Below are 230686 nucleotides of genomic sequence, written 5' to 3' on the forward strand. Positions count from 1 at the left end.
CAGCGGGTTGTCGAAACCAGCGCCTACTATCTGGATGTTCATGTTACCGGAATTAGCGGTGATCACACCACCCGCTGCGGGATCCAGGGCTTTATCTGCCTGGGCTTTTGCGGTAACCGCATCTACCTTTACGATGTGCATAGCTAACCGCAGGCGCAGGGAGTTGGCAAACTGTAACCAGCGGTTAAAGTCGCCGCCATACACCAGGTCAATAGCGCCAAAGTCAAAAGGCAGTTTCTGTCCGCTGCTGATAAAGGATTTGAGGCTAGCCACGGCCTCGTCCAGCTCTGTAAAGAAGCTGTTATAGATATCTTTCTGGCTATCGTACGGAATGCCGGTTTTGTTACCGCCTGCCTGGCTATACGGCAGGGGACCGTAAATATCCGTAGCGCGGTCCATAGCAGTGATCTTGGTGATCTGCGCCACGGCCCATACGGGAGGGTATTGCTCATCTACTTTCAACTGCTTCATCTGCGCTACATAGGCCAGCACATCCAGGTATACCACTTTGAACGGTTCTCCGTTCCAACCGCTTACTAAAGCATAGTTCATGTTGGTATTACCGCCAAAGGGGTTGGCAGACATCATATAACCGGAAAAGCAATCCGCATTCAGGTTCTGCTGCAGCTGGAAAGAGTTGGGATCACCGCCGCCGGAAAAATTATAGATAGCGCGCTGTTCATGCCTGATCAATGACTCCAGGTTGGTGTTTACGCCGGTATTGTCTGAATTGTACCTTTCGAAATTCTTTGTACAAGAGCTGGCGCCCAGTAATACGGTACCTGCCAACAGCATACTGTTCCAAACGGCAGGTTTATTTATATTAGAGAGATAACGTTTCATCCTTCAATAATTTTAATCAAATTTTAGAAAGTGGCATTAACGGAAAGACCAAAGCTGCGTGTTGCGGGCGGCATAAAGATGTCTACGCCGGAAAGCCCGTTACCTGTAGAGAGGGTCATTTCAGGATCAAAAGGCGCTTTTTTGGAGAAGTACGCCAGGTTACGGCCTACCAATCCTACCTTCAACCCTTTAACGAATTTATTCTCCAGGGGAATAGCGTAATTCAACGCTACTTCACGCAGGCGTATCACGCTGGCACTGTAGATATAGTTACCGGTTACGCCGTTACGGCCACCTACTTTCTGGTACCATTTTTCTGCATCCACCACGTTCACAGCATTGCCTGTCGCATCTACCGCATCTACAAACACACCGCCTGCGTCACGCGCATCACCGGTTGCTTTGGAAACGCCATACTGGTCCATAAAGGCCTGGGTAAGGGACATTACATGACCGCCAAATTTGCCATCGATCAGGAATGATAAGCTAAAGTTGCCGTAAGTAAGGTTGTTGTTCCAACCCAGCTGCCATAAGGTATTGGCATTGCCCAGGTAGGAGAATGCACCGCCCTGCTGAATGGGGGCGCCAGTGCTATCCAGCATTACGCGGCCCTGTTTATCGCGTTGTAATACGGTACCGTAAAAATCACCAAAGGCGCCGCCTACGGCGAATTTGGATTCATAGTTGGTGCCGGAGTTACCGCTCAGCGTAAAGTAAGATACGCTGGGATCCAGCGCCAGTACTTTATTATCATTATAAGAATAGTTCAGCGCAGTATTCCATTTGAACTTACCGGTGTTAACCGCATCAAAGCCCAGTGAGATCTCCACACCCTGGTTACGGATATTACCCGCATTGATGTAGAAATTGTTGTAGAAAGTAGCCTGGCTGGCGTCTATCTGCAAGGTCTGGTTCTTGGTATTGGTCTTATAGAAGGTGAAGTCGAAGTTCAGGCGGTTATCGAAGAAGCGCCATTGTGTACCCAATTCCAGGGAATTGGTCTTTTCCGGTTTTAATTCCGCAAAAGGCGCCAGTGTATTGATCACCGCGTTACCGCCAGCACCTAATGTAAAGGGAGCGGGACGGCTGGTATAAGCATCCGGCGAGTTACCTACCTGTGCAAAGGAGCCCCTTACTTTAGCATAGCTGATCACTTCCGGCAGTTTTACCATCTGTGAAAGAATAAAGCTCAGACCTGCGGAGGGATAGAAATAGCTGAGGTCATTTGTATAGGCCAGGTTAGAAGCCCAGTCGTTACGGGCAGTCAGATCCAGGTATACCCAATCATTAAAGGAAAGGTTGGCGCTGGCAAATACGGATTGCCACTGGCTGTGTTTTTCCTGCATAGTGCCTGAATTCTTCGGATTCAGCACTTTAAAGTTCTGTATGGTAAATATGTTGGGCAGCACCAGGCCATCTTGTTGAGAAGAGAAGAACTCACCGGTAGTTTTTACATCACGTACGCTGGTACCTACCAGGCCGGTCACTTTAAACTTACCAGACAGCGGCACATTGAAATTGGCTATCAAATCGCCGTACTGCTGTGTGTTTACGCCATTGCGGTAGGTATAGCCGCCATTTTTAGGCGCTATTACGGTGTTGGTGCCATCAAACAGTTTCTGTTCAAATACATCATTTACCCTGTCTATACTACCTCTTGCCTGTATATTCAACCAGGAGAGCACATCATATTTAACACTGGCATTCAGCAGGATCCTGTTACGATCCAGGGAGTTAGTGTTACGGTTGGTGATCCACCAGGGGTTCTGCTGGATATCTTCATTGAATCCCCAGTTCTGTACCGGCAGGCCGGTACCAAGGTTAATGGATTCAAAACCGCTCTTATAGGGCGCCAGGTTTACGCCACGCGGAAAGAGGTACAGCCCTGTGAGCGGGTTAGTATAAAAACCGGCCAGGGGCTGGTTGTCTATTTTCTGCGTTACGTAGTTCACATCCGCTTCTACCGTCAGCTTATCATTGAAGAAGTGACCAGTTTCTTTAAAGGTGATGTTATTACGGCCCAGTTTATTACCCGGCTCAATGCCTTTAGCAGAAGTATTGGCATAAGAGAAATAAGATTGCGCTTTATCAGTACCTGCGGACAAGCTTACTGAGTTGGTCCAGTTCTGACCGGTCTGGAAGAAATCACCCAGGTTATCGTGGCCGCCGTTGGTGATCTTACCGCCCCAGCTCTGCGTGCTACCTTCTTTCGTTTGACCGTAGCTATTCTGGAATTCCGGTTTGGACACTGCCTGATCCAGTGTGTATACAGAAGAAGCATTAACCGTTAACTTGCCTGCTTTGCCACTTTTGGTGGTAATAAGGATCACGCCGTTAGCGCCCTGGCTACCATACAATGCAGCTGCGGAAGCGCCTTTCAGTACGGAGATGCTTTCGATATCGTCTGGGTTCAGGTTGGAGATCGGGTCGCCACCGTCGTAGTTCGTGCTGCCGCCAAAAGAGGTGGTAGGCTGATTGGTAACGGTATTGTTCATGGGTACCCCATCAATCACATACAATGCCTGGTTACTCTGTAGGCCGGATTTGTTACCACGCAGCACTACTTTAGAAGAACCGCCTACGCCGGAAGCGCTGGGGCTGATGCTTAAACCGGCTACTTTACCGCTAAGGGTATTAACCAGGTTAGAAGTTTTTGCTTTGGTAAGCTCATTGCCGCCTACCTGCTGGGTAGCGTAGGTAACGGATTTCTCAGAGCGTTTAACACCCAGGGCCGTTACCACTACGATATCCTTTAGCTGGTTGATGGCCTGCTGCATCACGATATCGATGTTTACGGCCTCGTTCCCCACGGTGATCTGCTTTTCCTGCGGCTGGTAACCCAGGAAGGAGATGGTGACGGTATAGGTACCGGGGTCGATATTAGCGATGGTGAAAGCGCCCGTTGGGGACACCTGGGCGCCGCGTTTAAGCTCCTTAATATATACCACCGCGCCAATGAGGGGCTGGCCGCTTTCGTCCTTTACCGTACCCTGCACCGTTTGCGGGGGCTGGGGGGCGGGCGCCGCAGCGGCAGCTTTGGCTTTGATGATAATGATCTTGCCGGCCACCTCGTAAGTGAGAGGCAGGCCTTTGAGGCAGGCAGCCAGTACTTCATCTACCGACGCTTCTTTCACGTTGATATCGATATTCTTTGCCTGTTTGATCAATTTGTTGTCGTACAGCAGTGAAAACCCGCTCTGTGCCTGGATATCAGCAAATACCCGGCTCAGGGGGACATTCTTTTTCGCCAGGGTGATCTTTTGCGAATACCCCGAAGCGCTTACCTGTAAAAAGCCAACCAGCAAAAACAGTGTGGTCAATTTCATAACAAGAATCAGGTTGGTGGCTGTAAAACGCCGCCATTGCGGCACTTTACATTGTACCCGTAGTTTCATAACTTTGTTTGGTTTGGTTTAGTGATCAAAAGTTGTTCAAAACGCATCTTTTTGGTGAATCCAAACATCCGCCGGGAATGTTCGCAGCATTTCCGGTTTCTTTTTTGGACACCTTGTTGTTGTGGACTGTTCTATATATTATCTAGCTCATAACGATTAGTTTATTGCCTTCCATCCTAAAGCGGACCCCGCTGCTTTCCAGCGCCTTCAACACGTCCGCCAGGTATACGTTCCTGGCGATCTTGCCCACAAATTCAAACTCCTTCACCGGTCCTTCATATACCACTTCCAGGTCGTACCAGCGGGCTATCTGCCGCATAAGGGCGGGCAGGTCTGCCTTATCGAACTGGAAATAGCCGTTTTTCCAGGCCAGTACCTGTTCTGTATCCGCATCCTTTACCAGCTTCAGATCCCCATTCTTTGGCAAGCGTGCCTGCTGGCCGGGGGCCAGCAATAAGGAGGCCGGGCCTTTGCTCATTTTTACCGCGCCTTCGAGCAGGGTGGTCTTTACATCCGCCTCGTCGTTATAGGCATTCACGTTAAAATGCGTGCCCAGCACTTCTACCGTTGCTTCGTTCACCTGTACCCGGAAGGGCTGCGCCTTATTGTGGGCTATTTCAAAATAGCCTTCGCCGGTAAGGGTCACGTTGCGCTGGTCGCCGGCAAACCTGTTCGGGAACCGTAAGGAGGAGGCTGCGTTCAGCCATACCTTGCTGCCATCCGGCAGCATCACCTGGTATTGCCCGCCCGTGGGGGTGGTAATAGTATTATATATGATCTCATCGTTATCGTTTGCCGCGGGCATGCGCACCGCCAGTTGTCCGTTTGCCAGCTTTACAATGCTGGCGTTGCCCTGGCTGGCCAGTACCCCGTTTGCCGCGCTATCCAGGGAAATGGTGGAACCATCGCCCAGGGTAAGCATTGCCCGGTTGCCGCCCGGCGCATGTTGCGGGTTACCCGGTTGGGCCGGTGTTTTTTCGCGGCTGGCCAGGGGCTGCTGCGCTGGTTTCCTTAACCAGTAAAAAGCGCCGGCGGCCAGCACCAGTAAGACGGACGCCGCTACTGCCAGTCTTTTTATCAGCAACACGCCGTGCCTTGGCAGGGCGTTCCCTTCCTCCATCCTATCCAGGCTGCTTTCCAGCGAGGCGGCAACATCCGGCGGTATGGGCAGAAGCGTTTTAAAGGCCTCCGGCACATCGCACAGCTGCAATACCCGGTCAAATTCGTCCGGCGTAACCTGCTGCAGCCAGGCGGTCACGATGTCCGCTTCTTCCGGCGAGACAGCGCCCCGGGCGTATTTTTCCAGTAATGGTATGATGGTTTGCTCGTCCATAGGTTGTTGCGTCAATACATATAAAGACTGTTGCCACATTAAAATGGACACCGGGAAAGGCAGTTTTTTTTAAAAAAAACTTAACACGGAGGAGTTGGAGGCTATAAATTATTTGTTATCAACTGTTTAATAACCGGCCCTATTCCATGTGCAGCTGCTGTTTAATAAAATGGATGGAGGCGTAGAGGTGCTTTTTTACGGCCGACCGGGAGATACGGACAGCGGCGGCAATTTCATTGAGGGACATACTTTGCTGGGTACGCATAAAAAAGATCAGCTGGCGGCGTTTAGGCAGCCGGGTAATGGCCTCCAGAGCGGCCTTATGGTATTCTTTATAGATCACCTCCCCTTCTACGGAGTTACCGGCTTCCGGCTGCGCATCAGAACTGTACAGCTCTGCCCTTTGACGGGTAGCCTGTTGTTTGGCCTGATCAAACAAGCGGTGACGGACCATAATAAAGAGGTAATCCTCAAAGGAGCGGATGGCGGCCAGGGTCTCTTTACGTTCCCATACCTTCAGGAATATGTCCTGGATGATCTCCTCCGCATCCGCCCGGGAGCGCATGGTGAAATATACATAGCGGTACAGGCGGGGAAAGTAGGCCGTATATAATGTAGCAAAGGCTTCCCTGTCGCCTGTTGACGCGATCAACAGGAGTTCTTGTTCACGAACCTGTTCAATTCCTTCCTGGCTATTGTTGCCTGATAGCATCTTTACGAGTAGCGGTATAAGATATAACCTACGTAGGTGTAACCTTCAAAATGTCCCAATAATCGGTGAAGGTACTTAATATTTCAAAAACATATCTTTGCCGCCGGAAGAAGCGGAAATTCCAGGCGCATGCCGCTTTGCCATTTTAGATTTAAAATGTTACATTTTACATTTTATAAGAATAAGTAACTAAATTTGCGCTCTACTATAATATTTGATTAAACTGTTATGCGTACTATTTCACTAAAAAGGGTTGTAGTTACTGGGTTAGGAGCTTTAACACCTATTGGGAATGATGTAAACACTTTTTGGAAGAATATCAAGGCCGGCACCAGTGGGGCTGCGCCTATCACCCGATTTGACAGCACTGAATTCAAGACCAAGTTTGCCTGTGAGCTGAAGGGCTTTGATATAGAGAAGTTCATGGAAAAGAAGGAGGCCCGGAAAATGGACCTCTTTACCCAATATGCCATGGTGGCTGCACAGGAGGCAATTGAAAATGCAGGCCTTCACCTGGATGGTATTGATAAGACAAAGATCGGCGTGATATGGGCCTCCGGTAACGGCGGTATGCAAACCTTCGAAGACCAGATCGTTGAGTTCACCAATGGCGGTTTTATACCGAAGTTCAATCCGTTCTTCATCCCCAAACTGATCTCTGATATTGCTGCCGGACAAATAGCCATTAAATATGGCTTTATGGGCATTAACTTCTGTACGGTATCTGCCTGCGCCTCTTCAAGCAGCGCATTGGTAGACGCCTTTAACTATATACGCCTGGGTAAGGCCAAAGCTATTGTGGCCGGCGGTTCAGAAGCGCCTATCACCCGTGCGGGCATTGCAGGTTTTAACGCCTTAAAAGCGCTGAGCACCCGCAATGAAGATCCTTCCGTAGCTTCCCGTCCGTTTGATGCAGACCGTGATGGTTTTGTAATGGGCGAAGGCGGCGGCGCCATCATCCTGGAAGAGTATGAGCACGCTGTTAAAAGAGGCGCTACTATCTATGGAGAAATGATCGGTGGCGCTATGACAGCGGATGCTTATCACCTGACAGCTACCCATCCGGAAGGCCTGGGCGCTAAAATGGGCATGGAAGAAGCCCTGGAAGACGCCGGACTGACGATCACAGATGTAGACTATATCAACGCGCATGCGACCTCTACCCCGGTAGGCGACGTGAGCGAGCTGAAAGCGATCACCAGCACATTTGGCGATCATACGCAGAAACTAAACATCAGCGCTACCAAATCGATGACCGGTCACTTACTGGGCGCTGCAGGCGCTATTGAAGCGATTGCCTGTATAAAGGCCACCCAGGAAGACATTGTGCCGCCTACTATCAATACCGGCACACTGGGCGAAGGCATTCCCACTAACCTGAACCTGACCATTGGCCAGGCGCAGCAACGTACGGTGAATGTAGCCATGAGCAACACCTTTGGCTTTGGCGGTCATAACGCTATTGTGGTGTTCACGAAATACAAAGGATAAGGATCAGATACCAAATACTACGGATTATCCGTTACTAATTCAGCGGCAGTTTTTCTGCTGAAGTGGTAACTGATAATCCGTAACTTTTTGTTATCTTTCTTATATGTTAATGTTACCCAAAAGACACATCCTCACCTTCCTTACATTTTGCTGTTTTCTCAGCATACAGGCCACTGCACAGCGAAAAGAAGCCAACCTCAGCGAGGCTAACGTACCGGCGTACACGTTGCCGGACCCATTACGCACTAAGGATGGCAAGGTCATTACCACCGCCCAGCAATGGACCCAGATCCAGCGCCCCTATATTTACCACCTGTTTGAAGAGCATGTGTACGGGCGTTTTCCCCGTAAAGCGCTGTCCATGACATATAAGGTGAACCGTGTTGACCCGTATGCGCTGGATAGTACAGCCACCTGTAAGCAGATCACCCTGTATTTTACTAAATCGGACACATTGGCACAGCTGCATCTGCTGCTGTACCTGCCTAATAAACCTAAACGCCGGGTGCCGGTATTCCTGGGTATGAACTTTTACGGTAACCAGTCCGTGATCAATGATCCCTCCATTCCCATCACCACCGGTTACACCGTAAAAGGTCCCGGCATAGTGGATAACCGGGCTACCGAAGCCTCCCGCGGCGCGCAGGCCTCCCAATGGCCTATAAAGGATATCATCAGCCGCGGTTATGGCCTGGCTACTTTCTTTTACGGGGATGTGGAGGCCGACAAACCAGACGGCTGGCAAACAGGGTTCCGTACCCGGCTGCAGGAGCTGCTGGACATACGGCCGGAGGAATGGAGCGCCATGGGCGTATGGGCCTGGGCGTTATGCCGGGCACTGGATTACCTGGAAATGGACAAACGGGTAGATCCTGACCAGGTACTGGTCATGGGGCATTCCCGGCTGGGAAAGGCCGCTTTATGGGCAGGCGCCAGCGATCCGCGTTTTGCCATGGTGATCTCCAATGAATCCGGCGAAGGTGGCGCGGCTTTATCCCGCAGGGACTATGGCGAAAACATAGAGCTTATTACCCGCAGCTTCCCCCACTGGTTTGTAGCTGACTATAAGAATTACGGCAGCAACCCAGCTGCCCTGCCGGTAGACCAGCATATGCTGCTGGCCCTGATCGCGCCACGCCCCTTGTATGTGGCCAGCGCAGAAGGCGATCAATGGTCTGATCCCAAAGGGGAATTCCTGAGCGCCCGGTATGCGGAGCCGGTGTACCTGCTGTTTGGCAAACGGGGCCTGGGCACAGACACTTTTCCCCGCCCCCAGCAGCCCACCGGTGAATTTATCCGCTATCACATCCGCACTGGCAAACACGATGTAACCGCTTATGACTGGGAGCAATACCTGCAATTTGCGGGAAAACACTGCGACTCCCGTCCGTGACCTGCCGCCCGGATAATACATTTTAATATATTATGCTTAGAAATATGGGAACATCCGGGATTGTCCGGATGTTATCAGGGGAGTGCTGCTTACGCCCGTTGTATCTCGTCACCCCTTAAATGCCCCATTATGAAACAGCTATTTGCCAACTGTAGCGTATGCTTTGTTGTTTACTCCTTCTTCCTCTTAACCACCGCCTGCAAAAAAACGGATCATTGGAATAAGCCCTGTTGTTTTGAAGGGCCGGCCTGTAATGCGCAGACCATGATGGTGGCGCCACGGGATTGTACCTACACAGGCGGCGCCTATTCAAAACCTTATAAGTTCACCAAAACCTATGGCCCTGATGGCCGTGTTAATTATCTGGACGGTTATGAAGGCCCATTCTGGGGAGGTCCATTCTTTACCGGTACAGTACATTACCAGCGGAAGCGGGTATATATGCTGGACGTAAACAGCCGTGACACCATTATGACCGCAGACCTGAATGATTGCGGCCAACCGGTAAGGGCAAGGGCCACCTATAACACTCCGTGGACAGATAGCAGCGCCTGGCTGTACGTGTTCCTGTACGACCAGAAAGGGCGGTTATCCCAGCTGCAACGCGATAACCAAAGCAATCCATTCAACCCGATCATATATACCTATGAATACGATCGCTATGACAATATTATCCGGATTGCTGATATCACTTTTCATGCGGAGGAAATACGCTATATCTACGATTATAGCCGCCCTATTAAAGGCGGGTATTATGATTCGGGAAGCGGGAGTGGAATGGGCGATCATATATGGGAAATACTCGGCGATCTGCATACCCAGCCCCATCACATCATGACAAAAATTATTTCCACTGGTGTGGGGAACGGCGCCTGGGCCTATGAAAACCAGGTAGTGAATGCGGATGGTTACCTGGTGTATTACGAGGCTAATATTTATGATTATATAGGAGGCGGAATAAAGGTCACGCTTCTTTGGAACTGTGGCAAAAGCCACTCACATAATGCGCCCGGAAAGAGCTGACAGGAAATAACTGCAGCTGCAACAATCGCCATAAAAGCCGTTCATCGTGGCTTGCGGCAAGGGCGGCGGACAGAAACAGTAAGCATTTCTGCAGCGTATTACAAATTATCTGTTTTAATATATTATAGCAGTAAATATGGCAGTCCGGCGGCGTTTTCCGGGCTGCTTTTGATTACTTTTGCAACATTGTATGCCATACCCCCTTTAGCCGTTTGCACCTCCTGTAACCATTATTGATTTTTTCACCCAATTAAACCCCATTTATGCAAGCAAGTAATTTTATTAAACTCCGTATCTGTGCCCTTATCTGTGCAGTGCTATTATCCGTGCAGGCCTGTAAGAAACCCGATCATTGGCACATTCCGCCCGGCTGCGCCAAACCAGCTGCGTGTAATGTAGAAAAAATGCTGGTGACCCTGGAGAATGACAGTGAGTATAACGGGCCACGCTATCCCGCCCCCTATAAATTCTACAAGACGTACGGCCCCGATGGCCGCGTAAATTTCATAGATGCATTTATCGGCCCCATGTGGACCTCCCTTTATTACACCGGTACCGTTCAATACAGCGGTAACCAGGTATATATCATGCATTATGCATTCCCGGATACCTTATTCTCTGTAAAGCTGAACCAGTGCGGGCAGCCGGTGAGCGCTATTTCCCGCTACAATCCCGGTTTTGTGCAGCAGTTCACTTATTCCTATGACCGTAAAGGCCGGCTATCCAAGGTAGTCTGGAGCTCCGGCTACACCGACCATTATGAATACGACCAATATGACAATATTGTACGCATCCACAACGGCGTCTCCGGCGAAGGCGCCTTCTACATCAGCTATACCTACAATTACAGCCGGCCGGCCAAAGGCATTTACCTGGAGCAGGATTTTCTCCATTTCTATGCTACTGAGCTGCTGGAGATGCTGGGATTGCTGAACCTGCAGTCACACCATCTGCGCACCAGCATGACCAACACTTATGAGTACCCTACCGGTACCTTTTTGTACTTTGACCATGTGGTGCAAAACGGTTATGTACAATCTTACAGGAGAGGTGAACCAGGCGGAGCGGGTATGCGCGTAAAAAGCGAGCATACCTGGAACTGCGGCAACACCGGCGGCAACAGCCAGAAATATTAAAACTACCTGAAATACAATCAGTCACAGGCGCTGTATATGGCAGGCCTGTGGCTGACCTCTTTTACGGCGCCAGCCCCTGCGCATTTTACTAAAAAAATTAGGGTTCGCATCCAATTATGGCGTAGTTTAGTAGTTTGAAAAAGTCCGTCAAGGGACTTTTATGGACTAAAGCTTATGTCAAAAAAGAAGAATGCGACGGTTCCCGTTGTACCTGTAGCTGCGGATGATCATATTGCAGTGTTTGGCGCCCGGGAACACAACCTGAAGAACCTGGATCTGCAGTTGCCCAAGAATAAGCTGGTGGTGATCACCGGCATCAGCGGCAGCGGCAAATCATCGCTGGCTTTCGATACTATTTATGCAGAGGGGCAACGCCGTTATATGGAGAGTTTCTCCGCCTATGCCCGCCAGTTCATTGGCGATATGGAAAGGCCGGATGTAGATAAGATCACCGGCCTCTCGCCGGTAATTTCCATAGAGCAGAAAACCACTAATAAGAACCCCCGTTCCACAGTGGGCACCATTACGGAGATCTATGATTTTCTGCGCCTGCTGTATGCGCGTATTGGCGTGGCCTACTCCTATAATACGGGCAAGCCCATGACGCGCTTTTCCGAAGAGGAGATCCTGGCCCATCTTTTCAAAAATTACAATAAGAAAAAGCTGGTCATATTGGCGCCGCTGGTACGCGGGCGTAAGGGCCACTACCGTGAGCTGTTTGAGCAGGTGCGCAAGCAAGGATACCTGAAAGTGCGGGTGGACGGTGAGATCCTGGACCTGAAGGAACGCATGCAGGTAGACCGTTACAAAATACATGATATTGAACTGGTCATAGACCGCATACAGGTGCAGGAAGACGCCCGGGTGCGTATTAGCCAGAGCGTGCAAAAAGCCCTGCAAATGGGTAAAGGCCTGTTGTTTATCATGGATAACGACACCCAAAAGGTGAGCCAGTACAGTAAACAGCTGATGTGTGAGGATACCGGCCTCTCCTACGAAGAGCCATCACCCAACACCTTCTCCTTTAACAGCCCGTATGGGGCCTGTCCCCGCTGTAAAGGGCTGGGCACTATCTACCAGATCAATATGGACGAGGTGATACCGGACCATTCAGTATCCATTAACGAGGGCGGTCTGGCCCCCCTGGGCGAGGCGCGCGATACCTTTACCTTTAAGCAGGTGGCGCAGCTGGCCCGTAAATACAAATTCTCCCTGACAGGCCCCATCAGCGATATTCCGCAGAAAGCGCTGAACGTGCTGCTGTTTGGCGATGAGAACGGCAAGCTGGAAGTGGACATGGACTTTGAGAGCAATGGCAACGGAGAGTACGCCAATGAGTATGAAGGGGTGGTGAACATGGTGCGTCGCTACTTTAACGACTCCTCTTCTGACCATGTGCGCAGCTGGGCCGAAGGTTTTATGCAGCTAAGCACCTGCCCGGAGTGTAATGGCGCCCGCCTGAAAAAGGAGAGCCTGCACTTTAAGGTAAATGAGAAGAATATCTCTGAGCTGGGCGAAATGGACCTGGACAAACTGCAGATCTGGTTCCGGGATATTGAAAAACGCCTGGACAACAAACAGAATGTTATTGCCAAGGATATACTTAAGGAAATCAGGGAGCGCCTGCAGTTCCTGCTGAACGTAGGCCTGAGCTACCTGACCCTGAACCGCCCCACCCGCACCCTGAGTGGCGGGGAATCGCAACGTATACGCCTGGCTACGCAGATAGGCTCCCAGCTGATGGGCATCACCTATATATTGGATGAGCCCAGCATAGGCCTGCACCAGCGGGATAATATGCAACTGATAGAAGCCCTGCAGCGCCTGAAGGAAATGGGCAATACCGTGATAGTCGTGGAGCACGATAAAGATATTATGCTGCATGCGGATCACCTGGTGGATATTGGTCCCGGGGCCGGCGTACACGGTGGCCAGATCATTGCTGCGGGCACTCCCCAGCAGGTGATAAAACTGGATACCCCTACCGCTGGTTACCTGAATGGAAAAAGGGCTATCCCCATCCCGGAAGAAAGGCGTAAAGGCAATGGCAAATCCCTGGAGCTGAAAGGCGCCACTGGCAATAACCTGAAAAATGTAAGCGTAAAACTGCCCCTGGGCACCTTTATATGTGTGACCGGCGTTTCCGGCAGTGGTAAATCCACGCTGATCAACGAAACGCTGTATCCCATCCTTTCTAAACACGCCTATGACTCCAAACTGGTGCCGATGCCCTATAAAAGCATCAAAGGGCTGGAAAATATAGACAAGGTAATTGAGATAGACCAGTCGCCCATAGGCCGCACACCGCGTAGCAACCCCGCTACCTATTGCGGCTTCTTTACGGATATCCGCGCGCTGTTTGCGCAGGTGCCGGAGGCTAAGATCCGGGGCTACAATGCCGGCCGTTTCTCCTTTAACGTAAAAAGCGGCCGCTGCGACGTTTGTGAAGGCGGCGGCATGCGCGTGATAGAAATGAACTTTTTGCCGGATGTATATGTACATTGCGAAAAGTGTAACGGACGCCGCTACAACCGCGAGACCCTGGAGATACGTTACAAGGGCAAATCCATTTCCGATGTGCTGGATATGACGGTGGACGAGGCGGTGGAATTCTTCCAGCCGGTGAGTTATATTTACCGTAAGATAAAGACCCTGCAGGATGTAGGATTAGGATATATTACCCTGGGACAGAGCGCCGTAACCCTTTCCGGTGGAGAGGCACAACGCGTGAAACTGGCCACGGAGCTATCCAAAAAAGATACGGGCAAAACCATTTATATACTGGATGAGCCCACCACGGGCCTGCATTTCCAGGATATATTGCTGCTGCTGAACGTATTGAATAAGCTGGTGGACAGGGGTAATACCGTTCTGGTTATTGAGCATAACCTGGATGTAATAAAAATGGCGGATTATATCATTGACCTGGGCCCGGAAGGCGGCGGAGGCGGAGGCACCATCCTCTGCACCGGTACGCCGGAAGAGGTGAGCAGCTGTAAGGATAGTCATACCGCGCGTTTTCTGAAGAAAGAATTGAATAATTAATAATGGGTTAAAACGCATACACAGGTGTTACCTATCACCCTGTTGATCCGTTCTACGCATTATTAACGGCAACCCATTTATGAAGTACTTTATTTTTTTATTATTGATAGCGGCAGTGGCCTGCAGCGATGAGACCAAGTTCTGCGACCAGGCGCTGAGCACCGATACGCACATGCGGTTTATACGGGACAGCCTGGGCTTTAGGCGGGATACCATCATGAGCAAGGTTACGCTGTATGCGCTGGGAAGAGACAGTATTTACAAACAGCAGGCAGTATCTGATGTGTTTTTTGCCCTATCCCCGGTGGCAGACAGCAGCCGTTTTTACCTGAAAGTGGATTCCATATCCGATCCGGATACGCTCACATTCCGGTATTCGCGGTCGCAGCACTTTATATCGCCGGGTTGCGGATTCTCTACTTTCTTTTCGCTGGATACGGTGATCACCACGCAACACACGATCCAGTCATTACTCATCAATCAAAAGGATATAACGTCCACTACCAATGATACCGCGCATATTACGCTATACTTTGGGTTTTAGCCTGTGGCTAAGCGCCGCCCAGGCGCAGGTAAAGCCAGTGACGCCACCGGTAACGGATACCAGCGTGCACCGGACGGACACTACTGCGCACAAGGCAGACACGATCAAACCTAAAGCGGCTGCGGTGGTATTACCGGACAGCGTGTATACCGTACCAGGCGGCCTGCGGATAGGGCTTGACCTGGCCCGGTTTGTTGTAAAGGCCTTTCAGCCTTACCGTACAGATGTAACGGTAGTAGGGGATTACCGTATTAAAAAAGACCTGTACTTAGCAGCGGAAGCCGGCTGGCAATCCACTTCCCATAGCGATACCAATTATACCTATAAAGGCCGCGGGGTCTTTGTGACCGCCGGGGTGGATTATAACCTGCTGAAAAAGCTGCTGCCCCAGGAGCGGTATATGATCTTTGCCGGTATCCGCTATGGCTTTGCGCAAATGAGCTACGAGGCGCCCAGTTATACCATATCTAACTCCTACTGGGGCGATAAACTGCCTGGCAGCGTGCCCAAGACCAATACCAGCGCCCATTGGGTAGAGCTGATCATGGGGATCAAGGCGGAAGTGCTGAAGAATTTGTTTTTAGGATGGAATATCCGGGAAAAGATACTGGTGAGTGGCCCTAAAGACGATATCTTCCCTCCCATTGCAATACCGGGCTTTGGTTCCGGCACCAAAAAATCGCAGTTTGACTGGCAGTATACGATCTCTTATTGCATACCCCTGAATGATATTAAGGTGCATGTGCCCAGAACGCCGCCCAAGAAATAATTACAGATTATCAATTACGAATGTGATCGAAGCGGGTATTAGATGCTGCTTTAATTACTCTCTGATCATCTCAATATGCGGGATATTATCCTCCAGGTACATTTCGCTGCTTTGGCGGAAGCCCAGTGAGCTATAGAACTTATGTAGATATTGCTGGGCGCCTATCTTGATGGGCTGTTTGCCATAACGTTCCTCCAATACAGCAATGGATTTTATCATGAGCTCACGCCCGGCGCCGGTACGGCGCACCTCCATAGCGGTGATGACCCGCCCGATGGATGCCATGTCAAATTTGATACCGGGGGCAAAAATGCGGGTATAGGCCACCAATTTATGCGTATCGTTATAGCCCATCAAATGCAGGGCCTTCTGATCTGAACCGTCCATATCCTGGTAGGGGCATTGCTGTTCTACTACAAACACCTCGCTGCGCAGCTGTAACAGCGCATATAGTTCAGCGGTGGTCAATTCATCAAATGTTTTTTCTATCCAGAACATACATAATTAGCTTTTAGCGGTTAGCTGTTAGCTTTTAGTGATTGATGCGGATGCTACTTACGTGGCGTATAGCTAAAGGCTAACGGCTAGTTTTTCATAAAACTACTGTAAAGCTTTTATAAATTTATACCCTTTATAACCATGCAAATTGTCAATAAGGATCATGTCTGAAAATGCCGCACCATTCCTCACGCTGGAACATATTACTGTCCGCTACCTGGATAAAACCTTGTTCACCGGTCTTAACTGGGAAATACTGGAAGGCCAGCAATGGGCCATTACAGGCAACAGCGGCTCCGGCAAAACCGCCCTGCTCAACACCATTGCAGGCAGGTTTAACGTGATCAACGGCGGTATCCATTATCATTTTTATGAGCATTACCGGCAGGCGCACACCATTACAGATCCTTATTTTACTTACCGCAATCTGCTGGCGCATGTAGCCCATCACCATAAATTCCGCAACCGCAGCAATACCACCGATTTCTACTACCAGCAACGGTTTAACAGTATGGACGCTAACGACGCTCCCACTGTAAGGCAGTACCTGTATGGAGAGGAGGCAACGGCCATAGCGGAGGAGCCCTTGCTGGCGCCCCTGCGTATAACCCCGCTGCTGGACAAAGAACTGATCAAACTATCCAACGGGGAAACCCGCCGGGTGATGATTGCCAGCGCGCTGCTGCAAAAACCAGTGCTACTGATGCTGGATAACCCTTTTACCGGCCTGGATGTGCAAACACGGGCGCAGTTCATGGAGATGGTGGACCATATCATTACCAGCGGTATTAATGTATTGCTGGTCACCAGTCCCGGAGAGATCCCGGCCAATATCACCCACGTGCTCACGCTGGAAGATGGCGCCATTAGCGGCCGGTATACCCGTAATGAATTCCTGCAACAGGCACTCCCGGCACAGGCACAGGCAGCCGCCCCTGCGATCAACGAACAGCAGCTGCGGGAGCTGGTACAGCCAGCAGCCCGCTCATTTGATACCATTGTAAAAATGGCAAATATACACGTGCAGTATGGGGATAATGTGATACTGGATAATATCAACTGGACGGTAAAACCCAACGAAAAATGGGCGTTGCTGGGGCCTAACGGCGCGGGCAAATCTACGCTGCTGAGCCTTATCAATGCTGATAATCCGCAGGCATATGCCAATGAGCTGTACCTGTTTGACCGGAAGCGGGGCAGCGGAGAAAGCATCTGGGATATTAAACGCAAGATCGGCTTTGTATCACCGGAGCTGCACCAGTATTTTCCGGCGGGTAATAATTGCCTCCAGGTAGTATGTTCTGGTTTTCACGATATTATTGGCGCTACACGCGCCGCCACACCGGAACAGGCGCAGCATGCGCTGGGCTGGATGGAGATACTGGGCATTGCAGCCTTCAGCACGCACTCCTTTAAGCTGGCCCCGGAAAGCATACAGCGCCTGGCCCTGCTGGCACGCGCGCTGGTAAAAGATCCCCCGCTGCTGATCTTTGATGAGCCTTGCCAGGGATTGGATGCACAGCAGAAACAGCATTTTAAACAGGTGATAGATACACTTTGTGCGGTGATGGAATTAACGCTGATCTTTGTAACGCATTACCAGGATGAGATACCGGCTGCCGTAACAAAAGTGCTGCGGCTGGAAAAAGGAAAGGTGGTGCAGGCGGAATAATTATTTCGTTTATGCGCCACGTTAGCGTTTATAAATATTTGCTGTTAATTTTAAAAAAGTAGTAAACATTTTTTAGGTGGGTGTGTTATAGTTTGAGCAAGAGAATTTTACTGTTAACCGTATAAAAACCATCCGCCCATGAGCCCACTTCATGCATCTACTAATCCTTTACAGCACATTCACCAGCTTTTAACCGCGCTACCATTGGCGGTAAAAACCCGGGTGTGCCAGGAATGCAACTGGAGCCTTCCCACCTATTACCGTAAGGTAAAAGGCGCAGGCCTCAGTAATGCAGAAAAGGAGAAGATCATCTGTATCCTTTTTGATCAGCTGCGTCAAACATGGCAGTGTTGCAAACATGGAGATAATCCACCTCAGGCATAAGGCCGGGTTAACCTCCTGTAAATGATAGGTTTTAGATGTAAAGGCGGCAATTGCAACTAAAACTTATCATTTTTTACATTTTATATTATCTTTATGTGTCACCTAAACGACCACAAGAGAATGTATCCCAAACCCAAGTATACGGCGCTAGCTGCCGTTACCACCTGCCTGGTACTCCTATTATCATTACCGGCATGTAAGCAGACGAAAAAAGTAATGAACCCCGCGTTGGCCCAATACGTTGAAGCCTATACCGCCGGCGTAATTTCAAGACAAAGCACCATCCGTGTACAGCTGGCCAGTAATGTGAATGTAACGCATACACAGAATGAGCCCCTGGAAAATGACATATTTGATTTTAGCCCGGACATTAAAGGCAAGGCCTACTGGATAGACGCTACCACGGTAGAGTTCCGGCCGGATGAGAACCTGCAGCCGGGCAAGACCTATAATGCCAATTTCCGCCTGTCCAAAGTGCTGAAAGTGCCTAAGGAACTTTCTTCGTTTGATTTTGAGTTTAAGGTGATAAAACCCGGTTTTGCCGTAGAGGACTATGGGCTAAAGGCAGCCACGAATTCCTCTATGGACAAAATGATCTATTCCGGCGCTATCCGTACGGCGGATGTTGAAGATCCCCAGCAGATAGAAAAGCTGATCAGCAATACCTATAATGGTAAATCGCTGGCCATTACCTGGCAGCATAACCCGGCGGAGAAAACCTCGCGGTTCACCATCAACAATATACAGATGGGCAATACTGCCCGTAACCTTACCCTGCGCTGGGATGGCGCGCCGCTGCACGTAGCTGATATGAGCGGCGAGAAGCAGATAGAGGTACCCGCCATTGGCGATTTTAAAGTAATGGACATAAAAGCTATTTCTGATCCTGAGCAGTATGTGCTGGTGCAATTCTCCAATCCCATCAGCATTGCACAGAACCTGGATGGTTTAATAGGCATCAGCGGGCAGGGAGAGCTGCGTTATTCCATAGAAGGCAGCGAGGTAAAAGTGTTTGCACCGGCCAAACTGGAAGGCAACTATACCGTTACCGTGAACGAAGGGGTACTGAACATTATGGATCAGCGCCTGGGCGAGACCTTTACCGGTAACCTGGTATTTGAAAGTACCCTACCGGCCGTAAGCATTCCCGGTAATGGTGTCATACTGCCGCAGAGCAATAAACTGGCCATGCCGTTTGAAGCCGTGAACCTGAATGCGGTGGATGTGACCATCATCAAGATCTACGAACAGAATATACCGCAGTACCTGCAAAACAATAACCTGAACGGCGACCAGGAGCTGCGCCGGGTAGGTAAACCGGTGGTGGAAAAGACCATCCGCCTGGATATGGATAAATCACTGAACCTGCACAAACGCAACCGCTTTTTCCTGGACCTGGACAAGCTGTTACGCACAGAACCAGGCGCTATTTACCGCGTCACGCTGGGCTTCCGTAAAGCATATGCATTACAGACCTGCCAAAGTGAAGAAGATAAAAAAGACGGCGAAGAGAACAGCAGCGAGGGAATGGACGAAGAAGAGCAGGATTATTACGGCGACCAGATAGATGAAGATGACGGTTTCTGGCAGCGTTATAACAGCTATTATCCATATGGCTACAACTGGGAAGAGAGAGAAGATCCCTGCGCCAACTCTTACTATAACAAAGACAAATGGGCTTCCCGCAACATCATTACCTCCAATATAGGCATTACCGCCAAAAGAGGCAACGATAACAGCATGGTAGTGGCCGTAACAGATATACGCGATACCAAATCCATGATGGGCGTGGAACTGGAACTGCTGGACTATCAACAACAAGTGATCTATAAAACCAAGAGCGATGGGGACGGCATGGCATTCTTTGAGCTGAAACGTAAACCCTGGCTCCTGATCGCCAAAAAAGATGATGAACGCGGTTACCTGAAGCTGGACGATGGCAGCTCCCTGCCCCTGAGCCGTTTTGACGTAAAGGGTGAAGAAGTGCAGAACGGTATCAAAGGCTTCCTGTATGGGGAACGCGGCGTATGGCGTCCCGGCGACTCGCTGTTCCTGACCTTTGTGCTGGAAGATAAAGACAAGAAACTACCGGAGAACCACCCGGTAACACTGGAGCTGTACAATCCCAAAGGACAGCTGTATAAACGCTTAACACAGGTGCAGGCGCTGAATGGTTTTTACAACTTCTCCACTGCTACTGCGGCAGAAGACCCAACCGGCAACTGGAACGCCAAAGTAAAAGTAGGCGGCGCCGTGTTCCAGAAAAGCCTGAAAATAGAAACGGTTAAGCCCAACCGTTTAAAGATAAAACTGGATTTTGGCAAAGCAGCCCTGTCCAAAAAAGCGCCGGTTACCGGCACCCTCTCTGCCCAATGGCTGTTTGGGGCTACCGCGCAAAACCTGAAAGCTAAGGTAGATGTGGCCCTCAGCCAGCAGACCACCCAGTTCCCCAAGTTTGAGGAGTATACATTCGACGATCCTGTTACACATTTTGAAACAGAAGATAAAACCCTGTTTGAAGGGCCTTTAGGCGGCGACGGTAGTGTTCCCGTAAGCGCCGACCTGCCCCTGGGCAAACTGGCGCCAGGACAGCTGAAAGCCAATTTTGAAGTAAAGGTATTTGAGCCGGGTGGCGATTTCAGCATCGACCACTTCTCTATGCCTTATAACCCCTTCCCTTCTTATGCGGGCCTGCGGATGCCGGAAGGCGACCGCCTCACAGGTATGCTGCTTACTGATAAGCCGCATGCCATCAGCATCGTGAACGTGGATGAACAAGGCAAGCTCCTCTCCGGCGACCGCGAAGTACAGGTGGAGCTGTATAAGATCCGCTGGCGTTGGTGGTGGGATGAGAGCAGCGGCGATGAGTTCAGCAACTTTACGCAGGACAGCTATAACCAGCTGTTAAAGAAAGAGAATGTTACGGTGCATAATGGTAAAGGCAGCTGGGACCTGACGATCCGCTACCCTGACTGGGGCCGTTACCTGGTAAGGGTGAAAGATCTCCAGAGCGGCCATACCAGTGGTGAGGCCGTGTATATCGACTGGCCGGGCTGGTCACAGCGTATGCAGAAAGAGAACCCTGCAGAAGCAACCATGCTGGTATTTACCTCCGATAAAACAAAGTATAATGTAGGCGATGATATTACCCTTACCATCCCCAGCAGCGAAGGCGGCCGTGGGCTGATAAGCATTGAATCCGGCAGCCGGGTGCTGAAAACAGATTGGGTGAACACCGGCAAGGGCCAGACCACTTACCACTTTAAAGCGGAGAAGAATATGGCGCCCAACATTTATGTAAACATTAGCCTGCTGCAGCCACACGCGCAAACGGTAAATGACCTGCCCATCCGCATGTACGGCACTATACCCATTGCCATAGAAGACCAGAACACCATACTGCAACCGCAGATCAAAATGCCGGCTACTTTACGGCCGGAGCAGGAAGCCAGCATTACGGTATCTGAAGCCAACGGTAAAGCCATGACCTATACGGTGGCCCTGGTAGACGAAGGTCTGCTGGACCTGACCCGCTTTAAAACGCCGGACCCGCACAGCGTCTTCTATGCAAGGGAAGCACTGGGCGTAAAGACCTGGGATATGTTTGACTTTGTGATAGGCGCCTGGGGCGCAGATATGGACCGCATACTGAGCATAGGCGGTGATGAAGGATTGGATAGAAGCGCCAGCACCGCCAAGGCCAACCGGTTTAAACCAGTGGTGAAATACATGGGACCTTTTTACCTGAAGAAAGGAGCATCCCAAACGCATGCCTTTAAACTGCCGCCTTATATAGGCTCCGTGAAGGCGATGGTAGTAGCCGGCCAGGAAGGCGCATACGGTTCTGCAGAGAAAACCGCCGCCGTGAAAAAGCCGCTGATGCTGCTTACCTCCCTGCCACGCGTGCTGGGCCCTTCAGAGACCATTCAGTTACCGGTAACGGTGTTTGGCCTGGAGAACAATATCCGCAGCGCTACCGTTACCCTCACCAGCAATAACCTGCTGGAAGTAGTGGGCGAGCGTACCAAGACCGTTACCTTCCCGCAACCGGGCGAGCAGATGGTGTATTTTGATGTACGTGTTCGTCAGCAGACGGGTATTGCCAAAGTAAAAGTAACGGCCGCCAGCGGCAGCGAACGCGCAGAGGAAAGCACAGAGCTGCAGGTGCGTAACCCCAACCCCGTTATCACCAACACGCTGGAGCATACGCTGGAAGCCAATGGCAACTGGAGCAGCGCCTTTACCCCCGTGGGCATGACGGGCACCAATACCGCCACCCTGGAAGTATCTACCATACCGGCGCTGAACCTGGCTAAACGCCTTAAATACCTGATCGATTACCCGCATGGCTGTATAGAGCAGACCACCTCTGCCGTATTTCCGCAACTGGTGCTGAACCAGCTAACGGATGTGAAATCCAGCCAGCTGGCAGATATAGACCGTAATGTAAAAGCGGGTATTAACCGCCTGAAAGGTTTCCTGGCCTCAGACGGCGGCTTTAGCTACTGGCCGGGCGAAGGTACCTCTGACGAATGGGGCACCAACTATGCCGGCCATTTCCTGCTGGAAGCGCAGGCCAAAGGGTATGTATTACCCGCGGGCCTACTGGAGCAGTGGAAGAAATATCAACGTAATAAAGCAGCTACCTGGGCCCCCAGCACCTATAATTTCTATGGGGGCGATATTATACAGTCTTATCGCCTGTACCTGCTGGCGCTGGCCAAGGTACCGGAACTAGGGGCAATGAACCGCCTCAAGGAATTCCAGTACCTCTCCGTACCCGCCAAATGGCAGCTGGCAGCTACCTACCGCTTAAGCGGCCAGCCGGAAGTTGCAGACGCCCTGGTGAAAAACCTGCCCACCGTAGTAAAACCCTACAGTCAGCTGGGCGGTACCTTTGGCTCTGACCTGCGCGACAAAGCCCTGATCCTGGAAACGCTTACTGCCATGGGCCAACGCGCCAGGGCGGGAGAAATGGTGAAACAGATAGCGGCGCAACTATCGCAGGAAGCCTGGTACAGCACACAGACCACCGCTTACTCCCTGATTGCAATTGCCCATTATTGCGGCAGTAATACCGGCGGCAGTAAGATGAATTTCACTTACCGCATCAATGGCGCCAACGGCACGGTGAACGGCAACTCCTATATTACGCAGATACCTGTCACATTCGCAGCTACTAATAATGTAACCCTGCAGAACAACGGCCAGAATGTATTATACGCCCGCATGATCATGCAGGGACAACCGGAGGCAGGACAGGAACCCGTAGCAGAGCACCATCCGGAGATACTGGACATGCAGGTAAAATACAGTACCCGTAACGGCAAACCGCTGGACCCGGCTACCCTGACACAGGGATCGGACTTTATGGCCACCGTTACCATCCGCAACCCGGGCAAACGCGGGTATTATGAGCAGATGGCGCTGAGCCAGATCTTCCCCTCCGGCTGGGAAATATTGAATACCCGCCTGCTGGAAAGCGACAGCGCTTTCTCTCAATCACCGTTCACGTATATGGATATACGGGACGACAGGGTGTATACTTATTTTAACATTGAAGAGAATAAAACGTATACGTACAACGTGCTGCTGAATGCCGCTTACCTGGGCCGCTATTATTTGCCGGCTACTTCGTGCGAGGCTATGTATGATAATACCATCCATGATTTTGCGCCGGGTAAATGGGTAGAGATCGTGAAATAGTGTACTGAGGAAGACAAATTATAATTAAGCATGATGATCAATGTAACTATCTTACAAACGGACTGGTTGCATTGATCATCATCATTTATGGATGTGTTGCTGACATGAGAAGGCTCAAACAATGGATATTGCGTAAAAAATGGTGGCTCCTGGGCGCTGCTGTACTATTGCTTTTCTACTATTTGCTGTTACCCAAAAAACTCTTTACGGCCCCCACCTCCTTTGTAATAGAAGACGCCAATGGCGAACTGTTAAGCGCCACCATTGCCACAGACGGACAATGGCGTTTCCCCGCCGCCGATAAGGTGCCGGAGAAATTTGCCGGCTGTATCACCGCCTATGAGGATAAACGTTTTTATTATCACTGGGGCGTAGACCCGCTGGCGCTGGGCAGGGCCATTAAACAAAACATAGGACAACGCCGTGTAGTAAGCGGCGGCAGCACCCTTACCATGCAGGTAATACGCCTGTCCCGCAACAAACCACGCAGCCTGTGGCAAAAGCTGATAGAAGCAGTACTGGCTACCCGCCTGGAGTTTGCCTGCTCCAAAAAACAGATCTTAGCCGTTTATGCCGGCAATGCACCATTTGGAGGTAACGTAGTGGGGCTGGAAGCTGCTGCCTGGCGGTATTATGGCCGCCGTGCAGACCAGCTTTCCTGGGGAGAGATGGCTGCCCTGGCAGTATTGCCCAACAGCCCGGCCCTGGTACACCCCGGCAGGAACCGGCGTACGCTGGCCGCCAAAAGGGATCAGCTGCTGGATAAACTCTGGCATCAACATTATATAGACAGTCTTAGCTGCCGCCTGGCCAAACTGGAGCCTTTACCGGACCAGCCCCTGCCCCTGCCGCAGCTGGCGCCCCACCTGCTGGATCATTTCCGGAAAGACTACCTGCAGTTGTCATCCCCCGGCAGCACCCGCATACGCACCACCGTAGACGCAGACCTGCAAAAGAATGTAAACGGCATAACAGAACGCTACCAGCACCAGTACAAGGCCAATGGCATCAATAACATTGCGGCCCTGGTACTGGATGTGGAAACCGGCAATACGATGGCCTATGCAGGCAATATCTATAACCCTGCTGATCCTGAGCTGGAAAGCCATGTAGATGTTATACAGGCGCCCCGCAGCCCCGGCAGCACCCTGAAGCCGGTATTATATGCGGCTATGCTAAATGATGGATTATTATTGCCGCATACGCTGGTGGCAGATATACCCACCCAGATCGCCGGTTATACCCCGCAGAACTTTGACCTGGGTTTTGATGGAGCGGTGCCCGCCTCCCGGGCCCTTTCCCGCTCCCTGAACATACCGGCCGTTCGTATGCTGCAGCAATACCGGTATGAGCGTTTTCATGCCCTGCTGAAAAAGATGGGCATCACTACCCTTAAACAACCGGCAGATCATTACGGCCTTTCCCTGATCCTGGGAGGGGGCGAGACCACCCTGTGGGAGATGTGCGGCATGTACGCCAGTATGGCCCGTACCCTGCTGCACCTGGACCAGTATAAGGGTAAATATGACCAGGATGATATCCATGGGCCCAATTATGTAAAAGATATACAACGCCCCTCCCAATATGCGCCCAGCCCTGCCGGCGTACTGGATGCCGGCGCTATATGGTACGCCTTTCAGGCCATGGAAGAAGTGATGCGCCCCGGCGAGGAATTGCTGTGGCAACAGTTCTCCTCTTCCCAGCGTATTGCCTGGAAAACCGGTACCAGCTTTGGCTTTCGCGATGGCTGGGCTATTGGCGTTACGCCGCAGTATATAGTAGGCGTATGGGTGGGTAATGCGGATGGAGAGGGCCGCCCCGGCCTGGTAGGCGTAGCTACGGCTGCCCCGGTGCTGTTTGATATTTTCCGCCTGCTGCATACCAGCGGCTGGTTCCCTACCCCCTATAGCAAATTGCGGAAGATTGAAGTATGCCGGCAAAGCGGCTACCGGGCGGGAGACAGCTGCCCGGATAAAGACTCCTTATGGGTGCCATTGGCGGGCTTAAGAAGCGGCCTTTGTCCCTATCACCAGCTTATACACCTGGATCATACCGGCCAATGGCGGGTAACGGCCAACTGCGAACCGCCTTCCATGATGTTGCATAAACCCTGGTTTGTATTGCCGCCCGCTATGGAATTCTATTACCGTACCAAGAATAACTATGCGCCGCTGCCGCCTTACAAACCGGAATGCCTGGCTACCCTTAACCAGGATAAAGCGCCCATGGAGCTCATTTACCCGCGGCCCAATGCCCGCATATTTGTACCTATAGAAATAGACGGGCAGCCCGGTGAAACCATCTTTACCGCTACGCACCGCAACAGCAACACGCATATTTACTGGCACCTGGATAATACCTATGTAGGCGCCACCACGGAGTTTCACCAAATGGCATTACACCCCGCGCCGGGAAAACATACCATCACCCTGGTAGATGAAGATGGAGAGGAGGTGCACAGTAGTTTTGAGATATTGGCAAAAGAAAGATGATCAGTAATTGTATTTCTCTTTCCACAAAGCTTTCAGGTATTTCCGCAGCTCGTCTTCCCTTGGGTTTTTGCCTGGGTCGTAGAGCTTCATGCCCCGGATCTCATCCGGCAGGTATTCCTGCGATGCAAAATTGTTATCATAATCATGCGCATAGGCATAATCTTTACCATAACCCTGATCCTTCATTAATTTGGTGGGCGCATTGCGGATATGTAATGGCACCGGCAGGTCGCCGGTTTGGGATACTACAGACAAGGCGCTGTTAATGGCCATATAAGAGGCATTACTCTTGGGAGAGGAAGCCAGGTAGGTAGCGCATTGCGACAGGATGATACGGGCCTCCGGGTAACCGATCAGGTTTACGGCCTGGAAGCAGTTGGTGGCCAGTAACAGGGCATTAGGATTGGCATTGCCAATGTCTTCAGAAGCCAGGATCACCAGACGGCGGGCAATGAACTTCACATCCTCCCCACCGGCTATCATACGCGCCAGCCAGTATACCGCCCCATTGGGATCGCTGCCGCGGATGGATTTAATAAAGGCGGAAATGATATCATAATGCTGCTCTCCGCTTTTATCGTAGATAGCGATCCGCTGCTGCGCAATATCCATCACTTTCTGATCTGTGATCACCACAGGTTTTTCCTGCAGGGTATCTACTACCAGCTCAAACAGGTTAAGCAGTTTGCGGGCATCGCCGCCAGAGATATTCATCAGGGCGGTGGTCTCCTTTATATCGATCTCCTTTTCGCGCAACCACTCATCTTTTTCCATGGCCTGCTGCAATAGCTGCCGCAGCTCTGGCTCTGAGAGGGGCTTTAACACATATACCTGGCAGCGGGAGAGCAAGGCCGCATTCACCTCAAAGGAAGGGTTTTCTGTAGTGGCGCCTATTAGTGTGATAATGCCTTTTTCTACAGCGCCCAGCAGCGCATCCTGCTGGGATTTATTAAACCGGTGTATTTCATCAATAAAAAGTACGGCATGCCCCTGCCGCCTTGCGATCTCTATTACTTCCCGCACCTCTTTTACACCGGCCGAAATGGCGCTTAATGTATAAAAAGGTACCTGTAACGTATGGGCGATGATATTAGCGATGGTGGTTTTGCCCACGCCGGGCGGGCCCCACAAGATCATCGAGGGTATTTTGCCTTGTTGCAGCGCTTTTCTCAGTATGCTCCCCTTCCCGGTCAGGTGTTCCTGCCCCACGAGCTCATCCAGCGCGGCCGGTCTTAAACGTTCTGCTAAAGGTTCCATATTCAGTAATATTTCAATGGTCATTAGTACATATCGCGTACCAGCGGGTTATCAGGATACCTGCGATATGGATGACCAGGTATTATTCGCTATCGCTATCCTTTGTACGCCCGGTATTTATCTGCCAGTATTTCAGGAAGGTAAACGACAACGCACAGTTCACCAATACGCCCAATGCATGGATCAGCAGGAAAATGATCAGGCCTGTCATCATACCACGCAGGTCTTTGATAGTGGGCACCGGTTGGCTTTTAGGCATTTGTTTTAATACCTCCGTCAGCATTTCATCCATATGGCTCAGGCCTACAAAACCATTAGAAATGAGCAATACGGCATAAAAGATGGCCATAAAACCCATAATGCGGATGCCGCCTGGCGTATTGGTCTTTAATGGTCTGGAAGAGTCGCGGAGGCTTTGCTGCAGGGAAATGCTCAATACGCTGTGTATGACCACCGCGCCGGTAAGCAACATAAAAATAAGCACTGGCGATAAGGCTACCATAAACAGTAATGCCAGCAACATCATCAGCACAAAAAACCCTGCTATTAATAAATTTACAATGCTCAGGAACCGGAATAGTCCAAACTTTGAAGACATGATCTTGCTTTTTTTATAGCTACAAACCTAGCTAAATTACTTGAGAGTCGCCGGTCATCAATTTTTGTTCCCTGTAGTCCCCAAATCCATTAAAAAATGGTTAAATCGTGTATATTTAGCCACTAAACCTGTTTTACTTATGAATAACACCAATGCTGTAAAGCTCCTGTTGCTCGCAGCCGTTTCCACTATGGCGGCCTGTAACACCGGAAGCTCCACAGACCAGGTAGCCACAGATTCCACGAAAGTGCCTGCCTTTGAACTGAGCTCCATTGACTCCAGCTACAAACCTTGTGACGACTTTGACGATTTCACCAATGGCAACTGGAAGAAGAATAATCCTATCCCCTCCACAGAAAGCCGCTGGGGCGCCTTTAATGTACTGGATAAGGAGAATAAGGAAGTAAGGCTTAAAGGCATCATTGCGGAGATCACCCAACAGACAGATCTCAAAGCCGGTACTGAAGAACAACAGATCGCAGATTATTACAAATCCTTCCTGGATACCGCTACCATTGAGAAGCTGGGCATTACCCCGCTGCAGCCTTATCTTGATAAGATCAATATGGTAAAATCCCTGGACGAATGGTCCAAGGTAAGCGGCGAACTGCAGAAGATGGGCATTACCACTTTTGCTGTATTCTCTGTAGACGCTGACGCCCGCAACAGCGCTATGAATGCGCTGTATGAATACCAGAGCGGCTTAAGCTTAAGGGAAAGAAGCTATTATGACAGAACGGATTCCAACACCGTAAATGTGCGCAATGAATTTGTAAAACATGTGGATACTATGTTCCGCATGGCTGGTTTCACCGATAAGGACCCCGGAAAAACATTGCTGGCCTTTGAAACCAAACTGGCCAAGCTACAGCTGACCAACGTAGAAAGGCGCGATCCGGTAAAGACCTATAATAAAGCTGCTTTTAGCGAATTAAAGACCCTTGCGCCCCAGTTTAACTGGGAAGCTTATAGCAGTGAGCAGGGTGTTAAAGCAGATACGCTGATCATAGAGAACAAAGACTATCTGAAAAAAGCCGGCGCCCTGCTGGCCGCTACGCCGGTAGAAACGCTGAAATTGTATACCCGCTGGCAGCTGCTGAGCCGTTTTGCCGGTTTCCTGCCCAAACAGTTTGACAATGCCGCCTTCCGCTTCTATGGTACGGTAATGAGTGGCCAGAAGGAACAGAAAAAACGTCCTGAAAGAGCCATCCGCTCTACAGATGGTACGCTGGGTATGCCGCTGGGCAAACTGTTCGCCAAGAAATACTTCCCGGAAAGCTCCAAACAGAAGGTATCTGAAATGATCGAAAATGTGCGCAGCGTATTTGGCGAAAGGATAGATAAGCTTACCTGGATGAGCGACTCTACCAAAAAAATGGCGCATAAAAAGCTGGCTTCCTTCACCTACAAGATAGGTTACCCGGATAAATGGAAAGATTATACCTCCATTAAGGTACAGCCAGGCACACTGATCGAAAACATCATTTCCGCCTCCAACTACGATAATAATGAGGCTGTTTCTAAAATAGGCAAGCCGGTAGACCGTTCTGAGTGGCAAATGACGCCCCAGATGGTGAATGCTTACTATAACCCGCTGAATAACGAAGTGGTATTCCCTGCCGGTATACTGCAACCTCCATTCTTTAATCCAAATGCGGACGACGCGATCAACTACGGTGGCATTATTGCCGTTATAGGCCACGAATTCACCCACGGGTTTGATGACCAGGGCTCCCAGTTTGACGCTGAAGGTAACCTGAAGAACTGGTGGACGCCTGCGGACCGCGCCGCCTTTGACAAGCTGACCAAACGTTACAGCAACTATTTCAGCAATATTGAGGCCCTACCCGGCTTCCATATCAACGGCGACCTGACCATTGGCGAAAACGTAGCGGATCTGGGCGGTCTTACACTGGCTTATTATGCGCTGGCAAAATCTATCCAGGGCAAGCCGGAGCCGCAGCCGATAGACGGTTTCACCTGGAAACAGCGTTTCTTCCTGGGCTGGGCGCAGGTATGGCACGGTAACACCACCGATGCGGCCCTGCGTAACCAGATACAGACAGACCCGCACTCCCCCGGCCGTTTCCGTATTAACGGCCCCCTGCCGCACCTGAAAGAGTTCCAGGATGCCTGGGGTTGCACCGGTGGCAAAATGACGCTGCCTGATACTGCCCGCGTAGTGATCTGGTAATAATTAATTATATGAATAATAGCACAATGGCCCCCGTGGTAATTCTTACTACGGGGGCCATTGTTTTTGGCGTATATTTGTTGCAACTTTTAAACTGACCAGACATGAAGAAGATTGTGAAACAATATCAGAAAGAGCTCCGTAACATATTACTGCTGGCGCTGCTGGTGGCTGTGCTTCCTTATCTGCCGCAGGCCTTCCATTTCCTGGAAACGTTCACCGGTACCATGCTGGCACTGGCGCTGCTAAGTGGCTGCGTACTGGGCCTGAGCCTGAAACTGCATTACCGCCTTGTGATAATGCGCATCAACCGTGACAATCAATAAAAACATGATCATGAAGAAACTGTGCTATATCGTTTTCTTTGCAGGCGCCTTGATGGCCTGTGGCTCCTCCAATACGCAACAGCCGGCTATGACGGCACAACAGGAAGATACAGTGGCTGCCACCCTGATAGCAGATGGTAAAATGGGCGATCCGGTATGCCAGATGCCCTACGATACCAGCTATCATGAGTTTAGCGTGTATAAAGGGGATACCGTGAATTTCTGCTCCCCTACCTGTAAAGGAGTATTTGACAAGAACCCGGATAAATATGCCGTGAATCTGAAGTAACGACTTAATCAGGATAAAATAAAAGCGTCCCGTGGGAATACCGCGGGACGCTTTTATTTTATAAAGGCACAAGGGCCGATCAAATACTGATCAGCCCTTGTTGAAAAAAGCAATATATGTTGTACGATTTGCCGTTAGAAGCTATACCTCAAACCCAGCTGCATCTGGTACCGGGATGCAAAGAAATCCTTGGAGTAAGGCGTTCCCGGATCGGACCAGGTGTATTTGGGAAAATCAGTAGCCGGGTTCACCACTTTGCCCGCAGACTTTAATCCTACGCTGGCGGTAGAGTTAAAGGTATTGGAAGAGAAGTATTGGATACCCCAGTTCTTATTCAGCAGGTTGGTCAGGTTCACGATATCATAAGTTAATGTAATGGTATGTGTACGTTTACCGGCTTTCAGGTTCAGGTCCTGGCTAAAGCGGAAATCTGCCTGTGTGTTCCAGGGGGTACGGCCACCGTTACGCTCTGTAAACTGGCCTCTGCGGCTGCTCAGGTATTTATCCTTGTCAATGTAGGAATCAAATGCAGCTGCCTGCTGTGCAGCGGTAGGGCCATTGGCGATGTCGTTAAAGAAATTAACGGTCTCACCCTTGTTGGGAATGTAGGCCAGGCTCACCTGCTGCGGCGTATTCTGTACGGTAGCATTCAGGAAACCGTAGGTGAAAGGCACGCCGGAAGAAGTGTTAAAGAATACTGCAAAGTTAGAGATCCATTTACCTTTTTTATTCCAATCCAGTTTGTAGTTAGCGGTAGCTACGATACGATGACGGATATCGAAGTTAGAATAAGCCAGCTGCGGATTGTTAGGATTCAATGCCTGGTTCAGCTGCCAGTTAGACTCCATGGAGTTACGGATACCGTTGGTGATATCTTTAGACTGGCCATAAGTATACGCTACGCTGGCGTTTAAACCAAATTTGAAGCGTTTGTTTACCTGACCGGTGATGCTGTAACGGTAGCCCTGATCTGTGTTAGACAGCTGGTAGGCATTGGTATACAGCGGGTTTATTTTACTACCGGTGAAGATAGGCTGCTGGTGGCCCTTATCATATGCTTCGTAGTAGAACGGATTATCTGTAAGGTTCACCTGCTGGAAACGCAGATCATGAATGGTTTTGGTATAGATACCTTCTACGGTGAAACGCCACTGGTCTGCAGTAGTATAATCTACAGCCAGGCTGCTCCTCCACATCTGCGGCATCTTAAAGTTATTATCAATCATATCCACCTGGGTAGCGCCTTTAGCGTCATGCGGGTCCTTATTCTGTCCGCTTACGAACTGAGCCAGGCCGTTAGGATTGGTGGAGATAGGGTTGGTACCCGGTACAGGGCGGTCGTTATCAGAAGTGTAGCCAAACTTGGTATCATAAGCACCGTAAGTAACGCCGTTGTTATAATAGGCATAACCTAACCAGGCAAACGGAATACGGCCGGTGAACAGACCGGTACCGCCGCGTAGTATAATACTCTGGTCACCTTTGATATCGTAGTTAAACCCTAAACGGGGAGAGATCTGCACATTGTTCAGGTACTTATTCCTGATATCCTTGGGTTGGGTATAGGAATAGGTGGTGCTAAAGTTGGGATCTACCGGCGCGCCGGTGGTCTTATCGCTCAGCGGCTGCATATTGGGCAGGTAGGTATAATCCAAACGTACACCGGGCGTTAATTTAAAGCGGTCTGTCAGGGAAATCTCATCCTGCGCATACAGGCTGTACAGCTGTACTTTAAACTGCGCCGGCGGATTGGCCATGATAAAGTCGCGGGTATTGTTCTCGTAGTTAAAGTTGCCACGCACGCGGGAAGGTTTGTCTGCCAGGAAATCGCCTATGGAGTTGTAATCCACACGGCCATTCCAGGAGTTCACGAAACCATAGGTAATATTATACAACTCGTTGTGCGTACCAATGTTGATATTATGGATGCCTTTGAAGATGGTTACGTTATCCGTAAACTCAAAGGTCTTTTGTTTCATGTTAAAGATAGCTGCTTCACGGTCTGTACCCAGGAAGATAGTACCGCCGTTGGAAGCGATCTGGATCTGGGCCAGTGCCGGATTAGACGTTGGATCACGATAATCGTGTATGCTGGAATAACCTACGATCAGGCTGTTGGATAAGGTATTGGAGAACTGGCTTTTCAGTTCCGCAACGGTAGAGCTCTGGTTATTCACCTGTTTGTAGTCGATACCGCTAAAACGGAAGTTCTGCTGGTCGCGCTCCAGGTTAGTAGCCTGGGAGAAGATGGTATTGTTACGGATAGACAGCTGGTGTTTATCATTGATATGCCAGTCTGCACGGTTAAACAGTTTTACTGAGTTGGAGTAAATACTGGTATTACCGAAGGTTCCGGGATCATAATCTTTTCCAAAGGACAACATTTTCTCTTTGATCTGCCCTGCCTGATCTGCGGTAAGCAGCGGCATATCAGGAGAACCTGCAGCCAGGATCACGGGGTCTGTACGGCGGGTCACCTCTTCGTTGGTGAAGAAGAACAGTTTGTCTTTTATGATGGGGAACCCTAAACGTACGCCCGTCTGGTAATCATGAAAATCAGAAGGCAGTTTGGAACCGTCGCCGGCGTTGTTGGGGCCTATCATGAAGGCGCCGCGGCCAAAACCGTATACGGAGCCATGGAACTCGTTGGTACCGCTACGGGTAACGGCATTGATACTGCCGCCCAGGAAGTTACCGATCTTCACATCATAAGGCGCCAGGTACACCTGTATATCCTGGATAGCATCCAGGGATACGGGATTGGTACGGGTGCTGCTGCCCGGCTGACCGGAAGTATTGGTCTGGCCGCCCAGGGAAGGGCTAAAGCCGATAGCGTCGTTATTGATAGCGCCATCTACCGTTACGTTATTGTAGCGGAAGTTGGTGCCCAGAAATGAGTTGTTATTGCTTTGCGGCGTAACGCGGGTAAAATCCTGCAGGCTGCGGCTCAGGGAAGGCAGGGTTTTAAGCTGCTCCTGGTTAATGCGGCCGGATTTAGGCGCAGTAGCGCCTACCACCACGATCTCGCTCAGTGCGGTAGATTCTTCCTGTAATTTAAAGTTAAAGCTGGTGCCGCCCAGGCCCAGGCTTACATCATTCTTTTCTTCTTTTTTGTAGCCAATAAAAGATACGGTAATGGTATAAGGGCCGCCTGGATTCAGGTTAGGCAGTATATAACGGCCTTCGGTGTTAGTTTGTCCGCCATAGCGGGCGCCTGTGGAAGTATTCACGGCCTGTACCGTAACGCCGGGGAGGTTTTCGCCTTTGGCGCTGGTAACCCTGCCAGTGATCTGTGAGGTGGTGACTTGTGCATACAGTCCGCTACATGTAAGCGTAAGGATAGCGGCCAGTAAGTTAAATGCGTAGATTATCCTGTTCACGTCTTATCTATTTTGACGCAAACGTACCCTTGTCACATTAAGTGTATGTTAAGGCAATATTAAATTAATGTTAACACACTGTTATAGTAGTGATCTTCAAAGGATTAAATATCCAATGACAGCTGATATGTTAAGATTTTCCTGTTTTTACGGCTATAGATCGCAGATTAACGGGTGAAATGTTAAGGTTTCCATGCATATTACAAAACATTGCCTCTGTACTAGCATGCTCTAAAGATAGATAGGCAGTGTTACGGGATTGTTATGGGAATATTAAGTTTTTTTCCAATAGTGTAACGCGGGTACCCGCGTTACACTATTAAATTGTGTCGGAAGGTTTAATCAAACATAATAAAGAAAGGTTCTGTAAAATCGAATCTCGTTGGCAGGGAAGTAGATACGATCTTGATGGCAATTGGCAACTGGGTGGCTTCGCCATTGTCCAGGTCATATACTAAGCCGTTTGCCAGCAGGCCATTATCTGGCGTTGAACTGGTAACCACCCTTCTAAGCGTATATTCATAATACCGGCCAGGAAAATTGGTGGTCACATTATATATCTCTATCCTTACATTGCCATTCATATACCCGGAACTCCATTGGATGTTTTCCGTCCCTCCATTTTCTGCAGCGAAGGTACCCGGCTTATTAACCATTACATTTTTATACTCCAAAGGATAAAGGGCCTGAGCCGCCGTTATATCCCAAAATGAGAAGCCAGCCCATTGGTTAAGGGCGGTGCCGCCATTCATTACGGAAGCAGGATCTGAAGCGGGCGTTCCGGGTATCTGCGTTCCAGGCTCATTTGTATGCGTAAACCCCAGGGTATGCCCTAGTTCGTGCACCATATTATATTTCTTCTGCAAAGTGGATACTTGTATATTACTAAGGAAATCAAGATTTATCAACAGAGAACTACCAGGCCTGCCGTCTGACGTGGGAGGAAGCGCGCCTGCGATTACATTATCGTCAAGCTGCATACCGGCCGACGCGTCACTTCTGACAATTATGTCAGCCTGATTGGGGTCACTGGTCTGTTGAAAGAAAATCATACATTGAGGAACGTTATTCCACTCGGCAATAGCTTGTTGGACCTCAGCCCCCCAATTATCTACTCCTGATCCCAATACGGATGCATCAACATATACCGTTGCCATCCGCCGCCGGCTAACATTGTTAGCCAACTGATTAAAATAAAAATTCACAAGGAACTGACTTCTGTTCTGTAATGTTCTGGCGCCTGTTGGTTCGCCTGCTTTCGAAATGTATTTCGCGGCATCAGCTTTCATGTAAATAATATCACCGCTTACAAGGAAATAATCACCACGATCGGCTATTGCGGATTCAGCATATCCCACTGAGAGGATATAATCCTTTAACTTCTTTTCCTGCTCCAGGGATGACAGCCGCTTTTCACCGTTACTGCTTTGCTCCGGAGGTGCGGCATCCTTCTTACAGGCAATAAAAGATAAACTTAGGGACAGGGTCACAATAAGGGTGTTACGGATAAATGAGGGTGTTTTCATACATCTATGTTTAAATGTGAAAAATAAATAACTGGGTTAAAGCTGTTCAAGAGAGTGATGGGATTTGGTTAACGCATATAGTCACTTAGGGGCTTGAACTTACTAAAGATAACATGTTTAAGAATGTTATCATATTAACAAAACGTTATGATCTGGAATAAAAAAACCGTCCCGCTAAAAAGCAGGACGGTACTTGAACAGTTTATGAAAATCTACGCTTACGCTTGATTAGTTACCATACTGAGTATCCTGAGGAGCCCAGTTGATCCAGCTGGCTTTAGTCCAAGGGCTAGCAGCGTTAGGATCTACTGCACCAACATAGCTTACTTTATCAAAGAAAGCGTCAGCCAGCAGCGCGTCAGTAAAGGCAGCTGTTTTAGCAGCAACTGCGCTAGACAGTTTGAATTCTGTATTGGTAGCTTTAAAGTTAGCGACAGCAGGAACAGCAGTAAATACGTCTGTTAATGCTTTCAGGCTATCATTTTTATTAGCAGTGGTCAGGATCAAAGCCTTCACCTGAGCGCCAGTGATGATAGAGCTATCTTTTTTATCAGCATCAAATAACAGGGGGCCGATAGCAGTAGAACCGGCACCACGCTGAGTGCTGATAGGGCTGATACCAGCAGCCTGGAATACAGAGTTGGTAATGTTTGAATAATCAGCAGCAGGAGCCGGAGCCAGGTGCTGCAGTGCATTCTGGGAAACCCAACCTTCTACGTCTGTAGCAACGGGGTCGCCGCTGAAGATAGAGTTAGCTACAGTGAAAGTAGAACCTCTTCTCCAACGAGCACCAGCGTAGAAGTAATCGCCATTGCCGGTAGCAGTACCAGGACCAACGATGGTCAGGTTGGAAATAACCGGGTGAGTGTACGGAGTGCTGGTGTTAGCACCGTTCAGGTTATCAACTTCCAGACCGTTAGACAGGCTCACTACATCGGAGAAAGCGGGATCCTGCAGTACAACGCAGAACTGCAGTTTACCTTTAAAGCCGCTATCCATATCGAAGTTGTCATCTTTAGTACCGTAAGCAACAGCATACTTAACGTTTACAGTACCACCGAAGAATTCGCAAGCGTCATCGCCGGAATAGCTCACCTGGATGTGATCTACTGTAGTACCGTTACCAACTGAATAGAAAGTGATACCGTTCACTTCACTATCTGCAGTGCTGGCCAGTGCAATACCGCCAAACTCAACACGTACGTATTGCAGTTTACCGGAGTTGTCTGTGTCAACAAATGCATCAGAACCGCCGGGACCACCGTAGCCCATGTCTACAGAAGCATCAGCGCCTTCAATACCTTCAGGCACCCTTTTGTTAGCAGGCCTGTTGGTAGTAGCTTTACCCAGCAGGATGATACCACCCCAGTCACCTGGTTTACGTTGACCAACCGGTTTCTCAGAAGTAAATACGATAGGAGCATCAGCAGTACCGGCAGCAATCAGTTTAGCGCCGCGGGTAATGATCAGCGTACCGCCTTTGGTAGGAGATACCTGGCCGCCCAGGATGGTTGTACCAGGCTGGATAGTTAATGTTGCGTTGTTTACTACATAAACGTAGTCACGCATTACGTATACTGTATCTTTGGATAAAGTTCTATCGCGGTCAATTTTTCCTACAAGCACTACTTGTTTGTCGTTATTCGGAGGTGTGGGACCGGTCTTATCATCATTGCTACAGGACGCAAACCCTAAAGCAATACCTGATAATGCGATGAAAGAAGCACGAAGTTTCATAATAGTCATTTAATTTCTGTAAAAGAATAAAACCTATGTTAGCTAATTGTTAGGTCTGTATTAACAATCTGATAAATTATCAATGGAACGTATATGTAAAGCTCAGGGAGTAATTAGTCCCCAGCTTATAAGAATAGAATATATAGTCTGTACCCTCTTTATAGGCCTTCTTACTATCCTTATTCTGGTAAAGCAGGTAAGGATTGTTGAAGATGTCTGAGATATTGAACTTTATTTCTGCGGCATTCTTAAACAGCCTTTTGCTCAGCTGCAGGTCCAGCAGGTTCCTGGAATTCTCATACACATCCAGCTTGTTGCTGCTATCATCACCCACTGTGTTAATACGTTGGCCAATGCGGTTATACAGGATGGTAAGACCCATGGTGTTGCCTGGATCATTAAACTGCAGACCGGCATTGAACAGATAAGGTGACTGACCAGGCAATGGACGGGTTTTGCCGTTGATGGCGCCATTTTCCGGGTTCTTGATGGAAGAATGTATATAAGCTGCATTCAGGAAAACAAATGAATTGGTACCCCATTTTTGTAACAGGAATTCCAGGTTCTTCCTTACTTCCAGTTCTGCACCCAGTACAGTAGCATCATCCAGGTTAACGTATGTTTTATCATTGTTATCGATGCTATACCATATTTCTGAAATAGGATCTTTGAAGCGTTTGTAGAAGGCAGACACAGCAAATGTTTCTCCTGCATGCGGATATATTTCGTAACGGAGATCCACGTTGTTGATACGGGTCTGCTTTAATTTAGGATTACCAAAGATGGCGGCAGAGTTGATGAAGTCATAAAAGCTGAAGGAAGCTATTTCCCTGAACTCCGGCCTTGCTACTGTATTGGAATAAGATAAGCGCAGATTGGTCTTTTCAGTCAGCGCATATACTACGTTAGCAGAAGGCAGGAAGCTATTATAAGTGGTATCTGTTGTGATAACGGTGGCGCCTGTTGTAGATACCGGTTGCAGTTTCTGCCTGTAAGACTCAAAACGCAGACCCCATATTACGCGCAGTTTAGACGTAATAAAGTTATCGAACATGAAATAACCCGCACTCAAATTAGAATTGGCTTCGTAGTTATTTTCAGGAGAGCTATCATCCCTCAGGTACAGCCCATTGCTGCCCAGGTGCCCTGTAGCAAACAATAACTGCGGCGGTAATGCCAGGCTATCATAGCTAAAGTTAAAGCTTCTGTGATAAGACAGCGGACGATAGTTAGATGTACGGCTGCGGTATTGTTCAAATACACCCAGCTTTAATGTTTGCCTGGTGTTCTTCAGGATCGGGAACAGGAAAGATGCACCACCATTATAGATGTTATCATTTACTTTTGAAAAAGAGCGGGAAGTACCACCATTCACCGGTTGATCTACGATGGCATGACTATCGGTATAGTTAGAGATCCTGATATCAGGGTCCTGACGGTTGGTGTTGGAATAGTTCAACATCCACTCCAGCTTCTTATTACTTCCAAAACCGTGCTCACCCTGCAGTGTAGAGGAAAGCAAATATCTTTCCACCATTGCGCTCAGTGAAGACTGTGTAATATAATGGAACGGAGGCTGCGGATCAGTAGCCAGGCTACGCAGGGTAGTTTGGTTGTCCAGTATCCTGTTGTAGATATTCTTGAAAGATATTTTGGTATTCTTTACGCTATAGGCAAAATTGGCTACTGCGCCCAGGGTGCTGTTATAGCGGTTAGTGGTATCAATATTATGGCGTTTGAATACGTGGTTATCTATATCATAATCATTCCGCTCTGCAAATTCATTTCTCTCCGTATGATTGCTGGTAAGTGATAATACATATCCAAACTTCTGATCGCCACGCAGCATTTTAGTATCACCCAGGGTGATCTGCAGGTTGGTGCCAGGCGCTACTTTCTTATTAGAGGTGCCCCAGGTGTTCTTAAATGAACGGTTCACATCATCCTGTGCTTTACCGGTAAGATTATTGAACGCTGTTTGGGTGGTTACGCCAGCCGGCAGCTTGCGGGAACCATCATCAAATGTCCAGTAATCATATTTACCCCTGAAACCAGACTTGCTATCTTTAAACGTAGACATGCTGTTTACAGAAACGCCTGCGGAAACAGAGATGAATTTTTCAGCAGGAAAATCCCTTGTGCTTACCTGTACCAGGCCGCCGGCAAAATCGCCTGGTTTGTCCGGGGATGCCGTTTTATTAATTACTATATTATCTATTAATCCTGCAGGGATGATATCAAAAGAGAAAGTTTTACGGTCAGGCTCTGTACTGGGGAGCAGTACATTATTCATGGTAGCATTGTTATAGCGGTCTGTTAAACCACGTACTATAACATATTTATTATCCTGTATACTGGTACCGCTTACCCTTTTTAATACTTCGCCGGTATTTTTATCCGGAGAACGGCGGATCTGATCTGCGGAGATACCGCTGGAAACGGCTATATTATTTTTCTGCGCTACATACAGGGCGTTGATGGTTTCCTGTTTGTAGGTACCCTTTATTACTACTTCTTTTAGATCTTTGGATTTAGGCTCATCCATGATCACATCCAGGCTGGTAGGTGAACCTGCGTTCACTGCCACATCACTGATGGATTTAGTCTGATATCCCATGTACTTGAAATCCAACGTATAGGAACCAACGTTGGTAACAAGCGTATAACGGCCTTCTACATCCGTTACAGCGCCTGTGCTAGTGCCTTGTACTACTACAGTAACACCAATCAATGCTTCTCCAGTCTTCTTATCTGTTACTTTGCCCGTAATTTTTCCAGTATCTGCTGCTAGTGTGCTGTGTACAAATCCTAATAGGCATACAAATAACCAAAGTTGGGCGAGGGCGGTTTTGCGTTTCATGTATTATTTGAATAGAATGTGACGCAAAACTATTACCGCCCTATTACTGTAATGTTAAGGGAATATTACCAGAATGTTAATTGTTAAGGAATCATTAAAAAATCGTTATCAGTTACCGGTTTTACAGGATGGAGGGAAGGATATGTATACAGATATAGGTATAGTTTATAACGGATTAATTAACAGGTTCACTAACAAGTGAATCCCGGAGGGGCTTGCCTGTTATTCAACAGCATATCAAGGGTTATATCCAATTGGTGACCAATATCTTCACGGCCGTTACTGGCTGCTATCAGCTGAAACAGGTGCATGCTTTTATTGGTGAAGGGTTTGTTATCCTTTTTATTACACAGCTCCAGGCTAAAGTTGAACTGTTCCTCCAGCTCTTCTTCAAACTCACGCAGGCTCAGGGTTTCGTCTATAGGATATTCCACCAGCGTGTCTGCCGGAAAACCAGCTTCCCGTAAGGTGTCAAAAGCATTGCCTAATGAATTATGTACGTATACGGTGACGTTACAACTCAGCAGCCGTTGAAACTGCATCTGCAACAAGGAAATGGTCATCAAAGGGTGTAACTTCAAAATTTTCATTTCATATAGTATTACTGCTTCCCAGCTATATTATTATCATTCCGGCAAACTTAAGAGCTTACCTTTAATTTAATATTAAGCACTTGTTATAATATTGTGAAAATAATATTTAAGCAAATGCTTATACGACATTCCTCGTAGTAGTGGGAGCTGGATATTTGCAGTAATCTTATCAGGGATTAGTGAAGCTGATGACTTTTGAAACTTCCCAGGGAAGCGGGGTATCATCTTCTTCATCGGGTAACACTACTTTGGCTTTGGTAACCGGGTGCTGGTAGAGTTTCCATTCCCCCGCGTTATATTCCAGGGAGGTAAGGCTCTCTACCCAGTCGCCTGAGTTGAGGTAAGTGATCGTTTTACCGTTATGCTGCATTTCCTTTATAATAGGCTGGTGGATGTGCCCGCAGCACACCACATCAAATTTTTTGTCAATAGCGATCTCTGCCACTATTTGTTCAAAATCCGAAATAAAACTCACCGCCTGCTTCACACTATGCTTCACCTTTTTGGAAAACGACAGTTTTTCGCGGCCCATGCTTTCCAGCACGTTATTCACCAGCCGGTTCAGGATGATCAGGATATCATATCCTTTTCCACCCAGTTTGGCCAGCCACTTGGAGTTCTTCATGGTAACGTCGTACACGTCGCCATGGAAAAACCAGTGAGATTTACCGTCTACTTCCAGGATCAGCTTATTATCAATCGTAAAATTGCCCAGTTCAAAGCCGGCGTATTTACGCAGGGCCTCGTCATGGTTACCGGTCAGGTAATATACATCAGTGCCCTTGCCGATCATTTTCAGGATACGGCGGATCACTTTGGTATGCGCTTTTGGAAAATACCTTTTGCTAAACTGCCAGATATCAATGATATCACCGTTTAGCACCAGAATCTTTGGATCGATGCTATCCAGGTATTGTACCAGCTCTTTAGCGTGGCAACCATAAATCCCGAGATGTACATCCGAGATCACAACTATGTCTAATGGGCGTTTTTCCGACATTTATATTGAATGAATTCCTTATGCAAAGGAAAATTTGCTATATTACTTTTATATTAACCCAGTGTTAAGGAATTATTAATTCAGCATTTTTCTTGGACATAATAGGACTGGATAGCTATTTTTGCCGCAAATTTCAAATAACACCTATATGGGAGGCTTCAATTCTTTTGTGAAACTTTTTATGCCGAAAGACCGGGTTTTTTATTCCTTGTTTGAAGATGTAGCAGCCAACCTGGTGGAAATGGCCAAAGTGCTCAACGAGCTGGTGAACACGAACGATCTGGCCATACGTAAGGACAAAGTGCACCTTATTGAGCGCCTTGAGCACAAAAATGACGACTATACCCATCGTATATTCGTGGAACTGGGCCAGAACTTCATTACCCCGTTTGACCGGGAAGATATTCACTATCTGGCCGCCACCCTGGACGACGTAGCGGATTATATCCATGGCTCTGCTAAAAGGATTGACCTGTATAAAGTATACGACCTCAATGACAGCATCCGTAAATTGGTGGAAATCATTGGATTAGGCGTAGCGGAACTATTTAAGGCCATTCCTGAGCTGCGCGATATGAAGAATATGCGTAACATTACAGATGCCTGCGTAAAGATCAACAGCCTTGAGAACCATGCGGATGATATTTACGATATGGCCATTGCGGATCTCTTTGATACTGAAACAAATGCCGCTGAGCTCATCAAAATGCGTGAAATATACCAGGCATTGGAGATCGCCACAGATAAATGTGAAGATTGCGCCAATGTGATCGAAACCATCATCATTAAGTACGCCTGATCTGCAGGCCCGGGAATGTTTCATGTAATCTCTTAACTATGGTTTTTCTAGTCGTTATCATCATACTGGCGTTCATTTTTGACTATATCAACGGTTTTCATGACGCCGCCAACTCTATTGCCACTATTGTCTCAACGAAGGTATTAACACCGTTTCAGGCGGTATTATGGGCGGCTGTGTTCAACTTTGCCGCCTTTTTTATGTCAAAATACATCTATGGCGAGTTCCGGGTAGGTAATACCATCGCCAAGACCGTATTTGAGCAATATGTTACCCTTAAGGTGATCTTCTGCGGGCTGGTGGCCGCTATTATCTGGAACCTGATGACCTGGTGGTACGGGATCCCTTCCAGCTCCTCCCATACGCTGATAGGCGGTTTTATTGGTGCAGCTGTTGCCAACGCACATGGTTCCTTTAATGTGATCAACTTTTCCAAAGTAATGCCCACGGTATATTTTATCGTGCTGGCTCCCTTTATAGGCATGATCGTGGCTTTTATAGTCACCCTCCTCATCGTGAACATCTGTAAAAAGGCCAACCCTTTCCGGGCGGAGAACTGGTTCAAACGCCTGCAGCTGCTTTCATCCGCTGCGTTGAGCCTGGGCCACGGCGGTAACGACGCCCAGAAGGTAATGGGTATCATTGCGGCGGCCATGGTAGCGCACGGTACTATTGACAAGATCTCAGATGTGCCCAACTGGGTACCGCTGTCCTGCTTTACAGCCATAGCCCTGGGTACCATGAGCGGTGGCTGGAAGATCGTAAGGACCATGGGCACCCGTATTACCAAGGTAACCCCGCTGGAAGGCGTAGCGGCAGAAACAGCCGGCGCATTCACCCTGTACCTGACAGAGACCCTGGGTATACCGGTAAGCACCACCCACACCATTACCGGCTCCATTATAGGGGTAGGCGCTACCAAACGCCTCTCTGCCGTACGTTGGGGTGTAACGGTAAGCCTGCTTTGGGCATGGATCATGACCATCCCCATCAGCGCCCTGATGGCAGCAGCCGTTTATTTTGTAGTAAATATTTTCGTAAAGTAACAGTATAGAGCGCGCGTTTACCGGTTTATTCATGCATTCCGTATGCGCTTAAGCGGTAAACGCGCCTTATTCCCGTCCTGCCCCAACTTTTTCTTGTTAAAAATTCCGAACTACCCCCTATTTTTGTGCGGTTTTGTGAACTGGCGGATCATTCGTTTCCTTATTTAGTTTAATCGTAATCAACTGGCCCAAAAACAACGGTAAATGAAAGGTATTATCCTGGCAGGTGGCTCCGGTACCCGCTTACATCCCATTACATACGCGATCAGCAAGCAGATCATGCCTATCTATGATAAGCCCATGATCTACTATCCTTTATCTACGCTGATGCTGGCCGGCATACAGGATATACTTATTATTTCCACCCCGCATGACCTGCCGGCCTTCCAACGCCTGTTTGGCGATGGAAGCCAGTATGGACTGCGCCTCCAATATGCGGAGCAGCCCAAGCCCAATGGCCTGGCACAGGCTTTTGTGATCGGGAGGGAATTTATTGGATCTGATAAAGTAGCCCTGGTACTGGGCGACAATATATTCCACGGCGCCGGCCTGGGTTCCCAGCTGGCCAATAATGTGGATCCGGAAGGCGGCATCGTATACGCCTATCATGTATCTGACCCGGAACGCTACGGGGTGGTGGAATTTGACAGCAACATGCAGGTGGTATCCATAGAGGAGAAACCGCAACAGCCCAAATCCAACTATGCTGTGCCGGGCCTGTATTTCTATGACAACGAGGTGGTAGACATTGCCCGCGACCTGCAGCCCAGCCCGCGGGGGGAATATGAGATCACCGATGTGAACAGGGAATACCTGCGCCGGGGTAAATTAAAGGTTTCCATACTGCCGCGGGGTACCGCCTGGCTGGATACCGGCACTTTCGACTCCCTGATGCAGGCCTCCCAGTTTGTGCAGGTGATAGAACAACGCCAGGGTATCAAGATCGCTTGTATAGAAGAAATTGCCTACCGCAAGGGGTTCATTGGCAAAGAGCAACTGCAGGCATTGGCCAAGCCCCTGCTGAAAAGCGGCTATGGACAGTACCTGGAGGAGGTGCTGCAACATAAAGTATAATTGATCATCATAAGAGTTATAAAAAACTAAACACAATGAAGGTTCTTGTCACCGGTGGTTGTGGCTACATTGGGGCGCATACAATTGTAGATCTCATCAATCATGGTTTTGATGTCGTATCTGTGGACAGTAATATCCGCAGCACTACCCAACTATTGGACGGTATTGAAAAAATTACCGGCAAAAGGATCCATAACTATAAAGTGGACCTCTGCAACCTGGAGGATACCCATGCCGTTTTTCATGAGAACCGGGATATTGTTGGCGTTATCCACTTCGCTGCGCTGAAAACAGTACCGGAGTCCGTAGCGGAGCCGCTGCTGTATTTCCATAACAACCTCACCTCGCTGGTGAACATCCTGAAATGCATACAGGAATTTAAGATCCCCAACTTCGTATTCTCCTCCTCCTGCTCCGTATATGGTAATACCACGGATCTGCCGGTAGTGGAAAGCACCCCGCTAGGCGAAGCGCAGTCCCCCTATGCCCGTACCAAACAGATGGGCGAGCAGATCATCCAGGACTACAGCCGGGTGAATGATACCCAGTCTATCCTGCTCCGTTATTTTAACCCGGTAGGCGCCCACCCTTCTGCCCTGATAGGCGAGCTGCCCCTGGGCAAACCGGATAACCTGGTGCCGATGATCACCCAGACTGCCATTGGCAAGCGGCCCACGATGATCGTATTTGGCCATGACTACGATACCCGCGACGGTTCCTGCATACGCGATTATATACATGTAATGGACATTGCCAATGCCCATACCCGTGCCCTGCAGTACCTGCTGGACAAAAAGAACAGCAGCAACCACGAGATCTTTAACCTGGGCACCGGCAACGGCGTAACCGTGCTGGAAGCCATTAAGGCCTTTGAAAAGATCTCTGGCGTAAAGCTCAACTATGAGCTGGGGCCCCGCCGTCCCGGTGATGTGATCGCCATCTACGCCAATAACAGCCTGGCCAAGGAAAAACTGGGCTGGGAGCCTAAGATCGGCATAGAAGATATGATGCGCACCGCCTGGCAATGGGAAGTGAGCCTGCGGGATAAGGTGCTGAGTAATTAATACATCAGCACATTAATTTTATTACATTTACATTCATAATCTTAGAACTTGGTATATGGTAAAAGATATTCAACCCTTAAATGAAAAAGAAACACGGGCAGGATTTGGAGAGGGTATCCTGGAAGTAGCCCGGAAGAATCCGAACGTGATAGCGCTTACTGCTGACCTGCTGGGTTCCATGAAGCTGAATGCCTTCATTAAGGAGTTTCCTGATCGTTTTGTACAATGCGGTATTGCGGAAGCCAACATGATGGGTATCGCAGCAGGTATGACTATTGGCGGTAAAATACCTTATACCACTACATTCGCCAACTTCTCTACCGGCCGCGTATATGATCAGATCCGCCAGTCTGTAGCTTACTCCGGTAAGAATGTAAAGATCTGCGCTTCCCACGCAGGCCTTACCCTGGGCGAAGACGGCGCTACCCACCAGATCCTGGAGGATATTGGCCTGATGCGTATGCTGCCAGGTATGACCGTAATAGTACCTTGCGATTTTAACCAGACCAAAGCCGCTACCATTGCCATCGCTGACTATCAGGGCCCGGTATACCTGCGTTTTGGCCGTCCCAAATGGCCCAACTTTACGCCGGAGAACCAAAAATTTGAGATAGGCAAGGCACAGGTGCTGCATGAAGGTACAGACGTAACCCTGTTTGCCTGCGGACACCTGGTATGGATAGCCGTTGAAGCCGGTAAGATCCTGGAGGAAAAAGGCTATAGCGTAGAGATCATCAACATACATACTATCAAACCGCTGGACGAAGAAGCCGTACTGCGCTCCCTGAACAAGACCGGCTGCGCCGTTACTGCAGAAGAGCACAATATACTGGGCGGCCTGGGCGATAGCATTGCACACGTGGCCGGCCGTAACAAGCCCGTGCCCATCGAATTCGTAGGCACCAACGATACCTTTGGCGAAAGCGGCAAGCCCACAGACCTGCTGAAGAAATATGGCCTGGATGCCAACCATATCGTAGCAGCTGCGGAAAAAGCAATGAGCAGAAAAGGAAAATAATTGAAATGCTAATGGGTAGAAACCATTATTTCCATAGCAATTAAACTTAGTAATAAAAAAACCATCTTATGGATGGTTTTTTTATTTAATTTCAGCTGTAATCAATTTCAGAACAACGTGAACAATAAATTGTGTAACTGTAACAAATTGCGGGTCATCAGCATATCTGCACATTTGCACATCTACACATCCATTTAACCTACCATGGCCGTTACACAGGATGATAAAGCACTATTGGCGTTATACCGGCAACCGGATACCAGGGAGAAAGGATTTACCTACATTATCCAGAAATACCAGGAACGGTTGTATTGGCATATCCGCCGCCTGGTGGTAGACCATGAAGATGCGAATGATGTATTGCAGAACGTGTTCATAAAGGTCTGGAAAAACCTGGAAGGGTTCCGGGAAGACGCCCAGCTGTTCACCTGGTTATATAAGATAGCCACCAATGAATGCCTGACCTTCCTGGAACAGCAAAAAAGAAAATCTGCGGTATCTTTGTCTGACGTAGAAACAGGCCTTAGTAATAAACTACGTGCAGACAACCAATTCGATGCCAACAAACTGGAGTGGAAACTACAAAAAGCCATACTGAGCCTGCCCGAAAAGCAGCGGGTGGTGTTTAACCTACGGTATTATGATGAAATGCCCTATGAAGAGATGAGCAGGGTACTGGAGACCTCCGAGGGAGCCCTGAAGGCGTCATATCATCATGCCGTAAAAAAGATAGAAGAATTCATAAAAAACAGCTAAGATCAATAGGCAGGGCCGCATTACGCCAGTAGTATCCATTTCCGGAAGTAAAAACAACGTAATCACCCATTAAACTATTGTCCGTCGATATTGTCTAACCAAGTATTATGAACAAAAAGGGAAAAGATATCGTGGGAGAACTGGAGGAGATCGTTCCCGGTTTACGCTTACCGGCAGAAACGCCTTATCAGGCGCCGGCTGGTTATTTTGAGCAATTACCGGGCCAGATCATGCAGCGTATACAGGCAGAAAACGCCGCTACGGTGCAGGACGAGCTGGCTGCCCTGTCTCCCCTGCTGGCTGCCGCCCCGCGGCAACAGCCCATGAGCGCTCCGCAAGGCTATTTTGACGGCCTGGCAGACCGTATCATGAACGATATCCAATCCGGCACAACAGCCAACCCGGCTAAAGTGGTACCCATCCGCTCCCGCCGGCGTTACCTGTCATGGGCGGCGGCCGCCTGCCTTACCGGCTGTATTGCCCTGGGCGCCCTGTTCATATTCCGGCATAACCCGGCGCCTGCCACCAATTTTGAAGCACAACTGGCAGGTATTCCCGACCAGGAGATCGTGGATTACCTGCAGAACCATACAGACGCCTTTGATAATGAGGCCATATTCTCAAATGTATCAAAGATGGATGTAGCAGACGAACTGCCCAGGATATCAACCAACCTCTATGACATGCCAGAAGCAGCTATAGAAAAGTACCTGGAGAATTCCGGCTTGTCGAACTGAGGTGTCAAACTATTAGCGAATTTATCCATGAAGCATTTTAACATATCAGGATTTATTGTTGCCTTGCTATTGTTCCTGTCCGTCCGGGCAGGCGCCCAACAGCAACCAGGCGATGATCCTGCCCTCAAAGATAAGATCCGGGCGGCCCAGATCGCCTACCTCTCCAAACAGCTGGACCTTACGCCAGATGAGGCCCAGAAATTCTGGCCGCTCTATAATAATTACACCCACGAAGTAGAACAGCTCATCGCCGAGCGCCGCCGCAACCGTCAGGTGGATAAAAAAGACGACGCCGCTGCCCGGCAGAACCTGGACAAGGAAATGGACCTGGAGCAGCGTATGGTGAATGTGCGTAAGCGCTATAAACAGGAGTTCCTGAAGGCGCTGCCCCCTGGTAAAGCCGGTTCCGTTTTCAAAGCAGAACGTGAATTCCGTATGCAACTGGTCCGCCAGCTGAATGAACGCCGGGCAGACCGGAATATGCGCCGGTTCAAACAATAGTTGATGTGCAGATGTGCAAATTTGCAGATGTGCAGATGAAAAGACAGGATTAAATTAATTTTCATATTAGCTATCACTCACTGCATTGCATTTGCACATTAGCATATCTGCACATTAGCACATTATTTATAATGTGCCCTTACTTCCACTACCTTTTCCTGCTCATTTAATACCATCATCTCCGCAGACAGGCGGTTATTTACGCTTGTATAATACAATACCACTGATTGTACGCCTTCCAGCACCTGGTGCAGTTCAAAATGAAGGTCCGGGAATGCCTGCAGGCCCCTGGTAAAATAGGCTTTCAGCGCTTCCTTACCCTGTATACGCCCGGATGGGTCGTTATTAAGCTTTTGGATAAAGGGAGAATAGAAGATCACATCCTCCGCATAATGCGCCATAATGGCCTCCAGGTCATGGTTATTCCAGGCGTTCACCCACTCTTGTGCAAAGTTGTTCATACCGTTTTACTTTAATACCAAGATAATGACGATGCCTTTAATTATTTGTAATTTTACAGGATGGCACGTATTATACCTTTATCAGAGGGGAGCTTTACCGTAGATGCAACAAAAAGATTCATTCCCTTTGACACGTCAAAAGATACCATGCAGCAACGTAACCATGGATCGCTGCTGGTAGAGATCCAGCCTTTCCTGATAATTACAGACCGCGATTATATACTGCTGGACGCCGGCCTGGGTTTCCGCACCAGCGAAGGCGTGCTGCAGCTGCACCAGCACCTGATCGATAACGGGGTAAACCCCATGGAGATCACCAAAGTGCTGATGAGCCATCTCCATAAAGACCATTCCGGTGGTATCTCCAGCATAGACCCGGCAACCGGCAGCCGCCAGTTAAATTTCCCACAGGCCACCCATTATGTGAACGCGCAGGAAATGGCCTATGCCATTGAGCAGGATGGTAAATCTTACCATGCAGAAGATGTAGCCCTGCTGCAGCAACGGGATAATGTGGTCTTTACGGAGGGTAACGGTGATATAGATGGGTATATTCACTATGAGCTCACCGGCGGGCATTGCCCTTACCACCAGGTTTTCCTGATAGATGATGGGGAAGATAAAGTGTTCTTTGGCGGCGATGTGGCCCCCCAGATCTCACAGATGAAGAACCGGTTTATTGCCAAGTATGATTATGATGGCAAACGGAGCATGGAGCTCCGCCAGGAATTCCTGGAGCGTGGCACCAATGAAGGCTGGACGTTTCTCTATTACCACGATACTAAATTCCCTTACGGGAAGTTCTAATAATGGCTAAAACAAAAAAGGGTACTTTTTGCGCTATCTCAATACCATCTGCCGGTCCGCATCCAAACGGAGCATAATAAATATCAGCATGGTAAAGGTCATGAGCGAGGAACCGCCATAACTTACCAGCGGCAGGGGAATACCTATCACCGGCGCCAGACCTATGGTCATGGCAATATTAATGGCCAGGTGGAAAAAGATGACGCTGGCCACGCCATATGCATATACGCGACTAAAGGTCGATCGCTGTCGTTCCGCTATAAAAATGATCCGCAAGAGCAGGGCTACAAATATCCCCATGAAGATCAGGCTGCCAAAAAAGCCAAAGTCCTCCCCTATAGTGCAGAAAATGAAGTCTGTACTTTGTTCCGGCACAAAATCAAACCGGGTTTGGGTGCCTTTCAGGTACCCCTTTCCAAAGAACCCGCCGGAGCCAATGGCGATCATACTCTGCCGGGTATTATACGTGGCTTTGGGATCGTTCTCCTTACCCAGCATTACCTCAATACGCCTTACCTGGTAGTCTTTTAACACCTTGGTAAAGGCAAAAGGCACAATAAACATCACGAAAACGGAGCAGAAGGCCCAGACCCCCAGTATCAGCACCAGCCGGGAGCGGCTACGCTTGATCTCCCGCCGGCTAAAATAGATCACTGCCACCGTGACCACGGAAAATATGATAAACAGGATATTCTTATCCACCAGCAGGGCGCTCAATACCAGTATAATACCGGAAAAAGCCACTACCAGCAACACACCTGGCAGCCCCTCGCGGTACATGACCAGGAAAAAGGAGAAGTATACCAGCGCCAGGCCCGTTTCATCCTGCAGGATAATAATGGCACAAGGTATTAGCGCCAGGGCAGCTGCTATCAACCGGGAGCGCAGCTTATTAAAATCCGTTTCCAGCGAGGAGAGGTATTTAGCCAGGGCCAGATTGGTACATAGTTTCGTGAACTCCGCCGGCTGGAACCGGAAACCACCCAGCACCAGCCAGGAATGGGAGCCCTTTACATCCGTACCTATGGCCAGTACCAACAACAACAGTAATAACCCGAAGGCATACATCAGGTTGGCCATGGCGGTAAAGAACTTACTGTCCGTAAGCCATATGATGGTAGCCAGCACCAGCGATACCAGCAGCCATAATACCTGACGGGCATAGTTGGTACTTTGGTGCATCACATTCTGCCAAATATTATCGCCTTCCCGGTATTCCGCGGCAAAAATGGATAACAGCCCTATCATTACCAGCGCCAGGTAAAGGCCCATGATAGGCCAGTCAATCCCTTGTGTGAGCTTTATTTGCTGCCGGTCGTTCATCTGGTTTAGTTATGGAAATAAACGTTGAGTATCTGGTCTGTTGTTAATTTAGCCGTAGCGCCATTCAGTGAGTCCAGTTTGGATTTTTCCCGTATAACGGGGTCTATGGTCACATAGTCCAGCATGGTCTTCATCATGGGTTTCTTTTTTACGGAGATGGTATCATGCAGGTATTTCTCCATCATCATACCGGCAATAGGCGCCGCATAGGTACCACCATAACCGGAGTTTTCCACGATCACCGCAATAGCGATCCTTGGATTGTCCCGGGGCGCAAAGGCCACAAAGAAGGCGTGGTTCTTCAATTTTACCAGCTCTCCGTTTATCCTGGCGTTGTTTTGCGCTGTACCGGTCTTACCGCAAACGATCACCCCCTCTATCTGGGCATTACGGCCCGTACCGCTTTCCACCACATCTTCCATACCATATATAACGGATTTATAAACCGTATCCGTTACATGGGCTACCGTATGCTTTTCTCTATATTTCTTCAGCTGTTCTTCTTTATCGTTATCAATGGTCTGTACAAAATGCGGCAGGAAATAAGAGCCCCGGTTGGCGATAATACACATAGCATTGGCCATCTGCAGCGGCGTTACCGCTACGGCGCCCTGTCCCATACCTACGTACAGTTCAGAACAGGAGTTCCATTGACCATGATAATTCTTATTCATCATGTTGGTATCCGCTACGGTACCGCTGTACTCACCGGGAATATCCACTCCCAGGCGGTGGCCCAGACCAAAGGACCGCATGTACTCATACCAGCGCTGGTGCCCCTTTCTTACGCTGCCCCATTTACGGGAATCCACCTCCAGGCGGTACAGGTTCACAAAATAGGAGTTACAGGAGTGGGAAATAGCCAGGCGCAGGTTGGCCGCATGGCCCGGTTCGCTGTGCTCACAGGCAATGGAACGTCCGCAGGCAGTATACGCGCCCCGGCAGGGATAACCAAAGCTAGGAGTGATGATCCCCTCATCCAGGGCTACCAGGGCCGTAAGCGGCTTCATAGAGGAGCCCGGCGGGTAAGTACCCTGCATGGCGCGGTTAAACAGCGGCTTGGTAGTATCTACAAATAGTTTGCTGAAGTTACGGGTGCGGTAAGAGCCGGAAAGCAGGTTAGGGTCAAAAGTAGGGCTGCTCACCATGGCCAGTATACCGCCGGTTTGCGGGTCAATGGCCACTACGCTACCTATTTTATTGCGCATGAGCCGCTCACCCAGCACCTGCAGGTCTATATCCAGGGAAAGGCGCAGGTTCTTACCGGCAATGGCGGCAGTATCAAATTCCCCCTTTTCATAGGGCCCCTGGGGGCGGTTCAGGTTGTCCTTTACCAGGTACTGTATACCACGCTGCCCCACCAGCACATTCTCATAGGTCTTTTCCAGACCGGTCATTCCCAGGTAGTCGCCCATCTGGTAGTCTTTGTAAGCTGGCAATGCCAGTGTTTGCGGGGCAATTTCCCCAATATAGCCTAATATGTTAGCGGCGGCGGCGTAAGGATAGGAGCGGATCTGGCGCTGCATAAGCTCAAAGCCGGGCTGAAACAGGTACATACTTTCCTGCAGGCGGCCAAAGATCTCCGGCGGCAGCAGGGGGCTGAATACAGACTGCCTTACGCGCCCGTTCTTTACGATGGCGTTTACGATACGTTTACGGAATTCCACTTTATCTATCTGCAGTATCTGGCAGAGATAGTTGGTATCAATGTTCTTAACGCTGGCGGGGGTTACCACCAGGTCGTACATTACTTCATTGCGCAGTACGCTGCGGCCATGCCGGTCGTAGATCATGCCCCGGCTGGGATACACGACCTTACGTAATACCGCATTGGCATCCGCCAGCTTGGAATACTTTTTTTCCACCACCTGCAAAAAGAACAACCTGGTAATGATGAGCAACACCATACCAAGAATGATCAATTGTATTACTCTTCTCCTGGGCTGATTATAAACAGACATCTAACTAAAAGGTGAAAGTGCACAACGAAATTATATCAATTAATTACTTCTCTGTAATTACAGATTACAAATGATCGTTAAAGTATTTCCCTGTGTGTAATGGCGGGCGCTTAATTACTTCTTCGAGAAAAACAGTAACTCATACAAAACGATCAGCACCAGGCTGGCAATGGTAGAGCATACGATCTTTAGCAGCAGGTAACCCAGATTGCCAAAACCAAATACCTCCAGCGTAAACAGGGCCAGGTGGTGCAGGAATACCAGAATGGATACGTAGATAAGGAACTGCGATACCCCCATACTGATCATGGAAGGGGTTTTCATGTTCGTTTCAAAACCACCCTGGGGGGATAGGATGTTGATAATGAACGGACGCAGATAGGCCATAAACACGCAGGCAAAGGCGTGTATGCCCATGGTGTTCATAAACATATCCAGGCTAAGGCCCATTAACAGCCCCAGTAACATTACCGCCGGACGGGGAATATTAAAGGGTAGCAGCAGGATGAACAACATGTAAAGCTCCAGGCTTACCAGCTGGTGCACCAGTATCTTGTTTAGCACAAATACCTGCAACAGCAGCAGCAGCACAAAACGGATGATATTGCGTAACAGTATGCTCATTTGATCAGATGGTAAGTTGAATCCTCCAATTGTTGTTGTTCGTCCTTGAGCAGGTTATCTATCACATACACATATTGCAGGTTATAGAAGTTGGTGGCCAGTTTTACACGGATGGTATAGGAAGTGCTGGACTTATCTCCCCCGGAGAAGCTATCTATGAAGCCTACGGGTATGTTTTCCGGGAACAGGGCAGAGAAGCCGCTGGTGATAACAGTATCGCCTTTCTGCAGCCTTACGCTCCTGGGAATATCTTTCATAATGGCATAACCAGGGTCTGCTCCATCCCAATATACGGTACCAATCTCCTTACCTTTTATAAGCCGGGCGCTCACCCCAAAATTGCTGGAGGCAGCGCCGGAGCTCTTGGCCAGTAGGGATAATACCACCGCATAGTTATCGCTTACGCTGCGCACCATGCCTACCACCCCGCTGGGCCCTATTACGCCCATATTAGGACGTATACCCTGCAGGCTGCCGCGGTGGATGGTGATATAGTTCACCGCCCGGTTCACGGAGTTATTGATCACCTTACCCTCACGGTACAGGTAACGGCGCATTTCCGTACCAATTATCCGGTGGGCGGTATCATTACTGTACTGGCGGATGGTGTCTGTTTTGATGATATTGCTGGTGATCATGCTGTCAAAGCTGGAGTGCAGCAGGTTATGCAGGCGCGCATTCTCTTTAACCAGGCTATCGTTGGTGGCTTTTAAATGGAAATAGTATTGTACGTTGTTATAGCGGTCATACAGTTTCCCGCTTACGTTGTTGGCAGAATTGAGGTAGGCGGTCTTCTGGAAATTATTATTGCGGAATACCAGCACAATACAAATCACTTCCAGCAGCAGAAATAAGAAAAAGTTGAAATATCGCCTTAAGAAAATGATTAGATTTCGCACCTTATAAAGTTTTCCAGATTCGGGCGGTTATTTTATGGGAAAAGTGAAAGGTGAAGAGTGTTTCTACTATTTCACTATTCACCTTTCACTTTTCGTAAAGAGTTATTGCATCAGGAACGGATATTTACCCACATGCTTCAATGCGATGCCCGTACCTCTTACCACGGCGCGCAGCGGATCGTCTGCTACATGCACCGGTAATTTGATCTTCTGGGCCAGCCGTTTGTCCAGTCCGCGCAGTAATGCGCCACCGCCGGTAAGGTATAAACCCCTGCGGTAAATATCTGCTGCCAGCTCCGGAGGCGTAGTTTCCAGCGCCTTCAGGATGGCTTCTTCTATCTTAAAGATCGATTTATCCAGCGCTTCCGCAATTTCCTGGTAAGATACCATGATCTGCTTGGGAATACCGGTTACCAGGTCACGCCCATTTACAGGTACGTCATCCGGCGGATTGTCCAGCTCCTTCAGGGCAGATCCGATCTGGATCTTGATCTGCTCTGCGGTACGCTCGCCAATCAGCAGGCTATGGTAACGGCGTAAAGCCTCCATGATGTCTGCGGTGAATTCATCGCCCGCTATACGTATACTCTGGTCGCACACAATACCGGCCAGCGCTATTACGGAGATACCAGTGGTACCACCGCCTATGTCAATGATCATGTTACCCACAGGCTCTTCCACATCAATGCCAATACCCAGCGCCGCCGCCATCGGTTCGTGTATCAGGAACACTTCTTTGGCGCCTGCCTGCTCGGCAGAGTCGCGTACGGCGCGCTTTTCCACTTCCGTGATACTGGAAGGGATGCAGATAACCATACGCCAGCTGGGAGAAAACAATGGTTTTTTGGGATAAACCAACTTAATCATTTCACGAAGCATTCCTTCTGCCGCATTAAAGTCTGCTATTACACCATCTCTCAGGGGTCGTATGGTACGCAGGTACTCATGCGTTTTTTCGTGCATCATCATGGCCTTTTTACCTACCGCCACGATCTTGCCGCTTGCTCGTTCAATTGCTACAATGGAAGGTTCATCCACCACTACCTGGTCATTGTGTATGATCAGCGTATTCGCTGTGCCTAGGTCTATCGCTATTTCCTGCGTTAAAAAATTAAAAAATCCCATTGTTTGATACGGTCAAAAATTGAATGCAAAAATGAATAATTCCAACGAATATACGATGCAAAAATTGGATGTTCCAGCAATATACACTTAAATATTAAAAAATCTTATTTATTGTAAGATGTAGTGCTAAAGATATGTTCCAATGCCTGAACCGCTTAAACGTTGCTACCTGTAAAAAATTGTCTGACTCTTTAAAAATCAATCGGCTACAGCCTTTCTATCGTATCCTTATATGACGCTGAATGTATCTCTAAACAAACTCGAACCCTATATCCTTACGGTAATATTTTCCTTCAAATTGGATGGCAGCGGCCGTTTCCCTTGACTGGGCCAGCGCTTCCTGCAGGCTGTTGGCCAGCGTGGTAATGGTCAAAACCCGGCCGCCATTGGTCAGCAGCTGCCCGTTACGCTCGCGGGTGCCTGCCTGGAATACCAGCTGGTGGGGTTGTTGTGCCGGCAGCTGGCTAATGGCCTTTCCTTTCTCATAGTCTTCCGGGTAGCCTTTAGACACCAGCATTACCGTAGCGGCTGCACGGCTGTCTTCCTGTATGGTCTGCGCAGCCAGGTTGCCTTCTTTTACGGCGTTAAACAGCGCTACCAGGTCGTTCTGCAGCCTGGGCATCACCACCTCTGTTTCAGGGTCGCCCATACGGCAGTTATACTCTATCACAAAGGGATCGCCGTTTACGTTAATGAGGCCAAAGAAAATGAAACCATGGTATACGATGCCCTCGCTGGCCAAACCGGCTACAGTAGGCTTTATTACCTGGGTTTCTACCTTTTGCATAAACGCCGCATCGGCAAAAGGAACGGGCGATACTGCCCCCATACCGCCGGTGTTTAAACCGGTATCTCCTTCTCCTATGCGTTTATAGTCTTTTGCCGTTGGTAACAGCTGGTAGGAATGTCCGTCTGTGATCACGAATACAGAGAGCTCTATACCCGTCAGGAACTCCTCTACCACTACCTTTTTGCTGGCGTCGCCAAACTTGGCGGCTTTTATCATCTGCGTGAACTCTGCCACGGCGGCGTCCCGGGAATCCAGGATCACTACGCCTTTGCCGGCGGCCAGCCCGTCTGCCTTCAATACGATGGGCAGGGAATGCTGCTGCAGGTAGGCTACGCCCTCTTCGTAATTGGCTTCGCTAAACTCACGGTAGGCGGCAGTGGGGATATTATGCCGCTGCATGAACTGTTTGGCAAAGGCCTTGCTGCCCTCCAGCTGGGCGCCTGTTTGGGAAGGGCCCATTACCGGTATATGCTGCAAAGCGGCGTCGTTCCTGAAATAATCGTAAATACCTTTTACCAGCGGATCTTCGGAACCGGGCACCACCATATCTATCTGCTGCTCCAGGCAAAACGCCCTGATCTGCTCCAGCGCGGTAACGGCCATATCTACATTGCTGCCGTACTGGGCAGTACCGGCATTACCCGGCGCTATGAACAGCTGTGAACATAACGGGCTCTGTGATATTTTCCAGGCCAGCGCATGTTCCCGGCCTCCGCTACCTAAAAGTAATATCTTCATATAGTGTCTGGTTGCCCTGTTTGCCGGCGGCATAAAACCGGCAGACGGAACAGGTGTCCGATTTAGCAAAATTTTTGCAAAGAAAAGTCAAAAAATAACCAAACACACCATTTTTTTATGCAGATACCTGAATTTCTTTATCTTGCCGCTTTACAATTCCTTAAAACTAACTAACAACAAGACCAAAACCTGACCATTTATGAGTCAACCTGCTGTAATGCAAGCGCCTGTTATTCCTACTACTCAACGCAAAGGACATCCTAAAGGTCTGGCCGTTCTCTTCTCTGCCGAAATGTGGGAGCGGTTCACTTTCTACGGCAACCGCGCACTGCTTACCCTTTTCCTGGTGAGCGCGCTCGGTTTCTCTCAAGAAGATTCATCTATCATATATGGCGGTTTCCTGGGCATGGGCTGGTTAACGGCTATCCTGGGCGGTTTTGTGGCCGATCGTTACCTGGGTAACAGGGCTTGTATCATTTTAGGGGGGCTCACCATGTCCTTAGGACAACTATTCATGTTCACCAGCGGTATCCTGTACGCCACCAATGTGGAAACAGCCCGTATGATCATGTGGGCCGGCCTGGGTGTACTGATACTGGGCAATGGCTTCTTTAAACCCAATATCTCTTCTATGGTAGGCCAGCTGTACCCCAAAGGCGATAACCGCCTGGACTCTGCCTTCACCATCTTCTATATGGGCATTAACCTGGGTGCCCTGCTAGGTATCACCATTTGCCCCATCCTGGGCGACGTTAAACATTTTGAAGGCGCTAAGGAGATCCGCGATATCACCGCTTTTAAATGGGGCTTCCTGGCCGCCAGCATCGCTATGCTGGTAGGCACGGTCATGTTCTATTTTCTGAAAGATAAATACGTAGTAAGCCCTGAAGGCGAGCCCGTTGGTACAAAACCAAAGAAAGGGGATAGCGACCAGGCCCAGTTCAGCAATAAAGCTATTGCCATTACCGTAGTGGCGGAGATCATCCTGATGGCCATCTTCTACAAGGTGATTGGCGTAAACCTGCTGTATGCCTTTATTTACAGCACCGGCATTTCCCTGGGAGGGTTGATCCTGAGCGATAAGTCCCTGAACAGCGTAGAAAGGCAACGTATTATCGTTATCTACATCATATCATTCTTTGTAATATTCTTCTGGGCCTGCTTTGAGCAAGCGGGCTCCTCCCTCACCTTTATTGCGGACCAGCAAACGGACCGCCGCCTGTTTGGCTGGGATATGCCGCCCAGCCTTATCCAGAATGCACAATCCCTTACCCTGATCGCGCTGGCCATCCCCTTCAGCTTCCTGTGGCTCCGATTGCAGAAGATGAAGATGGATCCCATCTCCCCGGTAAAACAGGCTATTGGCCTGGGCTTACTGGCTGTTGGTTACTGGATCATTGCCCTGCAGGTAAAAGACCTGGGTAATGCAAAACTAGGCGTGATCTGGCTGTTTGTGCTGTACCTGTTCCATACGCTGGGAGAATTGAGCGTATCGCCAATAGGTCTTTCCCTGGTATCTAAACTGGCGCCTAAGCGTTTTACTTCTTTGCTGATGGGGGTATTTTTCCTCTCTAATGCTTCCGGTTATGCATTGGCGGGTACGCTGGGCACCCTGCTGCCACCCACTGCGCAAACCTTTGGTAAGGCCGCGGAAAAAGGTATTGACCTGCCCGGTATCCTGAACGGCGCGGTACCGCTGACCGCCCAATTACAGGCACAACTCAAAACACTGCAGCTGCCTTCCTCCTACCCACAGTTTGCAGGTTTTACCATCCATAACCTCTATGAATTCTTTATGCTGTTCGTGATCCTGCCGGGAGTGGCCGCTATACTGCTGTTCCTGCTGAGCTTTTTCCTGAAGAAAATGATGCACGGCGTAAGATAATTCTAATCAAAAACGCAATATTCTATCTAAATCACATACACCATCATCATCAGCTATGGCAGATAACAATACGCATTTTAAACCCTTTGTAGCTCCTCAGATGAACATGAAGGAGTTTACATTCAAGTCCATATTCCTGGGTTGCATTTTCGGTATCATCTTTGGCGCGGCTACGGTATACCTGGCATTAAAGGCGGGTCTTACCGTTACGGCCTCCATTCCCATTGCGGTAATTGCCATTACCCTGGGCCGCCGGTTCTTTAAGACCACCATCCTGGAGAATAATATCATCCAGACCACCGGTTCCGCGGGCGAGACCATTGCGGGCGGTGTGGCCTTTACCTTACCGGGCTTCCTGTTCCTCTCCACACCGGCAGGCGCCAGCTATTTTAACTATATCACCATCCTGATCCTGGCCATATTTGGCGGTATCCTGGGTACATTGATGATGATCCCCCTGCGGCGCTCCCTCATCGTAAAAGAGCATGGCACGCTTCCCTACCCGGAAGGCACTGCCTGCGGCGATGTGCTGATAGCCGGCGAAAAAGGCGGCGACTTTGCTAAAACGGCTTTCTATGGACTGGGTTTCGCGTTTGTATATGCCATCTTCCAGAAGATCTTCCATGTAATTGCGGAAACGCCTTTTTACATGACCAAACAGGTAAATAAGTTCTGGCCCTCTGCCAGGGTGAGCGCCGATATTACTCCGGAATACCTGGGTATCGGTTATATCATCGGCCCCAGGATCGGTGGCGTACTGGTAGGCGGGGGCGTGCTGGCCTGGCTGGGATTGATCCCCCTGCTGGCAACCCTGGTACCGGCAGACAGTATTGCCAACCAGCTGGTAAAACTTGGCTACCTGGCCAGCATTACCACCCCTGGCGGACAAGGTAACTGGGATCCCGCTACCCATACCTTTGCCAACTACTCCGCCGCTATTTATTATGCCTATGTAAGGCAGATAGCTGCGGGCACGGTGGCAGCCGGCGGTTTCATTACCCTGATCAAAACCATCCCTACAATTGTATCTTCCTTTAAAGGCAGCATCAGCAGCCTGGGTAAGGATAAGGACGCGGCACAAGGCAAAGATGTGCCCCGTACAGAAAGGGACCTGGATATCCGCATAGTAGCCATAGGCAGTTTATTGCTGGTATTGCTGATGGCATTCCTGCCCCAGCTGCCCGGTAACTCCATTGGCCAGAAGCTGCTGATCGGTTTACTGGTGGTGATCTTTGGCGCGTTCTTCGTAACAGTATCCAGCCGTATCGTGGGACTGATAGGCACTTCCAATAACCCTATCTCCGGTATGACCATCGCCACCCTGATGGCCACCTGCCTGGTATTCCTGGCAGTAGGCTGGAGTGGTAAGGTATATGAGCCCATGGCGCTGGTTGTAGGCGGTATGATCTGTATTGCGGCGGCTAATGCCGGCGGTACCTCGCAGGACCTTAAATCCGGTTATATAGTAGGGGCCACGCCCCGGCACCAGCAGGTAGCCCTGTTCATTGGCGCCATCGTGTCCTCTATCGTGATAGGTTTTACCATTAAGTTCCTGGATAAACCAACGGCACAAATGGTTGCCAACGGCGTAACAGAACATGCTATCGGCAGTACCTATTTCCCCGCCCCGCAAAGTACGCTGATGGCTACCCTTATTAAAGGTATCCAGTCTCAGAACCTGGATTGGCAATATGTGGTAGTAGGCGTATTCCTGGCCATTACCATGGAGCTGTGTGGTATCAAATCCCTGTCTTTTGCTATTGGCGCTTATCTCCCCTTGTCTACGACCCTGCCTATCTTCTTAGGTAGCGCAATCCGCGGTGTGGTAGATCATAAGCAGAAAAAGAACAAGGTAAAATTAACGGCTGAGGAAGAGGAGCTGGGTAAAGGCAACCTGTTTGCCACCGGCCTGGTAGCCGGCGGCGCTGTAGCGGGTGTGGTGATTGCCATACTGGCCGGTATAGACAGCGTAGGCCCCACTATGGCTAAGCTGAATTTTGAAGAAGGCCTCACCCATGCTATGGGCCAGGGCGGTTACTTTGCACTGGCAGTTGCCTTCTTTGCCCTTATGGGTTGGATCCTGTACCGGATAGCCCGGCAACAGCAGCAAAAGATGCCATCTTAGGATCAGGGGTGTTGATGGTATATTCACTATATGGCATACCTATAGTAGATTCGAAGCAAAGTCAAAGTAGAGGCGGAGGAAAGGTGGAGAGGAGGTGGACTTGACGTGGACTTATAGTGGACTCGAGCTGGGTTAAAATACTACTAAATAGCGATGAGGGCGGTCTGTATGACCGCCCTCTTTATTTTCCCTTGTGCTATGCTTTGACACATACATAACTTAATCTGCATTTTGTGGTACCGCGGTTTTCCAGGTATACACCCTTTTAATGCCGGGGTTTTCCCCTAACTTATTTACGCAAAGTGCACTGATCTTGGTTTCATTCAGGTTCACTGCTGTCAAATGTTTTAAAGCAAGCAGGTGATCACTGATACCGTCTGCGATAGGATTTTTCTCCAGCCGCAGCTTCTCCAGGTTGCTCATCCCCTCCAGCACGGCCAGATCACCCTCCGTAAGCCCGTTATCTGAAAGATTCAGCCAGATGATATTTTTGCCCACCCGGGCCAGATCGTCTTTAATGTCAGCCATCCGGGCGCCGGATCCGGCCGGCAGGGTCACATCCAGCATAACCGGGTGTTGCAGCATTACCCGTACTATCAGTCCTTTTTTACGCAGGTTCTCCACCAGGCCCATATCCAGGGAGGCGGGGATCTCCGGGTTATTATGCTGTTCAATACCCGCTACACCTTCTTCCGCGCCGGCACCACCCAGTCCCAGGTAGGCGGCCACCTGCGGTTGGATGGTTGCATTACCTTTCAGTTCCGCCAGTTTTTTACCTTCTACGGCCATCCCCTTCTCTATCCACCAGCGTATGATCTCCACCTCCCGCTTCACCAGGGGCGGTTTACCATCTGCCGGCATGAATTTTTCGTGGCCGGGGTCCATGGTGATCCTTTTATATAGCTCACTTTCGTCCGGCTTGCCGGGTACTACAGCCGGACCAGTCTTGCCGCCCTTAAGTAGCAGGGCCAGGCTTTGTACAGACAGTTTGCCCTTTAACTTACCTGGCTGGTGGCATTGCCCGCATTTCTGGATCAGCATGGGTTGTACCACATCTTCATAAATGAAGGCGGCTTCCACGCTTGTGGGCTTTTGCCGCTGTACCTGGGTAAGGATAGCCAGGTTCAGGTAATCATTACCATGGGTAAGGTTGCCACCCTGGTGGCCGGCATAGCTCATTAAGCCCATTAAGCCCACCAGCAGCACGGAAAACAACCGGGGCCCCACCACATACTGTTTTTTGAACCAGGAGGTCGTAAACAACAGCAAAAGGCCGGCAATCACTGCCAGTATAATACCGGCTGTTTTATGACGGCCTAAAGTGGCGGTATCATAATCCCCGGTGGCAGACAGGATCCAGCCAAAAACACAGGCCAGCACCGCCGCTACAAACCCTGCCAGCAGGGTAAGCGGCACGGCGCTGCGCAGGTGCGCATAACGGCGTGTATAGCCCAATACGTCAAACAACAGCGCCAGCAGCAAAAAACCAATGGGCAGGTGTACAATAAGCGGATGCAGCCTTCCGGCGAAAGTGAGGATATTCAATAACATTAAACGCGTGTTAGTTTTACGGGCGCCGTGTGGTTGGCATTCCACTGGCATACATACAGGTTCTTTTCATCATCCACGCATACGTCGTGCCCATGCAGGAATACCGGTTCTGCCGCCTGCTTTGTAGGCTGCAGCACACCGTTTTTGTATACAGGCGCGGTACCACCGGGGCTGGATACTACTTTATTGTCTTTATCCAGGATGGTCATAAAGCCGGAGCCGTTGAACTTCTTGCCCTGGGCATCCTTTGACCAGCAAACGCCGGCATACAGCTCGTCTTCATTCATCACCGCCCGGCATACATACATGCCCGGGGTATCTACCTGCTTTACAAATTTGCCATCCAGCGTAAAGAACTTAAAACAGTTCTCTTCCCTGGAAGTACAAACCAGCAGCGGGTTATTTTTATCCCGCAGGTCAATGGCCACGCCATGGGCATTGGAAAGGTTATGAGCCTTGTTATCATTATGATGGCCGCCAAAATGCCGGATATACTGGCCTTTGTTATTATACTGGATGATATAATCAGAGCCGTAACCGTCTGCTACATAGATGTCCCCGTTGGGCGCTACGGCCGTTTCCGTAGGCATAAACGGCTCATCGTCCTTATAGATGCCAATAGTGCGCGGGTGCCCGATGGCAAAGATCAAACGGCCGTTCAGGTCTGTTTTCACTACTTGTCCGGCTTGCGGTTTCATGGCGCCGGTACGGTCCATATACCAGCCGCAGTCTGTGATGTACAGAAAATCTTCGCCCCCTTCTTTTGAAAGGGTAAGGCCATGGCCGCCCGGGAAAGCAGTACCCCAGTAATCCAGCAGCTTGCCTGATTTGTCAAAAATGAGGATGTTGTTACGCGTACAATCGCCCAGCATGATCAGCCTGCCTTTACTGTCCTGCACCATTTCGTGGCAGTTAAAGAGGGGCGTGTTATTCACGCTCACCTTGGCCCAGGCTTTATCTACCTTGTAGGTGTATTGTCCGTGCCCTATCACTCCGTCCGCCGGCGCTTGTTCTTTTTCTTCTTTTAACGCAGATGCAGAGAACGCGCGTACTGGTCCTGAAGCCGCCATTGCAGAGGCGAGCGCTGTGTTGCGGAGGAAATTCCTTCTTGAGTTGTCCATGTGGAATAAAGTTAATTATGAGTAGTAGTTATTAGCATTACAAACGGGTGCAAGCCCTAACCTGATGGCGCACTTCCGACTAACGGCTAATCACTGACAACTATTTTATGCTAGTATTCCGTTTACTACCTTGCCCGCTACATCGGTCAGGCGGAATCGTCTGCCCTGGAATTTATAAGTCAGTCTTTCGTGGTCTATCCCCATCAGGTACAACAAGGTAGCCTGAAAATCGTGAACATGTACCGGGTCCTTCAGAATATTATAGCTAAAATCATCTGTTTCCCCGTAACTGAGCCCTGCTTTTACGCCGGCGCCCGCCATCCACATGGTAAAACAGCGCGGGTGATGATCGCGCCCGTAGTCAGTAGCCGTTAGCTTGCCCTGGGAATATACGGTACGGCCAAATTCTCCGCCCCATACTACCAGGGTATCCTCCAGCAGGCCGCGCCTTTTCAGGTCCTTGATAAGGGCCGCAGTGGCCTGGTCCGTAGCCTTACATTGCTGGGTAATGGCATTGGGCAGGTTGCCATGCTGATCCCATCCCTGGTGATACAGCTGTACAAACTTCACATCTTTTTCCAGCAGCTTGCGCGCCAGTATACAATTGGCGGCATAAGTGCCAGGGTCGCGGCTATCTGGGCCATACATATCAAAGATCTCATCTGGCTCATTGGCTATATCCATTACTTCCGGCACGGCCGTTTGCATCCGGTAAGCCATTTCATATTGGGCGATGCGTGCCTCTACTTCCGGGTCGCCATAAGCGCTGTTCTGTAACTGGTTCAGTTTGGTGAGATAATCCAGCATCTCCTTGCGGTCCTTGCCATCATACCCATCCGGATCATTGAGATATAACACCGGGTCTTTACCGGCGCGGAACTGTACGCCCTGGTGTTTGGAAGGCAGGAACCCATTACCCCATAAACGGGCGTATAAAGGTTGATCCTTTTGCCCGTTTTTGGATACCAGCACAATGAACGTGGGCAGGTTCTTATTATCTGATCCCAGCCCGTAGCTGATCCAGGAGCCGATGGAAGGCCGGCCCGGCAACTGGTTGCCTGTCTGGAAAAATGTGATGGCGGGATCGTGGTTGATCTGCTCAGAGAACAGGGATTTTACAATACAAAGGTCATCCACCACCTGCGCCGTATGCGGCAGCAGCTCGCTTACCCAGGTCTGGCTTTTGCCATACTGGGCAAACTTAAAGGCGGATGGCGCTATAGGCAGTATGCTCTGGTTGGCGCTCATGCCCGTAAGGCGCTGGCCCTGCCGTACAGAATCCGGCAGCCCCTGCCCCATCATCTTTGCCAACCCCGGTTTATAATCAAAGGTCTCAAACTGCGATGGGCCGCCGCTCATAAACAGGTACACCACCCGTTTGGCCTTGGGCGCAAAATGCGGTAATGCTTTTAGTATATCCGCCTCCAGCCCGGAAGCGCCGGCAGCCGCTTTGGGCGTACTGCCAAACAATTCCTTACCAAACAGCGATCCCATGGCCAATGCCCCCAAACCCAAAGATGTCTGGGTAAGGAAAGTACGCCTGTCCCATTTCTTATTCAGCTGGTCAAAGTCCGGCGTATGCAGTTTGAATATATCATCATGATCGTGCATAACAAATTTATCTTTTGGTGAGGGATGCGTCAGAGTTTAAGATGGTATTGGCTACCACCGCATTGGCGGCCACTAATACCGTATCCAATTTTTTATCTACCTGGTATTGCCCGCTGTGCAGCCAGCCTTTCAGCTTCTCCGGGTGCGCGCTGAACTTTTGCTGTTCTGTATCGCGCAGGGCCGTAAGCAGCTCCACTTCTTTTGGCAAAGGCATACGGCCGGTAAGTTTGCGGTAAGTATCTGTGATGGCTTTACGGGTATCGCTTACGGTGCTCATTTGTGCGCCCAGCACCGTAGATGCTTCTACAAACGTAGGATCGTTCAGCGTAACCAGCGCCTGCAGCGGCGTATTAGTAGGCTGCCTTCTTACCGTACAATAGGTACGGGAGGTAGCATCAAATGTTGCCAGTGTAGGATTGGGTACAGAGCGTTTAATGAGCACATACAGGCTACGGCGGTATACCGCATTGCCCGTATCCGGCACATAGCTGGTGTTATTGATCTCCCACAGGCCGGGCGGCTGGTAAGGTTTTACGCTTTTACCGCCTATCTGTGTATTCATAAGGCCACTGGCCAGCAGGGCATTGTCGCGGATCATCTCTGCAGACATACGGTAGGCCGGGCCATGCGATAGCAAACGGTTCTCGGGGTCTCTCTCCTGCATTTCTTTATTGCTCCGGGAATCCTGGCGGTAGGTGGCAGACATCACGATCAGCTTATTCAGCTTTTTGATATCCCAGCCAGACTCACGGAAGCTAACCGCCAGCCAGTCCAGCAGTTCTGGATGACTGGGCATTTCGCCCTGGTTGCCAAAATCGCCGGCGGTCTTTACCAGCCCAACACCAAAGAAATTCTGCCAGATCCGGTTCACCTCTACCCGCGCGGTAAGCGGGTTGTTATCGTCTGTAAGCCATTGGGCCAGGCCATACCGGTTCTTAGGCAGCTTCGTGGAAAAAGGCAGTATCGCATCCGGCGTATTGGGGAATACCTCTTCTCCCAGCATATCATAATTACCCCTTAACAGGATATGCGATTTTTTAGGTTTGGGCATTTCCTGCATTACCATCAGTTCCGGCACATTCTCTGTGGAATCTGCCAGGGTACTGCGTAGCTTTTGCAGTTCCTCTTCGGCTTTTAAAGTAGCCGGCGCTAGGGCGGACAGATAATAGTCCTTTAATACAGACACCGCGGCATCAGGCAATGCTGCGCGTGGTTTATCTGTTATATCTGACCAGCGGGCTTTCTGCGCTATCACCTTTATTTCATATGGAGTAAGCACCCGGTTATATACCAGCACCTCATCCACCTTACCGCCTTTAAAGCCCAGGCCACGCCACCAGCCGCCTATCTGCAGGCCAGGCTGTTTATCGCCTTTAAACAAAATGTCTTTGGTCAGCTGATCCATGGTGGTTTCCATGGGTACCGCATTCCCATCCAGGAATAGTTGGTACCCGGCCGCTTTGGAAGAGCCGTCATAGGTGAGCGTTAACTGCACCCACTGGTCTTTGGGCGTGGCGATCTTAGCCACCCGGGTAATAGCATTGGAAGGCGCCGTATGGGCCATGTTTATCTCCAGCTTATTATCCCGCAGCCATACATGATACCCGCGGAAATTAAACAGCCGCTCTGCCATCCCCTTGTGAAAGATCACCCCATCCTTCAGGTCTTTGGGAATATTCACCCACATACCTATGCTAAAAGCATCTGAGCGCCGGAATACGCCGCTGGGTTTCAGGTCCAGCCAGGTATCGCCATTTAGCACCAGCGCTTTGCCTTTGCCCCTGTTTTCAAATACCGGCGCATCACCTTCCTGGCCGGTTTCGCGTTTCATTTTACCAGCCTGCTGGGCATTCACCGTATTCTTAAAGCTGGCGTTATCCAGCGTATATTCTGCCTGCAAACCAGCTTTGGGGGCCTGTTCGTTGGAGAGTTGCTTATATCCGCCGCTATTCAGCCATTGCTGAAAACCAGGCAGGGATAATTGCTTTTCTGTGGCTAGCTCTTTCTCCTGTTTGCTGATGCAATGCTGCAGGTATTGCAATACCTGTTCTTTTTCTTTGGATGGCAGCATCAACGTGGGCGTAGGCAGCGCATCATCATAAGAGATCTGCCCGGCCTCTTTTACGTTATTAAAGAAGCTGAACAGCTCATAATAATTCTTCTGGGAAACAGGATCAAACTTATGATCATGACATTTGGCGCAGCCTACTGATACCGCGAGGAAAGCTTCCCCAAAAGTATTGGTACGGTCTACCACATACTCCGCCTGGAACTCCTCTTCTATAATACCGCCTTCCATATTCTGCGGATGGTTGCGGTTAAAAGCAGTAGCGATCAGCATTTCTTTGGTAGGGTGCGGCATCAGATCACCGGCCAGCTGCCATTGTATAAAGGTATTATAGGGCTGGTTGCGGTTAAAAGCGCTGATCACCCAATCCCGGTAGGGCGACATATCCCGCAGCCTGTCCACCGTATAACCGTGCGAGTCTGCAAAACGCGCCACATCCAGCCAATCCACCGCCATTTTTTCGCCATAGTGAGGGGAAGCCAGTAAACGGTCTACCTGCTTCTCATAAGCGTTGGGGGAGGTATCTTTTAAAAAGTTATCGATCTCCTGCAGGGTAGGCGGCAAGCCGGTAAGGTCCAGGGATACCCGCCTTAATAACAGTTCCTTCTCCGCCTCTTTGGAGGGCGATAGTTTTTCCTGCTCCAGCCTTTCCTGTATGAAATTGTCAATAGGGTTATGCGCTACCCAATCCTTATGATCTATTTCCGGTATGGGAGCCTTCTCAGGTTTCACAAAAGCCCAGTGAGGTTTGTATTTAGCGCCGTTCCGGATCCATTTAATAAGGATGGCCTTATCCTTTGCGCTCAGGGTCAGGTGGGAGTTAGGTTCCGGCATCATATAATCCGGATCGTTTGACATAATGCGGTGAAACAACTCACTCCCCTGCAGGCTACCGGGGTCAATGGCCACCTTACCGGGGTTTTCCGGCAATTCCGCATAGGCGGCATCGGCCATATCCAGCCGCAGCCCGGCTTTTTGCTTGGCTTTATCCGGCCCGTGACAGGCAAAACATTTATCAGAAAGCACAGGTTTTACATCCCGGTTGTAGTCCAGCTTATCCGGCAACTCCTTATATACTGCAGCTACGTCTTCCGGCAGATCCGGAGAGCAGGCGTATAAACAGGCCACCATCGCAAACAGGGATATTAAACGTGGAACTGTCGTTTTTTGCATAACGTTCTTGACTAAGTAGTGTCCTTAAAGTTACCGCCATGCTCCCTTAAATACTTATACAAACGCCACAGATATTTGTACATATCCGACTTTTCTCGGTAACTTCGGGTGTAATTACCTGCCAGCTTAGTTTGAGATATGAAAAAGATGAGTTTAAAGGCTACATTTTCGCTCTTGAATGTCGATTATGTACAACTGAATAAAGATTGGAATTATAAGAATGTGACCAGCACTTTCTACCGCATCTACCTGATAGACGGCGGCAGCGGTATCCTCTACAACCCGGATAGCACCTGCACCCTGGAGAAAGGTTTCCTGTATATGATACCCAGTTTTACTACCTGTAACTATTATTGCGCGGAAAGCCTGGGGCAGTATTACCTGTCCTTTATAGAGGAAACGCCGGATGGCACCTCGCTTTTCTCCTCGAACCGTAAAATACTGAAAGTGCCTGCCGCACCGGCAGACCTGGTACATTTTAAGAAGCTGCTGGAACTGAACCCGGACCGCGGCCTCAAACGGTCCAACGATCCCAAAGTGTATGAGAAATACCCGGTGCTGCAAAGCTTCCGGGAGCTGAATAATTATATGCCTATCGCGGCCTATGTAGAAACACAGGGCATCATCCTCCAGCTGTTATCCCGCTTCCTTACGCCGGAATGTTTCCAGGCCACGGAAGAGGCCATCCATTCCAAAATATCTGACGCCATCAACTACATCCAGACCAACCTGCACAAACAGCTAACGGTGGCCCATCTGGCCAGCCGCGCCAACCAGAACCCAGACTATTTCTCCCGGCTGTTCAATGAGAATACCGGCGAGCGCCCCCTGGCCTATATACAGCTTAAAAGAACGGAACGGGCCCAGTTCCTGCTGGCCAATACCAACCTGTCGCTGACAGAAATAGCCACTGCTACCGGCTTTGAAACGCTCGCTTACTTTTCCCGGATCTTTAAGAACGTTACCGGGCAAACACCCAGCGAATACAAGAAAAACAAACAATTGATCTGAAAGGCCTCACACAAAATCAAGATAGCCGTACTGCCGCTGTAAGATCGCCTTATCATCTGCAGAAAGCCATTTATTTAACAGCGTAGCGTATACGCTCTTAAAATCCACTTTGTATTTCAGGTCGCCATCCTGCAGGTCTGTAAGATCAGCGCCCTCGTTCAGCATTCCTTTCTTTTGTAACCCACCGCCGATCATGAACATATTATTGGCCGTGCCATGGTCCGTGCCACCGCTGGCGTTCTGCCCTACGCGGCGGCCAAATTCAGAAAAGGTCATTACAACCACATCCTGGAAACGGTTGTTCTTTTTCAGGTCCTGCACAAATACGGATACCGCATCATCCAGTTCGCTAAACAGCCTTTCCTGCTGCCGTTGCTGCGCCGTATGGGTATCAAAGCTGCCATGGGATACATAGTATACCTTGGTATTAATATCAGACATGATCAGCTCCGAGATCACTTTCATATCCCTGCCCAGGTTGGAATTGGGGTAGGTTTCCTTTGATTTGTACGTTTTGAATTGCTGCTGTATATAAGAGGCGGAAGAGATAGTCTCCGCCATGGTCTTGTACAGGTAATCTATATGGTGATGTTCGTCATCATGACCGGTATGTGCGCCGGACAGCTCTTTAAAATAAGCCTCATTGCTGATATTATACAACCGGTTAGGATCTACCAGGGCCAGGCCTTTAGCGGTTTCGCCTTTCATGGCCAGGCTCAGGGTATCGTCTATTTCCAGCGCCTGTGTAGGCTTATCACAGCCTTTGCACTGCGCATCCAGGTAACGGCCTATCCAACCAGTGCTCCACATCTCGCGGGAGTCGCTGCCTGTATGCCAGATATCCATAGACCGGAAATGGCTGCGGTCCGGGTTGGGGTATCCCACGCTATTCAGGATGCCCATGCTGCCATCATCATAGAGCGATTTAAGCCCTTTAAAGGAAGGGTGCAGCCCCCATTCGTCCGTTAAGGACAAAGCCTCTTCCCTTTTAATGCCCAGTGCCGGGCGCATTTTATAGTAAATATCGTTACGGTAAGGGATCACGGTATTTAAGCCGTCATTACCGCCAGAAAGCTGTATTACCACCAGCACTTTATTACCGGGCGGCACCAGGGTACCTTTTTCAAATGCCTTCAGGAATTTGGGCATCATTGCCGCGGCAGAAGCCAGGGAACCTACCTGTAAGAAACGACGCCTGTTAAGTATTAACATATAAATAGCTTTTAACCTGGGTTGTAGATAGTAACAGCCAACCGCTGTTTGGTATGAATGAACTTTAGATCTTAACTGCTGTTGGTAGTTATGCTAACCAAAAGCACTATTCAGCCTGGACTGCCGCCAAACTGTTTCTAGCACAACTGATACTCCGGTGTGCTCATCACATCAATGGTCACCGTTTTAATATAACTATCACGGGTGGCGCGATCGCTGTATTTATCCAGCAGCTGCTTGCTGGCGCCGGCATTCTTTACCAGCAGGGCGCCAGCTATCTCGCCCGCCAGCTTATCTGCGGGGATATCCTTAAAATCCTCCAGGTAAGCATCCCAGTTTATGCGTGCATTCACCTTTCTGGCATACAGCTTTTTCAGGCTTTCATTTAACTCCAGGGTCATACGGTAGCTCTGGCCTTCTCCCATTTCCGGCGTAATATCTTTAGGGCGCATCCGCAGCTCTTGTGAGTACAGGATCACCTGGGGTAAACGCAGGCGGAACATTAGGGTAGAGCTATCTATCCAGCTGCGGCCACCGGGCCAGCCTGCTACGTTGGGTGGATAGAAGAGCGTTTGTCCCAGCAGGCCTTCAAACAGCAGCATTACTTCTTCTTTTTCAAAATCCATGGGAATGGTACGCCGCATACCTACCAGCAGTTCCACCGGCGATTTGATCCGGTTGCCGATATGCTGCTCATCATAAAACCAGTCTGCCATGAAGATCTCCCGCATCAGGGATTTTATATCGTAGTTGGATTGATAGAACTTATCGGCCAGCAGGTTCACTTTTGCTTCGTCCGTAACAATATCATTTACAAAATAGCGATAGATCTTGGCGGTAATAAAGCGGGCGGTTTGTTTATTCTCCAGCAGTATTTTCAACATATCATCCCCGTTAAAATTACCGCGCTGTCCCAGTATCTCCTTTTCGCCATCGTCATGTAAACGCTCCCGGAAAACAAACTGCCCATCGGCGTCAAAACCCCATCCGGTGAAGGACCGGGCGGCCTCTTTAATATCTTTCTCCGTATAGTTGCCGCGGCCCATGGTAAAAAGTTCCATTACCTCGCGGGCAAAATTCTCGTTAGGATGTTGTTTACGGTTCTGCTGGTTATTGAGGAACTGGAGCATAGCGGGCGTTTTGGATACGCCGCTTAATAGGTCTCCAAAATTACCAAGTGCATTTTCGCGTATTACCTGTAGCAGTTGCTGGTTATAGATCACGCTTTGCGTACGGCAGGCAAAATGCCCGTGCCAGAAAAGGGCCATTTTTTCGCGAAGGGGGTGCTCGCTGTTCACCATGGTTTTCACCCAGGCCACATTCAGGTCTTTGGTGCCCTGCCGGTTCATCTGCTGCACCTTTTTACGCTCTTCAGCGCTCATATCTTTTACTTTCCGGTAATCCGGCAGATCAGATTCGTTGGCTACGGATACGGCCTCCGGTCCGTGTTTTTCAGGCCCTATGAGTACCTTATCTACGATCACCCTGCGGCGTTTATCCGTCCACTTTGTAATAACCGGCAGCGATTCGCCAAAGCCGGCCCGCCAGGCCAGGTGTTGCATTTGTAGTTTTTCAGGTACGGAGGGCATACGCAATATAGATTTCGTGTTAAGACCATGAAAGAAGTGGCAGGTTTAATGAGCGCGCCCGGGTTTTATTTGCAGGCGCCGGGTGGATGGGTCACAAGATAACTAACAGCCTACCGGCGCGCGGCATAATATCATCACCAGCAATAACTTATATAAATAGGCGCTTACCTGTGGAATCAATGTTAACTTTTCCTTACCGGCACAATAAACTCAATATATCAACTCGTCATCTGTATCTCCACACGGGGAACGCGTCCCCTTTCCTGAACTCATTCCGCTCCGCCGGCAGCTCCATAAACGCATCTGCCTGCAGTAAACTGGCCAGATCGCCGGAGCCATGATAGCTATGCGGCACCGCCTGCCATTGCCCGTTGGGTTGCGGGCGCAACTGTACCGGCAGGAAATAGGTTAACGGCTTATCAAACAATACATCTTCTCCTAATACGGCATATTCCGTGGGTGGCAACGGCTGTCCCATGCCCGCCATAAACCAGGGTTGCAAATAGCGGTAAAAGCACATAAAACCGGAAACCGGGTTGCCTGGCAGGGCAAATACCACCGGCCCTTCCGGGAAGCGGCCAAATAAAAAGGGTTTGCCAGGCCGCTGCTGCACTTTATGGAAGATCTGCTGCATGCCCATTTCTTCCAGCACCTGGGGCAGATGGTCATATTTACCGGCAGATACCGCCCCGGAACAGATCCATACATCCGCATCCCGCAGGGATTGCAGCAAGTTCGTAACAGCGGGCTTGGTATCCACCACATGATGGCAGCTGGCGCTGATGCCCAGGCCCTGTAAAGAGGCCGCCAGGCTCCAGGCGTTAGACATCCGTATCTGATGCGGCGCGGGAATGGCGCTTACATCCACCAGCTCATCACCGGTGGCGATAATAGCCACTTTTGGCAAACGGGCCACCTTTACATAGGATTTACCTACGGTAGCCAGCACCCCTATCTCAGCAGGACTGAGCCGGGTACCGGATACGATCAGGGTCTGACCGGCAGTGGCGTCATGCCCGGTCCAGTGAATATTTTGATGTTTGCTAACGGGCTGTGTAATAGTAAAACGGCGAAAGCCTTCATGCTCCATTACCTGCAGGTGCTCATAAGGTACCACGGTATCCGTAAGCTCCGGTAGCACTGCGCCTGTCATTACTTCCAGACAGTTGGCCATATTGCCCAGCTGTTTGCGGGCCATACCGGCGGCCTGCATGTCCTCAACGCCAAAAATGGTTTGCCCCTTGGCATAACTTTCCCGGTAATTAATGGCAATACCATCCATCATTACCCGGTCATAGGGCGGGAATGGGCGGTCTGCCAGTACCGGCTCCCGTAATATCCGGCCTGCTGCTGCTGTAAACGGCGCTTCCTCGGCGCCAAAATCACGCACCGTATTCATCACAGCGGCATATGCGGTAGATACATCTGGTAACATTGTACTAACTTTGAATATTAGCGATTGGCTTTTAGCAGTTAGCTATTAGCTATTTGCCTTATGAGTTATTTCACAGCCTGATGCTGAAGGCTAACAGCGATTGGCCTTTAGCAGTTAATTATTAGCTGTTTATTGTATGAGTTATTTCACAGCCTGGTGCTAAAAGCTAAAGGCTAGAGGCTAGCAGCTAATAGCTAAAGTAATAAAATTTGTTCTCTTATGCCCAATCAGCAGTTCTCCCACCTGGATGAACAGAACCAGCCCGCCATGGTAGACATCAGCGATAAAAATGCCACCATTCGTGTAGCCATTGCAGAGAGCCGTGTATTTCTGCCGGAGATCATACGCCGCGAGTTCAGCGGCGGCGATATCAATACCCGCAAGGGCGCTGTATTCCAGACCGCTATCATTGCCGGCATTATGGGCGCTAAACGCACTCCGGAGCTTATTCCTTTATGCCATACCTTATTACTGGATAATTGTAGTGTAGATATACAGCTGGTAAATGAAGAGGCCGTAATACGCTGCACCGTTAAAACCACCGGAAAGACCGGCGTAGAGATGGAAGCCCTTACCGGCGCCAGCGTGGCCGCATTAACCGTATATGATATGTGTAAGGCCTTTACCCACGAAATGATCATCCGCGAAACCAGATTGATCAGCAAAACAGGCGGCAAACAAGACGTAGTAGTAAAATAACGAATATGCAACAGGGAGTTTCTATAAAAGGATTGGTATTGTGCGGTGGCTACAGCACCCGCATGCAGCAGGATAAAAGTCATATTGCCTACCACGGTATGCCCCAGTGGCAATACCTGCACAAGCTGTTATGCAGCGTGGTACCGGAGGTATATATCTCCTGCCGCCCGGACCAGCAGGAGATCTTTGCCGGCACAGCCCCCCTCATCACTGATACAGTGACAATAGGCGGCCCTGCAGCCGGTTTATTAAGCGCTTACGCCGCGTTCCCGGATACCGCCTGGCTGGTGCTGGCCTGTGACCTGCCGCTGATCAGCCTCCAGAGCCTGCAACTACTCCTGAGCGCCCGCAACACCGCCAAAGCTGCTACCGCCTTTAACAGCCCGGTAAACCATTTGCCAGAGCCGCTGATTGCTATCTGGGAGCCCCGCGGACTGGAAGTATTACAACAAAGCGTTGCCGGCGGCAAACAATGCCCCCGCAAAGCCTTATTACAAACAGATATCGAGTTGCTGGAAAATCCTTACGCTACAGAACAATTTAATGCGAATACGCCGGAGGAAATGCAGGAAGCCATTAAACTGATTAATTGATATGCTACGGGTGCGCCGCCACCCATACCTCTCCATCTTCAAAATATTCTTTCTTCCAGATAGGCACGGTCTCTTTCAGGGTATCTATCGCATACTGACAGGCCGCAAAGGCCGCCGCCCGGTGAGGGGATGCAGCAGCGATCACCACTACGGTCTCTCCCGGTAATTTATCTCCGCTTACATGCAGGATGGCTATTTTACGGATGCCCATCTCCGTAAGGGTATGCCGGGCTATTTTTTCCAGTTCCAGCAGGGCCATGGGGGTATAACATTCAAAAAACAGCCGTTGTACCGGCTTGCCTTTGGTGGCATTACGCACAGTGCCCACAAACACCGCTATCCCGCCGCAATCCGGCGTGGTCACAAAATCTACCGCTTCCTGTACAGTGATCTCCTCTTTTATGTCTATCAATACATCCATATAGTCCGCTTACAATACATCATAAACTGCTGCGTTCTGCCTCGTCAATCGCCTACACATCAAAAAAACGCCTTAATCTGCGCCGCCAACCTTTTACAACGCATTACAGTCCGCCAAAATGCTCACCCAAACCCCGCCAAACCATCAGCCACCGCTTACCGGCGGTATCACCGCTATTTCATCTCCTGGCTGCAGCGTATCCCCATCTGCGGCATATACCTTGTTCACCGCTATCATACAGGAACGCAATTCCCGCAGGCGCGGATACCGCTGGTACAGCTGCTCCCGCAATACGGCCACCTTCTCCGGCGCCGCATCCAGTGTGATGGATGGCGCGCCCGCAATATCTTTTGCTATGCCAAATAATAATACTTTCATATGTGTTCATTCATCGCACTCAAACCCGGAGAAATCTCCGGATTCCGGGCCTCCTATGCAAATTATTGCTTTAAAACTACAATATACCATGCATAAAGTGTTAATTTTGGTTAATACGAAATACACTGCCATGAAGATAAGGATCAGAGGAAACAGTATCCGGTACCGGCTGGATAAACGGGACATCGCCACCCTGGAACAACAAGGCAAGGTAGAAGAGGATACCCGCATTGGCGCGGGCGCCCTGCATTTCTGCCTCAAAGCCAGGGATACCGACAAAGCAGGTATCAAGCTGGAAGGAGCTGCCGTGCACCTGTCATTACCCCGCCAACAGGTTACACAGTGGATCCAAACGGAGCAGGTGGCTATTGAGCAGGAACTGACCAATCCGGATGGCTCCATATTAAAGCTCCTAATAGAGAAAGATTTCAAATGCATTACCAGTGATGAAGATCAAAGCCAGGCCTTTGATAATCCCCTGGCTAAAGATAATTGCTGATTAACGTGCTGACAGATTCCCATAACCGTGTTATCAATTACGTGCGGCTGGCCGTAACAGACCGTTGCAACCTGCGTTGCAGCTACTGTATGCCGGAGCATATGCAGTTCCTGCAACGCAAGGAGCTGCTAACCTATGAAGAGATACTGCGCATCATGCAGCTACTGGCGGCAGAAGGCGTAAATAAAGTACGTATCACCGGCGGCGAGCCTTTCCTGCGCAAAGACTTGATGTTCCTGTTATCAGCATTATCGCAGCTGCCTGGTATAGACCAGATCTCCATCACCACTAACGGGGTGCTCACCAAAGCCTTTATCCCCGATCTGCAGGCATTAGGCATCCGCAACATTAACCTGAGCCTGGATACCTTGCAACGGGACAAATTCCGCCGTATCACCTTCCGCGATGAGTTCGATAAAGTGATGGATACCCTGCATGCACTGCTGGCCCATAACATGAACGTGAAGATCAATACCGTGGTGATGGACGGCGTAAACACTGATGAATTGCTGGCCTTTGCCGCGCTTACAAAAGAGCAGCCCGTTTCTGTACGCTTTATAGAAGAAATGCCTTTTAATGGCCATGGCAAATCTTTTTCAGGCCAACTCTGGAATTTTGAGCACATCCTCAACAACCTGCGTACTGCCTACGAGTTGGAAAAGATACCCGACGCACCCAATGCCACGGCCCTCAACTATCATATACCCGGCCACCAGGGCCATATAGGCGTTATACCTGCTTATAGCCGCACTTTCTGCGGCAGCTGCAACCGCATCCGCATTACGCCTACCGGCGGATTTAAGACCTGCCTCTATGGCAAGGACGCCATCAACGTACGGGACCTGCTACGGCAGGGCGCCACGGATGAGTACCTGCTGCATGAATTGCAGCGCGCTATCCACCATCGTTTTGCCAATGGTTTTGAAGCAGAAGCTGCCAACGAAAAAATGGTAAGTATGTCTGAGATCGGGGGATAATTACTTTATCAGCATCCGCACGCCGGCATACAATATCAGCACAGCCGTAATACCTTCTACCCAACGGGGCTTTAAGATAGCGGAGCTAAAACGCGAGCCTATCTGTCCGCCAATAATTACGGACAATATCAGCGGTAATGCAAACCGGTAATCCAGTATCAGCTGTCCTTTAGTGGCCTGTCCTGCCAGGCCGGAGATAGAATTCACCAATATAAAGAAGCTGCTGAGCCCTGCAATATTCTTTGCGGTATCATACCGCCCAAGGCGTAAGATGGGCGCCAGGTAAATACCACCGCCAATACCTGTCATACCGGAAAGCAGGCCTATCAAGCCGCCAATAATGCCATAGCCGTAAACGGACTGTGTGCGGTTAGGATCCGGTACATATTCCTTTTCCCAAAACAGGCGGTAGCACATAAAAACGGCGGCTGTAGTAAGGGCAATGCCAAGCAATAAGAAGAAAGTTTGTTGTTTCAGGGGTAGATAGCTGCCTGCAAACGCCAGCGGTATACTGGCTAAACTTAGCTGCCAGGCTTTTTTCATGGGCAGATTGCCGCTGCGGTAAAAATGATATACGCCACCGGCTACCACTACCACATTACAGATCAACGCCGTGGACTTCATCAGCTGAAAATCCACTCCCCACAACGCCATCAGCGCCAGGTAGCTGGAGCCGCCGCCAAAACCGGCAGAGGAATACATTAAAGCGATCAGAAAAAATAGTAAACAGAGCTCTATGGACATAAAAACTTAATATGCTAGTAAGTCATCATTTCTTCATCGATCTCCTGCGCCCACGCATGTATGCCACCCTCTACATTATACACATAACGGAAACCCGCATTCACCAGCTGACGGGCAACGGCCATACTGCGCATTCCATGATGGCATATCACGACTACCGGTACATCTGCCTGCAGCTGCGGCATTAAACGCGGCACGGACCCCATAGGAATGTGCTGGGCCTGCGGAATGTTACAGATCTCCCATTCATGCATTTCCCGTACATCCAGCAGCTGCATGGGCGTAGCGGTATCCAGCCACTGCTGCAACTGTTGTACGCTCAGGCTTTTTACTTCGCTGGTATCACATACCCCCTGCTCATAATCTGCCAGCAATGCCGTGATCTGGTGGTTACCTGCCACCGGTTTTACCGCAAAATTATGATGGGTGTTGTATAAGGTATCAATGGTGAGCAGCTGGTTGGCCAGCGGTTCTCCGATCCCGCAGATGACTTTCACCGCCTCATTAGCCTGGTAACAGCCTATAATGCCAGGCAGCACGCCCAGTACGCCTATTTCGCTGCAGTTCAGCACCTCGCCCGCCTGTGGCGGTTCCGGGAACAGGCAACGGTAAGTAGCGCTGCCTTTATAGTTGAATACGCTTACCTGTCCTTCATACTTATAGATAGCCCCGTAGATAAAGGGCTTGTCCAGTATCACACAGGCGTCATTGATCAGGTAACGGGTGCCAAAATTATCTGTAGCATCCACCACCACATCATAGTTGGCGATGATGGGCAGCGCATTATCCGGCGTCAGGAATTGAGGATGGAGATCAAATTGCACTTCCGGGTTTAGCTGTTGCAGGCGTTTTACGGCGGCATCCAGTTTGGGCTGGCCTTCGTCCTGCATGGTATAGATCACCTGCCTTTGCAGGTTAGTAATGGAAACATTGTCCTGTTCTACTATCCCTATCCTACCTACGCCCATGGCCGTTAGATATTGCAGCACGGGTACGCCCAAACCACCGGCGCCTACTACCAATACGCTGGCTTCCTGTAACAGCCGCTGCTTCTCTGCGCCAAAGCCTTCCAATCTTAACTGGCGGTCATATCGTTGCATCTCACTTGTTTATATTGATAAAGATACGCAACAAACTGCTATCGGTGGTAGTGTTTCCCGCACGTCTATGCCGCCCAATGTAACGGATGCGTTTGTTCAGGTCCGGATGGCTGCTTAGCCATTCCGCAGGCTGCAGGCTGCTTTGTTTTTTAAGGGTATTGAACAGCCATTCAAACCCCTGGGGATTGATATGCCGTTGCTGTAATAGCTCCAGGCCGTACAGGTCCGCCTCCCGCTCCAGCCGGCGGGAATACTGCAGGTTTTTAAGGCTGTTGGCATTTTCTACTACTACGGCCCCTGCGCCGCCCAGGTCCCCAAATATCAGCGAAATGAACATATACGTGCCCATACTGCGGAAAATGGTCTTGGTGGTATGCTTCAGCTGCACATGCGCATATTCATGTGATAGCAGGGCGGCCAGCTCCTCATAATGCTGCATTTCATGCAGCAGCTGGTCATATACGATAATATGTCCGCCAGGCAGCGCAAAAGCATTGGATTGCTGCTCGTGCACCACGGTGATCTGCACCGGGTACCGCGAGGTGATATGCAGCTGCTGAAAAAAGGCGTTCGCCTGCTGCGTGGCCTCCGGCAGTATTTTGTATTGCTGTATCAAGGCATCATAACTGCTTTGCCCCAGTTTTTCCTCATAGCTGATGGGGATGTTATTGGCAATCCGCGCAGCCAGAAAAGGAATGAACCAGAAATACACCAGCGCCACAATGCCCAAAATGATCGTAACTACTGACAGTACAACGGTACGCCCTTTATGGGCATATGCCTGCGGGCCCTTTTTATGCGCCAGGTGATAGGCAACGGTATCTGCAAAAGTGAGTGCGTGAACAGTAATGGATTGCTCCGGGTAACCGGGGTATGCCAGCATATTGGCCGCCGGCCGTTTTACCTGGTCCCAGAACCAGAATACCTGACGCATAACGCCTTGCTCATCCTTTATTTCAATGGTGATCTGTTTGGCCGTTAGGGTGATGGCCGCGTCTACAGTAGTATCAGTAAGACTGTTATAATATTTCCCGTTATAGGTCTGCATCCGTTTGGGTATATAGGGTTCGCCTGTGATTTTTCATTGTTCATTTCTACCAGCCAAATAAGCTGGTCGCTGACGGTCGATCAGTCTTTATCATCATCCACGCCAATTGACAACAGCCACTTGCTACCGCCGCTCTACTATTTTTTGCATCCATACCAGGTCTCCATAAGTGCCATCTGCCAGCTTTATTCCTTTGGGCTGGCGTCCATACTCTAAAAATCCGAAGTTGCGGTATAACTGGATCGCCTTTTCATTATGTGCCAGTACGCTAAAATACAATTGTTCCAGCTCCGGATGCTGCTCCGCCCATCTCATGGCCGCCGTCATTAGCCGCCGGCCTATGCCCAGGTTCCAGTAAGCATGCAGCAGGGCTATACCCAGTTCTCCCATATGCAGCTGCCGCTGAAAATTGCGCTGCCGTACGGTGATGGTGCCGGCAATATCGCCATCCACCTCTGCCAGCAACAACAAATGCCGGCTATTATCCCCAAAGGAGCGGATAAATTCCTGTTCGGTGCGCAGGTCCAGCGCCTCCGCTTCCGCATGGGTAAACAACAGGAATGCTGTTTCACGGGTAATTTCACGGAAACAAGCCAGCAGCGCCGGTGCATCTTCTGGTTTGGCAGGCCGTATCAGCAACGCCTGCCCATTGGGCAAAAATTGATGCATGCTGTAAAATACCAAAAACAATCACAATATGAGCAGGCCCCGCTATCTGAGCCTTTTAACAAAATGAAGGAGCCGATCTTTCGATGCCGGTTGTCCCATTCCCTAAACAGTACCATCTCCCCTAAAAAATAAGGGAAGGCTTACACATCCTGTTACGGATGCAGCCTTCCCTAAAAATTTATATCTCGCGCTCAATGCGAATCGGCTCAAATTCTCAGTTTCACCACATAGGCCCTGCCAGCCGCTTAACTGATCTTGCCCGCGCCAAAATACGCCTGCAATACCGGCGGAATATGGATCCCATCCGCCGCCTGGTTATTTTCCAGTAAACAGGCCAGTATACGCGGCAATGCCAGAGAGCTGCCATTCAATGTATGCACCAGCTGCGGTTTGCCGCCGCTGTCCTTAAACCGGATCTTCATGCGGTTAGCCTGGTAGGCCTCAAAATTGGATACAGAGCTCACCTCCAGCCATTTCTGCTGGGCGGCGCTATACACCTCAAAATCATAGGTGAGCGCGGATGTAAAGCCCATATCTCCCCCGCACAGGCGCAGAATGCGGTAGGGAAGCTGTAAGGACTGTATCAGCCCCTCAACATGCGCCACCATTTCTTCCAGCACGGTATAGGATTGATCAGGATGTACCAGCTGCACCACTTCCACCTTGTCAAACTGATGCACACGGTTCAGGCCGCGCACATCCTTGCCGTAAGAACCGGCCTCCCGGCGGAAGCAGGGTGTATAGGCGGTCATCTTGATGGGCAGATCTGTATCCTTCAGGATCTCATCCCGGTAAATATTGGTTACCGGTACTTCTGCCGTAGGGATCAGGTACAGTTTATCCTCACCTACAAAATACATCTGCCCTTCCTTGTCCGGCAGCTGACCGGTGCCATAGGCGCTGTCAGCATTCACCAGGTGCGGCGGCTGGTATTCTGTATAACCGTTATTGGTATTATAGTCCAGGAAATAATGGATCAGCGCGCGTTGCAGCTTAGCGCCCTTGTTCTTGTATACAGGAAAGCCGCTGCCCGTGATCTTATTACCCAGCTCAAAATCGATGAGATCGTATTTCTTTGCCAGGTCCCAATGCGGTACCGCATCTGCCGCCAGGTTGGGTTTATTGCCGCCGGCGCGTACCTCTACGTTCTCTTCCGGTGTTTTACCGGCCGGTACAGCCGCAGCGGGAAGGTTAGGGAGTTTGGTCAGCGTATCATGCAGCAGTTTCTCCGTTTCGTTCAGTTGTTCGTTGATAGGGCCCTGTTGTAGCTTCAGATCTGCTACAGCCGCCTTACGTTGTTCCGCCTCTTCTTTCTGGCCGCCTTTCATCAGCTTGCCAATCTCTTCAGACAGGGTCCTGATCTTAGCCTGCGAATCATCATAGGCCAGGGTTAACTGTTTACGCTTATCATCCAGCGCCAGCACCTCATCTACCAAACCCAGTTCTTTAAACTGTTTGAGGGCCAGCCGCTCCAATACTAATTCCTTATTTTGACGAATGAACGGAACCTGTAACATTATTCAAATTTTCGCAAATATAGTTAAAAGAGATGGTAGCTTTTAGCTATTAGCATTTAGCCGTGGACATCCAGGCCAGCAGCCAACAGTTAAACACTTAGCTCAGATACTTCCCTACGATCGGCATTCTCCTGCCCACGCCAAATGCTTTCGACGATACCCTTATAATGGGGCAGAACTGGTTCCGCTTATATTCATTCATATTCACCAGTTTCAGCGTGCGCGCTACCAGCGCTTCATCAAAGCCCTGGGCAATGATCTCTCGCGGGCCCTGCCGTTGTTCAATATACTGGTACAGCAGTTTGTCCAGCACGGCATAATCCGGCAGGCTGTCGCTGTCTTTCTGGTTGGGACGCAGCTCCGCAGAAGGCGCTTTGTGAATAATATTGGCCGGTATGATCTCCCGCTCGCGGTTAATATATTCCGCCAACGCATATACCTGCATTTTATATACATCCCCCAGCACAGACAGGCCACCGGCCATATCACCGTACAGTGTGCCGTAACCGGTACTCAACTCACTTTTGTTGGAAGTATTCAGCAGTATATATCCAAACTTATTGGACAGCGCCATCAGCAGGTTACCGCGTATACGTGACTGTGTATTCTCTTCCGCTACGTTAAACGGCAGCCCGTTAAAATAAGGATCCAGCGTATCCAGGAACATCTCGTAAATATTGTTGATGCGGATCACATCATACGGGTTGCCCAGGTTCCTGGACAGCGCCACGGCATCATCTACGGAGTGCTCTGTAGAGTAGGGCGATGGCATCATGATAGCCCGCACATTCTCTTTACCCAGCGCATCGCAGGCAATAGCCAGGGTTACCGCACTGTCTATCCCGCCAGACGATCCCAGGATGGCCTTTGTAAATCCCATCTTGCCAAAATAATCACTGATGCCCAGTTTCAGCGCGCCATAAATGCGGTCTATGTTATAGTCAAATTGCAGTTCGCGGACAGGCGTATGTTTGATCACCGGCGCTGGCTGTGTGGACTGCAGCAGCTCATCCAGGTCCAGCGTATAAGAAGCTTCTTCAAAATAAGGCAGTTCCTTTACAATATTGCCATGGGCGTCAAATACCAGCGTTCCACCGTCAAACACGATCTCCGTCTGAGAACCCACCGTACAGCTGTACAACATGGGTAGCTTATACTTCATCACATTCGCGCGTATGATCTCTTTGCGGTCCTGGTCATGATCATAATCAAACGGACTGGCAGAGATATTGATCATTACATCCGGCTGTTGCAGGATCAGCTGATCCATGGGGCAGATCCGGTACAGCGGATTATCCCCCAGGTTCCAGATATCTTCACAGATCGTCAGGGCCAGCTTCTTACCCATAAAAGGGATCACATTCCACTCATAGGCCGGCTCAAAATACCGGTACTCGTCAAATACATCGTAGGTAGGCAGCAGGGTTTTATGCACGATATGTTTTACCTCGCCCTCATGCAGGAACCACGCGGCGTTGAACAGGTCTTTACCGTCCCGCTGCGGATTGCGGCAGGGCGCGCCCACTATTACCGCTATCTTATCCGTATAGGTTTTGATAGTATCGATAGCGGCGTAACATTTATTGATAAAGTCTTCAAACTCCAGGAAATCGCGCGGTGGGTAACCGCATACGCACAGCTCCGAAAATACCACCAGGTCCGCCTGCTGTGCAATAGCATCCTGAATGCCACTAATGATCTTCTCCGTATTCTTCTCAAAATTGCCAATGTGGTAATTCTGCTGCGCTAGTACGATCTTCATATATCCAATGAATAATTTACAGTTAAAAATACATTCCCAGCCGTAATGCAAAGCTATTCATATTCACTTTACCATCATCCCATTTAGCATTACGGGTAACATCCACAAACCCGTTCTGGTAGATAAGCCCTACAACGGCTGTCAATCTTTCGCCCAGGGGATATTCCACGCCGGCGCCCAGTAACAGACCTGCATTTATGGGGTTCAGGTCGCCCAGTACATTTTCTTTATCATAGCGCTCGCTCCGGCTGATCACGTCTGCCCGCCCCCGGATGGGGAATCCAAGATAGGTGCCAAACTGGCCCCAGGCGGCTATGCCATTATAAGCGGTGGTCTTTAGTTTGATGGTGGCCGGTATCTCAATATGCTGCAGCTTCATCGTGTATTCGGTAGGATCCTGACGGAAACGTTCCACGCCCTTGCCGGCGTCGTATTTAAGGGTACTGCCGCCCATACTGATCTGCAGACCGGTGGCAAATGCATAGTTGCCTTCCTCATTCAGCAGGAAATCCGCCATCAGCCCATAACTTAGCCCTAAACGGCTGCTGGTGCGGTTGGCCCCGGCGTCCTGGGGCTTTAGAACGGATATAATGGGGTCCAGTTTAAAACCCAGGCGAACCCTATCCATGGAAAAGCGGCGCTGCGCCTGACTTGCGGTGCCAATTCCCAGTAAAATCAACAGCCATACCGTGTGCTTCATATAATTTTTTCTTTTCTTTAATATATTTATGCCCGCAGATGGAGCGTTTATAGCTCCGGGAACATAAACCGGTATAAAAACCATGCAAAGGTACATCAATAATATTTCGTCCTTATGTGTAACGGCTTTGCTGTTGCTCACAGTATTCAGCGCCTGTAAATCCGGCAAAAAAGCGCCGGATGTAAGTCATATACCGGTTAACGTTAGCATCACCCGGTTTGACGAGGACCTGATCCGGATAGATACCAACAACATAGCGCCAGGACTGGAACAGCTACATGCGCGCTACCCGGTTTTCCTGCCAGCCTATGTGGAGCATATCATGGAATTTGGCAAATATGAGGACAGCACCCGCCAGATACCGCAGCAAATGCGCCTGCTCCTGGGTAATAAGGATTTCCGCAACCTGCAGGCGTCTGTACAACAAAAGTTCCCGGACCTGCACTGGCTGGAGCAGGATCTGGCCCAGTCCTTCCGTTATATGAAATACTATTTCCCGGCCTTTAAAGTGCCCCACACGGTAAGTTTCATCTCTGCCATTGGCAACTATGGCGCCGTTACCGCAGACAGCCTGCTGGGTATAGGGCTGGACATGTATATGGGCAGCGACTGGCCCATTTATGCCAACCTGCCGGATTACCCGGCCTATATGGTACGCCGCTTCTCTAAAGAATACATAACCACCAACTGTATACAGGCCATTGCCCAGCAAATGTACCCGCTGTCAGATAACGCCGCCAAACTGGTAGAGCAGCTGGTTACCGCCGGTAAGCATCAATACCTGCTGGACCAGGTGCTGCCCGAAACGCCGGACACTATCCGCATGGGGTATACGAAAGCCCAGCTGGAGTGGTGTTTTGATAATGAACAAATGATCTGGCAATACTTTGTACAGAATGAGCTGCTGTTTAAAGCAGACTGGCAGGAAGCCATGCATTTCATGGGCGACGGCCCCTCTACCCAGGGCATGCCGGAAGGCTCCCCGGGCCGTATCGGTTACTTCATAGGCCGGCAGATCGTTCGTAAATACCTGGAAAAACATCCGGAAGTAACCCTCCAGCAACTCATGGAAAACAAAGACCTGATGGGAATTTTCAATGAAGCCAAATACCGGCCCAGGTAGGTAACAGTCTATAAATTTTTTGCTAAAGAAAACAGGCGGGGAGTTCAACAAACGGGCTACAAGCTAATTGCTAAAAGCTAATGGCTAACAGCTGATCAATTCAGCTTAAACGGTACTACCATCTGGAACTCAGGTATTTTCACCTCAAACAGCTTTTTGTTCAGCTGGTTTTCCATCTGGTAAGTCCCATACATTTTACCTATTTCTGTGCGGAGGTTGGAACCGGATACATACTGGTAACTTTCTCCCGGGGCCAGTAGCGGCTGTACGCCTACTACGCCCTCGCCTTCTACTTCACGGTGGGTACCGTTGGAGTCGATGATGTACCAGTGACGGCGGAGGAGTTTAATGGGGAAGGTATTGTTGTTCTCAATGGTGATCCGGTAAGCAAACATGTACTCACTTCCAACCGGGTTGGAATAATCAGGCTGGTAGAATGTCTCCACGCTGATGGTGATCCCTTCTGTAACCTTTTTTACCATACAAACCTTCTCCTTTAACGTAAAAATAAGGAAAATAAATCCAGCCCGGATAAAATTTATGTGTTATTTGAACACACTTTAACCACTCTTTAACGATTTAGCAAGCCGTCCGCGGGTGCGCGGTCTTCCCGGTATGGCCTCCTGTTTTTGTCCAATTTAGAAGGCCCCGGCGCTTGCTTACGCTATACTATTTCCACCCCTTCCACGATGCCCGGCTCCTTTTCTGCGGCCCTTGCGGCCACTTCAAAACGGTTCTGCATATATCCATGGCGCCGGTACTCAGCCAGGTACAGCCACAGGAACCACAGTATCCCATATTGCCGGTACTGCTTAACATGGCAAACTTCATGCCTCACCCAGGCCACATTGGCCAGGAACTGTTGCCGGCCTATGCCGTACAGATGTATGGTGCGGCCTAGCACAATGGCCATCCGGGGGCTGTCCATTTTTCGGGCAGCCCGCCGGGCCAGCCAGGAATGTTCTTTAATACGGCACTTTATTTTTTCCAATCTTTTTTACCGAATAGCGAAAATCTCCGTGAAATGTTGAAACCCCAACGGAACTGCCCCTGTAACCAGGATGACCTCGTCTCAGGTATGAACTGGTTTTCCAGTATAGCCGTGGAGTTGGTAAAGTTAACGCTAAACACGTGACCGCCAGTCTCTATTTCTAAACCTGCTCCCAGGGGATTGAAGAACTTCACACCCAGGGATTTGTAATAATCCTTACTGGTCTGGTCACGGAAAGGAACGTAATATTCCGCTATGAATGCCAGTCTTTTAGATAATTTGATACGGCCGCTGCCACCCAGGGCAAACATATTGTTCATGTCCATGTACCCCACACGGTTGCGGTGCACATAGGTGGGAGACAGGGTCAGTGACAACCAGTTGCCAAACTTACGGGCTATGATCGCCTGACCTACGTAGGTCATACGGTCCGTAAACTCGTCAAAATGGCTGGCAGCCGTCAGATCATCGCTGGAGGTCATGGAGCTCACCGTTACGTTACCAAATACGGATAAGGAGAACGGCATATGATCGTCTGTTGTCTGTTTCAGGATCCGGTATTTAGCCAGCCCTTCAAAGATTTGGGTCAGGTCGCCGGAGCCCTTGGCGCGGCTGATGCCCACCATCAGGTTGTCCGAAATACCATACTCAAATGCAATACGTATATCGCTGGAGTTGTCCAGGCCAAAGGCTGTTTTACCGCCTCCAAATTCCCCGCCGGCATCGCCAAAACGGTGAGCTACCCTAAAATCCAGCTCATGCTTTTTCAGCGTTTCATTGGAATGCCCCATAATGATGCGGGTGGATTTAAAAGTGCCGGTTACCGGCTGATGCCCTGTAGTAGAGTCTTTAAACATGTTACTCAGGTCATCCTGTGCCCGGCTGGTCATGCTCAGGCTACAGCACATCAATAGTACACATAATAGACGCATTGTCTTCATAGCTCTTGGTTTGTATCGCTGTTTTAGTTTAAACCTTGGTTGTTTATTTGGCGGCAGTTGCAGCCGCAATGTAGGTGGCGTTTACAGTTACTTCCACTACCTCTGCAATGTTCTTGATCACCAGGGTAGGTATCTTGATCTTATGGTCTTCCAGCTTCACGTTAAATTTACAGGTAGCTGTCAGTTGCCCGTTGTTTACCGTAACAGTGCCTTTTTCCGTGTACGCCTTTTGTACGCCATGGATCGTCATGTTGCCATCTACCGTTACGTCATAGGTGCCGTTTTTGGTACAATCTATCGGACCGGATAATTTACCCTTGAATTCAGCCCAGGGATACTTTTCCGTTTCCAGGTAGTTCTCGTTAAAGTGCTCCTGCATCAATTTTTTCTTGAACTGAAAGGTATTTACCGGTACTTTAAAGTAGATAGCCCCCGTTTTAGCATTGATGGCAGCAACTCCTTTATCCGTTTTGGCTTCTATATCCTCCAGTGGTGCGGATGAAAAGAAAGAGAGATTAGCGTTGCGGCAGGAATAAACATCCTGCCCAAAAGCATGTAGCACGCCTAATAGAAGAACGGTAAATAAAATGATTTGCTTCTTCACCTTTTATAGTTTTTTGATTGAAAATCTATGAGCAGCTGATAGCCGGCAGCATGCGGGTAGTCATCCCCCGTCTTTATCTTTAAGCGCCACAAATTGCCGGCTATCGCCCAAAACATCAACTATTCCGGCATCCCGTTAGATATCCAGCAGCTGATGGAGTCGCGTACCGCCTGGGGCAGCGGGCCTGAGCCCTGCGGCATATCAGCCTGCGGGCCCGTTACGCGCAGCCGGAATACGGCTTCGTTATTGCTGATAAAACTCCTGAACTTGGCAAGCGTGTTAAAATCTGCGCCCAGGGGCGCAGTGGAGCCACTATGGCATCCTGTGCAGGTACGTTGCACAAGCCCGTATACATAGGCAGAGCTGATCTGTTTGGTGCTGCAATCACCTGAAACGGGACCGGTCTCCGGCGCTGCGGCTTCTTTGTTGGTACATCCAAAAACGGCTACGGCCAGTAGGCTAAACAATAAGAGATATGTTCTCATGCTTTAAAAGAAGGATTTAATGAAGGAATTATTTATTTGCATTTAAATTGTTTAACAATAGTAATTTCACGCAAGGCGACTGGTATCAAGGATAGCCTGTCCTTCATACACAATTAATACGATAGCAGTTTAAAAACAGTTGCCTGCAATAACGGCGGAACACAAAATATGCATTAAATTATACTTAAATATATCTGTAAGGTCATGACAATTGATGAGCTATATAGGATTTACCGGCAACATCCTGCTGTTCAAACGGATACGCGCAAACTTAAACCCAATGATATTTTTTTCGCCCTTAAAGGACCGAACTTTAACGGTAACACCTATGCGGAAAAAGCGCTGGAATTAGGAGCCGCATTTGCCGTGGTGGATGAGGAAGCCTACCATACGCAACCCGATCGTATGATGCTGGTGCCCGATGCCCTGCATACCTTACAGCAGCTGGCCCACTGGCACCGCATGCAGCTTAATATTCCCATACTGGCCATCACCGGTACTAACGGCAAAACAACCACGAAAGAGCTGATAAGCGCCGTACTGGCCAGCCACTGGAAAACTATAGCCACCGTGGGCAACCTCAATAACCATATCGGCGTGCCCCTTACGCTGCTTAGCATACTGCCGGGCACAGAGATCGCCGTTATCGAAATGGGGGCTAACCATCAACATGAGATCGAAAGCTATTGCCGTATCGCAAGGCCTACGCACGGCATTATCACGAATATAGGCAAGGCCCACCTGGAAGGATTTGGCAGTGAAGAAGGCGTGCGCAAGGCCAAAGGCGAATTATATGATTTCTTACGCGATCACGACGGCACCGTGTTCCTCTGCAATAATTACCCCTACCTGCTGGAAATGAGCAAAGGCATACCGGAAGTGATCACCTACGGCGAACAAGACGCAGACATCACCGGCACCCCCCTGGCAGAAACTGCCCTGCTGGGCGTACAGCTCACCGGCGAGGATGCGGATACCATCGGTACCCTGCAAACCCGCCTGACCGGCGCCTATAATTTCCCGAACGTAATGGCCGCCGTAACGGCAGGTATTTATTTTGACGTACCGGCAGACAAGATAAAAGCGGCTATAGAAGGCTACGTGCCTTCCAACAACCGCTCCCAGGTAATACAACAAGGCTCCAATACCATTATCATGGATGCCTATAATGCCAACCCTTCCAGCATGCGCGCCGCTATAGAGAACTTCAGCGGTATCAATGCCGCCAAAAAAGTACTGTTACTGGGCGCAATGATGGAACTGGGACCGGACAGCGTAAAGGAACATCAGGCCCTGGCAGACCTGCTGCAGCGTACCCATTGGCACGCCGTGGTACTGGTAGGCGGGGATTTCAGTAAGATCCAGCACCCTTATATCTACCTGGAAAATGCCGCCGAAGCGGCACAGTGGCTGCAGCAACAACAGTTTACAGATACTTATTTGCTGGTAAAAGGATCGAGGAGTATTGGGATGGAGAAGGTGATTGCGGTGTAGAAAAATTGACGCCCCTGCCCGTTCTTAAAGCCGGCAGGGGCAATCCGTAGCAGCATCCTGGATATAACAACGACCGCTCTCCAACAACTAAAATATTTCCCCTCTTAACTTCCCAGCGTCAAAAGATAGCTTAGGTTCGCATTAACCAAAACAAGCTAAAATGACTATCATTGTAATAGCGTTAAATGGTGGCGGCCAAGGCGGATAATCTTAGCATTATCTTTTATAGGTCCATTCAACTACAATCGTGCTTGCTGCCGTAATAACTATTCCCTTTCCATCTTCTTTCCGGTACGGTAATGCCGCAACTATAACGCAAGCAATTGATATCGATAAGATTCTACAGCATGATCTGAGTTCGCTGTTCTAAAAATTCGTAAATTTGCGTATGACAATTTCCAGTTACAATAGAATTAAGGCGTTGTTATTAGAGCAAAGGCGGCAGGTGACCAATTCATCAGCGGCCGCATCTCAACTGATAACCGATTTAGGCATCAGGGATATTTTAGTGAATGTTCCAGCTAAAAAAAGAACCGCTGCTAAAAAAGTAAACGCTTAAAAAAGCATTGCGAAGTAACGTTTAGTGTTTAGTTAGCCTCCCATATCTTTTTATTCGAAATCCCACAAACCAACCAACCATTTAATGGCCCCACCATTTATCTATTCATCAGATCCAGGGTTAATTATAGGATTTCATGGCTGTGACCAGGAAGTAAGAGATAACATTGTATTTGGCCACTCTTCACTTCGACCGAGTAAAAATAAATGGGATTGGCTGGGTGGCGGCATGTATTTTTGGCAAAATAATTACGAACGCGCATTACAGTATGCAACAGATCCACCTACAAAATCGGCCATAAAAACACCTGCAGTACTTGGCGTAATTTTTAATCTTGGTCATTGTCTGGACCTTACGGATAAAGAAGGTATTGATCTGGTAAAACTGTCTTACGACACCTTAAGTAAATCTGCAAAACAAGTGCAAAAAGCGCTTCCTCATAACAGCAACCCTAAAGAAAATCCTGATTCAAAGGACAAAATCATTAGAAGACTTGATTGCGCAGTGATAAATAACATTCACTCGTTATTGGAGAAAAACAATGAGGCGCCTTTCGAATCTGTAAGGGCCGTATTCTTTGAAGGAGAAGAGGTCTATGAAATGCAGGCTTCCTGGACAAAACCCATGTTCAGATCTGTATTAGAAATCCCAATCTTATTAAAGCATTCTTTATTCCCCGCAGAGCAGTTAAGTGGCTATGATAATAACACCGCACAGGTCAGGAAAGTATCAATTCCCTTTCTGGGAAACGTCAGCAAACTACCAGCAAAGGAAAACGTTTCGCAAATTAGCAGGTACAAGCCAGCGCAACAGAAGAGGATAAGTCAAATCAACAGCAAAAACACCCACACTTAACGTGCGCGCTCAAATCAATAAACCAGTCAGTAAATAACATTTGGAAACCATAGGGTCGCATCCTCTACTCATCCTCCCAAAAAATCCGGGGTCAGTCGCTCCTTCAAACCTCAACCGCCCCATCCTCTATATATAAAAGTCAGCCTTTAAAAAAAGAGACCTGCAAGCTAAAAAACCCGCAGGTGTTCATAACCTATGCCAACTTTAGAGTTCGTTTTTAAAAAAACACGCTTAATTACGCTTTTTTCTATCTGTAAACACTCTCGAAATTCAATAATTATATATAAACAAAATGTCGTTCTCTCTTGTCACTACTAGACAATGTATTACACAATGCATACCATTTTGCCTGTATTGATTCCAATTCCGCCCGCTTTTCGTGCTTCTATAGTTTATTTACGAGGCTGCGTTATGTTTGGATTTACTAAAATGGAAAAATTTTCATCAAGGACAAAAAACTGGTAATCAGGCTGTAATAAATGCAGATGTCCAGTCTGCCTCCTCGCGGACCGTCCGGAGATGACGCGCTGATTTCCCGGTGTTTACCCCGGTAATATTCCGATGTTTATCTGATGACCATTTTGGGGTGAAGTGTACAAACTACATTTACAGCCTACACCCCGCCGGGGTGTGTTTTTCTGTTGTTGTGGAACAAATTCCGCAGTATAGGGTTTCGTACTTATTATAATGCTTCGCGCCAACCAGGTGCACATATCTCCCATATCTCATCCATATGCCTCCCATATCACACACATATGCAACCCATATATTTCCTCGTAAACCGGGCATTTCAGACCTCCCCAGCTCCTCATTTCCGCTCCTGGCAAAGCTCTACGAGCACCCCGTTCGTGTCTTTCGGGTGTAGAAAGCAAATCAGCTTATTATCCGCGCCCACCTTAGGCCTGTCCTGTAATAGCGTAAACCCTTCCCCGGCCAGCCGTTGCATTTCTGCCTCAATATCAGCCACTTCAAAGGCAATATGATGCAGGCCCACCCCCTTTTTTGCAACGAATTTAGCGATCGCACTATCCGGCCCGGTGGCTTCCAGCAGCTCTAACTTAGTATCCCCCTGCAGGAAAAATGCCGTTTCTACCTGCTCACTCTCCACCTTTTCCCTTTTATAACAAGGCGTATTTAACAGTTTTTCAAATAAAGGCACTGATTCTGCCAAAGATGCCACCGCAATCCCTATGTGTTCAACTTTTAACATGTATGCATTATTATGAACGGCAAGTTCCAGAAAAATCCTTGCAATCCCATAGAGGTATTCTATTTGCCTATCAGATTTATAGATGATGAATGGAGCGCAGATTTAAAGATTCAGTGTTAAATTTGTAACAATTCCCTCTCTATTATAAATATATCCTTATGTTGAAACTGCCTGTATACCTGGATAACAACGCAACTACTCCCTGCGATCCAAGAGTGGTAGAGGCGATGTTGCCATATTTCACAGAAACTTTTGGCAACGCGGCCAGCCGCAACCACCCCTTTGGATGGGCTGCAGAAGAGGCGGTAGACTATGCCCGGGAACAAGTGGCCAAACTCGTAGGGGCGGAAACCAAAGAGATCGTTTTTACCTCCGGCGCTACAGAGGCCGATAACCTCGCCCTCAAGGGCGTGTTTGAGTCCTATGCGTCCAAGGGTAATCACATCATTACGGTGGCTACAGAGCATAAAGCCGTACTGGATACCTGCAAGCACCTGGAAAAGCTGGGCGCTGCAGTTACTTTTCTACAGGTGAACCATGAGGGATTAATAGACCTCAAAGAACTGGAAGCCGCTATTACGCCTAAGACCATCCTGGTGTCCATCATGTATGCCAACAACGAGACCGGTGTGATCTACCCCATCCGGGAGATCAGCGCCATTACCCGCCGTCATGGCGTGCTGTTAATGACAGACGCCTCCCAGGCAGTAGGTAAGATCCCCGTGGATGTGAATAAGGATTGCGTGGATATTATGGCCTTCAGCGGTCATAAGATGTATGGTCCCAAAGGCGTAGGCGCCCTCTATATCCGGCGTAAATCGCCCCGCGTAAAGATCGCCGCCCAGATGGACGGTGGCGGCCATGAAAGGGGCGTCCGCTCCGGCACCCTGAATGTGCCCGGTATTGTAGGCCTGGGTAAGGCTTGCGAAATATGCCGCCTCGAAATGGACGAAGAAGCTAAACGCCTTACCATCCTGCGCGATAAGCTGGAAAAAGCCCTGCTGCAGATGGAACAGGTATATCTGAATGGCGCGCCTGGACAGCGTTTGCCACACGTGACCAATGTTTCCTTTAAGTACGTGGAAGGCGAAAGCCTGCTCATGGGCTTTAACAAAACGATCGCCGTTTCGTCCGGCTCCGCCTGCACCAGCGCCTCCATGGAGCCCAGCTATGTGCTCAAGGCAATGGGCGTGGGCGACGATCTGGCACATTCTTCGCTTCGTTTTGGATTGGGACGCTTCACCACCGATGAACAGATAGACTATACAATACAAGCCGTCAACGATACAGTGAACCGGCTACGCGAAATAAGCCCCCTCTGGGAGATGTTTAAGGACGGTATAGACCTGAGCTCCATAGAGTGGGCACACTGAGAAACGGTTGCCAGCTATCAGCTTTTAGCTTAAAAACAGCATCGCTAAAGGCTAACAGCGAATAGCCGGCAGCTTATGAATCAACCACCGCTGTAGACCTTTAATTTTGAGCAGATCGGAACCAACGCCAAAAGCTAAGCGCCAACAGCCAAAAGCTAAAGAAGATGCCTTACTCGGAAAAAGTACTCGATCATTATGATCATCCGAAGAATGTAGGCTCGCTCGATCAAACCAAAAGCACCGTAGGTACCGGGCTGGTAAGCGAGCCAGATTGGGGGGATGTAATGCGTTTGCAGATTGAGATCAATCCCGCCACCGGGGTGATCACAGACGCCAGGTTTAAGACTTTCGGATGCGGCGCCGCTATCGCTGCCTCCTCCCTTACTACAGAATGGATCAAAGGTAAAACCATGGATGAAGCCCTGTTGCTTGATAACATGGACATTGTGGAAGAACTGAACCTTCCGCCCGTAAAGATCCACTGCTCCGTACTGGCAGAAAACGCCATCCGGGCAGCTATCAACGACTACCGCAAAAAGAATGGCCTGGAAGCCCTCGCCTTCGAAGAAAAGGTAGCCAGTTATGAGTAACTAAGGTTACTGTTGATGCCAACCTCCCCGTTATGAAAAACAAATAAGGGAATCACTTTCTCCCTTTAAGCCTCCGTTGTCGTTCCCCGTTTTGATCTATCGCCCCCTGCAAACATGTATTTCGCGTTATGGAGCCTGCCATTGCCGGCTTATGGCGATGTGTTGTCCGGACTTTCCCGCTCCGCGATTGCAATTGTTCCTGCCCGGTACGTTGCCAGCCCTTCCCATGCCTCAGGCCTGCCCTCTATCCTCCTCCTCCCCAACAATAAGCCCCTGCTCTTTTGCGTTTCAACCAACGCCATTGCCTGCATACGGTAAACTGCCAGCTAATTTTATATATTTGTACTTTTAATAATTCTTATGCTAGCCATCTTCAGAAAGGAAATACACCAGTTTTTTAGCAGTATCACCGGGTATGTGGCCATCATCCTTTTCTTGCTTGCTAACGGATTGCTTCTCTTCGTATTCCCGGATACCAGCCTCCTGGATTTCGGCTATGCCAACCTGAACCCGCTCTTTGAGCTGGCCCCCATCATCTACCTCCTGCTCATCCCCGCCATTACCATGCGCAGCTTTGCAGATGAGTTTCGCTCCGGCACCATAGAGCTCCTCAGCACCAAACCGCTCTCCTGGTGGCAGATCGTACAGGGTAAATTCTGGGCCGCGGCGCTGATCGTGCTGATCTCTTTAATACCTACCCTTGTATACTATATTGCCATTCACCAGCTGAGCGCTCCTCCGGTGCACCTGGATAACGGCGGCATAGCCGGTTCCTACCTGGGCCTGCTACTGCTGGGCATCGTATTCACCGCCATCGGCATATGGGCTTCTTCCTTAACGGCGAATGCCGTGGTGGCCTTCCTGGTGGCCGTGTTCACCTGTTTCCTGTTCTACAACGGCTTTGACGCTATCAGCAAGATCCCGGCCTTTTCCGGCGGGGCGGATTATTACCTGCAGATGGCCGGCATCAAATTCCATTATACCTCCATCAGCAGGGGAGTGATCGATAGCCGGGACGTGATCTATTTTGCCAGTGTGGTGGGGCTGATGTTATACCTCAGCAAAATATCCCTGCAACGCCGCGTATGGCAAAGCGGGGGCAGCCAGAAAAAATACCTGCAACGCGCCCTGGTGGTAGTGGCAGTGCTGATCGGCATCAATGTGCTGGCCGCATACGTACATGGCCGGGCAGACCTTACAGCAGAGAAAAGATATACCCTGGCCCCCTCCACCAAGCAATTGCTACGCAGGCTGGATAACCCGGTGACCATAGAAGTGTTCCTGAAAGGCGACTACCCCGCGGCCTTCCGCCAGCTGGCCCAGGCTTCTGAGGAATTACTGGCGGAGTTCCGCGAATACGGCGGCAAAAACATCCGTTTCTCCTTCCAGAGCCCCGGCCAGGGGATGACAGACTCCGCCCGCATGACTTTCCAGCAACAGCTGGTGGAAAAAGGCATTATGCCTTTTAACCTGCAGGTACAGCAAGACGCTAACCAGGGCTACCAGGAAAAACTGATCTTCCCCGGCGCCCTCGTTCATTACAAGGATAAGACGGTAGGCGTAAACCTGCTGAAAAGCCAGGGCGGCCAGGACCCTAATGAGACCATGAGCGCCTCAGAGGCCCTGCTCGAATACCAGTTCGTGAATGCTATCTACAAAATGCAGCAGCCCCGCAAACCGCTGGTTGGCTACATGCTGGGTAATGGAGAAACCCTGGGTGTTGAGGTGTATGACGCCCTCACTACCGTACAGGCCAATTATCAGCTGGATACGTTCTCCCTCCAGCACAATGCATTCATCCCCCGGGATTTTGACCTGCTGCTGTTTGCCAGGCCTACCAACCGCTTTACAGATGAGGATAAGATGAAGATTGACCAGTACGTAATGCAGGGCGGCAAGATCATCTGGTGCCTGGATGTGCTGAATGCCAGCATGGACAGCCTGCAGACAAAGAATAATTTCATCGCCTTTGACCGCGGCCTCAACCTGGAAGATCTGCTGTTCCGCTACGGCGTACGCATCAATCCTGACCTGATCCAGGATCTGCAGTCTGATAAGGTACCGCTGATCGTGGGCAACGTAGGCAACAAACCGCAGATCCAGGAAGTGGACGTACCCTTTTTCCCCCTGCTCTCGCCCACCGGTAACCACCCCATCGTAAAGAATATGGATAGGGTGTTAAGCCATTTTGTAAGCTCTATAGACACGATCAAGGGCGGCGATGTGACCAAAACCATCCTGCTTACCTCCTCTGACAATAGCCGCATCGTTCCTACCCCGGTAGAGATCAACCTGCAAAACCTGCGCGACCGTCCCAACCCGCGGGAGTTCCGCCGGGCCTACCTGCCCGCCGCCGTGCTCCTGGAAGGCCGTTTCCATTCCCTGTTCCATAACCGGCTGGACCGGGCGCAACAACAGGCCATCGCACAGGTATCCGGCCAGCCCTTCCGGGATATAGCCGATACCGTGAACAAAATGATCGTGATCAGCGACGGCGACATGATCGCCAATGCCGTTTCCCGCAAAGATGGCCCACTGCAGATGGGCATCAATCCCTTCCGCGCGGACTATGTATACGCCAATAAAGAGTTTTTCCTGAACTGCCTGGAATATCTCACCAATACCTCCGGTATCATGGAAACCCGCAATAAACAGGTAACCCTGCGCCTGCTGGATGCGCAAAAGATCAAAGACGGCCGGACCAAATGGCAGGCCATCTGCTTCCTGGCGCCTGTCGGCCTCATCCTCCTGTTTGCCATGGTGTTCCAGTTTATCCGTCAACGCAAATTCGAATAGGCTGCCTGCCAGGGAGTTAGTATATTTGCTACTCACTAACAACAGCAGGTTGCATGACACCCACACAGTGGACGTATCTAATTTTTGGTATCGTGATCGTCCTTGCCCTGGTTTTTGATCTTGGCTTATTGAGTAAAAAATCTACGACCGTATCTATCAAAAAAGCCCTGGTGCAAACCTGTTTCTGGGTAGGTCTTTCATTGGCATTTTTTGGATGGATGTGGTATGAGAACGGCCATAATACCGCCATCAGCTACCTGAGCGCCTACCTCATGGAATGGTCGCTCTCCATCGATAATATCTTCGTATTTATCCTCATCTTCAGCTTCTTCAAAATAAAGGAATCCAGCTATGCACGGGTACTGCTCATCGGCATCCTGATGGCCATTGTATTCCGCGCTATCTTCATCACCATCGGCGCCGCCCTTATCTCCCGGTACTATTGGATCCTGTACATCTTTGGCGCTTTCCTGGTCTATACCGGCGTAAAGATGTTTGTGGTAGATCAGCACGAAGACTTTAAACCGGAAGAGAACATCGCCTACCGCTTTATGAGCAAATACATGCGCATTACGCATGAAGATCCCAATGACAAATTCACATTAAAAAAAGGCGGCAAGGTATTTTTCACCAATCTCAGTGTGGTAGTGGTCATGCTCTCCGTAACAGATGTGATCTTTGCCCTGGACTCGATTCCCGCGGTATTTGCCATTTCGCAGGTGCCGCTGGTAGTATATACCTCTAATATCTTTGCCGTACTGGGCCTGCGCTCCCTGTTCTTTTTACTGCAGGGCGCCGTAGATAAGTTCGATTACTTGCAGCAGGGCATTGCCATTGTGCTGGTCTTCATCGGTCTTAAAATGCTGGCGGAGATCGTGCATTTCCATATGCCGGTGTATGTGTCCTTAATTGTGATCGTGCTCTGCCTGGGCGGTTCCATCCTATATTCCATCTATCATAAGAAGAAAGGAGTGCCAACAAAACTTAAACATTAAAACAAATAATATGCTTCCGGTCCTTAGCGTACTAAGGGCTATAAGCAAAAGGCCAACAGCTAATGTATCACGCAGCAAATATCAGTAAGATCCTGAAAGGAGAACTTTTACAGGATGCAGGGTTTCCGGAAATAGCGCATATTTTGCTGGACAGCAGGAAACTGGTTTTTCCAGAAACCTCCCTTTTCATTCCATTGGTAAGTAACCGCCGCAATGCCCATCAGTACATTCCAGAAATGTACGAGAAAGGCGTGCGCAACTTTATTGTCAGTGAACACCCGCCCCTGGAAAAATACCCGGATGCCAACTTTATCCTGGTAAAGGATACCATGCAGGCCCTCCACACGCTGGTGGGCTGGCACCGCCAGCAGTTCCATATTCCGGTGATAGGCATTACCGGCAGCAATGGCAAGACCATCATCAAAGAATGGCTGTTCCAGCTACTGGAAAAGGATTATAACATTGTGCGCAGTCCCAAGAGTTATAATTCCCAGATAGGCGTACCACTCTCCGTATGGCAAATGCAGCCGGAGCATCAGCTGGCCATCTTTGAGGCCGGCATCTCCCAACCCGGCGAAATGGAGCACCTCGAAAAGATCATCCGCCCCACCATCGGCATCTTTACCAATATTGGCGAAGCGCATAACGAAGGCTTCCTCAACAAACGGCAAAAGATCAATGAAAAGCTGGTGCTGTTCACCAAAAGCGATGTGCTTATCTACTGCAAAGACTACCTGGAGCTGAACGAATGTGTGCTCAATTTCCATACACAGATCGGCAAAAGGGATAACCAGCAAGGCTTACAGCTGCTGTCATGGTCCCGCAAGACCGATGCCGATCTGCGCATCATCAGCGTAGACAAGGATCATTCCCACACCCGTATAGACGCGCTGTATAATACCATTCCCCTGTACATCCGCATCCCTTTTGTGGACGAAGGCTCCGTTGAGAATGCCATTCACTGCTGGGCGCTGATGTTATACATGGGTATTGAGCAGAACGTTATCCAGCAACGCATGGACCTATTGGGCAATATTGCCATGCGCCTGGAGCTGAAACAGGGCATCAACAACTGCTCTGTCATCAACGATAGTTATAATTCTGACCTGGGCTCCCTCACTATTGCGCTGGATTTTTTACAGCAGCAGCAACAGCACCCCACCCGTACGGTCATCCTCAGCGATATCCTGCAAAGCGGCAAAAGCGACGCCTCCCTGTATGAGGAAGTAGCCGGCCTGCTGCAGAAAAAAGGCATCCAGAAATTTATCGGCATCGGCAAGAACATTGGCCGGGAGAAGAAGTTCTTCCAGGATGTGCCGGGCCTCAAAAGCCAGTTCTTCCTCACCACGGAAGCCTTTACCCAACAGTTCAATGCGCAGGATTTCCAGCATGAGACCATCCTGCTGAAAGGCGCGCGCATCTTTGAATTTGAGCGCATCGGTAAACTCCTGGAGCATAAGGTGCACCAGACCATCCTGGAGATCAACCTCAGCGCCATTGCGCAAAACGTAAAACAATACCAATCGCTCCTGAAGCCGGATACCAGGGTAATGGCCATGGTAAAAGCCTTCTCCTACGGGAGCGGCAGCTTTGAGATAGCCAACCTGCTCCAGTTCCATGGGGTGGATTATCTGGCCGTAGCTTATGCAGACGAAGGCGTAGAGCTGCGCCGTACCGGCATCACCATGCCCATTATGGTCATGAATCCGGAGCCCAGCTCCTTCGACGCCATCCTGCAATGGAACCTGGAGCCGGAAATATATTCCCTGCACCTGCTGCAACAGTTTGGCGAGGAAGTGCGCACCAGCGGTAAAACAGATTTCCCCATCCATATAAAACTGGATACCGGCATGCACCGCCTGGGCTTTGAGAAAAAGGATATCCCGGCCCTGGCCCTGATCCTTACGGAGAACGGGCTGCTCAAGGTGAAATCCATCTTCAGCCACCTGGCCGCCAGCGAGGATCCCGCAAAAGACCCCCTTACCCAGCAACAGGGCCGCCAGTTCTTTGACATGAGCCATGAGCTGCAAAAAGCCCTGGGTTATACCAGTATCCGCCACATTGCCAACAGCGCCGCCATTCTCCGCCACCCGGACCTTCAGCTGGATATGGTACGCCTGGGCATAGGCATGTACGGCGTAGACAGCGGCAACAGCGAAATGCAGGAAAAACTGCGCAATGTAAGCACCCTCAAGACCACCGTAGCCCAGGTAAAATACCTGCAAACAGGAGAAACAGTAGGGTATGGCGCCACCTGGACCGCCACCGCCCCGGCCGTGATAGCCACCGTACGGATTGGTTATGCGGACGGCTACCCCCGCTGCCTGAGCAACGGCGCCGGCAAAATGCTGATCCGCGGAAAACTGGCCCCCGTGGCCGGCATAGTGGCCATGGATATGCTGATGCTGGATGTGACCCATATCCCGGAAGTGGCCGAGGGCGATGAAGTGATCGTTTTTGGCCAGGATCTTCCCGTGCAGCAACTGGCCACCTGGGCGGGCACCATCCCTTATGAGATACTTACCGGTATTTCCCAACGCGTAAAACGCATATATTTTGAGGAATGATCCTGCCCCACTTTAAATAAAACTATTATTTTTGGTGAAATTTAAACCCTTTTGAAACAGCCCTCCCTATGGACGGCCTGCAATAAACGACAACGCTAAAGATGAAATACCGGCACGTAATTTTTATAGTGATTTTGATACTGATCATTGACCAGGCCCTGAAGTTCTGGATCAAGACCCACCTGTACATGCAACAGGAGATCGTAATATTCCCTAACTGGTTCCGTATACATTTCATTGAAAATGAAGGCATGGCCTACGGCCTGAAGTTTGGCGGCGATTTTGGCAAGATACTGCTCACTCTCTTCCGCCTGGCAGCCGTAGTGATTGGTTTCTGGTATATGAAAAAGCTCGTGCAGCAGAAATTCCATACCGGCCTGCTGATCTGCGGCTCCCTCATACTGGCCGGCGCTGCCGGTAATCTCATAGACAGTATGTTCTATGGCCTCATCTTCAGTGACAGCGCTTATGATATTGCCCGTTTTCTGCCTAAAGAAGGCGGCTATGGCCCTTTCCTGCATGGCAAAGTGGTGGATATGCTGTATTTCCCGATCTATGAGGGCTACCTGCCCAAATGGATCCCGTTCAAGGGCGGTGACTACTTCATCTTCTTCCGCCCGGTGTTCAATATAGCGGATGCCGCTATCTCCACCGGCGTGATCACCATCCTGTTGTTCCAGAAACGTTTCTTCAGCAAACACCTGGAGCCCCGCTCTACTCAGAATAAAGCAATTGTAAACGGCGCAGTGGAGTAATCCCCGCCCGTTAGCCATCGCTCACCCGCCGGCGCAAACGCGCCGGTACCTGCGTAGTAGTCACGCCCCATCTTCCTAACCTATCCTTCCATTACATACAGTCACTTCCCACATCCTGCGGTCAATCGTACACATCTCAGCCTGATCATAGCAGCTTTCCACACTGGTATCGCCTCCACCAGGTATCCACCTTGTACTACAGGTGCTTAGCAACGTTACTGCCTGCCATCGGATGCCCCTACCGCCTTACGTGCATACTGCGTTGCCGGCAGGTTCTCTGGCGTGCCTTGGCTGGCGCGGCTCCTACAGCCTACTTTTAAAGCCAGCCACCCGCGGCAGGCGCAGCACGCAGGGGAACCCTGCCGGCATAGCCCCTCATAGCCTTATCGCCCGTCGTCTGTTCCAGCCATCATTCCTAACCCAGCGCCATCCCCCATCCGCTGCATTCCCATTAGCACATTAGCATATCAGCACATTGGCACATCAGAAAATCATTTCCAGACTTTTTTTCCTATCCCTTTGAAAACTCATTTCCCCATATTACATTTGTCCACAAATTCTGTAGACTATATGAGATATTACTTACATAACCACATGTGCTGTCTGCCTCGATGTTGTCGCCTGTAGCTGATCCCCCATGATCATTCCACTTAATTACATATATAAATAATCTACAAACTAACAGAAATGCAACTTTCTAAATATACATACCTGTGGTTCCTGCTGCTTTTATTACCTGCGCTCTCGCAGGCCCAAAGCGCTACCCTGATAGAAGTTTCCGGTAAAGTAACCGATCAGAATAAACTGCCCCTCCCGGATGTCAGCGTCCAGGTGAAAGGCACCGTATCCGGCACCATCACCAATAAAGAAGGCGATTTTAAGCTGCGTACCCGTACCAGGCTGCCTTTTACCCTGGTGATCTCCTCCATTGGCTTTCAGCCGCAGGAGCTGGAGGTAAAGAACGTGGGCGCTAACCTGCAGATAGCCCTGGCTACCCAAACGGTATTAGGCCACGAGGTGGTGGTGACCGCCTCCCGCGTATCTGAAAGCATTCTTAAATCGCCCGTAGCGGTAGAAAAGCTGGATATCCGCGCCATTAAAGAGGTGGCTGCCCCCAGCTTCTACGATGCATTGGAGAATGTAAAAGGCGTACAGATGCTTACTTCCAGCCTTACTTTTAAAGTGCCCAATACCCGCGGTTTTAATGTGCCCAATAACTTCCGTTTCCTTCAGCTGGTGGATGGGGTGGATATGCAGGCGGCTACCCTGGGCGTGCCCCTGGGTAACGCCATTGGCCCCACAGAGCTGGATATCGAGGCGGTGGAGATCACGCCCGGCGCGGCCTCTGCCCTGTATGGCATGAACGCCATTAACGGCCTGGCCAACCTGCAAACCAAAAGCCCTTTCAGATACCAGGGCCTTAGCGTATACCAGAAAGTAGGCGTAAACCATGTAGACGGCAAGGACAGGGATCCCAGCATACTGCGGGAAACCGCCATCCGCTATGCCAAAGCCTTTAATAATAAATTTGCCTTTAAACTCAATTTCAGCGCTTTAAAAGGTACAGACTGGGTGGCCAATGGCCTTACAGACCAGAACCCGCAATCGCTGAAAACAGCCAATCCCAACTTCCCGGAACTGAGCGGCGAAAACAACCCCGCCCGGGACCAGTGGAGCCGCTATGGCGATGACCGCCAGGCACGCCAGACGGTTACCGTAAATTACAATGGCCAGCCCACCAGCTTTAATGTAGCCCGCACCGGCTACCTGGAAAAGGACCTCATCTATCCGGATGCGCGTAATATTAAGGCGGACGGTAGCGTGTACTATAAGATCAACGATCACCTGGAAGCCTCTTATGGCTACCGCTATGGTATCATGGATGGCGTATTCCAGCGTGGCAACCGTATCCAGCTTAAAGATGTGACCGTGCAGAACCACAAGCTGGAACTGCGTGGCGATAACCTGCTGGTACGTGGTTATATCCTGAAAGAGAATACCGGCAAATCCTATAACCTGAACCCGCTGGCCTACAGCCTGGACCTGAGCCACGCCAGCAATGCCACCTGGAAGACCAAGTTCCAGAATGAGCTGCAAACACAGCTCAATAACCAGGCAGACCTGGTAACGGCTATGCAGCGCGCCAGGGCAGCCGCAGACCAGGGCCGCGCAGAACCAGGCACCCCTGAATTTGATGCGCTTAAAAATACCATCGTCAACTCCAATAACTGGGACGTGCTCTCTGCCTCTACCCCTAATGGCGCCCCCAATGGCGGCGCTGCGGTATGGCAGTTCAGCACCACCTATCACCTGGAGTTCCAATACAATTTTAGCCAGATAAAATGGGCCAATATCCTGGTAGGTGGCGATTACCGCCGGTATGCCGTAACGCCGGATGGCAATACCTTCGTAGACCTTTCCCGTCCGCTCGACGAAAGGACCCTGCCGGATAAAAACGGCTCCTTTGGCAGCAAACAGTATTATTCCAAATACGGCGGCTTTGGCCAGATCACCAAACTGTTCCTGGATGATAAGCTGAAAGTATCCGCCTCCGCCCGTGTGGACCGGAACCCGGAGTTCAGCACCAAATTCAATCCCCGCCTGGCGGTAGTATATACCCTGGCAGACAAACATAATTTCCGGGCCTCTTTCCAGAACGGTTACCGTTTCCCGGCCCTGTTTGAGGCGCTGTCTTTCCTCAATAACGCCAGCGTGCGCAGGGTAGGCGGTCTGGCCCGGGTGAATGATGGCATCGGCTTCCTCGAGAACTCCTACACCCTCACCTCCCTGGATGCATTTAATGCCGCCGTGACCACAGATATTACTAAAAACAACCTGGATACCGCCAGCGCAGCCATTAAGAACAAAAACCTGCTGCAGGTAGCCAACCTGCCTGTAATGGAGCCGGAGCGCATCAATTCCTTTGAGGTAGGTTATAAGAGCGTACTGCTGGATAATAAGCTGGTACTGGATTTTGACGCTTATTACAACTCCTATAAAGGCTTCCTGGGCCAGGTAGAAGTATCTGTGCCCACCAGTGGCAAAGTAGGCTCAGACGCTGCCGTGATTGACATGGTAACCCGCTCTAAACAAAGCCGTTACCGCGTGTATACCAATGCCAAGAATATTTATAACAGCTACGGCTCTTCGCTGGGCGTAACCTATATTTTCTACAAAACCTTCCAGGTTTCCGGTAATGCCAACTTTAACAAGCTGTCGCAGAACCCGAACCCGGACCTGTTCTCTACCGGCTTTAACACGCCTGAATGGGTAACCAACATCTCCTTCAGCAACCGGGAAGTGTTCAAGAACGTTGGCTTTAACGTGGTATTCCGCTGGCAGGACCAGTTGTATTGGGAAAGCACCCTGGCTAACGGCACCGTGCCATCCTACGCTACCGTAGACGCACAGGTGAACTTCCGGATACCCAAGCTGAAATCCACCATCAAAATAGGTGGCAGCAATGTGCTCAATAACCGCTACATCCAGTTCGCCGCCGGCCCTACCATCGGCGCGCTGTATTATGCCTCCATCCTGGTGGATGGGCTGCTGAAATAACGGACGCAGGCACACTCACCACCGCCAACAGGCTGCCAGTAACGGCGGCGCATACCCAAAAATTCCCCTCCAAACAATCCAGATCCAATCATTATAAAAGTCCCGGTAATCATTCCGGGACTTTTTTCTGCTTTTATTTGGATTTACTATTTATTCCGGCTACCTTTAGTCTATAGTTTATATAGACTATATAATTTATAAGTATTATGTCGCATAACGAGGTGATAGATAAACTGGAACAACAGCCGGCTACGCTGAGAGGGCAGGAAATGCTTATAACGCTGGTGAATGAAGAAAATAAGAAAAAGCGTAGCCTGTGGGTACTCATTACTTTGATCGCGATTGTTACCGTGGTGGGGTTATGGGTTACCTATTATTATAATGTGCCCGCGGCTACGCAAACCAGGGTGTATCATTTCATCCAGTCACTCTTCACCTCCCAGCTCTTATTTTATATAGGCGTAGGATTGGCTGCACAGATGGTAGACGGCGCCCTGGGCATGGCCTATGGGGCTACCTCCTCCTCCCTGCTGCTTGGCCTGGGTATTCCGCCCGCTATTTCCAGCGCAAGCGTACACGTAGCGGAGGTGTTCACGACCGGTGCATCCGGTATTGCGCATTTTAAGCTGGGTAACGTAAATAAGAAGCTGTTCCTCTACCTGCTTATACCGGGTATGCTGGGGGCTATCTCCGGCGCCTACCTGTTATCTGATAAAATAGACGGTAATATCATCAAGCCCTTTATGAGCGCCTACCTGATGATCCTGGGCATCATCATCATCCGCAAAGGTCTGCAGAGCCAGCGTCGTAAAAGCAAAGTAAAACGCCTGGGCCCTCTGGCTTTTTTTGGCGGCTTTATGGATGCAATAGGCGGCGGCGGATGGGGCCCCATTGTTACCTCTACCTTATTGAGCAAAGGCCGCACCGTACATTATACCATCGGTTCTGTAAACGCGGCGGAGTTCTTTATTTCTGCCTCCAGCGCCATCACCTTCCTGATCTTTACCGGCATTAGCAGCTGGCAGGTGGTCTTAGGCCTGATAATAGGCGGTGTGATCGCATCTCCGTTCGCTGCCATACTGGTACGTCGTATCAAACGCAAACCGCTAATGATCATGGTAGGCATCATGGTAATTCTCCTGAGCTTGCGGACCATCTACTTAAGCCTGCATTAATGTGCTAATGTGCAGATATGCTAATGTGCTAATGTTAGTACACAAATTGGGCTAAATATCAATTAACTGACACAAGGGTTTTCACAATAAAAAAAGGTTCCGGATATCCTCCCGGAACCTTCTCTATTTACAGTAATACTTATCACTTCAACATACTAACATCAGCACATTAGCACAGCAGCACATTAAATTTCCCCTACCATCTTCATCGGGTCCACCGCCTGGTCAAACTCCTCAGCCGTTACATAACCCAGTTTCACTGCCATTTCCTTCAGGGTAGTGCCTTCTTTATGCGCTTTCTGCGCTATCTCTGCCGCTTTATAATACCCGATCTTAGTGTTCAGGGCAGTAACCAGCATCAGTGAGTTATCTACGTGTTTCTTGATATTAGCTTCAATCGGCGCCAGGCCTTCAGCGCATTTATCATTAAAGCTAACGCAACCATCGCCTATCAGGCGGGCGCTGTGCAGGAAGTTATAGATCATCACCGGCTTAAACACGTTCAGCTCAAAATGGCCGCTGGCGCCGCCAATATTGATGGCCACATCATTACCCAGCACCTGCGCGGCTATCATGGTCAGCGCCTCACACTGTGTGGGGTTCACCTTGCCCGGCATGATGGAAGATCCCGGCTCGTTATCCGGTATAAACAGCTCGCCTATACCGGAACGGGGACCGGAGCTCAGCATCCGGATATCGTTCGCTATTTTCATCAGGCTCACGGCTACGGTCTTCAGCGCGCCATGTGCTTCTACAATGGCGTCGTGGGCGGCCAGGGCCTCAAATTTATTCTCTGCCGTTACAAAAGGCAAACCGGTGAGGGTAGCTATGTGTTTGGCTACATTCACCGCATAACCTTTAGGCGTATTAATACCGGTACCTACTGCCGTACCACCCAGGGCCAGTTCGCTCAGGTGCTCCAGGGTATGGCCAATGGCCTTCAGGCCATGATCCAGCTGGGATACATACCCGCTGATCTCCTGGCCTACGGTAAGCGGCGTGGCATCCATAAAATGGGTACGGCCGATCTTTACCACATGTTTATAGGCTTCTGCCTTTTGCGCCAGGGTATTGCGCAGCTTCTTGATGCCGGGGATGGTGGTCTCTACCAGCATTTTATAAGCCGCAATATGCATGGCGGTAGGGAAAGTATCGTTGGAAGATTGTGATTTGTTCACATCATCATTGGGGTGGATCACCTTGTCCTTATCCGTCAGGGAACCGCCATTGATCACATGTGCGCGGTAGGCTACCACTTCGTTCACATTCATGTTGGATTGGGTACCGGAACCGGTTTGCCAAACCACCAGCGGAAATTCAGCGTCCAGCTTGCCTTCCAGTATCTCGTCACATACCTTGCCTATCAGTTCCGCCTTTTCTTTGGGCAGTACGCCGGCGTCCAGGTTGGTAAGGGCAGCGGCTTTTTTCAGATAGGCAAATGCCCGGATGATCTCTTTGGGCATCCTGTTAATGTCCTGTGCTATCCTGAAATTATCGATGGAGCGCTGCGTTTGTGCGCCATAATAGGCATTTACAGGTACCTGCACCTCGCCCATCGTGTCTTTCTCTATTCTGAATTCCATATGCTTGAATTTTGAGCCACAAAAATAACTAACAATGAATAATTATTGTTGTCTATTACTGCCCCGTAAACTTAGGCTGCCGCTTCTCTATAAAAGCCGCCGCGCCTTCCTGCAGGTCCTTAGTGGCAAAACAGGCCCCAAATTCATCGATCTCTGTAGCATAACCATCCACATCCTTGTCCAGGGCGGCATGGGCGCATTTGATCACCCGGGCGATGGCAAGGGGCGCCTTGGCATGTACTTTCTTCAGTATTTCCTTTGCTTTATCCAGCAGGGCTTCTTTTTCCACTACATGGTTCACCAGTCCCATGGCAAATGCGTCTGGGGCGCTGATCATATCGCCGGTCATCATCAGCTCCATGGCGCGGCCCTTGCCTACCAGCTGGGTCAGGCGCTGGGTGCCGCCATAACCGGGTATCAGCCCCAGGTTCACTTCCGGTTGCCCGAATCTGGCATTGGTACTGGCTATACGAAAATGACAGGCCATGGCCAGCTCGCAGCCACCGCCCAATGCAAAACCGTTTACCGCGGCAATAATGGGTTTGGGGCACTCCTCAATACGCTGAAAAATGGTATGCCCTTTTTTTGCCAGCGTAGCGCCCTGCTCTGCAGACAGCTGCTGGAACTCCGCAATATCCGCTCCTGCTACAAATGCCTTCTCGCCCGTACCGGTGATCACCGCGCTTTTCACCTCTTTTTTATTATACACCTCATCTATGGCCAGCGCCAGTTCTGCCATTACGGTCTGGTTTAAAGCATTCATTTTATCCGGACGGTTAATGGCTATGATCAATATCTCATCCGTCAGGGTAGTGCTGATGGTTTCGTACATAATTACTTGATTTGATTTGAGGGACTAAGTTATCGATTTAGGGGTTACAAAAACGCAAACGGGCTGTTACCGGCGTTAGATCCGTTAACAGCCCGTTTGAGCATATAAAAAAGGTGTTAGAAATCTACGCTGACGCTGCGGCTGTGTTTGCCCTTATGGTGATGATAGTTCACTTTGCCAAAATCATAGTTAAGGGTCACAAAGAACATTTTAGCCTCCAGGTTGCGGTAGGGCAGATGGGGGTTGCCCGCCAACATACCATCCTGGTAATCGTGGTTAAAGAAATCATTCAGGTAATACTGCACTTTCAGCCCAAAGCCCGGGTACACCCGGAAACCCGCAAATACAGATGGCATCAGCAACGGTGTACGGTCGCTGAACCATTCATTGAACTTGTGCCGTTTATCTCCGTTCACAAATTGTTTTTCCTTATAATTTACAGCCAGGTCATAGGAACCGCCGGCAAAAAAGAAGATATTTCCGCGGCGCAGGTCGCCTATCTTAAAGCCCAGCGGTATACCCACGGTATATACCCGCCGTTTTAGTTTCAGCGAATCATTCGCTTCCGTAATCAGCCCTATATTTTTGATGTTGATACCTGTAAAGAGCCCAAAACTGTTGCTGAGATCGTAGTTAAAATTGGTGCCTACATTGGCAAAAACGGTGAACCGGGGAATATTCCGAACGTGCGCCCCATTGTCTTTTACATTAGCAAAGGATAGCAGCGGACCATCGCCACCCCAGGATACGTACACGCGGTGCGTTTTACCGCCGGCATATTCGCCAAATACATGTTTTGTCCAGTCTTTTTTGGTGGAATCTGTTCCTTTTTCCTGGGCAGCTACGCGCAGGGACAGCAGGCATGCTATCAGGAACAACAGGGTACAATGTTTTCTCATTGGGCGGAGGGTTTAATTAATTGTTATCAAACGCGATGCCGTTTCCGTTAAGCCCGGCTACCTAATATAGACGAATGAGCACAGGAAAAGGTTGCTGCCACCCCCTATTTTCTTAAAAACTCCGGTGTGCGCCCACCCAACCGGTGATATAACTGGCTATTTCCTGGGTATGGGTGCCGGGAGGGAATAATTTGCCAACACCCAGCTGTTGCAGGGCCTGCATATCCTCATTCGGGATAATACCGCCGCCGGTAAGCAGCACGTCATCCATACCCTTTTCTTTCATCAGGTCTACGATCCGGGGGAATACCGTCATATGGGCGCCGGAGAGGATGCTGATGCCAATGGCGTCCACATCTTCCTGCAGGGCGGCATTCACCACCATTTCCGGCGTTTGCCGAAGACCGGTATAGATCACTTCCATGCCGGCGTCGCGCAGGGCGGCGGCTATCACTTTAGCCCCGCGGTCATGGCCATCCAGGCCCACTTTAGCTACCAGTACCCGTACCGGGCGATTTAAAGGGTTGACCATTTTTTCTAAGTTGCGGTTGTAAATGTAGCGAAAATTAGCTGTTAGCTATTAGCCATTAGCTTTTAGCAGCCTCCAAACTAACCCTTAATAGCTAATAGCTAACGGCTAATTACGTACCTTTGCTGTCCGTAAAATTACAACTGGTTATATATGAGCGAAGAAAGGTCACTCAATTTTCTGGAACAGATCGTAGAAGAAGATATCGCAAAAGGCGTCAATGGCGGCCGGGTGCTGACCCGCTTCCCGCCGGAGCCCAATGGCTACCTGCACATTGGCCACGCCAAATCCATATGCCTCAATTTTGGGCTGGCCCAGAAATACAACGGCCAGACCAACCTCCGTTTTGACGATACCAATCCCGTTACGGAAGATACCGAATACGTAGATTCCATTAAAGCGGACATCAAATGGCTGGGTTTTGAATGGAAGGATGAGCTGTATGCCTCCGATTACTTTGAACAGTTATACCAGTTTGCTGTACAATTGATACAAAAGGGCCTGGCATATGTGGACGATTCCTCCGCGGAGCAGATCGCCGCTATGAAAGGCACGCCCACAGAGCCGGGTAAGGATAGCCCTTACCGCAGCCGCACCATAGAAGAGAACCTGCGCCTCTTTGAAGAGATGCGTAACGGCGTGTACAAGGATGGTGAAAAAGTGCTGCGTGTAAAAGGCGATATGGCCTCTCCCAATATGCACATGCGCGACCCGCTCATGTACCGTATAAAACATGCCCATCACCACCGTACCGGCGATAAATGGTGCATCTATCCCATGTACGATTTCGCACACGGACAAAGCGATAGTATTGAACATATCACCCACTCCATCTGTACGCTGGAGTTTGTGCCGCATCGCCCGCTGTACGATTGGTTCATAGAAAAGCTGGAGATCTTCCCCTCCCATCAGTACGAGTTTGCCCGTCTGAACCTGAACTACACCGTAACGAGCAAACGAAAGCTGAAACAGCTGGTACAGGAAGGTATTGTACGCGGCTGGGACGATCCCCGCATGCCTACCATCAGCGCGCTGCGCCGCCGCGGTTATACCCCTGCCAGCATACGCGCATTCTGCGAAAGGGTGGGCGTTCAGAAACGTGATAATATCATAGAAGTAAGCCTGCTGGAATACTTTATCCGCGAAGAGCTGAACCGTACCGCTAACCGCGTAATGGCCGTACTGGATCCCGTAAAACTGGTGCTCACCAATTACCCGGAAGGCCAGGTAGAAGAGCTCTCCGCAGAAAATAACCCGGAGGATCCTTCCGCAGGGCACCGCATCGTTCCGTTCAGCAACACCCTCTATATAGAGCGGGAAGACTTTATGGAAAATGCGCCCAAGAAATTCTTCCGCCTGGCCCCCGGCCAGATGGTACGCCTTAAGTATGCCTATATCATCAAATGCGACAGCTTTGATAAGGATGCAGATGGCAACATTACCACTATCTATTGCACTTACCTGCCGGAAAGCCGCAGCGGCGGTGACGCCAGCGGACTTACCGTAAAAGGCACCATCCACTGGGTAAGCGCCGCGCAGGCCGTTACCGCAGAGGTACGCCTGTACGACCGCCTGTTTAAGGTAGATGATCCCAATAGTGAAGAAGGGGATTTCAAGGACTATATCAACCCCAACTCCTTGCAGGTGATCGAAAACGCCTACATAGAGCCCTCGCTCGCCAGCGCCAAACCCGGCGACCGCTTCCAGTTCCTGCGTAAAGGATACTTTGTGGCTGACCCGGACAGCACGCCGGAAAAACTGGTATTTAACCGCACCGTAACGCTGAAGGATACCTGGGCTAAAGAAGCGGCAAAAGGATAAGTAAATTAGAACTGATAATAATCTGAATGCTCCGGGCAACTCCCGGAGCATTTTTTTTGTCTCAATAAAAAAGCTGGCCTTCTCAGACCAGCTTTTTATATTTTATTATATAACAACTATCACGCAGCATCCAGCGCCGTCAGTGCCTTCATGATCCGCGCAATGGTCTCATGTTTACCCAGCGTTTCCGCAATATTAAACACCGGCGGGCCAAACTTACCGCCTGTCAGCATAATACGGAACGGCAGCTGTAATTCTCCCATCTTGATGTTCATCGAAGCGGCCAGCTGTTTAAAGCTTTCCTCTAGCTCCACCAGGGAGAAATTTGTTGATGTTTCCAGCACAGAGGCCCAGTCCAGGAAGAACTGCCGTTTATCGGCATTCCATTTGGGCTTTACCGCCGCCAGATCATAACCTTCCGGCTGCTGGAAAAAGAAGAAAGCATGGTCCCAGATCTCATTCACCATATTGCAACGGTCTTTTACCAGTCCGGCAATAATAGCGGTATATTCTTCAGAGGCTTGTACGCCTTTTTCTTTCAGTACCGGCATAAACAGCTGCGCCAGGCGCTGATTATCTGCCTTTAAGATATACTGGTGGTTAAACCAGTTGGCTTTTTCAATATTGAATTTAGCGCCGGCATGGTGTACCCGTTCCAGAGAGAACTTTTCGATCAGCTCTTCAATGGTGAACAGCTCCTGCTCCGTGCCATCGTTCCAACCCAGCATGGCCAGCATATTTACAAACGCCTCCGGCAGGTAGCCCATTTCACGGAAGCCTTTGGTAAATTCATTACTGCGCGGATCTGTCCAGTTCATGGCATACACCGGGAAACCTAAACGGTCGCCATCGCGTTTGCTGAGCTTACCATTGCCATCCGGCCGCATGATCAGCGGCAGGTGCGCCCACTGCGGCATCGCATCCGCCCAGCCCAGGTAACGCCATAACATAATATGCACCGGTGCGGAGGGCAGCCATTCTTCCCCGCGGAAAGCATGGCTGATCTTCATCAGGTAATCATCCACCACTACGGCCAGGTGATAGGTAGGCATACCATCGGCCTTGAGCAGCACCTTATCATCCACGGTGCCGGTATTAAAATGCACTTCGCCGCGGATCATATCCGTAAAGGAGATCTCTTCGTTGGCCGGCATCTTGATACGGATCACATGCGGAGTACCTGTGGCCAGCAAGGCAGCGGTTTCTTCCGCCGGCAGCTGCAGGGAGTTACGCATCTGGGTGCGTACCACATGGTTATATTGGGGAGAAGGATTTTCGTCCGTTTTCAGCCTTACGCGCATACTGTCCAGCTCTTCTGGGGTATCAAAAGCGTAATAGGCGTAGCCTTCCTTTACCAGTTGCTCCGCATACTGGCGGTATTGGGCTTTACGCTCGCTCTGGCGGTAAGGGGCATAGGGCCCGCCTACATGCGGTCCCTCGTCGGCATTCAGCCCGCACCAACGCAGGCATTCAATGATATATTCCTCCGCGCCCGCAACATAACGGGTCTGGTCAGTATCTTCTATGCGCAGTACAAAATCGCCTTTGTGCTGCTTTGCGAACAGGTAATTGAATAAAACCGTGCGTACGCCACCCAGGTGCAGGCCACCCGTGGGGCTGGGTGCAAAACGCACCCTTACTTTTTCGTGTGCCATAGGCGCAAAGGTAATATTTTAGTTGATAGTCATCAGCCGGTAGCAGCTATGTTTCTGTACCGGATACAGGAGGGCGATTGCCGGCTTTTATGCTTAACTTGCTGCTACTATCTACTTACAAAGCCTATGTTTTATCTCACTAAAACGCCCGGTGTCCTCAAGGCCCTTTACAAAAGCTGCGTCTGGCATCTGTCGCCGGCACGGCAGGCGGTATACCTAACATTTGACGATGGCCCGCACCCGCAGGCTACCCCTTTTGTGCTGGAGCAGCTAAAGAAATACAATGCCAAAGGCACCTTTTTCTGCATTGGCAAGAATGTAGTGGAGCACCCGGATATTTACCAGCAACTGCTGCAGGAAGGGCATACAGTAGGTAACCATACCCATAACCACCTCAACGGCTGGAAAACGGGTACCGGAAAATATATGGAGAACATCCTGGAAGCAGGCAAATACATCAGTTCCCCCTTATTCCGCCCGCCCTATGGGCGCATAACGCCTTTCCAGATAAGAGCGCTGAAGAATAAGCTGCCACAAACACGTATCATTATGTGGGATGTATTAAGCGGCGATTTTGATACGGAGATCACCGGCGAAGCCTGCGTACAGAATGTTGTATTCAAGGCCAGACCGGGTTCCATCATCGTATTCCATGACAGCGCCAAAGCCTGGGACCGGCTTTCATACGCCCTTCCCCGTGTGCTGGAATTCTGCAAAAAACAACAATGGGCAGTGGAACCACTACCCTTAAACGCCCACTAACCGGGATAAAGAAAATGGGCTGACCAGGTATTGGTCAGCCCATTTTTTATATAAAGAGTTCTGAGTTTATCTGGGAAGGATAGCGCCCTTCATTTTATCACCCATGATAATGGTCACAGAGTCATCACAAAGACCCAGGCCATAATCAATAGTAGCTTTTGCCGAAGCGTTTGTAGTACCCAGGCTTATCTCCGCTTTACCACCGCCGATCCAGGGGCAGGAAACTGCCTTGATCAGGGGCTCTTTTACAGTATAGCTAACAGAAGTAGTACCGTAGCTTAAAGTAGCAGTACCGGTGCCGGAATATTCATCATCACTGGCGTCAAAAGGCGTAGCGGCGCCTTTAGTTTGGGTGATGGTCTTATCGGATGTATAGTTAAAGGTCAGATCGAGGCTGTCAATTGCTACGATACCACCTACCACTTTGCTGCTGTATTTAAAGCCATTGGCAGTGGATTGGTTTACCAGCGTTTTTGTACCCTTCAGTTGTATACCGTTGATAGCATAGTTCTGGGAAGTAATAGTTACGGTAGTGCCGGGTATAAAAATATATCCGCTCAATACCAGCACCAGTGTACCGGAACGTACACGGCCGTCTACACCGGTACAGCCACTGCCAAAGTTAAGCGTCAGCGTTTTAGGCCATTTATCTATGGTAACATCATCTACCTGGGGATCGTAACAGTTGCCTAATTTCAGGGCTTGGGGATCCTGGGGAACCACGCGGCCGTTCTTGCTACCCAGACCTTGCGTCTGGCTGGCTTCCAGCGCTACGTCAAACAGATCGTCATAGAGGGTGCTGATCTGGGCTTCATAAGCTGCGGCGGTAAGGGCCTCGTTATCGTTTTGATCGGATTCTGGTCCCGCTTCATTGTTCTTGCTGCACGCGAAGAAGATGGTGGCCACTGTTACCAGCACTAACACCACGGCAAGGATGCGGTTAAAACAAAAATAGCTTTTCATGATAGGATAGTTTTTTTTAGGACTTTACCTTTGTGCCTAGGTTTAATCTGATATTACGAATTTTACAAATTTAAATATTTTCTACTAATTATCATACATTTATCGTGTTAAAAGAGTGTTATGCAGTGGATTGATACACATGCCCATTTATATGGGAAAGAATTTGCACAGGACAGACGGGACATGATCGCCCGGGCCGTGCAGGCCGGCGTAGATAAACTATTATTACCCAATATAGACGAGACCTCCATTGAAGGTATGCTGGACCTGGAGGTACAATATCCCGGACAGTGTTATGCCATGATGGGATTACACCCCTGTTACGTGAAGGCAGACATTACGGCCGAAATGACCTGGGTAAGGGAATGGCTGGCCAAACGGCCTTTTATCGCCGTAGGGGAGATAGGTCTTGACTTCTACTGGGATACCACCTATGCAGACCAGCAATACCAGGCTTTCCGGGAGCAGCTGCAGCTGTCTAAGGAATACCGCATACCCGTAGCTATCCATAGCCGCGAAAGTACCCGCCAATGTATTGACGAAGTAAAAGCCTTGCAGGATGGCCATCTCAGCGGCGTATTCCATTGTTTTTCCGGCACCCTGGAAGAGGCCCGCGAAATAATAGACCTGGGCTTTTACCTGGGCATAGGCGGCGTGGTGACCTTTAAGAAATCCGGCCTGGATAAGATCGTGGAACAGATTGATCTCCAGCATCTCGTACTGGAAACAGACGCCCCCTACCTGGCGCCGGTACCCTACCGGGGCAAACGCAACGAAAGTTCCTATATTCCCCTCATCGGTCAGCACATCGCAGATATAAAACATCTAAAAATTGAGGAAGTGGCTGCGGTTACAAGCAGTAATGCCCGTAAATTATTCAAATCCATTTAATTGATAAGTGGATACCTTTGCGGCAATTTTGGTGTTAAGCAGCAATGAGTAAAATTCTGATTATTTACACGGGCGGGACAGTAGGGATGATCTATGACGAGAAGACAAAAGCATTACGCCCGATAGGTTTTAATGAGATCCGGAACAACCTGCCGGAATTATACCGGATGGGGATCGATTTTTACGTGTACGCCTTCAATCCACCTATTGATTCTTCCGATATGCAGCCGGAAATATGGGTGGAGCTGGCCAGTATTATTGAAGACCGGTACGACCGCTACGACGGCTTTGTGATCCTTCATGGGTCAGATACCATGGCGTTTACCGCCTCCGCGCTTAGCTTTATGCTGGAAAACCTCTCCAAACCGGTGATCCTTACCGGCTCCCAGCTACCCATTGGTAAGATCCGTACAGATGCTAAGGAGAATATCATCACCGCCATGGAGATCGCCTCCACCCGCCAGAACGGGGATGTGATGGTGCCGGAAGTATGTATCTACTTCGACTTTTCCCTTTTCCGCGGCAACCGCTCCAAGAAATATAACGCAGAGAAATTTGAGGCCTTCTATTCCATGAACTATCCGCCCCTGGCAGAAGCAGGCATAGATATCAAATATAAACGGCAATCCGTGCTCCCCCAGCCGGCCCAGCCCCTCAAAGTACATAAACACCTGGATGATAATGTGACCGTGCTGAAAGTGTATCCCGGCATTACCCGTAAAGCCGTAGAAGCTATTTTAAGCGTAACCGGCCTTAAAGGCGTGGTACTGGAAACCTTTGGTAACGGCAATGCCAATACGCAGCCCTGGTTTATAGAAAGTATCAAAAAGGTGATCGACAAGGGCGCCATCGTGGTAGACATCACCCAGTGCGACGGCGGCTCCGTGGAATTAGGCAAATACGAGACCAGCCAATACCTCAAGGAAATAGGCGTAGTAAGCGGTCACGATATGACCTTTGAAGCCGCCATCACTAAGCTCATGTTCGTATTAGGCCAGGATCTGCCCCTGGAAGAGGCCAAACGTATGATAGAAACCCCTTTACGGGGCGAGTTAACGCCCATTACCGAGGAATAAAAGGCTTAGGGCCGATGTTATTTTAACAGGGCCCTCATTCGTTTATCGTTCGCTACCAGCTATCCGTTAATATAATATCAACTTTGTTGTAACATCTTCCTGTTATTTAACGTTAAGCAAGTACTTGCTTTGTAAGGAAAATCCTTACATTTATTATTCATTTTCATTGAAAGCCGATATCTGACCGCTATACGAATGAAATATGCCCTCCTGCCCCTGCTGATCTTGTTTGTTACAGCGCAGTTATGCGCCCAAACACCTTGCACCACTATTGGCCAGAACCCGCAAAGCGCGTTTCCCGTATGTGGCACCAAAACTTTCCACCAGGCGTCTGTTCCCATTTGCGGCGGCAGAACAGTACCCGCTGTCAATTGCCTGGATCCCCTTTCTGACAGGAACCCTTTTTGGTACAAATTTACCTGTTACCAGACCGGCACCCTGGGTTTTACCATCGCACCGCTTGCCCAGGAAGAAGATTATGACTGGCAGCTGTTTGATGTGACCAACCGCAACCTGGCGGAGGTATATACCAACAAACAGCTGTTTGTAGCCTCTGGCTGGTCAGGTGAATACGGTCTTACCGGCGCGCAGGGTAATGGACGGGTGTTCGAAGTATGTGCAGGGCCGGGCCAGGCCTTATTTACGGATATGCCCACCATACAGCAGGGCCATAACTACCTGCTGCTCATCAGCCATTTTACCCCCGGGCAAGCCGGTTACAACCTGACCTTTAACGGAGGTACCGCCAGTATCACAGACCCGGTGATCCCGGAGATCCAGAACGTAAGATATGACTGCGGCACGCCCGCTATTACCATAAAGCTCAATAAGAAAGTACAATGCAGCAGCCTGGCCGCCAATGGCAGCGATTTTGCGCTGACTGGCGGCAACGGGGTCAGGATCACAGGCGCTACCGGCGTTAACTGTAACAATGGTTTTGATATGGACTCCATTGTGCTTGCATTAAGCGCCCCCCTGCCCGCAGGCAGCTACTCCGTTAACATGCAGACGGGCACAGATGGCAACAGCGTACTGGATGCCTGCTCCAACTCCGGCGGCGGCGCTAACATTCCGCCTACGCCTTTTACCGTAGATCATTTTCTACCCTCACTCATAGATCATATGGCCCCGGTGGATTGTATGCCTGGCAGCGTACAGCTGGTCATGTCCCAGCCCGTGCGCTGCAGCTCCATTGCGCCCAATGGCAGCGATTTTACACTCACCACCCTCAACGGCCGCCCGGTTACCATACGGGGCGCCAATGGCAATTGTCATAATGGCCTTACAGATACCATTACCATACAGCTCTCTGATAACATTTATACAGATGGCGCCTACCAGGTAACGCTGCGTAGCGGCAGCGACGGCAATACCCTTATAAGCGAATGCTGGCAACCTACGCCCCCCGGCGCTACGCTGCCTTTTGCCACCAGGGACACCGTAAATGCCAACTTCACCTACCGCATGGTCCTGGACTGTGTGAACGACACCCTGATCTTACAGCACCCTGGTAATAATGGCGTCAACTACTGGCAATGGACGGCTGACGGCAATACCTTCAGCCATGAGCAAAACCCGGTTAAATCCTATACCGTATTTGGAAAACATATCGTAGACCTGGTAGTATCAAATGGCACTTGCCGGGATTCTGTAACAGAAGAGGTATTTTTTCCAAACGAGCTCAAAGCCGATTTCAGTGCCTCCGCAGATGTGTTATGCCCGCAGGATATGGTCAGCTTTACAGACAAAAGTGAGGGCGATGATATTGTGCATTATTTCTGGGACTTTGGAAACGGCATATTGCTGACTGGCCGCGATCCCGGTCAGCAGGACTACCCCAACCTGCCGCAAGACCATGACTACCCCGTTATGCTGGTGGTACAGAATTCCGCCCCCTGTTTTGATACGGTGGTGCATTATATAAAAGCGGTGGCCAGCTGTTTTATAGAGGTGCCTACCGCATTTACCCCCAATGGCGACGGCAGGAATGATTATCTCTACCCGCTTAACGGTTACAAATCCATCAATCTCCGCTTTTCCATCTACAACCGTTTGGGCCAGCTGATCTTTGAGACCAATGACTGGCGTAACAAATGGGACGGCACCGTAGGCGGCAAACCCCAGGGCGTTGGCGCTTATGCCTGGATCCTATCCTACACCAATAAAGACACCGGTGAAAAGGTCTTCAAAAAGGGGATGTCCGTACTGCTACGGTAACGCCTACACCACTTGTCCAATATAGCTATTTATCAGTACTGTAGCGGGAATTCAGCAGTTTTCGTTAATATTGCCTTAACACTGTATGCATTCAGAAATTCCATGTTAACAGGGCTGTCTGTAACCGGCTTTGTTGTTCCTTATCAACTCAAAATAATATTATCACGTAATGAACGTCCTGATCTCACCCGATCAAAAAAAAGATCCGGGCAAGGAGCTAGATGTACCTGCCCATTTCCAGCAGTACCTGGCTCCCTGGAGCACCCGGCAATACCGGGAGTATGCCTTTGGCTCCATCTTAACCCAAACTTTCCTGCATAAACACTACCGTATCTATATTTACCGGTTCCAGATAGCACGGCCGGTACACCTGTATTTTTCCTGTGATGAGCCCACCATTGCCCTGCGTCATATGATGGAAGGCTCCGTATTTGCAGAAGTGACCGGCTTTGGCCGGGTGCTGCTGGAACCTTACCGTTATGGGCTTTTATACCTGCCCCCCGGCGTTAACCAGGCCTGGTTCGAAGCCGGCGCCGCAGAATCCTTCCATATGGAGCTGGAGCATACCTGGCTGGAAGAGATGGCGGAAAGCAGCCAGGAAGTGGCCGCTTTGATGAGCCGGGTGGTAACGGCCAGTAAAGAGGGCAAACTGCTGCACCATATGCCAATAGACTATTTTGTACATGAAACATTACACGCGATCCGCAGCAGTACAGAAACCGGCGGCTACCTGCTGATGGATTTTAAAACAGGCATCCTCCAGATCTTAACGCAATACGTAAAGGCCCTCAAGGATAAAGACCATCTGGATGGCCTGCCGGATGTGCCCAACAAAGAAATACTGGTACACCTCTGGGAAAAAGTACGTGCAGACCCCCATATCCATCATACCCTGGCCAGGCTGGCCCGCGCCCACCATATGCACGAAAAAACGCTGAGCCGGCATTTCCAGCGCCTGTTTAAGATAAGCCTGCCGGCCTATGTGCATGAGCAATGTATGGGCAGGGCCTGGTTCCTGATCACCACTACCTCGCACCCGCTAACGGATATCGCCAACAACCTCGGCTATACGGAGATCAGTAATTTCAACCGCGCCTTTAAACGCCGCTATAACGTATCTCCGCAGTCGCTGCGCACTATAAAATTGTCCGGAAATGATCCGCAGAATGTACAGGGGGGATAAACGATTATTGTTCATTTCTATGGAATTTTATGAGGTAAGGACGGCGCCGTATAGCCTTCCTGCATTAACCCAAAACAGATAAATGACCATTAGCTTTCATTTATATATATAAGGCGACTCACGCCTGGTTCCGTTGTTCCCACCGGTAGCAGGCGCCCATCACGGCTGAAGGGATGGGTACTGCTCCGGTAAACTTATAAGCAAGATGCGTTTAACAACTCACACTTAATTAGGTTCACTACCTATTATGGTGTCTTTATGGTTATTTGAACATAAGCGGTTCTGCCTTTCCAGGTGGAACATTCATTTTCACGCTGTCTCATATACACCCTGAAAGGCTGTATTTTTTTTCCATAAAGTATCCATAACGTATAGTTAAAGCATACATAAAGCATAGATAAAGNNCTTTATCTATGCTTTATGTATGGCTTATGTATGCTTTATCTATGCTTTATCCTACTTGTAACGTAGTGTGGATTGGGGATGGTCTTATACTGGAAAACCTTTACAGTGGGGAATAACTAAAAAGCCTAAATAGCAGTATTTGCTTTACAGTTTTATAATTAGATACAGATCTGGTTTTACAGTATCGTGAATTGACACAGTTTAGACTTTACAGCTTGTCCTATAGCAGCTTATTGTCTATGCAATCGGTCGCAAGGGGTGAATTACCCATCCTGCGGATCAGTTTTCGTAAATAAATTAGTCCCGCGAAAAACTGCGGTGCAAAAAGCTACGTATATTAACAAATAGAACGCGTCCCGTTTAAAGGATGACCTGTTCTCATCGAACTGGTATGCTACGCTGTGGAGTTTTGTGTCTATGCCAGACAGTAAAGGATTTTGATCGCTCGACCTTCTCTTAAACCTGCAAATGTTCACTGTTTTACTAAGTGCCTAAAATTTGTATGCCCCATGGAAAAGCAGACATTGAATTCATCCGCAGAAAAACTATTGCTTATAGAGCGGGATGATGCTGATTATACGCCGGTATCCGCCATACCGGACGAATATCTGCACTTGCTGATGCGCTATGCCGGCGCTTATTTTTACCGTGATGAGGATTGTGACATGATCTGTCAGCATATTAAGCTGCGGGAGTTCTCCATCTGGGGACATGATATCTTTGCCAGGAATTATATCATCCTTCACCCTTTTACGCCCCGGCATATACTGGCCCTGCATTATATGCACGAAGATACGATAGATGCGGTGATCGATCATATGGGGCCTTTCCGGCTGCGGGAAAAACAGGTGAATCTTTTTAGCCTGCATGCGGATTTCCATACCGCCGCCCTGGATAGGGGTAAGAATATCTTTAGCTTCCACATTAACGTAGTGCCGGAGGCTTTGCCGGCACTGGCGGAGAAGTTCCCCGTGTTAAAACACCTGGCCAGCCATCAGCTGGATACGCTGAATGGGCCGGTAAATGCGGCGCCTTACCAGATCAATGCCGTATGCTCGCAGATCCTGTTTGATATCTTTAACTGCCGGTACGTAGAGCTGCAGGCGGAGTGCCTGTTGTACCGCTGCTGTGTGGACCTGTATCAGAACTTCGCCCTGCAGGATGCCCAGTTCCGCCAACCTGCAGCGCCCATGGCAGCTTATCTGCATGCGCAACTGCAACAACTGTTTGAATATATCAAACCCAATATTAGCGAACGGTTCACCCCGCAGGACTTAGCGCTGAAATTTAACATGCCGGAAACCGACATGCTTGCCGGCTTTGAACGGTTATTTGCAATTTCCCTTACGGATTACATACTGCAGCAACGGATGATGAAAGCATATGGCCTGCTGCTGAAATCCAGGGCCAGTCTGGGCAGCATTGCCCGCCGTACCGGTTACCCCAACAGGGTAGCGCTGTCACGCGCTTTTCAGGCGTATTATGAGTATGATCCCATTGCCATCCGGAATGCGCAGTAGTGTATTTTAGTCTTTATCCATCAGCTTCCAGATCGCAGCGCCAATTAAACCGCCTACAATGGGGCCTACAATAAACACCCACAGGTTGGATAGTGCTGCGCCACCTACAAAGATAGCGGGGCCAATGCTGCGTGCAGGGTTTACGGAAACGCCGGTTACAGGAATGCCTACAATGTGTATCAGCGTTAAGGAAAGGCCAATGGCTACGCCGGCCACGGTACCGGTGGGGTTATTCTTGCTGGTGCTGCCCAGTATCACTGTCAGGAATATAGCAGTGAACACGATCTCCGCGATCATACCGCTCATCAGGGCATACTTGTCAGGAGAGGCTTCGCCTACGCCATTCTGGCCCAGCCCATTAGCTGCCAGCGTATATTCCGCCTTACCGGTGGCTATCAGGTACAGGATGCCGGCGCCAATAATGCCGCCAATGATCTGCGCCACAATGTAGGCCACCGCTTCTTTACTGGTAATACGGCCTACAGCCAGGAAAGCGATGGTAATGGCAGGGTTGATATGACAACCGGAAATATGCCCGATGGCATAACACATGGCCAGCACGGACAGGCCAAAGGCAAAAGAGATTCCCAGGAAACCAACATGGCTGCCCGCCAGCACGGCGGCGCCACATCCCATTAAAACAAGGACCAGGGTGCCAAACAATTCTGCAATGAACTTCTGTGATAAAGTAACGGTTCTCATATGATGTATTTTTGTTGTGGTATAAGAAGTAACAACATAAGGCCGAAAATCGTTCAGCCCTATAGTTGATATTTGTAAATGATTGTAGTATTGTTACTACATGAGCCTTACAATAAGGCCTGTCCAGCCGGTCTGATGGGCAGCGCCGGCCCCGCGGCCGTTATCGCCATGAAAGTATTCATAGAAGAGCAGGTAATCTTTAAAATGAGGGTCTTGCTGTAATTTTTCATAATCGCCAAATACCGGCCGGCGGCCATTCTTATCCCGGAGGAAAAGGCGTAACAAACGCTTGCCCAGCTCCGTGGCAATCTCTTTCAGGGTGAGATAAGCGCCGCTATTGGTAGGGTATTCCACTTTAAAATCATCCCCATAATACCGGTGAAACTGCTGCAGGCTTTCTATGATGAGGTAGTTCACCGGCATCCATACGGGTCCCCGCCAGTTGCTGTTGCCGCCAAACATCGCGGTGGTGCTTTCCCCCGGCGCGTAGGCCACGCAAAAGCTGGTACCATCCAGCCGGAACTCATAGGGGTGTTGTTCATAATGTTTGCTCATAGAGCGTACGCCATAATCGCTGAGGAATTCCGTTTCATCCAGCATACGGCGCAAGATCCTTTTCATGCGGTGCCCGCGTAAAAGGCTTAGTAAGTGCTTTTCGCCGCTGCCTTTTTCGTACCAGCGGCTTACCAGGGCGGCCAAATCCGGCCGGAAATTGAGGAACCATCTTAACCGTTCTGTAAACTCCGGCTGCGTGGTAAAGATCTCTTCGTTCAGTACAGATACGGCGAACAAGGGTATAAGGCCCACCATGCTGCGCACTTTCATCCGCATTACCCCGTCATTGGTCATCTTTAGCTGGTCATAGAAAAAACCATCCTCATCATCCCAGAGCCCATCACTGCCCTCGCCCATCTCATTAATTGCGCCGGCTATATACAGGAAGTGCTCAAAGAACTTGGTGGCCATATCCGCATACACCTTGTTATACTTGGCCAGCTCCAGCGATATGCAGAGCATATTTAAACAGTACATGGCCATCCAGCTGGTACCATCTGCCTGCTCAATAAAGCCGCCGGCAGGCAGGGGCGCGGTACGGTCAAATACGCCAATATTATCCAGCCCCAGGAAACCGCCTTCAAAGATGTTGTTGTTCTCCGCATCCTTACGGTTCACCCACCAGGTAAAGTTCAACAACAGCTTATGGAAAATAGACTCCAGGAAAGTCACATCCCCTTTGCCCTTTTTTTGCTCCATATCCAGATGGTACACCCGCCAGGCGGCCCAGGCATGCACCGGGGGATTAACATCGCCAAATGCCCACTCATATGCCGGTAGCTCCCCGTTTGGATGCATATACCATTCCCGGGTTAGTAATAATAGCTGGCCTTTGGCAAACTCCGCGTCTATCATGGCTAGTGGAATGCAATGAAAAGCCAGGTCCCAGGCGGCATACCAGGGGTATTCCCATTTATCCGGCATGGAGATGATATCTTCGTTATTCAGGTGTTTCCACGCCTTATTACGGCCATTGGCGCGGTTGGCCGGTGGCGCCGGCTGTGAAGGATCTCCTTTTAGCCAATCCGCTACATGGTAGTAATAGAATTGTTTATTCCATAACATGCCGGCAAAGGCCTGCCGTTGGATCATCTTCTCCTCTTCATTATCCAGCTGTTGCTGCAACCCTTCATAAAATGTATCTGCTTCCTGCTGACGGGTGGCAAATAATGCATCAAAATCTGCAAAAGGATCAACAATACCTTTAGGGCTGGCATAGTTGGCAAAAGGCGCGGTCAAATGTTCGCTGGTCAGGCGCAGGCGTACGGTATGCGACTCGCCAGGGGCAATGTTAACATGATAATTGGCGGCCGCTTTGGTACCGCTGCCACCTTCATTCACCGCGTTAGTATGCTGGTGAATGAGATAATCATTGATCCCATCTTTATAGAATTGTTTCCCATCCTGGAAATTATACAGGCGGGGAAAATTGGTCTCATTTTCTGTGAAGAGCAGCTGCGGCGCCTGGTCACAATACAGCACGTATTTGCCCAGTGTATGATGGGTAATGGTGATAGCGTCTTTCCCGGTGCGCGTCAACCAGGGCTGTGTATTATCCCGGCCCCAGGCCCAGGTATTGCGGAACCAGATGGTAGGCAGTATATGCAGGGGGGCGGCTTCCCGGCCGCGGTTAAATACGGTGATCTTTATCAGCACATCTTCCGGCGCTGTTTTGGCGTATTCGATGAAGACATCAAAATAGGCGTCGTCATTAAAAATGCCGGTGTCTATGATCTCAAACTCAGGGTCCTGTTTGCCGCGGCGGCGGTTCTCATCTACCAGTGGGCCATATGGGAATGTTTGCTGCGGATATTTATACAGCATTTTCATGTAGGAGTGGGTAGGCGTATTATCCAGGTAGTAGAAGAGCTCTTTTACATCTTCGCCATGGTTGCCTTCATGTCCGCTTAGGCCAAAAAAACGCTCTTTCAGGATGGGGTCTTTTGTGTTCCACAGGGCAATGGAAAAACACAATAACTGCTGATCATCACAAATGCCGGCAATGCCTTCTTCGCCCCAGCGGTATGCTTTGCTGCGGGCCATATCATGCGTGGTGCTTTCCCAGGCGCTGCCAGTTTCGCTGTAATCCTCCCTTACAGTGCCCCATTGCCGGTTGGTAACGTAAGGGCCCCATTTCTTCCAGGCTGCGTTCTGCAGCCGCTGTTGCTCATTGTTCATCGGTTGATCCATTTATTGTGGTGTATAAGCCGCTTATTGTTGTATAAGCCTTTACAACAGGTATTGCCCGTCTACAGGCGCTACCGGCGACGGCACGTTTCCATGGCCCAGCATCTCCAGCAGGTTTATTTCAATGGTACGGGCAATGCTGTCCAGCGGTATGGCCATTTCCGTTGCTTCAAACGGGTTCATGATGCTGATACCGTTCTGGTGCGTTACGTGAAACACAAAGCCAAATGCCCATCCAAAGATAATAGACCAGTAGTCGATACTCTCACTTAACATTAAGGTACTAAGGATTACGTAAAACCAGATAAATACCCGGGTAAAAAACAGGTAACTGGGCGGAAAAACAGTATTCCGGATCCGTTCTGCCTTGCCCATGCTGTCGCAGAACTTTGTTATTAACCCGTTCAGCTCCCGGAAACGGAAGCCGTCTATAGCACCCTGCCGGCTTAACAGCTGCAGATCTTCCGCCTGCAGGTTCAGGATGGCATTGTGGATATTGCTTTGTGTGTTTACCGATAGTAAGTCCGTTTCACTGAGGTAACCGGTATAATATACATCATCCGGTCTTTTGCGTAGCGTGGATTTTAGCGCGTACAGGAAACCCAGGTGGCGATAGATCATCCGGCGCGCGATATGTACTGTTTCATCACTGGTATCCGTATCACAATAATATAACAGGCAGCGCGCCCAGGAGCGGGAATCGTTCACCAGTTCGCCCCATACTTTGCGGGCCTCCCACCACCGGTCATATGCCTGGTTATTATTAAAGCCGATAAAAAACGCGATGGCCGTACCCAACACCGTGGATACACTGAGCGGAATGGAGAACTGCCTGTTGAGCCAGTAAGCGTCTACCAGGTAAGCAGTAGTGCAGCATGCCAGTATCATCAGATCTACCTTCCAGGTAAGACGGAATACCTGGACGAGTGAAAGCCGGTCTTTGAGGAACATATGATGGAGGATTAATACTAAAAGTTACTGTATATGAAGGAGATAAGCAAATATAACCACCCAGAGACAAATTCCGCGTGTAACCGGTTAAAATCCGTCAAGCAGAGCCGGGCGCATATCAATAAATTTATAGTAACCGTTCCACAGCCTATAAAACTGCAGACATGAAAAAAATTGTGCATCTGACAATTATATTGATCCTACTGGCGGGCAGCACTTTGTTAGCCCAGGACTATCCCATACAGCCGGTACCTTTTACCGCCGTAAAAGTGACTGATCATTTCTGGGCGCCCCGGATCCTCAGCAATTATAAGGTCACCATTCCCATTGCCCTGGAGCAATGTTATAAAACAGGGCGCGTAGATAATTTCCTGATAGCGGGCAAGCTTAAAAAAGGCGTGTTCAAAACAGAGTACCCGTTTGATGATACGGACATCTACAAGATCCTGGAAGGCGCCAGCTACTCCCTGCAAACTTACCCGGATAAACACCTGGAAGCCCAGATGGATACGCTTATCTATTATATAGGCAAAGCGCAGGAGCCGGATGGTTATCTATACACCGCCCGTACCATTGCCAAAGACAGTGGTAAGCTACACCCCTGGGCAGGCAAACAGCGCTGGGAAAAAGACCCCGACCTGAGCCATGAGCTGTATAACTGCGGGCACCTCTACGAGGCCGCTGCGGCCCATTACCTGGCTACCGGCAAACGCACCCTGCTGGATATCGCTATTAAAAACGCCAATCTCGTCTATCATGATTTCGTAGAAGGCGGCTTAAAATATTACCCCGGTCACCAGATCATTGAAATGGGCCTGGTAAAACTCTACCGCGTCACCAATGACAAACGCTACCTGGACCTGGCCAAATATTTCCTGGATATCCGGAAAGGCGGCAAGGAATACAACCAGGCACAAGAGCCGGTAACCGCGCAAACCCGTGCCGTAGGACATGCTGTGCGCGCCACTTATATGTATAGCGGTATGGCGGATGTAGCCGCGCTTACCGGCGATAAAGGATATGTGCAGGCCATAGACGCTATCTGGCATGATGTGGTGGACCATAAGATCTACATTACCGGCGGCATAGGCGCAGAAGCCGGCCATGAAGGCTTTGGGCCGGATTATGCCCTGCCCAATATGAGCGCCTATAACGAGACCTGTGCCTCTATTGGTAATATTTACTGGAACTACCGGTTGTTCTTGTTGCATGGCGATGCAAAGTATTATGATGTATTGGAGCAGATCTTATATAACGGTATGATCTCCGGCGTAGCCATCAAAGGCAACCGTTTCTTTTATCCCAACCCGCTGGAGTCTATGGGCCAGCATGAAAGAAGCGAGTGGTTTGGCTGTGCATGCTGTCCCAGCAATGTATGCCGTTTCATCCCCTCTGTGCCGGGTTATATGTATGCTACCGGTCAGGATCGTATCTATGTAAACCTGTTCATCCAAAGCCAGGCAAACATTCCCCTGCAAAAACAAACCGTACAGGTAGCGCAGCAAACCAATTACCCATGGGATGGCAATATTACGCTCACCGTAGCGCCAGATGGCGGCAGCCGCAGTTTTGATATGGCCATCCGCCTGCCGGCCTGGTTAAACGATGCGCCCATACCTGGCGGTTTATATACTTATGCCAACGCCCCCGCAAAAAAATATACCATTACCGTAAATGGCAAAACGGCGGATTATACAACCGAGAACGGTTATGCTATCCTGCACCGCAACTGGAAAAAAGGCGATGCTATACAAGTGCAACTCCCCATGGAAGTGCGTTACGTAAAAGCAGTAGATAAAGTACAGGCAGATGATGATAAAACAGCGCTGCAACGCGGTCCGCTCGTATACTGCTTTGAGTGGCCGGATAATAACAAAGCATCCGTACGCCACTTATTATTAAATGAGCAGAACAAAACCACCGCCACCTTTGAGCCGCGCCTGCTGGATGGTGTGGAAGTGATACGCACCGCCGCTATTACCCAATCCATTACGCCGGATAATAAAGTAGTAGAGCAAACCGCGGGGGTAACTGCCATTCCATATTATGCCTGGGCCAACCGTGGCGCGGGCGATATGGCCGTTTGGGTGGCAGATAAGGAGACTGCCGTTACACCTTTAAAACCGGCTACCGTAGCCTCCCGCAGTAAGGTAAGCGCCTCCTATAGAACAAAAACACTAAGGGCCATCAACGACCAGCTGGAACCCGCCAGCTCACATGATGGCAGCATGCCCTATTACCATTGGTGGCCTAAAAAAGATACCCTGCAATGGGTGCAGTATGATTTTGAGAAACCGGCCAGTGTGCAGGGCGTGCAGGTCTACTGGTATGATGATAGCCCCTGGGGTGGCTGCCGCGTACCTGCCGCCTGGAAGGTATCATATAAGGATACTAATGGTAACTGGCTACCCGTAAAAAACACCGGCGCCTATACTACTGATAAGGATACCTTTAATACCGTACATTTTGATGCGGTAAAAACAGCTGCTTTACGCCTGGAGGTACAACTACCCAAAGACCATGCAGCAGGCATTATGGAATGGAAAGTGGAGTAGGATAGTGTAGGATAGACACATCATATCACCATATGACGACAAACGCCACACCCTTGGTAGTGGCGTTTTTTCTTTCCCGTTATTTACGCAGTGTAATCCGTGTTAACCTCCGTTTTTAATCCTACACAGAGCCAATATCTTTGTGCTCCAATCTGTCAGCACGCGGACTTGTAGCAAAAAAAACCTTAGACGAACGTAGTACTTCATGACTGTATGAACGACACCTATGCCGGAGCTGATCTGGAGTAACCTTTGGCCAAATCGATTTTGCGCGCACCGTATCTTTTATGAGCCTATGCATAATTATTCATTTAAACCTATAGTCTTTTTTGAACACGGGTATGGGAGCTATCGTGTAGAACCTTGTTCTGCCTGATACTTCCATGCACCACAAATTTTTAAACCAAATTATCCTAACATGAGAACCTTGAGTGTTACTACTTCTGCCGGCGGCTGGCTACGCCGGTTAAAACAAGTATGCTGTTTATCCCTATTGCTATGGCAGGGCAGCGCACGGGCACAGGTAAGCCCGCAGGTGCCTGCCACTACCAAACAGCACAGCAAACAGGTGATAGGTTATATCACCCAATGGGATGCGTGGAAAGACATCTCAGGTATTGTGCCTAAAGGCGGTTACAATCACCTGAACGTGGACTACTCACAGTACACCATCCTCAACTTCTCCTTTTTTGGCGTTGCAAAAGACGGTTCACTGCACAGCGGCGACTTCCGCAACAAAAGCATTTACCAGGTAGGCGCCGTACAGGAGCCCGCTCCCATGGTAAATGAAGACATCTATAGCAGCTGGGATATGTTTCTGCTGTATGGCGAACTGGATGCGCCTTTATTCTTTATCTCCGATGGCAGCTATGCTTATAGCCTGGGCTACCGCAACGAAGGCGCCGGCTGGAGGAATGTAAACACTAACCAGACAGGCGTATTCCCGCTGTCGCTTCCCAAACAGGGCGGCGCGCCGGGTATCATTACCCTGGCCCACCAGAAAGGCGTTAAGGTAATGGCCTCTATCGGCGGCTGGAGCATGTGTAAACACTATCCTGAAATGGCTGCTGACGCTACCAAACGCGCCAAATTCATTGCCGGTTGTAAAGACCTGATGAATATGGGCTTTGATGGTATCGATTTTGACTGGGAATATCCTAATGATCCCGGTATGAACATTGAGCACTACAGCCAGGCAGATTACAACAATTTTGCTACCCTGGTAGAAGAAGTGCGTGCCGCTATCGGCGCTAATAAGCTGATCACTGCTGCTTTCTCTGCAGTGGCCACCAAAATACAGGGCTTCCCCTGGTCACGGTTGAATAATTCTATGAACTATTACAACATGATGACCTATGATTTCAACGGCGGCTGGTCTAACAAAGCAGGCCATAACGCCCCTCTGTATGACTACCCCGGTGCGGAATATGCTGGTCTTTCCCTGAACAATACCGTACAGGCCCTGAAACAACTGGGCGTTAACATGAGCAAGGTAACCCTGGGCGCCCCCACTTATGGCCGTGGCGTTGTAACCAGCGGTCCTGCTGCCCTGAACGGTGCTACCGTAAAACGCCAGGAAACCGTACAGCCGGATGGCCCTATCACTACCTGCGCAGACTTTACCAACTGGGCAAGGGATCTGTGGGATGGTACCCCCAGCTACAGCTTCATCCTGCAGCAGACTGGCGCCGGCTCCGGCTGGACAGACCATTGGGATGATGTAGCCAAAGTGCCTTATAAAACCAAAGGCAACTATTTCCTGAGCTATGATAACGAACGTTCCATTGGTGAAAAAGCCAAATTTGTAAATGATAATAACCTGGGTGGCCTGATCGTATGGCAGGTGTTTGGCGATATGCTGAACATGACCAGCAGCACACAGCCCAAAGGTAAGCTCATTTACTGCCCTAACACCACAGAACCGCTGGTAAATAAGATCAATGAAGTATTTGCAGGCGGCAGCACCGGTACCCCTACCAATACGCTTCCTACTGTTAGCATCACATCTCCCGCTAACAATGCATCTTTCACCCTGCCCGCTACTATCACCCTGCAGGCTACTGCAGCTGACAGCGACGGCTCCGTAAGAAAAGTAGAGTTCTTTAACGGCGCTACCAAACTGGCTACCGATAGCACTGCTCCTTTCAGCTATGCCTGGACCAACGCCGGCGCCGGCTTCTATACCATCACTGCGGTGGCTACAGATGATCAGGGTGCTACTACTACTTCTACCGCTATCAGCTTAACCGTAATAGACAACACTACAGGTAATCCTCCTACCGGCAGCACCGACAAGGTGATCACCGGTTACTGGCATAACTGGAATGACGCTTCCGTTCCGTATATCCGCTTACGCGACATCAACACGAAATATAATGTAGTGGAGATCGCATTCGCAGTGACCACCGGCGATCAGGCTACCCTGAGCTTTGCACCGGACGGCGCTTCTGTAGCCGACTTTAAATCAGACGTTGCGTTCCTGCAATCACAGGGCAAAAAAGTACTGATCTCCATAGGCGGTGAAAACGGTATTGTACAGCTGAACACCGCTACACAGAAAGCTAATTTCATCAGCTCTCTGAAAGGCATCATTGACCAGTACAATTTTGACGGTTTTGATATTGACCTGGAAGGCGGTACCAACCTGGTACTGGACAATGGCGATAAGAACTTCATGTCTCCCACCACTGCTAAAGTGGTAAACCTGATCGCAGCTTCTAAAGAAGTGATCAACTACCGTAAAGGACAGGGTAAAGAATGCTGGCTGACCATGGCGCCGGAGACCTTCTACGTACAGACGGCTTTTGGCAATGCTTATGCTCCGCTGGTAGGCGCTTACCTGCCTATTATCTACGGTCTGCGTAACGAACTGACCTATATACATCCCCAGCTGTATAACACTGGCTCCGTATCTGGTCTGGATAATAAAGTATACAATTCTGAAACGGCAGACTTTATCGTAGCTATGACGGAAATGCTGCTGAACGGTTTCCCCGTAAACGGCGCCGGTCAGAATTTCCCGGCGCTGCGTGAAGACCAGGTATCCTTTGGTTTACCTGCTACCCGCAGAGCAGCTGGTTCCGGCTACACAGTCCCTACAGAAGTAAAGAAAGCCCTGGATTATCTGACAAAAGGCATCTCTTATGGCGGTACCTATGTATTGCGTAAAGCAGGCGGTTATCCTGGTCTGCGTGGTATCATGACATGGTCCATCAACTGGGATAAAGTAAACAACAACGAGTTTGCCGACAATTATTATCAATATTTCTTTGGCGGCACCCAGAACCCCGGTAACGTATCACCGGTTGTAAGCATCACATCCCCCGCTAACAATGCATCCTTCACACCGCCGGCTACTGTAACCATACAGGCCAATGCCAGCGATGCAGACGGATCTGTTACCAAAGTAGAATTCTTTAACGGCGCCAATAAGCTGGGCGAGAGCACCACCGCTCCTTACAGCTTTACCTGGACCAATGTAGCAGCAGGCACTTATACCCTGACTGCCCGTGCTACCGATAATAAGAGCGCGGTTACTACCTCCTCCACAGTGACCATTGTGGTAGGCACCAGCACCGGCGGCGGCTGTAACGGCATTGCTGTATGGGAATCCGGTAAAGTATATACCGGCGGCGAACAGGTAGTATTTAACAGCAAAGTATATAAGGCTAAATGGTGGACACAGGGCCAGCAGCCTGACCAGAACCAGGGCGATGCCCAACCCTGGCAGTATGTGAGCGACTGTACCGGCGGTGGCGGCAACAATGCAGCGCCTACGGTAAGCATCACTTCACCGGCCAACAACGCATCTTTTGCAGCGCCTGCCAGCATCACCATCCAGGCTACTGCCGCCGACAGCGACGGTTCTGTAGCTAAAGTGGAATTCTTCAACGGCGGCAGCAAACTGGGCGAGAGCACTACCGCCCCCTACAGCTTCAACTGGAGCAATGTAGCAGCCGGTTCTTACACCATTACCGTAAAAGCTACCGATAACCAGAACGCATCTACCACTTCTGCAGCTGTGACCATCACAGTAGGCAGCAACGATGGCGGCGGCAACTGCGGCGGCGTACCTGCTTATCAGCCTTATCCCAAGATCTACAGCAGAGGCGATATAGTAGTGTACAACGGTATACTGTATGAAAGCCAGTCAGACGCATTATACAATGTAACGCCGGGTACCGCAGACTGGTGGTGGAAACCACTGGGCCCCTGCACCGGCAGCCTGGCACGCACCAGCGCAGTAGCTGCCCCTGTTGTAAAACAGGAAGCTGCTACCAGCGAGCTGCTGGTATATCCTAACCCTGCTACCGGCAATACCCTGCAGGTACGGGTAGATGCACAGCCTGGCGACCGCCTGCAGATATCCCTGATCGATATCAAGGGCAGCGCCCCTATCCTGCGCACTGAACAAGTGGCAGCAGGTAAAGGCGTACAGAATATTCAGATACAGACAGGCCAGGTTCCCGCAGGTACCTGGATCCTGAAAGTAGACAACAGGAGCTCCCATCGCGTAGCCACGACTAAAGTGATAAGGCTACAGTAATAGTTAAAAATGAAAAATGAAAATGGTCCCGGTTTCATCCGGGACCATTCCCTTTTCCTCTTCCGGGCGTTTTTCATCCTTACCATTTTAACCAGGATCTGTGCAAGAACGATTACCCTGCTCTTTTTGTTCCCTCTTGCCATTAAATAACAACCATATGAAAAAACCATTTACATCCCTTCAATTGACCCAGCCCCGTTGGTGACGCCGTACCGGCATTACTGACGGGGCTTTTTGTACTGTACCTGTTCATTATTTAAACTAAAACCGTTTAAACCAAAACCACTCAAGCAATGCAGCTGTGCCGGCAATATTCCACGCCCTCGCTGAAACCGCGCACAGCTACATCTGTTCAAAACACTAAAAAACTTTACAAATGAAACCAGTAAAACTTTTATTGCTGCTGATAGCGCTCACCGGTATCCAGCAGGCACACGCTCAAAACTGGCAGCTCGTTTGGGCTGACGAGTTCGAAGGCAGCATAGGCCCGGATTGGAACTTTGAAACCGGCACCGGCAGCGGCGGCTGGGGTAATAACGAGCAACAGTATTACCGCCGCGAAAATGCCACTGTCGAAAACGGCAAGCTGGTGATCAACGCCAGGCGCGAAGGCTTTGGCGGCATGAACTACACCTCTGCCAGGATGACCACCCAGAACAGGAAATCCTGGAAATATGGTAAGATAGAGGCCCGTATCGCAGTACCCCGTTTCTCCGGTGCATGGCCTGCCTTCTGGATGCTGGGCAACAGCGTGGCTACGCCTCCTTACTGGCCTGCCTGTGGCGAGATCGATATCCTGGAGCACGTAAATACAGATAATAATGTGGTGGGTACTATTCACTGGGCATCCCCCACCAATGAACACTGGTCTTATGGCGCCAGCACAACACCAGCCGCATCCATCTCAGACTATCATACTTATTCTATTGAGTGGAACGCGAATTCCATCAAATGGTTTGTAGATGGTACCCAATACAATGAAGCCAATATCCAGAACAACGTTAACAGCACAGATGAATTCCATAATAACTTTTTCATCCTGCTGAACCTTGCTATTGGCGGTAACTGGCCTGGTTTTAACATTGACCAGAATGCTTTCCCCGCCAAGATGTATGTGGAGTATGTAAGGGTATACCAGGACGCCGGCGGTACCGGTAACCCCGGTGGCTGGAGCCAGACCGTAGAAGCGGAGAACTTTGGCAGCATGCTGGGCGTACAGACAGAGCCTTGCACAGAAGGCGGCCAGAACGTAGGCTACATTGAAACCAACGACTGGATGGCCTATCCTAACATCACCATCCCCACTTCCGGTAACTACAGGATAGAATACCGCGTAGCCAGCCAGAACGGCGGCGGACGCCTGTCACAGGACCTGAACTCCGGCAGCATTGTACTGGGCGCTATTGATGTGCCTAATACCGGCGGCTGGCAGAACTGGACCACCATTTCCCAAACGGTATGGATCAATGCCGGCACCTACAGCTTTGGCATGTTTGCCGCTTCCGGCGGTTGGAATATTAACTGGTTCCGTATTACTAGGCTCTAACAATTAAAATGCTATCCAAATGAGAACACCTTTAAAATATACCACGGGCCTGCTGCTACTGCTGGCTTCCTACGTACATACCTCCGCTCAGGAAAAGCAATTTCCGCTGGGCAATACCACCGGGCTGGTACGGGAATTCCGTCAGCAGTCTACAGCCAGGCAACAGCAATTGGTAAGCGGCGCTCAGCTGCGGATCAACGCCAATACTACCTTAAACGCTAAAGTGAACTTCCGCCACTCCGGCGGCGCCACAGAAGAGTTCATGACCGGTGAAATAGCCAACACACCCAACTCCTCTTTCTTTATCCATGTTGATGGCAACCGCGTAGAAGGTAACATCGTACTGCGCAACACCAACAAGGCATATAAATACTCCTCTGACGACAAAGGCAATGCTTTTGTAAAAGAAGTGAACATCAACGACGTACTGTGTATCAATTATGAGCCAGCACCGCCGGTAACGGCTAATGGCGCTGCTGCCATTGCCGCCGTACCGGACCTGCAAAGCTTCCCCGGCGCTAATGGTTGCGTACTGCTGGACTTTGACGGACAGTATGTATCCGGCACCCCCTGGAACAACGGCAACCCTATCAATGCTGCCGCCGCTAACCTTACAGAAGCAGAAATGCGCGAAGTATGGGAGCTGGTAAGCGAAGACTACAAACCTTTCCACATTAACATTACTACGAGCGAAGCCGTATTTAACAGCTATCCTAAAACAAGAAGGATGCGCTGCATCTTTACGCCTACCAATACAGCAGCCCCCGGCGCTGGCGGCGTAGCTTATATAGGCTCCTTTAACTGGAATGACGAAACTCCCTGCTGGGTATTCAATGGCGGCGTAAAAGGCGCCGGCGATGCTGCTTCCCATGAAGTAGGCCATACTTTTGGCCTGGGTCATGATGGCCGTACCAACCCCGTAGAAGAGTATTACCTGGGCCAGGGCAGCTGGGCCCCCATCATGGGCGCCGGCTACTATGTACCGGTAGTACAATGGAGCAAAGGCGAATACGCCAACCCTTCCCAGACAGAAGACGATCTGACTAAAATAGCCAGCGCTACTTACGGCGTAGGCTACCGTGCAGATGATTATGGCAATACCATTGGCACTGCTGCTGCATTGAGCGTAGGCGCTGGCGGTAATGTAAATACCAATGGCCTGATAGAGCGCAATACCGATGTGGATATGTTCTCTTTCACCACTTCTGGCGGTAACCTGGCCCTGAACTTTAACCCGGCCCTGCGTCATGGCAACCTGGATATACTGGCTACCCTGTATAACGCCAGTGGCACCGTACTGGCTACCTCCAACCCTGCAGGCCTGAATGCTTCCATCAACACCAGCCTGGCCGCGGGTACCTACTACGTAGCCGTAAAAGGCACCGGTTCCGGTAATCCGCTTACAGACGGGTATACCGCATACGGATCACTGGGCGTTTACGCTATCACCGGCTCCATCAACGGTGGCAGCGGCGCAGGCGCAGTGACTGTTTATCAGGATTGTAATTATGGCGGTTATGCCGTTAACCTGGCCCCCGGTAATTACGATATGGCACAGCTAAGTGCACTGGGCGTACCTAATGACGATATTTCGTCACTGAAAGTAAGCCCCGGCTATGAAGTGATCCTGTACCAGAACCTTGGCTTTAGCGGCGATGCTTACGTATTCCGTAACGATTTCTCCTGCCTGGTGAACCTGTCGCTGAATGGCCAGCCCCTGAACCTCAATGACTGGACCACCTCCCTGATCGTACAACCGTCTACCGCCAGCATCGTAAAAGCGGAAATGACCGGCGCTGTAAAAGATGCCCGTACCGGCAAACCTGCTGCGGCTGTGTTAACGGATGAAGTAGCAGATACTAAGGATGTAAACGTGGCTATGTCGCCCAATCCTACCCGCGACATATTGTCCATTAAGGTGAACAAGGCTACGGAACCTTACTTTGTAAGAATTTACAATGTGAATGGCGCAGAAGTACGCGCGGCACAGCGTGTATCCAATGGCCAGCCGGTGAACCTGTCTGCATTACCTGCGGGCATGTACCTGGTGAAGATCTATGTAGGAAATGATGTGATCACCCGTAAAGTGATCAAACAATAATAGATATCCCGTCCTATGGCAACTGCGGGGCCCTGGTCTTTGTACCGGGGCCCCTTCTTTTTACAATTAATTAATAAATTGATAATAGCCCGCATGCTAAGAATGTCAGGATGAAATGAAAATCTTTGTGCATCCAAATTGATATTGAATGACCGAATTGTCGGGTATCAAACAGGGGAGCGTAGTTGTTTTCAGGGCCGTATATCATCAATATCAGCATAAGCTGTATGCTTTTATCTACCAGAAAACACACTCGCACTACCTGGCTGAAGAGGTGGTACAACAAGCATTTATACGCTTATGGGAAAAACGGCAGGCATTATCCGGTGAGGTACTTTTATCCACCCAGCTTTTCCAGATCGCCAAGACCATATTGGTGGATGAGCTGCGAAAGGAAGCCGTTAAGCGTAACCATATCAGCGGGGCCATGGCCAACACCCCTTTAGTAACAGAGAACACACAGCTGGAGATCAGTGACAGCCTCGCGCATATGACGCGTGCCATAGATGCTATGCCGCCTATGCGCAAGACCATTTTTAACATGCGCCGGCAACAGGGGCTTTCCTATAAGGAAATAGCCCAGGAGCTGGATATATCGCCCAAGACCGTAGAAAATCATATAGCCCGGGCTATTAAGCAGTTGCGGGAGGCCCTTAATGCATGTTAAAATCCGCTTACCCAGTGTTAAAAAATTATTACCACTGGGTGTTCGTGCATTGTCATACGTATTACCTTTGAAAAAAGTGCGAACGAATGACCCACGAACTGATCCGGAAATTCTTCTGTAATCAATGTACGGCGGCGGAAGCCAATGCGGTAGTCGCTTATTTCAGGGAATTTCCGGATGCGTTGGAGGTTTACCTGAATGACGAGGAGTGGCAGTCTTTTACCCCTGCCGGCGAGCCGTTACCCGCAGTAGCGGACAAAATGCTGCTGGAAATAGAGAAATGGGTAGTCCCCCATAACAATAACCGGCCGTCATGCCTGCCGGAAACGGAGGAGCCCCTGTCATGCGAAGACCCTGAACCTGGCCTCGCCGGTTAATACTATATTCACCCTCCTGACACCCCGCCCCGCCGAGATGGCTTTGTAAAAAATTCAGTATATTATACTACAATTACAAAAAATGAAATACCCCCAGGTACAGAACTTCGTGAACGGGCAGTTCAGGCCTGTTACCACTAACCACACGCTCACTATCACCTCTCCCACAGACGGCCGGGAACTGGCCCTCTTGCACTGCTCCACCGCCACAGAACTGGATGAGGCCGTACAGGCCGCCCGCGCTGCCTTTCCTGCCTGGAGCAAAACGCCCATCAAGGAAAGGGTACAGGTGTTTTTCCGGTACAAATACCTGCTGGAGCGCGACCTGCAGGAGCTGGCAGAACTGGTAAGCGAAGAAAACGGCAAAACACTGGGCGAGGCCATTGCAGAAGTCGAAAAATCCATTGAGCTCACAGAATTTGCCACCTCTCTGCCCCAGCTGGTAACGGGCGAGGTGCTGGAAGTAAGTAAAGGCGTGGAATGCAGAACGGAGCATGTGCCCCTGGGCGTAGTAGCCTCCATTGTGCCTTTTAATTTTCCCAACATGGTGCCCAACTGGACCATTCCCAATGCCATAGCCCTGGGTAACTGCCTGATCATAAAACCATCGGAAAAAGTGCCACTGAGCCTGGCCAAACTCGCCTCCCTGTTAAAAGAGGCGGGCCTGCCGGATGGGGTATTTAATATCGTGAACGGCGATAGCGAAGTGGTAAACGCCATTTGCGACCACCCGGATATTGCCGCCGTTTCCTTTGTAGGCTCTACCAAAGTGGCCAAAATTGTGTACCAGCGCGCTACCCAAAGCCTGAAACGCTGCCTGGCCCTTGGCGGCGCTAAAAACCACCTGCTGGTGCTGCCAGACGCCAAACCGGATATGACCGCGCAGAACGTAGTAGCCTCTATGAGCGGCTGCGCCGGCCAGCGTTGTATGGCCGCATCTGCCATGGTAGCCGTAGGGCAGGTAGATCATATTATTGATAAAATATGTGCGGAAGCCAGCAAAGTGATACCGGGTAAGAACCTGGGCGCTGTCATTAGCCGGGAATCCAAGGAAAAGATAGAACGTTATATTACCGAAGCGGAACAACAAGGCGCCCGTATACTCATAGATGGGCGCAACACCGTGGTGGAAGGCAAGGAAAATGGCTGCTATGTAGGCCCCACGGTAATAGACCATGTAAAACCGGATATGGCCGTAGCCCGGGAAGAGATCTTTGGCCCCGTGATCAGCATCCTGCGCACCAATACCGTGGATGAGGCGCTGGCTATTGAAAATGCCAACCCCTACGGCAATGCCGCCGCAGTATATACACAAAACGGCGGTTTGGCGCGTTATATCATTGAAAAGGCCAATGCCGGTATGATAGGCGTAAATATAGGCGTGCCGGTGCCGCGGGAGCCCTTCTCCTTTGGCGGCTGGAATGAGAGTAAATTCGGCGTCGGCGATATCACTGGTAAAAGCTCCATTGAATTCTGGACCAAACTAAAGAAAAGCACCACTAAATGGAACCCTGAAGCCGGCGTGAACTGGATGAGCTGAGCTGATTCGTAATTTGAAACTACCACTGTTATGGAAGATATCATGTCCCTCACTGCAACACAGCAGATCATACAGGATAATCTGGACTATACCCTGTTCTCCTGGAGCAAGCAAAAAGGTATAGCGCCCATTGCCATCAAACATGCGGAAGGGGTATACCTCTACGATCATGATGGCAAACGTTACCTGGATTTCTCCTCGGGATTGATCAATGTAAACATAGGGCATGGCCACCAACGGGTAACCCAGGCGGTAGTAAAACAGATGCAGGAGGTAAGTTATGTTACCCCCAGCTGTGTAACCCAGGCACGGGGCGAGCTGGGAAAAAAGCTGGCCGCCATTGCGCCCGGCAATCTTACCAAAACGTTGTTCACCACCGGCGGGGCAGAAGCTATTGAGAACGCCATTAAACTGGCCCGCCTGTATACCGGGCGGGCCAAGATCATTGCCCGCTACCGTGCCTTTCATGGCGCATCCTACGGGGCCATGACAGCCGGCGGCGATCCGCGTAAGCTGCCCCATGATATGCAGCAGGCCCCAAATATGATACATGTGGAAGATCCCTACTGTTACCGCTGCCCCTGGGGTAAAGAGATCACCACCTGCTCCCGTGAGTGCGTAAGCCATATAGAAAGGGTGATAGAATTTGAAGGCCCGGAACATATTGCGGCCATCATCATGGAAGGGGAAAGCGGCACCTCCGGTTGTATCAAATACCCGCCGGACTACCTGCAAAAAGTACGCGCGCTTTGCGATAAGTATAACATATTATTAATAGCCGATGAGGTGATGAGCGGTTTTGGCCGTACCGGTAAATGGTTTGCCAGTGAGCTGCATGGCATAGTCCCGGATATTATCGCCACCGCCAAAGGCATTACCGCCGGTTACCTGCCCCTGGGCGCTGTGATCGTAAGTGATAAGATCGCGGCCGCCTTTGATGAGCAGGTATTATGGCTGGGCCTTACCTACTCCGCCCACCCGGTTTGCTGTGCCGCCGGCGTAGAAGTGCTGCAGATCTATGAAGATGAGCAGCTGCTTGAAAATGCAGCTTTGATGGGCGCTTATATGGAGCAGCAGGTGACCATGATGGAGCTGGAGCACCCCAGCATTGGCGATTTCCGGAACACCGGGCTGCTGGGCTGTATAGAGCTGGTAAAGAACCGTACCACCAAAGAGCCGCTGGCGCGTTATAACGCCCCCGCCAGCGAAATGGCCGTTATGAACAAGGTAGCCGCCAAACTAAAACAACTGGGCATGTATGCCTTTGTACGCTGGAATTACGTATTTATAGCACCACCCCTGTGCATTACACGGGAGCAGATAGATGAAGGATTAGCCATGATCAGCGAAGCACTAGCCATTGCAGATGAAGCGTACCAGGCCTGAGGGACCTGCCGTTACATAAATTCATTCGCCTATGATGCAGGAAGCATCCACATCCGCCAGGGCCCCATCTTCGTCACTGTACAGCGAAGACCTGGCCCCCGTTCCACCGGAAAAAAGGACCTGGAATACCTGGAACTATGCCGCCTTATGGATCAGCATGAGCCTTTGCATTCCCACGTATATGCTGGCCAGCTCCCTTATTGAGGGTGGCATGAACTGGTGGCAGGCCATCTTTACCATCTTCCTGGGCAATACCATTGTGCTCATTCCCATGATCCTGAACGGGCATGCAGGCGCTAAATACGGCATTCCCTTTCCTGTATTTGCCCGGGCCAGCTTTGGCGTTAAGGGCGCTAATATACCGGCACTGTTACGGGCTATTGTGGCCTGCGGATGGTTTGGCATCCAGACCTGGATAGGCGGCTTTTCCCTGTACCAGCTGCTGCATCTCTGGATACCTTCCCTGGGAACATTACCGGCTATATTCCCGGCCTCCTGGGGCTTGCAAACCGGTCCGGCGATCACCTTCCTGCTGTTCTGGTGCCTGAATATGTACGTGGTATACCTGGGCGTGGAAAGCATCCGTAAACTGCTGGTGTTTAAAGCCATCTTCTTACCGGTAGCAGCGCTGGCCCTGTTATATTGGGCCATTAATGCCGGTAACGGTTTGGGGCCTATACTGGAACAGCCGTCTAAATTCCCTTCTTCCAATACTTTCCTGAACTTCTTTTTCCCCGCATTAACGGGCATGGTTGGCTTCTGGGCTACCCTGTCGCTGAACATACCGGACTTTACCCGTTATGCCATCAGCCAGCGGGCGCAGGTACGCGGACAGATCATAGGCCTGCCGCCTTCCATGACCATGTTCTCCTTTATTGGCGTAGTGGTCACCTCCGCCACCGCCATCGTATACGGTACTACCATCTGGGACCCGCTGGTGCTGGCTGGCCGGTTTGATAGTAAGCTGCTGGTAAGTGTGGCCATGATAGCCGTGGCCATTTCTACCCTGGCTACTAATATTGCCGCCAATATTGTAAGCCCGGCCAATGATTTTGCCAACCTGTGGCCTTCGCGCATCAGCTTCCGTAAAGGCGGTTATATTACAGGGGTCATTGGTATCCTCATCTTTCCCTGGAAATTGATCGCGGACCCGGGCGGGTATATATTCACCTGGCTCATTGCCTATTCCAGCCTGCTGGGCCCCGTGGGCGGCATCATGATCACGGATTATTACTTTATCCGCAAACAACGCCTCAATACAAAGGAGCTGTATGAGCATTATGGTCAGTATCAGTTCAGCAACGGGTTTAATATTCCTGCGGTAAGCGCCCTGCTGATCGGCATATTGCCCAATGTGCCGGGCTTCCTGGTCACTATTGGGGCCGTTCCTGCCACAACGGTACCTGCCTGGATAGCGCAGCTCTATCATTACGCCTGGTTTGTGGGCTTCCTGGTAAGCGGCATTGCCTATATGCTGCTCATGCAATCCAATAAACATGGCATTGAACAGATACTCATCACCAACAGCGAAGAGCTCACCGCCTGAGCGGGTCATTACCAATAAAAACATTAGCCAATGTCGCTATTAATAAAAAACGGAAGGATCATTACAGCTGCAGATGATTATGTGGCAGACATCTTTATTGAAGGAGAGCGCATCGCCGTAATTGGCAAAGAATTATCCATACCAGCCGGTGAGACCATTGATGCGGAAGGTATGCTGGTAATGCCGGGTGGCATTGATCCGCATGTACACCTGGATATGCCCTTTATGGGCACTTTCTCCAGCGACAACTATGAAACTGGTACCCGCGCGGCCTTACATGGCGGTACCACCATGGTAATAGATTTTATATTGCAAAAACAGGGCGCGCCATTAAAAGCCGCATTGGAAGAATGGCGGGGCCGCTCTAATGGCAACTGTCTCTGCGACTACAGCTTTCATATGGCGGTCACAGATTTTAATGACAGTACCCGCCAGGAAATTAAAACGATGATAGAGCAGGAAGGCATTACCTCCTTTAAAACATTTATGGCCTATAAAGGCGCGCTGATGATAGACGACCGGCAGATGACAGCCCTGATGCAGGAAGTAAAAAAACAGGGCGGTATGGTAACAGTACATGCCACCAATGGCGATATGATCGACTACCTGGTGGCAAAACATAAAGCAGAAGGCAAGTTATCCCCCCTGTACCATTACCTGTCACAGCCGGAGGTAACGGAAGCGGAGGCCAGCGGCCGCTTTGCAGACATTGCCAACTACACAGGCTGCCCGGGGTATATTGTGCACATGACCTGCGAGGGCGCCCTGCATGCCGTACGCAATGCCACCCGCCGCAACCAGCACGTTTTTGTAGAAACCTGTATCCAGTACCTGCTGCTGGACGCCTCTTTATACGAACAGGATTTTGATGGCGCTAAATGGGTCATGAGCCCGCCGCTGCGCCAACAAAAAGACCAGGACACTTTATGGGCAGGTATTAACCAGGGTCTGGTAAATGTGGTAGCCACTGACCATTGCCCTTTTAAATGGGAGCAGAAGCTGATGGGGAAGGATGATTTTTCCAGGATACCCAACGGCCACCCGGCCATAGAGCACCGCATGGAACTATTGTACAGCGAAGGCGTACATAAAGGCAGGATCACGCTGAACAAATATGTGGAAGTAGCCAGCACCAACCCGGCCAAGATCTTTGGCATGTTTCCCCGCAAGGGCACCATTGCCGTAAATAGCGATGCGGATATCATTATACTGGACCCAAACGCGCAGCATACCATCACAGCTGAGGGCCATCATATGAATGTAGATTACTCCGCCTACGAAGGATGGGAGCTGACCGGCAAAATAAAAACAGTGCTGTTACGTGGCAAAGTCGCCATTAACAATGGCGAATGCCCGCTGGAGAAGGGATACGGACAATTTATAAAACGTCATAAACTAAGCGGGAAGATATAAACCATTTTATCACCAAACCACTCCATTATGCCCAGGATCATTACCTCCGGCCTTATCCAGATGAGCCTCCCCAAAACAGAAGGGGAAGGCACCATTGAAGAGATCAAGGAAGCCATGATACAAAAACATATTCCGCTCATAGAGATTGCCGGGCAAAAAGGCGTACAGATCCTTTGCCTGCAGGAGATCTTCAGCACCCCGTATTTCTGCCCCGGCCAGGACCCTAAATGGTATGCCTCCGCAGAAACGGTGCCCGGGCCTACTACAGAGCGTATGGCGGAATATGCAAAGCGGTATAACATGGTAATGATCGTGCCGGTGTACGAAAAAGAGCAGGCCGGCGTATTGTATAACACCGCCGCGGTCATTGATGCGGATGGCGCCTACCTGGGCAAGTACCGTAAAAATCATATCCCGCATACCTCCGGCTTTTGGGAAAAATTCTTCTTTAAACCGGGTAACCTGGGCTACCCTGTATTCCAGACCCGGTATGCAAAAATAGGCGTGTACATCTGTTATGACCGCCATTTTCCGGATGGGGCACGGGTGCTGGGATTAAACGGCGCGGAGATCGTATACAACCCCTCCGCCACCGTAGCGGGCCTTTCACAATACCTGTGGAAGCTGGAGCAACCGGCGCATGCGGCGGCTAACGGGTATTATATGGGTTGTATAAACCGGGTGGGCGAGGAAAAGCCCTGGAACCTGGGCCGCTTTTATGGCTCCTCTTATTTTGTAGATCCGCGCGGGCAGATCTTTGCCATTGCCTCTGAAGAGAACGACGAATTACTGATAGCACAGCTGGACCTTGATAAAATAGACGAAGTAAGGAATGTATGGCAGTTCTTCCGCGACAGAAGGCCGGAAACCTATGGCAGGCTCACGGAACTGTAATCACCTTAAATAACACGCTATGGCCATTGCGAACAACCGCTTATCCGCGGAAGCATATGAACAACATTTCAGCGATATACACCCGCCATTTGAAAACAGGGAAGCTGCGCTGGTAGAGGCCAACCGTTGTTTGTTCTGTTATGACGCCCCCTGTATCAAAAGCTGCCCCACCAGCATAAACGTGCCCAAATTCATTAAACAGATAGCTACGGATAATGTAAAAGGCGCGGCCCATACCATCTTTCTTTCCAATATCATGGGCGGCGGCTGCTCCAAAGTATGCCCGGTAGAAAAGCTCTGCGAAGGCGCCTGTGTGTACAACCTTATGCATGAAACGCCTATTCATATTGCCAAACTGCAGCGCTATGCAACAGACAAGGCATTGGAAGGGCAATGGCAGCTGTTTACCCGTAAGCCCGCCACCGGCAAAAAAGTGGCCGTTATAGGCGCCGGACCGGCCGGGTTAAGCTGCGCGCATGTACTGTCAAGGGAGGGTATTGATGTTACCATCTACGAAAAAGAAGCTAAAGGCGGCGGCTTAATGACCTATGGTATTGCCGCCTATAAAGTAACGCCGGCGTACTGCGAAGCGGAGGTGGATTATATCACCTCCCTGGGCGGCATCCAGATCCTGTATAACCAGGAGCTGGGCCGCGATATTACCCTGGCTGCTTTACAACAAACCTACGACGCCGTGTATATAGGCATTGGCGTAGGCATTGCCCGGCAGCTGGAGATACCCGGCGAAACGCTGGCGGGCGTAACAGACGCCATTGGTTTTATCTACGATATCCGCAGCAAAGGCTATCCCGCCGTGCCCGTAGGCGACAAAGTAGCCGTAATAGGCCTGGGCATGACGGCCATTGATGCCGCCACCCAAGCCAAACGGCTGGGCGCTAAAGAAGTCACCATCATCTACCGCAGAACACAGGAGGAAATGCCCTGCACCACCGCAGAGCTGGACCTGGCTAAACTGGATGGCTGCCAGGTACAATGGCTGGCCGCCCCTAAAGAAATAAAAGGACAGAACGGCCAGGTCAGTCAACTGCTATGCGATGTAATGCAGTTAAGCGCACCAGATGCCAGCGGCCGCCGTTCACCCATCCCCACCGGCAACACCTTTACGCTGGAAGTGGATATGGTGATCAAAGCCGCGGGGCAAACGCCTTTTGAGATGCTGGTACAGCAGGAACAGCTGGCGCACCGGCATGGCAGGATCCTCATCAACGAACACTGTGCTACCAATATACCCGGCGTGTTTGCCGGCGGCGACTGTGTGAACGGCGGCAAGGAAGTAGTGGACGCCGTACAGGCAGGCAAAGACGGCGCAGCAGCGATACTAAAATTCCTTTCAATACAATAAAGTTGTTTGATATGGCAGACCTTACCACCAATTTCCTGGGCATCCGTTCCCCCAACCCTTTCTGGCTGGCCAGCGCACCGCCCACAGACAAGCTGCTGAATGTACAGCGCGCGTTAGAAGCCGGCTGGGGCGGCGTGGTATGGAAAACCCTGGGCGCACAGATCAAGAATGTATCCAGCCGCTACTCTGCCGTGGATTATAATAACCAGCGGGTAATGGGCTTTAATAATATTGAGCTGATCAGCGACCGCCCGCTGGAGCTGAACCTGCGGGAGATCAGAGAATGCCTGCGGCTGTTCCCGGACCGGGCCATGATCGTTTCCCTGATGGCGGATAATGACCGGGCCAGCTGGCACGAAATGATCGCTAAAGTAGAGGATACCGGCGCGCATGGCATAGAGCTCAATTTTGGCTGTCCGCATGGTATGAACGAAAGAGGTATGGGCTCCGCCGTAGGGCAGGACCCGGAGATAGCCCGTATGGTGGTGGAATGGGTAATGGAAAAAGCTACCATCCCCGTGATTACCAAGCTTACGCCCAATGTACATTCCGTAGTGCCAACCGGTAAAGCCGTGGTGCAAGCCGGTACCAATGCCTTATCCCTTATTAACACCATACAATCCGTTACCGGTATAGACCTGGATACATTGATCCCTAACCCCAATGTAGCCGGCCATTCCGCCTTTGGCGGTTATTGCGGTCCCGCCGTGAAACCCATTGCCCTGAAAATGCTCACCACCATTAGCCAGGACCCCGTTACTTCCCGTGTGCCCGTATCCGGTATTGGCGGCATCAGCACATGGAAAGATGCGGCGGAATTTATGCTGCTGGGCGCCACCTCCGTACAGGTCTGCACCGCTGTTATGAAATACGGCTTCCGTATTATTGAAGACCTTTGTGAAGGGCTTAGCAACTGGATGGACGAAAAAGGGTTCGCCACCATCTATGACTTCATTGGCAAATCAGTACCAGCCATTACCAAATGGGAAGCGCTGGATATTAACTACCATATCATCGCCAATATTAACCAGGATAAATGTGTACACTGCGGCCTCTGTTATATTGCCTGCGAAGATACCTCCCATCAGTCCATTGCCCTTAGCTATGGCAAACCTTATAATACCTACACCGTAAAAACGGAGGAATGTGTAGGCTGTAATTTATGCAAGCTTGTTTGCCCGGTGGAGGATTGCATCACCATGGAAGAGCACCGCAAAGGCGATGAGTACTTAAACTGGACGGAGTATCAAAAAAGAGGATTACCCTTAAATGATCATTAATACTCCTGCTGATATTTTTTTCACCCAAACCAATCCTATCTTATCAATTCCCCAAATACCGCTTTTGTGTACTTGACACTTATTAAAACTTTCCCTACGTTTATGTCTAGTGTGATAATGTATACTACAGGCACAAGAGCGCCCGGCCAAAAATAAATCGCAAGTTTTAAGTACAAACCAGGGAGGCTGCTTTACCACTATACCTGTAATCCCGTTTAGATGGAAAACTACCTTATTGACGACACAAGTTTGCTGTCGTCGTTGAAAAGTGGCGACTATGCCGCTTTTAACACTGTATATAGACTATACAGCAAAACCTTATATCTTTTTCTGCAATACCGGTTGCAGGATGAGGACCTGTGCAGCGATATACTGCAGGATATATTCGTAGCGCTATGGGAAAAACGCGCCACCCTGCAGCCGGATGGCTGTCTGGAAGCCTATCTGCACCAGATAGCCCGTTTTAAGATCGTGGATATTTACCGGAAGAATATAAAGTCTAAAAAGTACTTCTCCGATTTCCGGGAGTACTTTGGCGCGGAATATTATGTAATAACGGAAACCCTGGACCATAAGAGTAACCTGGCCGCTGTAATGCATACCATTGACCAGCTGCCGCGTAAAATGAAAAAGATCTTTATGCTTAGCCGGTTTGAACATTTTACGGTGGATAATATCGCCACCCGGCTGGCCATCTCCCCACAAACCGTTAAGAATCAGCTCACAAAAGCCCTACGCATACTGCGTACCCATCATACCAATATTGACCTCTCTGTTTGTTTTATATTCCTGCTCCACCATGCTTTAACTTTTTTTCTAAAAAAATAGTACTTCACTAAGGCAACGGCGATAGTTATACCAAACCGACAGCCTTGGATTTACAAGAGATCAAAAAACTGCTGGAAAAATACCGGCAACAAACCTGCACAGAAGAAGAACGGGCACAGATAGAAGCCTGGTTAAACCCTGCAAGAACAGGGGATATGCCGGCCGACGAGGACGCACTAGAAGAAAAGCTCCGGCAAATAAAACTAAAAATAGACCTGCAGACCGCGCCACGGCCATTACGGGTTTTCCCTATCAAAAAATTGGCTGCCGCCGCGGCTATCCTGTTATTAATAGGCGGCGCCGCTGCCATGTGGATAAAACACAACACCCGCCCTACGCTGCCCCATACCATTGCCCAACAGGCTGTAGTACGCCGGCTAAGCAACGGATGGGTGACCATCAGCACCTCAAAAGGCATTACCCATACCGTAAAGCTACCGGATAGCAGCGTGGTGGTAATGAACGCCAATAGCCGCTTACGCTATCCCCTCACATTTACCAGCAATAAACGCCCGGTGTACCTGGAAGAAGGGGAGGCCTTTTTTAATATCGCCTCTGATAAAGCGCGGCCCTTTACGGTATATACACCTCATTTTGCCACTACCGCCCTTGGCACCGCCTTTAATATAAAGGCATATAGCAAAGAGCAGAAAGTGGCCATCTCCCTGATACAGGGTAAGGTACGGGTAGATAACCTGCAGCAGAACAGCGCCAGCAACGCCTCCCATATCCTGGCCCCGCATGAGCAGCTGATCCTGGATAAAGTATCTGCCCGGGTAAACAACACCCGCTTTGATGAAGAAGTATCCATTACCGGCTGGCAGCAAGGTATGATCCTGCTGAACGACGCTTCCAAAACAGATGTCATAAATAGTATAGAAAACAAATTTGCCGTAACAATAGAAGACCGCACCGGCGATACCCAATGGAGTTATACCGGTTCCTTTAAAACAGAAAGCCTGGAGGAAGTGCTGCAAACTATCTGCATGACCGAAGGGATACGCTTCTCACTCTCAGATCAGAACAAACACGTTGTACTCTACTAATGCCAAAAAAAGAAACGTACCATGAGATTACAGTTACACATCCTTAAAGCGCTATCGCTCACCGCAGCACTGATAGTGCCTTTTAGTGATACCCTTTGCACGATGGCCCAGGCCAGGGAACAAAGTGTAGCGCTGCAGCAAATGAGGCTGAGCCTGAACGCCAGGAACAAGCCTGTTGAAAAAGTATTGGCCACCATTAAAGACCAGACGGGACTTAACATCCATTATGACAGAACAAAAGTGAATGCGGACCGCTTAGTGTCCATGAACATGAAAAACGCCCCCGTAGATTCCGTGTTCAGCAGTCTTTCAGATCAAACCGGCCTGCTGTTCTCTATCGTGAACGATAAAGTGATCGTACGGGCCAAACAACAGGTAGTGAACGATATTACCGGTATCGTACGCGATAAATCAGGCGCCCCCCTCACCGGTGTTACTGTGCAGGTAAAAGGCATGTCGCGGGGTATACAAACAGACGTAAAGGGACATTACTCCATTTCCGCTGCGCCTGGCGATGTGCTGATCTTTAGCATGATCGGCTTCCTGAAAAAAGAGGTAACGGTTACCAGCAACAATGATATCAGCATAACACTGGAAGAAGATACCAAACAGCTGCAGGAAGTAATGGTAACGGCCCTGGGCATTAAAAAAGAAGACAGAAGGGTAGCGTACTCTATTACCAAAGTAGCTGGTGAAGAGGTACAGATTGCCAGGGAACCAACCTTTGTAAATGCCCTTGCCGGCAAGGTAGCAGGCGTAGTAGTACAATCGCCTTCCACTGGCCCTGGTGGTGCTACAAGGATCAGCATCCGCGGTAACTCCTCTTTTGGCAATAACCAGCCGCTGTACGTAGTAGATGGTGTGCCTATTAACAGCGCTCCAAGGGAAACAGTAGATGACAGCGGCAAAGAGTATGGCGGTAATGACCCCGGTGATGGGCTTTCCTTCCTGAATCCGGATGACATAGAATCCATCAACATATTAAAAGGCGCTACTGCCGGCGCGCTGTATGGCAGCCGGGCCCAAAACGGGGTGATCATGATCACCACCAAAAAAGGCCTGAAAGGGCAGGGACTGGGCGTGGATTTTAACAGCAATACGGTGCTGGAAACCATGGTGCCTTATGACGATGGACAGCTGCAATACGTATACGGCCGCGGCGACAATAACAAGATCTTTACTGCTGCTGATAATATCTCCAACAGCGGTTATGATACCGGCCTAAGCTGGGGCGAAAAATTTGCCGGCCAAACCTTCCTGGATATAGATGGCAAAACCAAACCTTATGTACCGGTAAAGGTGAAAGACCAGTTCAAGAATTTCTTTAGCACCGGCCTTACCACTACCAATAGCCTGGCCCTGTCCAAAGGATATGAAAGCGGTACCTACCGTTTATCATTGTCACAGACAAAAAATAACTCTTCTTATCCCGGCGAAGCGGGCCTGGAACGTTATAATGTAACCTTCAGGAATACGGCAGACATTGGGAAGCGTTTACACACAGATATAAAAGTGGACCTTTCCCGTACCAAACGTACCGGTATTCCATTGTTACGTGGCGATGACAGGGGCTCTTTCTCCAAGTTCTTTACCCGTACCGCCAACACCACGGATATAAGGCTGCTGGATCAGAAAGACAGCTCCGGTAATTTTCTCTATACCTATACCAATCCTTATTTAGGTATTGAGAAAACGAAGTATGACGAGTCCCAGGATCGTGTCCTGACCTCCTTTAACATCACCTACGATATTACCGATCATTTACACGCCCAGGTACTGGCAGGTTTGGATAAAGCGAACGTATCTACCTTATTTGCCGTTTACCCGAACAACAAATCAGACAACTCCGGTTTGCTGCGTCAGAATGAAAACAAGATCGAAGAGGATAACATCATGGCCATGCTCTCTTACGATAAAAAGGCGGGCAAGTTCTCTGTAGATGCGCATGCCGGCGTTAACTACCGTCATGCCACTACATCTGCCCTGCAGATCACAGGCCGCGATTTTGTAGACCCTACCCTGCTGGATTTCAAGAATACAACCGTAGCCGGCAGCGACATCCTTTCTCCGGATACGCGTAAAGAGGTATACTCTGTGTTTGGGTCTGCGCAGTTTGGGTACGACAACTACCTGTTCCTGGAAGTTACCGGCCGTAACGACTGGTACTCCGCATTGAGCTCCATTCGTCCGGGCGCATCAGACAATAGCCTGTTTTACCCTTCTGTGAACCTGAGCTATGTATTTACGGATGCGTTTGACATGCACAGCAACATACTTTCCTATGGTAAGGTACGTGCTTCCTGGGCCCAGGTGGGCAGTGATCCCGCTCCTCACCTGACCGATCTTGCATTTGCCATACAGCCTACCGTAAATGGCCTGCCCGGCGCGCAGATCAATAATACCACCTTACCTCCACAAGGCATTAAACCGGAAATAACAACAGAAAAAGAGTTGGGCGCTGAATTAAAGTTCTTTAATAACCGCCTGGGATTGGACGTTGCCGTATATGATAAGAAAACAAAGGACTTCCTGCTGAGCTCCACCGTTTCACGCAGCACCGGCTTTACATCCGTATACCTGAATGCAGGTTCCATGCAGAACAAAGGCATTGAAATATTGCTGACCGGCACTCCGCTGGAAACGAAAGATTTCAGCTGGGATGTAAGTGTGAACGCTGCGAAGAATAAAAACAAAGTGTTGACTTTAACGCCTGAACTGGCCGATAATGGCGTGGTATTCTATGATAAGATAAAGGCTAAAGTAGGCTATGCAATAGGTTCCATATTCGGCACTGCTTTACGTAAAGGCCCTAATGGAGAAGATGTATATAAAGGCGTGGACACCAATAGCGACGGCATACCGGATGTAGTAGTACAGGACAGGGGTCAGGTAACCTACGACAAAAGCGGTAAACCGGTTTCAGATGGTGGTGGCGCCGCAATAGTGAATAACGACGTTTACCTGGGTAATGCCAATCCTGACTGGACTGCCGGTTTAACAAATACCTTCCATTACAAAAACTTCTCGCTTAGTTTCCTGATAGACGGGCAATTTGGCGGCCAGATCTTTGAAGACGGTTACAGGTGGGCCTCTTTCTTTGGTAATACCAAAGCCACCCTGCAGGGAAGGGATGGTTCCTACACCCCGAAAGGCCTGATAGGCGCCACAGATGGCAATGGCGTTATCACCTTTGCGCCCAATACGCTGCCTTACAGCCCTTATCAGCAATATAATGCAGGCGGTACGCTGGCCTACTATGCAGACCAGTATTCTGTGTTCAGCAAAACCTTTATTAAGCTCAGGGAAGTTAAATTAGGTTACTCCCTGCCGGCAAGCGTAATAGGTAAAACACCGTTTAAGTCAGCCACCTTTACGTTGATAGGACGGAACCTGCTCTTCCTGAAGAAGAACACGCCCATATTTGACCCGCAAGGCTCTGACAGTGTTGGCAATGGCTTTGGCTTTGATTCAGGCAGCTTACCCACGAGCAGGACCTATGGCTTTAATCTTAACGTAAGGTTTTAAAAACATTCCCATGCAAAAACATATCTATCATAAATTATTACTGCTGCTTTTTATAGCGCCACTCTTTGCCGCATGTACAAAGAACCTGGGTGAATATAACCTGAACCCAGATGCCGTGGGCAGCGTACAACCCGGCTTTGTATTTTCCAATGTGCTTGTAAATACCAGCGCTATGGATATGGAGCCCAGAACCAACTATTGTCATGCATTTATGCAATATGGTTATTCCGGCTTCTGGTCTGGTACGGCATACAAATCTGATGACGGCATTGGATCCAGGAACTGGAGTAATTTTTACGGCAACACATCCACCACCAGCTCCGTGATCAAGAACCTGGAATATGTGATCTCCCAGATAAAGGATAATCCGGACCTGGTAAACACCTATGCCGCAGCCAGGATCTGGCGCGTATTTGTATATCAGAAACTGACCGATTTTTACGGTGACATTCCTTACACACAGGCAGGACAGGCCCTCTCTCAAAGGATCTTTACGCCGGAATATGATAAACAGCAGGATATTTATGCTGATTTCATAAAAGAACTAAGGGCCGCTATCGCACAGCTGAATGATGGCGCCAAAGGCGTACAGGGCGACCAATTCTATGCCGGCGCTCCCGCCCAATGGAAGAAGCTTGCCAATTCTCTGCTGCTGCGTATTGGTATGCGCCTCATCAAGGTGGATCCTGCACAGGCTGCCGCACTGGTGAAAGAAGCTGCAAACGGCGGCGTAATGCAAAGCAATAGCGATATGCCGGTGCTGCTGCACAATGTCAATATCCCTAACGGCTTTTATTTTAACCTGAACGATCAGCAGTTTAACCTGCATAAAACATTGGTAGACCATATGAAAGCCACCAAGGATCCCAGGCTCGCCATCTATGGCGCTACCTATGATAAACAGGTAAGAGACGGCGGGCACCTTGTATCCAGGGATACTTCCCTGTACATTGGTTATAGCTTTAATGCCAATGATCCTTTACCCACCGTGTATGTTAGCTACGAAATATTCCGCCCGCAGAACACACCGTTCTTTGATTTTCATTATGCCCAGGTAGAGTTCCTGCTGGCAGAGGCAGTATTGAGAGGCTTCATTACCGGCGATGCTAATGCACATTACCAGAAAGGCGTCACAGCCCATATGGCCTCCTTATCGCAGATGCCTACCGCGCCTTCCATTTCACAGGCGCAAATAGACGCTTACCTGGTGGCCAATCCGCTGACAGGTACTACCGATCAGCAGATTGAGAAGATAAATACAGAATTCTGGGTATCCGGTTTCCTGTTTGATGCAGATGAGGTATGGGCTAACTGGCGCAGGACAGGTTATCCCAAACTGACGCCCAACCCAACAGGGCAAATGCCTAATATCCCAAGGAAAATCCCTTATCCGCTGGAAGAGTTTTCATTAAATAATATCAATGTTACTAACGCATTAAAAGCCTATAATGGCGTAAATGACCTCAGTAGTCGGGTTTGGTGGGATAAGTGATTGACTACTACTTATTCTGAACAGTGAGCACTATGGGGGAATGCCAGGGGGTAGATCTGATGATCTACCCCTTTTTTATGCATACAGGCTGATGTACTGATTGATTAATGATCTTCGAAACAGGTGTTGAGGTGGCAGATAAAAAGCATCAGAGGAGGATATCCATATTTTTCAACCGGCATCGTTACTAAATGTTGTCAACCAATTTGCCAACGTGCGTGAAAAAGCAGGATACGCTCCCGCTGATGCTGTAACTTCTGGAAGAAATCTGTATTTTAATGGATAAATGGTTGCCAGGAACTGGTATAAGATGCATCCTCGTTTCACATAAATGGAATTGTTTGCGTCATTGCTCAATATAACTTCACATGCCTGGTTAATATAATAACAAAAAAGATGGTCCAATGTTCGATACCGCCATCATATCATGTAACAAGGAAACTTTGCCCATATGAAAACATCCAGCCGCACTGCTATTGGCGCCGCTACCCTGCGGGCCGCCCACCAGCTGATGGACGCTGAACCGCTGCTGCTGAAGGATGATGTGATCCTGCGCCTGCTAGAACCGGAGATCATACAACACATCCGTGAATTCCCGGATCTATACCGCCGGCCAGAGGCGGCTACGATGCGGACACACGTAGCGCTGCGCAGCCGCTATACGGAAGACAGCCTGCAGCAGGCATTTGAGAAGGGCGTACGGCAATACATGATACTGGGCGCCGGCTTCGATACCTTTGCATACCGCCAGCCCGCCTGGGCGGCCAACCTGCGGATCTTTGAAGTAGACCATCCCGGCAGCCAGGCACAAAAACAGCAACGGCTGGCGGAAACAGGCATCCCCCTGCCTGATAACCTGAGTTTTGTACCGGTGGACTTTGAGCGCAGCAGTATACCGGAGGCCCTGCAACAAACAAACTTTAACCTGCAGGCGCCCGTTTTTATTGGCTGGCTGGGTGTGCTTACCTACCTTACTATGGATGCGATAGACGCTACCCTGCGTTTCCTGGGCACATTACCCGCCGGTTCTGAACTGGTGCTTACTTTTTCCCGGCAGCAAAGCATGGAATATTTCTCTTCCCTGGCCAACCGGGCCGCGGCAATGGGCGAGCCATGGATCACCCATTTTAGCCCGGAGGAGCTGGCGGACAAGCTGCATAGCCATGGTTTTACCTCCGTATCCTTTCTTACCACAGAAAAAGCGTTACCTTATTTTCAAGGCCGCACAGATGGGCTAATGCCTCCCCGCCGTGCCTCCCTGGCCCATGCCATTATATAACCCACGGCTGTGCCGGGTAAACGCCTGCCTGCAAAAATTTTCCGTAACTTCTGGGTGATATATGCCCTTTTCAGGACACTATTATTAAAACCTATCTGATATGCAGGAAAAAGAAGCGCAAGGGCTAACAGCCCTCTACCGGGATACCTTTCCACAGGTAGCGCGGGTAGTGCAGCAGCTGGGGGGAGACCTGGAAACAGCCAAAGACCTTTTCCATGACGCACTGATCATTTACCTGGAAAAACAGCAACAGCTGAACGTCCGGACATCCGTACCCGCCTACCTCATAGGCATCACTAAAATATTATGGTTCCGCAAGTTCAGGAATGATAGCCGCCAGCGGCCATTGGATGATGTGGCGGATGATATCAGCATACCCGAGGATTTCTATACACCACCGCCGGAAAAAAACCGTACCCTGCTGCAACACCTGCAGGTGGCCGGCAAAAAATGTATGCAGCTGTTGCAGGCTTTTTATTACCGGCAACTATCCATGCAGGAGGTAGCGGAAACATTCGGCTACAAAAGCACCCACTCCGCCACCGTGCAGAAATATAAATGTCTGGAGAAAGTAAGGGAACAGATAAAACAGGCCAATTATGAGGCAGCTACTACATGAAGTACAGGAAATAGATCAATACCTGCTGCGTAAAATGCCGGCGGGTGATAAACTGGTGTTTGAGGCCCGCATCCTTACGGACCCGCAGCTGGAGGAAAATGCAAACTGCCAGCAGCAGGCACACCAGCTTATACGCTGGCTGGGCAGGGCAAAACAACGGGTAACATTACATAATATCCATCACCAGCTTTGGCAGGAAGACGCTGCCTTTAAAGCGGAGATCACCGCCATCTTCAAATAACATAATACCTAACGCCATGCTCATACCTACCGTATTGGATAGCGCCACCCGTGGCGCCTATGACATCTATAGCCTGTTGCTAAAGGAACGGATCGTTTTCCTGGGCTCCGCCATTGACGATCAGAGCGCCAACCTGATCGTTGCCCAGCTACTGTACCTGGATAGCGAGAACCACTATCCGGTGCGGCTGTATGTACACTGCCCGGGCGGCAGCGTGTACGCCGGCCTTGCTATCTATGATACCATGAAGATGATGAAATCACCCGTATCTACAGTGGCCGTTGGTTTTACCGGCAGCATGGGCACGGTGATACTTACCGCAGGCGCGCCGGGCCAGCGGTATGCGCTGCCCAATGCCACCATTCACATGCACCCTACCAGCGGAGGCGCTAAAGGATATACGGAAGATGTAAGTATTGCTTACCGGGAACAAGAGCGGCTGCAAAATCACCTGTTTCAGTTAATAGGCAAACACTCCGGGCATACACGGGAGGAGATAGAAGAAACTTTCCGGCGGGATAAATTCATGCACGCACTGGATGCAAAGGATTTTGGCTTAATAGATGAAGTGCTGGGCGATAAGGGGGAACTACCGTTACTGGCCGGCGCCGGCATGCCTGCCCTGCAACGCTGACCGGAAACACACAAGCCGGAGGGGCAACTCCGGCTTGTGTATTGGTGAAAAAGATTATTTGCTCTGCTTGTGTGTTCTATCACATATACCTTGATTGAATGATGAATGCCTACTTTTTTCTTACAGGTTTCGGATAGCCCTGTATTGATTGTATACAATACGTTCTATTTTTCAGGCAGCCAGCGGTTCAACAGCGGCCTTTTTTGTGTCTTCATTTTCGTATAACATAATACCAGCAAACCCCAGTATCACAAAAAAGATATTAAATACCAGGTGCTGGTTCCAGGTCATATTTTGTAATACGCCCCCGCAGGAGCAAGGGATATAATCACTAAAATTCAGGATGGCCACTATGTATGCGGTAAACATGGTCATAAGGCTGAACGCTGCATAAAACCCTGCCAGCATCCATTTGGGAACAGTCAGCAAGATCACTACCACCAGTTCCACAGCCGGCACCGCCCACGCTACATAACCTGCAAAAGCGGTCAGCAGCGGCGATTTGCCCAACTCCGTACTGAAGTTGTCATAATCCAGCAGCTTGTTTACACTGGCATATATAAACAGTATAATAAACAGGTAAGCAATAATATCAACAACGGTTTTCTTCTTCATAGGGCAAAGATGAACAGTTGATTATTTTGAAGTCAGCATATAAATATATTAATCCTATCAATATCTTTTCGTTAATCTCCGGTTAATGTCACAGAGACACGATTTGCGGGTATATTAACAGTTACATTAACTATTGATTACCTAATAACAAGATGATAAATCCGAACTTTAATCCGAGGAATTATATATGCATATTCGCATCAGTGCGAAGAAAACCGGATCTCACCATCCGGTTTTTGTTAATTATGAGGGCATAAATCATAACCATGTCTTGATGTAAAACCTGCAGCCGGATAAGTTCATCCGGCTGTTCCATTATTAGGCCCTAAGCCATTTAAATGCTGTAAATTCGGGCTCAGCTGATCAACCGTCCCCAACATGCAAATAACCGTCATAAAAACCGAATTGCCGGAAGTTGCAGCCTTCCGTCTCCTGTTCCTCCAGGAAAATGATTTTCAATTTGTGCATAACAAATGCCACCTGTATGGCTGGGCAGATACATACCTGCTGCTGGCAGATGGGAAACGGATAGGGTATGCCGCCGTATGGGGACAGGAAAGCCGGGAAGAGCGGGATGCCGTCTTTGAGTTCTATGTGATCCCTGCTTTCCGGAAAGCGGCCAATCTCATTTTCCCGGAGTTGCTGGCCGTATGCGGCGCTCCTTATATAGAATGCCAGAGCAATGACCATTTGCTAAGTTCCATGTTATATGAACATGCCCATCATATCAACGCAGAAGCCATCCTGTTCGAAGAACATTATACTACACAACTAACCGTCCCGGACATTACATTCCGCAGGCTACCCAATGCCACAGATACCGCAGACAATGCGGGCGGTTATGTGCTGGAACGGCAGAATGAGCTCGTGGCCGATGGCGGTTTTATGCTGAATTATAATATGCCCTATGCAGATATCTATATGAACGTGATGGAAGGCCATCGCCGGCAGGGCCTGGGCAGTTATATTGTACAGGAACTGAAACGCGAGGCCTACCTGATGGGCCGGGTGCCGGCGGCCCGCTGTAATATCCGTAACCAGGCGTCCAAAGCCACCCTGCTTAAGGCCGGCTTCCGTAATTGTGGAGTAATAATGAAAGGCGAAGTAAGAAGGTAATATAGGAAATCCCATTTTTTGCTTACTTTTCTACACAGCTAATCTTTCCCCGTTATGAAAAAAATGCTTTTCTCCCTCTTTGCCGCCTTACTCTTACATACTGCCTTACAGGCCCAAAAGAACGCGCCGCAAGTGTTACTGCGACTTGATGATAATGGCATGAACCACGCAGTTACCATGGCCATACAACAGGTGGCCGCCACCGGCATCCATTTTTCCTCTTCTGTGATGTTTGCCTGCCCGTGGTACCAGGAGGCAGTAGCAATGCTGAAAAAATATCCCAACGTATCCGTAGGCGTGCACCTGGTGCTCAACAGCGAATGGAAGTACTATCGCTGGGGCCCTGTATTGGGCCAGACCGCAGTACCCAGCATTGTAGACAGTAATGGTTATTTTTATCCTTCGACGAAAGAGTTCCTGGAAAGCCATTATAAACTGGAAGATGTAGAGAACGAGCTGGCAGCCCAGATCGAGCGCGCCCTCCGCTCCGGGCTTAAGATCGATTATATAGACTATCATATGGGCACTGCCGTATCCACACCGGAACTGCGCGGTATTATAGAAAAACTGGCTAAACGTTACCAGCTGGGTATATCCCGTTACTTTGGAGAAAACTATCAGACCATGTTTGATGTGTCTGTGGCAGATAAGAAAAAAGAGTTCCTGAAACGCCTGAGCGCCCTGCAGCCGGATAAAGTGAACCTGCAGGTGCTGCATGTGGCACAGGCCACTCCGGAGATGAACGCGCTGGTGGATATGAATAATAAAGACCAGCATTCCGCTTCACAGCCACTGGTAGCCATGCACCGGTCCACAGAGCTGGGCATGGTATTATCGCCGGAGTTCCAGCGCCTGGTAAAGACCGGAGCGATTAAACTGGTAACATATAAAGACCTGGTGGCGGAAAAGGGTCTGGAGAGTATGAAGGCGCCGGCGCAGTAAAGCAGCTACCGCAGGTTAAAAATGCGCGCTGGTCAGAGATAAAACGCCAAATAAAAGCGCATATACCGGCGTTGCAATACCCAGGAAAAGAGACGGAACCAGCCATAACAAAACGGCAGCACAACCTGTAAACAGTATATATTTCCCATGCCTGCGGGCGCGATCGCTAAAGGCGTATGCACGGCTGCCATCCGGCAAGGTCTTTTTAGTTCTTAGCATAAAGAACCCAATAAACAATCCCAACGCGCCAAGAAATGCCGCAGACAGGTACCCAATAAAGATCCAGAGGTTATTGCCATTATCCGGCTTTGCCAATGATCTGATCCGTTGCTGATCAATACGCTCCAGGTCTGCATCCGTTAATTCAATGCCCCTTGTTTTAAGCAGGTGAAGCGCCAGGGCATAATCATAATTACCCCATTCATCTTTTTTCTCTATGACCTCCATCAGCTCCTCATCAGAAAAAGACAACAGATAATAATTCTCCTCCACCTCATGCAGTTTCACGTCTATTGACTCACGCACCAATGTTTCTGCTGTTTTGAAAGCGCCGGACGGGATCTTTACCCAATACGCCGGATCAAACTGCTGACCGATAAGGTTAGTATCCAGTAATGCTTTGTTGATCTCCAGCTGGCTGGGGATATTGTGGGTATCCAATAACTGTTGTATGGCCTGGGCTTCTTCCAGGGATTCGAGCTTCCGGAATGTGAGATATTGCGACATATAGGTAAGGGATATTCCGCAAAAGTAATATTTCAGGGTTAAAAAAAAGCGGAATGGTTTTAACGTAAAAACCATTCCGCCTGCTTATCTATCAAACAACTCACCCGGCCTGCGGTTGAGGATAACCTTTCAACCCGCCAAAGGGATCAGTTTCAGCTACCAGCCGGATCGTACCACCCGCCTCTTCATCGGTAAAAGGAGTATGCGCTATTTTCCTGATCAGCATCCGCTGGTACTCCCAATTGGCTTGTCCAGCCCATGCCTGATCAGGAGCTACTTTCCATGGGTAGTCTTCACTGGGCAGCGATGGGAATTTAAGACCTATATTCCATCTGCCTGCCACATCCGGGACAAAATGCCGGTTTACCTGTACCATTACGCCATCCACATAAAATTCTACCCTGTCCGCATACCAGTCAAACCTGAATTCATGGAACTTCCCGTCCCAGATATCTTTTCCAACGCTTGCAGGCATAGACAGATTATCCGCTCCGTAGCTACTGAGACCGTCGCTCTCCCCCACCTGGCCTTTCCAGTTGCTGCAACGCACAGTGTCTTTCCGGGGGCCGTAAGCCTCGTGTGGATCTACGCTTATTTGGGCCCAGCTTTCCAGTAATTGTGGCGCGGCCGGATTATTTAACTGCCAGATGCCGTCTTTCGTTGGTTCGGGATCCCCTTCCACCGCCGCACATTCGCCGGCCCAGGCAATGTAATAACCAGCAGAAAGCATGTCCTCAACAGAAGAAAAGAACGCGTTAGCATTAGTGCTGGGGAGCTCCATGTCGATCTCGCTTTTTGCTACCACATAGGCGCCACCACTATATTGGTCGCCCTCGCTATATAACCCTTGTGCCAGTAATTCCGCATAACGCGGGTCCCTGTCGTATGCCTTTACATAGTGAGAGATCCAGAATGAAGGAGCAACGCCTATTTCAGCAGGCAGCATGGCCTCTACTACATAACGGCCATAACCGTAATAATCTCTGGAAGATAGCGCCGCGCCCACTCTTGTGGTCCAGGGCAAAGGGGTGAAGGGGTCTTCCGGCAGATCATGGTATTTTGGGGCCCCATCTTCTGTAAATCCTTGTGAGCGGCCATCATAACGATCTCCATGCGCTTCAAGCACAAGCAGGTTATCCTGCACATAAATGTGTTTGGAAGATACGCCTCCATCAGCGCTGCTCCAGCCCTTTGACATGGAATTGAATACGGTCCGGATGGCATCCGGAGACTCGCCGTCTTCTTCACTCACGAAATCAAGCGTTATGGGATCCTCTACTTTCTCCATGGATAATATCTCGATCTCCACGGGAGTACTTTTGCCAGTACTGTCTTCGATATAAAACAGTTGGTTTCCGGTAGGCACATCCGCAGGCAGCGTATAAACAATCCGGCCATTCTCCAGCGTGATCATGTTCTCCAGCGGGATGCTGTATTTATCGTTAAAGCTATTGCTGTACTCCAATATGCCAACAGGATAAGGTGTATGCTGGTATTTTTGGGCAATACTGTTATCCATAGCAACGGAACTGAAGTAGATGTTGCTGAAGACGCCTCCGGCAGCACCAATATTTGCAACTGGCTGAAAATCGTCCGGAAGCGCAGTGGCCGCAGTAAATGCGCCTGTAAATGTATTAGCGCCATTCAGCCATAGCTGCGATCCGGTAGCATCACTGGGGCGGTAGATCAGTACCTGGTTCCATGCATCTGTGTTAATTGTATTGGTGCTGATGAGCTCCTGCTCAATAGCATCCTTATGATGGCGCCAATGCACCTTTTTCGTATCACAGTTAACATACACAGACACGCCATTGTTAAAGAACGGGAACTGTTGAATGTCCATCAGCGGCCACATACCTGTAGTTGGCAGATCTGCGGCAGCCACATAGAAATGTACGCCGATTGCGAACCGGGCGCTTAAATTAAGCAGGAATGTATTATTGAAACGACAGAATATACCGCCTGAGTTCACCTTTAAACCTGGCAGGCCTTCCTTTCTCGCCCACTCCCAGTCATTTGGCGTGTTCACTTCGTCGTTGCCCCCAGCCCAATCCTCAGTGGTGTATGCCAGGCTGTAATAACCGCCATCCCTGGAAGGCAGCATGGCATCCCTGAAATTGGCAGTGCTGGTGTAGGTCAATTGGGAACCTGGGTAGTATGCTTTAGGGAGGGTTTCGATCTCGAATATGCCCGGTGTAGTAAATGACATGGTGGCCTGTCCTCCTTCAGTGTCATTATTGTAAAGGGCGAACACATAGTCCGTTGCGTTATCCAGGTCATTTATCACCGGCGGGTTTAATATGGTGCCATCGGGATATACCAGCAGATCGTCCGCAATGGTCATATAGTTTGCATTGATCTCTTCGTTTCTATTCAGGATGCGCAGCGTCATCAGCTGTGGCAGGGATGGCTGCTTGCCAGTTTCCCAGTATATTTTTCCTAGTTTAATGTTCATTTTTAGATAATTTAACAAGACAACTAAACGAAGTAGTCAATTTCGAAGGCAGCCATTGCGCCAGGATTGCTGACAATACCTTTCGTCATGTATAATCTGAACCAGCGGTTACCTTCCTGGTCAAATTTCTCATACAGCTCTCCACCGCCTGTTATAAGCGGGCAGATCACCTGGGCGCCCGGCAGTGCGGCGGGGTACTGTGCGTTCAACTGATCGTCAGACAATGGCGACAGTACATCCGGTCTTACTATTTTCGCCCGGCTGGCCGTCATCGCCTGTACCTGCTGATAAAGGATAAGATATGACTCCTGGTCGGCCTTACTGTCTACCAGGCTGCGCAGCCCGGTCATACTGTCTATATCCAGTTTGTCTTCTGTCTTATGTACAAAGCTGTCAAGCCAGTCCCAGAATTGGTCCTGTGTGGGATACTTTCCCGTTTGAAACCAGTTTTTTAAATTATTGCGTTCACGTATTGCCATGTGGTTATAATTTCATTATCCAGAGAGTTACAAAGTAAGGAGGGCGGTTCTCATGCGCCGCACCGTCTCCTGTGTTCGTTGTGTCAAAGGTTGTCAGGAAACTAGGATCAGGCTCTACCCGCTTGTGCATGTAGAAATTGTCAGTGGAATACTTTGTCCCAGACCCTGTAATGCTTCCGCCTTGGCCTAGAGTAATACTCACTTGAAGCAGCGGATTTCCGCGCGCGGACACCTGTGTAGCGCCTGTATGCATGTGAGGCGGCAGTTGCCCAACAGAAAGGGATACAAATTCCTGTCCGCCAACAACACCCGTTTTATTATAATCTGCTTTGGATGCATCATATCCCACAGCAAACCTGCCACCGCGGTTCTGCGTGCCGTTGTTGCCGTTACAGATAGCCCAACCGGCCCTTTCATTTATACCCAGGCCGGTATTGTCAAAGTTTGCCTGCATGTAAGCGGCATCGCAATCCACCTCAATAACATCCCCTCTCTTCCATATCCTTGACAGTTGGGCATTCATCGCATCTATTATGCTTTTCATCCCGGTGAGTGTACCTATACGCTGCAGATTGCTGTAGGGGATACCACCGGCCGCAAAACGCGCGCTACGGGTAAAGTACACGGTACGGCTTACCTGGTCAGCGAAGATCCTGTCTTCCGTATTTTCTTCAATGATCCAGGTAGATTGTTTGGGGCCGCCTGTAAACGGCAGCAATTCACCGTTATAGCTGATCCAGCCGCCTGCCACCGTATCCCCTGTATCTTCCATACCGGCCACTATTACAGCGTCCCCTGCCAGCCTGGCCAATGCGGCCAGCGCATTCCGGTACGACTGCTGCATAAAGTCCAGCGTGTACTGGGTCATGGGAAATCCGCCCAGATTTGTTAATTGTTCTACTTTGTTCATACTTTTTGAATTTTATAGCGCTTCCCGGCCAGTTTATAGTTGTCGATCAATGCGGTCATCTCATTTTCATTATAGGTCAGATCTGACGGCGCCAACACAAAGAAGTCAACCGATCCGCCGCCTATTTCAGCATCCGTAAAAAGATGCACCGGCCTGTTCTCTGCTTCCGTATAAATGTATACCGGCTTAAGCTCCTGCTCCTGGTAGATATATTCGGACGTAAGCACGACTGCATCCTTGATACTGATCCTCCGCCCCGCTATATCATACCGGTCATTGAGCAGCTTCTCCAGGTACACCACCTGCGGCGTGATAGAAAGCCGGTAAAGATTAGCATCTCTATTGCGCCGGAACTGCTGGTACAGATAGTTGACCGGATTGGTTAAAGCCTGTAGCCAGGCTACGTGTTTTACTGTCCGCAGTCGTGGTGGTAACAGGAGCCTGACCAGTTTTGGAAGATCTACATCAAATGGTTTACTCATAGGATTACACTTTGTGGGAAATATTTGATCTGCAGATCGGCGTCATTATCCACGATCCTCAGGTAACCCGCGTCAGGGCTGTATTGTACGTCAATCTCCGTAAAAGGGAGGTCGCCGTATCTTGCCTGTGCGTGCCTGATGTGAGGGATCACTACGCCGTCTACCTGTTGTATGGCATCTACGAGATAGGCCAGTACCATGGTGCCGTTAAAGGGGAGGTTCCGCAGGTACTCCTTTATCCTCTTTCCAACAGGATCCGGATCTGTACCGTCCAGCCTGGCGCCGTTGCCATCCAGTACAAGTGGATTATAGTAAATGTCCATCTCAAGCCGGAGGGGGTCTGCTACCAGGCTATCTATGATCAGGGGGGTAACGCCAGCATCCTTGATACGGTTCATATACTCCGTAAAGGCCTGCAACTCCACATCAGACAGAGCGCCCAGGTCATCCTCATTGATCTTTGCCACTTTGATCCGGAGGCCTCTTTCCTGCTCTACTACCGCACTAAAAGCAATGATCTTCCTGGCGGCTATCTCATCTTCAGAGAGACGGGAGTTATCATAATAATCCTCCTCAGGTATCAGATCAGAGCCATGCTGAAAATCCCTTGCTTTATTGGCATACCAGCGCAAGCTATGCGGCGCTTTTTCATTGATGAGGGTATTTACCTCAGTCCTGTGAAGATCAAACAGGTTTTCAAGCACCCATACGGTTACGGCTACGATGTAGGTCCACATCCGCCATATGGCCGTTTTACTGGTGCTGTTCAGATCAGCCAGACCATCCGTTGCCGCCATTCTGTTAATAATATCATCCTGTATTTCGGTGATTGTTCTTGCCATAATAATATTTTTACGCTTGTTTTTAACTTACACGGAAATCTACCTGTATCGCCATGTAGCCCATCCCGGTTTTTACGACTGCTTCGTCTGCCAATGTGTAACCATTAGCAGGTATCACCTGTTCATCTTTCAACGTCTGGAACGTACGCCGGTCTGCAATCTCTACATCAGGCGCCCATAAGGCGCTGCCTGATACCAGATCGTCCGTAATACTGATCCCATTTGCCAGAGCGAAATCGAAGAGTGCGTTAATGCTGCCTGTACGCTGCATGGATAGGTCCATCAGGCATTGATGGGGTTTTACGTTAACTGTTTCCATAAGTTGCATCAATATTTAGCTGACCGGTATTTGTGATGTTGATCGTCTTTACCTGCATTCCGTCAGCCGTGAATTGCTTGCGGATCTCCCGCAACAAGGCTGAGGTATCATTATCTTGCAGGTAACCAAAAGCGTCGATACCAACGGCAGGGAATTCTTTGATGTTTCCCCTGTTATTTATCAGTAACAACTGCTGATGTTGCAGATCGCTATTGCCGGCGTTCAGGTCGCCTGCCCGTACATCGAGGTCCAGGTCTTGGGTTAACAATATGTCTTTCATAATAAATTACCTTTGAATGGGCCGGTTACCGGGCCGCCTGCGGTGCCGGGCGGCGCCATTAAACCGGTGATATAATTAATCTCCGCTGTTTTAACATAGGTATCCACCGCTTCCGCCAGTTTATTACAAAGGGTATCCAACGTCTGCTCCTCATCACCATTATCATCCTTCATATTTTTAAAAGCACTTTTAATGCTTTGCGCTAATGCGCTCTTGTTTAGGGCCATATGATCATTTTAAAAGTTTAGCTAACCGGTCTTTGATGTCCGTAAAGGCAGATTTGTTCATAGGGGCATAGATGGTAATGATCTCATCCAGGAGATCGTCCAGGCATTTTTTCAGGGAATCATCACCAGCGCTCAGCTCCAGGCCGTCCTTATCCAGTTCCAGGTATTTTTCGCCTACCGTGCATTTCAGCAGCTCCGGCTCCTCTATACTGATCACTATGAAATTATCGCTCTTATTGATCCTGGCTATCAGCACACTGCTGCCCTTGACCGGGAATATCAGCACACCCTTACCATCGTCATCGATCACGGAGCGTAAGCGCACATCATATATATGCACCCCGTCAAAAGTGACAACATCGATGGTCCCGTTCTCTATATCTGAGTTTTCCACCTCGGCAGGTATAATGGTGGCCTTTTCCCGGCTCAGGTTCCTGAGCGCTTCAATCAATTGTGCCTGTTGTTTGCTCATTTTACTTACTTATTTTGCGGCCTAGTTCGCAAAGCCTCCGTCCGCCGCCATTGCCAAAATTCACTTCAGTACTTTCTATCAGATAGGTGCCTTCCCGTTCCTTGTAGTTCGGATCTTTAAGCACAGCGCCATAACCGGGAAGGGCAAAGGGCGCCAGGAAGCCTGTTATTTTTCCTTCATAGCCATCATAGCGCAGGTCTTTTACGTTCTTTTCGGCCATTTTTTTCAGTTCCGCTTCCGTCAGATTGTGCTGTGCAAAAATGGTATTGACAACGCCATTGCTATCTCCGGCTTCCGCCTTCGTCGCGCGGTTTCTTGTATTAAAGGAGACCATCCTTACCAGCAATTTTATATCTTCTGCTTTCCTGAATTTCAACTCATCATCCTTTACCAGGTTCCAACCTATCTGGTATCCAACCTTCTCATTATTCTCCTCATTCAGATAGGCGAGTCCTGCATACAGCTCCTTTCCCGAAAAATAAACGGTGAGGTAAAGATTCTTCTTGAGCCAGTCCAGGGCTGCTTTTCCACTGATATCGCCTTCGCTGATCTGCTGTACATCCATATCCGGTATACTGCTACTCAGCGTAATGTCCGTTCCTGATACCAACTTAGCCAGCAGATCTTTTAGCTTTTCAGGCTTCTTTCCGGTTGACCAATGCACATTCTTCCTGCCTAACTGCCAGCTATATCCCTCGCATTCTATTACACAGGGGGTAGCCGCATTCACTCTTCTTACAAATCCGGTGAACTCAAGATGAAGCGCATCTTCCTGATCGTATCCCAACCAGATCTCCACCTTATTCCCTTCCTGGAAACGGGCAGGCGTTGGAACTGACTCCGGCACATTGGTGGTGCTGGTCTTTAAGCGGGAAGACGCAGGTAAAGTGATGAGGGCGGTGTCAACAAAGGAATGGATGCTCTTTTTTATTTTTACGGCCGTTACGGTCTCCATCTTATAGTCACCTATTATCATCTTGCATTTAAGTACAAACATTTATTTAATAATTAGTTCAAATGCACGGTCACTGACCAGATTCATTTCAAATGTCTTCACATTCTGTATACCGGCCATTTCCGGCCAGCTGATATCTGTAATGACCACGCTATTGTTGTCCGTTAAAAAAATATCCGTCAATGCGCTGCTGATCGTCAAATTGGTATTCTTACTATAGAGCTCATGGATGGCGGTTATCTCCGCTTCCGGATAGCTGTTATTTTCAATGATGATAATACCTTTGATATTGATCTTGTAATCTTCCTGTCCTATCAGCTCTTTTACTGTACCTATACGGCCTACCAGAACGCTTTCCACAATGGTCTTCTTGTTGGTGACCTTGATCACCGGATTAGGAAGGTTTACCTCTCCCAATTTTACAGGCATGAAATAGGGGCGTCCAAAAAGGCCTTTAGCGAAGTAATCAACTTTTTTAGATGATTGTTCGGGCTGATCGGCGATATCAAAGACCGGGGGGTGATACCCCCACGTGTCTTTGAATATTTTTTTTAAATCGTAACTGACTGGCATAATTAAATTGTTATTGCATTTGCACTGTTTAAAACCCGGAGAAGGGATTCTGTCACGATCTGTTCCATATCCGACACTCCTTCTTTGAAGGTGGTAGAGCTGATGTTGAGATTATCAAAAAGCTTTTGCAGGTTGATGACCACACTACGCGCTCCGCCACTGGTAATACCTTCTGCCTTATCCTTGGCGCCAGCTCCCGCGCTGTTTATTTGTGTATCTGCGGTAGGTCTGGGCCGCGGTTTCATTTTTGTAGTAGCCGGCGCTTTAGGGCTTGCAGCAGGTGCAGGTGTGTTTCCGGTAGCTGACAGACCATATCCGTAAGCGGAGACAGCCAATCCAGTATTCACAGGCGCCGCAGTGGGGGCCTTTACACTCCAACCGGTTTCCTTGGGCGCAGTGACGGCTGTAGCCGCCTGTGACGCATCCATTTCCTGACTATATCCCTCCATGAAGGACTTGCCTACCTGTTTCCCATTTTCAAAGGCATGTTCAGCCGCAGTGATTCCTACCAGGTCCTTTACAGCCTTTTTACCCGTTTCCCAGGCTTTGGACCAATCTCCCTGGAATACATACATAAGCGCCTCTCCAAGCCCGCTAATGCCATTTATCACGCCTTTTATACTGTCTATTATTAAATCCCATATCAGGGACCCAAAGGCTTTCAGTCCTTCCCAGGCGCCCATAACAACAGCCCTGAAACCTGCAAACGTATTCCAGGCATAGAACAGCACGGCTACAACTGCCCCAATGGCAATTGCTACCCATTGCAACGGACTAAAGGCCATTGCCAGGTTGAACAAAGTCTGTGCGGTCTTTGCAAAATTTATCCCCATCGTCAAAAGCTGGTAGCCCACATATGCGCCGCCTATCGCCGACACCAGTACTCCTATCTCTGTTCCGTACTCCGCGATCCAGCTTGCGCCTTCCTGAAGCAAGGTGACCATAGGGATCAGCGCATTGTTGACAAATGTTTCCATGGTGGGTAATAATGTGGTTCCGAGCTGACCTCCGGCTGCCTCCAGGCGCTCTGTGAACTGCTGCCATGATCCGGCGGCGGTTTCGCTTTGCGCCTGCATAACGCCAAAGAACTGCCCCCCGGGCCCTGTTGCAGTAGCAAGGGAGTTAGTAAACTGTGCTGCGGTGATCAATCCCGCTTCCAGATCCGCCTGCAGGTCTGTTATGGATTTACCCGATGTCCGGGCCATTTCTGCCAGGGGATCAAACCCGGCGCCCACCATTTCCTTCAGGGTATCGGAGGTCAGCTTTCCATCCGTCTGTATTTTGCCAAAGGCGGCAGTCATCGCATCCAGTTTCTCTTTGTCGCCCCGGCTAACATCCCCAAGCATAGTGAGTGTAGGCACTATATTAGCGGCGGCTGTTCCAGACATCAGTAATGCCTGGGCGCTTTCCTTCAATTCTGCCGGACTGAAGGGAGTACTAAAACCCAGTTCCTCCAGGCTTCCTATCAGCGCTTTTGCCCTGAGAACACTACCGGTAAGCTGCTGAAAAGTTGCTTCCGTTTGCTGCGTCTCCATGCCCATTTTAAGTAGGGCTGCTCCGCCTTTGATAATACTGGCTACGAACTTCTCTCCCTTGTCATCTTCTTTTTCTTCCTTTGGGGCTGGCTTTTTCGCCATTTGAGCAGACATTACAGCAGCAGCGCTCGAACTTGCCATAGCTATATGAGTGGTGCTTTCCCTGAGTTCGCGTATAGACGAACCCAGGGTTTGAGTGGTAGACACCACGCTTTTGTGGAGAATAGTCATATGACTATTGGCAAATTCGGCAGCCGCCCCCATCTGATAAAGCTCTTCACTTGTTGTTTCTGCCATTTTTTTTATTTCTTTTTTAGCACGATCCTACCTTGACAGTAATGGCAATCCTTTCAACTCCCGCTGCCGTATGTCGTGCAGTTGTGCATATTTTTCTGCCCATTGTGCATCACTAAGCAGCGAGGTGTCAACCTGGGGCAGATAATATTCGAACAGCGTTTGAATGTACCCTAGCGGGTTCTTATCAAATTCGCCGGACGCCTCGCTTAAAGCTTTTCCACTTCCACCTTCTTCGCTTCCAACAGCTTATCCAGCTGTGCACCCAGGCCGTACAAGTAAGACTTGTCGCTCAGTATTTCCTCATCTCCACCCAGCCAGGTTGATTTCAGGATAGTTTCATGATAAGCCAGCGGATCGCCTGTGATCAGGGTCATGGCATAACTTACCTCATCCCTGTTGGGTTTCCGGCAATAGCCGGTTTTACCGTCGGTGGCTGTTAGTTTAAATACATCTTTATACTTCTGCTTCCAGGCGTTGATGTGGTCTTGGGTAATGGCTACCGGTGTTTCTACTGTCATAATATATTAAGTGTATAGGTATTGTTTTTAAAATAAGGTGATCGTGCTATTTGATTATACGTTCTGCTGTAAGCCCATGAAAATTATCGGCATGGTGATCTCCATGAACTTAGCGCCTTGTTCCCAGCCTTTTTCAAATTCCTTGAACTGGAAGGCGCGGATAATATCTGTACGGGGAACGGAAAGGCCCTCTTTTATGTAGGTAACAACGATGTCTGCGGTGAGATCCAGCAGATCCCTGCCACCGGCTGCCCTTACGGCATCATTCAGTATATCGTATTCAAACTTCAGCAGCTTGATCTCTCCTTCATAAGTGCGTTTGCCGCGTTGGATACCAATAGGCTCGTCACCAGCGCCATGCAGATGCTCTTTTTCCTGCACCAGCTTATATTTAATACCACGGATGCCTACCAGTTCTTTACCCAGCACTACCACTCTCATGTTGGCCCAGGTACATTCTTTGTTGTCAAAAATCATAATAGTTTGTTTTTAGGGTGAATAACTGCCTTACTGCAGTGCAGGATTGGTGAAACCAAGCAATACCTCGATGGTCTTAGTGTAACCCACTGGTACAATAGCTGCTTTTACAGTAAGCTTGCCGGTGCTCAGCACATTCTGGTTGGCGTCAATGTATGCGCTGAAAGAGCTGATCTCATCCACCATTGCCAGGTTTACAGCAGACTCGATCTTGTTCTGCAGGTATTTGATAACAGGTACGCTGATCTTACCGCTTTCGTCAATGATGATCTCATCATTCAGCTCCTCCACATAGGTTTGGTAGCTGACCATGATCGCCTTGTCTATCACCCTGCCTAATGCCAGCTGGCTGTAGTCGTCCGTCACAGGTGCGCACATTGGGTCATCATTCAGGTAATAACCAGAGCGGCCAATAAACGTGCGCAGGAAAATATAGCCTTTATCATGCAGCAGATCGCCGGCTGTAAGGTCTTCCACTTTTGTCGCGTTCACATAGGCTACCAGTACTGGTAATGCGCCATCTTTAACGCGGCCAATATTCCGCTGTACAGGGATGAACGCTGCACGTCCAAGCACTAAACCTACAGAAGCACTGCCATCGTTAGTAGTGCTGCCAGTTACCACCCCAACATGATTGGCGGTGTAAGTGCGCAGATCTTTCAAGGTAGCCAGGTTGGCAATATCCAACTCACGGCCTTCAATTAATATACGTACCGGCTTGTACTCAGCGCCAAAGGTTAACGCCAATTGCTGCGCCATAGTAATGGCGTCCAGGCTATCCTTATCCAGACCCGCTGTCAGATCCGGCACATAGGCAGCTGCCGGGTTACGGGTAAGGCCTAATAACCTGATACGGCCCTGCGCTGCGTTCAGCAGTTTTGCTGCGCCATTGGCATTAGTCAGATCTGCCATTTGTGTAAGTGTTACGGTATCTGCTACAGTCATAATGTGCAGTTCCGCGCCTTCGCCCGCCAGGTCATAAAATTCCTTGATATGACGGTGAGCACTGGCATTGGTGCCCTCTGCCAGGATGCCCAGTCCCTGTGCTTCATTCAGGCTAAAGATCACTTTGGGGGTGCTCAACGGGAGATTGGCCGTTGCTACGCCGGTCAACACCAGGCCTGCTACTCCATCATTACTGGCGGCGCTTGCTCCCAGGTTACCGTTTCCTAATGTAATTGCTACTTTTGGTAATCCCATTTCTTAGTTTTTTGGTTCATTTATAATTGTTTTAAGATCGCTATTTACTGTTGCTGTAAGCCGCCTGGCTAAACAGATCGTAAATGTTCTGCTTCCTGGAATTGCCATCCAGCTCGCGCAAAAGGATGCTTTGCAGTTTTTGCAGTACCGCGTCCTGCAGATCTGGCGACACCTCTTTCAGCGCATCCACAAAGCAAACCAGCTTTGCTTCCAGGCTGGGCTCCTGCCGGCAGGTGCTTATGATGCTCAGCGTGTCAATGCCAATTTCCAGCGCCTGTAATAGTTTGTTTTTGAAAATGGTATCAGCATCCCCGGGGATGATGGCTTCCAAAATGTCCACCAGTGGGCTTTCCAACGCTGATTTAATAATTTTTGTCACCTGCAGCGCCTCATCAGCGTGCAGCTCAATGAATGAATCAAACTGCTGAAGCGCCTGTTTGATCTTTGATCCTGTTTTTCTACAAAATGCCATAGGTATATTTTTTATAAATCGCCAAACTCCTTACGTGCATCAAAACTGGGACACGCTTTTTTAACAAATGGAAAATCCCGGTGGCCCTGGATCCGCGCCTGCGGATATTGTTGCTTCAAACGCATCACCAATACTTTCATTGAATTCCGTTGGGCAGCCGTTCTGTTATCTAATGGCTTGTTATCAGCAACTACTCCGCCTATATAACTGACGTGTATGCTGTTTGCATTATGCCCTGCTACGCCGTTACAGATACGGTCTTCCGTAGCCAGTTGCCGCACATCGCCTGATGCCTCTATCAGGTAATGATAACCGGGATTTTTCCATTTGAGATATTCTTTCCAGTAGTGCTGGATGGCTTCAGGACGGGTATCCTGAGGGGTTGCCGTACAATGGATAACGATAAAATCTATTCTTCTCATTTTCTTACCTGGGGTTACTCCTGTTCAGCACGTCTTCCAGCCGCTCCATCACTTTCGTGTTGTTCTCTATCACGCCCAGCATTTTCTCCCGGTCGTCATCAAGGTATTGCGTTAAACGATCTTCCAGTTTTATCTGGCGTTTCCATAGGATCCATGCAATACCTATTAAAACTGTTACGGAAAATGCCTGGTCGCCAATCCGCTGTAAGACGGTCTGCTCAGGATCTGAATGTATAAGTGTATTTAATAGTAACATCTGGGGTTAACATTTTAACTATCCGGTCTTAATAATGTTTTCGACCAGCAGTTGCTTTCGTGTTTTACCTGCGTTGTCAGCAAGCGATTACAATACAAAGGAACAACATTAGGGCACGCTGAAAAAATCAGGAAATAATGCTTATTCTTTTATTGATCAATCATACTTCAATCAATGTTCAATCATTAAAAGTGGAATCGTAAAAGAGGCGTATTGCACCGACCTTTACATTCATCGAACGAAGAAATTTTGATCACTTTAAATAATAAAAATGGATAGTTTATTTTCAAATCTCTTCCTTGCATTGCAAGAACGTATTGGAACAAATGCACCTTTAATAAAGGGCGTATACCCGGAGCTTTCACAAACAGAAAATTACAATGGCGCACCATCTGTCTGGCCTTGTGTATTTATTGATTTTACTAATATCACCTACTCAAACATGAGCGGCCTAATACAGGAAGGATCCGGAGAGCTGCAATGCCGGTTGGCATTCCAGGTTACAGGGGCAGACGGCTCTACTTTCCTGGACACCGCCACCGCACTTGATCATTACGAAGCAGAGCTACAATTGCACCGGGCATTACAGGGATGGGCAAATGACATGATAGCGCCACTGAACCGTATAAAGATCACCACTGAAGACAGGGGCGATGCTTTCCGTGTACGGATGCTCACCACCCAGGACAGACATGATGCCTTCCGGGTACGGGTGCTCAGTTACAGCCTTAACTTCCAGGAGTACCCGGTCACGACGCCAACAAGCGTGATCGCGGCGCCCCTGCCTGAGGTGCTACCCTACTAATGGACGGATTGGTTGGGCACAAAAAAAACGCTGCAGTAATTGCAGCGTTTCATCTTTACTCTCACCATGCCCACCAGGGATATAGTATTTTTAACTGTTTCAGATCCGGTTGTTCCTGCTTCATGATCTGCTCTAATCTTTCACTATTACATTGCAGCCGGTAGATAATGTTACTGTTCTTGATCCAGAACTCTACGGATAATTCCTGGATAGCCATATCATAGCGTTTTCCCTGCAGCTTGATATGATAATAGTACCGGTGTAACAGACATTCATCTCTAAGCGCTATCATGTCTGCGGAACGTCCTTTCCTGGTTGTTTTCTTGACAGGGCTTTCAATATAATTGTTAAAAAGTGATTGTTGACCTCTCATATATTTCTGGCACTTTTAGTTGTTGGTAAAAAATGGCGGCCACCATTGCGGCGGTTTGCTATAGGGCAGGGTCTCACCGCCAGCTGTTCCATCCGGCTGCATGTAACCACAGGGTGCATGGATGCCCATGGCGCAATGAAGCCAGACAGCGGCTGCTTATCCAGCGTAAGCGGCTGGAAGTAAGTGTTTGCTGCGGGTTAACCCAATCAATAATTTTTAAAAGGTCTGTTGGTTGTGGGTAAATATGAGCAAAGGCAACATGCCTTTAACCCTTTCGGGGTTAAACAGTGTTTGTAGTCGTTTCAATCGCACAACGGTCTTCATAATGGTTATTTTTTCTGAACAGTTCAAAATTAAAGGGGCACTTACTATCCATTATGCGTAGTGAAATTGGTTTGTGGATAAGTTATCCACACTTTTCATCCCTACATACATTCTTTATAAGACGTACTGTTTTATCATAGAATTATACCGATTTCATAGCATTTGCCAGTCTAATTTTACTACCCGGATGACACACTTTTTTTCGCAGGGCACACACGCCAGTACCAAAAGGCGCTGGCAAACGGTCCTTGATAGGTGGGGCTTTATGTATTTACACTATACCAAATAAATTATAATTATGATCTCAAAGAATGAAACATTTGAAGGGAGTTTTCCTTTTACACCTCATTTTACTTCGGCGCCGGAATTCAACATGCATTACGTTGATGAGGGTCAGGGAGATGTTGTGCTTTGCCTTCATGGCGAACCTACCTGGGGATATTTGTTCCGGCATATTATCACGCAACTTTCAAGAGACTACCGGGTAGTTGTTCCCGATCATATGGGCTTCGGCAAAAGTGAAACGCCTCCGGGCAGAACCTATTGGCTGCAGGATCACATTGACAATCTTGAAAAGTTTGTAATTGACCTTGATCTTCGGGGCATCACTTTGGTAATGCATGATTTTGGAGGACCAGTAGGTATGGGATTGGCTGCCCGTCATCCGGAACGTATTCGCCGTATAATCAGTCTTAACGGCCCGGTTGCTTTCGGACAGCCTGAATTAGCGCAGACACTTGAGGCCAATACCAGGGAATCTCCATGGTTTCAATGGATCCTTGAGGCAGCGCATGCAGGCAAACTTGAGCAAATAATGCATGAGCTACATTATCATATTTTAAGTACGCTCAAATTAAATGGATTCGAACGAAGTGAGCTTATTACCGAGACATGGCTAGCTGCCTATCGTGCCGCCTTTCCAACATCCGGCGAAACATTGGGCGCCCTGGGGTGGGCAAAAGGATTTGCAACTGGCGCGCATACTTTTGAAATACCGTCATCTGAAGCCAAAGAAAAAATAAGTCAACTTCCGGCACTAACTATTTGGGGAGGGCGTGATAAAACGCTACATGGAAAATATTTTATCCCCCTTTTTAAATCAGTATTTCCTGCCGCCATTGTGCATGAACTGCCCGAAGCCGGGCATTATAGTCCGGAAGACGCTCCTGAAATAATTGGATTGCTGATTAATCAGTTTCTGGAATTAACTGGCCGGTAAACCATTGTTTACTGCAAACTGGGGTGCATCGATCATCAATGTATAAAGACCGCACATTCCTGGCGTCAATTTGGCTCTAAGTGCAGAAATTTGTATACTTAGAGCCAAATTGAGAGATGATGACTAAAATAATCTAAAAGGAACGATGGATAACTTATTGGGATGACTTAAACCACCAGTTATATGCTCACATTGAAGAATTTTGAATTACAGATAAATGACACGATCGTACATCGTGGAAGAGAATACTACGAAAATGCTGCCGTTGTTGATCTGGATGAAATAGAGGAGGCACTCTGGGTGATGACATGACACTGATACCAATTGGCAGTCATCTCCATGCTTAAAATTTTTGATGCTAATGCCTGTTATGAAGAGTATTGAAGATATGAATTTGAGAAACCAGATGAGTGGGATAGTCCCATTTTCTATATTAAAGTAAATGATATCTAGGCTAGATGTTACACAATTAATTCATACGGTTGAGAATGAAATTGATCATAGAAATATCTCAATTCAAAAACTACTTGAAATCTGATTATTATCACTGTCAATTACAATGATCATTCAGAAAATAACTAAAAACAAAGACCCACGCTGAGCGTGGGTCTTTAAGGCTTGCGGAGAAGAAGGGATTCGAACCCTTGAAACCCTTTCGAGTTTACACACTTTCCAGGCGTGCCAGTTCAACCACTCCTGCACTTCTCCGATTGGTTGAATTTTTCTTCAGGGATGCAAAAATACATTTTTTACCCGCATTTCCAAAAGGTATTTTAACCAGGCACTATAAACGCCTGTAAAACCGCCTCCATCCCCCTAAAAACAAAAACAGCCCCATTAGCGCCCAAACGCTAATGGGGACTGCCCGTAAATATCCCCTATAGCGGGTTCTGCACCAAATTCGGGTTTTTATTCAGCTCCTCCTGTGGTATCAGGAAAATAGTCCTGTTTGCCCCATTGGGCCTATGCTGGAACCATTTCTTGGTAGCAAAGATCCCAAACCGGATAAGATCCTGGCGGCGGTGCGCCTCTGCGGCAAACTCCCAGCCCAGCTCATCCAATAACCTTCCCAGCTGCACATCATCCCCGCCCTGCAATTCCGTGATCTGGCCATTGTCCCAATAACCATACTGGTATTTACTGCCTTTCTGGAGGTCCGCAGCGGTAACCGTGGCCTTAGCCGGGGTAGTGGTGGCAAAGGCCCTTTGCCGTACCTGGGTTACCAGCTGAGCGGCCTCCCCTGTCTGGCCGGTGCGTAACAGGCATTCCGCTTTCATCATCAGCACATCTGCATAGCGGAAGATGGGGAAGTCATTGCTCAGCGAGCCTTTGGCTCCCACCCGTATTTCGTATTTGCCCACACGGAAGCCCTCATTGGATTTGCTTTTTTCTATACCCCCCACAAAATTTACATAGTCAATCACTTCTACCCCTGCCGGCGTTTTTTGCGGTCCCTGTAACCAGGTGTCTTTAAGGCGGGTATCTTCCGGGTCGTAGGTGTTAATGAACTGTGGTACGGCACAGTTGCCGCCCCAGGGCTGCGCTTCCATACGGAATACCTGTTGGCTCAGCGGATCCAGTGTTTTCATATGGATAATAAAACCGGGCGCATTGATCTCGTCATAAGGCACGGTAAATATCAGTTCCCGGGAAGTTTCATTATTGGTCTTGAAATTATCGCGGTACTGTGGCTCCAGCATGTACAGGCCGGTGCCAGCAGCCTGTATCACATCATTACACTGCTGCAAACATTGCGGCCAGGCGGTAGCGCCGCTGTATACCCCTGCATTCAGGTACATTTTGGCCAGCAGGGTCTTGGCCGCCCATTTGTTAAAACGGCCGTACATGCCGGTACCGGCAGACTCCCGCAGTAAGGGGATATTATCATTCAGCTCTTTTACGATAAAATCATATACCTCTTTACGCTGGCTTTGTTTAGGAACGGAAAGGTCCTCATAGTCAGTAACAATGGGCACATTGCCAAAATTATCGCAGAGCAGCCAGTAGTAGAAAGCGCGCAGGGCTTTCAGTTCAGCCACCAGGCTCTCTTTGGCGGCGCCTACCGGCAGCTTGCCGGAGCTAAAAAGGTAGATGGCGCGGTTGGTATTGGCCACGCCGTTAAACACACGCCCCCATAAAGCGTCCGGTTGCTCCTGCAGGGAGGTCCAGGTATGACGGTGCATACGTTGGTAGGTGCCGCCATCATACCATCCATTGGGCCGGGCGGGGGTAATGATCTCGTCCGCGCTTTCTTCCTGCAGGTCAAAATTGCCCATCCAGTCTGCCCATACGGGGCGTAGCGGGCTATATGCCTGCGCGATGATATTGGAAGTATCGGATTCCTTATAAATAATGCTTTCCTCCACTAATTCGGAAAAGGTCTCGGGATCCAGTTTGGTGCAGGCGCTGCCGGCGAGCACCATCAGCAAGGCGGCCGTCCCTATCCATGTGTATATGCTATGCCTGTTTTCCATGACTGCTGTTTTAAATGGTACTAAAAAGTAAGGTTCACGCCAAGGGTAAAAGTGCGGGTGGTTGGGTATTTATCCCGCTCATCATCACCGGGGGCCAGCCCGGTACGTATCACTTCCGGGTCTATACCCTTGTAGCCGGTAATGGTGGCCAGGTTCAGCGCCGCTACATAAATGCGGGCTGCCTGTATATAGCGGGTGCGTTTGGTATTGAAATTATACCCCAGCGTAACGTTGTCCACCTTCCAGTAATCACCGTTCTCCACATAATAGCTCACCAGGGCCAGGTCATCATTCAGCCGGGTTTTACCGTATACATTATCAAATGCGGTTTTGAGCATATTATACTGCACCACTTTAGGGTTTTCATAGAACAGGCGCTGGAAGTTCAGGATCTGGAAACCAAAAGCGCCCCGCATAGTAACATTCAGATCAAACCTTTTATAGCGTACAGAGTTATTCCATCCCAGGAAATGTTTGGGCAGGCCGTTGCCCAATATTTGCTTGTCATCCGGGCTTTTATCTGCGCTGGCTACCGGTTTGCCATCCTTGCCTTCTATGATCCAGCGGCCATTATCATCAATACCTATGGATTTATAGCCATAAAAATTACCGATGGGGCGGCCTACCTGTACCCGGTGGGTGGGCTCCTGGATAGGCTCCCCGGTGTACCCGGCGTCAAAATAATCGTTGGTGGTGGCAAAGGTGTTGCTGGAAAGGGATACCAGCACATTCTTATTGGTGGAGTAGTTAAACCCGGAGTTCCATTGGAAATTGCGGGTGCTTACCGGTACAAAATTCAACAGCACTTCAAGCCCCTGGTTGCGGATCTGGGCGGCATTGGCCACTATCTCCGGCGTGGGATAAGGAGGTACGGGTACCTGGTAATCAAAGATGGCGTCTTTGGTGAGCCGGCGGTAAGCATCTATACTACCGCTAATGCGGCTGCCGAACAGGGAGAAATCCACCCCTACGTTAAACTCTTCTTTCTTTTCCCATTGCAATTCCGCGTTAGGGTTACGCACCGCATCCAGACCCTGTACCCAAACGCCGTTTATCAGGAAACGGTTGCCGTAGTTAAAGCTGCGCAACGATGCATAGAGATCATCCGGCACCGTACCTGTTACCCCAAAACCAGCGCGCAGCTTAAGATCATCCAGCCAGGTAAGCCCGGTCATGAATGTCTCTTTGCTTACACGCCATCCCAATGATACGGCGGGGAAAGTACCCCAGCGGCTGTTGCTGCCAAACTTGGTAGATCCTTCATGGCGTACGCTGGCCAGCAGCAGGTACTTATCATCCCAGTTATAACTAAGGCGGCCAAAGAAACCGATCAGCTTCCATTTATCTTTAAAGCTGCCCATAACAGCCTCTCCGCGCTTCAGGGCGTCGCCTGCTTCCATGTTATTATAAGAGTACTGATCCGTTGGGAAATCCCAGTTCTGCATGTAAAAGTTCTCGCGGGTATTATCCTGGTAGCTGTAACCACCCAGCAGGTTAAAGCGGTGTTTACGGATGCTGCGCGTATACTCCGTAGTAAACTCCAGCAGGTTATCCTGCATGTCTGAGGTGCCGCGGGAGGCATAGCCATTGCGGTTGTTTTTTACGGTGGATACGTGCTTCTTGGTCTCTGCATATCCCCTGGTCTCAGACCATTTATTACCGGATACCAGCAGTTTCATGCGCAGGTCTTTGACAGGTTCCAGCGTAAGGCTACCGTTCAGACGGGTCTCTCTTTCGTCATTCTGTCCATAAGATTCCATCAGGTAAGCCACCGGGTTATCGTAGAAGTAGATGTTCCGTTCCAGCCAATCGCCTTTATAATTACGCACGCTATCTGTGGGATTACGGATCATGGCCTGGCGGTATACATAATTATTAAAACTGTTACCGTTGATGAAACCGCCTTCGCCCGCATCCACACCAGACCAGTAGGTACGGCTGCGCGTGATCACATTCAGGTTGGCTTTAAGCTTACCATCCAGCATAACATGGTTTACATCTGCACGGCCGGTGATCTGTTTGTTGTTCGAATTAACAAACAACCCTTCCCAGTTACGGTAGTTAAGGGAGGCGGTTACATTCGTAGTAGGACTGCCGCCCTGGAAGCTAAGATTGTGCGTATGGCTTACCGGCGACCGGGTAATTTCCTTGAGCCAGTCTGTAGAGCTGCCATAATCTGTAAAATCAATGCCTTCTTTGATCAGGCGGCGGTAATCATCTCCGGTAAGAAATTCCGGACGGCGCGCAATGGCTTGCAGGCTTACATACCCATCGTATTGGATGGTAGGCTTCATTTCGCCATGCAGTTTTTTGGTGGTGATAAGGATCACGCCATTGGTGCCGCGGGTACCGTAAATAGCGGCGGCAGAGCCATCTTTCAACACGTCTACAGATTCTATGTCTTCCGGGGCCACGGTGTTCAGGCTGCCAGGGATCCCATCTATGAGTATCAGGGGAGAGGTGCCTGCCTTTAGCGTGGTAATACCACGCAGCTGTATCTGCGTGTTGGAGGTGGGGTTACCACTGGGCGTAGATACCGTCAACCCTGCTACTTTGCCCTGTATCAGCTGTGCTGCATCCCGTACGGCGCCCTTCACAAAGTTCTCAGATTTAACGCTGGCAATGGCGCTGGTCACATCGCCCTTACGCTGGGTACCATAGCCTACTACCACTACTTCATTCAACCCTACTTCTGTAGACTCCAGCTGTACATCTATGACAGCGCGCCCGTTTACCGGCATTTCCAATGATTTCATGCCGGTGAATTTGAATACCAGTATCTTACCCCCTGCCGGCAGCGTCAATTTATACTGACCGTTGACGTCTGTGATACCCCCTGTATTAGCGCCGGCTACAGATACGCTTACGCCGGGCAGCGGATTACCTTCCTTTGCGTCTGTCACTTTTCCGGATACAGGTATCCCCTGCGCCATCAGGAAGCCAGAGGCGAGTAACCACGGTATAAGCAATAGCGTGGCCTTAACGTTGAATGAACGCATGTCCTTATGTTTTAGTAGTAAAGATTGTCACTGCTATGTACGGCGCCACCGAAACGATGCGATTATAGTTGTTTGTCCTTTCTTTGGTTGAATTGTCAGGCTGATCCGTTTTTATAAAATTACTTAGTTAAATAAGTGTCGCTATCACACTAATTAACCGATTGTTTACGAAATTTAACTGTATTGCTCTGGCAGGACTGGCAGAGGGGTTAAGAATCGTAAACGAGCAGCTGTGCGTATCATTCACATATAAGGAGGGTCAAGGGCATAGCAGGCTGGTATGGATATAAAAAAGGGGATATATCTGGTTGATACATCCCCTTTTATCCAGTAGGTCACAGGCAGCGTCTGAAACGCGCCGCCCACTTGTAAAGTTTAGATCTCCGGGTGCGCTCCATAGCTGCTCCACAGCTCGTCCAGCGTTTTACCGGTAGTTTTTTGCCAGATGTCCGGCGTATAGTTGCCGGCCCGCATAGTAGCGTCCAGTTTTTTAACGGCGCCGCGGTTTGCGTTTTCCACCCATACCAGGAAACGGGCTACCACCCGGTAGCTCTGCTCATAGGTCTGGGAGGGCGCATAGGCCGGCAGGGCCCAGCCGGCCCCTTTATTATCTACGCCAAATACATAGCGCACATAATCTGCAATGCCTTCGGTTAGCCATCCGGGACCTTTACTATCAGGATAAGCCTGCACAATATGCATCACCTCATGTGTTACCACATCTATATCCCCCGGGTGCTTATGCAGCCATTCCGGGTTATACCGTACCACGCCGTTACCGGTGGCGGCTACGCCGTCATAGGCAGGGTCTATCATAAAGGTCACGGTCTTTAAAGTGCGCTTATTATACGTTTTTGCCAGACGCGGGTAAACCGTAAAGAAAGCATCCTGCATTCTTTGTTTTACGTTCTTGTCAAAACTGGCGTCTTTGTTAATAAAGACCAGGGTATAACCACCCTGCCGGATGGTATCGGCGGTCATAAAATCTGCCTGGGCATGTAAGGCCGGCTTATTGGCCATCAGCAGTAACAGGGCTGCTGCTCCCGTCAACAATTTCTTCATAAATGGTTGGTGCTTGTGCCGGGCAAGATAAGCTGTTTATAGCAGTGTTGCAATAAGCCGGAACGGTAGCCGGTTTAGGAGGTTTTGCGGTGGCATTATTCACCTGGTGTGCGGTATAGGCGATGAGGATAACGATCACGCCGGCAGAGGCAAAGGAAGCAGCGTATTGCATATGGCAAGGTTTTGTGATAAAAGAACCTGCAAGACCACCGGAGCGGCCTCGCAGGCCCTGACAACAGAGAACAGATGTTAAATGTTGGTTTTTGATCTTTACTTGTGCTTAGTATAATATATATCCACTTGCTGTATCACTACAGCCAATAGTTATATCGATATAAAAAGAGATGATGGTGATCAACAACAGTAAGGCATACAGCCTGCAGAACGGATAAAGTTTTTACGTGTATTCATGTTAGTCAATTTATATGCTGATGCCCAGCATGCTCCTTAAATCAACTAATTAATGGTGGTGATTAATCAGTGTAGTGATACAAATATAACGTGCGCTCATGTAATCACCAAAAAATATCCTACAAATTCTGTAGACTAATAAACACATAACATAAATGGCAAAAAAAAGAGCCCGATAGATATCAAGCTCTGTCAAGCTATCCATTAAGACACAACGTTTGGTTAATGGAATGCGTGTATAATAACTTTAGAAACTTTCACAAATGGAAACCGTCATGGTGAGGAGCCTGCCCAAAAAAGGGAAGCCTGATGAAGATCAGGCTCATTCCCCTATTTGGTTTAACCATTAAAAGACACAAAAAATGATTCTCGTATCATTCACATGACAATTGACAATATTTTACAACCGTAGTGTTATACGGTACTGTGGTCTGTGTGGTTTGCCGTAGATGCCGCGTCAATTAAGCGCCGCAGGCAATGCCCCCTTACGTACCATTACTGGTAAACAGCGAGCCATATAAAAAAAGTCCCCCCTAGGATATGGCTGGGGTGCTGTTTCCCCGTGATTATCATTACATCCCCCCTTAATAATGTTATACTGTACGCTCGTGATATCAGCGCTGTTGAAAGATTGGGTTCCCTTAATCTCCCGCGCTTATATAACATCGAAATTAAAAAGATTCTTATTTTTAATATGTTAATCATCAGTTAACGTGAAAAGTTTTTACTACTGGTTTTAGAGGAGAAAGCGCAAACATATTGATAACGATAGCTGTTACAATCGTGTAGGAATTCATGACAAACATCAGCTTTGATTTAGTAACGCGCTGCTACCTTTGCAATGATTACTTCACTTATCATACCTATATATGCCGTCTGTTGAAATACTAGCCAGGGTGCAATTTGCGTTCACCATCGCTTTCCACTATATATATCCTCCGCTGAGCATAGGTTTGGGCGTATGCCTGGTTATCATGGAAGGGCTGTACCTTAAAACAGGGTTGGCCATCTACCAGGAGATAACCCGTTTCTGGATCAGGATCTTTGCCCTCATATTTGGTATAGGGGTGGCCACCGGTATCGTTATGGAGTTTGAGTTTGGCACCAACTGGGCCACTTACTCCCATTATGTAGGCGATATATTTGGCAGCGCCCTGGCGGCGGAAGGTATTTTTGCCTTTGCGCTGGAATCCGGCTTCCTGGGCGTACTGCTTTTTGGATGGAACCGGGTAGGCAAGGGTGTCCATTATTTTGCCACCATCATGGTGGCATTAGGCTCCATTTTCTCCGCCCTATGGATCGTGATCGCCAACTCCTGGCAGCAAACGCCGGCCGGTTTCCGTATTGAGGGTACTGGTATGCAGGCCAGGGCAGTGGTAACGGATTTCTGGGAAATGGTACTGAACCCATCCTCCGTAGACCGCTTTTCCCATGTGATCATTGGCGCCTTCCTGGCGGGCTCTTTCCTGGTCATGAGCGTGGCCGCCTGGTATATACTGCGCAAACAGTTCACCGCACATGCGCAGGCCATGTTTAAGGTAGGGCTCCGCGTAGCGGCAGTAGCCGCCCTCTTACAGCTGTTTACCGGCCACCGCTCCGCTGAATATGTGAGCGAATACCAGCCGGCCAAATTGGCGGCTATGGAGGGGCATTATGATAGCCTGGCCGCGGCAGACATGTACATGATAGGATGGGTGAACCAGCAGAAACAGCAAACCAGCGGTATAAAGATCCCGGGCGGCCTCTCCTTCCTTACCCATGGCAGCTTTAGCGCACCGGTAGAGGGTCTGCGGGCTACCCCGGAGGCAGACCGCCCCACCGCCGTGAACTTTGTTTTCCAGACCTATCACACCATGGTGATCATCGGCTTTACCCTGATAGGACTTACCTTATTGGCCGCTTTCCTGCTATGGAAAAAGAAGCTGTTTGAGCAACGCTGGCTCATGATCATATTTGTGGGGGCCGTGCTGCTACCGCAGATCGCCAACCAGGTGGGCTGGTACACGGCAGAAGTAGGCCGGCAGCCCTGGGTAGTATATAAACTGTTGCGTACCTCAGACGCGCTGTCAAAAACAGTATCGGCCAACCAGGTAATGTTCTCCCTGGTACTGTTTACCATGGTATACGCACTGCTGTTTGTGCTGTTCCTGTTCCTGCTGCACCGGAAAATACAACATGGTCCGGATGTAACGCAGAATGAGGAGGAGGTGAGTGATCTTTATTCAAAACGAAATCTGGCTTAAGGCGCAGTCGCGCATAAACTTTATCTATGAATACGATTCTGGGATTAGATCTGCCAACATGCTGGTTCCTGGTAATAGGGGGCCTTATTACCGGGTACGGGGTACTGGATGGTTTTGACCTGGGCGCGGGCGCCCTGCATCTCTTCTTTAACAAAGAGGAAAGCCGCCGTACCGCCCTCAACGCCATTGGCCCGGTATGGGATGGTAACGAGGTATGGTTGGTAATTGCCGGCGGCGCTCTTTTTGCCGGCTTCCCGCTGGTATACGGTGTGGTGCTCTCTACCTTCTATATCCCCTTTATGCTATTCCTGGTGGCCCTTATCTTCCGGGCCATTTCCATAGAGTTCCGCAGTAAAGAGCCGTGGCGCTGGTGGCGCAAAATGTGGGATATTGCCTATATGGCCTCCAGCACTTTTATTACCCTGCTGCTGGGGCTGATACTAGGCAACCTGATACAAGGGTTGCCCATCAATGCGCAGCACGAGTTCACCGGCGACCTTTTTACCTTTTTTAACCCTTATGCCATTCTTATTGCCGTTACCACCCTCTCCCTGTTTATGATGCACGGGGCCATTTACCTGACCATGAAAACAGAGAACCGCCTGTATGCCAAGCTTACCGTGCTGGTAAGCAACTGCAGCAAATTCTTTATCCTCTGTTTCATTCTCACTTCTATGGCCACCCTCATTTATATACCGCATATGACGCACGAATTTAAACGCTACCCGGTGCTGTTCCTGCTGCCGCTGGCTGCCGTACTGGCCGTGCTGAACCTGAAACGGAATATTGATGCGCGTAAATATTTCACGGCCTTCATCTTCTCCAGTTTTACCACCGCCATACTGCTCATCCTGTTTGCGATTGGGCTATTCCCCAATATCATCATCTCTTCCACTAACCCGGCATGGAGCATCAGCATTTACCAGGCGGCGGCCACCAACACTTCTTTAAGGATCATGCTGCTCATGGCTGCCATCGGCACGCCACTGGTATTATCCTATACCGTGTTTGTATTCTGGACCTTTAGAGGTAAGGTGAAGCTGAATGAAATGAGCTACTAAACAGGGGCTACTATTTATTTAATGAGTAAGGATTCCTAACATCCTGAAGGGAGAAAATTGCCCGTAAAAACGTCCTTAAAAAAGAGGTCCCCGCAAAAAATTGCAGGGACTTACCATTTAACCTATATTCTGTACTGTAGCATCAAAAGTTAAAAATATCTTACTGGGGATAAAAACAAAAGAAGAATGCTACTTCATTTTCAATTAGTTACAATTTCCGGAGGATTTCGTCTGTATATCAGACAGCTAATTTGAGTAAAAGTTTAATCTGTAAAAAAAATATTTTTAGTTTCCTTCGAAGTATTGTCCCCCTTAAAGATATAATATACATCGATATCATGTATACGAAATGTGATATTATTAGGTTGCCAGGGAAATATTAAATTGCAAGTATGAACCGTATTGACCGCCTCTCCGCTATACTCATCCAGCTACAAGGTAAAAAGGTGGTGAAAGCCGCTGAGATAGCCGAGCGGTTTAACATCAGCCTGCGTACAGTATACCGGGATGTAAAGGCCTTGCAGGAATCCGGCGTGCCCATTGGGGCGGAGGCCGGCACCGGCTACTACATTGTGGAAGGCTACCACCTGCCGCCGGTAATGTTTAACCGGGAAGAAGCAGCGGCCCTGCTTACCGGCGAAAAACTCATGGAACATTTCAGCGACCGGTCTAACCGGCAGCAATTCAGTAATGCCATGCAAAAAATAAGGGCAGTGCTGCGCGGCAGTGAAAAGGATTTCCTGGAAGTGCTGGATGAGAATATCGCAGTGCTTAGCAGCCGTCCTGAACAGGAAGACGGGTTTCCCAACCGTTTCCTTACAGATATACAGCATGCCCTGGGTAAACAACAGGTATTACAGATGGAATACCTGGCCGCCCACAACAACGAGTTCACCAAACGCGAAGTAGAGCCTATCGGTATCTACCACAACAACGAAACCTGGTATCTGATTGCCTGGTGCAGGCTCCGCCACGACTATCGCAACTTCCGTACAGACCGTGTGCGCAGCATGCAGGTAACCAATACCACCTACGATAAGTCCCGTCACATTACCCTACAGCAGTTCCTGGAAAAATACACTTCAGAACCGGCGCCTACCCATACTTATCATGTACGCTTTAACCAGCGGGTGGTCCGCTACCTGGGCCGGCAGAAATACTATTACGGACTGGTAGAAGAAAAGACCTGCGATCAGCATGTAGAGCTCACTTTTATGAACAGTTATCCCCTGGAACACTTTGCCCGCTGGATCCTGATGTGGGGCAGCGATGTGACCATCGTGGGCCCGGATGAGCTAAACACCCGCATGCAGGAGCTGGCCCGTGAGCTCATGCAGCACTACACCGCCTGATCCCTTCTCTAATAATAATTTGTGCGCCTGCTGCTGACATACAGTTGTCACTACCCCATTTTTAATTTGTAGCAGCATTAAAAACCGCACACTATGCAACCTGCAAAAAATTGTTACCTGTATGTTTTCGACGGCTATGCAGACTGGGAACCGGCGCTCACCGTGTATGGCCTCAGCAACTTCACCAAGACGGAGGTGATCACTTTCTCTTTGGATGGGCAGCCCGTTACATCTGGCGGCAATGTGGTCGTACAACCGGCCAAAAGCTTGGCAGACCTGGATCCTGCCGTCATCGATTTTCTGTTACTGCCCGGCGGCGCCTCCATGAAAAATGGTAAACACCAGGCACTGCTGCCCTTGCTTAAGCAACATGTGCAGGCACAAAAACCGCTGGCTGCTATTTGCGACGCCACGGTATTCCTGGCCCACCATGGCTTTCTGGATCAGGTGCAGCATACCAGTAACGATCTGCAGCTGCTAAAAAGGCTGGTACCGGATTATAAAGCGGAGAACAGGTATGTAAAGGCCCCGGTAATAACAGATGGCCATATCATCACGGCTGCTGGCACCTCCATGGTAGAATTTGCCCAGGCCATTTACAAGGAGATGCAGCTGGATACAAATGAGCAACTGGCCTTTTGGCTACAGTTCTTTCTTAAAGGCACTGCCCCGGAGCTGGAGCAAGTTGCCCCCTTCCACTTCTTTTACCGCAGCTACCGGATAAAATTAGCCGGTATCCCCGCCCTGGTGCGCAATGTAGCCAGGGAGATCGTATCTGCCGCGGTGGCAAACGACCTGGAGCTGGCAGGGCCTCAGCACTGGCATTATTACGGTTTTACCGGTGATCCGGAACAGGAGTTCACCCTGGAGATAGGCGTGCCGGTCATTACCCCCAAAACAGTACGGCCGCCCTATGCCTGCAAAACGGCGCCGGGTTTCACCTGTGTAAGCACGCTGCACCGCGGCGACTGGCAGCAGCTAGGCAAGACCTATGAACAACTGATCAATGGTTTGCTGCTGACTGGTATGCAGATGAGCGGCCATAACCGGGAGCAATACATTCACTGCGATTTTGAGAATACCGCCGCCAACCTTACCAGGATACAGGTGGGCATTAAAAACGTATAATCGTATGAAAATACACCAATGGCTACCCTGGTTGCTGGTGCTGGTCTTATGGCTGGATAACAATCACCCAAAACATATAACTATGACTACAAACAAGATCCTATGCATTGATAACTTCTTCCTGCCGGCGCATGACCTGCAGGAAAGCCGCCGGTTCTACGCCCAAACCCTGGGCCTGAACGTACATTTCGACTTTTCTGAAAAGGGATTGCTGGCATTCAGGGTAGGCAACGATGAAGCAGCTATCATCTTAAAGGATAGCGCTAAATTCCCGGATGCAAAACCCGTTGTACTCTTACAGGTAACGGACGTACAGGAACTGTACAACAATCTCACTGCCCAGGGCGTGCACTTTACCAAAACCCCTTACCGTATTAATACCGGTTGGGCCGCGGAACTACAGGACCCTGCCGGGAATGTGATAGGGATAACGGACTATAAATAAAAACGCATAGCGGCCCTTACAGCACAGAACGGGCTACGCTGCAATTGATAGAAGACTTTATAACGGAAAACCAGTTAAAAGAAGGGCAAACACCATGGAATATACTTATCAGACCCGCACAAAACAGTGCGGGAAAAATGAGAGCAATCTTAAGACAAGCGGTGAAGTAACTATTTATCTTCCCCCAGGCCTAACAGGTCAATGGCCTGTTGGGCAGCTATCTGGCTGGCGTCTTTTTTATTAAAGGCCTTACCACTGCAGATCAGCTCACCATCTACCACTGCGCCCACGGTAAAGATGCGGCGGCCGTTGTCCATCTGCTCTTCCAGCAGCTCAAACTCCAGCGTTTTGCCGTTCTTGTTGGCCCAGCCGTACAGTTTGTTCTTATGGTTCATTTCCACACTTTCCAGCATTTCCAGGTCAATGTAGGGAATGATGATCCGTTTGTATACAAACTGTTTGGTACGGTTATAACCCTTATCAAGGTATACAGCGCCTACCAGCGCCTCCAGGGTGTTGCCGAAGATCTGGCTTATTTTAAGGAAGCTGTTGTACTTATCATAGATGGTGAGCTTACGCAGGCCCATCTTGATAGCGATCTCGTTCAGCTGCTGACGGTTCACGATCTTGGACCGCATCTCTGTCAGATAGCCTTCTGTCTTGTAAGGGTATTTACGGAAAAGATAGTCCCCGATGATGGCGCCGAGAATGGCATCGCCCAGGTATTCCAGACGTTCATTGCTTTCCAGGAACTTTTCTTTACTGGAGCGGTGGCTCAATGCTACCTCATATAAAGAGAAGTTACCTGGCGCAAAGCCAAGCAGGTTGTAAAGGTCCTTGTAAAGTTGCCTTTTCCTGGTTACAAAGCGATATAAAAATCCTGGCAGTAATTTCACACAATCAAGAAACAAATTTTTTGAAAATAACAGAGGCATTATGGCCACCAAAACCAAAGGTATTACTCAATGCGGCTCTTACTTCTCTCTTTTGTGCGATGTTAAAGGTAAAATTTAATCTGGAGTCCAGCTGAGGGTCGTCTGTAAAGTGATTAATAGTAGGGGGCACTAAGCCGTGAGTAATGGACATGATCGCCGCAATGGATTCCACCGCGCCGGCCGCGCCTAATAAGTGCCCTGTCATAGATTTGGTAGAGCTGATGTTCAGCCGGTAGGCGTCATCGCCAAACACGTGCTGGATCGCCTTTACCTCAGCCACATCCCCTAAAGGGGTGGAGGTTCCATGTACATTAATGTAGTCAATATCTCCTCCGCTCATGCCTGCATCTGCCAGCGCCTGTTTCATTACATTCATAGCGCCCAGTCCCTCGGGATGGGGCGCGGTGATGTGATGCGCATCCGCAGTTGCAGCGCCGCCTGCAAGTTCCACATAAATTTTTGCACCCCGGGCCATCGCATGTTCATATGATTCCAGTACCAGCGCACCAGCGCCCTCGCCCATCACAAAACCGTCCCGGTTAAGGTCAAACGGCCGTGATGCAGTTGTGGGATCATCATTCCGCTCAGAAAGGGCCTTCATAGCGTTAAAGCCGCCTACGCAGGCTTCGTTGATGACATCCTCAGAACCACCGGTGATCATTACATCCGCCTTTCCATAGCGGATCAGGTACATGGCCTCTATAATAGCATTTGTAGAAGAAGCACAGGCAGACACTACTGAAAAGTTTGGTCCCCTGAACCCATGCCGTATGGATATATGTCCTGCGGCAATATCCGTAATTAAACGCGTAATCAGGAAAGGGCTGAAACGTGGCGTTCCATCCCCCAGATAAAAATCTCTAAGCTCATGGCAAAAATTGATCATTCCCCCTACGCCGGTGCCCCAGATAACACCTACCCGGTCTACATCCACAGAATTTCGGCTGATGTTTGCATCCTGAACAGCATGATCTGCTGCTATAACGGCGGTTTGAGTAAAGGGGTCCATCTTACGGGCCTCCTTTTTGTCGAGATATCGGGTGGGATCAAAATCCTTTAGTTCACAAGCAAAACGGGTTTTAAACTTGGCAGCATCAAATTGTTTGATATTACCGGCGCCGGATACACCGTTCGTCAATCCCACCCAGTAGTCCTGTACGGAATTGCCGAGCGGTGTAAGAGCACCTAAACCTGTAACGACTACGCGTCTTGGTTGCATTAAAACAATTCTGGTTAAGTAGGATTATTTTACGTGTTCTTCCAGGTAAGCAACAGCCTGGCCAACAGTAGTAATAGTTTCAGCTTGTTCGTCAGGAATGGAGATGTTAAATTCTTTTTCGAATTCCATGATCAGTTCTACCGTATCCAAAGAGTCAGCACCTAAGTCATTGGTGAAGCTCGCTTCAGGATTTACCTCGGCTTCGTCCACGCCCAATTTGTCAATGATGATCTTTTTAACTCTTGATGCAATGTCTGACATAATTTTAAGTGTTTTTGGTTTAAAACTTGACTGCAAAAATATAATTTTTATTGAATTGGCAACTACGCATCTAAATTTTCACATATACACATCAGGGTTGATACCCGTAAACATAATCCCATGCTCACTTTCCGGGGATTTAATATTAAATTGATCCAACGGGGTCCAGCCCGGTAAATGGCCAATATGTACGCAAAGGGGGGCCTTGCAACAGCAAAAAGTGCCATTCAACCGTCTCAGGGACCATTTATCTACGGATTACCGTCTCTTAACTTTAATTAACACTCGGCCGCTGAATCCACCTCCGCCATTTATTAAATTTGCCGGGGGCAGTCTATTGCGAACAGACGCCCCCTATATCTAAATCTGAATCCAGGCGAACTAAACTAAGGCGAACTATTCAAACATGACCAGTAAAAAGATCCTAAGGACATTACTGCTTACCATTGTAGCGGCAGTAGTCATTTTCTTCATTTATAAAAAGGTGGCAGATGGCAAAAAGAAGGAAGCAGCCCCTGCTGCCGCCCGGGGTGGCGCTGCAGGCGGTAACCGTCCCCTCCTGGCAGATGCCTATGTGGTAAAGACTACCAAGCTCGACGAGACCATTGAAGCCAGCGGCACCCTCCAGAGTAACCAGGAAATGGAAGTAAAACCGGAAATAACCGGCCGCATCGTTGGCCTTTATTTTAAAGAAGGCGTGAACGTAACCCAGGGCACCCTGCTGGTTAAAATATATGATGAGGACCTGAAAGCCCAGCTGCAGAAGCTGCAATTACAGCAGCAACTGGCCAAAACCACCCTGGAGCGCCAGGAAAACCTCCTTAAGATAAATGGTATCAGCCAGCAGGACGTGGATGTTACCCGTAACCAGGTAAGCGCCTATGGCGCGGATATGGATTATACCCGCACACAGCTCCAGAAAACAGAGCTGCGCGCCCCCTTTAACGGCCGCCTGGGCCTGCGCACTACCAACGTGAGCCTGGGATCTATCGTATCCCCCACCACTATTATTACGACCCTCCAGCAAATAGACCCGCTGAAGATCGACTTCTCTATACCTGAAAAGTACCGTACCGCCATTAAACTGGGGGATGCCGTAAACTTTAGAGTGTCCGGCGACAGCAGCAATTATAAAGGCAGCATCTATGCCATGGACCCTAAGATCGACCTGGCAACCCGCACCATCCGTATCAGGGCCATTATGCCCAATGCAGACAAATTGCTGCCGGGCTCCTTTGCCAAGGTGACCATCTCCCTGCGGGATATGCCTTCTGCTATTATGATCCCTTCCCAGGCCATCATTCCCGGTACCCGCGATAAAAAAGTGATTGTAGCAGACAGCGGTAAAGCCAAATTTGTAGTGGTAGAAACCGGCATACGCGACGAGAATAACATCCAGATAACCAATGGCCTTAACTTAGGTGATACCGTTATCACCAGCGGCATTATGCAACTACGGGCTGGCATGCAGATAAAGTATAATAAGATTAACTAAGTGCAGATAGGCAGGTTTGCAAACGCATGTGATCCGCTAAGATCATCTGCACATATACATATCTGCACATAAAATAATTGACTATGAGTCTTCCATCCATATCCCTCAAGCGGCCGGTGTTCGCTATTGTGATGAACATCATCATTGTGATCTTTGGAGTAGTAGGGTTTTCTTTCCTGGGGGTTAGGGACTTTCCTGCCATCGATCCGCCTATAGTGAACGTGCGGACCTCTTATGCGGGGGCCAATTCAGACATCATTGAAACACAGATCACGGAACCGCTGGAAAAATCCATTAACGGGATTGCCGGTATTAAAAATATCTCCAGCAGCAGCAGCCAGGGTTCCAGCAATATTACCGTAGAGTTTGAGCTGAATATAGACCTGGAAGCTGCTACCAACGACGTACGCGATAAAGTATCCCAGGCGCAGCGTAACCTGCCGCCAGACCTGGACGCGCCCCCCGTTGTATCTAAAGAAGACGCCAACTCCGACTATATCATCTCCATGACGGTGCAAAGCAGCACCCGCAACCAGCTGGAGATCACAGAATATGCCAATAACGTGCTACTGGAAAGGCTGCAGACCATCCCGGGCGTAAGCTCCATCCGTATATTAGGTGAGAAGAAGTACGCCATGCGGATCTGGATGGACCCCGCCAAACTCTCCGCCTACAGCCTTACCCCTTCTGATGTGCAGGATGCCCTGCTGCGGGAGAACGTAGAGCTGCCTTCCGGTAAAATAACCGGTAACGCCACAGAGCTCACCGTACGCACCTTTGGCCGCCTGGATACAGAAGAGGAGTTTGATGACCTTATTATTAAGAACGTAAACGGTAATGTTATTCACCTGCGCGATATTGGTCAGGCTATACTGGGCCCGGAGAACGAGGAAACAGTGCTCAAGGAATCCGGCGTGCCGCAGATAGCCCTGGGCCTCATCCCCCAACCCGGCTCCAACTACGTAGCCATTGCCAATGAGTTTAACAGGCGTTATGAGGCAATGAAAAAAGATATCCCGCCGGACTACACCACTAACATTGCCATTGATAACACCCGTTTCATCAAGAAGTCTATTGAAGAAGTACAGGAAACCCTGATAGTGGCTTTGATACTGGTGATACTGATCGTATACCTGTTCTTCCGCGACTGGCTCATGGCCTTCCGCCCGTTGATAGATATACCGGTATCATTGATAGGCGCCTTCTTTATCATGTACATCTGCGGGTTCACCATTAATATATTAACACTGCTGGCAATTGTACTGGCTACCGGTCTGGTGGTGGATGATGGTATTGTGGTAACGGAAAACATCTATAAGAAGATAGAGGCGGGTATGCCCCGTATGCGCGCCGCCAAGGAAGGCTCTGAAGAGATCTTCTTTGCGGTGATCGCCACCTCCATTACCCTGGCCTTTGTGTTCCTGCCTATCATCTTCCTGCAAGGTTTTGTGGGACAGCTGTTCCGCGAGTTCGGGATCGTAGTGGCCGGCGCCGTGTTGATCTCCGCCTTTGTATCCCTTACTTTAACACCCGTACTGAACGTTAAACTGGGCCGTAAAACACATACCCACTCCTGGTTCTATACCAAAACAGAGCCTTTTTTCCAGTGGATGGAAAACGGGTATAAACGTTCCCTGCAGGGATTCATGCGCACCCGCTGGGTAGCCACCATTATAGTACTGGCCTGTCTGGGCCTTATCTATATCCTTTTCAAAACGCTGAAAACAGAGCTGGCGCCGCTGGAAGACCGTAGCCAGATACGCCTGTCCGTTACAGCGCCGGAAGGCACCGCCTATGATTATATGGATGATTATGTGGACAGGCTCAGCCAGTTCATGATGGATTCCATACCGGAAAGAAAAGTGATCTACACCGTTACCTCTCCCGGCTTTGGCGGTTCCGGAGCGGCCAACAGCGCCTTTGGCAACATTGTGCTCACAGAACCGCATGACCGTAAGCGCTCCCAGAAGGATATTGTGAACATGATCAATAAGAACATGTACAAATTTCCGGAGGGACGGGTATTTGCGCTGGAGCAACAAACCATACAGGTAGGCCGCCGTGGCGGTTTGCCGGTATCCTTTGTATTACAGCACATCAACTTTGATTCGCTGGCAAAAGTGCTTCCCCGCTTCCTGGAAGAAGCGGATGATAATCCCACCTTCCAGGCAATAGACGTAGACCTGAAGTTCAACAAACCGGAACTGCGCATACAGATCAATCGTGAAAAGGCCAGCGAGCTGGGTGTTTCCGTAGAAGATATCTCTCAAACGCTGCAGCTGGCGCTCAGTAACCTCCGCTATGGTTATTTTATCCGTAACGGTAAACAATACCAGGTAATGGGTCAGGTATTCCGCGGTGACCGTGATGATCCGGCGGATCTGCAGAACATCTACGTACGTAACAACCGTAATGAAGCTATACAGCTGGATAACCTGGTAAGCATCCATGAAGAGACCAGCCCGCCGGTGATCTATCACTTTAACAGGTATAAATCCGCCACCGTTTCCGCCAGCTTAGCGCCCGGTAAAACAGTAGGCGACGGTATAAAAGCCATGTACGATATCTTCGATAAGCTGAAGAAAGAAGGCGTGATCAGCGAGTCATTCAATACCGCGCTGTCCGGCACTTCCCGCGACTTTGCAGAAAGCGGCTCCAATACCATGTTTGCATTGATACTGGCGCTGGTGCTCATTTACCTGGTACTGGCCGCACAGTTCGAAAGCTGGGTGGATCCGCTGATCATTATGATCACGGTACCGCTGGCATTTGCAGGCGCCCTGCTGTCATTATGGTTATTTGACCAGACCTGGAACATCTTCTCGCAGATCGGCGTTATCATGCTTATCGGCCTGGTGACCAAAAACGGTATCCTCATCGTGGAATTCGCCAACCATATGCGGGATGGCGGCCTGGTAAAGAAGCGCGCGGTGATCGAAGCGGCCACCATGCGTTTGCGGCCTATCCTTATGACCAGCCTGGCCATGGCCTTAGGCGCATTGCCCATTGCCATGTCACTGGGCGCCGCGGCTACCAGCCGTATCCCATTAGGTATTGTAATAGTAGGAGGCATTATATTTTCACTGATACTAACCCTGTTCGTTATTCCGGCCATGTACAGCTACCTCTCCCGCAGGAAGCCTAACAGCGAATATGAAGCAGCCATGCAGGAAGAAGAACAGGAAGCCATTACAAAGGATGCAGCGGCTGCACATGCATGACGCTTTAATCCAAAGACTTTAAGATGAGATCAACAATTATATTTTTCACCTTATTACTGCTGGTCCTGGAAGGGAGATCACAGCAGGTATTAACGCTTGACCAGGCTATAGACCTGGCGCTGAAGAATAACTATAATATAAGGCTGGCCCGTAATGACGCCGATGTGTTCGCGAATGATTATGCCTATGCTAATTTTGCTTTTGCGCCCCGTGTAAATGCCACCGCAGGCAGGACCTGGAGCCAGACCCGTACCAAGCAGGAATTTGCCAATGGCAGCAAACGTGATACCAGCGGCATTAAAAGTAATAACTACACCGGCAACGTTAGCCTGAACTGGACGCTGTTTGACGGTCTCAAGATGTTCGCTACCCGCCAGCGCCTGGAAAGCCTGCGCGACCTGGGCGAGCTGACCCTGAAGGACCAGATCATCAATACCGTGGCAGACATTGTTAACAGCTACTATGATATTGTACAGCAAAAACAACAGCTGCGCAATTTATCTGAACAGATGTCCATTTCAGAAGAGCGGGTAAAACTCTCTGATGCCAAGTTCCAGACAGGGCTGGGGCCTAAAACGGATCTGCTGCAATCCCGGGTGGATTTTAACGCCCAAAAAGCCGCCTACCTGCGCCAGCAAACCGTGATCGCACAGACCAAAGCTTCGCTGAACCAGCTGATGGCAGTAGCCGTAGCCAATACTACCTACGAGGTACAGGACTCCATACCCATTAACCTGGAACTGTCTTATGGCAACCTGCAGCAAGAGATCATGCGTAATAATGCCCGGTTAAAGATAGCCCAGCAGAACGTAGAGATCTCCCGCCTGCAGTTAAAAGAGGCAAAAGCGGACTATTACCCGGTGCTCTCTTTTAACTCCGCCTATAACTATAGCCGCGTAAATTCCAATGCGGCCACCAACTCCTTTAGCCCGGTGTTTAACCAGAATGGGGTGATCAATTATGGCCTTACCGCCAACATCCCCATCTTTAACGGCCTTAACGTAAGACGGCAGGTAAAGAATGCAAAGCTGAATGTAGAATATCAGCAGCTATGGCTGGATAATGCGCAAACGCAGGTAAGCCTTAGCATAGACTCTACTTTCAAGAACTATGAATACTATAAAATGTCCGTAACCCTGGAAGAAGAGAACATAGGCCTGGCCCGTGAAAATGCCATGGTAGCGCTGGAGCGTTTCCGGCAGGGCGTGTCTACTACGCTGGAAGTAAAGCTGGCCCAGCAAAGCCTGCAGGATGCCTTTAACCGGTTGATCTTAGCCCGGTATAATACCAAGCTGGCAGAAACAGAGTTGTTAAGGTTGAAAGGAGAGCTTGTGCAGTAATGTGCTGATATGCTAATGTGCTAATGGGAATGCAGCGGAAGGGAGAAGTAATGGGAGGACAGGTGAGGTTGATGTGGGAGATGAGTGAATGAGCTAATATATAAACTGATTAAATAAAAAAGCGTTCTGGCCCTAAACCACAACGCTTTTTTATTGATATAATAAGATCCGGTATACTGCATTCACTAGCACATTAGCATATCAGCACATTAGCACATTATTTCCCCGCCGCCGCCTTATCCTGCTGATACGTTTGAAAACTCTGCTTTATATACAGCATCAGGTCATAATCCGTAGCATTCTGCAAAAACTGGTACCCCGGGCGGTAATGCAGCATAAAGGAGTCCAGTTCCGGGCTTTCCAGCTTCGTCATCCTCCCTACCAGCTCCGCGGAATACCGGTAATCGATATAATTCTCCTTTTCCCAATAATCCAGCTGTTCATGAAAATGTTCCTTACGCTTACGGGCTTTACTAGGCACCAGGTAAGAAAGCGCGGTGACCGGGTTGGCCGGCAGCGTCTTGAGCACATCCAGGGCGCCGGGTTTCTTATAATTAAAGTATTTTCCGTATTCTTCGCGGTTAGCCAGGGAGTCCAGGTGATAATTGCGTCCTTTCACATTCACCTCCTGCAACCCAAAAATGCGTTTAGGCAGGTAAATATTAAAAGAAGTCGTTTCCACCGGGGTAACGATCTCCTTTTTATAATAACTTAACATGGAAAACTCGATGGTATCTCCGGGCGCAGCCTCAATATAGAAGCGGCCGCTTTCGCTGGTGATGGTACCTGCCTGGGTCCTTTTATTGATAATCGTGGCAGCCGGAAGGCCGGTTTTGGTGTCCGCATCCACTACCATACCGGTCAGTTTCACCTGCCCCCATGCCGGTTGAAGGCCTGCCAGTAGTAACAGGAATAGTGGTAAAATTGCTCCAATCGACAGCCATTGTCTATTTTTAGGAATAGGCATTGACAAATATAATTCCTCCCCCGTAAATGAAAAGTTAAAAAATAGTTTAATGCGGTTGTCCACACATTGCTGACATAGTCCCCAAATCTTTATGGTGGCGGAAAGCAGCCTCTGGAATTTTTTTATCTTTATGCACAATATTCTCATCTTATGCCTTTAAGCGTACAAATCGCCGCTCAACGCTACCAGTGCGTACCTCGCTCCAATGGAGCCCGCCTGTATCCGGCCCCTTCTCCGGGCATATACCTCAAAAAGCCCCACTGGCCCGATGTTTGTTTTAACCTGCCTAGCGGGCATTGGCAAATCGCCTGGAACACAATACTGTACTTGGATTTATCAGATTTTTAGTATGGAGAATTTTCGTTTAATCGAGTACGGTAGTTGTGATTACCAGGAAATGATTGCACTGCGCGATGCTATTTTGCGGAAGCCGTTGGGGCTCACGTTTACGCAAGCCTATCTGCAACAGGAAATAAATGACTTGTTGATAGGCTGCTTTACAATGGAGGGTGAAAATGAAAAGCTAATAGGCTGCTGTGTGCTGACTCCGGTGGATGAGGCAACAGTACAGCTACGGCAGATGGCGGTAGATCAGACATTCCAGGGCAAGGGGATTGGACGCAGCATTATCGCCTTCGCAGAGCAACAGGCCGTTAGTAACGGTTTTACAGACCTAATGATGCATGCACGCAAAACAGCTGCAGGCTTCTATGAAAAGTTGGGGTACAAAATTCATGGGGATGAATTTACGGAGGTGGGCATTGCGCACTACGAAATGAAGAAAAAACTGTAACTGTAGCCACTTTAGCAGGCTGCCCGGCAAATATGAAAACGGTGATTACTCACTGTTTTTACACTACGGTGTAATCAAAAATCTCTCATATATATGAAAAGCCATGTACTCGCCGGGTTAGGGCTGTGCTGTCTTTTTTATTGTACGACCGGCAGAGCGCAACAGGACACCAGTGCGCCTGTACGAAAGGACACTACAGTACAGAAAGATACTACTCCCGTAAAAAAAGACACATCATCATCGGTTATTCTTCCTTCAAATAATGCTGGCGCGCGTAAGGATACTACGCCGCGTACAGACACAACACCTAAATCAGCAGCAGACACTGCCGGCAAAACAGCGGCAGATACTACTAGGCCGGCAGCTGACACAACCAGGAAAGCGACTGCAGACACCACTAAAAAGCCCGCACAGGATACGGCCCTTATCTTACCGCCGGATTCCAATACCGTTAAACAGGAGCTTACCAGGTTCACCTTGACCGGCGTTGTGCAGGATACTACACAAACGCCTATTCCTGGCGCTAAAGTGCTGAATAAAAATACCGGCGAAGCGGTGGCCTCTGATCCCACCGGTAAGTTCTCCCTTAAAGCCGGCACTAACGACGTAATCGTTGTCAGCGCCGTTTCCTACGGAGAGCAATCCATTCCGGTAAAAGACCGTAAGCCCTTATCAGTAGCGCTTACAGCGGCATCGACCGGTCAGAAAACACTATCAGAAGTGGTGGTAACTGCCCTGGGTATCCGCAAGAACTCCCGCGCTGTTGGTTATGCCATTACAGAAGTAGGCGGTAATGCGGTACAGGAAGCCAAAGAAGTGAACTTTGTAAATGCCCTGAGCGGTAAGGTGCCTGGCCTCCAGGTGAATACCAATACCGGTTCTATGGGCGGTTCTTCCAAGATCACCATCCGCGGTAATAAATCCATACTGGGTAATAATAATGCCTTCATCGTAGTAGATGGCGTGCCCATCCTCAACGATGTATTGAATGACCCCGGCCAGCAAAATGGCGGCGGCGGTTATGATTACGGCAGCCCTATCCAGGACATCAACCCGGAAGATATAGAGAATATATCTGTGCTTAAAGGCGCCTCCGCAACCGCGCTTTACGGCAGCCGCGGCTCCAACGGCGTAATGCTGATCACCACTAAGAAAAAAGCAGATACTGATAAAGGCCTGGGTATCACCTACAGCCTTAATGCGCAGGTAGACCAGGTATATGTACTGCCTCACTACCAGAATCAATATGGCGGCGGTTACACCGGCTTCGATACCTTGTATTACAATCAGCATCCGGATGCGTTCCTGAATGAGCAGGCCGCAACATATGATGACAATAATGGTAAAGGCCGCTATGACCTGATGCCGCAGTATTATGCGGATGAATCCTGGGGCCCCCGCCTGGATGGCAGGCAGGTACGCCCTTACTGGTCATGGGATAAGGGTAAAGGCAATCCCAATTTTGGCAAAACTGCCGCCTGGGCGCCGCAACCCAATAACGTAAGAGACTTCTATAAAACAGGTACTACGCTCACCAATAATATTGCAGTGGGCGGCTCTAACGATAAAGGTTCTTTCCGGATGTCATATGGTAATACAAGACAGAATTTTGTATTGGATAATGCTTCACTGAACCGCAATAACCTTTCTTTTAACGGTAACTACCAGCTGGCTAAGAACCTGAATGCGGTAGCTTCTGTGAACTATACCATACTGGACGCCAAAGGCCGTCCCGGTACAGGTTTTACAGGTCCCAACCCAACCCTGCAGTTCACCATGTTCGGGCAGCGTTCACTGGATATGAATATGGCCAGGAACTATGCCTTCCCGGATGGTTCACAGATCACCTGGAACCGCAAAAGCTGGGACGATCCTACCGTTAACTTCAGCAACGGCCCTTACTGGAACCGGTATATGGACTATGAAACAGACTCCCGCAACAGGCTGTTCGGCTACGGTGGCCTTGATTACACCGTAACAAAATGGCTTACTTTAAGCGGCCGGGTGTTCATGGATCAGTATAACATGCTGAATGAAGAAAGGGCCTCCCAACAACCTAATGTAACAGGTTCTTACATCAAACGCCTGCGCGATTCCCGCGAAATGAACTACCAGGTAACCGCAGATATCAATAAAGACTTTGGCGATTTCACACTGGACGCTACCATAGGTGGTAACATCCTGCACCGCCAGTGGACCGTAACCGGTGGCTCCAGCGTTGGCGGTTTGGCAATACCCGGTGTATACAACCTCCTGAATTCCGTGCAGCCGGCAATACCCATAGATCAGTTCTACGAAAAACAGATCAACTCTGCTTTTGCTACTGCTACCCTGGGATATAAGAACTTCCTGTTCCTGGACCTTACCGGCCGTAGCGACTGGAGCTCCACCATTAATGTGGAGAACAATCCTTACTTCTATCCTTCTGCTTCCCTTTCATTCGTATTCTCTGACCTGCTGAAATGGAAATGGATGAACTTTGGTAAGATCCGTGGTGGCATTGCTGCCGTGGGTAGCGATACGGATCCTTACCAGGTATATGACGCGTTTGCATTCATACCGCCATTTGGCGCCAACCCTGCTACCCAGTTCCTGGGGCAGAAGAATAACCTGCTGCTGAAACCGGAACGTACCAATGAGTATGAAGTAGGTACAGAACTGAAGTTCCTGGATAGCCGTATTGGATTTGATGTAACCTACTACAACCGTAAAACCAAAAACCAGATCATTACCATGCCGGTACCTACTGCCACCGGGTTCTCTACCGTAGTAGTGAATGGCGGCAGCGTACAGAACAAGGGTATGGAAATAGGGGTAAACCTTAACCCCATCCGGCTCAAAGGAGGTTTCCGCTGGGATATCAACGGTAACATCTCCTTTAACCGTAACAAGCTGCTGAATATGGACATTGAGCAGTACAACACCACCCTCACCCAGCTTACGCTGGCCACTGACCGCCGTACCGGTAAAGTATCTGTAGCCGCTGTTGTAGGCAGCTCACTGGGTACGATCATGGGTACTGATTATGTGTATGACCAGGCCACCGGCCAACGGAAAGTGGATGCGAATGGCTTTTACCAGGTATCTGCTATAAAAGAGATCGGTAATGTAAACCCGGACTTTATTGGCGGCGTTACAAATACCTTCTCCTTTAAAGGTATCTATCTGTCTGCCCTGGTTGACTTCCAGCAGGGTGGCGACTTCTTCTCCTACACCAACCTGTATGGTAAAAAATCCGGTTTACTGGATGTAACTGCTGCAAATGGTATACGCGAGAATGGCTTTGTAAACCCGGGCGTAACGGACGATGGTAAGGAAAACACCAAAGTGGTGCCCGCCAGAGATCACTTTAACCTGGATTACGGTAACGTGATCAGCAAAGCGGATCTTTATGACGCCAGCTACATATACCTGCGCGAACTAAAGCTGGGATATAATATTCCTGAATCCTGGTATAGAAGGATTGGCGCGCAGGCCGCCCGTATCTCTTTATACGGCCGTAACCTGTGGCTCATCCATGCCAATGCGCCAAACGTGGATCCGTCTAACATTACCAACTCAGCCTCCAATGTGCAGGGTATTGAAGGGGGTGCGCTGCCTTCGCTGCGCTCCTATGGTGTGAACCTGAATATTTCATTCTAAACCGCAAATTGAACGGAAATGCTAACACAATATCTTAAATATAGCTGCTACGTCCTCTTATTGGGCTGCCTGGCCATCTCGGGCTGTCAGAAGCTGGAAGACATTAATCATGATCCAACAAAACCCACCGTTACGCAGCCACAATACCTGCTTACCGGAGCGGAAAAATCCGCTATGGACATTCTCTATGCCGGCCCTCAGAACGGCCGTATAGGTATGCCCTACGCGCAATACTGGACCGGCAATGATAAGGCAAATGATAGCCGCTACCTGCTGGATGAGCTTATCAACACCAATCTCTGGAATACGCTGTATACCGTATCGCTGCATAATCTGGATGAGATCATCAAAATGAACCGGGCAAAGCCTATTACGGAATCTACCAACCAGATCGCCATTGCGCAGATATTCAAAGCCTGGATCATGCAGATCCTGGCAGACGCCTATGGCAATGTTCCTTACCAGGACGCCTATAAACTGGATCAGGGTATCTTCCGCCCAAAATATGACGGCGCCAAAGCTATTTACGCCGCATTACTGGATACCCTGAAAACGCAGGTAGCCGCATTGGACCCTGCTGCAGGCAGCTTTTCCAATGGCGATGTTATCTATAATGGCAACGTAGACTCCTGGAAAAAGCTGGGGCACTCTTTAATGCTGCGCCTGGCCATCCGGATGGTTGATGCTGACGGCGAAGCGGCCAATGCCAGGGCTATCATCGAACAGAACTACCAGGCTGCCATGACCAGCCAGGCAGATGATGCGGTGTTCCAGTACATAGCGGTAGCGCCTAATAAATACCCTTATAACGATTCTGAAAGGGAGCTCTCCGAATTCTTTGTAAGCGCCACCATGGTGGATTATCTGAAAAGCTTAAACGATCCCCGCCTGGGCGTTTATGTGCGCCCAAGCAAAATAGATACGGTTTACCGGGGTTTGCCTTATGGCACCTCTGAAACCGAGCCTAGCCGCCTGCCACCGGGTAATTACTCCTATCCTGGCACCAGGATCTATGCCGCAGATGCAAGAGGCTTCGTGATGACCTATTCTGAAGTGGAATTTATACTGGCAGAAGCCTCTGCCCGTGGTTTTGCCACCGGCGATGCCGCTACCCATTATACAAATGGTATAAAGGCCTCCATGGCTACCTGGGGTATTACGGCTGCGGACACTATTAACGCTTACCTGGCCAGGGTGCCTTATGACCAGGCTGACTGGCGGAATGTGATAGGCTCCCAGAAATGGCTGGCTTTATATCCGCAGGGCTTTCAGGGCTGGTTTGAAAGGGTACGCCTGAACTTTAAGAAACCGGGCGGCGAGCCGCTGTTTATAGCGCCTGCCAGCGGAACACTGGACAGTAAGGTGCCTTTTGTACCCTACCGCCTTACCTACCCGGTATCAGAACAGCAACAGAACACGCAAAACTATACCCAGGCCGCTAATGATATTGGCGGCGATACCAAAGGCACCAAACTTTGGTGGAACAAGAATAATTAACAGCTAATTGCCAATTATTGCTTTGGGGCTTTAAAGAGCAGGGCCGGTCAGTAATCACTGACCGGCTTTTTTTTTACGCCCCTCAATTTATTCCTGTATAGTATAACTGATATTATTTTAACAGTTTTCACCCGGCCCTCTCCTTCGCTTTGAGTTCGCTTATGGTTCGCTTATCCTATACTCAAGCCATTTTGGTAAAATAGCATCATAACCGGGTCACAAATTTGCGTATATTTATAGGTTGCGCCACAATAAGCCCCACCGTTTCCCAATCCCCCCTTTTCATATTATCTTTAAGGTTCTGAAGCATCAAGACCATGAAAAGGACATTATTCGTACTGGCATTCCTGTCCGGCATATACAGCCTGCAGGCACAGCAACTTACCCATTATTACCAGCATTGGTATACGTATTTTGGCACGGCGGGCATCAACAAACAATGGTCCGTTCCGTTTGACGTACAGTTCCGTATCCGGGATGGCCTTAGCGATAAAGGACAGATCTTAATGCGTGCGGGCCTGCAATACGCACCTAATGCACGCACCGGCTACCTGGTAGGCTATGCCAATATACCTACCTATAACGCGGCCCTGGACGCTTACCTGCCGGAGCACCGCATTTATGAACAGTTCATCTATAAAATGGGAAAAACAGGCGTGTTTAATATGACGCACCGCCTGCGGCTGGAACAACGCTGGACCGGGCAAAAGACCCGCACTGGCAACGGCGGCGACCTGAAGCTGACGGACTGGCGCTATGGCAACCGTTTCCGCTACTTTAACCGCACCCTTTTCCCTTTCAAAAAGGATAAGCAACCCACCAATTTTTACCTGGCCTTTCAGAATGAGTTGTTCATGAACCTGTGGGGCAATGAGATCAATGATAAATTTATTGATCAGAACCGCTTTCTGGTGGCGCCTGGTTACTCCGTAAAACCTAATCTAAAGGTAGAAGTGGGATATATGAACCATTACCAGCAATTTGCCTCCGGCGATCAGGCCATGAACCATGTGTTGCATTTTGCCGTGATCCATGAATTCATGCTGTAGTTATCAGCTGTAAATAATAAGTCCGTGGCGTACGCTTGCCTTGTACACCACGGACTTTTCATTTTCACGATATACTACTCCGTTCTCAGACTTTTAACGGGGTTCATTAATGCAGCTTTTATAGATTGATAACTGACGGTCAGTAAGGTGATCAGCAAAGCGCCGGCGCCCGTTACCACAAAGATCCACCAGGAGATCCCGGAACGGTATTCATAATTCTGCAGCCATTGGTGCATAAAATAGTAGGCCAGCGGCGCGGCCACAAACAGGGAAATTACCACCAGCAGCAAAAAGTCCTTTGACAACAGGCCCCACAGGTTTAGCACGGAAGCGCCCAGTACCTTACGCACCCCTATCTCTTTAGTACGTTGCTCCGCCATAAAAGAGGCCATACCAAACAGGCCCAGACAGCTGATAAAGATGGCCAGTATAGCAAAGGAGCTGGCCAGCTTACCTATCCGTTCCTCATTATTGAACTTACGGGCATAACTATCATCCGCAAACTCATAGGTAAAAGGTTGTGCCGGATTATACCGTTTAAAGGTGCTTTCAATCTTGGCCAGGGCGGTATGCAAACCAAGGGCCGGGTTTACCCGGAGGATCATAAAGTTCTCGTGGCCCCGCGCCATACAGTAAACAGAGGCCCTTACCTGCGTATAAGGCGATTCCGTAACCACGTCCTTTATTACGCCAATGATCTTAAAGGGCATATCTTCCCATTTAAGCGTTTGGCCTACCGGGTCTTTCAGTCCCATGAATTTTACAGCGCTCTCATTTACCACAAAGGCCAGGGAGTCTGAAGCAAAGTCGCGGGAAAAATCCCGGCCTTCTTTGAACTGCCAGCCTACCGTTTTGCCATAGTCGTAGGATACGCCGGTATTAGGGAAATCCACTGCCAGGGCAGGGTCTTTTCCGGCCCAGTCAAAGGCGCCATTGGTAGACCATACCTCCGTTAACGGCGCCTCAGAAGAGGCCATTTCTGTAATAGCGCCGGCTTTCTTCAATTCATCCCGCACCGCATCAAAATGCTTATAAAGATCCGGTGTGATCATGTGAATGGCAATAAGCCCCTCACGGTTATAACCCACCGGCCGGTTCTTGGCATACTGCACCTGCCGGAATACCACCAGGGTGCCTATGATCAGGGTAACAGATACTGTAAACTGCAGCACTACCAATACCCTCCGCGGCATGGCCGCCAGACGGCCGGTGCGGAAAGTGCCTTTCAGCACTTTTACCGGTTGAAAAGCAGACAGGTACATGGCCGGATAACTGCCGGAAATAATACCTGTCAGCAGTGCAAACCCCAGCCCTATTAACCAGAACCAGGGCTGTGCCCATAATATGCTGATCTTCTTATCCGCCATTTCATTAAAAAACGGCAGTAGTAATTGCGACAATAACAGGGCGCATACAAAAGCCAGCATTGCCATCAACACGGATTCACTGAAGAATTGAAGCATCAGCTGGCCGCGCAACGACCCAACGGCCTTACGGATGCCTACCTCTTTGGCCCTTTTCTCAGAACGGGCAGTGCTCAGGTTCATAAAATTGATACAGGCCAGCAGCAGCACAAATACCCCAATAATACCAAACAGCCATACAAACTCAATACGGCCGCCGGTGTTCACCCCGTTCTTAAACTGTTCATACAGCCGCCATTTACTCATAGGGTGCAGGAAGATTTGCGGCTTAAATTGCTGGCCATGGGCGTCCAGGTTATCATACCTGGTATTCCGGATCTTTGCGGATGCCTGCTCCATCGTTACATGGTCCGCCACCTGTACAAATACCTGGAAGCCGTTGGAGCCCCATGTATTTTCATACTGGCCGGTCACCCATCCATCCATTATTGCTTTCAGCTTCCAGGGCACGAAATAGCTAACACGGCCCCATACGGAATTATTGGGCAGGTCTTCATAGACGCCGGTCACTTTAAGGCTTACCTTACTATCCAGCTTAATTACCTGCTCCAGCGGATCTGCATCCGCAAATAAGGTCCGGGCGAGGGATTGAGACAGTATAATGGAATAAGGATCCATTAAACTGGCCTTGGTGCCTTTCAGCATGTTAAAGGTGAACATTTCCGGCGCATCCTGCTCTACATAATTACCATCCTTCATCAGCTGTTTGTCGCCGTAGGTCAGGATATGATTTTCTGTCCAGGATGACATTACCACATACTTAAAATAACCGCCGTATTTATTACGCAGCTCATTACCCATAGGGTAAGGCATAGAGCTCCAGGTATCTGTAATGCCGTTAAATACCTGGTTCTGCTTTAGCTGGGCAATATGCGCATAGTTTTTATGGAACTTGTTAAAGGAGAGCTCATCCCAGATCCAGAGACCAATGAGGATGGCCACAGCCATGCCCACAGACAGGCCGGTGATATTGATGATGGATTGCGCTTTATTCTTTGACAGGTTGCGGAAAGCTGCTTTCAGGTAATTTTTAAGCATGCCGGTACATTTTAGATACAGGGCTTCAAGATAGATGCCTGATTCATAGTATATTACCATTCAATTATTTAGGCTGACGGGAGGCTGTTATCTTGTCCACTTCTGGTCAAAACGTGTCCGCTTCCGGACAGGGAATAGTTATACAGAAAACTAAGAATTAGCTGATCTTGGCCTTAGCCAGCTTGCTGAAGTTGATACGCGCATCCTCGCTTTCAAAAGCGCTGGTGGGGATCAGCAGAAAGGATTTACGGTCGCGGTAAAGAAAGAAGAATTTACTGGTTTCGACTATCTGGGTAAAATTATTCCAGTACAATTGCCGCTGGTGGTCGCTGGCGCGGGTAGAGATCTGCAGCCCCTCTTCAGAATATCCGAGCTTGATCTCATCTTTAAAGGTAGCAGCCTTATTATAGGTAGATACGGGCAACAGGTACCAGAAAGCCCACATAATAACGGCTATCATAACAATAACGCCTATAAGCGCACTGGGCGTAACGAGGTGAAAGAAAAAACCGGTAAGTGCAAGCAGCAGTAGTATACAGAGGGTATTGCGGAAAACCTTGATCTCCCCTCGCTGCATAAAGTGATAGCGCAATGCATTCAATACATCCTCCTTGTTATAGCTAAACTCTACGTGCATTATATCCGCCTGGCAAGTAATTTATATGGTTGTGCTTAATACTATTTAGGAACAGCAATAGACATTGGGTTTTCCATATCGTCCCGTTCGGTCACCGGCGCATATTTTTTCCGGTTGGCAAGTGGTTTCTTTGTGTTGTTATCCAGGTCGTCTTCACTTAAGCCCGGAAAATTATTCTTGATGAATTGAAAGTATTGTTGCAATGTTTTCACGTCTATCTTAAAAGGAAATACCAGCGATTTACCGCCGCCTTTCAGATAATCGTTACTGTTAATCCTGGTCTCGTTCTGCAGGTACCATTTATAAAGGTCTACTACCGCGTTTTCCAGGTTGCCGTCTTCTACCGCTGTTTCATCATTATCACGGCTCAGCATCCATACATATTCTTCCACCCTGGTAGGCTTAGCCGTGATGGTGGGAAGGGGAGCAGGAACTGGCGTAATAGCTGCAGTAGTTTTAGCGGCAGCTTTATTAGCCGTCTTATCATCGCAGCGGTCTGTTGTCTTATGGCCATCATTATCATGATCATGATCGTTGGCATAAGTAGTGGCAGTAACTGCTAATAGTGCTATGCTAAGGGGAAACATCCATATGAAACCCCGCATGGAACTCATACGTTGCAATGAATATGTAAACTTGCCTGGTTTCATATAGGTAAATTTTCGATATTAAAAATACAAAATACAATTTAGAAATCCCAAAAAACTAAATCATCCTACATTTATACTTAACATTATTTAACATTCCGGGCTTATCCTTGAAAATTTATTATATATTATATGATTCCTGCATTTATTAACTGGAGCAGCGGTAAAGACGCCTGTTTTGCCCTATGGACATTACGCCAGCAAGGTATATATGACATACGCTACCTGTTTACCACTTTGAACGCCGGCTTTCAACGGGTATCCATGCATGGGGTGCGGGAGGCCCTGTTGGATGAGCAGGCACGGCAACTGGGTATTCCCCTTAAAAAGGCGTATTTGCAGGAGCATGCCTCTATGGAGGACTATAACCAGCTAATGCAACAGCAGCTGGAGGGTATGCTGCAGGAAGAGATCCGGCATGCGGTCTTTGGCGATATCTTTCTGGAAGACCTGCGCCAGTACCGGGAGACCCAGCTGTCCAAAATAGGTATGCAAGGGGTGTTCCCTATCTGGAAGCAGAACAGCCGCCAGCTGCTGCAGGAGATCATAGCCGCCGGCTTCAAGGCCATTGTCGTGTGTGCTAATGCCCGTTACCTGGATGCCAGCTTTGCGGGACGGATAATAGATGACCAATTTCTGGCAGATCTGCCGCCCAATGTAGACCCTTGCGGTGAGAACGGCGAGTTCCACACCTTTGTATATGATGGTCCTTTATTTAAGGCGCCTGTGGCATTTACCCCTGGCGAGACCATAGCGCGCAGCTATATATCTGATGAAGAGAAGGCTGTAAACTGGGATAATCAGTTCTATTTTAAGGAATTACTGCCCTTGGTATAAAAAACAAAAGCAATGGATAAACCATTGCTTTCGAGAGTCATTTACAGTGCATGAAGAGTCATGCTTGTAGAAATATTTGGTTTTTCATAGGACAGTAACCATAATAAAAATTAATACAATAACAAATATATAAAAAAACTATAATGACGTTAGCGTCATGTTAAAGATTTATGAAGACGTAAAATTTACCCCATAAACATTAACAAAAAATCAAATAAGACGCGAGTTTTTGAAAATAATCAAAAGATGGAGGTGGATAACTGATCAGTTCCTGGCTAACCCATCATAGATCTTCAGACAAACCCAGATCACTTTCCCCATATAATCTGGTAGTGTTCCCGGTAGCTTACCCGGCCCCGCAAACCAGACCATGCTCACCAATAGTACTGCCGGATGTTTGTTTTAACAACGCGTTAGCTATGGAAATATCAAACGGATATGGCACTTTTTCAGACAGGCGGACCTGTTTGAGTATTCCTATTAAGAATGTAGATATTATATGGGGGAATAGTTAACTGTATGAAATTACCTGGTATGTACTATACTGCTAAATCAATGCTGTGGGGCCTTTGGAGAGGGTTTTATTTAAAAAGTAAGGGCGCCTAGAAAAGCGCCCTCAATTTGTTACTATCCTATGAAAACCCTATTTGAATACAAATGTACGAGCATGTTAATTTTCTTTGAAATTTTTCGTATAGAATAACAAATCATTAACAAGGGCCACAGGCCTCATATTCAACTGCAACCCATGCTGTTACCACAGTTCAAACACTTGTAACAAGTGCCTGAACGCACCGTAATATGCCCGCAGGTATTACATGCCGGCGCATCACTTTGCATGCTGCGCATATAATCCTGGGTACTGCTCTCATTGCTGTGACTCGCCATGGCCTGCGGTTTCGCCTGTTTAGCAGCGCCGCTGTTAGCAGGATTGCCACCGGTTAAAAAAGTTATCCGCACATTAGATAAAGCCGGCCGTGAGTGTGGTACGGGGCTTTCATCTTCACCATCTTCATCACCGGTATTACCGGGCGCATCCAGCACATGTACCAGGTCTGTACGGCCCAGGTACTCGTAGCCCAACACACGGAAGATATAATCTATCAGCGAAGTAGCGGACTTGATGTTCGCATGGTCTACCATACCGGCCGGCTCAAAGCGGGTAAATACAAACTTATCTACAAACTCTTCCAGCGGTACGCCATACTGCAGGCCTACGGAAACCGCTATAGCAAAGCAGTTCATGAGGCTGCGCAGGGTAGAGCCCTCTTTGGCCAGATCTATAAAGATCTCGCCCAGGGTAGCATCATTGTATTCCCCGGTGCGCAGGAAGATGGCCTGACCGCCCACCTTGGCTTTTTGCGTAAAGCCGCGGCGTTTAGCAGGCAATGTTTTCCGCTCTATGATACGGGACAGCTGGCGTTTGAGCGTGGTATCCGGACTGGCCTGCATACGCTTGCTTACCTCTTCCAGCAGCTCATCGATGGAGAGCTGGTTCAGGTCTATGATCTGCGCGGTAGCGGCAGGAGCAGGGCTTTCTTCCGCCGCTTCTGCTTTTTTCTTTTTATCGCTTTTATTGCTCAGCGGCTGGCTCAGTTTAGAGCCGTCGCGGTAAAGGGCGCAGGCTTTCAGGCCCAGCTCCCAGCTCAGTTTATAGGAGTCCGCTATCTCGTCCACAGCCGCCTCATTGGGGAGGTTAATGGTTTTGGAGATAGCGCCGGAGATAAACGGCTGCGTAGCTGCCATCATGCGGATATGGCCGTGCGGATGAATGTACCGCTCGCCTTTTTTGCCGCATTTATTGGCACAATCAAATATGGGCAGGTGCTCTGCCTTCAGGTAAGGCGCGCCTTCTACCGTCATGGTGCCGCAGATATAATCATTGGCGGCCTCTATCTGCTCGTCTGTGAAACCCAGCTCATGCAGCAGGCTGAACTCCATGTTAAAGTATTGTTCCGGCGTAAAGCCCAGTCTCCGCAGGCATTCTTCGCCCAGGGTGTAAACATTGAACACAAAGGAAATATCGAAGGAAGAAACCACGGCTGCATCCAGCTTCTTCATCTCCTCTGCGATAAAGCCTTTTTCACTCAGGGTCTGATGATTGATGTAGGGCGAGCCGGCAAAGCTGCCGCTGCCTTTGGCATAATCTACAATGGCTTTTATCTCGTTGGTCTTATAACCCAGGTTCTTTAATGCTGAGGGTATGCTTTGGTTAATGATCTTGAAATAACCGCCGCCGCTCAGTTTCTTGAATTTTACCAGGGCAAAATCAGGCTCTACGCCGGTAGTATCACAGTCCATTACTAGCCCAATAGTGCCGGTAGGCGCTATTACGGTCGCCTGCGCGTTGCGGTAGCCATGTTTCTCGCCCAGCTGTACGGCGTCATCCCAGGCCTTTGTAGCCGCTTTTAGCAGGTAGTTGGGACAGTACTTCGCATTAATGCCCTGAGGCTTTATTTCGATGCCTTCGTAGGCGTCTATGGCATCGTAGGCGGCCGCACGGTGGTTGCGCATTACGCGCAGCATATCCTCCCGGTTCTCTGCATATTTAGGGAAAGCGCCCATGTGGCGGGCCATCTCTGCGGATGTTTTGTAGGAGATGCCGGTCATGATGGCGGTAATAGCGCCGGCAATGCCCCTGGCTTCCTCGCTGTCATAGGCAATACCGCTCACCATCAGCATAGAGCCCAGGTTGGCGTAACCCAGGCCCAGGGTACGGTATTCATAGCTTAGCTGCGCTACCTCCCTGGAGGGGAACTGGGCCATATGTACAGATACTTCCAGCACCACTGTCCACAGCCGCACGGTGTATTCAAAACCCGCTACATCAAAATGATTCTTTTCTTCATCAAAGAACTGGCGCAGGTTCACAGAGGCCAGGTTACAGGCCGTATTATCCAGGAACATGTATTCTGAGCACGGGTTGGAGGCGTTGATGCGCCCTCCCTGGGGACAGGTATGCCATTCATTGATGGTAGTATCATATTGGGTACCGGGATCCGCGCAACGCCAGGCGGCGTAGGTGATCTTATCCCAGAGGTCCCGGGCTTTTACCGTTTTCATGGTACGGCCATCCATACGGGCTTTTAATTCCCATTCGCCATCTTCTTCCAGCCGGTGGAAAAAGCTGTTGGGGATCCGTACGGAGTTATTGGAGTTCTGACCGGATACTGTACGGTAAGCCTCTCCCTCATAATCGGAAGAATAGCCGGCGGCAATGAGCGCGCCTACTTTTTTTTCTTCCTCTACCTTCCAGTTAATGAAATCCATTATTTCCGGGTGATCCAGGTCCAGGCACACCATTTTGGCGGCCCGGCGGGTAGTACCACCGGATTTGATAGCGCCTGCTGCGCGGTCGCCTATCTTTAAAAAGCTCATCAGGCCACTGGAGGTGCCGCCACCGCTCAGCTTCTCGCCTTCCCCACGGATGCTGGAGAAGTTAGTGCCTACACCGGAGCCATATTTGAAGATCCGGGCCTCCCGCACCCACAGGTCCATAATACCCCCATCGTTCACCAGGTCATCACTCACGCTAAGGATAAAGCAGGCATGCGGTTGGGGACGTTCATAGGCGGAGCTGGATCTTTCCAGCCCGCCGGTAGCAGCATTCACGAAATAATGCCCCTGTGGCTTACCGGTAATACCGTAGCTTTCATGCAGGCCGGTATTAAACCATTGGGGGGAATTGGGTACGCAGGCCTGGTTGAGCATACAATAGGCCAGCTCTTCGTAGAACACCTGGGCGTCATTTGCCGTGGCAAAATAGCCACTACGCTCCCCCCATACGCGCCAGCAATTGGCCATACGGTGTACTACCTGTTTTACGGATGTTTCACGACCAAGACTGCCATCGGCCTGCGGCACGCCGGCCTTACGGAAATACTTCTGCGCCAGGATATCAGTCGCTATCTGCGACCATGCCTTTGGCACTTCTACGTTGTTCATCTCAAACACTACATCTCCACCCGGATTACGGATCACCGACGAACGCAACTCGTATTCAAACTGATCATAGGGGGTTACTCCTTCTTTGGTGAAGTGACGGGAAAACGCTAGCCCGCCTTTGTTACTGGTCTGTTTCATCCGTTAAGTATTTTATTCCATTGATCGGATGGAACCTCGCATTCATACATTCACACCTGATATAAATATGGTTTCGACTACTGTCCCCGCCTGTTAGCGGCTTGTTTTTTAATTAAGTGTGTAAAAGGCCTGGAATGCTCGGTTTCATATGTCCCAATATTTGGAGGATTTAACAATTAGATTTTTCAAAAACTAGAGGTGTTGCTAAAATAATTTTTTAAATTTATGGTGATCTCTTTTTCTTATACACAGCTTGTGGATAATTGGAATGCCAATAGTTAGCGCCAAACGAACTTCCGGACTGCCAGCCAATTTTCTAACCAAAATCCTTTAGATATCAGTATATTGTATATGTGAATAATGAAAAATGGCCCAAACATTGCTGTTATCGCAATAAGCAGGCCTGGGTTGCATGGTGATGTGAGTGATTTTTCCCATGCAAAATGAACGTCATGCATATGCATTTATTTCACAATGTGAGCTGATTACTTATTACCAATTTTTTTATACTTTTGCGACAACCGGAACAACGCTTATTTGATGTACAAAAAACTATACACTTCTTTCGCTGAAAGAAAAGCAAAAGGTACAAAGTCGTTTGCCGTCCTGATTGATCCGGATAAGGTGACCCCTGCGGGTATAACTGACCTTGCCGCCAAATGTACGGAGGCAAAGGTGGACTATATCTTGCTGGGCGGCAGCCTTGTCATCACCCAACACCTGGATGAGTGCGTACAACGGCTAAAGGCCAGCTGCAATATCCCAGTAGTGCTTTTCCCGGGACATCCTACCCAGGTATCCCGTTTTGCAGACGCGCTCCTGTACCTTTCTGTAATATCCGGCAGGAACGCAGAACTGCTGATCGGTCAGCATGTTGTATCTGCTGTGCCTGTTAAAAGAAGCGGCCTGGAAGTGATCCCCACCGGCTACATGGTAGTAGACGGCGGCCTGCCAACCACGGTTTCCTATATCAGCAATACCACCCCCATCCCTGCAGATAAAGACGATATTGCCATGTGTACCGCTATGGCGGGCGAAATGCTGGGTATGAAGCTTATTTATATGGACGCCGGCAGCGGCGCCCGTGACGCCATTTCCGAAAGCATGATCGCCCGGGTGGCCAGTCAGGTGGATGTGCCCATCATCGTAGGCGGGGGCATAAGGGATGCAGAAAAAGCGTATCTGAACTGTAAAGCAGGCGCAGACGTGATCGTGGTGGGTAATGCCATCGAAAAAGATACTTCCCTGATAAAAGAGATCGCAGACGCGGTGCATTCCGCACCGGTGATCGCCAAATAAAGGCTATCAGCTTTTAGCGCTTAGCTGTTAGCCATTGGCTACCGGTAAAGCGCTAAAAGCTAACGGCTAACAGCTAAAAGCTCCTCTAAAGGCTCATCATTTCCTTGAACTTAACCGCTTGCCGGCGGCTCACCTCAATCTTCTCTCCCCCGCGCATTTCCAGCAACAGCCCCCCGTTGAAGTAGGTATCTATCTTCTCTATCATACGCAGGTTCACGATATGTTTACGGTTTGCCCGGAAAAAGGTCCGTTCGTCCAGCCTTTCCTCTAAAGCATTTAATGACTTAAGGATCAGTGGTTTATTATTTTCAAAATACACCCGGGCATAGTTGCCTACGCTCTCAAACAGGCGTATTTCCTGCAATTTCACAAACCAGCAGCGGTCCCCGTCCTTTACAAATACCTGGTCATTTTCTGACAGGATGTTACGGATGCCGCCAACGGCGGCCTGGCGCTCCTTTTCGTCCTGCTGATGCAATTTATGGATGGCGTCTGCCAGGCGTTTAGGTTCCACCGGCTTTAACAGATAATCTAACGCATTGTATTCGAATGCCTTAAGGGCATATTCATCATACGCGGTGGTAAATATCACCTGGGGCGTGCGCTCCAGTTCCGCCAGCAGGTCAAACCCTGTTTTGTCCGGCATCTGAATATCCAGGAACAGCAGGTCCGGATGCAGTGTTTCAATCTTTTCCAGCCCGTCTTTGGCATTTACAGCCTCTCCCACGACCACTATCTCCGGGTGATCAGCCAGTAATTTCTTCAACTCGCTCCTGGCCAGGCGTTCATCGTCGATTATTAATGCTTTCTTCATCTGTAAGAATTTGTTTGGTTGATGATACAGCGGCAACTTTTAGCCCTTAGCTTTTAGCGGTTAGCTTTTAGCTCCTGGTAAACGCTAAAAGCTAAAAGCCAACAGCTAACGGCTGTTAAATCAACGGCATCAGCACTTTGGCCTCTACCGTCTGGTCATTTTTATTATATATGTCAAAAGAGGCGCGGCTACCAAACAAAAGGCTCAGGCGCTGGCGGGTGCTTTGCAACCCAAACCCTTGCCCGTTGCTATGTTCCAGTATCTGGCCTGTATTTTCTATCGTGATCTCATGCTGCATTTGCCGCATATGGGAGCCGATGCGCACCACCCCGCCGCTCACCATGCGGGAAATGCCGTGTTTGATGGCATTTTCCACCAGCGTTTGCAACATCAGGGGTGGAATGGGCAATTCCAGCGTATCAGGATCAATATCGTACTGGACCTTGAGCCGCTCCTCAAAACGGATGGTTTCCAGCGCCAGGTAATCCTTCACTATATTTAACTCATTTTCCAGGCTTACTGTTTCAACTTTTTCCACCTGCATAGAGCTACGAAGAATATTCGATAACTCCGTAATAGCGGTACGGGCCCGCTGCGGATTCTCATCCACCAGCGCCCGTATACTATTCAAGGCGTTAAAGATAAAATGCGGATTTAACTGAGACTTGATAGTCTTAAGCTCGAGCTCCTTTACCGTACTTTCCAGCTTCAGCTTATCTACCTGCGCATTCCTGTTGCGGTCTATAAAATGCCATACAAAATAGATCAGCCACCAGATGGCGGTGATAAGGAAGTTAGACAACAGGCTCCTGAGCACTTCCTGGCCAGACAGGACCTTGCGCTGCTCCGGAGGCCGGATAATGTTGCCTGTAACGGTAGAGCCTATATACATAATAACGCCACTGCCCACCACTAATGCAAAGAACAAAAGGGCCTGCTTCTCAAAGCTGTACTGAAACCAGTTCTGACGGTTGATCACATTTCTCAGCAGGTGTGTAGACAGCAGCCCGAATAAGATCAGGATGGTAATATTCAGCAGGTAAGGAAATTCTACTTTACCAAAGGAATATGCAAAGAAAACATTAGTCACAAAATAAGCCATCCAGCCCAGAATCTGGCACCACCAATATTTTGATATATGTTTAAACATCAATCTGAAATTAGTAAACTGTTGCTGTATTTCAAAAATACCATTCGGCATTACCCACTTGAAAGCAAATGTTATCAAAGGTGGGAAGTACGGATGTATGGACGTAATAAGCCAATGTGCTCATGTACGCGTATACCGGCGGGCGTTAACAGACTGCATTTCCACCACAGTACAGCCCAGGCATGCGGAGTTTGGCACAATTTTGACTAATTTTGCCTATATTTATAACAAACCCTGATCAGGTTACCTTATGAACATAACTCCCGGCCCCCTGCTTGGGCAGATAAAATATCCCGCCGATTTGCGGAAGTTAAGCAAAGAACAGCTACACCAGGTATGCGACGAGTTGCGGCAGTATATTATTGATGTAGTGAGCGTACATGGCGGCCACTTTGGGGCCAGCCTGGGAGTTGTAGAGCTGACCACCGCCCTCCATTATGTATTCAATACACCGGACGATCAGCTGGTATGGGATGTAGGCCACCAGGCCTATGGTCACAAGATACTCACCGGCCGCCGGGAAAACTTTCATACCAACCGTAAATACAAAGGCCTTAGCGGTTTCCCCAAGCGGGACGAAAGCCCCTATGACACTTTTGGCGTAGGACATTCGTCCACCTCCATTTCCGCAGCGCTGGGTATGGCCATTGCCTCCCAGTTAAAAGGGGAGCACCACCGCCAGCATATTGCGGTAATAGGCGATGGCGCCATGACGGCCGGTATGGCCTTTGAGGCCCTGAACCACGCAGGCGTGGCAAAAGACGCCAACCTGCTCATCATCCTTAACGATAACTGCATGTCCATAGATCCTAATGTGGGCGCGCTAAGAGAATACTTAACAGACATCACTACCTCTCCCACCTACAACAAGGTGCGTGACGAGGTTTGGAACCTGCTGGGCAAACTGCCGGTAGGTAAACGCTTTACCCGCGAGATGGCCTCCAAACTGGAAGCCAGCCTTAAGGGCATGGTGTCCAAATCCAGTAACCTGTTCGAGTCTTTTAACCTCCGCTATTTTGGACCTATAGACGGCCATAATATCACCAAGCTGGTAGATACCCTGCAGGATCTGAAAGATGTGCCAGGCCCCAAGCTGCTGCATATTGTCACCACTAAAGGCAAAGGATATGCGCTGGCAGAGCAGGACCAGACCACCTGGCATGCGCCCGGCCTGTTTGATAAGATCACCGGCGAGATCTTCAAAAAACCGGTTACCACACCGCAGCCGCCTAAATACCAGGATGTATTCGGCCATACCATTATAGAGCTGGCAGAGATGAATGACAAGATCATGGGCATTACTCCTGCCATGCCATCCGGCTCTTCCCTGAAATTTATGATGGAAAAGATGCCGCACCGCGCTATAGACGTAGGCATCTGCGAACAGCATGCAGTTACCCTCTCCGCCGGTTTGGCCACCCAGGGTATGCGGGTGTTCTGTACCATCTATTCCTCTTTTATGCAAAGGGCTTTTGACCAGGTAGTGCATGATGTAGCCATCCAGCACCTGCCCGTGATCCTTTGCCTGGACCGCGCCGGCCTGGTAGGCGATGACGGCCCCACCCACCATGGCGCCTACGATATCGCCTATATGCGCAGCGTACCTAATATGATCGTAAGCGCGCCTATGAACGAGGAAGAGCTGCGCAACCTGATGTATACCGCCCAGCTGCCCAGCAATGAATCTCCTTTTGTAATACGTTACCCGCGCGGACAAGGCGTAATGCCCGACTGGCGCCAGCCCTTTAAAGAAATTAAAGTGGGCACCGGCCGTAAGATCCGTGACGGTAAAGATATAGCCATCCTCTCTTTTGGGCACCCCGGCAACTTTGTAACAGAAGCCTGCAAGGAGCTGCTGGCAGATGGCCTGCAACCCGCCCATTACGATATGCGTTTTGTAAAACCGCTGGATACAGATATGCTGCATGAGATCTTCCAGCAGTTTGACAAAGTGATCACTGTAGAAGACGCCGCATTACCCGGCGGTTTTGGCAGCGCTGTACTGGAGTTCATGGCACTGAACGGCTATCATGCGGAAGTAAGGATGCTGGGCATCCCGGACCGCATTGTGGAACACGGCAAACCCGAAGAGCTGCACCGCGAATGCGGATACGACGCAGCCGCCATTGCCGCCAAAGTGAGGGAGATGCTGAAGAGCAAGATCACAGTAGCTATCAACGGCTAAAAACATATTAAGGGCTAACAGCTAACCGCTGATAGCTAACAACAAAAGGTGAAGCGCGCAGGCCCTTCACCTTTTGCTTTTTATTATATTTGAGCCATGCAGGACCTGTATCTTCGTTTGCGCATTACAGCGATCATCAAAGAAACGCCGGACACTTATACTTACCACCTGGAGCAGGTCTCCGGCGAGCCGGTAGTATACCAGCCCGGCCAGTTCCTTACCTTTTTGATAGACCTGCATGGCGTTACCTACCGCCGCTCTTACTCCTGCAGCTCCACCCCGGGTATTGACGCCCATTTGTCCGTAACCATACGGGAAAAGCAGAACGGAGAGATCTCCCGGCATATCCTGGGGCACTGGCGCACCGGTGATATAGTGACCTCCCTGCTGCCCAGCGGCCGTTTTACGCTGGACAATCTGTTGCCACGGCCACGGCATTTCTTCCTGATGGCGGCAGGCAGCGGTATTTCCCCTATCTTTTCCTTACTCAAACATATCCTTTACCGGGAACCCAGCGCCCGTGTTACACTGATATACAGCACACCATCACCGGAGCAAACTATCTTTTTCAAACAGCTGCAGGCCTTACAGGTACAATTCAGCCAGCAACTGCATTGCGTTTACCTGTTCAGCAAAGAAACGCCGGAAGGCGATGGCCACTACGTACGCCGGCTTAGTAATATGCTGCTGGAACCACTGGTGCGGGAACAGCTGATGTATGACCCGGCGGATGCGCAGTTCTTCCTTTGCGGCCCAGCGGATTATATGCGTATGATCCTGCTGACCCTCACCTTCATGGGCTTTTCCCCGGCACAACTGCATAAGGAAAACTTTGTGGTAAATACGGGCGTAAAGCTGGAGAGGGCAGGCCGCCCGGATGATAGCAGTATCAAACATGTAACGCTGAAGATGGGTGACATCATCCGGCAGATAGAGATGCCCGGCAACCAGGATATCCTGACCAGTGCCCTGGAACAGGGCATAACGCTGCCTTACAGCTGTAAAGGCGGCGTGTGCGGCTCCTGCACGGCTAAATGCACCAGTGGTAAAGTTTGGATGGCTGTAAACGAAGTGCTGACGGACCGGGAACTGGCCCAGGGCCTCGTACTTACCTGTGTAGGCTACCCGGCCAGCGACCAGCTGACCATAGAATGGTAGGGGCCCGCGGCTGACTTTACGAACTATCATAATGTAAATACTATTCTCATTCAAGCTGCCAGCTAAGTTTTTGCTGCTTACTGTTTTTTATGCTAAATTTTGACGAAAATGCTGCCATGCGTTATTCCTCCCTCAGGCTGGCCGGTGTGTGTTTTGCAGGCGTTACCCTATGGCTGTTCCTCCTGTATTTTGTGAGTGAGTTCTTAAGATGGCCGGTATGGCTGTCTTATGGTGTTTGCGCCTTTGCAGGCGCCGCATTGCTATATTATATACTGCACAGGCATTTGCATGCATTACAATACCAGCGTTTATTTAATAAGCATCCCATACCCATGTGGATCTACCAGTGCGGCAGCCTCCGTTTCCTGGCAGTGAACGATGCCGCCATTGAAAAGTATGGCTACACCAGGAGGGAGTTCCTTAATATGACCATTAAGGATATACGGGATCCCCTGGAAGTGGACCGCCTGATAGAAAACATACGCAAGCGTTGTACCGGCGCCAATTACCGGGGCATATGGAAACACCGCAAAAAGAATGGCATTGATTTTTATACGGAGCTATACGCGCATGATGGCACTTATATGGGCTTCAAAACCCGGATCATTATGGCGGTGGATGTAGATGAGCAGGTAAGAGAAAGCCATGAAGCCCGCGAGCTGGGCATCCGTTATGATCTGCTGGCCAAGGCCACTAAAGACGCTATATACGACTGGGATATTGTCAACGATACCGTTACCTGGAATCATGGGCTGTATACCCTATTTGGTCACCAGCCCAATGACGCCACCAATATGCGGGATTGGTGGGAACGCAGGCTGCACCCGGAAGACAAAGCGCATATGCTTAGCCGCCTGCAACAGCAGCTGAACAGTGGCGCAATGCACTACGAAGAGCGGTATCGCCTGCTTTGCGCCAATGGCCGTTATAAAAATGTGTTATGCCGGGGTTATATGGTACACGTGAACAATAGCGCTATCCGTATGATAGGGCTGATACAGGATATTGATCACATAATGGAGAAGCAGCAGATCATCCAGCAGCTGCAGGATCAGCATAAAGGGCTACGGGAAATAGCCTGGATCAATTCACATGAAATACGCAAACCTGTGGTATCCATACTGGGTATTACCCGCCTGTTTGATAGAAGCAACGAAAACAGGTCCCTTAACAACCAACTGATTGAATGGCTCTATACCAGCACCTCTGAACTGGACGAGATCATTCACAAGCTGGAAGAAAAAGTGCGAGAGATAGAAAATGGAAACCACAACTAGCGGTTAGCCGTTAACTTTTAGCGGTTAGCCTTTGATAAGAAGTTAATGACTAAAAGCTAACGGCTAAAGGCTAATAGCTATCTTATAAATCGCTCAAATTCGTGTTTTAATTCCCCGTACAGTTTCTGAAAGGTATCCATACGGTCGTGCAGTGTAGTAGCATCTGCTACGGGCCGGTCATCATGCACTACGGCAAGTACACCGTTATTCGAGAGTTTTTTTGCAGATTGCTTGAGGTCATGGAATAATTCATCTGCCACTTCTGCCTGGCATATGAACTGGTTTTGGAAATGCTCTACGTGGATCAGCATTTCAGGATCGGTTTTCTTGTGTGCTAATTCTTCTAACCTGCCGCGCATTTCCCGGATCTCCTGGCGCACATTGTTCACTTCACTCTTCCAGGAATTAAGCTGCTCCTGCAGGTCTGATGTCTGTGTGGGTACTTCCATGTGTACTGATTTTTTTTGTAGCAGTTAAATGATGAGAGATGAGCTCTGCTTTTCATCATTTCCGGTCAACTATCTATCTAATATCCATTGTACCTGGTGAAAGCCATTTCTAAGTTACGATCTTTTTTCATTATCCCCGTTAAACCAGTAAATACCATCCATAATGCCCGCTGCGCCCGGTTTATCAGTCTGTAATACATGATCATAATGTTGGGTATACTGTATTAAGGCCGCTTCTGCCAGGCCTACCACTACCCCTCTGAAACCGGCGTCATACAAGGAACGGTCATTCATGGTATCGCCTGCTACCAACACCTGCTCCACCGGGTAATCAATAAAGTCCATCAGCTGTATAAGGGTGCTGCCTTTATTCACCCCGGCAGGCAGTACATCCAGGTATTTGCCGGCAGACTGCAGTACATCGCAGCCCAACTCCGCCGCTATTTCCAGGGCCACATCTATAGCCGTAGTATGGTCATAATAGAAGGAACAGCGGCGTTCCTGGGGCACCTCCTGGTAGTACAGGCCTGCCACCTGTTCCATATGGGCACGTACCACATCCTGGCCCGGCCATTGCTGCTCAATAGCAGTCTGTAACGGCTCTACCGGCAGCAGGGAAGGGCCTTCTACCACAGTGGCCCCCACATCACAGATAATATAGTCCGGCAAGGGCATCTGCGGGTCATCCAGCAAAGGCTGTACATTAGCCAGCCCCCGGCCGGTAACAAATACCAGGCGTACATCCTGCTGTTGCTTTATCCATTCGTATAAACGGGCTTTGTCTTCCGGGCTGCCGCCCAGGAAAGTACCATCCAGATCTGTAGCTAATAACATCATAAGGTAAACGTAGATTCCAGTGTGATATCTGTATTAAGCGCTTTTGAAATAGGGCAATTGGCTTTAGCATCCGCTACAAATTCATCGAACTTAGCCTTATCCAAACCGGGTACTTTAGCCGTTAATACCAGGTGGCTGCTGGTAATAGCGCCATTCTCCAGGGTAACGGTAGCTTTGGTCTCCAGGTTCTCCGGCGTAAAGCCCGCGCCAGATATAAGGAAGCTCAGCTTCATGGTAAAACAACCGGCGTGTGCAGCTGCCAGCAACTCTTCCGGATTAGTGCCTGCGCCATCTTCAAAACGGCTGCTGTATGAGTAAGGCGTTCTGTTCAATATCCCGGTTTGCGTAGTTAATGTGCCTTTGCCTTCTTTGCCGGTCCCTTGCCAGATAGCAGTTGCGTTTCTTTTCATAAATCAGCTTTTATTGAGGTGAATAAATATGGGTGGGAGATGAAGATACAAAAAAANNGGGGCGGTTGACATTTTCTCCTGACAACTGATTCCGCTACTATCTTTATTTATGCTGATGGTTTCCTGACTTTCGTAATATCCTTTATTATCGTCTTCCCTATGCTATGATCGTAACCTTCTGCTCTTACTATTTCCACCGTTGCCAAGAGAGTGTGTTCATTGTTCTTTTAATCCTTTCGCTGTCCGTTGTACATCCCAATCTGGTGGTCTGTCTGTTCTATATATTTATTATTGCTTAACGCTTACGCTTGCTTTATATATTCTACGGCTAAGTGCAGTTTCACTTCGTCGCCTACTACGATTCCACCAGCTTCAGTTACAGCGTGGAAGGACAGGCCGTAATCCTTACGGTTGATCTTGCCAGTCAGTTCAAAGCCAGCTTTTACCTGACCCCAGGGATCAGTGATGATACCGCCATATTCTGCATTCAGCACTACCGGTTTGGTTACGCCACGTACAGTCAGATCGCCTGATACGGTATAGTTTGCGTCATCAACTTTCTTCACTTCTTTAGAAACGAAAGTCACTTTAGGGTAAGAAGCTGCATGGAAGAAGTCTTCTGCCTGCAGGTGTTTATCACGGTCTGCATTTTTGGTGGTGATGCTGTCTACGTTTGCTTCGAAAGAAACCACAGCGCTGGTGAAATCATCGCCATTTGTTTGTACGCTAGAGTCAAAGCTGGTAAAATTACCTGTGATAGTAGAGATCATCAGGTGTTTTACTTTAAATTGAATTTCACTGTGAGCAGCATCAATTTTCCAGGTTGTCATTGTTTAATTTTTTTGTTGTTTATAATAGTTTTGAATCAGTGTTTTGATCAGAGGCGCCCCATTTTGCCGGCGTTATAATCATCGATGGCCTGTGTTATTTCTTCCTGGGTATTCATCAGGAAGGGACCGTAGGCGAAGATGGGCTCATTGATAGGCTCCCCGTTCAGTACGAGCAGGGCAGCATCTTCAGTGGCGGAGATCAGTATCTCTCCTTCACTTGTATCAAACAGCGCGATCTCAACGCCATGGGCCTTATCGGCCTCATTAAAGATCACTGCGCCTTTGAGCGTTATAATACCTGTATTATAGCCTTCCGGTAGTGAGAGCGTAACCGTATCACCGGCTTTCAGCTGTATATCATACAGGTTGATGGGCGTATAGGTTTGGGCGGGGCCTGTCTGACCATCAAACCGGCCGGCAATTACCCTTATATAACTCTCCTTACCCACTGGTATTACCGGTATCCCGTCCTTTGACAGATCCTGGTAATGAGGAGCCGTTCTCTTATGCGCTTTGGGCAGATTTACCCATAACTGCACCGCTTCCAGGATGCCACCGCGTTTACTGAACTCCGTTTCGTGCTTTTCTTCATGCACCAGCCCGGAGCCGGCGGTCATCCATTGTACATCGCCTGCTGTCAGTTTACCATAGTTACCGGCAGAATCCCGGTGTTCCAGCGCTCCCTGATACAGGATGCTGACTGTCTCAAACCCTGCGTGGGGGTGTTCATCCACGCCACGGGGTTTGGATGCAGGGGGAAAGTAGGCCGGCGCTGCATAATCCAGTAAAAAGAAAGGGCTGATGCGCCTTCCCAGACGGTTACCGTTGGGAAATACATTCTGTACCCTGAAACCGTCACCTACTGTATGGGGCGCCGGTGCTTTATATATCTCTGTTACTTGTTTTATGGTTTTTGTCGTTGTCATATCGACCTCCTAAAGACAACACAAAGATATATGTTGCAACAACTGTTTGAAATGGATAAAACTATGTAAGTGGTGGACTTTTTTCCCGGGGTAGATCTAAGTCCCGATCAGCCGCCAACATTCCACGCTGTGCATTTCAGTGAAGACAAACCGTTCAACCAGCAAGCGTGATTTATCTAAAATACTGCCGTCAACTGAAAACGAGCGTTTTAGTCTAGATTTGCAGCATCGTTTCAAAAGAGGCGGGATACGGGTGTCAATGCAGTTGCAATGCAGTGTCAATGCAGTTACCATGCAATAAGCCGGGTCTTGCGTACGAATATCCGGCTGAAAGGCCGGCCAATTGGGGAAATAAAAAAGAGCACCCTCACTATCTATTGTCAATTAATATGTTAGGAGGCCGAACAGGCTGGAATGCCCGTAAACATGGAGAATATATGGGTTGCATATGGCGTGCATATAAGTGTCATATGGATAGTATATGGGAAACGGGTACTGTAACCTTCAGGAAATTAATGCTGATGGCTGCCTGTTAAAACCCATGCATCAGGCAACAGACGGTGTTTCATTCACCCCTACGGTAGCGGCACCGGCACGGGCAGCATCCCGGAACTCTGACGGGCTCTGATTGGTATACTTCTTAAAAAAGCGGCTGAAATAATGCGGGTCTTCAAATCCCAGCTTATAGGAGATCTCTTTGGCAGTAAGGTCTGTATTATATAAATAACGCTGGGCTTCCAGTATGATCCGGTTCCGGATATGCTCTCCGGCCGTAAGGCCAGACAGCTGTTTGCTGATCTCATTGAGCAGCACGGGCTTTATATGCAGCTGATCCGCATAGTCGGATACATTCTTTAAACGATGGTAATTCTCCTCTATCAGGTTCTTAAAATGCAGGAATACAGAGCTATTATGAGAGGCAAACTGTTCCGGTACAGCGGCCATATTGGTACCGTTAATACGGGAAGCCAATACCAGGAAATACCTGAGCAGGCTGTTAAGGGCGGTTTCATAACCCGCCTCTTTTTCCTGCAGCTCCCGCAGCATACGCTGTACAATCACCTCAAACTCCTTTTCCTGTTCATGATCCAGGGTAATGACGCTGCTGAACTGATTATTGATAAAAAGACCCGATTGTATACCCACCAATGGCTCCTGCATACACATAAAGGCATCCGGGAAGGCGATCATGAAACCATCCACTTTTTCACTGAACTGCATTTTATGTACCTGGCGGGGCGCCAGGAAAAAGAGAGTATTCTTTTTTACCACATGGGTAACGGTGTCTATGGTATGCACCAGTTCTCCCTTCCTGATCCAGTAAATAGTATAGAACTCATGCCGGTGAGGCGCTTCTGTATGGGCAAAGAAATCAGGCCCCAGCGAGCATAATGTTGATACCACAAAGGAAGTATCTGCCTGTGCGTATTCCGGCAGGGAAACAATCTCGATATGTTCTTTCTTCTCAGCCATTAGTCTTTCTCAAAAATACCAGCCACTTCCTCTTCCCTGTCCGCAGGATCTACATAATCTATAATGAAGTTATTCCGGCCTTCGCCTACCATGATGCCCAGGTATTTTGCCTGCACCAGTTCAAGCATGCTCAGGAACAGGAAAATGGCATGTATACGGTCCTTACAATGATCAAATATCTTTTCAAAGGCAAGTGTTTTCTCCACACGGGCCAGGTCCAGCATGTATTCGCGGGAGCCTTCCATGGTATAATCGTACTTATACACCACGTGCTGGGGTTTATTATCCCGCTCTTTGATACGCTGCATCACCTTTTCAAAGGTTTTGGTCAGCTTAAAGAGCGTGAGGGTCTGTACCTCTGTACCCTCGCTGGTGGCCTCACCTATTTCTGCCAGTTCTTTGGCGATATTGCCGCGTTTTATCTGCAGCATACGATCTGCCTCTTTCTCTGCCAGCTCTGTTGCGGCCTGTTTGTAACGTTTATATTCCAGGATCTTGTCTACCAGCTCCAGGCGGGGATCTATCTCATTACCCTGCTCATCCACCTCTTTACGCGGCAACAGGGTCTTGGCCTTGATGCGCATGAGGGTAGCCACAAACAGGATGAACTCACTGGCCAGCTCTATGTTCAGTGATTTCATGTGGTGTATATAGTCCAGGAAATCCTGTGTGATCTTGCTGATGGGGATATTGTAGATATCCAGCTCGTCCCGCTCTATAAAGAACAGGAGAAGGTCAAAGGGGCCTTCAAACTGCGGTAATTTTATTTTATAGCTGTTATCGCTCACTGGAAATCATTAAACAGTTAATAATGAACACAATACAGGCATAAATGGGATA

At 49.4% G+C, this 230686-nt stretch carries 183 protein-coding genes and 1 tRNA gene (1 of these 184 running past the window's edge); 90 read left to right on the top strand and 94 right to left on the bottom strand.

Annotated features, from left to right (window positions below):
- From F0L74_RS00245 to F0L74_RS00260, 4 genes are all read right to left on the bottom strand, one after another.
- Positions 1 to 843: the 5' portion of a RagB/SusD family nutrient uptake outer membrane protein gene (locus F0L74_RS00245; RefSeq protein WP_149835848.1), read on the bottom strand. It extends 792 nt beyond the left edge of the window; 843 of the gene's 1635 nt are visible here — the first part of the coding sequence; its start codon is at positions 841 to 843; its stop codon lies beyond the left edge, outside the window.
- Positions 844 to 866: 23 nt separating this feature from the next.
- Positions 867 to 4238, bottom strand: coding sequence for a SusC/RagA family TonB-linked outer membrane protein (locus tag F0L74_RS00250; RefSeq protein ID WP_246197580.1), 3372 nt, complete (start codon positions 4236 to 4238; stop codon positions 867 to 869).
- 142 nt (positions 4239 to 4380) lie between these two features.
- On the bottom strand, positions 4381 to 5571 hold the full coding sequence (locus F0L74_RS00255) for a FecR domain-containing protein (protein WP_213086856.1): 1191 nt from the start codon (positions 5569 to 5571) through the stop codon (positions 4381 to 4383).
- 139 nt (positions 5572 to 5710) lie between these two features.
- Complete coding sequence (locus tag F0L74_RS00260; protein WP_188315811.1) at positions 5711 to 6223, bottom strand: RNA polymerase sigma factor; 513 nt, start codon at positions 6221 to 6223, stop codon at positions 5711 to 5713.
- 288 nt (positions 6224 to 6511) lie between these two features.
- Here F0L74_RS00260 and fabF (F0L74_RS00265) point away from each other — a divergent pair, with 288 nt between their 5' ends.
- The 7 genes from fabF (F0L74_RS00265) to F0L74_RS00295 all read left to right on the top strand — a co-directional run bounded on the left by fabF (F0L74_RS00265) (position 6512) and on the right by F0L74_RS00295 (position 15684).
- Complete coding sequence (gene fabF / locus F0L74_RS00265) at positions 6512 to 7774, top strand: beta-ketoacyl-ACP synthase II (protein ID WP_149835851.1); 1263 nt, start codon at positions 6512 to 6514, stop codon at positions 7772 to 7774.
- Positions 7775 to 7877: 103 nt separating this feature from the next.
- Complete coding sequence (locus F0L74_RS00270) at positions 7878 to 9167, top strand: alpha/beta hydrolase family protein (RefSeq protein ID WP_213086857.1); 1290 nt, start codon at positions 7878 to 7880, stop codon at positions 9165 to 9167.
- A 129-nt stretch (positions 9168 to 9296) separates the two neighbouring features.
- Positions 9297 to 10190 (top strand): hypothetical protein, encoded by an 894-nt coding sequence (locus F0L74_RS00275; protein WP_149835852.1) that lies wholly within the window; start codon positions 9297 to 9299, stop codon positions 10188 to 10190.
- A 263-nt stretch (positions 10191 to 10453) separates the two neighbouring features.
- Complete coding sequence (locus F0L74_RS00280) at positions 10454 to 11326, top strand: RHS repeat protein (RefSeq protein WP_149835853.1); 873 nt, start codon at positions 10454 to 10456, stop codon at positions 11324 to 11326.
- A 174-nt stretch (positions 11327 to 11500) separates the two neighbouring features.
- Positions 11501 to 14371, top strand: coding sequence for an excinuclease ABC subunit UvrA (uvrA, locus tag F0L74_RS00285; RefSeq protein ID WP_149835854.1), 2871 nt, complete (start codon positions 11501 to 11503; stop codon positions 14369 to 14371).
- A 79-nt stretch (positions 14372 to 14450) separates the two neighbouring features.
- Positions 14451 to 14915 carry a DUF6452 family protein gene (locus tag F0L74_RS00290; protein WP_149835855.1) on the top strand — a complete coding sequence of 155 codons (465 nt, stop codon included), beginning with the start codon at positions 14451 to 14453 and terminating at the stop codon, positions 14913 to 14915.
- A complete protein-coding gene (locus F0L74_RS00295; protein ID WP_149835856.1) occupies positions 14878 to 15684 on the top strand; it encodes a DUF6048 family protein in 807 nt (268 codons plus the stop codon). Before F0L74_RS00290 ends, F0L74_RS00295 begins: the two co-directional genes overlap by 38 nt.
- A gap of 54 nt (positions 15685 to 15738) precedes the next feature.
- Here the strand turns inward: F0L74_RS00295 and F0L74_RS00300 are convergent, their stop codons facing one another.
- Entirely contained in the window at positions 15739 to 16182 is a 444-nt protein-coding gene (locus F0L74_RS00300) for a GNAT family N-acetyltransferase (RefSeq protein ID WP_149835857.1), read from the bottom strand.
- Positions 16183 to 16345: 163 nt separating this feature from the next.
- Between F0L74_RS00300 and F0L74_RS00305 the strand changes: the two genes are divergently transcribed.
- From F0L74_RS00305 to pbpC, 4 genes are all read left to right on the top strand, one after another.
- Positions 16346 to 17854, top strand: a complete 1509-nt coding sequence (locus tag F0L74_RS00305) for an ATP-binding cassette domain-containing protein (protein WP_149837183.1) — start codon at positions 16346 to 16348, stop codon at positions 17852 to 17854.
- A gap of 138 nt (positions 17855 to 17992) precedes the next feature.
- Positions 17993 to 18238, top strand: coding sequence for a hypothetical protein (locus F0L74_RS00310; protein WP_149835858.1), 246 nt, complete (start codon positions 17993 to 17995; stop codon positions 18236 to 18238).
- Positions 18239 to 18358: 120 nt separating this feature from the next.
- Positions 18359 to 23944: an alpha-2-macroglobulin family protein gene (locus F0L74_RS00315; RefSeq protein WP_149835859.1), complete on the top strand. Its 5586-nt coding sequence runs from the start codon at positions 18359 to 18361 to the stop codon at positions 23942 to 23944.
- A 104-nt stretch (positions 23945 to 24048) separates the two neighbouring features.
- Entirely contained in the window at positions 24049 to 26436 is a 2388-nt protein-coding gene (gene pbpC / locus F0L74_RS00320) for a penicillin-binding protein 1C (protein WP_149835860.1), read from the top strand.
- On the opposite strand, the gene F0L74_RS00325 is transcribed toward pbpC, so the two are convergent.
- Positions 26437 to 27693 (bottom strand): replication-associated recombination protein A, encoded by a 1257-nt coding sequence (locus F0L74_RS00325; protein ID WP_149835861.1) that lies wholly within the window; start codon positions 27691 to 27693, stop codon positions 26437 to 26439.
- A gap of 82 nt (positions 27694 to 27775) precedes the next feature.
- Positions 27776 to 28291 (bottom strand): hypothetical protein, encoded by a 516-nt coding sequence (locus F0L74_RS00330; RefSeq protein ID WP_149835862.1) that lies wholly within the window; start codon positions 28289 to 28291, stop codon positions 27776 to 27778.
- A 139-nt stretch (positions 28292 to 28430) separates the two neighbouring features.
- Here F0L74_RS00330 and F0L74_RS00335 point away from each other — a divergent pair, with 139 nt between their 5' ends.
- The 3 genes from F0L74_RS00335 (at position 28431) to F0L74_RS33585 (ending at position 31100) form a co-directional block, all read left to right on the top strand.
- Positions 28431 to 30485, top strand: coding sequence for a M13 family metallopeptidase (locus tag F0L74_RS00335; RefSeq protein WP_149835863.1), 2055 nt, complete (start codon positions 28431 to 28433; stop codon positions 30483 to 30485).
- Between the two features lie 104 nt (positions 30486 to 30589).
- Positions 30590 to 30811 (top strand): hypothetical protein, encoded by a 222-nt coding sequence (locus tag F0L74_RS00340; RefSeq protein WP_149835864.1) that lies wholly within the window; start codon positions 30590 to 30592, stop codon positions 30809 to 30811.
- A 10-nt stretch (positions 30812 to 30821) separates the two neighbouring features.
- Complete coding sequence (locus F0L74_RS33585) at positions 30822 to 31100, top strand: YHS domain-containing protein (RefSeq protein ID WP_213086858.1); 279 nt, start codon at positions 30822 to 30824, stop codon at positions 31098 to 31100.
- Between the two features lie 134 nt (positions 31101 to 31234).
- On the opposite strand, the gene F0L74_RS00350 is transcribed toward F0L74_RS33585, so the two are convergent.
- From F0L74_RS00350 to F0L74_RS00375, 6 genes are all read right to left on the bottom strand, one after another.
- Positions 31235 to 34480, bottom strand: a complete 3246-nt coding sequence (locus tag F0L74_RS00350) for a TonB-dependent receptor (RefSeq protein WP_149835865.1) — start codon at positions 34478 to 34480, stop codon at positions 31235 to 31237.
- A 338-nt stretch (positions 34481 to 34818) separates the two neighbouring features.
- Positions 34819 to 36006, bottom strand: coding sequence for a zinc metalloprotease (locus F0L74_RS00355; RefSeq protein WP_149835866.1), 1188 nt, complete (start codon positions 36004 to 36006; stop codon positions 34819 to 34821).
- 228 nt (positions 36007 to 36234) lie between these two features.
- Positions 36235 to 37743 (bottom strand): beta-helix domain-containing protein, encoded by a 1509-nt coding sequence (locus F0L74_RS00360; protein ID WP_149835867.1) that lies wholly within the window; start codon positions 37741 to 37743, stop codon positions 36235 to 36237.
- A 79-nt stretch (positions 37744 to 37822) separates the two neighbouring features.
- Positions 37823 to 40603: a TonB-dependent receptor gene (locus F0L74_RS00365; protein ID WP_149835868.1), complete on the bottom strand. Its 2781-nt coding sequence runs from the start codon at positions 40601 to 40603 to the stop codon at positions 37823 to 37825.
- A 191-nt stretch (positions 40604 to 40794) separates the two neighbouring features.
- Positions 40795 to 41193, bottom strand: a complete 399-nt coding sequence (locus F0L74_RS00370) for a hypothetical protein (protein ID WP_149835869.1) — start codon at positions 41191 to 41193, stop codon at positions 40795 to 40797.
- A 172-nt stretch (positions 41194 to 41365) separates the two neighbouring features.
- On the bottom strand, positions 41366 to 42196 hold the full coding sequence (locus F0L74_RS00375) for a UDP-2,3-diacylglucosamine diphosphatase (protein ID WP_149835870.1): 831 nt from the start codon (positions 42194 to 42196) through the stop codon (positions 41366 to 41368).
- A 148-nt stretch (positions 42197 to 42344) separates the two neighbouring features.
- Between F0L74_RS00375 and F0L74_RS00380 the strand changes: the two genes are divergently transcribed.
- The 8 genes from F0L74_RS00380 to F0L74_RS00415 all read left to right on the top strand — a co-directional run bounded on the left by F0L74_RS00380 (position 42345) and on the right by F0L74_RS00415 (position 49191).
- The gene (locus tag F0L74_RS00380; RefSeq protein WP_149835871.1) at positions 42345 to 42995 is read left to right on the top strand and encodes a DUF47 domain-containing protein; all 651 of its coding nucleotides are present in this window, start codon (positions 42345 to 42347) and stop codon (positions 42993 to 42995) included.
- Positions 42996 to 43033: 38 nt separating this feature from the next.
- On the top strand, positions 43034 to 44041 hold the full coding sequence (locus F0L74_RS00385) for an inorganic phosphate transporter (protein ID WP_149835872.1): 1008 nt from the start codon (positions 43034 to 43036) through the stop codon (positions 44039 to 44041).
- 204 nt (positions 44042 to 44245) lie between these two features.
- Positions 44246 to 45115: a glucose-1-phosphate thymidylyltransferase RfbA gene (gene rfbA, locus F0L74_RS00390; RefSeq protein WP_149835873.1), complete on the top strand. Its 870-nt coding sequence runs from the start codon at positions 44246 to 44248 to the stop codon at positions 45113 to 45115.
- A gap of 35 nt (positions 45116 to 45150) precedes the next feature.
- The gene (gene galE / locus F0L74_RS00395; RefSeq protein WP_149835874.1) at positions 45151 to 46179 is read left to right on the top strand and encodes a UDP-glucose 4-epimerase GalE; all 1029 of its coding nucleotides are present in this window, start codon (positions 45151 to 45153) and stop codon (positions 46177 to 46179) included.
- A gap of 55 nt (positions 46180 to 46234) precedes the next feature.
- Positions 46235 to 47197, top strand: a complete 963-nt coding sequence (locus F0L74_RS00400) for a transketolase family protein (RefSeq protein ID WP_149835875.1) — start codon at positions 46235 to 46237, stop codon at positions 47195 to 47197.
- 204 nt (positions 47198 to 47401) lie between these two features.
- Positions 47402 to 47953 (top strand): RNA polymerase sigma factor, encoded by a 552-nt coding sequence (locus F0L74_RS00405; protein WP_149835876.1) that lies wholly within the window; start codon positions 47402 to 47404, stop codon positions 47951 to 47953.
- A gap of 107 nt (positions 47954 to 48060) precedes the next feature.
- A complete protein-coding gene (locus F0L74_RS00410) occupies positions 48061 to 48690 on the top strand; it encodes a hypothetical protein (protein ID WP_149835877.1) in 630 nt (209 codons plus the stop codon).
- A gap of 27 nt (positions 48691 to 48717) precedes the next feature.
- The gene (locus F0L74_RS00415) at positions 48718 to 49191 is read left to right on the top strand and encodes a hypothetical protein (protein WP_149835878.1); all 474 of its coding nucleotides are present in this window, start codon (positions 48718 to 48720) and stop codon (positions 49189 to 49191) included.
- A gap of 122 nt (positions 49192 to 49313) precedes the next feature.
- On the opposite strand, the gene F0L74_RS00420 is transcribed toward F0L74_RS00415, so the two are convergent.
- The gene (locus tag F0L74_RS00420; protein ID WP_149835879.1) at positions 49314 to 49652 is read right to left on the bottom strand and encodes a nuclear transport factor 2 family protein; all 339 of its coding nucleotides are present in this window, start codon (positions 49650 to 49652) and stop codon (positions 49314 to 49316) included.
- Positions 49653 to 49712: 60 nt separating this feature from the next.
- On the opposite strand from F0L74_RS00420, the gene F0L74_RS00425 reads away from it, so the two are divergent.
- On the top strand, positions 49713 to 50459 hold the full coding sequence (locus F0L74_RS00425) for an MBL fold metallo-hydrolase (protein WP_246197581.1): 747 nt from the start codon (positions 49713 to 49715) through the stop codon (positions 50457 to 50459).
- A gap of 33 nt (positions 50460 to 50492) precedes the next feature.
- Here the strand turns inward: F0L74_RS00425 and rodA are convergent, their stop codons facing one another.
- The 6 genes from rodA to purD all read right to left on the bottom strand — a co-directional run bounded on the left by rodA (position 50493) and on the right by purD (position 57919).
- Positions 50493 to 51782 (bottom strand): rod shape-determining protein RodA, encoded by a 1290-nt coding sequence (gene rodA, locus F0L74_RS00430; RefSeq protein WP_149835880.1) that lies wholly within the window; start codon positions 51780 to 51782, stop codon positions 50493 to 50495.
- 5 nt (positions 51783 to 51787) lie between these two features.
- Positions 51788 to 53743 (bottom strand): penicillin-binding protein 2, encoded by a 1956-nt coding sequence (gene mrdA, locus F0L74_RS00435; protein WP_149835881.1) that lies wholly within the window; start codon positions 53741 to 53743, stop codon positions 51788 to 51790.
- A 114-nt stretch (positions 53744 to 53857) separates the two neighbouring features.
- Positions 53858 to 54367, bottom strand: coding sequence for a rod shape-determining protein MreD (locus tag F0L74_RS00440; RefSeq protein ID WP_149835882.1), 510 nt, complete (start codon positions 54365 to 54367; stop codon positions 53858 to 53860).
- A complete protein-coding gene (gene mreC, locus F0L74_RS00445; protein ID WP_149835883.1) occupies positions 54364 to 55266 on the bottom strand; it encodes a rod shape-determining protein MreC in 903 nt (300 codons plus the stop codon). Before mreC ends, F0L74_RS00440 begins: the two co-directional genes overlap by 4 nt.
- A gap of 102 nt (positions 55267 to 55368) precedes the next feature.
- Positions 55369 to 56391: a rod shape-determining protein gene (locus F0L74_RS00450; RefSeq protein ID WP_145710359.1), complete on the bottom strand. Its 1023-nt coding sequence runs from the start codon at positions 56389 to 56391 to the stop codon at positions 55369 to 55371.
- A 250-nt stretch (positions 56392 to 56641) separates the two neighbouring features.
- Positions 56642 to 57919 carry a phosphoribosylamine--glycine ligase gene (gene purD, locus F0L74_RS00455; RefSeq protein ID WP_149835884.1) on the bottom strand — a complete coding sequence of 426 codons (1278 nt, stop codon included), beginning with the start codon at positions 57917 to 57919 and terminating at the stop codon, positions 56642 to 56644.
- A gap of 199 nt (positions 57920 to 58118) precedes the next feature.
- Here purD and F0L74_RS00460 point away from each other — a divergent pair, with 199 nt between their 5' ends.
- Positions 58119 to 59804, top strand: coding sequence for a peptide MFS transporter (locus tag F0L74_RS00460; RefSeq protein WP_213086859.1), 1686 nt, complete (start codon positions 58119 to 58121; stop codon positions 59802 to 59804).
- A gap of 55 nt (positions 59805 to 59859) precedes the next feature.
- A complete protein-coding gene (locus F0L74_RS00465; RefSeq protein ID WP_149835885.1) occupies positions 59860 to 61929 on the top strand; it encodes an OPT family oligopeptide transporter in 2070 nt (689 codons plus the stop codon).
- A gap of 219 nt (positions 61930 to 62148) precedes the next feature.
- Here the strand turns inward: F0L74_RS00465 and F0L74_RS00470 are convergent, their stop codons facing one another.
- The 4 genes from F0L74_RS00470 to F0L74_RS00485 all read right to left on the bottom strand — a co-directional run bounded on the left by F0L74_RS00470 (position 62149) and on the right by F0L74_RS00485 (position 69453).
- On the bottom strand, positions 62149 to 63480 hold the full coding sequence (locus tag F0L74_RS00470) for a DUF2231 domain-containing protein (protein ID WP_188315812.1): 1332 nt from the start codon (positions 63478 to 63480) through the stop codon (positions 62149 to 62151).
- Positions 63480 to 64601, bottom strand: a complete 1122-nt coding sequence (locus F0L74_RS00475; protein WP_149835887.1) for a twin-arginine translocation signal domain-containing protein — start codon at positions 64599 to 64601, stop codon at positions 63480 to 63482. The genes F0L74_RS00470 and F0L74_RS00475 overlap by 1 nt, the downstream gene beginning before the upstream one ends.
- A gap of 105 nt (positions 64602 to 64706) precedes the next feature.
- Positions 64707 to 66212, bottom strand: coding sequence for a DUF1501 domain-containing protein (locus F0L74_RS00480; RefSeq protein ID WP_149835888.1), 1506 nt, complete (start codon positions 66210 to 66212; stop codon positions 64707 to 64709).
- 7 nt (positions 66213 to 66219) lie between these two features.
- Positions 66220 to 69453, bottom strand: coding sequence for a DUF1553 domain-containing protein (locus tag F0L74_RS00485; protein WP_149835889.1), 3234 nt, complete (start codon positions 69451 to 69453; stop codon positions 66220 to 66222).
- 138 nt (positions 69454 to 69591) lie between these two features.
- Between F0L74_RS00485 and F0L74_RS00490 the strand changes: the two genes are divergently transcribed.
- Positions 69592 to 70464, top strand: a complete 873-nt coding sequence (locus F0L74_RS00490) for a helix-turn-helix domain-containing protein (RefSeq protein ID WP_149835890.1) — start codon at positions 69592 to 69594, stop codon at positions 70462 to 70464.
- Positions 70465 to 70470: 6 nt separating this feature from the next.
- Here the strand turns inward: F0L74_RS00490 and F0L74_RS00495 are convergent, their stop codons facing one another.
- From F0L74_RS00495 to F0L74_RS00505, 3 genes are all read right to left on the bottom strand, one after another.
- Positions 70471 to 71676, bottom strand: a complete 1206-nt coding sequence (locus tag F0L74_RS00495; RefSeq protein WP_149835891.1) for a DUF1501 domain-containing protein — start codon at positions 71674 to 71676, stop codon at positions 70471 to 70473.
- A 137-nt stretch (positions 71677 to 71813) separates the two neighbouring features.
- A complete protein-coding gene (locus F0L74_RS00500) occupies positions 71814 to 73265 on the bottom strand; it encodes a DUF1800 domain-containing protein (RefSeq protein ID WP_246197582.1) in 1452 nt (483 codons plus the stop codon).
- 226 nt (positions 73266 to 73491) lie between these two features.
- Positions 73492 to 74700 (bottom strand): molybdopterin molybdotransferase MoeA, encoded by a 1209-nt coding sequence (locus F0L74_RS00505; RefSeq protein ID WP_149835892.1) that lies wholly within the window; start codon positions 74698 to 74700, stop codon positions 73492 to 73494.
- A 219-nt stretch (positions 74701 to 74919) separates the two neighbouring features.
- Here F0L74_RS00505 and moaC point away from each other — a divergent pair, with 219 nt between their 5' ends.
- On the top strand, positions 74920 to 75399 hold the full coding sequence (moaC, locus tag F0L74_RS00510; protein ID WP_149835893.1) for a cyclic pyranopterin monophosphate synthase MoaC: 480 nt from the start codon (positions 74920 to 74922) through the stop codon (positions 75397 to 75399).
- Between the two features lie 5 nt (positions 75400 to 75404).
- Complete coding sequence (locus F0L74_RS00515) at positions 75405 to 75992, top strand: NTP transferase domain-containing protein (RefSeq protein ID WP_149835894.1); 588 nt, start codon at positions 75405 to 75407, stop codon at positions 75990 to 75992.
- A gap of 4 nt (positions 75993 to 75996) precedes the next feature.
- Here F0L74_RS00515 and F0L74_RS00520 read toward each other — a convergent pair whose 3' ends face one another.
- Both F0L74_RS00520 and moaD read right to left on the bottom strand, forming a co-directional pair.
- Entirely contained in the window at positions 75997 to 76413 is a 417-nt protein-coding gene (locus tag F0L74_RS00520) for a molybdopterin synthase catalytic subunit (protein ID WP_149835895.1), read from the bottom strand.
- Positions 76414 to 76557: 144 nt separating this feature from the next.
- Entirely contained in the window at positions 76558 to 76791 is a 234-nt protein-coding gene (gene moaD / locus F0L74_RS00525; RefSeq protein WP_149835896.1) for a molybdopterin converting factor subunit 1, read from the bottom strand.
- 130 nt (positions 76792 to 76921) lie between these two features.
- Here moaD and F0L74_RS00530 point away from each other — a divergent pair, with 130 nt between their 5' ends.
- Both F0L74_RS00530 and moaA read left to right on the top strand, forming a co-directional pair.
- The gene (locus F0L74_RS00530) at positions 76922 to 77290 is read left to right on the top strand and encodes a DUF7009 family protein (RefSeq protein WP_149835897.1); all 369 of its coding nucleotides are present in this window, start codon (positions 76922 to 76924) and stop codon (positions 77288 to 77290) included.
- 5 nt (positions 77291 to 77295) lie between these two features.
- Positions 77296 to 78267 (top strand): GTP 3',8-cyclase MoaA, encoded by a 972-nt coding sequence (gene moaA, locus F0L74_RS00535; RefSeq protein ID WP_149835898.1) that lies wholly within the window; start codon positions 77296 to 77298, stop codon positions 78265 to 78267.
- On the opposite strand, the gene F0L74_RS00540 is transcribed toward moaA, so the two are convergent.
- The 7 genes from F0L74_RS00540 to F0L74_RS00570 all read right to left on the bottom strand — a co-directional run bounded on the left by F0L74_RS00540 (position 78268) and on the right by F0L74_RS00570 (position 85807).
- The gene (locus F0L74_RS00540) at positions 78268 to 79011 is read right to left on the bottom strand and encodes a sulfite exporter TauE/SafE family protein (protein WP_149835899.1); all 744 of its coding nucleotides are present in this window, start codon (positions 79009 to 79011) and stop codon (positions 78268 to 78270) included. It abuts the gene before it with no gap.
- 14 nt (positions 79012 to 79025) lie between these two features.
- A complete protein-coding gene (locus F0L74_RS00545; RefSeq protein ID WP_149835900.1) occupies positions 79026 to 80111 on the bottom strand; it encodes a ThiF family adenylyltransferase in 1086 nt (361 codons plus the stop codon).
- 1 nt (position 80112) lies between these two features.
- A complete protein-coding gene (locus F0L74_RS00550) occupies positions 80113 to 81159 on the bottom strand; it encodes a M48 family metallopeptidase (RefSeq protein WP_149835901.1) in 1047 nt (348 codons plus the stop codon).
- A gap of 123 nt (positions 81160 to 81282) precedes the next feature.
- Positions 81283 to 81828, bottom strand: coding sequence for a GNAT family N-acetyltransferase (locus F0L74_RS00555; RefSeq protein WP_149835902.1), 546 nt, complete (start codon positions 81826 to 81828; stop codon positions 81283 to 81285).
- Positions 81829 to 82073: 245 nt separating this feature from the next.
- The gene (gene serS / locus F0L74_RS00560; RefSeq protein WP_149835903.1) at positions 82074 to 83345 is read right to left on the bottom strand and encodes a serine--tRNA ligase; all 1272 of its coding nucleotides are present in this window, start codon (positions 83343 to 83345) and stop codon (positions 82074 to 82076) included.
- A 97-nt stretch (positions 83346 to 83442) separates the two neighbouring features.
- Entirely contained in the window at positions 83443 to 85107 is a 1665-nt protein-coding gene (locus F0L74_RS00565; protein ID WP_149835904.1) for an NAD+ synthase, read from the bottom strand.
- Between the two features lie 22 nt (positions 85108 to 85129).
- Positions 85130 to 85807, bottom strand: coding sequence for a porin family protein (locus F0L74_RS00570; protein ID WP_188315813.1), 678 nt, complete (start codon positions 85805 to 85807; stop codon positions 85130 to 85132).
- A gap of 82 nt (positions 85808 to 85889) precedes the next feature.
- Between F0L74_RS00570 and gldB the strand changes: the two genes are divergently transcribed.
- Positions 85890 to 86930 carry a gliding motility lipoprotein GldB gene (gene gldB / locus F0L74_RS00575; protein ID WP_149835906.1) on the top strand — a complete coding sequence of 347 codons (1041 nt, stop codon included), beginning with the start codon at positions 85890 to 85892 and terminating at the stop codon, positions 86928 to 86930.
- 95 nt (positions 86931 to 87025) lie between these two features.
- Here gldB and apaG read toward each other — a convergent pair whose 3' ends face one another.
- From apaG to F0L74_RS00600, 5 genes are all read right to left on the bottom strand, one after another.
- The gene (gene apaG, locus F0L74_RS00580) at positions 87026 to 87412 is read right to left on the bottom strand and encodes a Co2+/Mg2+ efflux facilitator ApaG/CorD (protein WP_149835907.1); all 387 of its coding nucleotides are present in this window, start codon (positions 87410 to 87412) and stop codon (positions 87026 to 87028) included.
- 182 nt (positions 87413 to 87594) lie between these two features.
- Positions 87595 to 87843 (bottom strand): DUF4157 domain-containing protein, encoded by a 249-nt coding sequence (locus F0L74_RS00585; protein WP_246197583.1) that lies wholly within the window; start codon positions 87841 to 87843, stop codon positions 87595 to 87597.
- A gap of 65 nt (positions 87844 to 87908) precedes the next feature.
- Positions 87909 to 88862: a DUF5777 family beta-barrel protein gene (locus F0L74_RS00590; RefSeq protein ID WP_246197584.1), complete on the bottom strand. Its 954-nt coding sequence runs from the start codon at positions 88860 to 88862 to the stop codon at positions 87909 to 87911.
- 43 nt (positions 88863 to 88905) lie between these two features.
- The gene (locus F0L74_RS00595; protein WP_246197585.1) at positions 88906 to 89466 is read right to left on the bottom strand and encodes a YceI family protein; all 561 of its coding nucleotides are present in this window, start codon (positions 89464 to 89466) and stop codon (positions 88906 to 88908) included.
- A gap of 119 nt (positions 89467 to 89585) precedes the next feature.
- On the bottom strand, positions 89586 to 89951 hold the full coding sequence (locus F0L74_RS00600; RefSeq protein WP_149835909.1) for a hypothetical protein: 366 nt from the start codon (positions 89949 to 89951) through the stop codon (positions 89586 to 89588).
- Positions 89952 to 90155: 204 nt separating this feature from the next.
- Between F0L74_RS00600 and F0L74_RS00605 the strand changes: the two genes are divergently transcribed.
- Positions 90156 to 91445, top strand: coding sequence for a UDP-N-acetylmuramoyl-tripeptide--D-alanyl-D-alanine ligase (locus F0L74_RS00605; protein ID WP_149835910.1), 1290 nt, complete (start codon positions 90156 to 90158; stop codon positions 91443 to 91445).
- 643 nt (positions 91446 to 92088) lie between these two features.
- The gene (locus F0L74_RS00610; protein ID WP_149835911.1) at positions 92089 to 92859 is read left to right on the top strand and encodes a hypothetical protein; all 771 of its coding nucleotides are present in this window, start codon (positions 92089 to 92091) and stop codon (positions 92857 to 92859) included.
- A gap of 808 nt (positions 92860 to 93667) precedes the next feature.
- Here F0L74_RS00610 and mce read toward each other — a convergent pair.
- On the bottom strand, positions 93668 to 94069 hold the full coding sequence (mce, locus tag F0L74_RS00615; RefSeq protein ID WP_149835912.1) for a methylmalonyl-CoA epimerase: 402 nt from the start codon (positions 94067 to 94069) through the stop codon (positions 93668 to 93670).
- Between the two features lie 158 nt (positions 94070 to 94227).
- Between mce and F0L74_RS00620 the strand changes: the two genes are divergently transcribed.
- The 8 genes from F0L74_RS00620 to F0L74_RS00655 all read left to right on the top strand — a co-directional run bounded on the left by F0L74_RS00620 (position 94228) and on the right by F0L74_RS00655 (position 107878).
- Complete coding sequence (locus tag F0L74_RS00620) at positions 94228 to 95442, top strand: IscS subfamily cysteine desulfurase (RefSeq protein ID WP_306462918.1); 1215 nt, start codon at positions 94228 to 94230, stop codon at positions 95440 to 95442.
- Positions 95443 to 95606: 164 nt separating this feature from the next.
- Positions 95607 to 96032, top strand: coding sequence for an iron-sulfur cluster assembly scaffold protein (locus F0L74_RS00625; RefSeq protein WP_149835913.1), 426 nt, complete (start codon positions 95607 to 95609; stop codon positions 96030 to 96032).
- 360 nt (positions 96033 to 96392) lie between these two features.
- The gene (gene gldG, locus F0L74_RS00630) at positions 96393 to 98828 is read left to right on the top strand and encodes a gliding motility-associated ABC transporter substrate-binding protein GldG (RefSeq protein WP_149835914.1); all 2436 of its coding nucleotides are present in this window, start codon (positions 96393 to 96395) and stop codon (positions 98826 to 98828) included.
- A 53-nt stretch (positions 98829 to 98881) separates the two neighbouring features.
- A complete protein-coding gene (locus F0L74_RS00635; RefSeq protein ID WP_149835915.1) occupies positions 98882 to 99823 on the top strand; it encodes a TerC/Alx family metal homeostasis membrane protein in 942 nt (313 codons plus the stop codon).
- 62 nt (positions 99824 to 99885) lie between these two features.
- Positions 99886 to 102390: a bifunctional UDP-N-acetylmuramoyl-tripeptide:D-alanyl-D-alanine ligase/alanine racemase gene (locus F0L74_RS00640; protein ID WP_149835916.1), complete on the top strand. Its 2505-nt coding sequence runs from the start codon at positions 99886 to 99888 to the stop codon at positions 102388 to 102390.
- Between the two features lie 101 nt (positions 102391 to 102491).
- Positions 102492 to 103145: a lipoprotein signal peptidase gene (locus F0L74_RS00645; RefSeq protein ID WP_149835917.1), complete on the top strand. Its 654-nt coding sequence runs from the start codon at positions 102492 to 102494 to the stop codon at positions 103143 to 103145.
- A gap of 687 nt (positions 103146 to 103832) precedes the next feature.
- Positions 103833 to 106703 (top strand): TonB-dependent receptor, encoded by a 2871-nt coding sequence (locus F0L74_RS00650; RefSeq protein WP_149835918.1) that lies wholly within the window; start codon positions 103833 to 103835, stop codon positions 106701 to 106703.
- 206 nt (positions 106704 to 106909) lie between these two features.
- Complete coding sequence (locus F0L74_RS00655) at positions 106910 to 107878, top strand: sulfite exporter TauE/SafE family protein (protein ID WP_213086860.1); 969 nt, start codon at positions 106910 to 106912, stop codon at positions 107876 to 107878.
- Positions 107879 to 108063: 185 nt separating this feature from the next.
- On the opposite strand, the gene fumC is transcribed toward F0L74_RS00655, so the two are convergent.
- The 4 genes from fumC to F0L74_RS00675 all read right to left on the bottom strand — a co-directional run bounded on the left by fumC (position 108064) and on the right by F0L74_RS00675 (position 111724).
- A complete protein-coding gene (fumC, locus tag F0L74_RS00660) occupies positions 108064 to 109461 on the bottom strand; it encodes a class II fumarate hydratase (protein WP_149835919.1) in 1398 nt (465 codons plus the stop codon).
- 55 nt (positions 109462 to 109516) lie between these two features.
- Positions 109517 to 110293 (bottom strand): enoyl-CoA hydratase/isomerase family protein, encoded by a 777-nt coding sequence (locus F0L74_RS00665; RefSeq protein ID WP_149835920.1) that lies wholly within the window; start codon positions 110291 to 110293, stop codon positions 109517 to 109519.
- Between the two features lie 116 nt (positions 110294 to 110409).
- A complete protein-coding gene (locus tag F0L74_RS00670; protein WP_149835921.1) occupies positions 110410 to 111192 on the bottom strand; it encodes a porin family protein in 783 nt (260 codons plus the stop codon).
- Between the two features lie 112 nt (positions 111193 to 111304).
- Positions 111305 to 111724, bottom strand: coding sequence for a cobalamin B12-binding domain-containing protein (locus F0L74_RS00675; RefSeq protein ID WP_149835922.1), 420 nt, complete (start codon positions 111722 to 111724; stop codon positions 111305 to 111307).
- A gap of 150 nt (positions 111725 to 111874) precedes the next feature.
- On the opposite strand from F0L74_RS00675, the gene F0L74_RS00680 reads away from it, so the two are divergent.
- A complete protein-coding gene (locus F0L74_RS00680; protein ID WP_149835923.1) occupies positions 111875 to 113542 on the top strand; it encodes a glutamine--tRNA ligase/YqeY domain fusion protein in 1668 nt (555 codons plus the stop codon).
- Positions 113543 to 113661: 119 nt separating this feature from the next.
- On the opposite strand, the gene gltX is transcribed toward F0L74_RS00680, so the two are convergent.
- Positions 113662 to 115197 carry a glutamate--tRNA ligase gene (gene gltX / locus F0L74_RS00685; protein WP_149835924.1) on the bottom strand — a complete coding sequence of 512 codons (1536 nt, stop codon included), beginning with the start codon at positions 115195 to 115197 and terminating at the stop codon, positions 113662 to 113664.
- 126 nt (positions 115198 to 115323) lie between these two features.
- On the opposite strand from gltX, the gene F0L74_RS00690 reads away from it, so the two are divergent.
- Positions 115324 to 115959, top strand: coding sequence for a polysaccharide deacetylase family protein (locus tag F0L74_RS00690; RefSeq protein ID WP_149835925.1), 636 nt, complete (start codon positions 115324 to 115326; stop codon positions 115957 to 115959).
- Positions 115960 to 116025: 66 nt separating this feature from the next.
- On the opposite strand, the gene F0L74_RS00695 is transcribed toward F0L74_RS00690, so the two are convergent.
- Positions 116026 to 116922 (bottom strand): hypothetical protein, encoded by an 897-nt coding sequence (locus F0L74_RS00695; protein ID WP_149835926.1) that lies wholly within the window; start codon positions 116920 to 116922, stop codon positions 116026 to 116028.
- Positions 116923 to 117042: 120 nt separating this feature from the next.
- Between F0L74_RS00695 and F0L74_RS00700 the strand changes: the two genes are divergently transcribed.
- From F0L74_RS00700 to F0L74_RS00720, 5 genes are all read left to right on the top strand, one after another.
- On the top strand, positions 117043 to 117813 hold the full coding sequence (locus F0L74_RS00700; protein ID WP_149835927.1) for a TatD family hydrolase: 771 nt from the start codon (positions 117043 to 117045) through the stop codon (positions 117811 to 117813).
- A gap of 44 nt (positions 117814 to 117857) precedes the next feature.
- Positions 117858 to 118889, top strand: coding sequence for an asparaginase (locus F0L74_RS00705; protein WP_149835928.1), 1032 nt, complete (start codon positions 117858 to 117860; stop codon positions 118887 to 118889).
- A 195-nt stretch (positions 118890 to 119084) separates the two neighbouring features.
- Positions 119085 to 121106: a T9SS type B sorting domain-containing protein gene (locus F0L74_RS00710; protein ID WP_149835929.1), complete on the top strand. Its 2022-nt coding sequence runs from the start codon at positions 119085 to 119087 to the stop codon at positions 121104 to 121106.
- Positions 121107 to 121275: 169 nt separating this feature from the next.
- The gene (locus F0L74_RS00715) at positions 121276 to 122289 is read left to right on the top strand and encodes a helix-turn-helix transcriptional regulator (RefSeq protein WP_149835930.1); all 1014 of its coding nucleotides are present in this window, start codon (positions 121276 to 121278) and stop codon (positions 122287 to 122289) included.
- A gap of 914 nt (positions 122290 to 123203) precedes the next feature.
- Positions 123204 to 124214, top strand: a complete 1011-nt coding sequence (locus F0L74_RS00720; RefSeq protein WP_149835931.1) for an AraC family transcriptional regulator — start codon at positions 123204 to 123206, stop codon at positions 124212 to 124214.
- 6 nt (positions 124215 to 124220) lie between these two features.
- Here the strand turns inward: F0L74_RS00720 and aqpZ are convergent, their stop codons facing one another.
- The 3 genes from aqpZ to F0L74_RS00735 all read right to left on the bottom strand — a co-directional run bounded on the left by aqpZ (position 124221) and on the right by F0L74_RS00735 (position 128609).
- The gene (aqpZ, locus tag F0L74_RS00725; RefSeq protein WP_149835932.1) at positions 124221 to 124916 is read right to left on the bottom strand and encodes an aquaporin Z; all 696 of its coding nucleotides are present in this window, start codon (positions 124914 to 124916) and stop codon (positions 124221 to 124223) included.
- 96 nt (positions 124917 to 125012) lie between these two features.
- Entirely contained in the window at positions 125013 to 127649 is a 2637-nt protein-coding gene (locus F0L74_RS00730; protein WP_149835933.1) for an MGH1-like glycoside hydrolase domain-containing protein, read from the bottom strand.
- A gap of 51 nt (positions 127650 to 127700) precedes the next feature.
- On the bottom strand, positions 127701 to 128609 hold the full coding sequence (locus F0L74_RS00735) for a bestrophin family protein (protein WP_149835934.1): 909 nt from the start codon (positions 128607 to 128609) through the stop codon (positions 127701 to 127703).
- Between the two features lie 164 nt (positions 128610 to 128773).
- Here F0L74_RS00735 and F0L74_RS00740 point away from each other — a divergent pair, with 164 nt between their 5' ends.
- From F0L74_RS00740 to F0L74_RS00840, 21 genes are all read left to right on the top strand, one after another.
- Complete coding sequence (locus F0L74_RS00740) at positions 128774 to 131164, top strand: glycoside hydrolase family 127 protein (RefSeq protein WP_149835935.1); 2391 nt, start codon at positions 128774 to 128776, stop codon at positions 131162 to 131164.
- Positions 131165 to 131582: 418 nt separating this feature from the next.
- Positions 131583 to 135710 carry a glycosyl hydrolase family 18 protein gene (locus F0L74_RS00745; protein WP_149835936.1) on the top strand — a complete coding sequence of 1376 codons (4128 nt, stop codon included), beginning with the start codon at positions 131583 to 131585 and terminating at the stop codon, positions 135708 to 135710.
- Positions 135711 to 136086: 376 nt separating this feature from the next.
- Positions 136087 to 137256: a carbohydrate-binding protein gene (locus tag F0L74_RS00750; RefSeq protein WP_149835937.1), complete on the top strand. Its 1170-nt coding sequence runs from the start codon at positions 136087 to 136089 to the stop codon at positions 137254 to 137256.
- A gap of 19 nt (positions 137257 to 137275) precedes the next feature.
- Positions 137276 to 139357, top strand: a complete 2082-nt coding sequence (locus tag F0L74_RS00755) for a T9SS type A sorting domain-containing protein (RefSeq protein ID WP_149835938.1) — start codon at positions 137276 to 137278, stop codon at positions 139355 to 139357.
- A 148-nt stretch (positions 139358 to 139505) separates the two neighbouring features.
- Positions 139506 to 140024 (top strand): RNA polymerase sigma-70 factor, encoded by a 519-nt coding sequence (locus tag F0L74_RS00760; protein ID WP_149835939.1) that lies wholly within the window; start codon positions 139506 to 139508, stop codon positions 140022 to 140024.
- Between the two features lie 86 nt (positions 140025 to 140110).
- Positions 140111 to 140401, top strand: coding sequence for a hypothetical protein (locus F0L74_RS00765; protein WP_149835940.1), 291 nt, complete (start codon positions 140111 to 140113; stop codon positions 140399 to 140401).
- Between the two features lie 82 nt (positions 140402 to 140483).
- Complete coding sequence (locus F0L74_RS00770; protein ID WP_149835941.1) at positions 140484 to 141941, top strand: CoA-acylating methylmalonate-semialdehyde dehydrogenase; 1458 nt, start codon at positions 140484 to 140486, stop codon at positions 141939 to 141941.
- A gap of 30 nt (positions 141942 to 141971) precedes the next feature.
- Entirely contained in the window at positions 141972 to 143327 is a 1356-nt protein-coding gene (locus F0L74_RS00775) for an aminotransferase class III-fold pyridoxal phosphate-dependent enzyme (protein ID WP_149835942.1), read from the top strand.
- A 31-nt stretch (positions 143328 to 143358) separates the two neighbouring features.
- Positions 143359 to 144873 carry an NCS1 family nucleobase:cation symporter-1 gene (locus F0L74_RS00780; RefSeq protein WP_213086861.1) on the top strand — a complete coding sequence of 505 codons (1515 nt, stop codon included), beginning with the start codon at positions 143359 to 143361 and terminating at the stop codon, positions 144871 to 144873.
- A gap of 30 nt (positions 144874 to 144903) precedes the next feature.
- On the top strand, positions 144904 to 146286 hold the full coding sequence (gene hydA / locus F0L74_RS00785; RefSeq protein ID WP_149835943.1) for a dihydropyrimidinase: 1383 nt from the start codon (positions 144904 to 144906) through the stop codon (positions 146284 to 146286).
- Positions 146287 to 146313: 27 nt separating this feature from the next.
- Positions 146314 to 147180: a nitrilase-related carbon-nitrogen hydrolase gene (locus tag F0L74_RS00790; protein WP_188315814.1), complete on the top strand. Its 867-nt coding sequence runs from the start codon at positions 146314 to 146316 to the stop codon at positions 147178 to 147180.
- 19 nt (positions 147181 to 147199) lie between these two features.
- On the top strand, positions 147200 to 148543 hold the full coding sequence (locus tag F0L74_RS00795) for an NAD(P)-dependent oxidoreductase (RefSeq protein WP_149835944.1): 1344 nt from the start codon (positions 147200 to 147202) through the stop codon (positions 148541 to 148543).
- A gap of 11 nt (positions 148544 to 148554) precedes the next feature.
- On the top strand, positions 148555 to 149823 hold the full coding sequence (gene preA, locus F0L74_RS00800) for an NAD-dependent dihydropyrimidine dehydrogenase subunit PreA (RefSeq protein ID WP_149835945.1): 1269 nt from the start codon (positions 148555 to 148557) through the stop codon (positions 149821 to 149823).
- Positions 149824 to 150042: 219 nt separating this feature from the next.
- Positions 150043 to 150651, top strand: coding sequence for an RNA polymerase sigma factor (locus F0L74_RS00805; protein WP_149835946.1), 609 nt, complete (start codon positions 150043 to 150045; stop codon positions 150649 to 150651).
- A gap of 44 nt (positions 150652 to 150695) precedes the next feature.
- Positions 150696 to 151697, top strand: a complete 1002-nt coding sequence (locus F0L74_RS00810) for a FecR family protein (RefSeq protein ID WP_149835947.1) — start codon at positions 150696 to 150698, stop codon at positions 151695 to 151697.
- A gap of 21 nt (positions 151698 to 151718) precedes the next feature.
- Entirely contained in the window at positions 151719 to 155222 is a 3504-nt protein-coding gene (locus F0L74_RS00815; protein WP_149835948.1) for a SusC/RagA family TonB-linked outer membrane protein, read from the top strand.
- A 10-nt stretch (positions 155223 to 155232) separates the two neighbouring features.
- On the top strand, positions 155233 to 156714 hold the full coding sequence (locus F0L74_RS00820) for a SusD/RagB family nutrient-binding outer membrane lipoprotein (RefSeq protein WP_149835949.1): 1482 nt from the start codon (positions 155233 to 155235) through the stop codon (positions 156712 to 156714).
- A 451-nt stretch (positions 156715 to 157165) separates the two neighbouring features.
- Positions 157166 to 157993, top strand: a complete 828-nt coding sequence (locus tag F0L74_RS00825) for a class I SAM-dependent methyltransferase (RefSeq protein ID WP_149835950.1) — start codon at positions 157166 to 157168, stop codon at positions 157991 to 157993.
- Positions 157994 to 158093: 100 nt separating this feature from the next.
- Positions 158094 to 158612: an RNA polymerase sigma factor gene (locus tag F0L74_RS00830; RefSeq protein WP_149835951.1), complete on the top strand. Its 519-nt coding sequence runs from the start codon at positions 158094 to 158096 to the stop codon at positions 158610 to 158612.
- Positions 158593 to 158853, top strand: a complete 261-nt coding sequence (locus F0L74_RS00835) for a hypothetical protein (protein WP_149835952.1) — start codon at positions 158593 to 158595, stop codon at positions 158851 to 158853. Before F0L74_RS00830 ends, F0L74_RS00835 begins: the two co-directional genes overlap by 20 nt.
- A gap of 16 nt (positions 158854 to 158869) precedes the next feature.
- Positions 158870 to 159487 carry a ClpP family protease gene (locus F0L74_RS00840; RefSeq protein WP_149835953.1) on the top strand — a complete coding sequence of 206 codons (618 nt, stop codon included), beginning with the start codon at positions 158870 to 158872 and terminating at the stop codon, positions 159485 to 159487.
- A 171-nt stretch (positions 159488 to 159658) separates the two neighbouring features.
- Here the strand turns inward: F0L74_RS00840 and F0L74_RS00845 are convergent, their stop codons facing one another.
- The gene (locus F0L74_RS00845) at positions 159659 to 160102 is read right to left on the bottom strand and encodes a MauE/DoxX family redox-associated membrane protein (RefSeq protein WP_149835954.1); all 444 of its coding nucleotides are present in this window, start codon (positions 160100 to 160102) and stop codon (positions 159659 to 159661) included.
- A 378-nt stretch (positions 160103 to 160480) separates the two neighbouring features.
- On the opposite strand from F0L74_RS00845, the gene F0L74_RS00850 reads away from it, so the two are divergent.
- Both F0L74_RS00850 and F0L74_RS00855 read left to right on the top strand, forming a co-directional pair.
- Positions 160481 to 161218 (top strand): GNAT family N-acetyltransferase, encoded by a 738-nt coding sequence (locus F0L74_RS00850; protein WP_149835955.1) that lies wholly within the window; start codon positions 160481 to 160483, stop codon positions 161216 to 161218.
- 54 nt (positions 161219 to 161272) lie between these two features.
- A complete protein-coding gene (locus tag F0L74_RS00855) occupies positions 161273 to 162160 on the top strand; it encodes a ChbG/HpnK family deacetylase (RefSeq protein WP_213086862.1) in 888 nt (295 codons plus the stop codon).
- Between the two features lie 15 nt (positions 162161 to 162175).
- Here F0L74_RS00855 and F0L74_RS00860 read toward each other — a convergent pair whose 3' ends face one another.
- The 19 genes from F0L74_RS00860 to F0L74_RS00950 all read right to left on the bottom strand — a co-directional run bounded on the left by F0L74_RS00860 (position 162176) and on the right by F0L74_RS00950 (position 176057).
- The gene (locus F0L74_RS00860) at positions 162176 to 162886 is read right to left on the bottom strand and encodes a hypothetical protein (protein ID WP_149835956.1); all 711 of its coding nucleotides are present in this window, start codon (positions 162884 to 162886) and stop codon (positions 162176 to 162178) included.
- 100 nt (positions 162887 to 162986) lie between these two features.
- On the bottom strand, positions 162987 to 165341 hold the full coding sequence (locus F0L74_RS00865) for a LamG domain-containing protein (RefSeq protein WP_149835957.1): 2355 nt from the start codon (positions 165339 to 165341) through the stop codon (positions 162987 to 162989).
- Positions 165342 to 165364: 23 nt separating this feature from the next.
- A complete protein-coding gene (locus F0L74_RS00870; RefSeq protein WP_149835958.1) occupies positions 165365 to 165820 on the bottom strand; it encodes a hypothetical protein in 456 nt (151 codons plus the stop codon).
- A gap of 4 nt (positions 165821 to 165824) precedes the next feature.
- A complete protein-coding gene (locus tag F0L74_RS00875; protein WP_149835959.1) occupies positions 165825 to 166730 on the bottom strand; it encodes a hypothetical protein in 906 nt (301 codons plus the stop codon).
- The gene (locus F0L74_RS00880) at positions 166727 to 167212 is read right to left on the bottom strand and encodes a hypothetical protein (protein WP_149835960.1); all 486 of its coding nucleotides are present in this window, start codon (positions 167210 to 167212) and stop codon (positions 166727 to 166729) included. Before F0L74_RS00880 ends, F0L74_RS00875 begins: the two co-directional genes overlap by 4 nt.
- Positions 167209 to 168054: a nucleotidyltransferase gene (locus F0L74_RS00885; protein ID WP_149835961.1), complete on the bottom strand. Its 846-nt coding sequence runs from the start codon at positions 168052 to 168054 to the stop codon at positions 167209 to 167211. Before F0L74_RS00885 ends, F0L74_RS00880 begins: the two co-directional genes overlap by 4 nt.
- Before the next feature lie 22 nt (positions 168055 to 168076).
- On the bottom strand, positions 168077 to 168373 hold the full coding sequence (locus tag F0L74_RS00890) for a hypothetical protein (RefSeq protein ID WP_149835962.1): 297 nt from the start codon (positions 168371 to 168373) through the stop codon (positions 168077 to 168079).
- Entirely contained in the window at positions 168360 to 168653 is a 294-nt protein-coding gene (locus F0L74_RS00895; protein ID WP_149835963.1) for a hypothetical protein, read from the bottom strand. The genes F0L74_RS00890 and F0L74_RS00895 overlap by 14 nt, the downstream gene beginning before the upstream one ends.
- Positions 168650 to 168880, bottom strand: a complete 231-nt coding sequence (locus F0L74_RS00900) for a hypothetical protein (protein ID WP_149835964.1) — start codon at positions 168878 to 168880, stop codon at positions 168650 to 168652. The genes F0L74_RS00895 and F0L74_RS00900 overlap by 4 nt, the downstream gene beginning before the upstream one ends.
- Positions 168881 to 168884: 4 nt before the next feature.
- Positions 168885 to 169352, bottom strand: a complete 468-nt coding sequence (locus tag F0L74_RS00905) for a hypothetical protein (RefSeq protein ID WP_149835965.1) — start codon at positions 169350 to 169352, stop codon at positions 168885 to 168887.
- Position 169353: 1 nt separating this feature from the next.
- The gene (locus tag F0L74_RS00910; RefSeq protein ID WP_149835966.1) at positions 169354 to 170349 is read right to left on the bottom strand and encodes a hypothetical protein; all 996 of its coding nucleotides are present in this window, start codon (positions 170347 to 170349) and stop codon (positions 169354 to 169356) included.
- The gene (locus F0L74_RS00915; protein WP_149835967.1) at positions 170350 to 170736 is read right to left on the bottom strand and encodes a DUF6046 domain-containing protein; all 387 of its coding nucleotides are present in this window, start codon (positions 170734 to 170736) and stop codon (positions 170350 to 170352) included.
- Between the two features lie 146 nt (positions 170737 to 170882).
- Positions 170883 to 172712, bottom strand: coding sequence for a tape measure protein (locus F0L74_RS00920; protein ID WP_149835968.1), 1830 nt, complete (start codon positions 172710 to 172712; stop codon positions 170883 to 170885).
- Between the two features lie 206 nt (positions 172713 to 172918).
- Positions 172919 to 173230 carry a hypothetical protein gene (locus F0L74_RS00925; RefSeq protein ID WP_149835969.1) on the bottom strand — a complete coding sequence of 104 codons (312 nt, stop codon included), beginning with the start codon at positions 173228 to 173230 and terminating at the stop codon, positions 172919 to 172921.
- Positions 173231 to 173284: 54 nt separating this feature from the next.
- Positions 173285 to 173707, bottom strand: a complete 423-nt coding sequence (locus F0L74_RS00930; RefSeq protein ID WP_149835970.1) for a hypothetical protein — start codon at positions 173705 to 173707, stop codon at positions 173285 to 173287.
- Between the two features lie 30 nt (positions 173708 to 173737).
- Positions 173738 to 174907 carry a DUF2586 family protein gene (locus tag F0L74_RS00935; protein ID WP_149835971.1) on the bottom strand — a complete coding sequence of 390 codons (1170 nt, stop codon included), beginning with the start codon at positions 174905 to 174907 and terminating at the stop codon, positions 173738 to 173740.
- A gap of 40 nt (positions 174908 to 174947) precedes the next feature.
- Entirely contained in the window at positions 174948 to 175379 is a 432-nt protein-coding gene (locus tag F0L74_RS00940) for a hypothetical protein (RefSeq protein ID WP_149835972.1), read from the bottom strand.
- Positions 175380 to 175390: 11 nt separating this feature from the next.
- Entirely contained in the window at positions 175391 to 175801 is a 411-nt protein-coding gene (locus F0L74_RS00945) for an N-acetylmuramoyl-L-alanine amidase (protein WP_149835973.1), read from the bottom strand.
- 4 nt (positions 175802 to 175805) lie between these two features.
- Positions 175806 to 176057 carry a hypothetical protein gene (locus F0L74_RS00950; protein ID WP_149835974.1) on the bottom strand — a complete coding sequence of 84 codons (252 nt, stop codon included), beginning with the start codon at positions 176055 to 176057 and terminating at the stop codon, positions 175806 to 175808.
- A 442-nt stretch (positions 176058 to 176499) separates the two neighbouring features.
- Between F0L74_RS00950 and F0L74_RS00955 the strand changes: the two genes are divergently transcribed.
- Positions 176500 to 176862: a hypothetical protein gene (locus tag F0L74_RS00955; protein ID WP_149835975.1), complete on the top strand. Its 363-nt coding sequence runs from the start codon at positions 176500 to 176502 to the stop codon at positions 176860 to 176862.
- 61 nt (positions 176863 to 176923) lie between these two features.
- Here F0L74_RS00955 and F0L74_RS00960 read toward each other — a convergent pair whose 3' ends face one another.
- Positions 176924 to 177235 (bottom strand): transposase, encoded by a 312-nt coding sequence (locus F0L74_RS00960; protein ID WP_149835976.1) that lies wholly within the window; start codon positions 177233 to 177235, stop codon positions 176924 to 176926.
- A gap of 622 nt (positions 177236 to 177857) precedes the next feature.
- On the opposite strand from F0L74_RS00960, the gene F0L74_RS00965 reads away from it, so the two are divergent.
- The gene (locus F0L74_RS00965; protein ID WP_149835977.1) at positions 177858 to 178778 is read left to right on the top strand and encodes an alpha/beta fold hydrolase; all 921 of its coding nucleotides are present in this window, start codon (positions 177858 to 177860) and stop codon (positions 178776 to 178778) included.
- A 621-nt stretch (positions 178779 to 179399) separates the two neighbouring features.
- Here the strand turns inward: F0L74_RS00965 and F0L74_RS00970 are convergent.
- The 5 genes from F0L74_RS00970 to F0L74_RS33175 form a co-directional block, all read right to left on the bottom strand.
- Positions 179400 to 179486 (bottom strand) — tRNA-Ser (locus F0L74_RS00970).
- A gap of 170 nt (positions 179487 to 179656) precedes the next feature.
- Complete coding sequence (locus F0L74_RS00975) at positions 179657 to 181252, bottom strand: RagB/SusD family nutrient uptake outer membrane protein (protein WP_149835978.1); 1596 nt, start codon at positions 181250 to 181252, stop codon at positions 179657 to 179659.
- A 20-nt stretch (positions 181253 to 181272) separates the two neighbouring features.
- Positions 181273 to 184251, bottom strand: coding sequence for a SusC/RagA family TonB-linked outer membrane protein (locus F0L74_RS00980; protein ID WP_213086863.1), 2979 nt, complete (start codon positions 184249 to 184251; stop codon positions 181273 to 181275).
- Positions 184252 to 184626: 375 nt separating this feature from the next.
- Complete coding sequence (locus F0L74_RS00985) at positions 184627 to 185313, bottom strand: basic secretory protein-like protein (protein WP_149835979.1); 687 nt, start codon at positions 185311 to 185313, stop codon at positions 184627 to 184629.
- Positions 185261 to 185485 (bottom strand): hypothetical protein, encoded by a 225-nt coding sequence (locus F0L74_RS33175; RefSeq protein ID WP_188315815.1) that lies wholly within the window; start codon positions 185483 to 185485, stop codon positions 185261 to 185263. Before F0L74_RS33175 ends, F0L74_RS00985 begins: the two co-directional genes overlap by 53 nt.
- A 1108-nt stretch (positions 185486 to 186593) precedes the next feature.
- Here F0L74_RS33175 and F0L74_RS00990 point away from each other — a divergent pair.
- The 5 genes from F0L74_RS00990 (at position 186594) to F0L74_RS01010 (ending at position 191953) form a co-directional block, all read left to right on the top strand.
- A complete protein-coding gene (locus F0L74_RS00990; RefSeq protein ID WP_149835980.1) occupies positions 186594 to 187967 on the top strand; it encodes a cytochrome ubiquinol oxidase subunit I in 1374 nt (457 codons plus the stop codon).
- Between the two features lie 26 nt (positions 187968 to 187993).
- Positions 187994 to 189028, top strand: a complete 1035-nt coding sequence (gene cydB / locus F0L74_RS00995; protein WP_149835981.1) for a cytochrome d ubiquinol oxidase subunit II — start codon at positions 187994 to 187996, stop codon at positions 189026 to 189028.
- A 392-nt stretch (positions 189029 to 189420) separates the two neighbouring features.
- Entirely contained in the window at positions 189421 to 190380 is a 960-nt protein-coding gene (locus tag F0L74_RS01000) for a helix-turn-helix transcriptional regulator (RefSeq protein ID WP_149835982.1), read from the top strand.
- A gap of 93 nt (positions 190381 to 190473) precedes the next feature.
- Entirely contained in the window at positions 190474 to 191508 is a 1035-nt protein-coding gene (locus F0L74_RS01005; protein ID WP_149835983.1) for a DJ-1/PfpI family protein, read from the top strand.
- Positions 191509 to 191512: 4 nt separating this feature from the next.
- Entirely contained in the window at positions 191513 to 191953 is a 441-nt protein-coding gene (locus F0L74_RS01010; protein WP_213086864.1) for a VOC family protein, read from the top strand.
- Positions 191954 to 192123: 170 nt separating this feature from the next.
- Here the strand turns inward: F0L74_RS01010 and rnc are convergent, their stop codons facing one another.
- From rnc to F0L74_RS01025, 3 genes are read right to left on the bottom strand one after another with little or no spacing between them, the layout of a single operon-like run.
- Positions 192124 to 192849, bottom strand: a complete 726-nt coding sequence (gene rnc / locus F0L74_RS01015; RefSeq protein WP_246197586.1) for a ribonuclease III — start codon at positions 192847 to 192849, stop codon at positions 192124 to 192126.
- Between the two features lie 4 nt (positions 192850 to 192853).
- A complete protein-coding gene (gene fabF, locus F0L74_RS01020; protein ID WP_149835985.1) occupies positions 192854 to 194107 on the bottom strand; it encodes a beta-ketoacyl-ACP synthase II in 1254 nt (417 codons plus the stop codon).
- 24 nt (positions 194108 to 194131) lie between these two features.
- Entirely contained in the window at positions 194132 to 194368 is a 237-nt protein-coding gene (locus F0L74_RS01025) for an acyl carrier protein (RefSeq protein WP_111598342.1), read from the bottom strand.
- A 406-nt stretch (positions 194369 to 194774) separates the two neighbouring features.
- Here F0L74_RS01025 and F0L74_RS01030 point away from each other — a divergent pair, with 406 nt between their 5' ends.
- From F0L74_RS01030 to F0L74_RS01040, 3 genes are all read left to right on the top strand, one after another.
- Positions 194775 to 195863 carry an efflux RND transporter periplasmic adaptor subunit gene (locus F0L74_RS01030; RefSeq protein WP_149835986.1) on the top strand — a complete coding sequence of 363 codons (1089 nt, stop codon included), beginning with the start codon at positions 194775 to 194777 and terminating at the stop codon, positions 195861 to 195863.
- Positions 195864 to 195946: 83 nt separating this feature from the next.
- Positions 195947 to 199084 (top strand): efflux RND transporter permease subunit, encoded by a 3138-nt coding sequence (locus tag F0L74_RS01035; RefSeq protein WP_149835987.1) that lies wholly within the window; start codon positions 195947 to 195949, stop codon positions 199082 to 199084.
- A 23-nt stretch (positions 199085 to 199107) separates the two neighbouring features.
- Positions 199108 to 200424, top strand: coding sequence for a TolC family protein (locus tag F0L74_RS01040; protein WP_149835988.1), 1317 nt, complete (start codon positions 199108 to 199110; stop codon positions 200422 to 200424).
- 217 nt (positions 200425 to 200641) lie between these two features.
- Here F0L74_RS01040 and F0L74_RS01045 read toward each other — a convergent pair whose 3' ends face one another.
- Positions 200642 to 201391, bottom strand: coding sequence for a carboxypeptidase-like regulatory domain-containing protein (locus F0L74_RS01045; protein ID WP_188315816.1), 750 nt, complete (start codon positions 201389 to 201391; stop codon positions 200642 to 200644).
- A 268-nt stretch (positions 201392 to 201659) separates the two neighbouring features.
- Here F0L74_RS01045 and F0L74_RS01050 point away from each other — a divergent pair, with 268 nt between their 5' ends.
- From F0L74_RS01050 to F0L74_RS01065, 4 genes are all read left to right on the top strand, one after another.
- Entirely contained in the window at positions 201660 to 202184 is a 525-nt protein-coding gene (locus tag F0L74_RS01050; RefSeq protein ID WP_246197587.1) for a GNAT family N-acetyltransferase, read from the top strand.
- A 93-nt stretch (positions 202185 to 202277) separates the two neighbouring features.
- Positions 202278 to 205826 (top strand): SusC/RagA family TonB-linked outer membrane protein, encoded by a 3549-nt coding sequence (locus F0L74_RS01055; RefSeq protein ID WP_149835990.1) that lies wholly within the window; start codon positions 202278 to 202280, stop codon positions 205824 to 205826.
- 18 nt (positions 205827 to 205844) lie between these two features.
- On the top strand, positions 205845 to 207323 hold the full coding sequence (locus tag F0L74_RS01060) for a SusD/RagB family nutrient-binding outer membrane lipoprotein (protein ID WP_149835991.1): 1479 nt from the start codon (positions 205845 to 205847) through the stop codon (positions 207321 to 207323).
- A gap of 317 nt (positions 207324 to 207640) precedes the next feature.
- Positions 207641 to 208372 (top strand): DUF2490 domain-containing protein, encoded by a 732-nt coding sequence (locus F0L74_RS01065; RefSeq protein ID WP_149835992.1) that lies wholly within the window; start codon positions 207641 to 207643, stop codon positions 208370 to 208372.
- A gap of 74 nt (positions 208373 to 208446) precedes the next feature.
- Here the strand turns inward: F0L74_RS01065 and F0L74_RS01070 are convergent, their stop codons facing one another.
- The 3 genes from F0L74_RS01070 to F0L74_RS01080 all read right to left on the bottom strand — a co-directional run bounded on the left by F0L74_RS01070 (position 208447) and on the right by F0L74_RS01080 (position 212121).
- Positions 208447 to 210834: an ABC transporter permease gene (locus tag F0L74_RS01070; protein WP_149835993.1), complete on the bottom strand. Its 2388-nt coding sequence runs from the start codon at positions 210832 to 210834 to the stop codon at positions 208447 to 208449.
- A 157-nt stretch (positions 210835 to 210991) separates the two neighbouring features.
- Positions 210992 to 211471, bottom strand: a complete 480-nt coding sequence (locus F0L74_RS01075) for a YcxB family protein (protein WP_149835994.1) — start codon at positions 211469 to 211471, stop codon at positions 210992 to 210994.
- A gap of 41 nt (positions 211472 to 211512) precedes the next feature.
- Positions 211513 to 212121, bottom strand: coding sequence for a hypothetical protein (locus tag F0L74_RS01080; protein ID WP_149835995.1), 609 nt, complete (start codon positions 212119 to 212121; stop codon positions 211513 to 211515).
- Between the two features lie 129 nt (positions 212122 to 212250).
- Between F0L74_RS01080 and F0L74_RS01085 the strand changes: the two genes are divergently transcribed.
- Complete coding sequence (locus F0L74_RS01085) at positions 212251 to 212955, top strand: Dph6-related ATP pyrophosphatase (RefSeq protein WP_149835996.1); 705 nt, start codon at positions 212251 to 212253, stop codon at positions 212953 to 212955.
- A gap of 735 nt (positions 212956 to 213690) precedes the next feature.
- Here F0L74_RS01085 and F0L74_RS01090 read toward each other — a convergent pair.
- The gene (locus F0L74_RS01090) at positions 213691 to 217038 is read right to left on the bottom strand and encodes a vitamin B12-dependent ribonucleotide reductase (protein WP_149835997.1); all 3348 of its coding nucleotides are present in this window, start codon (positions 217036 to 217038) and stop codon (positions 213691 to 213693) included.
- Between the two features lie 540 nt (positions 217039 to 217578).
- Between F0L74_RS01090 and F0L74_RS01095 the strand changes: the two genes are divergently transcribed.
- On the top strand, positions 217579 to 218337 hold the full coding sequence (locus tag F0L74_RS01095) for a phosphoglycerol geranylgeranyltransferase (RefSeq protein WP_149835998.1): 759 nt from the start codon (positions 217579 to 217581) through the stop codon (positions 218335 to 218337).
- 85 nt (positions 218338 to 218422) lie between these two features.
- Here the strand turns inward: F0L74_RS01095 and F0L74_RS01100 are convergent, their stop codons facing one another.
- Both F0L74_RS01100 and F0L74_RS01105 read right to left on the bottom strand, forming a co-directional pair.
- On the bottom strand, positions 218423 to 219151 hold the full coding sequence (locus F0L74_RS01100) for a LytR/AlgR family response regulator transcription factor (RefSeq protein WP_149835999.1): 729 nt from the start codon (positions 219149 to 219151) through the stop codon (positions 218423 to 218425).
- A 115-nt stretch (positions 219152 to 219266) separates the two neighbouring features.
- Complete coding sequence (locus tag F0L74_RS01105) at positions 219267 to 220301, bottom strand: sensor histidine kinase (protein ID WP_246197588.1); 1035 nt, start codon at positions 220299 to 220301, stop codon at positions 219267 to 219269.
- Positions 220302 to 220551: 250 nt separating this feature from the next.
- Between F0L74_RS01105 and dxs the strand changes: the two genes are divergently transcribed.
- The 3 genes from dxs to F0L74_RS01120 all read left to right on the top strand — a co-directional run bounded on the left by dxs (position 220552) and on the right by F0L74_RS01120 (position 224921).
- A complete protein-coding gene (gene dxs / locus F0L74_RS01110) occupies positions 220552 to 222486 on the top strand; it encodes a 1-deoxy-D-xylulose-5-phosphate synthase (protein ID WP_149836000.1) in 1935 nt (644 codons plus the stop codon).
- Positions 222487 to 222582: 96 nt separating this feature from the next.
- Positions 222583 to 223644, top strand: coding sequence for a flavin reductase family protein (locus tag F0L74_RS01115; protein ID WP_149836001.1), 1062 nt, complete (start codon positions 222583 to 222585; stop codon positions 223642 to 223644).
- Positions 223645 to 223733: 89 nt separating this feature from the next.
- Positions 223734 to 224921, top strand: coding sequence for a PAS domain-containing protein (locus F0L74_RS01120; RefSeq protein ID WP_149836002.1), 1188 nt, complete (start codon positions 223734 to 223736; stop codon positions 224919 to 224921).
- A 77-nt stretch (positions 224922 to 224998) separates the two neighbouring features.
- Here the strand turns inward: F0L74_RS01120 and F0L74_RS01125 are convergent, their stop codons facing one another.
- The 7 genes from F0L74_RS01125 to F0L74_RS01155 all read right to left on the bottom strand — a co-directional run bounded on the left by F0L74_RS01125 (position 224999) and on the right by F0L74_RS01155 (position 230634).
- Positions 224999 to 225370 carry a hypothetical protein gene (locus F0L74_RS01125; protein WP_149836003.1) on the bottom strand — a complete coding sequence of 124 codons (372 nt, stop codon included), beginning with the start codon at positions 225368 to 225370 and terminating at the stop codon, positions 224999 to 225001.
- Between the two features lie 114 nt (positions 225371 to 225484).
- On the bottom strand, positions 225485 to 226207 hold the full coding sequence (locus F0L74_RS01130; protein WP_149836004.1) for an HAD-IIB family hydrolase: 723 nt from the start codon (positions 226205 to 226207) through the stop codon (positions 225485 to 225487).
- Positions 226204 to 226617 (bottom strand): OsmC family protein, encoded by a 414-nt coding sequence (locus F0L74_RS01135; RefSeq protein WP_149836005.1) that lies wholly within the window; start codon positions 226615 to 226617, stop codon positions 226204 to 226206. The genes F0L74_RS01130 and F0L74_RS01135 overlap by 4 nt, the downstream gene beginning before the upstream one ends.
- Before the next feature lie 302 nt (positions 226618 to 226919).
- Positions 226920 to 227447 carry a YceI family protein gene (locus tag F0L74_RS01140; protein ID WP_149836006.1) on the bottom strand — a complete coding sequence of 176 codons (528 nt, stop codon included), beginning with the start codon at positions 227445 to 227447 and terminating at the stop codon, positions 226920 to 226922.
- Between the two features lie 47 nt (positions 227448 to 227494).
- Complete coding sequence (locus F0L74_RS01145) at positions 227495 to 228373, bottom strand: pirin family protein (protein ID WP_149836007.1); 879 nt, start codon at positions 228371 to 228373, stop codon at positions 227495 to 227497.
- A gap of 546 nt (positions 228374 to 228919) precedes the next feature.
- Positions 228920 to 229846: a helix-turn-helix domain-containing protein gene (locus F0L74_RS01150; protein WP_149836008.1), complete on the bottom strand. Its 927-nt coding sequence runs from the start codon at positions 229844 to 229846 to the stop codon at positions 228920 to 228922.
- Positions 229846 to 230634: a segregation and condensation protein A gene (locus F0L74_RS01155; protein WP_149836009.1), complete on the bottom strand. Its 789-nt coding sequence runs from the start codon at positions 230632 to 230634 to the stop codon at positions 229846 to 229848. Before F0L74_RS01155 ends, F0L74_RS01150 begins: the two co-directional genes overlap by 1 nt.
- Between the last annotated feature and the right edge of the window lie 52 nt (positions 230635 to 230686).

The sequence above is a fragment of the Chitinophaga agrisoli genome (assembly GCF_008386695.1).
Classification (GTDB): Bacteria; Bacteroidota; Bacteroidia; order Chitinophagales; family Chitinophagaceae; genus Chitinophaga; species Chitinophaga agrisoli.

What these genes read in the sequence shown, in the direction of transcription:
- uvrA (WP_149835854.1), top strand. Translation starts at nt 11,501, where the DNA reads ATGTCAAAAAAGAAGAATGCGACGGTTCCCGTTGTACCTGTAGCTGCG.
- F0L74_RS00275 (WP_149835852.1), top strand. Translation starts at nt 9,297, where the DNA reads ATGAAACAGCTATTTGCCAACTGTAGCGTATGCTTTGTTGTTTACTCC.
- F0L74_RS00990 (WP_149835980.1), top strand. Translation starts at nt 186,594, where the DNA reads ATGCCGTCTGTTGAAATACTAGCCAGGGTGCAATTTGCGTTCACCATC.
- F0L74_RS01130 (WP_149836004.1), bottom strand. Translation starts at nt 226,207, where the DNA reads ATGATGTTATTAGCTACAGATCTGGATGGTACTTTCCTGGGCGGCAGC.
- F0L74_RS00860 (WP_149835956.1), bottom strand. Translation starts at nt 162,886, where the DNA reads ATGTCGCAATATCTCACATTCCGGAAGCTCGAATCCCTGGAAGAAGCC.
- F0L74_RS01145 (WP_149836007.1), bottom strand. Translation starts at nt 228,373, where the DNA reads ATGACAACGACAAAAACCATAAAACAAGTAACAGAGATATATAAAGCA.
- F0L74_RS00745 (WP_149835936.1), top strand. Translation starts at nt 131,583, where the DNA reads ATGAGAACCTTGAGTGTTACTACTTCTGCCGGCGGCTGGCTACGCCGG.
- F0L74_RS01080 (WP_149835995.1), bottom strand. Translation starts at nt 212,121, where the DNA reads ATGAAACCAGGCAAGTTTACATATTCATTGCAACGTATGAGTTCCATG.
- F0L74_RS00645 (WP_149835917.1), top strand. Translation starts at nt 102,492, where the DNA reads ATGAAATACCGGCACGTAATTTTTATAGTGATTTTGATACTGATCATT.
- F0L74_RS00695 (WP_149835926.1), bottom strand. Translation starts at nt 116,922, where the DNA reads ATGAAAAGCTATTTTTGTTTTAACCGCATCCTTGCCGTGGTGTTAGTG.
- dxs (WP_149836000.1), top strand. Translation starts at nt 220,552, where the DNA reads ATGAACATAACTCCCGGCCCCCTGCTTGGGCAGATAAAATATCCCGCC.
- F0L74_RS00315 (WP_149835859.1), top strand. Translation starts at nt 18,359, where the DNA reads ATGTATCCCAAACCCAAGTATACGGCGCTAGCTGCCGTTACCACCTGC.
- F0L74_RS00770 (WP_149835941.1), top strand. Translation starts at nt 140,484, where the DNA reads ATGAAATACCCCCAGGTACAGAACTTCGTGAACGGGCAGTTCAGGCCT.
- F0L74_RS00715 (WP_149835930.1), top strand. Translation starts at nt 121,276, where the DNA reads ATGAACGTCCTGATCTCACCCGATCAAAAAAAAGATCCGGGCAAGGAG.
- F0L74_RS01135 (WP_149836005.1), bottom strand. Translation starts at nt 226,617, where the DNA reads ATGAAAAGAAACGCAACTGCTATCTGGCAAGGGACCGGCAAAGAAGGC.
- F0L74_RS01025 (WP_111598342.1), bottom strand. Translation starts at nt 194,368, where the DNA reads ATGTCAGACATTGCATCAAGAGTTAAAAAGATCATCATTGACAAATTG.
- F0L74_RS01055 (WP_149835990.1), top strand. Translation starts at nt 202,278, where the DNA reads ATGAAAAGCCATGTACTCGCCGGGTTAGGGCTGTGCTGTCTTTTTTAT.
- F0L74_RS00325 (WP_149835861.1), bottom strand. Translation starts at nt 27,693, where the DNA reads ATGGAACCTTTAGCAGAACGTTTAAGACCGGCCGCGCTGGATGAGCTC.
- cydB (WP_149835981.1), top strand. Translation starts at nt 187,994, where the DNA reads ATGAATACGATTCTGGGATTAGATCTGCCAACATGCTGGTTCCTGGTA.
- F0L74_RS00825 (WP_149835950.1), top strand. Translation starts at nt 157,166, where the DNA reads ATGAAAACATCCAGCCGCACTGCTATTGGCGCCGCTACCCTGCGGGCC.
- F0L74_RS00880 (WP_149835960.1), bottom strand. Translation starts at nt 167,212, where the DNA reads ATGAGTAAACCATTTGATGTAGATCTTCCAAAACTGGTCAGGCTCCTG.
- F0L74_RS01075 (WP_149835994.1), bottom strand. Translation starts at nt 211,471, where the DNA reads ATGCACGTAGAGTTTAGCTATAACAAGGAGGATGTATTGAATGCATTG.
- F0L74_RS00710 (WP_149835929.1), top strand. Translation starts at nt 119,085, where the DNA reads ATGAAATATGCCCTCCTGCCCCTGCTGATCTTGTTTGTTACAGCGCAG.
- F0L74_RS01150 (WP_149836008.1), bottom strand. Translation starts at nt 229,846, where the DNA reads ATGGCTGAGAAGAAAGAACATATCGAGATTGTTTCCCTGCCGGAATAC.
- F0L74_RS00450 (WP_145710359.1), bottom strand. Translation starts at nt 56,391, where the DNA reads ATGGGATTTTTTAATTTTTTAACGCAGGAAATAGCGATAGACCTAGGC.
- F0L74_RS00830 (WP_149835951.1), top strand. Translation starts at nt 158,094, where the DNA reads ATGCAGGAAAAAGAAGCGCAAGGGCTAACAGCCCTCTACCGGGATACC.
- F0L74_RS00480 (WP_149835888.1), bottom strand. Translation starts at nt 66,212, where the DNA reads ATGCACGATCATGATGATATATTCAAACTGCATACGCCGGACTTTGAC.
- serS (WP_149835903.1), bottom strand. Translation starts at nt 83,345, where the DNA reads ATGTTACAGGTTCCGTTCATTCGTCAAAATAAGGAATTAGTATTGGAG.
- F0L74_RS00855 (WP_213086862.1), top strand. Translation starts at nt 161,273, where the DNA reads ATGAAAAAAATGCTTTTCTCCCTCTTTGCCGCCTTACTCTTACATACT.
- hydA (WP_149835943.1), top strand. Translation starts at nt 144,904, where the DNA reads ATGTCGCTATTAATAAAAAACGGAAGGATCATTACAGCTGCAGATGAT.
- F0L74_RS00705 (WP_149835928.1), top strand. Translation starts at nt 117,858, where the DNA reads ATGAGTAAAATTCTGATTATTTACACGGGCGGGACAGTAGGGATGATC.
- F0L74_RS00515 (WP_149835894.1), top strand. Translation starts at nt 75,405, where the DNA reads ATGCAACAGGGAGTTTCTATAAAAGGATTGGTATTGTGCGGTGGCTAC.
- F0L74_RS00940 (WP_149835972.1), bottom strand. Translation starts at nt 175,379, where the DNA reads ATGGCATTTTGTAGAAAAACAGGATCAAAGATCAAACAGGCGCTTCAG.
- F0L74_RS00465 (WP_149835885.1), top strand. Translation starts at nt 59,860, where the DNA reads ATGGCAGATAACAATACGCATTTTAAACCCTTTGTAGCTCCTCAGATG.
- F0L74_RS00755 (WP_149835938.1), top strand. Translation starts at nt 137,276, where the DNA reads ATGAGAACACCTTTAAAATATACCACGGGCCTGCTGCTACTGCTGGCT.
- gldB (WP_149835906.1), top strand. Translation starts at nt 85,890, where the DNA reads ATGCAAAGGTACATCAATAATATTTCGTCCTTATGTGTAACGGCTTTG.
- F0L74_RS00605 (WP_149835910.1), top strand. Translation starts at nt 90,156, where the DNA reads ATGACAATTGATGAGCTATATAGGATTTACCGGCAACATCCTGCTGTT.
- F0L74_RS01035 (WP_149835987.1), top strand. Translation starts at nt 195,947, where the DNA reads ATGAGTCTTCCATCCATATCCCTCAAGCGGCCGGTGTTCGCTATTGTG.
- F0L74_RS00375 (WP_149835870.1), bottom strand. Translation starts at nt 42,196, where the DNA reads ATGTCGGAAAAACGCCCATTAGACATAGTTGTGATCTCGGATGTACAT.
- F0L74_RS00815 (WP_149835948.1), top strand. Translation starts at nt 151,719, where the DNA reads ATGAGATTACAGTTACACATCCTTAAAGCGCTATCGCTCACCGCAGCA.
- F0L74_RS00280 (WP_149835853.1), top strand. Translation starts at nt 10,454, where the DNA reads ATGCAAGCAAGTAATTTTATTAAACTCCGTATCTGTGCCCTTATCTGT.
- F0L74_RS00470 (WP_188315812.1), bottom strand. Translation starts at nt 63,480, where the DNA reads ATGTTATTGAATATCCTCACTTTCGCCGGAAGGCTGCATCCGCTTATT.
- F0L74_RS00775 (WP_149835942.1), top strand. Translation starts at nt 141,972, where the DNA reads ATGGAAGATATCATGTCCCTCACTGCAACACAGCAGATCATACAGGAT.
- pbpC (WP_149835860.1), top strand. Translation starts at nt 24,049, where the DNA reads ATGAGAAGGCTCAAACAATGGATATTGCGTAAAAAATGGTGGCTCCTG.
- F0L74_RS00355 (WP_149835866.1), bottom strand. Translation starts at nt 36,006, where the DNA reads ATGAAAACACCCTCATTTATCCGTAACACCCTTATTGTGACCCTGTCC.
- F0L74_RS01085 (WP_149835996.1), top strand. Translation starts at nt 212,251, where the DNA reads ATGATTCCTGCATTTATTAACTGGAGCAGCGGTAAAGACGCCTGTTTT.
- F0L74_RS00665 (WP_149835920.1), bottom strand. Translation starts at nt 110,293, where the DNA reads ATGTACGAAACCATCAGCACTACCCTGACGGATGAGATATTGATCATA.
- F0L74_RS00415 (WP_149835878.1), top strand. Translation starts at nt 48,718, where the DNA reads ATGAAGCATTTTAACATATCAGGATTTATTGTTGCCTTGCTATTGTTC.
- F0L74_RS00600 (WP_149835909.1), bottom strand. Translation starts at nt 89,951, where the DNA reads ATGAGAACATATCTCTTATTGTTTAGCCTACTGGCCGTAGCCGTTTTT.
- mce (WP_149835912.1), bottom strand. Translation starts at nt 94,069, where the DNA reads ATGTTAAAAGTTGAACACATAGGGATTGCGGTGGCATCTTTGGCAGAA.
- F0L74_RS00865 (WP_149835957.1), bottom strand. Translation starts at nt 165,341, where the DNA reads ATGAACATTAAACTAGGAAAAATATACTGGGAAACTGGCAAGCAGCCA.
- F0L74_RS00730 (WP_149835933.1), bottom strand. Translation starts at nt 127,649, where the DNA reads ATGAACAATGAGCAACAGCGGCTGCAGAACGCAGCCTGGAAGAAATGG.
- F0L74_RS01140 (WP_149836006.1), bottom strand. Translation starts at nt 227,447, where the DNA reads ATGACAACCTGGAAAATTGATGCTGCTCACAGTGAAATTCAATTTAAA.
- F0L74_RS00620 (WP_306462918.1), top strand. Translation starts at nt 94,228, where the DNA reads ATGTTGAAACTGCCTGTATACCTGGATAACAACGCAACTACTCCCTGC.
- F0L74_RS01125 (WP_149836003.1), bottom strand. Translation starts at nt 225,370, where the DNA reads ATGGAAGTACCCACACAGACATCAGACCTGCAGGAGCAGCTTAATTCC.
- F0L74_RS00835 (WP_149835952.1), top strand. Translation starts at nt 158,593, where the DNA reads ATGAGGCAGCTACTACATGAAGTACAGGAAATAGATCAATACCTGCTG.
- F0L74_RS01120 (WP_149836002.1), top strand. Translation starts at nt 223,734, where the DNA reads ATGCTAAATTTTGACGAAAATGCTGCCATGCGTTATTCCTCCCTCAGG.
- F0L74_RS00905 (WP_149835965.1), bottom strand. Translation starts at nt 169,352, where the DNA reads ATGAGCAAACAACAGGCACAATTGATTGAAGCGCTCAGGAACCTGAGC.
- F0L74_RS00310 (WP_149835858.1), top strand. Translation starts at nt 17,993, where the DNA reads ATGAGCCCACTTCATGCATCTACTAATCCTTTACAGCACATTCACCAG.
- F0L74_RS00945 (WP_149835973.1), bottom strand. Translation starts at nt 175,801, where the DNA reads ATGAGAAGAATAGATTTTATCGTTATCCATTGTACGGCAACCCCTCAG.
- purD (WP_149835884.1), bottom strand. Translation starts at nt 57,919, where the DNA reads ATGAAGATATTACTTTTAGGTAGCGGAGGCCGGGAACATGCGCTGGCC.
- F0L74_RS33175 (WP_188315815.1), bottom strand. Translation starts at nt 185,485, where the DNA reads ATGCAATACGCTGCTTCCTTTGCCTCTGCCGGCGTGATCGTTATCCTC.
- F0L74_RS01040 (WP_149835988.1), top strand. Translation starts at nt 199,108, where the DNA reads ATGAGATCAACAATTATATTTTTCACCTTATTACTGCTGGTCCTGGAA.
- F0L74_RS00530 (WP_149835897.1), top strand. Translation starts at nt 76,922, where the DNA reads ATGAAGATAAGGATCAGAGGAAACAGTATCCGGTACCGGCTGGATAAA.
- F0L74_RS00340 (WP_149835864.1), top strand. Translation starts at nt 30,590, where the DNA reads ATGAAGAAGATTGTGAAACAATATCAGAAAGAGCTCCGTAACATATTA.
- aqpZ (WP_149835932.1), bottom strand. Translation starts at nt 124,916, where the DNA reads ATGAGAACCGTTACTTTATCACAGAAGTTCATTGCAGAATTGTTTGGC.
- F0L74_RS01060 (WP_149835991.1), top strand. Translation starts at nt 205,845, where the DNA reads ATGCTAACACAATATCTTAAATATAGCTGCTACGTCCTCTTATTGGGC.
- F0L74_RS00550 (WP_149835901.1), bottom strand. Translation starts at nt 81,159, where the DNA reads ATGCAGACCTATAACGGGAAATATTATAACAGTCTTACTGATACTACT.
- F0L74_RS00335 (WP_149835863.1), top strand. Translation starts at nt 28,431, where the DNA reads ATGAATAACACCAATGCTGTAAAGCTCCTGTTGCTCGCAGCCGTTTCC.
- fabF (WP_149835851.1), top strand. Translation starts at nt 6,512, where the DNA reads ATGCGTACTATTTCACTAAAAAGGGTTGTAGTTACTGGGTTAGGAGCT.
- F0L74_RS00610 (WP_149835911.1), top strand. Translation starts at nt 92,089, where the DNA reads ATGGCCCCACCATTTATCTATTCATCAGATCCAGGGTTAATTATAGGA.
- F0L74_RS00790 (WP_188315814.1), top strand. Translation starts at nt 146,314, where the DNA reads ATGCCCAGGATCATTACCTCCGGCCTTATCCAGATGAGCCTCCCCAAA.
- galE (WP_149835874.1), top strand. Translation starts at nt 45,151, where the DNA reads ATGAAGGTTCTTGTCACCGGTGGTTGTGGCTACATTGGGGCGCATACA.
- F0L74_RS00400 (WP_149835875.1), top strand. Translation starts at nt 46,235, where the DNA reads ATGGTAAAAGATATTCAACCCTTAAATGAAAAAGAAACACGGGCAGGA.
- F0L74_RS01000 (WP_149835982.1), top strand. Translation starts at nt 189,421, where the DNA reads ATGAACCGTATTGACCGCCTCTCCGCTATACTCATCCAGCTACAAGGT.
- F0L74_RS00635 (WP_149835915.1), top strand. Translation starts at nt 98,882, where the DNA reads ATGACACCCACACAGTGGACGTATCTAATTTTTGGTATCGTGATCGTC.
- F0L74_RS00935 (WP_149835971.1), bottom strand. Translation starts at nt 174,907, where the DNA reads ATGGGATTACCAAAAGTAGCAATTACATTAGGAAACGGTAACCTGGGA.
- F0L74_RS00850 (WP_149835955.1), top strand. Translation starts at nt 160,481, where the DNA reads ATGCAAATAACCGTCATAAAAACCGAATTGCCGGAAGTTGCAGCCTTC.
- F0L74_RS00895 (WP_149835963.1), bottom strand. Translation starts at nt 168,653, where the DNA reads ATGAAAGACATATTGTTAACCCAAGACCTGGACCTCGATGTACGGGCA.
- F0L74_RS00290 (WP_149835855.1), top strand. Translation starts at nt 14,451, where the DNA reads ATGAAGTACTTTATTTTTTTATTATTGATAGCGGCAGTGGCCTGCAGC.
- F0L74_RS00585 (WP_246197583.1), bottom strand. Translation starts at nt 87,843, where the DNA reads ATGGCCATTGTGCTAGGCCGCACCATACATCTGTACGGCATAGGCCGG.
- F0L74_RS00975 (WP_149835978.1), bottom strand. Translation starts at nt 181,252, where the DNA reads ATGGAAAACAGGCATAGCATATACACATGGATAGGGACGGCCGCCTTG.
- F0L74_RS00655 (WP_213086860.1), top strand. Translation starts at nt 106,910, where the DNA reads ATGTCGCATAACGAGGTGATAGATAAACTGGAACAACAGCCGGCTACG.
- F0L74_RS00930 (WP_149835970.1), bottom strand. Translation starts at nt 173,707, where the DNA reads ATGATTTTTGACAACAAAGAATGTACCTGGGCCAACATGAGAGTGGTA.
- F0L74_RS00750 (WP_149835937.1), top strand. Translation starts at nt 136,087, where the DNA reads ATGAAACCAGTAAAACTTTTATTGCTGCTGATAGCGCTCACCGGTATC.
- F0L74_RS00425 (WP_246197581.1), top strand. Translation starts at nt 49,713, where the DNA reads ATGGCACGTATTATACCTTTATCAGAGGGGAGCTTTACCGTAGATGCA.
- F0L74_RS01095 (WP_149835998.1), top strand. Translation starts at nt 217,579, where the DNA reads ATGTACAAAAAACTATACACTTCTTTCGCTGAAAGAAAAGCAAAAGGT.
- F0L74_RS00925 (WP_149835969.1), bottom strand. Translation starts at nt 173,230, where the DNA reads ATGACAGTAGAAACACCGGTAGCCATTACCCAAGACCACATCAACGCC.
- F0L74_RS00590 (WP_246197584.1), bottom strand. Translation starts at nt 88,862, where the DNA reads ATGAAGACAATGCGTCTATTATGTGTACTATTGATGTGCTGTAGCCTG.
- F0L74_RS00490 (WP_149835890.1), top strand. Translation starts at nt 69,592, where the DNA reads ATGAAAAAGATGAGTTTAAAGGCTACATTTTCGCTCTTGAATGTCGAT.
- F0L74_RS00495 (WP_149835891.1), bottom strand. Translation starts at nt 71,676, where the DNA reads ATGTTAATACTTAACAGGCGTCGTTTCTTACAGGTAGGTTCCCTGGCT.
- F0L74_RS00295 (WP_149835856.1), top strand. Translation starts at nt 14,878, where the DNA reads ATGATACCGCGCATATTACGCTATACTTTGGGTTTTAGCCTGTGGCTA.
- mrdA (WP_149835881.1), bottom strand. Translation starts at nt 53,743, where the DNA reads ATGTCTGTTTATAATCAGCCCAGGAGAAGAGTAATACAATTGATCATT.
- F0L74_RS01030 (WP_149835986.1), top strand. Translation starts at nt 194,775, where the DNA reads ATGACCAGTAAAAAGATCCTAAGGACATTACTGCTTACCATTGTAGCG.
- moaD (WP_149835896.1), bottom strand. Translation starts at nt 76,791, where the DNA reads ATGAAAGTATTATTATTTGGCATAGCAAAAGATATTGCGGGCGCGCCA.
- F0L74_RS00920 (WP_149835968.1), bottom strand. Translation starts at nt 172,712, where the DNA reads ATGGCAGAAACAACAAGTGAAGAGCTTTATCAGATGGGGGCGGCTGCC.
- F0L74_RS00500 (WP_246197582.1), bottom strand. Translation starts at nt 73,265, where the DNA reads ATGCCCTCCGTACCTGAAAAACTACAAATGCAACACCTGGCCTGGCGG.
- F0L74_RS00650 (WP_149835918.1), top strand. Translation starts at nt 103,833, where the DNA reads ATGCAACTTTCTAAATATACATACCTGTGGTTCCTGCTGCTTTTATTA.
- F0L74_RS00760 (WP_149835939.1), top strand. Translation starts at nt 139,506, where the DNA reads ATGACCGAATTGTCGGGTATCAAACAGGGGAGCGTAGTTGTTTTCAGG.
- F0L74_RS00875 (WP_149835959.1), bottom strand. Translation starts at nt 166,730, where the DNA reads ATGAACAAAGTAGAACAATTAACAAATCTGGGCGGATTTCCCATGACC.
- F0L74_RS00985 (WP_149835979.1), bottom strand. Translation starts at nt 185,313, where the DNA reads ATGAAGAAATTGTTGACGGGAGCAGCAGCCCTGTTACTGCTGATGGCC.
- F0L74_RS00740 (WP_149835935.1), top strand. Translation starts at nt 128,774, where the DNA reads ATGAAAAAAATTGTGCATCTGACAATTATATTGATCCTACTGGCGGGC.
- F0L74_RS00780 (WP_213086861.1), top strand. Translation starts at nt 143,359, where the DNA reads ATGATGCAGGAAGCATCCACATCCGCCAGGGCCCCATCTTCGTCACTG.
- F0L74_RS00795 (WP_149835944.1), top strand. Translation starts at nt 147,200, where the DNA reads ATGGCCATTGCGAACAACCGCTTATCCGCGGAAGCATATGAACAACAT.
- preA (WP_149835945.1), top strand. Translation starts at nt 148,555, where the DNA reads ATGGCAGACCTTACCACCAATTTCCTGGGCATCCGTTCCCCCAACCCT.
- F0L74_RS01045 (WP_188315816.1), bottom strand. Translation starts at nt 201,391, where the DNA reads ATGCCTATTCCTAAAAATAGACAATGGCTGTCGATTGGAGCAATTTTA.
- F0L74_RS00900 (WP_149835964.1), bottom strand. Translation starts at nt 168,880, where the DNA reads ATGGCCCTAAACAAGAGCGCATTAGCGCAAAGCATTAAAAGTGCTTTT.
- F0L74_RS00505 (WP_149835892.1), bottom strand. Translation starts at nt 74,700, where the DNA reads ATGTTACCAGATGTATCTACCGCATATGCCGCTGTGATGAATACGGTG.
- F0L74_RS00570 (WP_188315813.1), bottom strand. Translation starts at nt 85,807, where the DNA reads ATGAAGCACACGGTATGGCTGTTGATTTTACTGGGAATTGGCACCGCA.
- F0L74_RS00385 (WP_149835872.1), top strand. Translation starts at nt 43,034, where the DNA reads ATGGTTTTTCTAGTCGTTATCATCATACTGGCGTTCATTTTTGACTAT.
- F0L74_RS00680 (WP_149835923.1), top strand. Translation starts at nt 111,875, where the DNA reads ATGAGCGAAGAAAGGTCACTCAATTTTCTGGAACAGATCGTAGAAGAA.
- F0L74_RS00765 (WP_149835940.1), top strand. Translation starts at nt 140,111, where the DNA reads ATGACCCACGAACTGATCCGGAAATTCTTCTGTAATCAATGTACGGCG.
- F0L74_RS00980 (WP_213086863.1), bottom strand. Translation starts at nt 184,251, where the DNA reads ATGCGTTCATTCAACGTTAAGGCCACGCTATTGCTTATACCGTGGTTA.
- F0L74_RS00365 (WP_149835868.1), bottom strand. Translation starts at nt 40,603, where the DNA reads ATGAAACGCAAAACCGCCCTCGCCCAACTTTGGTTATTTGTATGCCTA.
- fumC (WP_149835919.1), bottom strand. Translation starts at nt 109,461, where the DNA reads ATGGAATTCAGAATAGAGAAAGACACGATGGGCGAGGTGCAGGTACCT.
- F0L74_RS00405 (WP_149835876.1), top strand. Translation starts at nt 47,402, where the DNA reads ATGGCCGTTACACAGGATGATAAAGCACTATTGGCGTTATACCGGCAA.
- F0L74_RS01070 (WP_149835993.1), bottom strand. Translation starts at nt 210,834, where the DNA reads ATGCTTAAAAATTACCTGAAAGCAGCTTTCCGCAACCTGTCAAAGAAT.
- F0L74_RS00915 (WP_149835967.1), bottom strand. Translation starts at nt 170,736, where the DNA reads ATGCCTGTAAAATTGGGAGAGGTAAACCTTCCTAATCCGGTGATCAAG.
- F0L74_RS00305 (WP_149837183.1), top strand. Translation starts at nt 16,346, where the DNA reads ATGTCTGAAAATGCCGCACCATTCCTCACGCTGGAACATATTACTGTC.
- F0L74_RS00545 (WP_149835900.1), bottom strand. Translation starts at nt 80,111, where the DNA reads ATGCAACGATATGACCGCCAGTTAAGATTGGAAGGCTTTGGCGCAGAG.
- fabF (WP_149835985.1), bottom strand. Translation starts at nt 194,107, where the DNA reads ATGCAACCAAGACGCGTAGTCGTTACAGGTTTAGGTGCTCTTACACCG.
- F0L74_RS00885 (WP_149835961.1), bottom strand. Translation starts at nt 168,054, where the DNA reads ATGGCAAGAACAATCACCGAAATACAGGATGATATTATTAACAGAATG.
- F0L74_RS00840 (WP_149835953.1), top strand. Translation starts at nt 158,870, where the DNA reads ATGCTCATACCTACCGTATTGGATAGCGCCACCCGTGGCGCCTATGAC.
- F0L74_RS00300 (WP_149835857.1), bottom strand. Translation starts at nt 16,182, where the DNA reads ATGTTCTGGATAGAAAAAACATTTGATGAATTGACCACCGCTGAACTA.
- F0L74_RS00330 (WP_149835862.1), bottom strand. Translation starts at nt 28,291, where the DNA reads ATGTCTTCAAAGTTTGGACTATTCCGGTTCCTGAGCATTGTAAATTTA.
- F0L74_RS00270 (WP_213086857.1), top strand. Translation starts at nt 7,878, where the DNA reads ATGTTAATGTTACCCAAAAGACACATCCTCACCTTCCTTACATTTTGC.
- F0L74_RS00805 (WP_149835946.1), top strand. Translation starts at nt 150,043, where the DNA reads ATGGAAAACTACCTTATTGACGACACAAGTTTGCTGTCGTCGTTGAAA.
- F0L74_RS00640 (WP_149835916.1), top strand. Translation starts at nt 99,886, where the DNA reads ATGTATCACGCAGCAAATATCAGTAAGATCCTGAAAGGAGAACTTTTA.
- gldG (WP_149835914.1), top strand. Translation starts at nt 96,393, where the DNA reads ATGCTAGCCATCTTCAGAAAGGAAATACACCAGTTTTTTAGCAGTATC.
- F0L74_RS00410 (WP_149835877.1), top strand. Translation starts at nt 48,061, where the DNA reads ATGAACAAAAAGGGAAAAGATATCGTGGGAGAACTGGAGGAGATCGTT.
- F0L74_RS01090 (WP_149835997.1), bottom strand. Translation starts at nt 217,038, where the DNA reads ATGAAACAGACCAGTAACAAAGGCGGGCTAGCGTTTTCCCGTCACTTC.
- F0L74_RS00960 (WP_149835976.1), bottom strand. Translation starts at nt 177,235, where the DNA reads ATGAGAGGTCAACAATCACTTTTTAACAATTATATTGAAAGCCCTGTC.
- moaC (WP_149835893.1), top strand. Translation starts at nt 74,920, where the DNA reads ATGCCCAATCAGCAGTTCTCCCACCTGGATGAACAGAACCAGCCCGCC.
- F0L74_RS01105 (WP_246197588.1), bottom strand. Translation starts at nt 220,301, where the DNA reads ATGTTTAAACATATATCAAAATATTGGTGGTGCCAGATTCTGGGCTGG.
- F0L74_RS00540 (WP_149835899.1), bottom strand. Translation starts at nt 79,011, where the DNA reads ATGTCCATAGAGCTCTGTTTACTATTTTTTCTGATCGCTTTAATGTAT.
- F0L74_RS01115 (WP_149836001.1), top strand. Translation starts at nt 222,583, where the DNA reads ATGCAGGACCTGTATCTTCGTTTGCGCATTACAGCGATCATCAAAGAA.
- F0L74_RS00460 (WP_213086859.1), top strand. Translation starts at nt 58,119, where the DNA reads ATGAGTCAACCTGCTGTAATGCAAGCGCCTGTTATTCCTACTACTCAA.
- F0L74_RS00440 (WP_149835882.1), bottom strand. Translation starts at nt 54,367, where the DNA reads ATGAGCATACTGTTACGCAATATCATCCGTTTTGTGCTGCTGCTGCTG.
- apaG (WP_149835907.1), bottom strand. Translation starts at nt 87,412, where the DNA reads ATGGTAAAAAAGGTTACAGAAGGGATCACCATCAGCGTGGAGACATTC.
- F0L74_RS01100 (WP_149835999.1), bottom strand. Translation starts at nt 219,151, where the DNA reads ATGAAGAAAGCATTAATAATCGACGATGAACGCCTGGCCAGGAGCGAG.
- F0L74_RS00255 (WP_213086856.1), bottom strand. Translation starts at nt 5,571, where the DNA reads ATGGACGAGCAAACCATCATACCATTACTGGAAAAATACGCCCGGGGC.
- F0L74_RS00735 (WP_149835934.1), bottom strand. Translation starts at nt 128,609, where the DNA reads ATGTTCCTCAAAGACCGGCTTTCACTCGTCCAGGTATTCCGTCTTACC.
- F0L74_RS01050 (WP_246197587.1), top strand. Translation starts at nt 201,660, where the DNA reads ATGTTTGTTTTAACCTGCCTAGCGGGCATTGGCAAATCGCCTGGAACA.
- F0L74_RS00820 (WP_149835949.1), top strand. Translation starts at nt 155,233, where the DNA reads ATGCAAAAACATATCTATCATAAATTATTACTGCTGCTTTTTATAGCG.
- F0L74_RS00910 (WP_149835966.1), bottom strand. Translation starts at nt 170,349, where the DNA reads ATGTTTGTACTTAAATGCAAGATGATAATAGGTGACTATAAGATGGAG.
- F0L74_RS00625 (WP_149835913.1), top strand. Translation starts at nt 95,607, where the DNA reads ATGCCTTACTCGGAAAAAGTACTCGATCATTATGATCATCCGAAGAAT.
- F0L74_RS01010 (WP_213086864.1), top strand. Translation starts at nt 191,513, where the DNA reads ATGAAAATACACCAATGGCTACCCTGGTTGCTGGTGCTGGTCTTATGG.
- F0L74_RS01005 (WP_149835983.1), top strand. Translation starts at nt 190,474, where the DNA reads ATGCAACCTGCAAAAAATTGTTACCTGTATGTTTTCGACGGCTATGCA.
- F0L74_RS00700 (WP_149835927.1), top strand. Translation starts at nt 117,043, where the DNA reads ATGCAGTGGATTGATACACATGCCCATTTATATGGGAAAGAATTTGCA.
- F0L74_RS01065 (WP_149835992.1), top strand. Translation starts at nt 207,641, where the DNA reads ATGAAAAGGACATTATTCGTACTGGCATTCCTGTCCGGCATATACAGC.
- F0L74_RS00955 (WP_149835975.1), top strand. Translation starts at nt 176,500, where the DNA reads ATGAGCGGCCTAATACAGGAAGGATCCGGAGAGCTGCAATGCCGGTTG.
- rodA (WP_149835880.1), bottom strand. Translation starts at nt 51,782, where the DNA reads ATGAACGACCGGCAGCAAATAAAGCTCACACAAGGGATTGACTGGCCT.
- F0L74_RS00870 (WP_149835958.1), bottom strand. Translation starts at nt 165,820, where the DNA reads ATGGCAATACGTGAACGCAATAATTTAAAAAACTGGTTTCAAACGGGA.
- F0L74_RS00890 (WP_149835962.1), bottom strand. Translation starts at nt 168,373, where the DNA reads ATGGAAACAGTTAACGTAAAACCCCATCAATGCCTGATGGACCTATCC.
- F0L74_RS00380 (WP_149835871.1), top strand. Translation starts at nt 42,345, where the DNA reads ATGGGAGGCTTCAATTCTTTTGTGAAACTTTTTATGCCGAAAGACCGG.
- F0L74_RS00370 (WP_149835869.1), bottom strand. Translation starts at nt 41,193, where the DNA reads ATGAAAATTTTGAAGTTACACCCTTTGATGACCATTTCCTTGTTGCAG.
- F0L74_RS00485 (WP_149835889.1), bottom strand. Translation starts at nt 69,453, where the DNA reads ATGCAAAAAACGACAGTTCCACGTTTAATATCCCTGTTTGCGATGGTG.
- F0L74_RS00250 (WP_246197580.1), bottom strand. Translation starts at nt 4,238, where the DNA reads ATGAAACTACGGGTACAATGTAAAGTGCCGCAATGGCGGCGTTTTACA.
- F0L74_RS00720 (WP_149835931.1), top strand. Translation starts at nt 123,204, where the DNA reads ATGGAAAAGCAGACATTGAATTCATCCGCAGAAAAACTATTGCTTATA.
- F0L74_RS33585 (WP_213086858.1), top strand. Translation starts at nt 30,822, where the DNA reads ATGAAGAAACTGTGCTATATCGTTTTCTTTGCAGGCGCCTTGATGGCC.
- F0L74_RS00965 (WP_149835977.1), top strand. Translation starts at nt 177,858, where the DNA reads ATGATCTCAAAGAATGAAACATTTGAAGGGAGTTTTCCTTTTACACCT.
- F0L74_RS00670 (WP_149835921.1), bottom strand. Translation starts at nt 111,192, where the DNA reads ATGAGAAAACATTGTACCCTGTTGTTCCTGATAGCATGCCTGCTGTCC.
- F0L74_RS00555 (WP_149835902.1), bottom strand. Translation starts at nt 81,828, where the DNA reads ATGCATCAATTTTTGCCCAATGGGCAGGCGTTGCTGATACGGCCTGCC.
- gltX (WP_149835924.1), bottom strand. Translation starts at nt 115,197, where the DNA reads ATGGCACACGAAAAAGTAAGGGTGCGTTTTGCACCCAGCCCCACGGGT.
- F0L74_RS00845 (WP_149835954.1), bottom strand. Translation starts at nt 160,102, where the DNA reads ATGAAGAAGAAAACCGTTGTTGATATTATTGCTTACCTGTTTATTATA.
- rfbA (WP_149835873.1), top strand. Translation starts at nt 44,246, where the DNA reads ATGAAAGGTATTATCCTGGCAGGTGGCTCCGGTACCCGCTTACATCCC.
- F0L74_RS00690 (WP_149835925.1), top strand. Translation starts at nt 115,324, where the DNA reads ATGTTTTATCTCACTAAAACGCCCGGTGTCCTCAAGGCCCTTTACAAA.
- F0L74_RS00950 (WP_149835974.1), bottom strand. Translation starts at nt 176,057, where the DNA reads ATGTTACTATTAAATACACTTATACATTCAGATCCTGAGCAGACCGTC.
- F0L74_RS00420 (WP_149835879.1), bottom strand. Translation starts at nt 49,652, where the DNA reads ATGAACAACTTTGCACAAGAGTGGGTGAACGCCTGGAATAACCATGAC.
- F0L74_RS00675 (WP_149835922.1), bottom strand. Translation starts at nt 111,724, where the DNA reads ATGGTCAACCCTTTAAATCGCCCGGTACGGGTACTGGTAGCTAAAGTG.
- F0L74_RS00520 (WP_149835895.1), bottom strand. Translation starts at nt 76,413, where the DNA reads ATGGATGTATTGATAGACATAAAAGAGGAGATCACTGTACAGGAAGCG.
- F0L74_RS00565 (WP_149835904.1), bottom strand. Translation starts at nt 85,107, where the DNA reads ATGAAGATCGTACTAGCGCAGCAGAATTACCACATTGGCAATTTTGAG.
- F0L74_RS00360 (WP_149835867.1), bottom strand. Translation starts at nt 37,743, where the DNA reads ATGAAACTTCGTGCTTCTTTCATCGCATTATCAGGTATTGCTTTAGGG.
- F0L74_RS00475 (WP_149835887.1), bottom strand. Translation starts at nt 64,601, where the DNA reads ATGGACAACTCAAGAAGGAATTTCCTCCGCAACACAGCGCTCGCCTCT.